Raw genomic sequence first — 225959 nt, 5'->3', positions numbered from 1 at the left:
AGGACCTTGCGCCGCCCCCGCAAAGAGGGGCGCCGTGTCGTGCCAATAGGAGACGAGCTTCATGATCAATGTCCTCTCTTACAGTCCGACAACGCCAGCAAGGCCGGAAATATCGGCAATTTCCGTGTAACCGTAATAGGGGTTTGCAGGTTCATGGCCACGGTTAACCCAGACCTTGTTCTTGATGCCGAGATCGTGCGCCGACATCAGATCGTAGCGGAAGGAGGACGACACATGCAGGATGTCCTCCGGGCCGCAACCGAGCATGTCGAACATATATTCGAACGCCTTGAAATGCGGTTTGTAGGCCTGTGCCTGTTCGGCCGTATAGACGGCATGGAACGGTGCGCCGAGTTTTGCAACATTCGACATGATCTGTGAGTTCATGGCGTTGGACAGAATGACCAGCGGAATCTCCTTGGCGACCTTTGAAAGACCCGCCGGAACGTCCGCATGCGGCCCCCAGGTCGGAACCCGCTCATAGACCATTGCCGCATCCTCGTCCTTGAAAGCGACACCATTGCGCTTGCAGGTGCGCGACAGGGCATTGTGAACGACCTCTGCGTAGGGCTTCCAGTCATGCATGACCTCATCAAGACGATAGGCGGAAAAATTCTTGATGAATTCCTCCATCTCCGCTTCTCCCAGACGATCACCGTAGAGATCGCGGGCAGCCTCTGCCATCTGGAAATGAATGAGCGTGCCGTAGCAATCGAAAGTGATGTATTTCGGGCGGAAGATGGTCATCTCGTCGTCATCCTTGCTTGGGGATTGGTGGTGGCTGCAATAATCAGATCATAGACGCCTTTGTCCGATCGGCGCACCGCAATTGCTGTTCGCGGAAGCAGATTGTTGCGTATCCAGCCGCCAGTTTGGCAGAGAGTTGCGCCGGGGCGGACTGGCAGCTCCCCCTCTTCGGCACTCCGGGCCCGATGCGAACAAGACGCGGCATAAGATGCGGCGGCGGATAAAAGCAACAGCGAAACATATCGAACCTTCCCATTTGTCGGGACAATCTTCTTTCGGCATCGGTCTATCAATGAATAAGCAGAACAAGGGAGTACCGGCATGCAGGCGAGCCTGATCGATATCCAAACGTTTCAACCGGACCACCTCGACGCGGCCGTTGAACTTTCCCGCCAGGCCGGATGGCCGCACCGGAAAGAGGACTGGGCCATGGTCCTTTCCATCAGCAAGGGTTTCGTCGCCGTTGAGAACGGCCGCGTCGTCGGGACCGCAATGGCGAGCCTGCTCGGCGACAGTTGTGCCACGGTGAATATGGTGATCGTCGATGAGGCGATGCGTGGCCGCGGCGTCGGTCGTCAGTTGATGCAGGCGGCGCTGGCAGCAGCAGAAAATCGGGAATGCCGTCTGACGGCGACGTCCGACGGGCTGCCGCTCTACGAAAAAATGGGCTTTGTTGCCTGCGGCCAGGTGCTTCAGTATCAGGGTGTTCCACTCGCCACAGAAAAACCGGCTGGCGTTGCATGGGCAGACAGGGTTGAGCCAGCCGAACTTGCAGTGATTGATGCGCAGGCCTTTGGTGCAGATCGAGGCAACCTATTTGTAGAGCTTGCAGAGAGGGCGCGCTTTGCACTGGTGCAGGAGCAAGGCGTCACCAAGGGTTTTGCCGCCCTGCGCGCCTTCGGACGTGGCGAAGTCATCGGCCCCGTCGTGGCGGAAAATGTTGAAATTGCGAAAGATTTGATTGCTTTCGTCATTTCCGAACGAGCCGGTGAATTCCTGCGTTTGGACACCACGGTCGATACGGGTCTTGCCCCCTGGCTTGCCGAACACGGCCTTGCCCATGTGGGCGGCGGCATCGCCATGCGCCGGCCGAAAGCCGACATCTCAGCCGACAAACAATTCAAGACATTTGCATTGACCAGCCAGGCACTCGGCTGAATCCGGAGAGACCCATGTTAAGCAATTCACTGATCGAACTGGACCGCGCCCATCTGGTGCACCCCGTCTCCTCCTTCCGCGGCCATGAAAAACTCGGCGTGCGGGTGCTGCAATCGGCAAGCGGCGCCACCGTCACCGACATGACCGGCCATCAGTTGATCGATGGCTTTGCCGGCTTGTGGTGCGTCAATGCCGGTTATGGCCATGACAGCATCGTCGAGGCGGCGGCAAAGCAGATGCGGGAATTGCCCTATGCGACGGCCTATTTCGACATTGGCAGCGAACCGGCGATCCGGCTCGCCTCCGAGCTTGCCGACCGCGCGCCGGGCGATCTCAACCATGTCTATTTCACGCTTGGCGGTTCCGATGCGGTGGACAGCACCATTCGGTTCATCCGCTACTACTGGCATGCCAAAGGTCAGCCGCAGCGCGACCAGTTCATCTCCATCGAACAGGGTTATCACGGCTCCACCACCGCCGGTTCGGGCCTCACCGCCCTGCCCGCTTTCCATGCCGGTTTTGGCGTGCCCTACGACTGGCAGCACAAAATCCCGTCGCACTACGCCTACCGTAACCCGGTGGGAAGCGACCCGGCCGCCATCATCGCATCCTCCCTGCAAATCCTGAAGGACAAGATCGAGACGATCGGTCCGGACCGTGTCGCCGCCTTCTATGCGGAACCGATCCAGGGTTCCGGCGGGGTTCTCGTGCCGCCTCCCGGCTGGATCAAGGCCATGCGCGACCTCTGCCGGTCCTATGGCATCCTCTTCGTCGCCGACGAGGTCATCACCGGCTTTGGCCGGACGGGGCCGCTGTTTGCCTGTGCCGACGAGAATATCGTGCCGGACTTCATCACCACCGCCAAGGGCCTCACCTCCGGCTACGTGCCGATGGGCGCCGTCTTCATGGCGGACCACGTCTATGATACAATAGCCGACTTCGCAGGCGAGGCCGCAATCGGGCACGGCTACACCTATTCCGCCCATCCCGTCAGCGCCGCCGTCGGTCTCGAAGTGCTGAAACTTTACGAGGGCGGGCTGCTGGAAAACGGCCGCCGCGCCGGCCAAAGGCTCATGGCCGGGCTTGAGAGCCTGAGAAGCCATCCGCTGGTCGGCGATGTCCGCGGGCGCGGCATGCTCGCCGCCCTCGAACTCGTGACAGACAAGGACAGGAAGACGCCCTTGCCGACCGCGGCCGCCCCCGCGCGAAAAGTTTTCGACCGCGCTTGGGAAAACGGCCTGATCGTGCGTGCCTTTGCGAACGGTATTCTGGGTTACGCGCCGCCGCTCTGCTGCACCGACAGCGAGATCGACGCCATCATCGAGCGGACGCTGAAGACCCTCGATCAGACGCTCGAAGACCCCGCGGTGCGGGCCGCCATGGCCTGAGGCTATAGCCGGGAGGCGTTGCGCCACCCTCTCGAAATGTCGCAACGCACCGCATATTCGCAATATTCTGCCGAAGAGCTATTCCATTTCGGCGAATCCGGCGCGCCAAAAGTGCCAAACTATTAATGCAAACGGCAATAAACGCCATAAAAAAGGGCGTAATCGCAAATGGGAACGGGGCAAGGACCCCGTCCGGGAACAGAATAATCTGCCGCAGTCTCCCCAGGAGACCGAGGCGGCAAAGCGGAGACCGACATTGCCCAAAAAACTGAGCGACTTCAAATATATGAGCTTCGACGTGGTGGGGACCCTCATCGATTTCGAAGGCGGCCTGAAATCGACGCTGACCGCAATCGGCGCGGAAAACGGCGTGGAGGTCGATGGTGAAAAGGCGCTCGCGCTCTACCGTGCGGCCCGTTATTCCGACGCGACCGACCTGTTTCCGGATGACCTCGTGCGGGTGTACCTGATCATCGCTCCCGAACTCGGCCTGCCGGCGGAACGCGCATTCGGTGAGCGCCTGCGCGATGCGGCAAAAAGCTGGAAAGGCTTTGAAGACAGCCGCGCCGCCATGGCCGAGCTTGCCAAGACGCATCGCCTCATCGCCATGACCAACGCCCAGCGCTGGGCCTTCGAATATTTCTCGCAGGAACTCGGCAATCCTTTTCATGCCGCTTTCACGGCGGATGACACCGGCACCGAAAAGCCAAATCCCGCTTTCTTCGAAAAGGTCTTCGCCTTTGTGGAAAGCGAGGGCGCATCGAAGGACGACGTTCTGCACGTTGCGCAAAGCCAGTATCACGATATCGGCATTTCCCGGAAACTGGGCATGACCAATTGCTGGATCGAACGCCGCCACGCCCAGAAGGGATATGGCGGTACGATAGAGCCGGAAAACTTTACCGAGCCGGACTACCACTTCACCTCGATGGCCGGCCTTGCCGAAGCATTGAGACAGACGGGCGGCTGAGCCGCCCCGCCAATGGCGCGCCGCGAACTGGGATGCGGCATGCCGGAAATTTATTCAGACGCATTTCAACAAATCATACAAAAGGGGAAGACCATGAGTGACAGGATTACAAACTGGACCCGTTCCGACGATGCCGCCGTTGAACAGGCCATCCGGCGCGGCGCAACGCGGCGTGAGCTGCTTCACATGCTGCTGGCGGGCGGCGTCGCCCTTTCCGCCGGTTCGGCCATTCTTGGTCGCGCCTCAAATGCCGTGGCCGCAACGCCGGTCTCCGGCGGCACGCTGAAAGCCGCCGGCTGGTCCTCCTCCACAGCCGATACGCTCGATCCGGCGAAAGCCTCGCTTTCGACGGACTATGTCCGTTGCTGCGCGCTCTATAACCGCCTGAGCTTCCTCGATGCTTCGGGCACGCCACAGATGGAGTTGGCCGAAGCCATCGAGACGAAGGATGCCAAGACCTGGACCGTGAAGCTGCGTTCCGGCGTCACCTTCCATGACGGCAAGGCGCTGACCGCCGACGACGTGGTCTATTCGCTGAAGCGCCATCTCGATCCGGCCGTCGGCTCCAAGGTCGCCAAGATCGCCGCCCAGATGACCGGCTTCAAGGCTCTCGACAAGAGCACGGTCGAAATCACGCTGGCGAACCCGAACGCCGACCTGCCGTCCATTCTGGCCCTGCACCATTTCATGATCGTTGCCGATGGCACCACGGATTTCTCCAAGGGCAACGGCACCGGCGCCTTCAAGCTCGAAAAGTTCGAGCCGGGCGTGCGTTCGATCATGGCCAAGAACACCAATTACTGGAAGTCCGGCGGCCCACACATCGACAGTTTCGAATTCATGGCGATTTCGGACGACAATGCCCGCGTCAATGCTCTTATTTCCGGCGACATCCAGCTTGCTGCCGCCATCAACCCCCGCGCGCTCCGCCTGCTCGACAAGCAGGAAGGTGTCGTGCTGTCCAAGACGACATCGGGTAATTATACCAACCTCAACATTCGGCTTGATCAATCACCGGGCAACAAAACAGACTTTGTCGCGGGCATGAAATCGCTGATCAATCGCGAGCAGATCGTCAAGGCGGCGCTGCGCGGCCTCGGTGAAGTCGGCAACGACCAGCCGGTTCCGCCAATGAGCCCGTATCATAACCCGGACCTCAAACCGAGGGCCTTCGATCTGGACAAGGCCAAGTTCCATTTCGAAAAAGCCGGCGTCATCGGACAGTCCATTCCGGTCATCGCATCGGATGCTGCGGGCTCCTCTGTCGACATGGCGATGATCATGCAGGCTTCCGCGGCGCAGATCGGCGTCAAGCTGGACGTTCAACGCGTGCCATCGGATGGCTATTGGAGCAACTACTGGCTGAAGGCGCCGATCCACTTCGGCAACATCAACCCGCGCCCGACGCCGGATATTCTGTTCTCGCTGCTTTATGCCTCCGACGCGCCGTGGAATGAGAGCCAGTACAAGTCGCCGAAATTCGACAAGATGATGCTTGAAGCACGCGGCATGCTCGATATCGAGAAACGCAAGCAGATTTACTTCGAGATGGAAAGAATGATCGCCGATGAAGCCGGCACCATCATCCCCGCCTATATATCGAATGTGGACGCCATCTCTTCCAAGCTGAAGGGTCTGGAAGCCAATCCGCTAGGTGGCATGATGGGTTACGCCTTTGCGGAATACGTCTGGCTCGAAGCCTGATAGACCACGGAGCCGGGCATAAACTGCCCGGCGACCTTTCCGCCGATGCGGGAAGCCTCCACAATAAGGGTCGGTCGCAGGAGCATATGGAATGAACAGCCAAATAATGTCCCTTATCGCCAGGCGGCTGGTCGTCATGCTGACGACGCTGCTTATCGTGTCGTTTATCGTCTTTTCGGCCACCAGCCTGCTGCCCGGGGATACGGCGACGATCCTTCTTGGCCAAGCGGCCACGCCGGAAGCCGTGGCCGGCCTGCGCACCGCCATGCATCTCGACGATCCGGCCCTGCTGCGTTTCGTGCGCTGGCTTCTGGGCCTGCTGCAGGGTGAACTCGGCACATCCTACGCCAACAACATGGCGATTGCCGATCTCATCGGTCCGCGCTTCGTCAACTCCATGAAGCTCGCCGGCATTACCACCGTCATCGCCGTGCCGCTGGCGCTGACCCTCGGCATCAGTTCCGCCATGCTGCGCGGAACGCTTTATGACCGGGCCGTCACCGTGCTGACCATCGGCGTCATCTCGGTGCCGGAATTCATGATCGCCACACTCGCCGTGCTACTTTTCGCCGTCTATCTGAAATGGCTGCCGGCGCTGTCGCTGGTGAGCGAAGTTCACACGCTTTTCGATGTGCTGCGGGTCTATGCAATGCCAGTCATCACGCTGACCTTCGTCGTTTCCGCACAGATGATCCGCATGAGCCGCGCCGCCGTGATCGAGACGCTGGATACGCCCTACGTGGAAATGGCGCTTTTGAAGGGTGCGCCGCGGATGCGCATCGTGCTTCGCCATGCGCTTCCCAATGCGCTCGGCCCCATCGTCAATGCGGTGGCCCTGTCGCTCTCCTATCTCGTCGGCGGCGTCATCATCGTCGAGACGATCTTCAATTATCCTGGTATCGCCAAGTTGATGGTCGATGGCGTCGCCACCCGCGACCTGCCGTTGATCCAAAGCTGCGCGATGATCTTCTGCGTCGGTTATCTCCTCCTCATCACGACGGCGGATATCATCGCCATCATGTCCAATCCGAGGCTGCGCTGATGGCCGACAATATCAAAACAACTTCGGGGACCTCGCGTTTGGGCTACAAGATCAACGCAGTCGGCGTTTTCGGCTTTCTCGTCATTTTTTTCTGGGCCATGGTCGCAATCTTCGCGCCCTATCTCATTCCGCATCCGGTCGGTGAAATCGTCGATCTCGATTATTTCGGGCCGATGACATCCGATCTCTGGCTCGGTTCCGATTATCTCGGCCGTGACGTATTTTCCCGCATTCTCATGGGCGCGCGTTTCACGGTCGGCATATCGCTCGCAGCCGTCACCATCGCCTGCACCTCCGGCGTTTTGCTCGGCATGTGCGCCGCCGTCATCGGCGGCTGGTTCGATGCAGCACTCAGCCGGTTTCTCGATGCGGTGAACTCCATTCCGAGCAAGCTTTTCGGCCTCGTGGTCGTCGCCGCCGTCGGCTCTTCCATACCGGTGCTGATCATCACGCTCTCGGTCATCTACACGCCGGGCGCCTATCGTTTCGCGCGAGCGCTGGCCGTCAATGTCAACACCATGGATTTCGTCACGGTCGCCCGGGTGCGCGGTGAAAGCCTGTTCTACCTCATCGGCTCGGAGATCCTGCCGAACATCGTCCGGCCCGTACTGGCCGATCTCGGCGTGCGCTTCGTGTTCATCGTGCTGCTTCTGTCGGGCCTCTCCTTCCTCGGCCTCGGCCTTCAGCCGCCGAATGCGGACTGGGGCGCGCTGGTGCGTGAGAACATCGGCGGCCTGCCGTTTGCGGCCCCCGCCGTCATCTTCCCATCGCTGGCCATTGCCAGCCTGACGATCAGCGTCAACCTGCTGATCGACAATCTGCCGCAGAAAATCCGCGACAGGAGCGAATAATGAGCAATCTTGTTGCAATCCGTGGACTGAAAGTCGAGGCCACCACCGATTCTGGCCGCCGCATCGACATCATCAAGGGTGTGGACATCGACATCGCCGATGGCGAAATCGTCGCACTGATCGGCGAAAGCGGTTCCGGCAAGACCACCATCGCGCTGAGCCTGATGGGCTATGCCCGGCCGGGCTGCCGTATTTCCGGCGGCAGCGTCAAGGTGGCGGGCCAAGACATGGTGCAGCTTTCCGAAACCGAACGCGCCAAAGTCCGCGGCACAAAAGTGACCTATGTGCCCCAAAGCGCGGCCGCCGCTTTCAACCCGGCGCAGAAGATTATCGATCAGGTCATCGAAGTCACCCGCATCCACCATCTGATGCCGCCGCAGGAGGCGCGCAGACGGGCGGTGGAACTTTTCAAGGCGCTGTCATTGCCCAACCCCGAAACCATCGGCGAGCGCTACCCGCATCAGGTGTCCGGCGGCCAGCTTCAGCGCCTCTCCGCCGCCATGGCACTGATCGGCAATCCGAAGCTGGTCATCTTCGACGAGCCGACCACCGCGCTCGACGTCACGACCCAGATAGAGGTTCTGCGCGCCTTCAAATCGGCAATGCGCGAGAACGGCATCGGCGGCGTTTATGTCTCGCACGATCTCGCCGTCGTCGCCCAGATCGCCGACCGGATCGTTGTGCTGAAAGGCGGCGAGGTTCAGGAAACCGGTACGACCACGGATATCCTCGAAAATGCCCGGCATCCCTATACGAAGGAACTGTTGACCGCCTTTCATGACAAGGCGCGCGTCATCACACCCGCCAAACCGGAGCAGGCAACGCCGCTGCTGGATATCGAAAACCTGATCGCCGGCTACGGAACGAAGGGCGGAGACAAGATGCCGCTGGTGCGTGCGGTGGATAGCGTCAGCCTGTCGGTCTATCCCGGTCGCAATCTCGGCATCATCGGCGAGTCCGGCTGCGGAAAATCGACGCTGGCGCGCGCCATTGCCGGCATTCTGCCGGCGGCCGGCGGCCATGTCATCTTCGAAGGCCGGGAACTGGATGCGGATGCACGGCGTCGAACCGGCGACCAGCTACGCCGTATGCAGATCGTGTTCCAATATGCCGATACCGCACTCAACCCGTCGAAACCCATCGAGGATATTCTCGGCCGGCCGTTGACCTTCTATCACGGCATGAAAGGTAAGGCGCGCGACGCCCGGATCGATGAGCTTCTCGATATGGTGAAGCTGCCGCGCTCGGTCCGCCACCGCCACCCTTCCGGCCTTTCCGGCGGGCAGAAACAACGCGTCAATTTCGCCCGCGCACTTGCCGCCGAGCCCTCGCTTATCATCTGCGATGAAATCACCTCGGCCCTCGATACCGTGGTTGCGGCCGCAATCATCGATCTTCTCGGAGAACTGCAGCGGGAGCTGAACCTCTCCTATATCTTCATCAGCCACGATCTTTCGGTGGTGGAAACCATCTGCGACGAGATCGTCGTGATGTATGGCGGGCAGAAGGTGGAGCATCTGGAAACCGAAGCGATCAAATCGCCCTCCCACCCCTATTCGAAACTGCTGTTCTCCTCGGTGCCGAAACTCGACCCGACATGGCTCGACAATCTTCAGCAGGATGCGGAGCTGGTGCGGGCGTTTTCGAAAAGGTGAGAATGGAATGATACGGCCCTGCAAAGGGCCGTTTTCTCACAGCTCAAAGCGGAAACAGGCTGGTCAGCGGCATATGCGATTTGATGATCGGCGATTTCAGCACCACGAAGCTGAAATATTTGTCGATGCCCACATCCATATCGGTCAGCCGCTCCATGATCGACTGATATTCAACGATGCCAGAGGTGACGAATTTCAGCAGATAGTCGTAACCGCCCGAAACGAGGTGGCATTCCACCACCTGGTCGATCTTTTCGACAACGCCGAGGAAGCGGGCGAAATCGATCTGGCGATGGTTCTTCAGCGTGATTTCCGTAAATACCGTCAGTGTCTGGCCGAGCTTGTTGATGTTGATCTGCGCGGAATAACCCTCGATATAACCTTCCGCCTGCAGCTTCTTCACGCGCATCAGGCAGGGGCTTGGCGACAGATTGACAAGCTCCGCCAGCTCGACATTGGTGATGCGACCGTTTTTCTGCAATTCGTAGAGGATCTTGATATCGATCCGATCAAGTTTCATCACGTGCGGAACCCCTTTTTTGTTTTTTAAACACGCGGCATAAAATTCTGGCGCGGCAAAGGAAATCTTATCACATGGGCGAGCCCTGTCGACGTGGGGATATTTTTTTGATGCAGCATAAAGAGTTGCAGAGGCGTCACCCAACAGCAGGAGATTCCGGCAAGATGCGGAGTCTGGCAGCGTTTACACCCCGGCTGAGGTAAATTAGGACGAATATAAGGAGTCCGACCATGCCCGCCCCGCTGCAACAGATCACGACATCGCCGGAACTGCCGACATCCGCAGACGCCGTTATTATCGGCGGCGGCATCGTCGGTGTCTTCGCCGCCTATTATCTTGCCCGACGCGGCCTGAAAGTGGCGCTGGTCGAAAAGGGTCTGATCGGGGCGGAGCAATCCAGCCGCAACTGGGGCTGGTGCCGCCAGCAGAACCGAGATGCCCGCGAATTGCCGATTTCCACCAAGAGCCTGTCGCTCTGGGAAGAGTTTGGTGCAGAGAGCGGCGAGGACACGGGTTTTCGCCGTTGCGGGCTGTTTTACCTGAGCGACAATGAGGCCGAACTTGCCGGCTGGGCACGCTGGCGCGACTTTGCCATTACCGCAGGCGTGACGACCCATATGCTGAGCGCCGATGAGGCGAGCGAACGCGGCCGATCCACGGGAAAGCGCTGGAAGGGCGGCGTGTTTTCGCCGACCGACGGCACGGCCGATCCTTCCATGGCAGCACCCGCCGTGGCGCGTGCCATCATCAAGCTGGGCGGCACGGTGCATCAGAATTGCGCCGCACGCGGGCTTGAGACGGAAAGCGGCCGGGTCAGCGCCGTCGTCACCGAAAAAGGCACGATCCGCACCAAAACCGCCATCATGTCCGGCGGGGCCTGGGCGTCGTCCTTTTGCCGACAGCTCGGAATTCGTTTCCCGCAGGCGTCCGTCCGCTCCTCCATCCTGTCGGTCGCACCAGGTGCTGAAGGCCTGCCGGATGCACTGCACACCGCCGCCGTCTCGGCAACGAAGAGAAAAAACGGCGGTTACACACTCGCCATCAGCGGGCTGGGACGCATTGACCCGACGGCGCAGCAGATGCGGTTTGCCCGAGAATTCATCCCGATGTTCCTCAAGCGCTGGCGAAGCCTGCGGCCAGGCGGGTTGGAGGGCATTCGCGGTGGCCACGAGACCCTGAAGCACTGGCGCCTCGATGCGCCGACACCCATGGAGCGGGTGCGTATTCTCGACCCGAAACCCAATGCCGCCGCCATCCGCGAGACCCATAGAAGGGCGCTGGAGCTTCTGCCCGCCCTGGGCAAAACGCAGATTTCCGCCGCCTGGGCCGGCTTCATTGACAGCACGCCCGACGGCGTGCCCGCCATTGGCGAAACCAGCGAATTGCCCGGCTTCATTCTCGCCGCCGGTTTCAGTGGGCATGGTTTCGGCATCGGACCGGGCGCCGGCCATCTGATCGCCGATATTGTGACAGGCTCGAGCCCGATCGTCGATCCCACGCCCTATCACCCCAGCCGTTTCCTTGGTTCGTCCTGGGGCAAGGTCGCGGATTTCTGACCCTCCCTTGGTGGGATGCGACGCACATTCGCGCCGGTCAGTTGCGGGATGGCTTCACGCCTTGATCCTCAAGGAGCGCGACGGCGGCAAGCCGGCCGGAGGCTTCCGCACCATTTGCACCGAGAATGCGCACGCCATCACCCGGCGCGAAAGATCATCCAAGCCGAGGTAGCTGCCATTCGGCACAGGCCGCGCTCATGCGCCCCGCCAGATTTTCTTCCACCAAGACGCAAAACCTCCCTCATGAGCCAAGTTTCACCGATTCCCTGTGAAACAGCGTGCGCAAATGGCCTTGATTTTCCGCACCAACATGTAATACAGATTATCATACATGTTGACAAATAACGCATACATGTATGACATTGCAGCAACCGCAAACGCTGCCATACCGGCATGAGGGAGGAATTATGATCATCACCGACGTCGAGGTCCGTGTTTTCCGCACGACGACCCGTCGGCACTCGGACAGTGCCGGTCACGCACATCCGGGTCCGGCGCATCAGGTGGAACAGGCCATGCTGACCATCCGCACGGAAGATGGTCAGGAAGGTCATTCCTTCACCGCGCCGGAGATCGTTCGCCCCCATGTCATCGAAAAATTCGTCAAGAAAGTCCTGATTGGTGAGGATCATCGCGACCGGGAACGGCTGTGGCAGGACCTTGCCCACTGGCAGCGTGGCTCAGCCGCACAGCTGACTGACCGTACGCTGGCGGTGGTGGATTGCGCGCTCTGGGACCTTGCCGGCCGCTCGCTCAATCAACCTGTATACAAGTTGATCGGCAGCTATCGCGACAAGGTGCTGGCCTATGGCTCCATCATGTGCGGCGACGAGCTGGAAGGCGGGCTGGCGACGCCGGAAGATTACGGCCGTTTTGCCGAAACGCTGGTGAAGCGCGGCTACAAGGGCATCAAGCTGCACACCTGGATGCCGCCCGTCAGCTGGGCGCCGGATGTGAAGATGGACCTCAAGGCCTGCGCGGCCGTGCGTGAGGCGGTCGGCCCCGATATTCGCCTGATGATCGACGCCTTCCACTGGTATTCCCGCACCGACGCGCTGGCGCTGGGCCGTGGCCTCGAAAAACTCGGCTTCGACTGGATCGAGGAGCCGATGGATGAGCAATCGCTGTCCTCCTACAAATGGCTTTCCGATAATCTCGATATTCCGGTCGTCGGCCCGGAAAGTGCGGCCGGCAAGCATTGGCATCGCGCCGAATGGATCAAGGCCGGTGCCTGCGATATTCTGCGCACTGGCGTCAACGATGTCGGCGGCATCACCCCGGCGCTGAAGACCATGCATCTGGCCGAGGCTTTCGGCATGGAATGCGAGGTGCATGGCAACACAGCCATGAACCTGCATGTTGTCGCCGCCACCAAGAATTGCCGCTGGTATGAGCGCGGCCTGTTGCATCCCTTCCTCGAATACGATGACGGCCACGATTATCTGAAGTCGCTGTCCGACCCGATGGACCGCGACGGCTTCGTGCATGTCCCTGATCGGCCGGGCCTTGGCGAGGACATCGATTTTACCTTCATCGACAACAACCGGGTGAGGTAACGGGCGATGAAAACCGTGCTCGCCTTCGGAGACAGCCTCACCTGGGGCGCAAACCCGGCAACGGGCCTCCGGCACCCGGCCGAACACCGCTGGCCGGAGGTACTGGAGGCAGAGCTTGCGGGAAAGGCGAAGGTTTACCCCGAGGGCCTTGGCGGGCGCACCACCTGTTATGACGATCATACCGGCCCCGCCTGCCGCAATGGCGCGCGGGCGCTTGAAGTCGCGCTTTCCTGCCATATGCCGCTCGATCTCGTTATCATCATGCTCGGCACGAACGACATCAAACCGGTGCATGGCGGACGGGCGGAAGCCGCGGTTTCCGGTATGCGGCGACTGGCGCAGATCGTCGAGACCTTCATCTACAAACCGCGCGAGGCCGTGCCGAAACTGCTGATCGTCGCCCCGCCGCCCTGCGTTGCAGGTCCTGGCGAAGAGCCGGCGGGCGGGCGGGATATCGGGCAATCCCTCAGGCTTGCGCCGCTTTACCGCAAACTCGCCGCCGAACTGGGGCACGCCTTCTTCGATGCCGGGTCGGTCGCCAGCGCCTCACCGGTGGATGGCGTGCATCTGGATGCGCTGGCAACGACCGCAATCGGCCGGGCGCTCGCAGCTCAGGTCAAAGAGATTCTTGGCTGATCAAGCGACACCTGTGGAGGAACCAGGCGCGTGGATCAAAACGTGGAAAGGCCGTATGAACCGGCCGTATTGGGAGGAAAAATGAAACATTTTCTTGCAACCGCAGCGCTTGGCGCCTTGCTGATCGGCGCGATGCCGCTCGGTGTTTTCGCCGAAACGCCGAAAGACCAACTCATCGTCGCCACGACCATGAGCAATATCCTGACCCTCGATCCCGCCGCCATTACCGGCCGCGAGACCGTACAGGTTCTGAACAACGTTTATGACACGCTGGTCGTGCTTTCACCGAAAGACCGCAGCGTCCAGCCACGCCTTGCCGAACGCTGGGAAATTGCCGAAGACCGCAAATCCATCCGTTTCCATCTGCGCGGCGATGCGAAATTCGCCTCCGGCAATGCGGTGACAGCAAAAGACGTGGCCTGGAGCCTGAAGCGGCTGCTCGCCCGCAATCTGGCGCAGTCGTCCTTCCTGAAAACCCGCGGTTTCAAGCTGGAAGAGGCCGACAAGCTCTTCGTCGCCGAAAACGACCAGACCTTCGTACTGAATATTCCGAAGCCGGACGATCCCAACCTTCTCCTGATGATCCTTGCGCAGAACGGCCCAGGCTCGATCATCGACAGCAAGATGGCTCTTGAGAATGAAAAGGACGGCGATCTCGGCGGCGCTTGGCTGACACTGAATTCCGCCGGTTCCGGCCCGTTCAAGCTGACGCAATGGAAATCCAACGAATATATCATCCTCACCCGCAACGATGATTATTGGGGGGAGAAGGCCAGCATGAAGCGCATCCTGATGCGCCATCTGCCGGAATCGCAATCGCAGCGGCTGATGCTGGAAAAAGGCGATATCGACGTCGCCTACTCCTTGCAGGCCCCGGATCTGAAATCGCTTGAGGCCGACAAGGCTATCACCATCGAATCCACGCCCGGCTCCGGTTTTTATTACCTCAGCGTTTCGATGAAGGATGAGAAATTTGCGAACAAGAAGGTGCGCGAGGCCCTGCGTTACCTGATCGATTACGCCGGCCTCGACAAGGCGGTCATGCCCTATTACGGCAAGCTGCATCAGCGCTCCCTCAGCACCGGTGTGATGGGTTCGCTTCCGGATCAGGGCTACAAGCTCGACATCGAAAAAGCCAAGGCGCTTCTGGCCGAAGGCGGTTATCCGAACGGTTTCAAGACGACGCTGCGCGTGCTTTCGGAAGACCCCTTCATGAAAGCGGCAACGGCGATCCAGAACACGCTGGCCCAGGCCGGCATTCAGGCCGAACTGATCAGCGGCTCCGGCGATCAGATTTACGGCGCGATGCGCGAGCGAAATTTCGAACTGCTGCTCGGCCGCGGCGGCGGCGGCCAGCAGCCGCATCCAGACAATAATCTGCGCTCCATCGCCTATAATCCCAACAATGCCGATGACGCGAAGCTCACCAATTACCAGAGCTGGCGCACCAGTTTCTTCGATGAGAAGCTGAACAAGATGATCGAGGCGGCGCTGGTCGAGCGCGACGTGGCGAAACAGACAAAGCTTTATGAGGACCTGCAGGGTTATATGGACGAGATCGTCATGTCCATTCAGCCCTTCTCCGAAGTCATCGACACCGCCGCCTTCCGCAGCGACGTCAAGGGCATGATTGTCAGCCCCTGGCTTTCGCGGTTTGAAGAGGTGAGCAAGGAGCGGTGATGCATCCATAAGCCTTCATCCTCGGGATTGCCCCGAGGATGCAGGCGGAGGGAAGCCAATATGGTAGTAGAATGTCGTCTGCAATCCCTGAGGCGCGGCTAAACCCGCGCCTTTTCTTTTTTCACCCCACGCCCGGCATCACTCCCAAAAAAAGCCCGGCAGTGAAGCCGGGCAAGGAAGGAGGATGTTGTTATCGCAACGCCCCGGAGGAGCACGGTCAGGTTCTTGGAGCCGTCACGCGCCTTCATATTCCAGAGAGGCGCCGATCAGTTCGCGCGCATAGGGATGCGTCGCGCCATTGCCGGCGATAGCGTCGCGCGGCAGGGTTTCGGTGATTTCGCCGCGCAGCATCACCGCAAAGCGGTCGCACATGTGATCGACGACGGCGAGATCGTGGGTCACCATGATATAGGTGAAGCCACGCTCTTCCCGCAGGCGCTGGAGGAGGTTGAGGATTTCCGCCTGCACAGAAACATCGAGCGCAGACGTCGGCTCGTCTAGCAGAAGCAGTGACGGTTCAAGGATCAGCGCCCGGGCAATCGCCACACGCTGCCGCTGGCCGCCGGAAAGCTGGTGCGGGAAACGATCCAGAAAGGCTACGGGCAGGCCTACATCCGTGATGGCCTTGCGCATGCGCTCTTCGCGGTCGCCGAGCTTGTGGATGGCTAGCGATTCCGAAAGCACGGTGCGCACCGACTGGCGCGGATGCAGCGACCCGTAGGGATCCTGAAACACCATCTGCAGCATGCGGCACCGCTCGATCAACGGCATATCGCGCACCGACCTGCCATCGATGAGGATGTCGCCGGTCCAGAAATCGTTGAGCATCGACACGCAGCGAAGGACGGTGGATTTGCCCGAACCGCTTTCGCCGACCAGCCCGAAACATTCGCCCGGCTCGACGCGGAAGGATACGGAAGGCAGCACGTTCAGCGCAGTAGGGCCGCTGCCGAAGGTGATTGAAAGATCGCGGGTTTCGACTGAAACGGCCATTATACGTTCTCCTCCAGCCATTCGGGGCGGCGGTCGAGCACCGCAAGTGGCGCACGCCTGCCGCCGATGCGCGGCTGCGCCGCCAGAAGGCCGCGCGTATAGGGGTGCTTCGCCTGATCGAGCTCGCGTGCGGCGAGCGTTTCCACTACCCGGCCGGCATACATGATGAGTACCCGGTCGCAGAAATTGCGCACGAGATTGAGATCGTGGCTGATCATGATGAGGCCGATGCCGCGATCCCGCACCAGACCGTCGAGAATATTCAGGACCTGCAACCGCACCGTCACGTCAAGCGCCGAGGTTGGCTCATCGGCAATGACGAGATCTGGATCGGCGAGCAACATCATGGCGATCATCACACGCTGGCCCATGCCGCCGGAAATTTCATGCGGATATTGCTCGTAGACGCGGGCGGCGTCGCGGATTTTCACCGCATCCAGCATGGCCAGCGCCTTTTCCCGGGCTTCCGATTTCGAAGCCTTGAAGTGGCGCAGATAGGTTTCCGTTACCTGATCGCCGACACGGCGGATGGGATTGAGGGAAAATTTCGGATCCTGAAGGATCATCGACATACGCCGGCCGCGAACCTTCAGCATCTCCTTTTCACTCAGAGACAGAAGATCGAGACCGTCGAAATCAAGCTTGTCGGCGGTTATTGTCGCCGATGGCAGGAGCCGCAGCAGCGCCCTGCCGACGGTGGATTTACCCGAGCCGCTTTCGCCGACAATACCAAGCCGTTCCCGACCAAGGGTGAAGGAGATGCCGCGCACCGCCTCGGTGGGCGAGCCGCCATAGCGAATGCGGAGATTTTCGACATCGAGGATTGGTTTTTCCATGGCCCTATCTCCGGTTCATCTGCTTTGGATCGAGCGCATCCCGCAGGCCGTCACCCAGCAGGTTGAAGGCAAGGCTGACGGAAAGGATCGCAACGCCGGGGAAGGTGACGAGCCACCAGCTGTCGAGCATGTAGCGGCGTCCGGTCGCGATCATCGCTCCCCATTCCGGCAACGGCGGCTGCGCGCCGAGACCGAGGAAGCCGAGGCCGGCGGCGGTGAGGATGACCGTCGCCATATTCAGCGTCAGGCGGATCAGGACAGAAGGCAGGCACATGGGCATGATCGATTTGACGATGATGCGCAGCGGCGAGGCGCCCTGAAGCCTTGCGGCGGCAATGTAATCCTCCTTGCGGAAGGTCATGGCCTCGGCGCGTGCGAGGCGCGCAATCGGTGGCCATGAAGTGAGCGCGATCGCGATGATCGCATTGTTGAGGCTTGGCCCAAGTGCTGCGACGAAGGCGAGCGACAGGATGAGGCTCGGGAAGGACAGGAAGATATCCGTGATGCGCATCATCACCGTATCGAACTTGCCGCCGAGATAACCGGAAGCCGTGCCGACCAGAAGGCCGACGGGACCGACGATGATCGACACCAGCGAGATGATGGTGAGCGTGATGCGTGCGCCCCAGAGAAGGCGGCTGTAGATATCCCGTCCCAACTCGTCCGTACCGAAGACGTGGCCATTACCCGGCGCCTGCAGCGTGTTGGCGAGATCCTGCGCGTAGGGGTCATGCGTCGCTAGCCAGGGAGCGAAAATCGCGGCGATGACGAGCAACAGCAGGACGGCCAGGCCGAAGACCGATGTCGGGCTTTTCAGCAGGAAAACGACGATGTTCTTCAGCGCGTTCAAGGGCGCCGGAAGGCGGAAGGAGGTTTCTGCGCGGGCCGTCATCAGCGGGTCCTCGGATCGAAAAAGCGGTAGAGAATGTCGGACAGGAGATTGAGCCCGATAAAGATGACGCCGACGATCAAAACGCAGGTCATCACGGCATTCATGTCACCGATGATAAGATTGCTGGTGAGATATTGGCCGAATCCCGGCCAGGCGAAGACGGTCTCGATGAGAACCGCCCCTTCCAGCAGCGAACCGTAAGCAAGGGCGATAATGGTGACGAGCTGTACGCGAATATTCCCAAACGCGTGCAGCCACACCGTCTGGCGTTGCGACAGGCCTTTAACGCGGGCGGTCGTCACATATTCCTGGCCCAGCTGGTCCAGCATGAAGCTACGCGTCATGCGGGTGATATAGGCCGAGGAGGAATAACCGAGCAGCGCGGCGGGAAGGATGAGGTGGTTGATGGCCGACCAGAACACTTCCATATCGCCCGCAAGCAGGCTGTCGATCAACAGAAAGCCGGTGCGCTCCTCCACCAGACCGATATAAAACTGGTCCATACGGCCACCGCCGCCGACAAGGCCGAGATGGGCGTAAAAAACGATCAGCGCGATCATGCCGGTCCAGAAAATCGGCATGGAATGGCCGAACAGGCTGAGCACGCGTACCAGATGATCCTGCCAGCGGTCTTTATTGACCGCGGCATAAACGCCCATGGGAATGCCAAGGCCAGCGCCGATCAGGATCGCGAAGGTCGCAAGCTCCATCGTCGCAGGCATGACGCGTATGATATCCTGGATGACGGGCTGGCCCGTGCGGATCGAGGTTCCGAAATCGCCGGTGAAGACATCGCCGAGATAATAGATGAACTGCTGCCAGAGCGGACGGTCGAAACCGAGCGCATGGTAGACCTGTTCATAGGTTTCGCGCGTCGCGTCCTCGCCCACAATCGCCCGCACGGGATCGGCGGGCATCAGACGGCCGATAAAAAAGGTCAGCAGCAGCAATCCAAGCAGCGTAACCGCAATACTTCCGATCTGGCCGGAAAGGCCATAAAGCGAAAGGCGTCTTTTTGACATGATTCCTCCCTTGCCAGAGATCGATTGCGCAAGTGACCAAAGCGCAATCCTGTCTGACAACTATCCACAAGTTGTCACAGGTGTTGGAGGCTGTCAAGCGAGTACCGGCGAAATCCCTATTGCCCAGGAATCTAAAGGCGTGCCGAAGCCGTCGGGCTTTCTTTCTGCTTTGGGAAAAGCACATGCATTGTGGCGCCAGCAAAAGCCTGTATTCTCCCACCTCGCAGAATGCGCGGACGCCTGCCCCGGCGATGATGCCGATGACACCCGCGCCTTCAGGGGGGAGAAATATGGTTGACGTGACACTTCTGGCATTTGCCGTGGTCGCTTTTATCGGCATTGCCACGCCCGGCCCTACCGTTTTGCTCGCGCTTACAAATGGTTCAAGATTCGGAGTACGCCGCGCCATGAGCGGCATGGCTGGCGCTGTTCTCTCGGATTTTGTCCTGATCGGCGCAGTAGCACTAGGATTGGGGGCGTTGCTCGCCGCTTCCGAATTCTGGTTCGGTGTCGTCAAATGGGTGGGCGTCTGCTATCTAGCCTTCCTCGGCATCATGCTTTTGCGCTCAAGAGGCATGCTCGATGGCGCCCTTCAACCGGCAGAGGCCAACGGGGCTGCTTCCGTTCCCTCGATTTTCCTCAAAAGCTTTCTCGTGGCGGTCACCAACCCCAAGGGATATCTGTTCTTTTCCGCTTTCCTGCCGCAATTCATCGATCCCGCTGCACCGCAGCTCCAGCAATATGCAGCGCTTGCGCTGATCTTCGCCGCCATCGATTTCATCGTGATGTTCGGATATGCCCTGCTCGGCTCGCAGGCCGTCCGGCTGCTGCGGAAATCCGGAGCCCTGTGGCTCGACCGGATTTGCGGCGGCGCGCTTCTGACGCTTGCCGCCTCGCTAGCCTTTTATCGGCGAGCGACCGTTTAACCCATTGACTCATGAGCAATTTCTGGATCACTCAGCGGCAGTGCGGGAGCGCAGAAGCACTTTGTAGCGCTCAAGACTGCCGCGCAAATGCGCCGCCATATATTGGCGGGCGCCGTCGGCATCACCTTCGATGATGGCGTCGACAATCCTCGCATGTTCCTCCTGGAGATGCAGGTTGTAGTCCTTCGGACGTGATCCGGGCGCTGCCCCCTGCAATTCGCCGCGAGGAATGATGCCGGTGCGAATGAGCTGAAGAAACTCGGGAAACCTCCTGTTCTGCGTCGCCTGCGCAATGGCCAGATGGAACTCGAAATCAGCGTCCCGCGTCGGCAAACCGGCGGCGAGACAGTCGCCGACGCGCCGGTGCGCATCCACAATCGCCTCCACCTGCACGGCGGAACGGCGCGATGCCGCAAGCCCGGCGGATTCAACCTCAAAGACCGTGCGCAATTCCAGCAACTCGATCACCGAGGAAATCCGTCCCACGGCCAGATCGTTAAAAGGCAGCTCCTTGGCCGGCTTTACTTCGACGGCAAAAACGCCCGCGCCCTTGCGGGCTTCAACGAGGCCGTCGGCGCGTAGAATGGCGATGGCTTCGCGTACCACTGTGCGGCTCACCGAATATTCCCGCGTGAGTTCGCTTTCGCTCGGAAGACGGTCGCCGGGGCGAAAAACGCCTTCGGACAGATCCCGCCGCAATGCCGAACTGATTTTCGCCGCGAGCGATACCCCTTGCTTCGTGTTGCTCTCAACGTCCATTCCGGCCCACCTGTTTCAAACTTGTCTGGCATGTTAGCAAACACCCGCCACATTGCAAGGGCCGCGCCTCCGCACCGCCGGGACGGTCGGCCCCTTACGCCGCAGCCATGGCCGAACTGCTGGAAAAGCGGCTTCTATATTCACCCGGCGAGAGGCCGAGAATGCGGTGGAACACCCGGCGAAAGGCGGCGGCGTCCTCATAACCCACCGACCAGGCGATCTGATCGACAGAACGGCGGGTGAATTCCAGCAGTTCCCGCGCCTTGCCGACACGCAGATGCTGGACATATTCGATGGGCTTCATGCCGGTGGCGGCCTTGAAGCGGCGCAGGAAGGTCCGCTCCTCCAGCCCTGCATGGCCGGCCATGTCGGTAACGCTCGTCGCCCGCCCGGCGCGGGCCTGCAGCCAGTGCTGCACCTTCAGGATCGGCTCGTCGCCATGCGTCAGCCTTGGGGCGAAGCTGCTATAATGGCGCTGTTCACGCCCCGAGGGATCGATCAGCAGGAACTTGCCGGTCTCGATCATCACCGAAGGTCCGAGAAGCCGGTCGACGATGCGCAGGCCAAGATCTGTCCATGCCATCAGCCCGCCAGCCGTGATGATATCGCCATCCTCGATGACGATCTTGTCTATCTCAAGCCGGATATCGGGAAAACGCTCGCGGAAACGCTCGGCAAACAACCAGTGGGTGGTAGCCGGGCGGCCGGACAGGAGGCCCGTTGCCGCAATCATGAAGGAGCCGCCGCAACTGGCGGCAAGCGTCGCCCCCTGCGCATGCCGATCCAGCAGCCAGCGGGCGTAAGGCTCCGCTTCCTCGATTTCGGCTGGCCCGGTCAGCCTCCCGGGTACGATAAAGATATCGGGATGCCCCGGCCCTGGATCGGTATCCTGACAGCGCGCGAATTCACCGCCCTCCCCCATGCTCCAGTGACTGACCCGCAATTTCGGCCCGCCGCGATCCTGAGAAAATACCGACGCGATGGCAAAAAGATCGGTGATCCCATGCACCATGGCGATCTGACAGTCCCTATAGAGGACCAGTCCCACTTCCAGCGCGCTTCCCGTTACACCTGCCATGACCCACACCCCGTTTTGTCAGTTTTGGCTCGTTTTCTGTCAGAAGCGCCAATCCAGTCCCGGCTGTCTCCAGAGTATCTCTATTCCCACGGGACGCAAGCAAGCTCCCTGCAACAAGAGAGAAAGCCATGACAACGATCACCACCAGAGACGGAACGCATATCTTCTACAAGGACTGGGGCCCGAAAGACGGGCAACCCATCATCTTCTCCCATGGCTGGCCGCTCAGCGCCGATGCCTGGGATGCGCAGATGGTGTTCTTCGCCAATCACGGTTTCCGCACCATCGCCCATGACCGCCGCAGCCACGGCCGCTCCGATCAGGTCTGGCATAACAATACCATGGATCAATATGCCGACGATCTGGCCGAGCTGATCGAACAGCTCGATCTTCACGACATCATTCTGGTCGGCCATTCCACCGGCGGCGGCGAGGTGACGCGCTATATCGGCCGTCATGGTACGGCCCGCGTCGCCAAGATCGCCCTCATCGGCGCGGTGCCGCCGCTGATGCTGAAGACGGAAAGCAATGCCATCGGCCTGCCGATCGATGTTTTTGACGGCATCCGCAAGGGCACCTATGACAATCGCAGCCAGTTTTTCAAGGACCTGACCATTCCCTTCTACGGCTACAACCGCGAAGGCGCCGTGATATCCGAAGGCATCCGCGACGAATTCTGGCGGCAGGGCATGATGGGCGGCCTGAAAGGTCAGCTCGACAGCATTCGCGCCTTTTCGGAAAGCGATTTCCATCAGGACCTGAAGGCTTTCGACAAGCCGACGCTGGTTCTGCACGGCGATGACGATCAGATCGTGCCGGTCGGCGCTTCGGCGCTCTCCACGGTCAGAATAGTCAAACATGCGGTGCTCAAAATCTATGAGGGCGCCGACCATGGCCTGACGCAGACCCATCAGGACCGGTTCAACACCGACCTTCTCGCCTTCATCAACGCCTGAAACCGCCGCAAAAAGGAGACACGGACATGACACAGAATACATTTCTCATCACCGGCGCATCCGATGGCATCGGTGCGGTCTATGCCGAACGTCTGGCAAAACGCGGCCATGACCTCATACTCGTGGCGCGGCGTGCCGAAAAGCTGAAAGCATTGGCCGCACGGTTGGAAAAGGATCATCACATCGCAGTCGAGGTTCTCGCCGCCGATCTTTCCAAGGCGGAAGACCTCGAAAAGGTGGAAGTGCGGCTGCGCGACGACCGTCGGATTACCGGCCTCGTCAACAATGCCGGTATTGCCAGGGAAGGCGCAATCACGGCGCTGGACCCGGCCTATGTGACAACGATGATCAACCTCAACATCCTTGCCGTCACCCGGCTTGCAGCGGCCATCGCGCCGCGTCTTGTCGACGATGGCAAGGGCACGATCATCAACATCACTTCGGTCACGGCGCTGATGCCGGCGGCATTCACCGCCGTCTACCCGGCCACCAAGGCCTTCGTGCTTGCCTTCACCGAGGCGCTGCAGGCGCAGCTTTCCCCCTCCGGCGTGCGAGTTCAGGCCGTCCTGCCGGGCATCACCCGCACCGCGATCTGGGAAGAGGAACGGCTCGACGCCATTCCGGCAGCCATGGTCATGGATGTTTACGAAATGGTGGATGCGGCCCTTGCCGGTCTCGACCTCGGCGAAGCACTGACCATTCCGTCCCTGCCGGATACGGCTGATCTTGAAAATTTCCTTGCAGCGCGCGCGGCGTTAAGGCCCAATCTGTCGCATGCACTTGCCGCCAGCCGGTATCGTGCAGCCAAAACCGAATAGAGGGAGACGTATCATGATCCTCGGACTGACCATTCCCCAATTCACGGCATTGCATGTGGGCCTAAGCTTCATCGGCATCGCCGCCGGACTGATCGCCCTGCCCGCTTATGCGGCGGGGCGATGGATGCCGCGCATGATGGCGCTTTTCCTCGTCACCACGCTCGCCACCACACTCACCGGCTTCCTGTTTCCAATCGGAAATTTCACGCCGGCGCTCGGCGTCGGCGTCATCTCGACCCTCGTTCTGGCAATTGCACTGGTTGCGCTTTATGGATACGGCCTGAATGGCAGGGCGCGCATTATTTATACGATCACCGCTACGATCAGCCTTTATCTCAATATGTTCGTGTTGATCGTTCAGGCATTTCTCAAGGTCGAAACACTCAACAATCTGGCGCCGAACGGCAATGAACCGCCCTTCGTCGTCGCCCAGACGGTTCTGCTTGTTGCAGCCATCTGTCTCGGCTGGAAAGCGACACGCCGCAGGCTCGTCGTCTGAAGCAAGCCCGAATTCGAACCGGTCTCCACGAAAATGCCTTGTGCCTCCATATTCAGGCCGCAAGGCATTTTTCGCATACAGAAGACAGGCAATCTCCGTCCAGCCGTCACAAAACGAAGAAATCCCATCTCTAGGATTTTCTTCCGAACCTTTCCTGAACGATGCAGCAGGAGATATCCGGATACGAAACCACTTTGCGGCCTTGCAAACAAACAATATACATTATACAATAATATATATTAAGTTATGGTAACAGGAGATGCCGATGAATGCCGTGAAGATCAACGAGCGTCTGACAGTTGCGGGTCAGCCGATGATCGACGATTTCCCATTGCTCGCCGCCCAAGGTTATAAAAGCATCGTCAATGCCCGGCCTGATGGTGAAGAGCCCGGCCAGCCGGGCAATTCCCAGGAAAAAAGCGCCGCCAGCGCCGCGGGCATGGATTATGGCTTTATCCCGGTCAGCGGCCAAACCATCACCGAAGCCGATATCCGCGCCTTCCAGCAGAAAATGGCGGAAGCGGAAGGCCCCGTTTTTGCCCATTGCAAGGGCGGCGCCCGCGCGCTCACGCTTCATGTTCTCGGGGAAGCTCTGGATGGGCGCATCGAAAGGGACGATATCGAGGCTTTCGGCAAGGCGCACGGCTTTGACCTTTCCGGCGCCACCCGCTGGCTGGAACGGCGCGCAGCGGCGGCTCCGCACGTCAAGGCATTCTTCGATCCGCGCACATGGAGCGTGCAATATGTCGTGTCCGATCCCTCGACCGGGCGCTGCGCCATTATCGACCCGGTCTATGATTTCGATGAGAAATCCGGCGCAACCGGAACGATGAATGCCGACGCCATTCTGGACTATGTGGAGAGCCAGGGCCTGACGGTGGAATGGATTCTCGATACCCATCCGCATGCCGACCATTTTTCCGCTGCCCATTATCTCAAGCAGAAGACCGGTGCGCAGACAGCCATCGGCGCGAAAGTCACCGGCGTCCAAAAGCTCTGGCAGGAAAAATACAACTGGCCGGATCTAAAAACCGACGGCTCGCAATGGGACCGGCTGTTCGAGGCGGGCGACAGGTTCAATATCGGCTCCCTTGAAGCGCGCGTGCTGTTTTCGCCCGGCCACACGCTGGCCTCCGTCACCTATGTGGTAGGTAATGCCGCCTTCGTGCACGATACGCTTTTCATGCCCGATTCCGGCACCGCGCGCGCCGATTTCCCCGGCGGCAGCGCCAGCGAACTCTGGGCGTCCATTCAGGCCATTCTCGCCCTTCCCGACGAAACACGGCTTTTCACCGGCCACGATTATCAGCCCGGCGGCCGCACGCCGAAATGGGAAAGCACGGTCGGCGAACAGAAACGCAGCAATCCGCATCTTGCCGGCGTGACGGAGGAGGGTTTCATCAGTCTCAGGCAAGCGCGGGATCGCACATTGCCGATGCCGAAGCTCATTCTCCACGCCCTGCAGGTCAATATTCGCGGCGGTCGCCTGCCGGAGCCGGAGGCGAATGGCAAGCGTTATCTGAAATTCCCGCTCGACGTGCTGGAGGGCAGCATATGGTAAAGGAAAACAAGCTGGAAAAGTCCCCCCACATTGCTGAAATTCCACTTCCCGCCATGGAGGAGAGGGCTGTCGAGGTCGCACTGCTTCTGAAAACGCTTGCACACCCGGCGCGGCTGATGCTCGCCTGCACGCTGGCGCAGGGGGAATTCTCCGTCGGCGAGCTGGAGGCCAAGCTGGATATTCGCCAGCCGACGCTCTCCCAGCAGCTGGGCGTGCTGCGGGAAGCCGGCGTGGTCGAAACCCGGCGCGACGCCAAGCAGATTTTTTACCAACTGAGCGAAGCGAAAGCAGCGCAACTGATCGAGGCCCTTTACACCATATTCTGCGCGCCAGAGGAGGAGACCCCGTGAGCCCCTATTGGCCCTCTCTTTTTGGCGGCATGCTGCTCGGTCTTGCCTGCATTCTGCTGTTTCTTTTCAATGGCCGTATTGCCGGCATCAGCGGGCTCATAGGCAAAATGCTCGGCAGGGAGCGGCGTCTTGCCGATCTCGCCTTCGTCGCCGGCTTGCTGGCCGGACCTTATATCTATGCCGCGGCATTCGGCCGGCTGCCGGCCATCACCATCGTTTCACCATGGCCGCTCATCCTCATTGCCGGGCTGCTGGTGGGTTTTGGCACGCGCATGGGCTCAGGCTGCACATCCGGCCATGGCATCATGGGGCTGGCGCGATTTTCCCGGCGCTCCATCGCCGCGACCGCCACCTTCTTGATTACCGGTATTTGCGCCGCGACGATAACTGGAGCCCTGTCTTGAAAAATCCAGCCGTGGCAAGTGTTTTCCTGGCATTGGCCGCCGGAGCCCTGTTCGGCTTTGGCCTCTCGCTTTCAGGCATGGTTGATCCGGCCCGCGTTTCCGGCTTTCTCGACGTGGCGAGCGGCCATTGGGATCCGAGCCTGGTATTCGTTCTCGGCGGTGCGGTGGTGGTCGCCGTGCCGGGTGTGCTGCTCAGCCGGCGTCTCGCCAAACCGGTCCTCGCAGAAGGTTTCAGCCTTCCCGCAAAAACCCGCATCGACCGGCCGCTCATAACAGGCTCGGCCATTTTCGGCATCGGTTGGGGGCTTGCCGGTTTCTGTCCCGGCCCGGCACTATCGGCTTTCGCCCTCGGGTTGACGCCGGTCGTTCTTTTCGTCGGCGCCATGATTGCCGGCATGCTGATCCACGACCGCCTCTACGCAAAGCAGCCATGAAGGCAAGGCTCGTTCGGGGCGGAGAAACGGGCCGTCGCGCGAGGCTGGAACGCTCCCGCGCGACGGCGTGTGATTATTTAGAGGTCAATCAGGCTTTTGCCCGTCATTTCCGGCGGCAGCGGCACATTCATCAGTTGCAGCAGGGTGGGCGCGACATCGGCAAGAATGCCGTCATGCAGCTTCGCACCTTCCGGGCCGCCGAAAAGGATCACCGGCACCGGATTGGTGGTGTGGGCCGTATGCGGGCCGCCGGTCACTGGGTCGACCATGGTTTCGCAATTGCCGTGGTCCGCAATGACAAGCATCGCGCCGCCCACTTTTTCAAGAGCGGCAACGACGGCACCAAGCCCACGATCCACGGCTTCACAGGCCTTGATTGCGGCCTGCAGATCGCCGGTATGACCCACCATATCGGGGTTGGCGTAGTTGGTGACGATCAAATCGTAACCCTTGCCGATCGCCTCGACGAATTTTTCCGTCACTTCCGGCGCGCTCATCTCCGGCTGCAGATCGTAGGTCGCGACCTTCGGGGATTTCGGCATGAAACGGTCTTCGCCCACTTCCGGCTCTTCCTTGCCGCCATTCAGGAAGAAGGTGACATGGGGATATTTTTCCGTTTCGGCGAGACGAAACTGCGTGAGCCCCTGCTTTGCCACCCAGGCGCCGAGCGTATTGACGATATCTCGCTTCGGATAAGCCGTCGTCATGAATTCATTATGGCGGGTGGAATATTCCACCATGCCAAGCAGAGCCGAAAGGACAGGCTTTTCGCGCGAAAAACCGTCGAAATCGTCCGCCCCTATCGCGAGCAGGATTTCACGGGCACGGTCGGCCCGGAAATTCAGGCAGAACAGGCCGTCGCCGGCCTTGAAACCTTCATAACCATCGATCACCGTCGGCAGGATGAATTCGTCGGTGACGTTGTTCCTATAACTCTGAGCAACGGCGCTTACCGCATCCCGCGCGTGTTCTCCTTTCGCCAGAACCATGGCGTCATAGGCTTTCTCGACGCGCTCCCAGCGGTTGTCGCGATCCATCGCATAATAGCGGCCGATCACCGTGCCGATGCTTGCCCCCTGCGGCAGGCTCGCCACCAGTGCCGCCACAAATTCTTCAGCCGATTGCGGCGCGACATCGCGGCCGTCGGTGATGGCATGTACCACCACTTTCAGGCCGTGGCTGATCATCAGCCTCACCGCCGCCTGGCCGTGGAGGATATGGCCATGGACGCCGCCATCGGAAACGACGCACATCAGATGCGCCACACCGTCCGCGGCCTTCACGGTGGCGGCGAAATCAAGCATCGCCGCATTGCGGAAAAAGCTGCCGTCCTCGATGGCCAGATCGATCTGGCCGAGGTCCATGGCGACGATGCGGCCCGCGCCAATATTGGTGTGGCCAACTTCCGAATTGCCCATCTGCCCGGTGGGCAGACCGACATTCGGGCCGAAGGTGGTGAGCCTCGCATTCGGGCAGGTGGCGAAAAGCCGGTCCATAGTGGGCGTATTCGCCAGCACCGGCGCATTGCTGGATGTGTCCTCGTTCAGCCCCCAGCCATCGAGAATAGTCAGGACAACGGGTTTGGGAGTGCGCATGGGAGGACCTTCTTCTTCATTCGGTTGCCGGCGGAGGGCGGACCGCCGGGCACCGGAGCGCCCTCGTCCGCCACTGTGATCATGATGAGAAAACATGTTTCTCGTTCTTCTCTTCTATACCCGAAGATAACGAACGCAAGCCTATACCGACACCGAAACAGTTCCGTGAAGCCGGAGTGCTTCACGGAAAAAAGCTTTCAGCCATCGATGAAGATCAGAGCCGGCTTTTCCAAGAGCGCCTTGACGGCCTGGATGAAGACGGCGGCATCCCAGCCGTCAACGACCCGGTGGTCGAAGCTCGAAGACAGGTTCATCATCTTGCGCGGCACAAAACGCGTGCCGTCCCAGACCGGCCGCGTCGTCATCTTATTGACGCCGATGATCGCCACCTCGGGATGGTTGATGATAGGCGTCGAGACGACACCGCCCAAGGCTCCCAGCGAACTGATGGTGATGGTGGAGCCCATCAATTCTTCCCGATGGGCCGTGCCGGTGCGGGCCGCTTCGGCGACGCGTGCGACTTCGTCCGCGCATTCCCAAAGGCCGAGCGTTTCCGTATGACGCACGACCGGAACGGTGAGGCCCGACGGCGTCTGCGTGGCGATGCCGATATGAACCGCTTCATAGTGGCTGACGACCCCTTTTTCGTCATCGAAGGTGGCATTCATGCCGGGATGATCGGCAACGGCTTTCACCAGCGCGCGCATCAGGAACGGCAGGATCGTCAGCTTCGGTTGCCCGGAACGGCGATTGCCGTTCATGGTTGCCCGCAAATCCTCCAGATCGGTCACGTCGACTTCCTCGACATAGGTGATGTGGGGAATGCGGGAGGCCGAAAGCACCATCTTCTCGGCGATCTTGCGCCTGAGCCCGGTCACCTTCACCTCCTCGACAGCGCTATCGTGGGGCGCTATCGGCTCGGGACGGTCCGGCCGTCCCCGCACGGTTAAAAACCCGTCGAGATCGGCATGGGTGATGTGCCCGTCAGGCCCCGTTCCCTTGACCTTGGTGAGATCGATATCGAGATCGTCGGCGCGCTGGCGAACAGCGGGAGACGCCAACGGTTTATGATACGGTTCGGCGGCGGGCGCCGGCGGCGCCTCCTCGGCCTCTCGCGCCGCAGGTTGGGTTTCAACGGGTGGCGGCGTGTCCGTCATGTCGGCAGGCGCTTGCGTCATCTGGGTGGGCACTTCCGCTTCCGGCGCGCTGCCATTGGAAGCGGCGACGGCGACATCGGTTTCGATGCGCAGCAGCGGCGCCTTTACCGGCACGGTATTTCCAACCGTCACGGCAAGCCAGGTGACGATCCCCGCCACCGGGGATGGGATTTCCACCGTCGCCTTGTCGGTCATCACCGCGGCCAGCACCATGTCCTCATGGACGAGATCGCCCGGTTTGACGTTCCATTCCACCAGTTCGGCTTCCGCCACACCTTCACCGACATCGGGCATCGTGATAACAAATTCCGCCATAATCAGGCCTCCATGACATCGACAAGGGCGCGCCCGACGCGGGCCGGTCCCGGAAAATAGTCCCATTCCTGCGCATGGGGGTAAGGCGTATCCCAGCCCGCGACGCGGACGACGGGAGCCTCTAGGTGATAAAAACAATGCTCCTGCACCAGAGACACGACTTCGGCCCCGAAGCCGGAGGTCAGCGTCGCCTCATGCACCATGACGCAACGGCCTGTCTTGGAGACAGACTTGACGATTGTATCGAGATCGAGCGGCAAGAGGCTGCGAAGATCGATGATCTCAGCATCCACGCCAGTCTCTTCCGCCGCCGCCAGCGCCACATGCACCATGGTGCCATAAGCGATGACGGTCACAGCGTTTCCGGGACGGCGTATCTCCGCCTTGCCGATGGGAATGGTGTAGTGCCCTTCCGGCACCTCCCCCATCTCGTGTTTGGACCACGGCGTCACCGGCCGGTCGTGATGGCCATCAAAGGGACCGTTATAAAGCCGCTTCGGCTCCAGAAACATAACCGGGTCGGGATCTTCGATGGAAGCGATCAGCAGCCCCTTGGCGTCATAGGGATTGGAAGGAACCACCACCTTCAGCCCGCAGACATGGGTGAAAAGCGCTTCCGGGCTCTGACTGTGCGTCTGCCCGCCAAAAATGCCGCCGCCGGTCGGCATTCTGAGAACGATCGGGCAGGTGAAATCGCCATTGGAGCGATAACGGATACGCGCTGCTTCCTGGGTGATCTGGTCATAGGCGGGATACATGTAATCGGCGAACTGGATTTCGACACAGGGCCGCAACCCATAAGCAGCCATGCCGATGGCAGTGCCGACGATGCCGGATTCACTGATCGGCGCATCGAAACAGCGGGTCTTGCCGTATTTTCCCTGCAGCCCCTGCGTGGCGCGGAAAACCCCACCGAAATAGCCCACATCCTCGCCAAACACCACGACATCGTCACTGCGCTCCATGGACACATCCATGGCGCTACGGACGGCTTCGATCATCGTCATTCTTGCCATGCCTTACCACCCTGCCTTCTGACGTTGCCGGACGAGATGCGGCGGCATCTCGGCGTAGACACCCTCGAAAATATCCTTTTTCGGCGGTTTTTTGCCTTCGTGCAGCGTGCCGTGGCTTTCCGCCTCGCGCTGAGCTTCCAGCACCTCATCGGCAATTTCCGCCTCTGCCTGCCGGTGCCGTTCCTCCGACCAGACGCCGCGCAGGATGAGATGTTTTTTGAGCCTCAGAACCGGATCGCCCAGCGGCCATGCCTCGGACTCCGTCTTGGGGCGGTAAGCGCTCGGATCGTCGGAAGTGGAATGGGCGCCGACACGATAGGTGACGTATTCAATGAGCGTCGGGCCGAGATTGCGGCGAGCCCGCTCCACCGCCCAGCGCGCCACGGCATAAACGGCGAGATAGTCATTGCCGTCGACCCGCAGTGCGGGAATGCCGAAGCCCAGGCCGCGTGCCGCAAAGGTTCCCGAACCGCCGCGCGCGATGCCCTGAAAGGTGGAAATCGCCCATTGGTTATTGACGATATTGAGAACCACCGGAGCCTTGTAGGTGGAGGCAAAGACCATCGCCGAGTGAAAATCCGACTCCGCCGTCGAACCGTCACCGATCCATGCTGCGGCGATCTTCGTATCGCCCTTGATGGCCGACGCCATCGCCCAACCGACCGCCTGCACATATTGCGTGGCGAGATTGCCGGAGACGGTGAAGAAACCATGCTCCTTCGACGAATAAAGCACCGGCAACTGCCGCCCATGCAGCGGATCCAGTTCGTTGGAATAGATCTGGTTCATCATTGTGACGAGCGGATAGTCGTCGGCGATCAACAGCCCGGCCTGCCGGTAGGTCGGGAAATTCATGTCGCCTTTGGAGAGCGCCTTGCGGAAGGCGCAGCTCACCGCCTCTTCGCCCAGATGCTGCATGTAAAAAGAGGTTTTACCCTGCCGTTGCGCCATCAGCATGCGCGCATCGAAAGCCCGAAGCCGCATCATATTCTTCAGGCCCACCAGCAGGTCCTCATCCGAAAGCAGCCCTGCCCATGGCCCAACGGCCTCGCCCTGATGATTGAGGACACGGATGATCGAATAGGCAAGATCGCGCATGCTTTCCGGCGCGGCGTCAACCTCCGGGCGCGGCACGGAGCCGGCCTTGGGTATTTTCACATTGGAGAAATCCGGCTCCCCGCCGGGCCGCACCGCAGGTTCGGGAACATGCAGGCTGAGACGTGGCGTTTCGGTTATGTCCATTCTACTCCTCCCGTCGCGGTCTCCTCCAGACCGCGAAACAACGCTCAAAGGTTCCGCGCGATCACCATTCGCTGGACATCGCTGGTCCCCTCGTAAATCTGGCAGATGCGCACATCGCGATAGATCCGCTCCACCGGATAGTCCGCCATGTAGCCGTAACCGCCGTGAATCTGGATGGCGTCCGAGCAGACGCGCTCGGCCATTTCGGAAGCGAAGAGCTTCGCCATCGAAGCCTCCGAAAGACAGGGCTCACCCGCTTCCTTCAGCGCCGCCGCATGCAGCACCAGCTGCCGCGCCGCTTGAATGCGCGTCGCCATATCCGCGAGGCGAAACGCGACCGCCTGATGTTCGATGATTGCCTGCCCGAAGGCCTTGCGCTCACGGGCATAATCCCGCGCCGCCTCGAAGGCCGCCTGCGCCATGCCTACCGCTTGCGCGGCGATGCCGATGCGTCCGCCTTCCAGATTGGCAAGCGCAATGCGATACCCCTGCCCCTCTTCGCCCAGCCGCAATTCGGCTGGCACCGCCATGTCGGTAAAGGCGATCTGGCAGGTATCGGATGAATGCAGGCCGAGCTTTTCCTCGACCCTTATGACCTCGTAACCCGGCGTGTCCGTCGGCACGATGAAGGCGGTGATACCCTTCTTGCCCGCCGTCGCGTCGGTGACGGCAAAAACGATGACGACATCGCCATTTTTACCTGATGTGATGAATTGCTTAGCGCCATCAAGAATATAACGATCACCATCGCGCCGCGCTTTGGTCTTGAGATTTGACGCATCGGAGCCAGCCTGCGGTTCGGTCAGCGCGAAACCGCCGATCCATTCGCCGCAAGCCAGTTTCGGCAGGAAGCGCTGCTTCTGGCCTTCGGTTCCGAATTTTAGGATAGGCACACATCCCACGGAATTATGGACGCTCATGATGGTGGAACAGGCACCATCCCCGGCAGCGATTTCCTCCAGTGCCAGTGCGTAAGCAACGGCGCCGGTCTCCGCCCCGCCATACTCTTCGGAGACCAGCATGCCGAGGAAACCGAGCTCGCCCATCGCTTTCAATTCGTCTTTGGGAAAACGGCTTTCCCGGTCACGCGAAGCGGCGCCAGGGGCAAGCCGCTCGCGGGCGAAGTCGCGGGCCATATCTCTGATCTGTTGCTGGGCTTCGGTGAGCATCATCGCGGCCTCTCCCCCAAAAGCAGAAGCGCATGAGACGCGTCGACGTCACCTGATGCCGGCAACGTCGCAAACTGGAATTGGTTCTGAGGCCTGCCCATGAAAGCATGGGCGGCCCCGTCGATCACGACAGGGTCATGCACAGCCAAATTCACCTCCCTTGGCCAGCCCTGACGTGAGGAACCGGCCCGCCGCAAATCTCCTCCAGACCGCGACTGATGTGAACGCTATCACTATCTCGAATTCATTTCAAAGCTATTTTGATTGACAGTTTTTTGATTGGCGATATCTTTGATCCAACAAATAGTCATATCATAGAGCAAATGATCCATGATTGAGCTCGACAGTTTCGACCAGAAGATTCTGCATGTTCTCGGCGATGACGGGCGGGTCAGCTGGCGGGATCTTGCCGCCCGCATCGGTCTCTCCTTCACGCCGACGCTGCGCCGCGTGCGCAAGCTGGAAGAGGAAGGCATCATTCGCGGTTATACCGCCGTCTTCGATGAGAACCGTCTGCTCGGCAACATGGGCGTCTTCATTTCCGTCACGCTGGAGCGGCAGATCAAGGAAGCGTTGACCACCTTCGAACACCACGTCGCTTCCATTCCGGAAGTTGTGGGCGGTTACCAGACCAGCGGCAGTTCCGATTATCTGATCCACGCCATGGTGCGGGATTTGCCGCATTATCAGGAGCTACTGGATTTCCTGACCACGGTTCCCGGCGTGTCGCGCATCCAGTCCAATTTCGCCATCAAGACATTCGTGCGCCGTTCCGCCGCCTTCACCGGAGGTGACGCGCCATAATCAAGGGTTGCCGGCGCGGAGGAGGTGCCGGTTGCTGACAAAAGGGACGGCGGCAGATGCCGTCCGGAGGAGGAGACGCGATGAGTTTGAATCTCGCCGCCATTTTCGATGCCGATCTAGGCCCGGAAATCGCAGCATTGCGCGACAGCGCAAGTGCATTCGCAGACGATAAAATTGCCCCGCTCGCCGCCGCGATCGATCGCGACGACCGGTTTCCGCGTCAGCTCTGGCCGCAAATGGGTGAGCTTGGCCTGCACGGTATCACCGTTTCGGAAGAATTCGGCGGCGCTTACATGGGCTATCTCGCCCATTGCGTGGCGATGGAGGAAATAAGCCGGGCTTCCGCTTCCATCGGCCTTTCCTATGGCGCTCATTCCAACCTCTGCATCAACCAGATTCACCGCTGGGGAACGCAAGAGCAGAAGCACAGATATCTACCGAAGTTGGTCTCCGGCGAGCACGTCGGCTCCCTCGCCATGAGCGAGACGGAAGCCGGTTCCGATGTCGTGTCGATGCGGCTGAAGGCGGAACGCAAAGGTGATCACTATGTGCTAAACGGCGCAAAAATGTGGATCACCAACGGCCACGAGGCCGATACGCTGGTGGTTTATGCCAAGACGGATATGTCCGCCGGTGCGCGCGGCATCACGGCCTTCCTGATCGAAAAAGGCTTCAAGGGCTTTCGCCCGGCCCAGAAACTCGACAAGCTCGGCATGCGCGGCTCGCCTACCTCAGAACTGGTATTCGAGGATTGCGAGGTGCCGGAGGAAAACATCCTTGGTCGCCTCAATGACGGTGTGACGGTGCTGATGAGCGGGCTGGATTACGAGCGCGCCGTGCTGGCAGCCGGCCCTGTTGGTATCATGCAGGCAGCCATCGATCTGGTGCTGCCCTATACCCGCGAGCGCAAGCAATTCGGCAAGCCGATCGGCGAATTCCAGCTGGTGCAGGGAAAGCTTGCCGATATCTATTCGGCCATGAATGCATCCCGCGCCTACGTCTATGCCGTGGCCCGTGCCTGCGACAATGGCCGCATCACGCGGCAGGATGCGGCAGGCGCGATCCTCTTTGCCGCCGAGCGGGCCACACAGGTGGCGCTGGATGCAATTCAGCTTCTCGGCGGCTCCGGTTATGTCAATGAAAGCCCGGCCGGACGGCTGCTGCGCGACGCAAAGCTTTACGAAATCGGTGCCGGCACCAGCGAAATCCGCCGGATGCTGATCGGCCGCGAACTGGTCAAGGGCAACGGGTGAGGACACAAGATGAAGCTTACATCCAGCCTGAACCGCGACCCCACCTTTGCCGCCAATGTCGATTTCATGTCAGGCCTGGTCGATGACCTGCAGCAGCACGTCGAGAAAATATTGAGAGGCGGCGGCGACAAGGCTCGTGAACGGCATCTTTCCCGCGGCAAATTGCTGGCGCGCGACCGGATCGAAGCGCTTCTCGATCCCGGCAGTTCATTCCTCGAATTCTCGCAATTTGCAGCTTACGAGGTCTATGACGAGCCGATTCCCGCCGCCGGCATTGTCACCGGCATCGGCAGGGTCTCGGGCCGCGAATGCGTCATCGTCGCCAATGATGCGACGGTGAAAGGCGGCACCTATTATCCGCTGACGGTGAAGAAACACCTGCGCGCGCAGGAAATCGCCACGGAGAACCGCCTGCCCTGCATTTACCTCGTGGATTCCGGCGGCGCGAACCTGCCCAATCAGGACGAGGTGTTTCCCGACCGCGATCATTTCGGCCGCATTTTCTATAATCAGGCCAATATGTCAGCGGAAGGCATCGCCCAGATTGCCGTGGTGATGGGCAGTTGCACGGCGGGCGGGGCCTATGTGCCTGCCATGAGCGACCAGTCCGTCATCGTCAAAAATCAGGGCACGATCTTTCTCGGCGGCCCGCCGCTGGTGAAGGCCGCGACCGGCGAGGTGGTGAGTGCGGAAGAGCTGGGCGGCGCGGATGTGCATTCCCGGCAATCCGGCGTCACCGATCATTATGCACGCGACGACCGGCACGCGCTGGCGCTGACCCGGCGGATCGTCTCCACCCTCAACCGTCGCAAACAGGTGGAGCTGGATATCCGCGAACCCGTAGAACCACTTTATCCGGCTGAGGAGCTTTATGGCGTCGTTCCCGCCGATACGCGCAAACCATTCGAAGTGCGCGAGATCATCGCCCGTCTGGTGGACGGTTCCGAATTCGATGAGTTCAAGGCGCTTTACGGCACCACGCTGGTCTGCGGTTTCGCCCACATCCACGGTTATCCTGTCGGCATCGTCGCCAATAACGGCATTCTGTTTTCGGAATCGGCACTGAAGGGCGCGCATTTCATCGAGCTTTGCTGCCAGCGCGGTATCCCGCTGGTTTTCCTGCAAAACATCACGGGCTTCATGGTCGGCAAGGCCTATGAGGCAGGCGGCATCGCCAAGGACGGCGCCAAGCTCGTTACCGCTGTCGCTTCAGCCAGAGTGCCGAAATTCACCGTCATCATCGGCGGCTCCTTCGGGGCCGGCAATTACGGCATGTGCGGCCGCGCCTATTCGCCACGATTCCTGTGGATGTGGCCCAATGCCCGCATTTCGGTGATGGGCGGCGAACAGGCGGCGTCCGTCTTGGCGCAAATCCGTCGCGATGGCATCGAGGCCGATGGCCGTCACTGGTCCAAGGAAGGGGAAGAGGCCTTCAAACAGCCGATCCGGGAAAAATACGAGCGGGAGGGACATCCCTATTATGCCAGCGCCAGACTTTGGGACGATGGCATCATCGACCCGAAGGATACCCGCCTCGTGCTTGGCCTTGGCCTCTCCGCCGCGCTCAATGCACCGATTGAACCCACCCGTTTTGGCATATTCAGGATGTGAGGCGACGATGTTCTCAAAAATACTGATCGCCAACAGGGGCGAAATCGCCTGCCGTATCATCCGCACCGCCGCCAAGGTGGGCATCCGCACTGTTGCCGTCCATTCGGATGCCGACCGTGACGCCATGCATGTGGCGTTGGCCGACGAGGCCATCGCCATCGGCGCGGCCCCCGCGCGGGCCTCCTATCTCGACGGCGAAAAAATCATCGCCGCCGCAAATGCCTGCGGCGCACAAGCCATTCATCCGGGTTACGGATTTCTTTCGGAAAATGCCGGCTTTGCCGAAGCCTGCGCCGCCGCCGGGCTCGTTTTCATTGGCCCGCCGGCAGCGGCAATCCGCGCCATGGGCGGGAAAAGCGAGGCAAAGGCGCTGATGGCAAAGGCCGGCGTTCCGGTCGTTCCCGGCTATCACGGTGAGGAACAGGCGCAGGAGCGATTGGGCAGCGAGGCGGACGCCATAGGCTATCCCGTTCTGCTCAAGGCCTCGGCCGGCGGCGGCGGCAAGGGCATGCGCATCGTGCGGCAGAAGCGCGACTTCGCAGCGGAGCTTGCCGGCGCAAAACGCGAAGCGCTGGCCGCTTTCGGCAATGACCGCATGCTGATCGAAAAATACCTCGAGCGGCCGCGCCATGTGGAAGTGCAGGTCTTTGCCGATGGCCATGGCAACTGTGTTTCGCTTTTCGAGCGCGACTGCTCGATCCAGCGCCGGCACCAGAAGGTCATCGAGGAGGCTCCTGCCCCCGGCCTGCCCGATGCGCTTCGCCAGCGCATGTATGAAGCGGCGGTCGCCGCCGCCTGCACCATCGATTATCGCGGCGCGGGAACGGTGGAATTCCTGCTCGACCCTTCCGGCGACTTCTATTTCATGGAAATGAATACGAGGCTGCAGGTCGAACATCCGGTCACGGAATATATTACCGGTCTCGACCTGGTCGAATGGCAGATCCGCGTCGCCAACGGAGAGTCCCTGCCGGAAGACTGGACCGGTCTCAGCATAAACGGCCATGCCATCGAGGCGCGGATTTATGCCGAGGACCCGGCGCATGATTTCCTGCCGTCGATCGGCACCATCAGCCATCTGGTTTTCCCCGATCAGAGCCCTCATGTCAGGATCGACAGCGGCATCCGCGCCGGCGACGCCATCACCGTGCATTACGATCCGATGATCGCCAAGCTGATCGTCTGGGACCGTGATCGCCCATCGGCGCTGCGGCATTTGCGGTTGGCGCTCGAAAATCTGGCGATCTGTGGCGTCACCAGCAATGCCGCCTTTCTGACGCGGCTTGCGGGACTGGCGGCCTTCGCGAACGCCGATCTCGACACCGGCTTCATCGCCCGTCACGAAGTGGCGCTGTTTGCTCCGGCAGCAATGGACGGGAACGAGATAACCATGGCCGCGCTTGGCCTGCTGCTTGCGCGGCAGAAAAACGGAAAGCCTGATTCACAGGCAGATCCCTATAGCCCATGGAACAAGACGGCGGCCTTCCGCCTCAACGCGCCGGCAAGGGAAACGCTGTGTTTCGTCTTTGACAACCAGCCGCTTAGCGTTGGCGTCACGCATGAGGCGGATGGTTTTTCGTTTGAGATCGACGGACGGGCCATCAATGTCCATGGGGACCTCTCGGACGATGGCAAATTCAAAGCGACCGTGGAAGGCAGGAAAAGGCAGGGCCATTTCTTTGCCGAGGATGGCCGTTACACTCTTTTTCTGGATGGCGAGCATTATCGCATCGACCAGCCGGATCCCGTCGATATCGCGGATGCCGCTACCCATACCGGCGGCCTGGAAGCGCCCATGCCCGGCGTCATCCGCGCCTTGCTGAGCAGCAACGGTGCTGCGGTTGAGGCCGGCGAGGCACTTGTGGTGATGGAGGCGATGAAAATGGAACACACGATCCGCGCGCCGGCGAAAGGCACCGTCACGGCCATCAATTGCATTGAGGGCGATATGGTCGCGGCCGGTGCGGTGCTGGTGGATTTCGAGCCGGAGGGCGGCTGAAATGAGCTGGCCCCGAAAGGTAAAAATCGTCGAAGTGGGCGCGCGTGACGGCTTGCAGAACGAAAGCGCCGAGGTTCCAGCCGCCATCAAGATCGAGTTGATCGCACGGCTGGCCGCAACCGGATTGGCGGCGGTGGAAGCGGGTGCTTTCGTCTCACCCAAAAAAGTGCCGAAAATGGCGGATTCAAAAGAGGTGTTCCAGGGCCTCGAAAGGCGACCCGGCACCGCCTATCCGGCGCTCGTTCCCAATATGAAAGGTTTCGAGGCTGCCCTTGATGCCGGTGTGACGGAAGTCGCCGTTTTCGTCTCCGCGTCCGAAGGTTTCAGCCAGCACAATATCGGCTGCTCGCGCGCCGAAAGCCTTGAGCGCCTGCGCGATGTCGCATCAGCCGCGGCCGGCCGGAACATCCTCATACGCGGTTACGTCTCCTGCATAGCCGGCTGCCCCTATGACGGTAAGGTTGCACAGGATGAGGTGGCGGCGATGGCCGAAGCGCTTATCGGCCTCGGCTGTTACGAAATCTCGCTCGGCGATACGATCGGCATCGGCACGGCGGACCAGATTCGCAATATCATCAAGCGGGTGTCTGCCCGCATCCCGCGTGAAAAACTCGCCATGCATTTCCACGATACCTATGGGCAGGGCGTCGCCAATGTGCTGGCCTCGCTGGATGAAGGCATCTCCGTCTTCGACAGTTCGGTCGCCGGGCTGGGCGGCTGCCCCTTTGCACCGGGCGCCAGCGGTAACGTCGCCACAGAAGACGTCGTTTATCTGCTGCAGGGGCTTGGCATTAAAACCGGTATCGACCTGTTGGCGGTGGCGAAAACCGGGGACTGGATCAGCCGGCATCTCGGTAGACCGAATGCGGCCCGCGCCGGCAAGGCACTGCTTGCGGCAAGACAGAAGGATGGCGCGCATGGCGGATGAACTGCTGAGCGAAAGGCGCAAAGACATTCTCTGGCTGACGCTCAACCGGCCGGAGGTGCACAATGCCCTGAATGCCGCGATGACGGACGCACTCACGAGAGCCATCCGCGCGGCATCCGGTGATGGCGGCCTGCGCGCCGTGGTAATAACGGCGGCGGGAGACCGCAGCTTCTGCTCCGGGGCCGATCTGAAGGAAAGCGCCGGCGGCATGTTCCTCTCGCGGGAGGGAACCAACCCCATTGCCGATGTGATGCGCGCCATCGAGGGCTGCGACAGGCCCGTCATCGCCCGCATCAACGGCCGGGTGCTGGCCGGCGGGCTTGGCCTCGTTGCCGCCTGCGATCTCGCCTATGCCGCCGACCATGCCGAATTCGGCATGCCTGAGGTGCGCGTGGGACTTTTCCCGGCCATGGTGGCGGCAAAGCTTCTGGCGAAGATACCCATGAGCCAGCTTCAGGAAATGGCCTATCTTGGCGCTGCGATCAACGCCGCTGATGCGGAGCGTCTCGGCCTCGTCAATCGGGCTGTCCCTTCTGCCGAACTCGATGTCGTGGTGGAAGATGTTCTCGCACGGTTGCGGCAGAATGCTCCGGGCGCCATCGCGGCCGGAAAGGCGGCGTTGCTGAAGATGCGCGATATGCCGTCCATCGAGCGGCTTGCCTTTGCCGAGAGCGTCATCGCCACGATCAGCGTCAGCGACGAGGCGCGGCAGGGGCGATTGGCTTTTGCCGAAAAAAGGAAACCGCTCTGGTTGGAGTGATCGCCGTCATCTGTCCGAACTCCGGTTCTCTCGAAAGTCGTCATAGGGTTAATCGATATAATCCCGATGCGTCCGTTGACCCTGTTCGGCAAATCGAGTTCTATCCAGCACCTTTCGCCGGGCGGCGATTGGGGAAGCCGGAGGAGACCCATGCAGCTTGTAAAAACCGTCGCCGAATTGCGGGACGCCACCGCCGACTTTCGCCGTGCGGGCAAAACCATCGGCTTCGTGCCGACCATGGGCTTTCTCCATATCGGCCATCTGACGCTCGTTGCCCAATCCAAGGCGGACAACGACGTAACAGTGGTTTCGATCTTCGTTAACCCATTGCAATTCGGTGCGAATGAGGATCTCGCCCGTTACCCCCGCGATCTTACCCGCGACAGCGCATTGCTGGAAGAGGCGGGCATCGACATTCTTTTCGCACCGGAAGTCTCCGAGATGTATCCGCGCCCGATGCAGACCGTGGTGGATGTGTCCGAACTGGGAAACCAGTTGGAAGGCGCGGTGCGGCCGGGGCATTTCGCCGGTGTTGCGACCGTCGTGACCAAGCTTTTTAATCTCGTTCAGCCGAACGCGGCCTATTTCGGCGAGAAGGATTACCAGCAGGTAACGCTGATCCGCCGCATGGTCGAGGACCTTGCCCAACCTGTCAGGGTCGTTCCCGTCGCCACCGTGCGCGAGGCGGACGGGCTGGCCTGCTCCTCACGGAATGTCTATCTTAACCCCGCACAACGCGCCGCAGCCGTGATCGTGCCGCGCGCGCTGGACGAAGCGGAACGGCTTTATGGCGAGGGCTTCGACGACCCTGCCGCATTCGAGACAGCCATAGAAAAATTCATCGCCGCCGAGCCGCTGGCCTCACCGGAAGTCGTCGCGGTGCGCGATCCCGATACGCTCGCCCCCGTTGCTTCGTTGCAGGCGGGACCAGTGCTGGTGGCGCTATTCGTGCGCCTGGGCAGCACGAGGCTCCTCGACAACCGTGTCATCGGGCGCGACAGGATCAATCAACGGGAGGCTGTCGAATGAGCGCCCATGGCAAACATAAGCGGCTGACGACAGCCTCCATCCGACAGATGAAAGGCGAGGCGCGCATCGTCTGCCTGACCGCCTATACCACGCCGATTGCCCGCCTGCTCGATCCGCATTGCGATCTGCTCCTGGTCGGCGATTCCCTCGGCATGGTGCTTTACGGCATGGACACGACGGTCGGCGTCACGCTGGATATGATGATCGCCCATGGCCGCGCCGTCATGCGCGGTGTCGAGCATGCCTGCGTCATCGTCGATCTTCCCTTCGGCACCTATCAGGAATCGAAGGAACAGGCGTTCCGCAATGCCGTGCGGCTGATGCAGGAAACCGGCTGCGACGGCGTGAAGCTGGAAGGCGGCGAGGAAATGGCGGAAACCATCGCCTTTCTGGTCGCCCGCGGCATTCCGGTGTTCGGTCATGTCGGGCTGATGCCGCAGCTCGTCCACACCGCCGGCGGCTTCCGCTCGCTCGGACATTCGGATGCGGAAACGCAGAAGATCTGGCGCGATGCAATTGCGGTCGATCAGGCCGGCGCCTTCGCCATCGTCGTGGAAGGCACCGTCGAGCCGCTGGCTCGCGATTTGACGGAAAAACTTGCCGTCCCCACCATCGGCATCGGCGCATCGCCGGCCTGTGACGGACAGGTGCTGGTTTCCGACGACATGCTCGGCCTGTTTTCCGATTTCAAACCGAAATTCGTAAAACGCTACGCCGATCTCGGCACGGCGGCTTCAGAAGCGGCGGCGGCTTATGCTGATGAGGTGCGCTCCGGTGCATTTCCAGGGCCGGAGCATACGTTTCAGGTGCGCAAGCCGTCCCGTTCTGGGGGCGAGAAGGCTTGACCGGACCCCGATGGCAGCCTTGCCTGCACCTCTCCGCCGTCATCCTCGGGCTTGACCCGAGGATGACGGCGGAGAGGTGCAGGCAAGGCATTAGCTATCTCCGCCTGCTCTCAGCCTTTGCACACCTCATAAATCAAACGACTAAACAATACCCCCGCTACCGCCAACCGAAGCCGGGCGCTTCGCCGCAACATGGCTGCGATAGCCGCTCGCACGAAAAGTCGCGACCGGATCGATAGCACCGCCCGTCAATTGCCGCGCCTGCGCAAGGATCGGCTCGACATCGGTGCGGTAGGCCCGCTTCAGCATATCGGAAGCCATCAGCGCATCATTATCCTGCTGGTAACCGTCGAGAGCGATGCGATCCACCAGCAATGCCTGCGCATAGGCGCGGCGGATTTCGTTGGCGCTGGAGATCAGGCTTTCGATGGGGTCCGTCACATTATGCGACTGGTCGATCATATGGGCGGGATGGAAACCCTTCACGCCGCGATGTTCGGCGTCCACCAGCTCGTTGAAGACGAGGAACAGACGGTAGGGCTCGATCGAACCGGCATCCAGATCGTCATCGCCATATTTACTGTCGTTGAAATGGAAACCGCCGAGCTTGCCGAACTGGATCAGCCGGGCGACGATCATCTCGATGTTGGTGTTGGGCGCATGATGGCCGAGATCGACGAGGCAGAAGGCCTTTTCGCCGAGCGTGTTGGCGATGAGGTAATTGGTGCCCCAGTCCTGTACCACGGTGGAATAGAAGGCCGGCTCATACATCTTGTGTTCGGAGAAGATACGCCAGTCATCCGGCAGCGCCTTGTAGATATCGGCCATGGCCGCGAGATAACGTTCGAAACTTCTGGTGAAATTGCTCTGGCCGGGGAAATTGGAGCCATCGCCCACCCACACCGTTAGCGCCTTGGAGCCGATGGCATTACCGATTTCGATACATTCGATATTGTGCTCGACGGCCTGCCGGCGCGTCGCGGCATCCGTATGGCTCAGCGAGCCGTATTTGTAGGAGTGGCTCTGGCCCGGCGCATCTGAAAAGGTGTTGGAATTCATGGCGTCGAAGCCGAGGCCGAGCGCATCGGCATGGGCCTTCAGCCGCTTCGGATCTTCCTTGTCCCACGGAATATGCAGCGAGACATTGGGCGTCGCCCGCGTCAGCTGGTTGATGACGGCGCAATCGTCCAGCTTGTCGAAAATGCCGCGTGGCTCGCCCGCGCCCGGGAAACGGGCAAAACGTGTACCGCCCGTGCCGACGCCCCAGGACGGCACGGCGACGAAAAATTCCGCCACCTTGGCCGTAACGGCATCGATGTCGATGTTGCGGCGCGCTAGCTGGTTGCCCAGCGCCTGATAGTCGTCTTTCTGTGCGCCGGCGCGCTTTTCGTTTTCCGCCGCGATGACATCGGCGGCGATCTTCGTTTCGGTCATTTTTTCCTCCCCGGCCAACGCGACGTGATCGCCGCCTATGACCGTCCCTTATTATCGCGTAAAACTCTGCGCATTGCCGGCATCGACATTGATGATGTTCCCGGTCGACTTGGCCGAAGCGTCGGACGCCAGGAAGTAGATCGCCTCGGCGATATCTTCCGGGAAGACATTGAGCTTCAGCATCGAGCGCTTGCGGTAATGTTCTTCGAGATCGGTCACCTCGATCTTGGACGACGCCGCCCGCTGCTCACGCCACTCGCCATTCCAGATTTTCGAACCGCGCAACACGGCATCGGGATTGACGGTGTTGACGCGAATGCCCGCTTCCGCCCCTTCGAGCGCAAGGCAACGGGCGAGATGAATTTCCGCCGCCTTCGCCGTGCAATAGGCCGATGCATTGGGTGAAGAGGCAAGGCCATTCTTGGAAGCGACAAACACGACGTTGCCGCCGAGATTCTGTCGCCGCAGCAGCCGGAATGCTTCTCGCGAAACGAGGAAATAGCCTGTCGCGAGGATGTCGATATTCTTGTTCCACATGGCAAGCGTCGTATCTTCCACCGGGGCGGAAGAAGCGATGCCGGCATTGGAAACGAGGATATCCACGCCGCCGAATTCCACGCTCGCTTCCGCAAAGGCGGAAATGACCGCATCTTCCTGCGTCACATCAAGCTTGACGGTGCGCACCGCATCATCGCTGTAGCGCTTGACGAAATCGCCCTTGGCGGCTTCCAGCGCCGCCTCGTCAATATCCGCCAGAACCACGCAGGCACCCTCACCCGCCAGCCGTTCCGCCGTTGCCCGACCGATGCCGCCAGCGCCGCCGGTGACGAAGGCGACACGGCCGGCAAGGCTTTTCGGCTTCGGCATCCGTTGCAGCTTTGCTTCTTCCAGCAGCCAATATTCGATATCGAAGGCTTCCTGCTCGGGAAGACCCTGATATTCCGATACGGTGGACGCCCCGCGCATGACGTTGATGGCGTTGACGTAAAATTCACCGGCAATGCGTGCGGTCGCCTTGTCTTTAGCGAAGGACAACATGCCCACGCCAGGGATGAGGAATATCACCGGGTTCGGATCGCGCATCTTGGGCGAATTATCATGGCGGCAGGTTTCATAGTAGCGCGTATAATCCGCGCGGTAAGCCTCCAGCGCCGCGTCGAGACCAGCCGTCAGCGCATCGACATCGGGATTTGCGGTATCGAGGTTGAGGATCAGCGGGCGGATTTTCGTGCGCAGAAAGTGATCCGGGCAGGATGTGCCAAGGTTGCCAAGCGGCTTCAGTTCCTTTGAATTGACGAATTCCAGGACAGCATCCTGATCGTCAAAATGGCCGAGCTTGCGTTCCTCGCGGCCGATACGGCCACGGATTTCCGGCATCAACCGGGCGGCGATGGCGCGGCGTTCGGCAACCGGCAGGCTTTTGGCTACGGCACCGCCGAAGATCACCTTGCCTTCGGTCTTTCCTGCAAACCATTCGATCGCCTTATTGATAATGGCGAGCGTCAGTTCGTAACATGCCTTGGCGTCGTTATCCCAGGTGAAGAGGCCATGGCTTTCGAGCACGACGCCTTTCGCCTTGGGATTGGCCTTGACGAAGGCTTCCAGATCGAGACCGAGCTGGAAACCGGGACGACGCCAGGGAAGCCAGCCGATATCATCGCCAAAGATCTGCTGCGTCAGTTCCTTCGAATTCTTCGAGGCGGCAATCGCGATGATCGCATCCGGATGCATATGATCGACATGATAATAGGGCACGAAACCGTGCAGCGGCGTATCGATGGAGGCCGCGCGCGGGTTGAGGTTAAAGGTGCAGTGCGGCAGAAAGCCGACCATGCGGTCCTCATCTTCGACACCCTTGTAGATGCCCTTCAGCGCTTCCAGCTTCTCGAGATAAAGGGTCGCGAAGCCATCGAGCTTGATGGTGCCGACATCGCCGCCGGACCCTTTCACCCACATGACGCGGACCTTTTCGCCCGTCAGCGGATCGGTCTCAAGCACCTTTGCCGATGTGTTGCCGCCACCGTAATTGGTGATGCGCTTGTCGGCGCCTAAGAGATTGGAGCGATAAAGCAGCTTGCCGGGCTCATCGAGCGTTCTGGCGTAGGCGTCGTCCCAACGGCTTTCGAGAAGGCGGGATGTTCCCGTCATGTGTTCCTCCCAATATCTGTCTGCATTCGCGAAGCCGATATCGGCCCGCCTCCTTTGACGGCAGATATCGCGCATTCAAAAGGACAATGTCAATCAAAAACGATCATAAATTTTCATGTTGCAGCGCGATATTGATTAATTTGATCGTTCTTGATTGACAACGTAAAGAGATTGCGAATAAATCAGCGTCAGGAGGATCCCATGCACGAACGCGAACGCCACCGCATCATCTTGAGCGCCACGCAGGAAAAAGCTGTCGTGACGGTGCAGGATATTGCCGAACTGACGGATGCGTCGGAAGCGACGATCCGCAGGGATATTGCGTCTTTGCATGTGCAGGGCAAGTTGCGGCGCGTGCGCGGCGGGGCGGAAGCAGTGCATCCGCCGCAACTCGGCAATCTGGCCGCACGGCCGTTCCGCGTTTCCGAATCGGTCAATATCGATAAGAAACGCGCAATTGCGCGCAAGGCGGTCGATCTCTGCAATGATGGCGACGCGATCATCCTGAATGGCGGCACGACCACGTTCCAGATGGTGCATTACATGGCGGCGCGTCGCCTGCAGGTGATGACCAATTCCTTTGCCATCGCCGAGCATCTGGTCAAACACTCCAAGTGCAACGTCAATGTGCCGGGCGGCGCGATCTATCGCGATCAGAGCCTCATCCTCTCGCCCTTCGAAAATGACGCTATCCGCAATTTTTATGCGCGACGGATTTTTCTCGGCGCGCAGGGCGTGGGCGCTCTTGGCATCATGGAGTCCGACGCGTTGGTGATCCAGAGCGAACAGAAGCTGATGCGGCAGGCGGAAGAGCTGATCGTGATGGTCGATTCCTCGAAATTCAGAAAACGCTCCAGCCTGATTTTATGCCCGCTCGAAAACGTCACGACCATCATCACCGATGACGGGATTTCGGACGAAGCGGCAAGGATGGTGGAAAATGCCGGCGTGGAATTGCTGATCGCCGGGGCGGTGGGGGATGGCAAGACGGCCAACCCGCCTGATGGGGAGGATTCCTCTTCGGTCGCTTGAGGAAGCACCGGGGAGAGGAACAGGTTCAAAAACGGGAGGAAAAGGAACATGAAACTTACACGCAGAACATTGACGAGCGTCCTGGCACTTAGCGCGGCGCTATCCGTTGCGGGTCTTGGCGGCGTTGCCCAGGCAGCCGACGTCAAGATCGCACTGGTGGTCAAATCGCTCGGCAACGGCTTTTTCGAAGCCGCCAACAAGGGTGCCGAAGAGGCCGCGAAAGACCTTGGCGGCGTGCAGATCATCTATACAGGCCCGACCAGCACCACGGCGGAAGGCCAGATCGAAGTGATCAATTCGCTGATCGCGCAGGGTGTGGACGCCATCGCCATTTCCGCCAATGACCCGGACGCCGTGGTTCCGGCGCTGAAGAAGGCCGCGCAGCGCGGTATCAAAGTCATCTCGTGGGATTCAGGCGTGGCGCCTGAAGGCCGTATTCTCCAGCTCAACCCATCCTCCAACGCGCTGATCGGCAAGATGTGCCTGCAGCTCGCCGCGGCACATCTCGAAGGCGGCAAGGGCGATTTCGCCATTCTTTCGGCCACCACCACCTCCACGAACCAGAATATCTGGATCGACGAGATGAAAAAGCAGCTGAAGGACTTTCCCGGCCTCAACCTCGTCACCACGGTCTACGGTGACGACCTCGCCGACAAGAGCTATCGCGAAGCGCAGGGATTGCTCTCCTCGCAACCGAACGTTAAGGTCATCGTCGCTCCGACGACGGTCGGCGTTCTCGCCGCCTCGCAGGCCGTCAAGGATGCGGGCAAGATCGGTCAGGTCTATGTGACGGGCCTTGGCCTGCCGTCTGAAATGGCCGGCGCCATCAAATCAGGCGCCACCAAGGAATTCGCCATCTGGAACCCGATCGACCTCGGTTACTCCGCCACCCAGATCGCCTATCGCCTGGTGAAGGGCGAAACCGATGGCAAGCCGGGCTCGGAAATTGAAGCCGGTCGTATGGGCAAGATCAAGGTTGGTGAAAACAGCGAAGCGGCGATGGCTGATCCGTTTGTTTATGACGCGAAGAATATCGATCAGTTCTCGAAGATTTTCTGATCTTGAGAAGTGACGGCAGTGCGTGGAGGGCACCCCCCTCTGCCCTGCCGGGCATCTCCCCCTCAAGGGGGGAGATCGATGTGCCGCACCCGCTCGATCCATAAGGCAGGGTGCTATCCGCTTGCCGATCTCCCCCCTTGAGGGGGAGATGCCCGGCAGGGCAGAGGGGGGTGCCCCTCGCGGCTTCATCAAAACAGACCGGTAAGACGGAATGATGCGTGCTGAAACCCAAACCATAAACATCTCAGAGGCTTCCAGCGCCGTTCCCATTCTGGAAATGCGCGGCATCAGCCAGATATTCCCCGGCGTGAAAGCGCTTGATGGCGTCGATATCGCGCTATACCCCGGCAAGGTCACCGCGCTGATCGGCGAGAACGGTGCGGGTAAATCCACGCTCGTCAAAATCCTTACTGGCATCTACCGCCCCAACGAGGGTGAAATCATGCTGGATGGCAAGGCCGTCCACTTCCACAGCGCACAGGACGCCATCGATGCCGGCGTTACCGCCATTCATCAGGAAACCGTGCTGTTCGATGAGCTTTCCGTCGGCGAGAACATCTTCCTCGGCCATGCGCCGAAGGGTCGTTTCGGCCTAATCGACTGGAAGACCATCGCTGCGCGCGCCAAGGTTCTGCTGGAGCAGCTGGAAAGCACCATCGATCCCTCCATTCGGCTGAAAGACCTGTCGATTGCGCAGCGCCATCTGGTGGCCATCGCCCGGGCGCTGTCTGTCGAGGCGCGCATCGTGATCATGGACGAACCGACCGCCGCTCTTTCCCGCAAGGAGATCGACGATCTCTTCCGCATCGTTGAAAACCTCAAGCGACAGGGCAAGGCCATTCTCTTCATCAGCCACAAGTTCGATGAAGTCTATGAGATCGCCGAGAATTATGCCGTGTTCCGCGACGGAAAAATGGTCGGCGCTGGCACGCTCGCCACCACCGCGCAGGACGAGATCGTGCGGCTGATGGTCGGTCGCGACGTGACGAATGCCTTTCCCAAACAGGCCGTCACGCTGGGGTCAATTGTTTTGTCAGTTCGCGACTATTCGCATCAGACGGAATTCCGCGATATTTCGCTCAATCTGCGCAAGGGTGAAATTCTCGGCCTTTACGGGCTGATCGGCGCCGGCCGTTCCGAACTCTGCCAGTCGCTGTTCGGCATCACCCGCCCGGCTTCGGGAGAGGTAATGCTGAACGGCCAGCCGCTCACCATCCGCTCGCCGGAAGATGCGATACGCGCCGGCATCGTTTATGTGCCGGAAGAGCGCGGCCGCCACGGGCTGGCGCTCGATATGCCGATCTATCAGAACATGTCGCTGCCCTCTCTCACCCGCACCTCGCGCAAGGGGTTTCTGGCCGCCGCCAATGAATTCGCGCTGGCGCGCAAATATGCCGCGCGGCTCGATCTGCGCGCCGCCGCGCTTTCGGTGCCTGTTGGCACGCTTTCGGGCGGCAACCAACAGAAGGTGGTGATCGGCAAGTGGCTCGCCACCCAGCCGAAGGTCATCATACTCGATGAACCGACCAAGGGCATCGATATCGGCTCCAAGGCCGCCGTGCATGGCTTCATCAGCGAGCTTGCCGCCGAAGGCCTGTCCATCATCATGATTTCATCCGAACTTCCCGAAATCCTCGGCATGTCCGACCGCGCCATCGTGATGCGCGAAGGCCTGATGGCGGGCCAGTTCGACCGCGCCGATTTTTCTCCGGAAAAGCTGGTGCGCGCCGCCACCGGCAATGCCTGAGAGGGGCCAAGAACATGCAACGTCTACTCAAAAATCGCGAATGGCTGCTGGCGGGCATCATCATCGTCATGATTGCGGGCTTTGCCCTGCGCGCACCCGGCTTCGGCCGGCCCGGCAATCTCGTCAATATTTTCAATGATACGTCGATCCTCATCATCCTGGCACTTGGTCAGATGGCGGTCATTCTCACCAAATCCATAGACCTCTCCGTCGCCGCCAATCTCGCCTTCACCGGCATGGCGGTGGCGATGACCAATGCCGCCTTTCCGGGTATTCCCCTGCCGCTACTCATTGTCATGGCGGTCGGCATCGGCGCGTTTCTGGGTTCCATCAACGGCATACTCGTCTGGTGGCTTGGCATTCCGCCTATTGTCGTGACGCTCGGCACGCTCACCATCTATCGCGGCATGGCTTTCGTGCTGTCGGGCGGCGGCTGGGTGAATGCGCATCAGTTTTCGCCGACCTTCCTCAATGTGCCGCGCACGATGGTCCTCGGCATGCCGGTTCTGTCCTGGGTGGCCATTCTCATCATCGCCGGAGCCTGGCTGGTGCTGACACGCAGCTCCTTCGGCCGTTCCGCCTACGCCTCCGGCGGCAATCCGGGTGCTGCGGTCTATGCGGGCATCGATGTCGGCCGCACCCGCTTCTTCGCCTTCGTCCTGTCGGGGGCGCTCGCCGGTCTTGCCAGCTATCTCTGGGTGTCGCGCTACGCCGTTGCTTATGTGGATATCGCCGCCGGCTTCGAGCTGGACAGCGTGGCAGCCAACGTCATCGGCGGCATCTCGATTGCGGGCGGCATCGGCTCGGTGGCGGGTGCTGTGCTCGGCGCGCTGTTCCTCGGCGTCATCAAGAACGCGCTGCCCGTCATCGGCATTTCACCCTTCGCGCAAATGGCGATATCAGGCGTGGTCATCGTGCTCGCCGTCGTCTTCAATGCCCGCGCCGAAGCCAGAAAAGGCCGTATCATCCTGCGCGACCGGGCCGCAGCAGACCATGGCAAGGAAGCATCCGCATGAGCACGAATTCCCAACCGTCACAGGCACCGCGCGTCATTCCCGACAAACTCGGCACGCCGCTCAGCCGTATCATGGCCAGCTGGGAAGTGTTGCTGCTTGGTGTCGCGATCCTCATCTTCATCGCCAATTCGCTCGCCTCGCCCTATTTCCTCAACGCCTGGAATCTCTCCGACGCGACCTTCAACTTCACTGAAAAGGCGATCATCGCCTTTGCCATGGCGCTTCTGATCATCGCCGGTGAAATCGACCTGTCAGTCGCCGCCATCATCGCGCTTGCCTCCACCGCCATGGGTGCGGCGGTGCAGATGGGGGTCGGCACATCAGGCCTCGTCGCCATCGGCATCGGCACCGGGCTATTGTGCGGGGCTTTCAACGGCTTTCTGGTCGCCGGGCTCAAGCTGCCCTCCATCGTCGTCACCATCGGCACCATGAGCCTGTTTCGCGGCATTTCCTACATGGTGCTGGGGGATCAGGCCTATGGCAAATATCCGGCGGATTTCGCCTATTTCGGTCAGGGCTACGTGTTCTGGGTGATCTCCTTCGAATTCGTACTGTTCATCGTCATGGCCATCCTCTTCGCCATTCTGCTGCACGCCACCAATTTCGGCCGGCAGGTCTATGTCATCGGCACCAACCCCTTCGCCGCGCGCTTTTCCGGCATTCCCGTCGAGCGCGTGAAATTCATCCTCTTCCTGCTGACCGGCCTGATGAGCGGCATCGCCGCCGTCTGCCTCACCTCGCGGCTCGGCTCCACACGCCCGTCAATCGCTCAAGGCTGGGAGCTTGAGGTGGTGACCATGGTGGTGCTGGGTGGCGTGTCTATCCTCGGCGGTTCCGGCACCATTGCGGGCGTCGTCATCGCCGCCTTCGTCATGGGCCTCGTCACTTTCGGGCTGGGGCTTCTGAACGTGCCTGGTATCGTCATGTCGATCTTCGTCGGCCTGCTGCTCATCATCACCATCGCCATCCCCATCGTCGTCCGTCGCCTTCGTGCCATGAGAGGCTGAACCATGCCGGAACTCGAAAAACACGCCTTCAAGATGAAACTCTTCGCCGGCAAGGAAGCCGAATACAAAAAGCGCCACGACCAGATATGGCCGGAGCTGGTGGCGCTGCTGCACGAGGCGGGGGTCCGCGACTACTCCATCCATCTCGACCCGGAAACCAACATCCTGTTCGGCGTGCTGACGCGCCCGAAAAACCACGGCATGGCGGCCTTGCCCGACCACCCCGTCATGAAGAAATGGTGGGCGCATATGGCCGACATCATGGAGAGCAATCCCGACAATTCGCCCGTTGCAATAGACCTGGTGACGGTGTTCCATCTGCCATGAGCGACAGCACCAAACCGAACCGGGTCGCGGTCATCGATATCGGCAAGACCAATGCCAAGGTGGTCGTCATCGACACCGGCAGCGGCGAGGAAATTGCCGGCGAGAAGCGGACGAACCCCGTTCTTCGCGATGGCCCCTACCCGCATTACGATGTGGAGATGCTCTGGCACTTCATTCTTTCCGCGCTTCAGCGGTTTGGCCGCAAGCCGGGTTTTGATGCGATTTCCATCACCACCCATGGCGCTTCAGCAGCACTTCTCGATGGAAACGGCGACCTCGCCATGCCCGTGCTCGATTACGAGCATGTCTACCCCGAACCCGTTCAGGAGGCCTATCGCGAGATCAGGCCCGATTTCGTGGAGACTGGCTCGCCGCAGCTTCCTGCGGGACTGAACCTCGGCGCACAGATCCATTTCCAGAAAACCACCTTTCCGGACGAGTTCGCCAGGGTGCGCGACATCGTTACTTACCCGCAATATTGGGCAGGACGACTGACGGGCATTCAGGCAACCGAAACCACCTCGCTTGGTTGCCACACGGACCTATGGAACCCACGCTTGAAGAGCTTTTCATCGCTGGTCGAGCGTCTCGGCATCGAGCATCTGATGGCGCCTGTCCGCTCCGCTTTCGATGTGCTGGGCACGATCGCCCCATCACTGGCGCAGGAAACCGGGCTGTCACCTGATATGCCGGTCTATTGCGGCATCCACGATTCCAACGCGTCACTCCTGCCACATCTACTTCGCCGCGACGGCGATTTTTCCGTCGTCTCAACCGGCACCTGGGTGGTGAATTTCGCCATTGGCGGGAAGGCGGATGCGCTGGATCCCAGCCGCGATACGCTTTTGAATGTCGATGCCCTCGGGCGACCCGTTCCTTCCTCCCGCTTCATGGGTGGCAGGGAATATGAGATGCTGGCGCAGCAATTCGGAGCAGCGACAATCGACGAGATTGAGGCCGCGCTCGGCGGGGTTATCGAAAATGGAATGATGCTGCTGCCGAGCGTCGTCAGCGGCTCCGGCCCCTTTCCGGAAAGCGCGGCACGCTGGATCGCCGATAGCGATGCAACGGGGGCGGAGCGACATGCGACTGCCTCGCTCTATCTCGCCCTGATGACGGAATTCTGCCTTTCGCTCGTCGAGCGAAGGGGGCCGATTGTCGTCGAAGGACCCTTCGCCGGAAACACGCTCTATTTGAAGGCACTCGCCGCTTTTGCCACAACCGACGTCATTGCCATGGAAGGCTCGACGGGGACCAGTGCGGGTGCTGCGCTGCTCACCGGTATCAAGCCGGTTGCCGGTCGAGAGCGTCATTTCACGGCGAGGGATATCCCGGAGCTGACTTCCTATCGCACCGCCTGGCGGGGCCATCTCACCTTGCCCAAATAGAAATGCGACCGAGTGATCGGCCGCATTCTGATGTCGGAAAAGTATCAGCCCTTAATGAAGGCCAGCAGGTCGGCATTCAGCACGTCGGCGTTGACGGTCAGCATGCCGTGCGAGAAGCCGGGATAGGTCTTCAACGTGCCGTTTTTCAGAAGCTTCACCGACTTGTGAGCCGAGTCGGCGATCGGCACGATCTGATCGTCTTCACCGTGCAGAACCAGCGTCGGAACGCTGATATTCTTCAGGTCTTCGGTCTGGTCGGTTTCCGAGAAGGCCTTGATCCCGTCATAATGGGCCTTCGCGCCGCCCATCATGCCCTGACGCCACCAGTTCTGGATAACACCTTCCTGCACGGTCGCGCCATCGCGGTTGAAGCCATAGAACGGGCCGGCCGGTACGTCACGGAAGAACTGGGCGCGGTTTGCGGCAAGCGCAGAGCGGAAGCCGTCAAACACTTCCATCGGCAGGCCTTCCGGATTGGCCTCGGTCTTGAGCATCAGCGGCGGCACGGCGGAAACGAGAACCGCCTTGGCGACGCGGCCGGCGGGTTCGCCATGTTTTGCGACATAACGGGCCACTTCGCCGCCGCCGGTGGAATGGCCGATATGGACGGCGTTCTTCAGATCGAGCGCCTCCACGACGGCAAAGGCGTCGGCGGCATAGTGGTCCATGTCATGACCGTCAGCAACCTGGGCGGAACGGCCATGACCACGGCGGTCATGGGCGACGACGCGAAAACCCTTGGAGAGGAAAAACAGCATCTGCGCATCCCAGTCATCTGAACTGAGCGGCCAGCCATGGTGGAACATGATCGGCTGGGCGTCCTTCGGGCCCCAGTCCTTGTAGAAGATTTCGGTTCCGTCTGTCGTCTTAACAAAGCCCATGATCGTTACTCCTTCGGTTGCGTTGGCATCTCCGGTGCATCCTTTTGTGCGCCGGTTTGATGGAGGGATGATGACGCAGGATAACGGTTGCTACAATTGCAACAATAATTGGGAATGAATTGCTGTTTATGAAATTATCGTGGCGTACCGATTACGATGCGCGCATCGACCCGCTCCGCGCCCTCATGCAAATGTGAGAACGGAGAGGACAGGCGGACGGTTCCGTGAATTCGGCGCGGCCTCAGTCCACCTCGGGATCGTATTCCCTCGGGCTTTCGTCCTTCGAGAACAGGACGCAGGGCCCACGTGAGCCCCGGGGATCATAGGCATATCCCTTCGCGGTCAGCGCCTGCATGATATCGCGAACTCCGGCAAGACCGTAAAGATGGTCGTGCAGTTCCACGAATATCCGCTCCACACCGGAGAGGTCGGCCCTGCCGAGCAGATCGCGTTCCGCACCCTCGATATCCATAACGAGCGCGGTGATGCCCCGGCTGGCGATAAATTCATCGATATTGGCGGAGGAAATTTCGATGCGCTTTTCATAGGGACCCTGATTTTCGTCCATGGACGACATCCAGAGATCCCTGCGGACGTAAAAAGGATAGGAGCTCGGCTCATCGGCGGTGAGAAGCCCCTGCGAAAACACGACATTGCCGCGGCAATTGGCCTTGATCACCCGCTCTGCCAGCGCCGCGGTGGAGGGGTTGGCCTCGAAGGCCCAGACGGAAACATCCTCGATGCCGGCAATGATCGAGGTGATGATGCCAATACCGGAGCCGAGCTCCAGCACCCGATCGCCGGGCTTGATGGCTTTCAGGACGCTGCGGGCCTCTTTCGCCTCATAGCTGCCGTCGGTCAGCGCCTGCCAGATGACCGGCGACACCTCATCGGAAGAGAGAGGAAGGGCAATTCCATGCACGTCCAGTATTTCCATGTCTCAAGCCTTTTCGCAAAACTCGGCCGCTTTGCCGCAATGATCCCATATCGACCGGGAATGCTCTACAGCATCGTTGCGGCAACCGGTATCGGTTTTCGCAAGCAACACTATGACGTGGTAAAAAATGCAAGATGCGGTCGCCGCCAAAACAGGCGCACCTCAGACGGAACTCCAGGCCACAAGCTCCTTGGCCGGCAACGGTCTGCTGATCAGATATCCCTGAACCTGATCGCAACCCAGACGCCTGACACATTCATATTGCTCTTCCGTCTCGATACCTTCCGCAATCGTCGTCATCCGCAGACTGCGGCCGACGCCGACCACGAATTCTACGATCGCCAGCGCGTCGCGATCGCTGGTGATATCGCGCAGGAACGAGCGGTCGATCTTGATCTTGTCGAAAGGCACGCCGCGCAGATTGGCGAGCGATGAATAACCTGTCCCGAAATCATCCATGGCGATCTGGATGCCGACGGCTTTCAGCCGTGAAAGCGTGTTGATCGTCTGGTCGCTCTTGTTGAGCAGGATCGATTCAGTGATTTCAAGTTCGAGCCGGCTGGGTTCCAGCCCGCTTTTCTCAAGCGCGCCCATGACGTTCTGGATGAGGCTGGTGCTGTGGAACTGGACTGGCGACAGATTGACCGCCACTTTCATGTCCTCGTCCCAGCCCATCGCCTCGCGGCAGGCGGTTTCCATCACCCATTTTCCGAGCGAATGGATGAGGCCGGTTCTTTCCGCAACGGGAATGAACACGCTGGGCGGCACATCGCCCCGCACCGGATGTTTCCATCGCAGCAGCGCCTCGAAGCCGCAAAGCTTGCGTGTCTGCGTCGCCACCTGCGGCTGGTAATAGACTTCCATCTCGTCGTTCTGCAGCGCGGTCTGCAAGTCAGCCTCGAAGGACTTTTTCTCGGTCAGCTGCTTCTGCATGCGGACCTTGAAGACACTCGCCCGGCCGGGGCCGATGGCTTTCGCCTCATAAAGCGCCAGATCCGCGCGCTTGAACAATTCATCCGCGTCGACGGCGCCGTGCGATATGGCGATGCCGATGCAGGTGCCGATTTTGACCTCCTGCTCGCCAAGCTGGTAGGTGCGGCTGATCTGGTCGATAAGCCTGTTGGCGATGCGGCGGGCGGCATCCTCGTTCAGATCGTCGGAGACGACGGCGAATTCGTCACCGCCCAGACGGCAGACCATATCATAATCGCCTCCGATGCCGGACAGGCGCTGCGCCACGGCCTGAAGCAGGGCATCGCCGGCGTCATGGCCGAGCGTATCGTTGACGTCCTTGAACCCGTCCAGATCGAGCAGAAGGATGGCTGTCGTTCCAGTCCCGCCGAAGGATCGACGCAATCTCTCGATCAACTCCCGCCGGAAAAGCGCGCGGTTCGGCAGTCCCGTCAGCGCGTCGTGATAGGCGTCATGTTCGAGCCGGACATTCTTGGCCTGCAATTCCAGCGTGGCGGCACGCAGATCGTCCGTCAGACCACGCATGCTTTTCTGCGCCCGGTTCAGGAGATCGTTCTGGCGGAGCAGCAATATGACAAGCGCGATACCACACAGTATAAGGCCGCCGGCCAGCGCCGTATAAACGATATGCAGCTTGCGCACATCCTCATGGGCGGTGTCGATAAGGTTGACGTCAAAAGCGACGGAAGACGAGGCGAGCGTCGTCATCGGCGCGTCGAGCGCGCTCATCGCGGAAAGAATATCCGGAACCTCGGCCGGATTGAGATCGCTCATCCGCTGCTCAAGATGGACCAGAACCGCATCAAGATGGGTTACGAGATCCCGCCACTGCTGTTTCTCATTGATGAAGGCGCCCAGATTTCCCTGTTTCAGAAGCTCCAGACGGCTCAGCATAATATCCAGACGCAACTGCAGTTCGTCCCGATCAATCTTGCCGGGGTCAAGGGCGAATACGGCCAGCTTGTTCTGGAGACGCAGATATTCTGCAACCGTCTGGCTGACGGCCCAGGAATCATTGTAGCGGGCGAATTTCTGCAGAGCAGTCTGCCGCTCGGCAATGACGAAAGCGATATAGCCCGTTGCCAGGACGAAGCAACAGATGATCACCGCCACAAGTTTTCGCAAACGGCACCTTTATTCCACTATCAGTTTGGCAACTTGCCATGCTGATCGCGAGTAGTATGTCTGCTTCTGCAGCTCCGGATCGCTGTCATAGGGATAGATGACGAACAACGGGCCTTTTTCGCGAACTGTCATGTAATTGCCATCCAGCTTGATCGCCAGGATAACGTTAAATTTCTTAAAATCTTCAATAGGTATCGTGCTGACATAGTCGTTGAGAGCGACTGCCGTGACGCTGGTGCCTTTTGCGCCGACGAGATCCATCAATTTTGCCAGCGAAACACCATCGAAACGGACCCGGCCATCATGCCAGGGTGTCATTGTTTCCACTGTGTCCATGCCAAGCGCTTCCAGCATGTCACGATCAAACACCGCAGCGCCTTCGGCATTCGTATTGGTGATGTTTCCGGATATGGTTAATATCGGTTTTCCTTGCGGTTTGGCAATTTCGCCGGCTTCGGCGCAGGAAAGCCACGCGAGCGACAAGAACGCACTGAGAAGTACCCGGGCGAAACTCATGCTTTTTCTCCATCGATAACGTTCAGGTCGAGGGTTTTCGCCAACCTTTGAAGTTCAAGTGAACCGGTGCCAGTAATATATATCAGGAATCAGTGTTATATCCTCACTGAGATTTTATCCGTATTTTCTCTAGGTTTTGAGTAAACCCTTTGGATAATTTTTTCACCTTATTGTAATTTTTCGGGCCACACGCCCCGATATGACGCAAGTGGCAGACTGCGGAAACCCTCCCGATAATTCACCCGCTTGGGCAAAGGCCGAATTGTGTCGAGAACCTTTCCCTCACCGCGCACCTCATCTGATTCGTCTGAGGCAGCGGGATACGCGGCGCCCCGTCTGCGCGCCGGGGTGAAAGAGGGATGACAGATTCTCCACCGCGGAAAAATCGTGCCGATTGCCGGTGTGCACGGTTGAAACACGTCGCCCGGACCTTAATATAAAGGCTGTGGTTTCCGGCAATTCCACGAGCCCCGTCGGAAATATCCAGACACATATTCCGCGCAGCGAAAGCCGCGATGCCGGATATCGTCCGGCCAGGAAAATTCTGTTCACGTCTCCGGGCCGGACGGCATCCGCCGTATCGTCCGCATCATGAAGGTAGCCCCAATGCACACCTATCCCGACATCAAACTTCTCATTGATGGCGAATGGCGAGACGCCGTTTCCGGAAAGACGATCGCCGTGTCCGATCCGGCAACCGACGAGATCATCGGCGCGATTGCCCATGCCGAGAAGGAAGACCTCGATCTGGCGCTGGCCGCTGCCGAGCGCGGTTTCAAGCTGTGGCGCGACACCTCCCCCTACGAGCGTTCGAAGATCATGCGCAAGGCGGCCGATATCCTGCGCGAGCGCAAGGACAAAATCGCCTACATCATGACCCGCGAGCAGGGTAAGCCGCTGGCGCAATCCGCCACCGAAATCATGGGCGCCGCCGATACCATCGACTGGTTCGCGGAAGAAGCCCGCCGCACCTATGGCCAGGTCATTCCCGCGCGTGCGACCGGCGTTTCGCAGCTTGCCATCAAGTTGCCGGTCGGCCCTGTGGCGGCATTCACGCCTTGGAACTTCCCGATCAACCAGATCGTCCGCAAGCTGTCCGCAGCGCTTGCCACCGGCTGCTCCATCATCGTCAAGGCACCGGAGGAAACACCGGCATCGCCGGCCGAACTCATCCGCGCTTTCGTGGATGCGGGTGTCCCGGCTGGCGTCATCGGCCTCGTTTACGGCGTTCCCTCTGAAATTTCGGAATATCTGATCCCGCATCCGGTCATCCGCAAGATTTCCTTCACGGGCTCCACCCCCGTCGGCAAACATCTGGCGGCGCTGGCAGGCAAGCACATGAAGCGCGCCACGATGGAGCTTGGCGGCCATGCGCCCGTCATGATCTTTGACGATGCCGATATCGACAAGGCGATAGAGGTCACCTCACTTGCGAAATTCCGCAATGCCGGCCAGGTCTGCGTCGCCCCCACCCGCTTCCTCGTTCAGGATGGCGTGGCGGACCGATTCCTTGAGGGTTTCGTGGAAGCGACAAAGGCCATCAAGGTCGGCAATGGTCTCGAAGATGGCGTCATCATGGGCCCGCTTGCCAATGAGCGCCGCATTCCGGCACTGGAAGGCCTCATCAACGACGCCGTTTCCCATGGCGGCGAATTGAAGACCGGCGGTCGCCGCATCGGCAACAAGGGCAATTTCTTCGAGCCTACGGTTCTCGCCAATGTGCCGACCACCGCCAAAATCATGAATGACGAACCCTTCGGCCCGGTTGCCATCATCAATCGCTTCTCGAGCTTCGATGACGCCATCACTGAGGCGAACCGCCTGCCCTTCGGTCTTGCATCCTATGCCTTTACCGGCTCGGTCAAGACCGCACATGCGCTCGGCCAGCAGGTCGAGGCCGGCATGCTGACCATCAACCATAACGGCCTTGCGCTTCCGGAAGTCCCCTTCGGCGGCATCAAGGATTCCGGTTATGGCACGGAAGGCGGCTCGGAGGCGGTTCAGGCCTATCTGGAGACCAAATTCGTCAGCCAGATGAGCTGAGTGTTCCAAAATTTCTTCTCCCCGCCGGGGAGAAGGTGGCCCGAAGGGTCGGATGAGGGGGCAAGATCGCGACTTATCGCTACCCTTGCCCTCTCATCCCGCTGCCGCGACCTTATCCCCGGACAGGGAGAAGAAGCGAGCTGCAACCACGCAGTCTGCCTGAAAATCGCTCAGCCTTATCTTGCCTCACACTTCACCATCCCCTAAAAGAACAAAAAGTGAACTTTGGGGGCACTATGAACGACACGGCGGCACCGGCACTGAACGAAATCTTCAACCACGAAAAATTGCGGCATATCGCCGATCAGACCAAGGCGGTTCATCCGCCCTTCGACGTTTCCGCCTTCATGGCGCTCGCCACCGAAAACCTTGAAGCGCTTGGCATCATGCAACGCATGCGGCAGGTGGCGACGAGCCTGCACGCTACGCTTCCCGGCGACTATGCCCGCAACATCGAAATCCTGACCGCCGCAGCCCCCGGCATCGGCAATGGCTTCGCATCCATTTCGTTGCCGGAATATGTGGCGCTCTACGGTCTCGATGATTTTGATCTTTCCATGGAAGCGCTGCATTATTTCACCCGCTTCGGCTCCTCGGAATTCGCTATCCGTCATTTTCTGCAGAAGGACTTAGGCGCCACCCTTGCCGTGATGGAAACGTGGTCACGGCACGAGAACGAACATGTGCGGCGGCTGGCGAGCGAGGGCTGCCGGCCGCGCCTGCCATGGTCGTTCCAGCTCAAGCCTCTCATCGACGATCCTTCGCCGGTCACCGCGATCCTTGAGGCCATGAAAGCCGACGAGGCGCTTTATGTGCGCAAATCCGTCGCCAATCATCTGAACGACATCACCAAGGACAATCCCGCTTTCGTGCTGGCGCTCATCGATGCATGGCCGAAGGACAATCCGCATACGCGCTGGATTACACGGCAGGCCCTGCGCACCTTGATCAAGAAGGGCGACGCCGCCGCCCTTGCCCATCTCGGCGCGCATGAGGAAGCGGAAATTTCCCTTGCGGCATTTCAGGTTACGCCGGACAAGGTTGCGCTCGGCAATCCGGTGCGGATTTCAGCCTCTTTCACCTCAACGGCGAAACGCCCGCAGAAACTGGTGATCGACTACGCCGTGCATTACGTGAAGAAGAGCGGCGACGCCTCGGCGAAAGTCTTCAAGTGGAAAGAAATCGAGCTTCAGCCTGACGAGACGTGCGCGTTGTCGATCAGCCGCGCCATACGCGATTTCACGACCCGCAAACACTATCCGGGCATCCACAGGGTCGACCTGATGATCAACGGCAAGCTTGTGGCGGAAAGCGCCTTCGAGCTTCTGGGTTGATCGCGGCTCACGCCGCCGGGAAAATCTTCGCCCGGCGGATGATGACGGAACCGCGGTCTCCGGCGGCGACATCGTTTTCCGGCGGCACGTCGAACTCGAGAAGGTCGCCGCCATCGGTGCTGGCGATCACCCGACGCTCGCCCGCGCGGTCGAGAACCCGCGCCACAGAGGCCGGAATGCCATCATGCAAATCTTCCCATTCGAGATCGCCGGGGCGAGCATAGATGTCCACCGCGCCGTCGCCTTGGGAATAGGAGAAAGGCAGCTCGTTATCGCCGACATAGACCTTGCCGCCGCGCGCCACGCCGGAGACCCGGTTGGCATCGCCCAGAAAGCGCATGACGAAGGCGCTGTTCGGCTGGCGGCAGACCTCTTTCGGCGTACCCTGCTGCACGATCTCGCCCTGATTGAGAATGACGACACGGTCGGCGAGATCGAGCGCCTCTTCCTGGTCATGCGTCACGAAAATCGTGGTGATGCCCAGCGCATCGTGAATTTCGCGCAGCCAGCGGCGAAGATCCCGTCGCACATTGGCGTCCAGCGCCCCGAAAGGCTCATCGAGCAGAAGCACCTTCGGATCGACCGAAAGCGCACGCGCCAGCGCCACACGCTGCCGCTGCCCGCCGGAAATCTGCGCCGGGAAACGGCCCCCCAGGCCATCGAGCTTCACCAGCCGCAAAAGCTCCTCGACGCGGGCGTCGATCGCCATCTTGTCCCGCTTCACCTTCGAGACCTTCATGCCGAAAGCGATGTTTTGATGCAGGGTCATATGCGGGAAGAGCGCGTAATGCTGGAACACGAAACCGACGCCCCGATCACGCACCGGAATATTGGTGGCGTCCTCGTCGCCGAAAAAGATTCGGCCGCCATCGCCATATTCGAGACCCGCGACCATGCGCAAAATCGTGGTCTTGCCGGAGCCTGAGGGACCGAGCAGCGCCAGAAGTTCGCCGCTTTCGATATCCAGCGAAACATCGCGCACGGCGCGGAAAGTATCGAAGGTCTTCACCACATTTTCGAGGCGGATTTTCATGGGAATCAGGTCTCCGTGGCGATGGCGGCATCGCCGTTGGTCTTCTTGGCCCCGCGCCCGGCGCCGCGTCGTTCCAGCGCCACCTTAGCGATGATCGTGACTACTGCAAGCAAGGCGAGGATGGAGGCCGAGGCAAAAGCGCCGGCGGCTTGATAATCGTGATAGAGCAGCTCGATATGCAGCGGCAGCGTATTGGTCTGGCCGCGAATATTGCCCGATACGACCGATACCGCGCCGAACTCGCCCATCACGCGGGCGTTGCACAGCACGACGCCATAAAGCAGCGCCCATTTGATATTCGGCAAGGTAACCGAAAAGAAAGTGCGCCAGCCGGATGCGCCAAGCGAGGTTGCCGCCTCTTCCAGATCGCGGCCCTGGGCCTGCATCAGCGGGATGAGTTCCCGCGCCACGAAAGGGGCCGTGACGAACATCGAGGCGATGACGATGCCGGGCAGCGCAAACAGTATCTTGATGTCATGCGCATCGAGAAACGGACCGAAAAGCCCCTGCAAGCCGTAAACGAAAAGATAGGCGACACCGGCGACAATCGGCGAGATGGAGAAGGGTATTTCGATCAACACCAGCAGGAAGCGTCGACCCGGGAAATCGAACTTGGTGATCGACCATGCGGCCGCAACCCCGAAGGCCGTGTTGACGGGCACTGCGATCAGCGCCGTCAGCACCGTCAGCATGATGGCGTGGCGGGTATCGGGATGGGTGATGGTGGCCGTATAGGCCTTCCAGCCCTGCGAAAAGGCTTCGATGCCGATGACGATAAGCGGCGCCACGACCAGCAGCGCGCCCATGACCAGCACGAAACCGATCAGGCTGCGGCGAACGAGAGGCGCGTCACCGACACGCGGCGGCTTGCGATGTGAAGAAACGGCGCTCATCTCTCAGCCCCTCACCGTATAACGAAGCGCGCGCGCCTGCAGATAATTGGTCACCGCCAGCATCACGAAGGCGGTGATGAGCAGCACGGAAGCGATGGCGGCGGCAGCCTGATAATCATATTCCTCCAGCCGGATGAAGATCAGCAGCGCCGTGATTTCCGTCGAGAACGGCTGATTGCCGGCGATGAAGATGATCGCCCCGAATTCGCCGAGGCTGCGGGCGAAGGACAGCGACAGACCGGCCAGCAATGCCGGCGTCAACAGCGGCAGGATGATCTTGCGGAAGATTTCAAAATCGGAACCACCGAGCGACTGCGCCGCCTCCTCAAGCGCCGGATCGAGGTCTTCGAGCACCGGCTGCACGGTGCGCACGATGAAGGGAAGGCTGGTAAAGGCCATCGCCACCATGATGCCCAGCGGCGTGTAGGCCACCTTGACGCCGAATTGCGCAAGTACCGAGCCGAACCAGCCATTGCCTGCGAACAGTGTCGTCAGCGCAATGCCGGCAACGGCGGTGGGAAGTGCGAACGGCAGATCGACGATTGCGTCGACAATGCGCCAGCCGGGGAAACGGTAACGCGTCAACACCCAGGCGAGCGCCAGCCCGAAAACGACGTTGAAGAGCGTGGCGGCCAAGGCACTAAGCACGGTAACACGATAACTTGCGACCGCGCGCGGTGAAGAGATGATCGACCAATATTCGGCAGGGCCGAGGCTTGCCGCCTTGAACACCAGCGCCGAGAGCGGCAGGAGCACGATGATGGCGACATAAGTCAGGGTGATGCCAAGGGATAATTTCAGCCCCGGCAGAACATTCCGCTTCAAACCCCGCCCCCAATTCATCAAAAAGCGACCCGGCAGTTTCCCGCCGGGTCTTTTACCTGTTGTGTATGTCTGTGATTAACGGCTGCCATAAAGCGTATCAAGCGTCGCACCGGATGCAAAATGCTCTTTCTGGATTTTGTCCCAACCGCCGAAGACATCATCGACGTTGACGAGGCGAACGGCCGGGAACTTGTCCTTGAATTCGCCGACAACCTTTTCATTGTGGACGCGGTGGCCAAATTCGGCGGCGATGCGCTGACCTTCCTCGGTATAGAGGAAATCGAGATAGGTTTTCGCCAGATCACGCGAGCCGCGCTTGTCGACCACCTTGTCCACCACGGCCACCGGGAATTCGGCCAGCAGGCTCACGGAGGGCACGACGCCTTCCACCTTCTCTGCACCATATTGCTTGGCGATGCCGCGGGTTTCTGCCTCGAAGGTGATCAGCACGTCACCGATTTCACGCTCAACGAAGGTGGTGGTGGCGGCGCGGCCTCCGGTGTCGAACACCGGCGTATTGTCGAAGATTTTCTTGACGAATGCCTGAACCTTCGCGTCGTCGCCATTAAACTTCTCCTTGGCGTAAGCTGTGGCGGCGAGATAGGTGTAACGGGCGTTGCCCGAAGTCTTGGGGTTGGGGAAAACGATCTTTACGTCGTCGCGGGCAAGGTCGTCCCAGTCCTTTATGCCCTTGGGATTGCCGGCGCGCACGAGGAAGGACGGGAAGGAATAGAACGGCGACGCATCGTTCGGGAAATCCTTCTTCCAGTCGGCGGAAACAAAGCCCTGCTTCACCAGAAAATCGACATCGGTCACCTGGTTGAAAGTGACAACGTCTGCCTCCAGCCCCTCGACGATGGCGCGGGCCTGCTTGGAGGTGCCGGCATGCGACTGGTCGACAGTTACGCCCGGATGCTGCTTGATGAACGCCTCATTCTCAGCCGCAAAAATTTCGCGGGCAATATCATAGGACGCGTTGAGGATGGTTGTCGGCGATTGCGCCTGCGCCGCACCTGCCAAGAGAGCAGCAATAGCGCTACCGATGATGAGAAGACGTTTCATGAATACCCCCGGCAATTCGAATGGCGCTCAACATAGCGGGCGAAGGCAACAGGGGCGAGAAACAGTCATGCTTTCCGGGTGCACTCACTGGAAATTTAGCCCAAAAAGCATCGACTATAGAGGCGATCATTTCATATACGTCAAGAAGCCGGATTTCTTTTGCGTCGGTTTAAAGGCGATGATCGGGAAACAGATTGCCGGAATGCGCGACAAAATAAGGCGCAATGTCCTCCTCCCGCACCTCATCCAGCCGCGCCGGCTGCCAGAGGGGATTACGGTCCTTGTCGACCAGCGCCGCGCGCACGCCCTCGTAAAAATCATGCTGGCGCAATATTTCCGTGCCGGCGGCGAATTCCCGCTCCAGGCATTCGATGAGGCTCGCGCTTTCGCGGCCGAGACGCAGCAGCTTCAGGGTCAGTTTCAGACTGGTGGGCGAGCGTTTTTGCAGGACCTCGAGGGTCTCGCGCGAAAACGCATCCGCACGCGCCGAAAGGGCGGCGAAAATCTCTTCGACCGTGTCGAAACGGAATGTCGCGTCGATGATATCCCGATTGATGGATAAAACGCCTTCATCGGCCTCGACTGCGTGCGCCATGATCGCCGCCTCGATGCTGTCTGTATCCGCTGCTTGCGACAGGTCTTGGACCAGACCGTCGAGACGGTCCGAAGGAACACTATAATCGGCAAAACCGGCATAGATGGCATCGGCGGCAGTGACGGCGTTGCCCGTCATTCCCAGCCAGGTGCCGCATTCGCCCGGTGCGCGTGGCAGTAGCCAGGAGCCGCCGACGTCAGGAAAGTAACCGATTCCGGTTTCCGGCATGGCGAGTTTTGTGCGTTCGGTGACAATGCGGTGGCTGCCATGGGCTGAAATGCCGACGCCGCCGCCCATGACGATACCGTCCATAAGGGCGATATAGGGCTTGGCGAAGCGGGCGATGCGATAATTAAGCGGAAATTCTTCCCGCCAGAAATCAAGCACCTGCGGGTCGCCCGCCTTGCCGAGATCGTGAATGATGCGGACATCGCCACCGGCGCAAAGCCCCCTGTCGCCCTCTCCCGTCAGTACCACGCAGGAAACATCAGGATCCTCCTCGAAACGCTGAAGCGCCTGAAACAGGTCGCGCACCATCGGCAATGTCAGGCTGTTGATGGCCTTCGGGCGATTGAGGCGAATGATGCCGGCCCCTCCCCGTTTTTCGATGATGACCTGTGCATCCGCTTCCGCTCTCCGTTCCAAGGTCGCCTCCTCCGCTGCCCATTCATCCCGCCATCTTGGCGGCCTTGGCGCGATCGCGCAATGTTGATCTTGTCCTGCGGGAACGTCTTTCGCTCAAACCGCTTCAATAGATAGAAATGCCGGAAATCCGTTTTCGCAATGCAGCATGTTTGCTTGACGCCCGGAAAATCATGGCATGTAATGGGTTCTGGAAATGCCGGCATTGATTCCTGTCGAGCGTGTGCCGGACCACAGCGGAATGTCGCCTTCTCACAGGCGCTGTAAACAGCAACGGGAGACGAGCATGCAGGTTTCGGAACATGAATGGATCAGTAAACGGGCATATACACTCTGGGAAAAGGAAGGCCACCCGCATGGGCGCGATGCGTACCATTGGGAACAGGCCAAACATGAATTTTCGCTGCTAAAGACATCGGAAGCGACGAAACCCGCCACGCGCAAGAAGGCCTCTCCCAAGGCCGCTGCGGCAGAATCCGGACCGGATGCGGAAGCCCCTGCAAAACCCAAGGCTCGCGCCCGCAAGGCTGCCGCTGCAAAATAACGCCGCTTCAGTAAATCCAATCAACTATTCAATGGAATAGGCCCGACGAAATCTCGCCGGGCCTATGATTTTGGATGTCGACTGAAGTTCGACGATGCAGCACTTAAGGCCCGTTGCTTTACAATGGCCGAAAACGCTTACTGACCTATCCCAAGATCCCGTTTCAGGCGGAGAATGCGATCACGATCTTCGTTGTTCTGGCTACTGCCAGCATCTCCACGCGGCGGCTCAGGTGCGCGATTACCTTCGTTCCATTCCCCATGACGACGCTCCCAGCGGCCGTCGTTCGGCCCGCCTTGTCGCGGATCACGCCGTTCATCGCGCCGATTGTCGCGTGATTCATCACGACGCCCGTCACGCCAGTCGTCGCGGCGGCTATCACGCCACTCGTCACGCGGAGGTGGACGATTCCAGTCGGCGCGGGGCGGCGTGGCGTTCCAGTAACCACCTGACGGCGGCGGACGGCGCCAGCGGTCGCGCTCGCGGTAAAAGTCGCGGTCACGATAATAGCGGTCCCAATAACGGCCGACCTCGAAGGTGATCACCGGCACCCCGAGATCGCGGTAATAACGCGGCTCGACATAGACCCGGTTCTGCCTGTAGGTCGTGGCAATGTAACGCCCGGCTACCCAGCCGCGACCGCCCACAAACGAGACATCGCACCACGGCGTATCGGAAAGGCAGCCGTGGACGGTGAGCGGCGCCCCATTCGGGATCACCACAACAGCCGGATAGGCCGTGCTCGGGCCGGAGCGCATATTCACATTCGCGGTGGCGAAACCGCGCGTCGCAGCCTCGGCAAGAGCCGGCGCGGCGAGCATGGCCACCAGCGCAATTGCGCCTAACAGTTTTTTCTTCACTTCTTTCTCCTCAAGCAAAGGCCCGCTTTGCCCTTGTCGGCATCCACCGTGTTGGACGGACGAGTACGCGTTCCGCATACTGTCACGATCGGAAAATACACGCTGCTTCATGAACGCAGCATGAAACAAATGAGGCATCCAATCAGTTCCACCTGCGGCAATGAGCGCCCGATAAATCGCCGCCGGAATGGACGGCCGGTCTTGACTTCGGAGGGCAATCATCCGACTTCAATGCAACAGCAATATGGAGCAGAACCATGAGCGAAACCGCACAGACGACCGTCGACCAGAGCGAAGTGGATCGCTTCTCTGCGATGGCTGCGGAATGGTGGAGCCCGACCGGCAAGTTCCGCCCGCTCCACAAGTTCAATCCGGTTCGGCTCGAATATATCCGCAACCGCATCTGCGACAATTTCGGCCGCGACCCGAAGGCGCACCGCCCGCTGGAAGGGCTGCGCATATTAGACATTGGCTGCGGCGGCGGCCTTCTCTCTGAACCGGTTGCGCGCATGGGCGCGGATGTGGTGGGCGCCGATCCCTCGGAAAAGAATATCGGCATCGCTTCCACCCACGCCCGCGAAAGCGGGGTAAGCGTTGACTACCGCGCCATGACCGCCGAACAGTTGCAGGAAGCCGGCGAAACCTTCGACGTCATCCTCAACATGGAGGTGGTCGAGCATGTGGCCAATGTCGATCTTTTCGTCACCACCTGCGCGAAAATGGTACAGCCCGGCGGCCTGATGTTCGCGGCCACCATCAACCGCACGCTCAAAGCCCGCGCATTGGCAATCTTCGCCGCCGAAAACGTTCTGCGCTGGCTGCCGCGCGGCACACACCAGTATGAAAAGCTGGTCCGCCCGGAAGAACTCGAGCGGCCGCTGGTGGCGAGCGGCATGGATATCATCCACCGCACCGGCGTCTTTTACAACGTGCTGCAGGATCGCTGGAATCTCTCACCGGATATGGACGTCAACTACATGATGCTGGCGAAACGACCGGCGTAGCGAGCCGTCAGACGGGAATAGCCTGTACTTGCGCAAGCAGCTCCTGCTGCCCGGCGGCATTTCCTTCGGCTATATTCTTCACCCTTACGCGATCGATGGCGGTTGGAACGCCGTCTGGGCCAAAGGGTGTTTTGAAATGAAAGGCGCGCGGCGACGGGCCATTGTCGTGCAGATGTTCCAGCCGTTCAACGGCTTGCGACCATATCGGTTGGTGTGTGGCATCAACCCACCACATGACCAGCGGCGGCCACCGCTGCGGAATGTTCCAGCGCCGGCCGTGTTTCAGCGCTTCGGCATGCACCCCCGCGTAGGAATAGGCCATCACCGATTCGATATCCCGCCAGAGCGAAAAGGACGAGACGCCGCTCGCGGCACCGTTCTCTTTCAAAAATCGCGGAAAAACCTGCTCCCCCCAACTTGGCGGACCGGGCTCGCCATCATAACCGGATCTCGCGATAAACCCCTCTGAACGTTCCGCCGCCAGGAAGTTGAGCGGCTCGCGGCGAGAAAACCCTGCAACAAGCGGATCGTCATAGGGCGCGATCTGTATTCCGAAATTATAGATCGCGAGCCACATCAACAAACTCAATTCACGTCATCAGGCAAGACCGGCAGCGGCGCGATCTCGATACCCTCATCCAGCAGGGCCCTGGCTTCCTGCGCAGAGGCATTGCCGATGATGCCGCGCTCATCCGCTTCGCCATAGTGGATCTTGCGGGCTTCTTCCGGAAATTTATCGCCGACATCCTCGGCACTGGCGCGGATATTGGCGACAGCCTCGCGGATTTTCGCCATCGCCTCTTTTCTGGCCGTATCCATGGCGAGCGTCTGGCGTTCGTCTTTCTTGCGGGCGGTAGAGACCGAAGGCGCCATCAGTAGTTTTGATACCTGCACGGAATTGCAGACCGGGCAGGACAGGAAACCGCGCTGCAACTGATTGTCGAAATCGTCGCTACCGGCAAACCAGCCTTCGAACTCATGGCCCTTTTCACAGGCCAGCGCATAACGGATCACGCCGCTTCACCTCCAGCAGGTTTCAAGGGAATGACAGTGTCCAGTCCGAACTCGCGGGCATTGCGCAGATTGGGAATTTTGCCACGCGCGGCAGCCACCATCGACGTATCGATCTCGGCGAAGATGATCTCTTCGCCAGTGCCGCCGGCAATGGCCAGAACCTTGCCCCATGGGTCAATGATGATGGAGTGGCCGAAGGTCTCCCGCCCGTCCTCGTGCACGCCGGCCTGCGCGGCGGCGATGACGAAAGCGCCATTTTCGATGGCGCGGGCGCGCAACAGGATTTCCCAATGGGCTTCCCCCGTCTGCCTGGTGAAAGCCGCCGGAACCGTCAGAACTTCTGCACCGGCCAGCGCTTCAGCGCGAAAAAGCTGCGGGAAACGGACGTCGTAGCAGATTGCGAAGCCGAATTTCCCCAGCGGAAGTTCTGCGATACGCGCGACTTCGCCGGGGTGATAAGCGGCGCTTTCACGCCAGCTTTCACCATTGTCGAGATCGACATCGAACATGTGGATTTTGTCATAGCTGCAAATGCGCGAACCATCCGGCGCGAAGAGAAAACCGCGATTGGCAATCTTCCCATCCGGCCGGGCAATCGCGGTCGAGCCGACATGGACATGAATGCCGAGCTCACCGGCGAGACGGGCGGCCGTCGCAACGATGATATCGCCGTCGTCATCTCGCAATTGCGCACGCAGCGCCTGCCTGTCCTTCTGAATCGCACCCGTCATTTCCGGGGTCTGCACATAAACGGCGCCCTCGGCCGCGGCCGCGCGCACAAGCCGTTCCATATCGGCGGCGTTTCTTGCCGGATCGACGCCGGAGCGCATCTGAATGGCGGCAGCCTTGAAACTCATCACATCCTCCATACCCGCGAGAATCGCGGCCGATCAGGCGGCCAGCAGCGCGTCCAGTTTACCGGCGCGCTCCAGCGCGTGCAGATCGTCGCAGCCGCCGACATGCTGGCCGTTGATGAAGATTTGCGGGAAGGTCGTTCCGCCGGATTTCTCGATCATTTCCTGCCGGTATTCCGGTGTCGTCGTGGCGTTATATTCGGCGTAATCCACGCCCTTGCTGTCCAGCAGCGCCTTGGCGCGCGCGCAATAACCACAAAAATCCCGCGTATAGATCGTCACCGGTGCCATGTTCTCGAAGCCCTCGCAAACGTGCGGTAAAACGCACGATAAAGTCGTCATTCAGGTTTCATATAGGCCCGGAAATGGCCATTGCAAAGGTCAAAACCGTCACATCCGCGGCACCGGCCTTGCGCAGGGCGCGGCTTGCCGCACCCACCGTCGCGCCGGTGGTATAGACGTCGTCCACCAGCACCACGCGCTTGCCATGGAAATCACCTTCACGGCCGGGCGCAAGCGAGAAAGCGCCGCGCACATTGTCGCGCCGAGCAAGTGCGGAAAGCCCAACCTGCCGCTCCGTCGGCTTCACACGCAGCAGCGTGCCGGCAGCCAAGGGCTTGCCGGCGACCCTGGCCAGATGCCGGGCCAGCTCGGCGGATTGATTGAAGCGGCGGCGCAGGAAACGGTTGCGATGCAATGGAACCGGCACGATGCAATCGCAGGCATCCACCGTTCCGTCGCTTGCCCTTAGCATCCACAGCGCCATCAGGCGGGCGAGATCGGTCCGGTCCTGATATTTCAGCCGGTGCACGAGTTTGCGGGCGGTTCCCTCATGGCTTGCGACGGCGCGCAGCCGGTCAAAAGGCGGCGGTTCGGCAATCGCCTGCGCGCTCACGAAACCGTCTCCGTGATCCCGCGCGAAGGGAATGCCCAGAACCTCGCAAAAAGGACGATCGATAAAGGCCACATCCCGCCAGCAATCCGCACATAAGGCGCCCTCGCCGCCGGTCATGCGGGTGCAGCCCGCGCAGGTTGGCGGATAGACCATACGAAAGACCGCACGCCACATGTCTCCCGCCGCCGCCGGCACGGCCGCAGACTTCGACAGCAAACCCGAAAACAGACTTTCACCAGCACCCATGAGGTTGACTTTACCGCCGAACGGGTGCCTTTGCGAGAGCGATAGTTTCCTCCCGACACCGGGAAAACGATGCCCCAAGCGGCATGAGACCAACGATACGGCCCGCCGATCTCAAAGGCGCTTGAGGCCGAGCAGGCAAGACGATGGATATTCTCTTTGACCAGGCCCTGATCGAACAAAACCGTCACCGGGCGTGGGCCAGGCGCGACGACAAGGCCCTGTTTCTTCTCGATATGGCAGCCGAAGAGCTGGCCGACAGGCTTGCCATCGTCGAGCGCCAGTTCGAGACCGCGATCGAACTTCACGGCGGAACCGGCGTCACGGCGCGACGCCTGGCTGAGACTGGCAAGGTGGATACCATTCGCCGTATCGAAACCGAGAGCTCTTTCGCGACGGATGCGAATATTCCCGAGGCCGCCTCCATGGAGCATCTGCCGCTTGAGGAGGCCTCCGCGAATCTCATCGTTTCACCGCTTGCCCTGCACCTGACCAACGATACGCCCGGCGCGCTGATCCAGATCCGGCGGGCATTAAAACCGGACGGCCTGTTTCTCGGCGCCATTCCAGGCAGCGGTACCCTGCAGGAACTGCGCGACGTGCTGCTGACCGCAGAGGCCGAACTGACCGGAGGTGCCAGCCCACGTGTCATTCCTTTCGCCGATGTACGAGACGTCGGCGCGCTTTTACAGCGCGCCGGGTTTGCGCTCCCCGTGACCGATGCGGAAAGCTATACGGTGCGTTACGATTCAATTTTCCCGCTGATGCGCGACCTGCGCGCCATGGGCATGGCCAACCCACTGGCAAGCCGCAGCAGAAAGCCGCTCAACCGCGCTTTTTTTCTGCGCGCGGCAGAGCTTTACGCCGAGCGATATTCCGATCCTGACGGACGGATAAGGGCGACATTTTCGGTTATTTACGTATCAGGCTGGGCGCCGCATGAAAGCCAGCAGAAACCGCTTAAACCCGGTTCCGCCAAGGTGCGACTTGCCGATGCCTTGAAGACAACAGAGGTGAAGCTGTCCTGAGCGATCAGCCAAAAGGTTTCTACTCGGCCAAAGTGTCTGCGATGAACTGAAACACGTCATTGATGTTGCTGCTGATGCTGCCTGCGCCAACGATCAGGGCAGCGGAAATCACCCCGACAATCAGCCCGTACTCCACCGCTGTCGCACCGTTTTCGTTTTTGCATAGATTGATAAGAAAATGCAGCACAGGATATTCCCCATCCGCCATCCGGCGCGTTGCGACAACCGGCGTCCACCCTGTTGAAATCAGCTTTATATTAGGCCGGCGATGTGAGGAATCCGTTACCGTTGATGGTAAACGATCAGCAACCGCTCTCGTTGCTATAACCCATGACCACGCAGGGCGTTTCCGGCATCGGCTGGGTGATGCTGCGACGGATGGAATAGGTCTTGCCCACATCGGTCTTCTTGATGGAGCCCGTGTTGATCATGTCGTAATTGTCAGGAAACTGCGCCACCCTTGTGGAGGATTTTCCGGCAAGCATGGGAGTGACGATCAGCGAGAGCGCGATAACCGCCGTGCCGAAAAGCAGCGCCACATTGAGCACGCCGGTGCGACGGGACTTGTCAGGATAAGAGTGACGACCTTCCACCGTCTTCCAGAAATCCTCGTTCATGACCAACCTCGTCTCGCGCAGTTTACCGCTTCTTTAGCTTAACAATCTGCCAGAGGGTGCTGAACGATCTCTTAACGAAGCCCCGTTTTGGCACGGTAAAGCACTGGAAGAGAGGTGTTTTCACGAAGCTGTGACGGGATAAGGCAGGAGGGCCGTAGTGCCCCCTCGGTTCTACAGCAAATCCTGGAGGAAGGGGATGAGCGGCTCATCGGCCGGCGGCATGGGGTAATCGCGCAGCGCCTGGGGTTTGACCCATTTAATCGCCTGCCCTTCCCGGCCATGGGCGATGCCTTCATAGCGACGGCACACATAAAGCGGCATCAGGAGGTGAAAGGTCTCGTAGGTATGGCTGGCAAATGTCAGCGGCGCGAGGCAGGCGACCTTGGTTTTGATACCCAGTTCCTCGTCCAGTTCACGGACAAGGGTTTCCTCTGGCGTCTCGCCATGCTCCACCTTGCCGCCTGGAAATTCCCATAAGCCCGCAAGCGACTTGCCTTCGGGACGCTGCGCCAGAAGAATGCGGCCGTCCTGATCGAGAAGTGCGCAGGCGGCGACCAGCAGGATTTTTTTTCCCGCCTCGCTCATTCACCTGAACCCTTGCGCCAGTAGCGATAACGATAAGCCTCAGAGAAGCCGAATTTTTGATAAAGGGCGATGGCAGGCGCATTGGTGGAGACGACCTGCAGCCAGGCGGTTTTTGCGCCGCTTATTCTGGCCCAGCGCAGTGCCGACGACAGAACCTGCGTGCCCACCCCCTTTTTACGTTGCGACTTTTCGACATCAAGCGAGATGACGCCGGCAAGATCGTTATCCTGCACGCAGATCATGGTGGCGAGCGGGTTACCCTCCACTTCCTCGTTGATGAAAAGGCCGAGCGTCGGTTTGATGGAACTGACGATTTCAGCGATTGCCGGGCGCAGCGCCGGATCGCCATCGCTGACCTTGATGCTGGCTTCGACAAACCGGCCGATATCATGGCTCGGAAGACTGACCAGCGTTTCCGGCAGCTCCATGCTGGAGAGATCGGCCGTCATAACCATGACCTCTTCGAAGACAGACCAGCCATCAGCAGACAGAAAATCCACGAGTTGCCGCGGCATCAGTGTCGTTTCGCGTACCACCAGCGGCCGGCCGAAATCCTCGAAACGCTTGCGCGCCTTTTCCAGCCGCAGCGCGCTGTTTCCGTAATCGGACGGATCGAGCGGCACCACGCAGTTAATGCGTTTGGAGGGGTGTGAACCCGTCAGGCGGATTTGCCAGCTGCCGTCATAAATCACTGACGACGCAGGCCATGCCCGGAAGCTGACGGCTTCCAGACGGCGAACCAGCGGCAGATTGACGGCTTTATTGTCCTGCATTCTCTTCGGCTCCAACGGTCAGCTCCGATAGTCGCCGTTGATCGCAACATATTCTTTCGTCAGGTCACAGGTCCAGACGGTGGCCGTTCCCTGACCGAGACCGATATCCACCTTCACTGGAATGTCTTCGAGACGCATCACTGCGCTGGTTTCCGCCTCCGAATAATCCGGGTCGCGCTCACCGTTGACGGCCACGCGCACGCCGCCGAACCAGATGGCGAGACGGTCGCGGTCTGCCATCTCACCGGACTTGCCGACAGCCATGACGACGCGGCCCCAATTGGCGTCTTCGCCGGCAACCGCAGTCTTCACCAGCGGCGAATTGGCGATGGAAAGAGCGATCTTCTTGGCGGCGGCGTCGTTTTCCGCACCAGTCACGGTGACCTCCACCATCTTGCGTGCGCCTTCGCCGTCGCGAACCACCTGCAACGCGAGATCCTTCAGGAGATCGTTAAGCGCCGTGCGGAAGGAGGACAGGCGCTCGTCATCGGCGCTCGTCACCTTAACCTGGCCGTCTTCCGCTGCTGCACCCGTGGCGAACAGCATCAGCGTATCGGAAGTGGAGGTATCGCTATCAACCGTCACGGAATTGAAGGTCGGGCCGACACCGGCAGACAGCAGCGACTGCAGGGCGGCGGGCTCGATATCCGCATCCGTCACCACGAAGGAGAGCATTGTCGCCATATCGGGTGCAATCATGCCGGCGCCCTTGGAAATGCCGTTGATCGTGACGATCACGCCGCCGATCTCGGCGGTGCGGGTCGCGACCTTGGGATAGGTGTCGGTCGTCATGATCGCCTTGGCGGCTTCCTGCCAGAAATCGGCTTCCGCCCTGACATTCATGTCACCGAGAACGCCGGCAAATTTCGTCGCATCCAGCGGCTCGCCGATCACGCCCGTCGATGCGAGAAAGACCTCGCCTTCAGCACAGCCGACGGCGGCGGCGGCGGATTTCGCCGTCAATTCGGTCGCGGCCTTGCCCTTGAGGCCGGTAAAGGCATTGGCATTGCCGGAATTGACCACCACGGCGCGCGCCACGCCGCCGCCGAGATTGGCGCGGCAGAAATCGACCGGGGCGGAGGGGCACTTCGATTTGGTGAAGACGCCGGCAACACTTGCAGGCTTGTCGAACACCATCAACAGAACATCCGTGCGGTTCTTGTACTTGATGCCGGCGGCGGCCGTCGCCATGCGAACGCCGCGCAGCGCCGGCATGTCGGGATAGGATTTCGGAGCGAGCGGGGAAACGGCAACGGACATGGGAAGCGCCTGAAATTCTGGAAAAGGGGTCTGGAATGCCTGAGATGAAACGGGGCGGCCCATAGCCGCCCCGTAACATTTGTCTTTACTGCTGCGGCTGAGCCTGCTGTTCCTTCGTGGCTTCGTCGTAGCCCTTCTTCAGCGTCTCATCCATGATTTCGATCTTCTGGTCAGCCTTTGCCTTCTCGATGAGGGCAACGTACTTGTCACGCATGACAAGCTGACGAACCTGCGGCTCGACCTGCTCGAAAGCCGGCGGCGGCGCGATACGCTTGTCTTCAAGCTTGATGACGTGGAAGCCGAACTGGGTCTTCACCGGAACCTTGGTGTAGGCGCCCTTTTCGAGGCCGAAAGCGGCCTCTTCGAATTCCGGCACCATGCGGCCCTTGCCGAACCAGCCGAGATCGCCGCCGTCATCCTTGTTGGAATCGGTCGACTTTTCCTTCGCGAGCGCTGCGAAATCCTTGCCCGAATCAAGCTGTTTGATGATGTCCTTGGCGTCGTCCTCGCTGGCGACGAGAATGTGCGCGGCCTTGATTTCCTCTTCCTGCGGCAGGGCTGCGACTTCCTTGTCGTAGCGGGCCTTTACTTCGTCATTGGTGACGGCGTCGACCACGTGCTTGCGGAAATAGGCGTTGTGAAGCTCACGGTCCTGGATGAATTCCATGCGCTTCTTGAAATCTTCGGTCTTTTCCAGCCCTTCGGCGCTGGCGTTCTTCACCAGAAGCTTGACGTCGATCGCACCGGACAAGGCTGCAACCTTCTTCTGCTCATCGGGAAGCTGCGCGAGCTGCGGGTCGAGGTTGCTCATGGCGAGGTCGAGTTCGGACTGGTGGATTTCCAGATCGCCGACCTTGGCGACAACCTTGTCTTCCTGTGCAAAAGCCGGAAGCTGGAGGCCGAGCGTGGCCACAATCACCGCAGCCGCAATTTTATTATAGCGCAACATTTTGAACCTTTCGGGGACAATGCCGGCTCCAGACATGGTTTCCGGCTCTGAAAAAACTTCCAAACACCGGATTGTGGCCATTCTGTAACGGGCAGAACCGTTGACATCATTTGCCCCCCCTCTTATCTGTCACGCAACCTCGCGTCCAGATACGTTGAAGGGCGAAGTCCGTCATTTATGCTGAAATCGGCGTGACGGAGAAAAGCGCCCGGCAAAACGGAATTTCAGAAAGGGCCAGTAATATGGTCAGTCTCGGCGGAATAGCCCGCAAGTTGTTCGGTTCGGCAAATGACCGCCGCGTCCGCTCCTATAAAAGCAAGATCGCAGCCATCAATGCGCTGGAAGAGGCCACCAAGGCGCTCTCCGATGAAGCGCTGGCGGCCAAGACGGCGGAATTCCGCCAGCAGCTTGCCGATGGCAAGACGCTGGACGACCTGCTGATCCCGGCTTTCGCCGTTGCCCGCGAAGCATCGCGCCGCGTTCTGCATATGCGCCCCTTCGACGTGCAGCTGACCGGCGGCATGATTTTGCATGGAGGCGCTATCGCCGAAATGAAGACCGGTGAAGGCAAGACGCTGGTGGCGACCCTTGCGGTCTATCTCAACGCGCTCGCCGGCAAGGGCGTGCATGTCGTCACCGTCAACGACTATCTCGCCAAGCGCGACGCGGCCACGATGAGCAGGCTCTACGGTTTCCTCGGCCTGACGACCGGCGTCATCGTCCACGGGCTGGACGACGACCAGCGCCGCGAGGCCTATGCCTGCGACATCACCTACGCCACGAATAACGAACTTGGCTTCGACTATCTGCGCGACAACATGAAGTATGACCGCGCCCAGATGGTTCAGCGCGGCCACAACTACGCGATCGTCGACGAAGTCGACTCGATCCTGGTCGACGAGGCGCGCACGCCGCTCATCATTTCCGGCCCGCTGGACGACCGTTCCGACCTTTACAACACCATCGACGCCTTCATTCCGCTGTTGACGCCGGAAGATTACGAAATCGATGAAAAGCAGCGCTCGGCCAACTTCTCCGAAGACGGCACCGAAAAGCTCGAGAACCTGCTGCGGCAGGCGGGCCTGCTGAAGGGCGAATCGCTTTACGACGTCGAAAACGTCGCCATCGTCCATCACATCAACAATGCGCTGAAGGCGCACAAGCTCTTCACCCGCGACAAGGACTATATCGTCCGTAACGACGAAATCGTCATCATCGACGAGTTCACCGGCCGTATGATGCCGGGCCGCCGTTATTCCGAAGGTCAGCATCAGGCTCTCGAAGCCAAGGAAAAGGTGCAGATTCAGCCGGAAAACCAGACGCTGTCTTCCGTCACCTTCCAGAACTATTTCCGTATGTACTCCAAGCTCGCCGGCATGACCGGTACGGCATCGACGGAAGCGGAAGAATTCGGCAATATCTACGGTCTCGACGTCATCGAAGTGCCGACCAACCTGCCGATCCAGCGTATCGACGAGGACGACGAGGTCTATCGCACCGGCGAGGAGAAGTTCCAGGCGATCATCACCGAGATCAAGGCGGCGCATGAGCGCGGTCAACCGGTTCTGGTGGGTACGACGTCGATCGAGAAATCCGAGCTTCTGGCCCATATGCTGCGTCAGTCCGGCTTTACCGATTTCCAGGTTCTGAACGCCCGTTACCACGAGCAGGAAGCCTATATCGTTTCGCAGGCCGGCGTTCCGGGCGCAGTTACCATCGCCACCAACATGGCTGGTCGCGGTACCGACATCCAGCTCGGCGGCAACGTCGACATGCGCCTCGAGCGCGAGCTGGAAGGCATGGAGTCCAGCCCTGAGCGTGACGCGAAGGAAGAGGCTATCCGCGCCGAAATCAAGGTGCTGAAGGAAAAGGCGCTGGCCGCCGGCGGTCTTTACGTCATCGCCACCGAGCGCCACGAAAGCCGCCGTATCGACAACCAGCTGCGTGGCCGTTCCGGCCGTCAGGGCGACCCGGGCCGCTCGAAATTCTACCTGTCGCTTCAGGATGACCTGATGCGCATCTTCGGTTCCGAGCGCATGGACTCGATGCTGCAGAAGCTCGGCCTCAAGGAAGGCGAGGCAATCGTCCATCCGTGGATCAACAAGGCACTGGAACGCGCCCAGAAGAAGGTCGAGGCCCGCAACTTCGAGACCCGCAAGAACCTTCTGAAATATGACGATGTGCTGAACGACCAGCGAAAGGTGATCTTCGAGCAGCGTCTCGAACTGATGGAAGCAGACAATATCGGCGAAACCGCAGCCGATATGCGCCACGAAGTGATCGAAACGCTCGTCACCAAGCATATTCCGGAAAATGCCTATGCCGAACAGTGGGATATTGCAGGCCTGAAGGCCGGTGTCGCGCAGTTCCTCAATCTCGACCTGCCGGTGGAGGAATGGGCGAAAGAAGAAGGCATCGCCGAGGACGATATTCTCCAGCGCGTCACCGAGGCCGCCGACAAATATGCCGCCGAGCGCGCGGAACGTTTCGGCCCCGAGATAATGACCTATGTGGAACGCTCGGTCATTCTCCAGACGATCGACCATCTGTGGCGCGAACATATCGTCAATCTCGACCATCTGCGCTCTGTCGTCGGCTTCCGCGGTTATGCACAGCGCGACCCGCTGCAGGAATACAAGGCGGAAGCCTTCGAATTGTTCCAGGCCCTGCTCGCCAATCTGCGCGAGGCCGTCACCGCCCAGCTGATGCGCGTTGAACTCGTGCAGCAGGAACCGCAGCAGCCCGAGCTGCCGGAAATGACGGCGCATCATCTCGACCCTCTCACAGGTGAAGATGAAATGGCACAGAACGCGCAGGCCGCTTTCGTGCCGGCGGGGGATCGCGATCCGGAAAACCCGGCCACCTGGGGCCGTATCGGCCGCAACGAAATGTGCCCCTGTGGCTCCGGCAAGAAATACAAGCACTGCCACGGCGTTTACGAACAGGCCTGAAGCAGTTCCCGACAGTCAAACGAAATCGCCCGCATCTTCAGTTGCGGGCGATTTTCGTTGTGCCACTTGATCGCTGTTGACGGATATCGGCAATTTCCAATATGGGAGCCTCATCGTCTTTCGGAAAACGCTTTCATGGCTCCTCGCGACTTTGCGTCTTATGTTTTTCTCGCACTCGCGTGGGGAATGTCTTTCCTGCTGCTTTTGCATGTCGTGGAGGCCTTCGGCTGGATCGGCGCGGTTACGCTTCGCTCGCTTGTCACCGCCGTCGCCCTGTTTCTGATCGCGATTACGGCCCGCCGAAAGCTTGCATTTTCCGCCAGCTGGCGCGCCTTTGCCGTTGTCGGCGCAACAACCGTCGCGGGACAGTTGATCGGCCTTTCCTATGCGACGCCGCTGGTCGGTACCGCCATGGCGGCCATATTGGTGGCCACCATCCCGCTCTTTTCAATGCTCATCTCACAGCTATGGGGTCTTGAGCGTCTGACACAGCGGGGCTTTGCCGGTCTCGTCATCGGTTTCGGCGGCATTATCCTGCTCGTCGGCTTTCCCGCGGTTCCCGTCACAACCAGCTTCTTCATCGGTTGTGCCGCGTGCGTTGCCGCCTGCATCTGCGCCGCCTATGGCAGCAACTATGCCAGCCGCCATCTCAAGGGCGTGGGTTCGTGGGAAATCACCATCGGCTCCTTCCTCACGGGCGGGCTGATGACTTTACCGCTTCTTCTGGCCGTGCCCCTGCCTGGAGCGCCGCGCTTCATCGACTACGGTTATCTGCTCATACAGGCGGTTGTCATGAGCGGACTTACCTACATCACCTATTTCAGGCTTGTCTCCTCGATCGGTGCAACCAGGGCGATCAGCGTGGAATTCGCCGTGACCGTCGTGGCGGTTCTCATCGGCGCACTGGTGCTGGATGAACCGCTTTCGCTTCCCCAGCTTTTCGGCGCCGGCATCATCATCTTAGGCTGTGCCCTGGTTCTCGATCTCCTTCCCAGGAAAAAGGCTCCGCCCACACCCTCCGGGGCGTGAAGGATTTGTTAGCGTTTTCCACCAATAGTCGTGCTGGTCATTGCTGATCAAACGGGATCGCGCTTACGGCGCGAGGGGAAAATGCAACCGGGCAAATCAGATTACGAGCATTACTGGGACCCGCTAAGGGCCCTCCTCATGCTGCTCGGCATCCCTTATCACGCCTCCCTTCTCTACAGCCATGCTCTGCCATGGGACATCAAGGATTTCGACACCAGCCCGCTTCTGAGCGCGCTGGGTGCTGCGCTCGTCACCTTCCGTATGCCGTCATTCTTTCTGGTTGCCGGCTACTTCTCCACCATGGTCATCGGCAAGAAGGGCAAGATGCGCTGGCTGAGGCAACGTTTCCTGCGTCTCGGCGTGCCCTTTGTCGTGGCGGTCCTTCTGCTCGGGCCATCACAGCTTTTCCTGCTGCAACTGGCCGGTGTCGCCAAAGGCGACATCCCGGCCGACCGGCTGCTTGAAAGCCTACCCGGCCTGCTGCGTCCGAGCGAAGAATGGATCATGCATCTTTGGTTCCTGCCGGCCCTTATCTTCTATTCGATCCTGCTTGCCGGCCTGCTGTTTCTCGCGGAACGTCCGCCATTGGCACATATCAGACACTGGTTCGGCAGCCTGCGCCAGCGGCATGCCGCCCTGTTTTTTGCGGCGCTGTGCATCCTGCCTGTTTTATGGGAATTGACGATCTACGGATCCGGCCTGCTTGCGGCAAAGAGCGGAAGCCCCCTTTTTCTTCTTTATGAACGCGCCTCCGACCCCTATGCGCGTTACATGCCATTTTTCCTCATCGGCGCGCTTCTGCAGCGTGACCGCGCCCTCTTTCACCGCTTTCGCCAGACGGGTCTTCCCACCGGCATCGTCGCGGCGGGCGCCATCGCGACGGCGGTGACCTTGCGCCTGCAACATCCCTTTTCGAATTCGGCGCTGCTGGTGCTGGTGTCGGCAGTTGCGGCGGTGGCGACAAGCCGTCTGTTGATCGATCTCGCCTGCCGCTATTTCGACAAGCCGAACCGGATTGCCAGAGGCATGACGGATGCATCCTTCACTATCTACCTGTTTCACCATCCGCTCATCTACGCCTTCGGAACGCTGTTCATCCTCATTGCGCTGCCGCCCATCCTGGAATTCACCATCATCGTCGCGGCCACCACGGCGGCGGCCTATATGCTGCATCAGGCGATACGTTGCAGCCCGCTCGCCCTTTTCCTGTTCAACGGCATCCGCAGCCCACGCGTGATGGACGATATTGGCACACGGGCCGGCGCGTCCCAAACCCTTCGTTAAGGATGGAGCGGGTATGATCGGCCTGCCTATTCAACTGGAAATGATGGCGTGTGGATCATGGCTATCCTCAACACGGCGGAAAAAGCCCTACCCGCAGACCTGCGCGCGAAGCTTTCGCCGCTGGTAAAGAAAGTCGCCGTTCTTCTTTCCGGCGGAGATGAACTCTCCCGTGCGCAGCGTATGGCGCTCGTTGCGTTTGCGGTGCGTATCGTCAGCGCCGGCATCGCCTTCATTTCCCAGATCATTCTTGCCCGCCTGATGGGCGAATTCGAATACGGCCTGTTCGCATTTGTCTGGGTACTGGTGATCCTGTTCGGCAATCTTTCATGTCTCGGTTTTCACACCACGGTCATACGCTTTTTACCCGGCTATCGTCTGGAGGACGCCCACGACAAGATCATGGGACTGACCTCGACGGCGCGTGTCTTCGCCATGCTTTCGGCCAGCGCGCTTGCGATCTTCGGCTTCGTTTTCCTGTATTTCTTCGGCGAGCGCATCGCTTCCTACTATCTCATTCCCATGTCGCTGGCGCTTTTCACCCTGCCCATGGTGGCGTTGGGCGATGTGCTGAACGGCACGGCGCGCGCAAATGGCTGGGCGGTCTCCGCTCTCAGCCCCACCTACATCGTTCGCCCGGTGCTTATCCTGCTGTTCATGCTGGCGGCAATCGGTCTTGGCGCGGGAAAAACCGCAACGACAGCCATGCTCACGGCGCTTCTTGCCACCTATGTCACCACGCTTTTCCATTTCGTCTTCATGAACCGCCGGCTCAACCGGCATTTCCGCAGCACGGCCCGCAAGGTGCATTTCCGCCGTTGGATAAGCTTCGCCTTCCCGATGTTCCTGATCGACGGCATCGGTTTTTTGATGACCAATTCCGATGTGGTGATCGTCGGCCTTTACCTGCCGCCGGATCAGGTCGGCATTTATTTTGCCGCGGCCAAGACCATCGTGCTGATGCAATTTGTGTTTTTCTCGGTGCAGGCGGCCGCCGCCCCGCGCCTGGCCGCCCTGATGTCGGCCAATGACAGGCAGGGGCTTGCCGGTTTCGCCAGCCAGGCCGCGCGCTGGGCTTTCTGGCCGTCGCTCGCCGTCGGCAGCGTGGTGCTCCTGGCCGGCCCGTTCCTGCTGTCGCTGTTCGGCCCCGGCTTCGTTCAGGGCTATGAGTTGATGTTCTTCCTTTTCGCAGGCTTCCTCGCCAAGGCGCTGATCGGCCCGGGAGAAACATTGCTGAACATGGCCGGCAAACAAAAATTGTGCGTCGCGCTTTATATTATCATCTTTGGTTGCAACATTGCACTCAACATGGCGCTCATTCCGGTCTATGGTCTGGCAGGGGCCGCGGCAGCGGTGGCGATAGCCATGTGCATAGAAGCTGTGCTATTGCATATTGCCATTCGCCGCACACTCGGGATCGTCCTTTTTGCCTTCAACGATCCCCGGGCGGGTCAAAACACTGGGAAGGCGGTGTAACGATAAGCATGTCCAGCGATCCAAAGAATCCGGATTTTCAGGATCCGCGCATCGCGGCGCTGATGGCGTCTGCGGAGCGTGACCGTCCCGTGGCCGACAGCAGCCGACGCGTGGGCCGCGATGGCCGGGAATTCTGCATCTATCCGGGTCAGCTCGGTTATGACATGCAGGAAGAACTCGACTTCCTGTCCAACCGCGTGATGGAGGCGAATGTCTTCTTCACCGGGCGGCTTCTCGCACCCGCCATGCCGCGCATCGAAGACAAGTCCGTGCGCTTCGCCCTCATTCGCGACGAGAACGGCGCCAGAAGCCGCATGCGCTTCCTGATGCCCTTTACCGTGGAAAAGCCGGGTTTTTCCATCGGTCCCTCCATCATTCGCGTCTGGGCCAATCCATTCGGGCCGCTCGGCACGCCGCTGGTCGACACCGAAGGTGCTGCCGAAACCCTCGACAATCTTTTCGATGCGCTGTCCGACAGCAACATGCGTCTGCCGAATGTTCTGGTTCTGCCGGATGTCCGGCTGGAAGGGCCGTTTGCCCGAATGTTCAAAGCCATCGCGCTCAGCCGCAACCTGCCGGTGACGACGACGGGCAATTATTACCGGCCGATGCTGGAAAGCCTTCTTGACGGCAAGGCGTATCTGCGAAACGCCCTTGCGCCGCACCATTTGCGCGAAATGAACAGGCAATGGCGTCAGCTCGAAAAATTTGGGGCCCTCTCCTATACCGTTACCCGGCAGCCAGCGGACGTGCGTTACCGCATGGAGGAGTTTCTGGCGCTGGAGGCGAGCGGCTGGAAAGGCCGCAAGCGCACCGCGCTGGTCAACGACCGTTATCGCGCCGCCTTCGCGCGCGAGGCGATCACCAATCTGGCCGAAGCGGATGCGGTGCGTATCCACACCATCGATCTCAACGGCAGCGCGATTGCTTCCATGGTCGTCTTCATCGCAGCCGGCGAAGCCTATACGTGGAAGACCGCTTTCGACGAAAACTATGCGCAATTTTCTCCCGGCAAGCTGCTGGTGCAGAGACTGACCGACTGGCATCTGGATGACGCCAATATTCTGCGCAGCGACAGCTGCGCCGTGCCCGATCATCCGATCATGAGCCGCTTCTGGCAGGAACGGCAGGAAATGGGCACGCTGGTTGTCGGGCTTGCCCAGAATAGCGACCGGGACGTGCGGCAGGTTTCCACCCAGGTGGACATGTACCGCAATACCCGCAACCTCGCCCGCAGCCTGCGGCAGAAAATCCTGTCCTTCGGACGCAAGGGCAATTGATCCGAAGGGCGCTGGCAGCGCCCTTCGGATTTCAGGACGCGGATGGGACCCGTCTTAGCGCGAGGCCGTCCTGATCATCTTGCACAATTGCGTCAAAGCGGCATCGTATCCGCCACCCAGAATATCGACGCACCGGCGGGCAAGCTTTATCTGCTCCGTGCGCGACATGTCGTTATAGGACTGGATGACCTGACGCATGGCGCGAGGCGTCATCGGCCGGCCGGGATTGTTCGGATTTCCGATATTGCCAGGATTTCCCGGGTTCCCCGGATTGCCAGGGTTACTCGACGAACCTGAGCCGCCAATGCCCAGCCCGACATCGACACCGAGCCCGCTTGATCCGCCCACATTGGCTCCGACATTTGCGTTGACACCGTTGGAACCGCCAACGGAGGCATTCACGCCGGCATTGACCCCGCTGGAACCGCCGACGGATGCGTTGACATCCGCATTGACCCCATTGCTGCCACCGACCGAAGCGTTGACATCCGCACCCAGCCCGCCGCCGCTGCGGCCGCCGATATCAGCACCGGCATTAACCCCGCCACTGCCGCCAACGGAAGCACCGACACCGAGACCACCGCTATCATTGCTACCCACGCTAGCATTCACCCCGTTCTCTCCGCCGATCCCGATATCCAGCGCATGGGCGTTGACCGGTAGGATCAAGCAGGCAGACAGTAACAAATTGCGAGAAAGAGCCCTCATAATTTCCTCCCTATGAGTTGGCTACTCCCGCCCCGCGTGGAAACTCCACATCGGCATCATAGTTTCAATTAGTAATTGCGTATATGCTATTTTATTAGAGATATCTAAAATTATCCGAATAATTCAACCCCAGGTGTATTGTTTTGAAACAGGCGCGACTGATTGAAATGCCTGCGCCGCAGCAATTTCGCCGATTTTTTAAATGTCGGCTCGTGATTTTCGCCCTACGCCACCGCGCACTGGGATAGCCTTTCGTAAAGGCAAATTTCCTGCTTTTGGGCTTGCACGCACGGTCTCGCCCGTGATAGACGCCGTGGCATTGCCTCAGTGACCTGAAACACAATCGGCATCGAAATGCGGGTGTGGTGGAATTGGTAGACGCGCCGGACTCAAAATCCGGTTCCGAAAGGAGTGTCGGTTCGACCCCGACCACCCGCACCACCTCTTACGATTTGCGCGAATTTATCGGCATGAACGAGACCATATCCGGTCAAGGATCATGCTACGCCGCCAGATAAAAACGTCTGGCATTGCCATGGCCGATCGCTGCCTGCTCATCCGGTGAAAGCGCCGACAGAAGCGCTCTCGTCATGGCAATCCACTCCGGCAGGCCGGAACCGAGATCGACCACCGGCCAGTCGCCGCCCCAGACCATTCTTTGGGGGCCGAACAGCGTCAATACGGTTTCCACGTAAGGTCTCACGTTTTCCAGCGTCGTTTGCCCCGGCGCACAATAGGCGGTGACACCCGAAAGCTTGACGGAGAGATTGGGCAGGCGGGCCAGATCGGCCATGCGCTCGCTCCAGGCGGAAAAATCGTTTCCGGCGATATCAGGCGTGCCGCAATGGTCGAGCATGAAGCGGACATTGGGGCAGGCCCGGACAAGTTCGGCGGCAATGGCCAGCTGACGGGAATGAAAACACAGATCGACCGGCCACCCGGCCTTGCCGATCTTGCGCACATTTCGGCGATAGTTTTCCGCACGGCTGGTATCGTCGGGCATGACCTGGAGGATACGCCGGAACCCGACCACTTTGAGGTGGCGGCATTCCTCCAGCCAGGCGTCGAACCCCTGATCCGTTTCCGGCCGGCAGCTGGCGATCTGGCCGAACATCGGCAAGGTCCCTTCCCCAACCATGCCGGCCACAAGCCGGGCTTCCGCCCTATAATCACTGTCATCGACCCCGGTTTCCATGAAGATCGTGCCGACGACACCGCTGCCCTCGACAAGAGCTGCATAGTCCGCCCGGGTGAAGCTTCCCGCAAGGCTCGGCTCGCCGCGCGTCCAGGCATAACCGAGTTTGCCCCGCAAGATCAGATGCTGGTGGGTATCAATGAGGTCCATGGCGTCCTCCTCCCTGTCGTGCCAGTCAATCGTCAAGAGCGAGCGCGTCAAAACCCGCCCAGGCGGCGTCCGGCACGGCCGTTTCGAAAATAGATAGATTGCGCCGGAGGCTGTCCGGTTTTGCCGTGCCGATCAGCACGCTGGCGACATCGGCGTTTTGCAGCGGAAAATGCAAAGCGGCCGCCGCGAGCGCGACGCCGTGGCTGGCGGCGTGATCTTCCATAGCGCGCACCCGCTCCATGACTTCAGGCGCAGCTTCATTGTAATTGAAGGTCGCGCCCGGCTTTGCACCGGTTGCAAGAATGCCCGAGTTGAAGACACCACCGATCACAAGCGCGGTGCCGGTTTCCGCGCAACGCCCAAGCAGCCGCGCCGCCGCCGACCGGTCGAGCAACGTATAACGGCCCGCCAGAAGGATGCAGTCGATCTCGTCTATCTCCATGAGGTTCAGACAGGCCGGAACCTCGTTCACACCAAGGCCGAACGCGCCGATCAGGCCTTTCGCCTTCAACTCGTGCAGCGCCTCGATGCCGCTTTCGGTGAATATTCCGAAATGATGGCGATAGGCTTCCTCTCCAAGCGTGGTCTCCTCCAGATCGTGGACATAGAGAATATCCACCGAACCGAGACCAAGCCGGGCAAGGCTCTGCTCATGCGAGCGCATGATGCCGTCATAGCTGTAGTCGTATTCCACCACGAAAGGCAGCGCGTCGACAAAACCGTAATCCGGTGTCACGCCCGCTTCGGCCGGTTTCAGGATCCGCCCGACCTTGGTGGAAAGCACGAATTCGTCGCGTGGTTTTCCCTGAAGAAAATCCCCGACGCGTCGTTCGGAGAGGCCCTGCCCGTAATAAGGTGCGGTATCGAAATAACGGATACCGGCGTCCCAGGCGGCTTGCAGCGTCGCCAGCGCATCCTCGCGGCTGACGCGGCGGTAGAGATTGCCGATACCGGCAGCGCCGAAAGAAAGCTCGCTCAGCGACAGCGCCGTGCGTCCGAGTTTGCGGCTTTTCATGCGGCAGCCTCCTCGCGGCGGAGCTGATGTTCGACTGTGCGGATGACGCCACGGAGTTCGCCGAGGCCCTTCATGCGGCCGATATAGGAATAGCCGGGGTTGGTCTTTTTCGTGATATCGTCACCCAGCAGGTGGCCATGGTCCGGCCGCATCGGAATATTGGTTCGGCGGCCCGCCCGGGCGGCAGCCCGCTCCTCGCGCAACAGCGCCTCGATGACGCCGATCATGTCGGTTCCGCCATCCAGATGATCATCCTCGAAGAAAGAACCATCCGCCTCGACGGTGACATTTCGCAGATGGGCGAAATTGATGCGGGACGCGAATTCCTTTGCCATCGCCACGAGATCATTATCGCTGCGGGCACCGTAGGAGCCGGTGCAAAGGGTGATGCCGTTGTTCGGACTTTCAACAGCCGACAGGATGGCGCGAATATCCGATGGTGTTGATACCACGCGCGGCAGGCCGAACAGGGAGAATGGCGGATCGTCCGGATGGATGCCGAGATGCACGCCAACCTCCTCCGCGACAGGCACAACCTCCCGCAGAAAGGCGAGAAGATTGCCCTGCATGGTCGCGCTGTCGATGCCATCGAAGGAAGCAATCAGCGCGGCGATGGAGTCGCGCGTCTGCACCAGCGCGCCACCCGGCAGACCGGCGATGATGTTGCGCTCCAGAAGCGACTGCTCATCTTCACTCATTTTCGCGAAGCGCGCTTCAGCCCGCGCCACCAGCGCGGGATCATAATTTTCCGCCGCACGGGCACGCTTCAGGATGAAGACGTCATAGGCGACGAAATCCGCCATTTCGAAGCGCAACGCCAATCCCGTGTTGCGCGCCTGCCAGCGCAGATTGGTGCGCGTCCAGTCCACGACAGGCATGAAATTGTAGCAGACGACGGGAACACCCGCACGGCCGAGACGGGCGAGCGTATCTTTCCAGCGCGCAATCGCCTTCGCGCCATCGGCGTCGCCGCGCTTGACGGACTGCTCCATCGGAATGGATTCGCAGACGCTCCATTCCAGACCGGCCGCCTCGATCATCGCCTTGCGTTTGGCGATCTCTTCCGCCGGCCATGCGGTGCCGTCGGGGATCTGGTGCAGCGCCGTCACCACGCCGCTGGCGCCCGTCTGCCGCACATGCTCCAAGGTGATGGGGTCCGATTCACCGAACCAGCGCCAGGTTTCCTTCATAGTCTACTCCTCCGAAAAATGCCGTTCGATGGCGCCCAGCGCGCCGTATTGGACGATGTCGCGATAAGCGGCCCGAAGCCCCGTGACGAATACGTCGTCAGCCTGCCATTCAGGGCCGAAGACGCGACGGAATGTTAAAAACCGGTCCACGACCGCATCCGAGTCCTCACCGATGCTGGTTGGTGCACTCCATTCGGCAAAAGCCGGATCGGCCATGAGGATGGGCTCGCCGCGCTCGTTCAGTGCTGCGCACGACCGTATCCAAAGGGCGACGGCGAAAAGAGCCGCCGCATCCGGCGCGCCTGCGGCACGCAGCTCCGCAAGTGGCGCGAGAATGCGTTGCGGCACTTTCTGTGAAGCGTCTGAGGCGATCTGGGCGGCGCGATGACGAAGGGCGGGGTTGGCGAAACGCTGGCGCAGACCGGCAACATAGTCCGGACCGCTGACGGCCGGGCTCAATGTCGAACCGACCTCCCGCCAGTAATGGTCGATGTAACCGCGTACACGCAGATCGGCATAGATATCGGCGATCGTCTCAAGCCCGCTGCATTGACCGATTGCGGCCATGGCGGTGTGAGCGCCATTCAGCATCCTGAGCTTCATATGCTCATAGGGCTCGACCTCGTCAACGATTTCGGCACCTGACAGCTCGATGCCAGGGCGACCGTGCGGAAAGCGATCCTCGATCACCCAACGGAAATAAGGTTCCGCAATCACCGGCCAGGCATCCTCACAGCCGAGACGCGCCGTCACACGCTCACGGTCGGTAGCCGTGGTGGCGGGCACGATGCGGTCCACCATGACGCAGGGGCAGGAAAGATTTTCTGCGATGAACGCAGCGAGATCCTCGTCGGTGATACCAGCCATCTCCACCAGAAGACGGTGCAGGATGCGTCCGTTGGACGGAAGATTGTCGCAGGAGAGCAAAGTCAGCGGCACAGCCCCCGCGGCCCGCCGGCGTCTTGTTGCTTCCAGCAGAAAACCGAGCGCGGAGCGCGGCTTTTGTGGATGCGCCAGATCATGAACGACATCGGGATGGTGACGAAGAAGCGCGCCCGCCGACAAATCGGCGAGGTAACCCTTTTCCGTCACCGTCAAAGTGACGATCCTGATACGCGGATCGGTCATGGCCTGCAGCAGGCGCTCTGGATCCTCAGGAGCGACGATGGTCTCAAGGATGGAACCGACGACCCGCAGCGTCTCGTTTTCACCGTCACGCAGGCAGAATGTATAGAGATTGTCCTGTGGCGCGATGGCATCGCGCGTATCGGGGCTGCGCAGCGAGGCAGCAACAATGCCCCAGCCGGTTTCGCCACGCGCCAGGCAATCATCGATGAACACGGCCTGATGGGCGCGGTGAAAGGCGCCGACGCCGAGATGCACGATGCCCGGTGTGACCGCTTTGCGGTCATAAGCTGGCACGAGCACGTCTTGCGGAAGATGGGGCAGTGCAAGGGAAGAAAGACGATTGGTCACGTTTGTTGTCTCCGTATCTCAGCCGAATTGCAGGCCGCCATTCATGTCGACGACAGTGCCGGTCATGAAGCCGGACAGCGGCGAGGCAAGGAAACGCACGGCATGGGCCACCTCTTCCGGCTGGCAGAACCTCCCGACGGGAATGGCTGCGAGTTGCCGCTGACGGTCTTCCTCAGACAATTGCTCCATGATCATCGGCGAAACCACATAGGCCGGTGCGACTGCATTGGCGGTAACGCCGAAGGGCGCAAGTTCGCGAGCGGACGAGTAGGTGAGGCCGACCATTGCCGATTTCGACACCGAATAGGCCGTGCCCGCCGTCAGGCCGCCGGACTTCCAGGCATAAGACGAGATGTTGATCAGCCGCCCCCAGCGGTTTTCCTTCATGGCGGGAACGACGGCCTGCGTCAGCAGCAGCGCGGCATCGAGATTGACGGCCATCAACTTGTGCCATTCGTCAAGCGTGGTCGCGGCCAGTTTGTGCGGCGACAGTACGCCGGCATTGTTGACGAGAATATCGATGACCTCGAAACGATTGGCGACATCTTTCATGACGGCCTGTAGTGCCGCCGCATCACCGAGATCGACCGCAATGGGATCACAGGCGTTGCCAAACCCCTCCGCAAGTGCCGTCACAGCCTCGATATCGCGATCGAAGGCGAGCACCCTTGCCCCTTGCGCCACCAGCGCCGCGACCACGGCGCGGCCGATGCCGCCGCACGCGCCCGTCACGAGCGCGGTCTTGTGTTTCAGTTCCATTCCGTCTCCTCCACGTCCACTATCAGATGGACAAATGCTTGCGCTCTTCTTCGGGCAGCTGTTCGTAGATCACGAAAACCATATCCAGATGCGTCACCAGCGCTTTTTCCGCGGCGTCGGCATCGCCCTGGTCGAGGGCGTCGACGACTGCCAGGTGCTCCTCGATCACGGCGGGCAACCGCTCCGGTTTCGCCCAGTAGCGATGGAACCGCGACAGCGTCACCTTGGCGGCAAGGATTGCCTGCCAGACGCCCTCGCGGCCGGAGAATGTGCCGAGCAGCCGGTGAAACGCCTCGTCGGCGTGGAAAAAGCCGTTGGCGTCGTTGGCGGCGATGACCCTTTCCTGCTCGGCGATGACGTCGCGCATCGTGCGGCTCATCTCTTTCGTCCATTTCGGAGAGACCTCGCGCAGCAGCGCCACTTCCAGCGAACGGCGGATAAAATGGCTGTCCTGAATTTCACCGAGCCTGATCGGTGCGACGAAGCTGCCGAGCTGGGGATAGACATCCACAAGCCCCTCTTCAGACAGGCGCTGGATGGCGGCGCGCACCGGCGTGCGCGACACGGAAAACTGACGGCAGATGGAGTTCTCGCTGATTGGCGCACCGGGCGCCAGCCGCACTTCGACAATGGCCTGACGCAGGGCCGCATGAACCTGATCGGCCACGGATCCATAGCGGTTGACCACAAGCTCCACGCTCTCGATTCCAGGGCCTGAGGCCTCCTGATGGCCGCCGCGTCCGGCAAAGCCGGCATTGGTGTTTTTCGTCATGAACGCTCCCCTTTTGAAAGGCCGCCGTGAAAATCTGATTGCAACTTGGATACAAGTATACTAGTGTCCATGGTGCTTACGCAAGTCGGCTGTTGGGAGAAAAAGCGATTAAGGGGGGTTCCAGTCGCTTTTTTTTAAAGAAACAGGCCGTTTCATGGAGGAGAAAAACATGACGCATTTCATGCGCAGCCTCGTCGCTGCCGCAATCATCGGCGCTGGAGCCTGCGGTGTTGCGCAGGCGGCGGACGCCAGCAAGGTCGCCCTCGTTCCAGGCGGTCCGCACCCTTATTTCGCTGCCTGGGAGCAGGTCGGCAAGGACGCCGCCAAGGACTTCGGTCTGGCGGGCGCCGACTATAAGGTGCCGCAGAAATGGGAACTGGCACAGCAGAACCAGCTTCTAGAAAGCCTTCTGAGCCAAGGGTATAACGGCTTCCTGATTTTCCCCGGCGATCCCGTCGGCGCGGTCTCCACAGCCGAGGAACTGACCGGCAACGGCGCAAACGTGATTGCCGGCGCCGGCTGCTTCAAGGACCCTTCGCCTGCGGCCTTCTGCCTCGGCACCGATACCGGCAATTCGGCCTATCTCGGCACCAAGGAACTCATCAAGGCAATGGGAACGGGCAAAAAACGCATCGCCCATTTCACCGGCTTCCTTGTTGACCCCAACACCCAGCTTCGTATCGATGCCGTGAAGAAGGCGGCTGACGAAGGCGGTGCCGAGGTCGTTCAGGTCATCGCCGATATCGACGCGCCGGAACCGGCCGAGGAAAAGATCAACGCTTACCTCGCCGCCCATGCCTCGGAAGTGGATGGCATCGTCACCACGGCCTGGGTTCCGGCGGTCGTTGCTTCCAACGCCCTGCGCAAGATCGGCGACAAACGCATCCACATGGTCGGCATCGACCACGACGAAGTGGTGCTGAAAGCGATCAAGGATGGTTTCGTTGATGGTACGATGCTGCAGAACCCCTATGGCCAGGGTTATGTCGGCTCCTTCGCTTTGAGCAAATTGCAGTCCGGCTGCAAGGTGAAGGCGGACGCGCCGTTCAAGTCCAACGCACTGACGACCAAGTTCATCGATTCCGGCACCGCCTATGTCGATGCCAGCAAGGTCGATAACTATGTCGATGCCATGCGCGCCGAGACCAAAAAGCTGCTTGCGAACTTCGATGCGACGTATCTGAGCTGCAAATAATCAGGCTTTTTAACACCTGCCGGGCGGGCCGCGATCACGCCCGGCAATCCCGCGTCGTCGAAAGCCCGCTCCGGCGGCAGCGCAATGTCAAGGCGGACCGCCGAGGTCTGCGGGCCAAACAAATACCGGAACATTTTCATGACCGTGAACGATAGTTTGCTTACAAAAGGCGTGCAGGAGACAGAGGAACGCATGGGCTCGCGCATTTCGCAAAGCCGTTTTTTCCTCACCAATGAATTCGGCCTCATTCTGCTGATCGTCGTTTTCGCCATCATTTTTGGCGTGGCAGCCAGCGGCTTCCTTTCGCCTTTCAACCTGTTCACGCTCGGACGCAGTGCCGCAATCAACATCATGATCGGCCTGTCGATGATGGCGGTGATCGTGACCGGCGGCCTCAATCTTGCCGTTGGCGCGATCGGCGTCTCGGCAGCCATGGCCTGCGGTTATCTGATCGAGGTGCTTGGCATGCCATGGCCGCTCGCTGTCATTGGCGGTCTCGCCACAGGTGCAGCGCTCGGTTTTGTGAATGGCTGGACCGTCATTCGCACAGGGCTGCACAGCTTCATCATCACGCTTGCCACCATGAGCATCTTTTTCGGGGTGATGATCTTCCTGACGCGGGCCGAGGCCTATCGCGGCCTGCCGCCGATCTTCGCAGCCTTCGGAAAGATGAAGCTCGCGACCTATTTCTCGCCGCTGCTTCTCGTCACGCTCGCAACTGCCCTCGCCCTGTCCTTTCTCTACCGGCGCACCGTTCTTGGCCGCGAAATGCTGGCGGCAGGCGCACGCCCGGAAGCGGCGGAACTTTCCGGCATCCGCGTCGACCGCATCTTTATTGCGTGTCACATGCTGTCGGGCCTGCTTGCCGGACTTGCTGCCCTGATGCTGGTAACCCGCACGGGCGCCGCCATTCCTTCCATGGCCGGCCAACTCGGGCAGGACTGGCTGTTGCCGGCCTTCCTGGGGCCTGTTCTCGGTGGCACGCTGTTGCAGGGCGGCAAGGTTTCGGTTCTAGGCACCTGTCTCGGCGCACTTTTGGTCACCATGCTGACCAGCGGCCTGCTGCTGCTCCAGCTCGGTGAATTCTGGGTCCAGACATTTCTCGGCCTGCTGCTGTTGCTGGCGGTTTTGATGGACAAGGCGCGGCGAAGCTATCTCGCCCGGCGCAATCTGGCTTGAGGACTGGACGATGACAACCGACAACACCCTTCTACGCCTTGCCAGAACCGACTGGTTCGGCCCCCTGCTGGTCACGGTGCTGGCAATAGTAGTGATCCGTGGCTTCAGCCCCAACTTCCTGTCTTCCTTCAATATCCAGATCCTGCTTCTCGCCATTTCGGTCAATGCGCTCATCGCCTTTTCACAGATGATCATCATCGCCATCGGCCAGATGAACCTCTCCGTCGGCGCAATCGGCGGCCTTGCGGCAATCTCCTTTGCAGGACTGATGCAGGTCTGGGGGCTTCCGGCACCGGTGGCTGCCATTGCCGCCGTGCTGATCGGTATTGTCTGCGGCATGCTCAACGGCCTGCTGATTGCCATCACCGGCATTTCCGCCTTCGTCATAACGCTGGCGACCCTGTCGATCTACAAGGGCATCAACCTCGGCATTACGCGGGCGGAGCCTTTCTATGGCATACCCGAGTCGGTGAAAGACTTCGGTTCGGCCCTCATTGCCGGGCCTATTCCGTGGCTCGCAGTCCCGACCATCGTCATCGCATTCGCCCTGTGGTTCATGCTGCGACGCCAGCCGATAGGCCGCTTCATCCTTGCCATCGGCGGCAACAGCCATGCGGCGGAGCTTTCCGGCATTTCGGTGCGCATGACGGTGATCGTGGCGCATGGCATTTCCGGCCTTCTGGCATCGGTTGCAGGCATCCTGCTCGTTTCACGTCTGCAGATCGGCCAGCCTTCCATCGGCGATGACTGGCTCATCCTGTCCTTTGCCGCCCCCGTCATCGGCGGTGCCGTGCTGGCCGGCGGGCATGTCAGCGTCGGGGCGACCCTGCTCGGCGTCGTCATCGTCGCCATCATCACCCAGGCGCTCGTGTTGTTCTCCATCGATCCGTTCCTCGTGCAGGTGGTGCTGGGCGCACTGATCCTCGCCGCCGTCGGCATCAACCGCCTGCGCGAAACGCATCTCGGCAAAAAGACAGGGAAGGCCTGACATCATGGACAAACAACCCGTTTTTCAGGCGCGAAACGTCGAAAAAGTCTTTCCCGGCGTCAGAGCTCTCAAGGGCGTCAATCTTTCGCTGCAATCTGGCTCGATCCATGCCCTGCTCGGTGAAAATGGTGCCGGGAAGTCCACCCTGATCAAGGTCATCACCGGCGTCCATCATCAAAGCAGCGGCCAGATTCTCATCGATGGGCAGGAAGTGCGCTTCGGTAATCCGCGCGAGGCGATTGCCCGCGGCATCGGTGTCGTCCATCAGGAACGCAACCTCATTCCGCGCTTCTCGATTGCCGAAAATATCCACATGGAAAAGCTCGGCGCGCATTATCTCAAACCTATCGACTATGCCGCCCTGAACCGCGATGCGCGCCGCTGGCTTGAGGCACTCAATCTGGAAATCGATCCGGCAACACCGGTATCCGAGCTTTCCGTTGCGCAGATGCAGCTGGTGGAAATCGCCAAGGCGCTTTCACTGCAAAGCCGTGTGCTGCTCCTCGATGAACCGACGACCTCGTTGACGCCGAGTGAGACGGACAATCTCTTCCGCATTCTGCGCCGCCTGCGCGACGATGGCGCAAGCCTTGTCTTCGTCAGCCACAAGCTGGAGGAGGTTCTCGACATCTGCGACCGGGTGACGGTGCTGCGGGATGGCGAAAACGCCTGCGAAAGCCGCTCGATGGAAGGGCTTGGACGTCAAGATCTCGTGCGACTGATGATCGGGCGTGCCGAAAGCGGCGGCGGCTGGCGCAAACGTACGGTCGAACACAATCCGATGGTGCTGGAACTTGAAGACGTATCGACCGCGATCGGTCACCGCGATGTCAGCCTGTCCGTGCGCAAGGGCGAGATCGTCGGCCTTTACGGGCTGGTCGGCGCCGGTCGCACCGAACTTGCAAAATCGATCATGGGCAAATTCGCGGTCACGGCCGGCGACCTGCGTATTTCGGACCGGTCGGCACGCATCCGCTCCGTTGCCGAAGCGATCCACGACTATGGCGTCGGTTATGTCAGCGAAGACCGCAAGGGCGATGGCCTCATTCTCCAGCACTCCGTTCTTGCCAATGCGGGCGTTCCCATCTGGCGCAAGCTCGCGAATGCGTTCGGCGTGCTTTCGGATGGGCGCATCCGCGCGGCGGTGACGCCTTTTCTGAAAAAGCTGGAGGTGAAGACACCAAGCCTCAGCCAGACGGTCGGCAATCTATCGGGCGGCAATCAGCAGAAAATCAGTGTCGCCAAATGGCTCGCCGCCGATGTCAAACTGCTGATCGTCGACGAACCCTCCGTTGGTATCGACATCAAGACCAAGGCCTATCTGCATGATCTGCTGCGCGAGCTGGCAGATAGCGGCACCGCCATTCTCATCATTACCAGCGACATGCCGGAAATGGTGGCACTGGCGGATCGCATCGTCGTGATGGACCGTTACAGGGTGAAGGGCATCGTCGAAAACAACGGCATCTATGCCGATATGAGCCAGCACATCATGGCACACATTCACCATCCGCAGGAGAGCGAGGCCGGCCTCCTCACGGCATAGACGCTTCGCCGAAGACTTACGGTCGGCCCTTTGTTTCAGCCTCCCGGAAAGGGGGCGGCTGCGGTGCGCGCCCGCTTTGTGTAACGACGCGGACCTCGATCGCTTTACGAAGCCCTTGAAAAGGCGCCGTCATGACAGCCGCGATCGCAACCCTCACAAAACTTTGCTTGTTCATCCCGCCAATAGTGCCGGGCTTTCATTTGCCAGACGCAGCGGACTGGATTAGACGAATCCCGTTACACCGTGGAAACCGGCGACTTAATTTCGCCATCACGCCCGCCTTTTTGAAAGCCCGTCCGGGATATCTGCTTCTTTTCGAAGTTCGAGGAAAACAACATGGCCAATGCGACCACCGCCGACAACAGCCGCACGCTCGCCGCTCTCGGCGTCACGGCGGGAATGATCTTCACCGTCGGCTCCGCCCTCGGTTTTCAGCATATTGGCGGTTATACGCCCTGCGCGCTTTGCCTGCTGCAGCGCGATCCCTATTATTACGCCATTCCGCTGGGTATCTTGGCCATTGCGGCCAGCGTCTTCAAATTGCCGGTTCAGATCACCCGGTTGCTGCTTGCCCTTATCGGTGTGGCGATGCTGATCGGCGCCGGGCTCGGCGTTTATCACGCCGGTGTGGAATGGGGTTTCTGGGAAGGACCGATCACCTGCGCCACCGGGGCGCCTTCCATCACCACCAATGCCGGCGATTTGCTGGGCAATCTGAACGCCATCAAGGCGCCTTCCTGCAACGACGCCGCCTTGCGGGTGCTCGGCCTTTCTTTTGCGGGCTGGAATGTCATCGCAAGCGTTGCACTTGCGGCAGTCGCCTTTTTTGGCGCGAGCCGTAAAAGCCGGTAAACGGAAAACCGCGTTGCAGTCCTCAAAAGATCAGGGCTGCAGCTCGGTATCCCAGTAAAGATAGTCCATCCAGCTTTCGTGCAGATAATTGGGCGGGAACAGCCGCCCGTTATTGTGCAAATCCTGAACCGTGGGCTGGAAAGGCTTCTGCGCCGGGAACATGCCCGCCTGCTTGGGAAGCTTGCTGCCTTTTTTAAGGTTGCAGGGAGAGCACGCCGCCACGACATTGTGCCACGTCGTTTCACCGCCATGCGCGCGGGGAATGACGTGGTCGAAGGTCAATTCGTCCCGCGTGCCGCAATACTGGCATTCGAACTTGTCCCGAAGGAAAACATTGAAGCGTGTAAAAGCGGGGTTGCGGGTGGGCTGCACATAGGTCTTGAGGCTGACGACGCTCGGCAGCCGCATGGAAAAGCTGGGGGACGACACCGCATGATCATATTCTGCAATGATGTTCACACGGTCTAGAAAGACGGCCTTGATCGCGTCCTGCCAGGACCATAACGACAAGGGATAATAACTCAGTGGCCTGTAGTCTGCGTTCAGAACGAGCGCCGGCAGGGCCTGTGGTGAAACTGCAATCGTCAAGGGCTTCTCCTGAGCGATTCGGCATCTGCACTTGTATATTAGGTCCGTTGTTACAGGATTGTGAAGCCTATAAATGCAGCGGCGAAGAGCTTAATTTTTGAGCCCTGAAATGGCGTTTTTCGCATTCCTGACGATCAAGCGGCACGGTGGAGCCTCCTGGCCACGGACACCGCGGGCCGATGCGGCAGGGAGGCGATTCGGGCCTTTGCCAGACACAAATCCTTCTCACACCGGACGCACTATCGGTGATATGATTACCCCCGACGGACCAATGGAACATCAATGCGCGCCCGGCATGGCAAATGTGCGGCGGCGTCCGTCATTTCGTCAATGGAGGAACGGTCATGAGGTTGGGCAGGCGGCAAGCGGCAGCATTGCGGGGCAGCCTCGCGGCCAGCGTGCTCGTCGCCGTGATCGGTCTCTTCGCGTGCGCCCATGCCCAGCAGTACCGGAATTACGAAGTGACGCCGGATGGCCGCGGCGGAGCGCACGGAACGATCGGCGGGCGCAATTTCGAAATTTACCGAAATTACGACCGGCCGCCGGTAAACCGCGCCTCCCCCGATACACGGCGTGAACTCAGGCGCGCTGTCCCGCAGCAAACCTGTATCATCGACACCGAGGGTAGAACCCGCTGCAGGTGAGCGCGAGCCCAATTTTCCGACTGTTTCTAGCACGCTGCAACAAAATTAGATTTCGTTAAAATGCAATCTATCGACTTAAACGGCCCGCAAGAATGGGTCGCTATGGTGCCAGGCATAAGAGACGACAATTGTGCAGGGGCAAGGACATGGCGAAGAAAACAATCCGTCTGGCAAAGATCTTTGCCGTCGCTGCCAGCGTGGCGGCAAGTATTGCGACAACGGCATCGGCCGTCCAGCTCGGCGGCCTCACCCAGAAACCCGGCGCATCGCGGCCTGGCCAGTTCATGACCACGAGCCGCCCGACCATCGCGCCCATTGCCTTTGCGAAATTCTGCGAGAGCGCCGCCGACCAGTGCCTCCGGATCGGCGACCGCGATATGGTGGAACTGAGCAAACAGAAGCGCGCGGAACTCCAGCGCATCAACGCCGAGATCAACACGTCGATAATCTATGCCAGCGAACAGGACGGCGAAGACGACTGGAAACTGAACCCGGCAAGCGGCGACTGTGAAGATTTCGCGGTGACCAAGCGGCAACGCCTCCTGCGCGCCGGCTGGCCCTCAGGCGCCCTGCGCATCGCAACGGCGCGCACGACGGATGGCATTGGCCATGCCGTCCTGGTTGTCAGCACCAGCCAGGGCGATCTCGTGCTTGATAACCGCACCAATGTCGTCAAGCCATGGAAAGCCGTCGATCTGAAATGGATCAAGATCCAGTCGCATGAGAACCCGCGCATCTGGCTGAAACTCTAGACCGTCAGTCCTGCACTCGTGGGCTTCATTCATGGGGGCTTCGACACGGGCTTTGACGCAGGATGCGACAGCCGTTTCCAACGCCCTTGACCTTGTGCGGCAGAGACAGTATCGGCAGCTATGCCCAAGGTATTCAACTGGATTCGCGGTCGTAAGCAACCAGCCCCCCGCGACGACCGGAGGCGGCGTAGAATAGACCTTGGCGACAAGCCGGCCACCTTCCCTATTTACGCCATTGGCGACGTGCACGGCTGCCTCGATCTGCTTTTGCAGGCGGAGCGGAAAATCCTCGCCGATCTGGGACCCGAGCCCGCACCCGCGCTGGTCGTTCTCCTCGGCGACTATGTCGATCGCGGACGGGACTCCCGTGGCGTTCTCGAATATTTGCTGCAGCCCCCGCCCGCGCCGCTGCGCCGTATTGCGCTTTGCGGCAACCATGAGCAGCTCTTCCATGATTTTCTCGAAAATCCGCAGCAGAATATGCACTGGCTGGACTTCGGCGGCCGCCAGACACTTCTGTCCTACGGGGTCGATATCGACTATTTCATGAATAAAGGCCGTCTCAGGCTACAGCCTTTCAGGGATGCGCTGCTAGGCGCGATCCCGCAGCCGCATCGCCAGCTTTTATCCAGCCTGCCCGTCTATGCCCGCATCGGCTCCTATATCTTCGTGCATGCCGGCTTGAGACCGGGATTGCCGCTTGATGCGCAGACCGATGAGGACATGCTCTGGATCCGTGAGCCTTTCCTCTCACAGGGAGCCGGGCTGGACCTCCTCGTCGTCCATGGACACACACCAGTGGAGCAACCGGAGACCGGCCCGCAGCGCATCGGCATCGACACCGGCGCTTACACCACGGGCAGGCTCACCATTCTCAGGCTCTCGGATGCGGGCCTGCACCTGATCGGCTAAGCCTCGGTCAGATTTTCACCAGCGGCTCGCGCTCGTAGGCCTGGTGGAGCATTTTCACGAAAGAAGGCGCCAAGGGCACGCAATGCGACCCTAGAGCTTCAACCGGAATACCGGGTGTCAAGGAATTCATCACGACCGCGCCTTTGATATCGCTGAGATTGGCGGGACGGATCAGTTGCTCGCGCTGAGCGATGCCGAGCGCGTCGAGCTGGCGGCGAATGATGCTCATCGTGATACCAGCAAGGAAGGCGGCCCTTGGCCAGACCACCGCCTCGCCATCCCAAAAGGCCAGATTCCAGATGGTTGCTTCGCTCAGATATCCCCGCGCGTCAACAAAGGCCGCATCGTCATATCCACCCTCGACGGCCTTGCGAAGGAAATAGGTTTTTGATGCTTCACCCACATGTTTGATCGTTGCGAAGGGGCGTTCATGGTTGACGAGTGCCAGACGCAGGGATTGTTTCGGATCATCAAAGGCAGGCGTTGTGCGAACGAGAATGGCGGGGTCGTTCTCTGCTCCCGTCCGAGTGAATTCCCCACTGCGCGAAAACAGGGTAGCCGTCAGCGACAGGGCCGGCGGGCCTGCATGGATCGCTGTCCGCAACCGGTCGCGCACCAGATCATCCGGCAGGGCTCTGCCGAAAAACTCTTGCGACGCCGATTTCAGTCGGGCGAGATGCAAATCCAGCCCGCGCGCGGCGCCGTCCCGCACCTGCATGGCGGTGAAATGCGCAAAACCTGCGAAGGCCAGAGGTGATAAGTCTTGTGCGGTCGCCGTCCGGCCATCGAGTTCGGTACGAAAGCGGGATTTTCCAGTCATTTTCAAGCTCCTGAAGCGTGTTTACATCTTGGAGCGTCTTCCCTACAGTCTGACAGCGCTGTCAGAGTCAAGGGCTGGAAATGAAGATCGGCGAACTCTCCCTGAAAACAGGTGTGAGCATTAGAATGCTCCGCTATTACGAGGCCGAAGGCCTTCTCACGCCCAGCCGCACGAAGGCCGGATATCGCGACTACAGTGTCGCCGACGTCGATACCGTCGAGCGCATCCTTCTGCTCGGCAATGCCGGCATGACCCTCGCCAATGTCAGGGAGTTCCTGCCCTGCTCCCTTGATCAGCGGCAAGCCTTCCAGCCATGCGACGAATTGAAATCGAAGCTGCGGATGCAGATCGGCAGGGTTGAAGAACAGATGAACGGACTTTCCAGGAGCCGGAAGCTGCTCACAGACATTCTGGCAACCTTCGAAAAATCCACTCCGGCTTCAGGCCGCCGGTAAGTCTCTGTGTCAGCGATGGCCATCCCCGCTTTACGGAGCGGGCGGCGGACAGTCATCTCCACCGCCACATCAGTTAACCGGGGATAAGGCCGATCCTCACGCACCATCAATAGCTTCGAGCCAGATACCGACGGCGACCGCGCCCCTGTCGGGATGACCGACCGCCCGCTCACCGAGGTAACTTGCGCGCCCGAGCCGTGGCTTCATCGAGGCTGTCGCCTCTGCAGCGCTGCATCGTCGACTTGCAAGACCGACAACGAAAAACCCGGCATATCTAGGGCCGAAGGAAGGTGCCGGCCCAGGCGCGTTCCACGACGACACCTTTCGCCTCCGGCAGCACGACCGCCGACCGTGCCCACGATAGCGAGTTCCATCGGCGGCGTTGCCCCCAGGCCGTTGACCAGCAGCGCGACGCGATCGCCGCCAGCGAGCTTGCCGTCGGCCTCGATCGTTTCGATCACCAGCTTCACGAGCGCGTCAGCCGAGGCGATGGGCATCCGCTGCACGCCCTGCTCACCATGGATTCCGAGCCCGACTTCAATCTCGGTCTTACCCAGCACGAAGCCCGGCTTGCCGACAGCCGGCGGCGTGCAGGAGCCCAGCGAGACACCCATCGAAGAGAGCTTGGGCGGCTTCCCGGGCGATGCGGGTCACCTCTTCAAGAGCAAGCCCCTTTTCCGCTGCGGCCCCGGCGAGCTTATGGACGAGCACCGTTCCCGCAATCCCGCGGCGGCGATCGACGGGAACCGTATCCTTCAAGGCGACGTCGTCGGCGACGACAACGATCTCGACAGGGATTCCTTCGGCCCTCGCCAGCTCCGCCGCCAAGCCGAAATTCAGCCGGTCGCCGGTATAGTTCTTGACGATGACCAGCGCGCCGGCAGGGCCGGCCGCAGCCCTGATGCCGGCGAGAACCGCATCGGTGCTTGCCGAAGTGAAGACATCGCCCGCCACCGCGACCGTCAACATGCCCGCACCGACATAACCGGCATGGGCAGGCTCATGTCCGCCGCCGTCGCCCGAAAGCACCGCCACCCTGCGCTTCTCCGCCTCGGGCAGCCCGGATCGAATGACCACGTTCCCATCCAGAAGCAGAATGGTTTGCGGGCTGAGCGCCACGACGCCCTCCAGCATGTCCCGGACAACGGTGGATGGATCGTTGATAAGCTTCTTCATGCCTTACTCCTCGATGCAGTGCGTCGGCGGGCGGGCGGTATTCTGGCATTTACGCGCGCTGGAAAACGCGTAGATGCGGCTTGAACAGTGAACAAGCATGGTCTCCTCGCCGATTGCAAGCGTCGGAAATGCACGGCAAAGCTTCAAGCACGAAACAGGACTGGCCTCCTCACTGAGGTAATTGTCGGCAGACTTGTGGTCAGCCCGCTTCCGACATTGTATAGAATGCCGGTGATCCCTTTTGTTCCCGCCGGGCTTCCCGAACGCGAAGACAACACTGAAATAACCAGACGCAACCCACCACCTGATCAACCTCAACAACCAGCATCAAGGAAACACATGAGCGCTGCGTATTATACGTCGGCCATTGCGGTCGCTGCTGCGGCAGGGGTGGTTATCAGGCCGTTCCGGTGGCCCGAGGCCGTATGGGCCGTCGCAGGAGCGCTGCTGATCCTCGCGCTGGGCATTTTGACGCCTGCGGAAGTCTGGTCAGGGGTGATCAAGGGTCTCGACGTTTACCTGTTCCTGACCGGCATGATGTTGCTGTCTGAGCTTGCCCGGCGTGAAGGTCTGTTCGACTGGGTCGCCGCCGTTGCGATCTCTTACGCAAGAGGGTCGGCGCGGCGCCTCTTCGTGCTGATCTACCTGATCGGCGTCGTCGTGACCGCGCTTCTCTCCAACGACGCCACCGCCGTCGTCCTGACGCCTGCCGTTTATGCGGCCTGCCGTGCCGCCAGGGTCAAGAATCCGCTTCCTTACCTTTATATCTGCGCCTTCATTGCCAATGCGGCGAGTTTCGTGCTGCCGATCTCCAACCCTGCCAACCTCGTCATTTTTGCCGGCGGCGAGATGCCGCCGCTGTCCCGCTGGCTGGAAACGTTCCTGCTTCCGTCGATTGCGGCAATTCTTGTCACCTTTCTTGCGCTTTACTGGTCGCAGCGCCGTGTTCTCGCGGAAGACACCGTCGCGGATCGGGTGGAACGCCCGACCCTCAGCCTGCCGGCGAAACTGGCGGGCGTCGGCCTGCTGGCAACCGCCGCCGTGCTGCTGTCAGCCTCTGCATTCCACATGGATCTCGGCCTTCCGACGTTCCTCGCTGGCGTAATCACGACTATCCTCGTTCTTGCCATCGTGCGGCAGAACCCGGTGGAGATCATCAAGGATGTGAGCTGGGGTGTGCTGCCGCTCGTTGCGGGCCTGTTCGTCATCGTCGAAGCCGTTAGCCATACGGGCATCACCGCCGTGGTCGCCGAGCAATTGAAGGCGCTGAGTGAACATTCGCAGGCACAGGCCATTGGGATCGGCGGCGTCGCCGTCGCGCTTTTTTCTAACCTCGTCAACAACCTGCCGGCTGGTCTTTTCGCTGCAAGTGCCGTTCAGGCTGCACAGGTGCCGGACAATGTCACTGCCGCTGTTCTGATCGGGGTCGATCTGGGACCGAACCTGTCGGTCACGGGCTCGCTCGCAACCATCCTTTGGCTGTCAGCACTCCGGCGCGAAGGCCTGCATGTGCGCGCGCTGGACTTCCTCAAACTGGGCGCCCTCGTCATGACACCGGCCTTGCTGGCGTCGCTTGCAACGTTGCTGCTCTGACACGCGCATGAGGACACCGTGAGAGGGCGTGAAGCGGCGCCGTTACGCCGCTTCCGGTCTCCTATCGGACTCCTCGTTGATCTTGTCGATCAGCTGCATGAGGATGTCCGAGCACGCCTTCATCGGCTCGCCATCGGCACATTTGACATCGATCTTGCTATCGCCCTGCTCGAGGCGGAAATGCGCGCCCTTTGACGGCGGTGGTGGAGGCGACGCATCCGGGCGACCCATACCATCCGCCGGACCGGGCGGCAGCGGCTGTTGGGTAGAAGCGATGAAGGTGGATGCGCCCGACGAAAGCGAGGGCGCGGCTGGCAAGAGGGTTAAGGCCACCATCAATCGTATCGACATGCAGATGGACAGCCGCAAACTCGATCTCGGCATGAACGGCATGTCGATCGAAAATGGCGACAACTCGATCAAGGTCGATGAGGCAAGCCTCAAGGGCTTTGACTGGAGTTCGTCGATCAAGGCAATTTCCGAGCTCGCCGGGCTCGATGATACGGAGATCGAGACCTTTCCGTTCAACCGTCTGATACCGGAACTCGGAACGATCCGTGTTGGCGGCATCAATGTCGATGTGGCCGCGCCCGAAAAATCGGACGAGGAGGCAAACGAGGAAACGAAAGGCACGCCGGAGCGCGTCAAGTTCACACTCAAGAATTTCGAAATGGGGCTGACAAAACCCTTCAACGGCATTCCGACCGACATTACGATCCGGCAGGACGATCTGACTCTTCCCATCCCGGCGGACTCGTCGGAGGAGGTTCTTGTTGAAGCGCGCAAGCTGGGCATCGAGTCGCTCGCCCTGTCTTATGGCCTTTCCGCGGGTTGGGACGAACCGAACAACAATCTGATGATCCGGGAAATCTCCTTCAGCGGCAAGGATATTGGCAGCGTCAATTTCTCCGGTCTCGCGAGCGGGTTTACGGAAGAATTCTTTCCCTTCGACATCGATCGCGCCCAGGCCGCACTCTTCGGGCTTGCCGGCCGCGAGGTGAAACTCACGATCAAGGACGAAGGTTTGATGGCCAAGGCGATCAAGCTTTATTCTTTGGAAAACCACATGAGCGAGGCAGAGGTTCGCGCCACCCTGACATTGGTGGCAAATGCCCTGCTGCAACAGGTCGCGGCTGAACAGCCTAAACTGCAAAATGCGGTGGAGGCGCTCGGCCGCTTCATCAGCACACCGGAAACCCTGACGGTCACGGCCAAATCGACGGGTGCAAATGGCCTCGGCCTTCTGGATCTCGTTGCCGCTTCCGACAATCCGATGCTTCTGCTCGACAAGGTCGACATTCAGGCAACGGCGGAATAGCGGCTGCCGTTCGACAAGACCCGGAATGCTGAAAAGGGCTTCCGGTTTATGGCACACGCGGTTTCGCGTCAGGTTGCCGGTTGCGGCCATCGCTGCAGGGCTTCCTGCCCCGCCTCGGTCAGGCCATAGACTCCCCGATCGAGCCGTTCGAACCAGCCATAGACATTCGCGAGCAGGATTTTGCCAGCATCCGGGACGCTGGACCTGATCTGGCGTACGCGCAAGGGGCCTGATGCCAACGCCTCTGCGCAGCCGAGTGCCTGCTGGCGATAGGCGGTCATGATCGGCGCGCGTGTGCTGCCGCCCACTGCCGGATCGCCACGCCGCCTCTGGTGTTCGCGCATCAGCCGGGAGCGCCGTTTCGGATTGGTGCGCGGCATGGGGGTCACGGAGCCGACGAGAATGCTGACATCGCCGGCATCGGAAATACCGAGCATGCCGATCCCGAGCCTGCGGCAGAGATCCCGGTAACGTTTGTCAGCCTCACGGCCCCTGCCCTTGGCCGAGACCCGCGCCGCGATCCAGACCTCATCTGCGATAGCCGCCCGATCGACAGCCTGCAGGATAAGTTCCAGATTGAAGCTCAGTTTCAGCTCGCAGATCACGACAACAGCCGGGTCGTCGTCGCTCAGACCCACGAGGTCACAACCACCAATTTCACCCTTGACGGTGTAACCAGCCTTTTCAAGAAAGCCTTTGACGGGCAGATAAAGCGACGTTTCCATATACCAGCGGGTTCAAGTGACGATCCGGCCCCTGAATACATCGATCCGCCCACCAAGAACAACCCTTTGACGGGCGCAGCGACGGACATCACGGATTATCGGTCCCTCGGCGGGAGACGGCATCCAGCGGAAAACTCATACCTTATTCAGGCTTCCTGCCGGTCAGAATATTATTCAGCACCGTCATTTGCCGGCGGTTCCACTCAATCGCGTCCTCGAAGGCTTTGTTTCCCAGTTCCTGCCGCTGATCCTGGCTCGCGGCCAGTTGCAGGATTGCGTCGGCAAAAGCCTGATGATCGCCATCGCCGACAATGACCACGCCGCGCCGGTATCGTTCCGAAAGTCCCCTCGCGCCTGTCCGGGTGCTGATCGTGGGAACACCTGCGGCGAGAGCGTCGAGCAATTTTATGTTGATGCCCGTTCCAAGCGTGATGGGATTGATCGAGAGTGGCGCACGGGTGAAAGCTTCCTTCAGGCTGTCCACGCGGCCAAGTTTGACAACACCGTCCCTATCCCCGATCTTGCCGCATATGCTGCCAGCCACGACCAGGCGAATATCCGGCCGTGTCGCCCTGACGATCGGCAGGACGTTGTCAATGAAGCCCGTCAGGGAAATGATGTTGGCGTCGTTGCTGGAACCAAGAAACAGGAAGTCGCTCGAACTGAGGTCTTCCACTCGTCCACCGAGATCGAGAGTATGGCTGACGGTCGCAACAACCGGCGGCTCTGCCCCCTGCCGCTGCCTGAACGTCCGCTCCTCTTCCTCCTGAATGGCGACAACGACGTCCGCACGGCGGAAAGCCTTGCTTTCCATTTTCGGTGGAACGGAAAACCAGTATCCATATTTGTTCGCGGTATTGACGAAAGCCTTGTGTCGGTCGGCGAAGGAATCATGGGTGTCGAGAATGCGCAGCACCCCCTTCGGCAACCCCAGGAACGCCCGCGAATGAAAGGCATATTCGACAATGACGGCATCGATGCCAAGCCGGCGCTGAATATCCCGAACCTGCCGGCCGATTTCCGGGTAATAGAACTCGTCGAGGTGATTATAAAAACCGCTGTCGCGACCGAGAAGGCGGTGGACCTTTCGGACGGCTCGAAACGCGATCACTTCAGCTTCCAACCCCCAATCCCCGATAAGCCTTGTTTTAAAACGGCTCCGCTGCCGTGATACGAAATGCAGGCGCCCGGAGCTGAATTCTGCTTCATGCGCGGCCGGATCGAAATCGGCGGCAATCGGGGTATCAACATAAACGAAATGCACCTCATGTCCCAGGCTGCGAACGGCGCGCGTCAACTGGAGAATCCGGCTGCGATTGCCCTCGGACGCGGGAACGGCGGGAATGGCTGAGACGAAAGCAACTTTCATGAGACCGATTGATTCTGTTTTGGAAAGGACTCGAAAATCTGAAAATTGTTTTTTGATAGGCCGAGAACATCAGGCAATTTCCGCTGGACCTGCTCGCGAAGGTCATCAGCATTGTCGACGAACTCCATCAAAGCGTTCCTGATGCCGTCATCGCTATAGAAGGCGGAGGGAGCAAGCAGTTCCGACGAAGATAGAGCGAAATGCTGGTATAGCCCTTCGAATTTCCCTTGATAGGCGATACATATGACCGGAACGCCTTTACCCAGCCCTGCTATGGCGAGATGCATGCGCCCACTGACAATTCCATCCAGTTGCGCCGCAATGCCCTTGAGAACGGACGCGGACCACCTGCCGTTCAGATATCGAACCCGATCTGACAGTGAATCTGGAACCTGCCCGGCAATCGCCTGAAGGCAAAATTCGTCACCGAAACCATCCCGGTAATCATGCGGCATAAGCAGCCAGCAGACCGGCCGTGCATCCGCCACAAAGTGCAATGCCTCGGCTCCACGCTTTATGATGGTGTCGACCTGGCTGCTGTCAGCATTTTTGAACAACATGGGATGCAGGTTGAAGCCCATCACCCTGTATCCCTCATTACGTTTCCGTTTGATCCAGGAGACGGTGTCTTCATCCGGTTCTGAGGCAACAAGGCTAAACGCCGAATCGGCAACCAGTACCGCGTTTGTCCTGGCGAATGATTGCAGGCGGTTGAGGGAAACCGGATCGCGTACATTAATTGAGACATTGGGATGAAGGGCGCTATAAAACATAGCCAGAGCGGGATGAGGCGCTTGGTTGAAGCTGAAACCAAGGATGACATTTTTTATCCCGGCGGCCGCAGCCAAATCAGCACTTGCCAGGAGTTTTGCGCTGACCAGTGGATGATAATATCCATCCATCACATCTGCCCCAACCACCACGACGCAATCGTATCGCCGCGCTTCAAAGTGGTTAAGAAGTGCTCCGGAAAAATCAATTTCGCCAAAGAGATCGACGGGATTAAATCCCCTCTGACGAACCAAATCCGAAGCACCTGTACCTTCGACCAGTATATCGACTTCGACATCAGGATTTCTTGCACGAGCATGCTGGACGGTCGCGGTGATCATGGCATCGTCGCCGATAGAGCCAAAAACGGAATAGGGATCGCACGCGACAATCAGAACCCGACTTATATGATCCCCAGCGGCGAGGTTTTTTATACGTCGCTTTTGCTCCTGCAGCGTGTGAAAGAAGTGACGAATAGCAACATCCTGATTGCGGCTCTCATTGTACTTCACCCATTCACGATGCAGCGGTGCGGGAATGATTTTTTTTATGAGCTTACGCATTCACTTCCTTCCGTGGGAGTACCTTGCTCGTGACGAAAACAAGGGCCGACCGCGCCTGCGTCCGGGCAACCAGCGCTATGAGCAAAATATAAGTAAATGTAAAAATGGACCCGAGCAGTATTGCGGACATGAAATCGCCTAAACTGAGGGCGGCAATTTGAGGACGCATCCATTGAACGATGATAAGGCAAAGACCGCTGGCGGCAAAACTCGGCAGAAGCAGAGACATTATTTTTCGGAGCGACACGCCCAATTCACGCGAAACATAAAAGAACGTAAAGGGCGTTGAAGCAAGTTGACCAAATACGTAAACAATGACGAGTTCATCGATACCGTCGGTCGGTATGAAGACAATCATCAGAATTGTGGCAATCGATTTGGCGGCGCCGGCAATCAATACCTTGTTCGGGCGGCCGCGTGCGGAGAGAAATGGGCCGTTTTGAAATTGCACACATTGTAAAGCGCCGAGCAGCAGCAGGGGTCTCGCGATCTCATCTGCCCCGTGCCACTGCGCACCAAACAAAACGCGGCAAATCTCCGGCGTCAATGCCGCAAAGAGCACGAAGGCTGGTGTCGAGACGATAGCGGATATTGCGATCAACCGCTTGTAAAGTTCCGCCATGCGGTCGCGCTCGTGCGAGACGCGCGAAAGCACCGTTAGCGAGACGTCATAAAGTGCCGACTGAAGCAATTGCATCATAAGTTGATAGAGCCTGCTGCCAACCGTGTAGAGGCCGAAGACGGCCACGCCATAACGTCCCAGGATCATGAAATCGATCAGGCGCGTGGCCGCGAAATCGACAATGCGAAGGCCGAGCGCCGACGAACCGAAGCGAAGCAGTTCGACGAAGGTGCCGGGATTGAGAGCGGTGCCCGGCAACCAATGCGGCTTTCGCCAGAGCCAGATCAGCGTGACGAGGGTGGCGACATAGGTTTGAACGACGAGGCTCCAGACGCCCATGCCCGTGATCGCGAAAACAATCGCCACCCCACCGCCGACGATGTTCGAGATGAAGGTTCTGATTGCCAGCGGTTTGAAGGCGAGTGCACGGCGATAATTCACCTCCTGAAACATCGAAGCCGTGTTCAGCGGCAGCAATATGCAGATCGCCACGATGACCGGCGCCAGCCCTTCGACCTCGAACCAGCGTTCCAGTTCCGGTGAAAACACGCAGACGACGATAGCCAGCAGCGTTGCGACCGTGACCGAGGCATAAAAGGGCAGATTGACGTCGCCGGGTTCCAGGTTGCGTTTCTGCACGATCGCGTCCGCGAATCCGAACTCCGACACCATCTGGATCAACATCAGCACCAGCCCGGCGGTGGCGACCATGCCATAATCGGTAGGGCTGAGGAAACGGGCCAGAACGATGAAGAGAATGGAGGTGAAAAGCTTACCGCCCCAGTTCTGGACGATGGACCAGAAGACACCCGTAACGGCGGCGCTGCCTATCGACGTAGCTTCGGCCATCAATCCACCATCCGTAAACCCGGCCGAGTCGACGCACCATGCGCAACCGCCGCAAAACAGTCGACGCCCAGGCCGTGAAAGCGGAGGCTGCCCTTATTGCTTCCCGCCATATGCCCTCTCCTTCAAAGAAAACCGCGGCAACGGACCGGGTCCGTTGCCGGTTAAGATGCACGCAGGGTTCGGCTTTGCCTGCTGCTCGTCAGGACGTCCTCATAGAGTTTCACATAATTTTCGCCGACCCGACGCGAGGTGGATTCCTCGACGATGTTTCCGAAATCCGCCTCCGTCGGCAATTCTTCGCGCGAGAGCGTCAGCACGCGGCGGATACGGGCGGCAAGGTCGGTGGCGTTGCCCGGTTCGAACAGCCAGTCATGGTTGGTCTCGCCGATCAGCTCCGGAATGCCGCCGGAGGCTGCGCCGATGACCGGCACGCCCATGGCATAAGCCTCGTAGATCGTGCGTGGCGAAGGCTCGGCCCAGAAGGAAGGGACGATGAGCACATCGATCTCTTCGAGAAACTCCTTCGGTTTCGCCCAGCCGACGAATTCGATCGGCAGATCGCCGGCCTGAACCGTGAAACGCTCGATCGAATCGTCCATCGCATGGCCGGCGACCAGACAGCGCCAGTTCCCGTGACCGATTTCCCTGAAGGCATCGACCATGTTGCCGACGCCTTTTTCCGTATTGATACGGCCGATATAACCGAAGGTCAGCGGCCGGCCAGTGCGGTCGATCTGCCGGCGGGCGACCGGATCGCCCTCCGGAACCGTGCAGGAATAGAAGATAACGCGGCGCAGGTTTTCCGGGATGTGACGGAAAAGCCCGTGATTGACATGCGTCTTGAGGATTTCAGTGCCGACGCTTGCGACAGCGCTGATATAACGCTGGGTGAATTTCTTGGTGAAATTCACCGCCTGACAGCCGAGATGGATGTGCTCGCAGGGCTTGCCGCCCTTGAACATGGCGGCATTGCCGCACAGGAGATCATATTCGCAGATCGTGTGAACGATCGGAATGCCGCGCTTATGCGCCGCCCGCCACACCAGCGTCGTCACATCCAGCAGCGAATGGGTGTTGAGAACGTCAGGCTTGAAATCGTCGAGGACGGCCTCGAACTGTTTTTCGACGTCGAAATTCCACTGCTGCTTGAGCTTCTGCATGCGCCGCTGCTGCGGCGAATATTGCGGCCAGTCCTCAAGCCAGAAATCGTTATTATGGAACATGCGGTAGACGGAGACGCCGTTGCGCATGGTTTTCGGTTCGGCCTGCCGCTCGATACAGGCGGCGCCGACCGTATGTCCCATGGAGACGAGTTCCTCGGCGAGATGTTCGACCGAACGCTCGCATCCACCAACGATATGCGGCGGATAAAGGCTGCTAAGATGGAGAATTCTCATGCGGATACGCTCTGTTTTCCTTCATCGAAAATCTATGGCGTCCATCCCGGGCTCGTTTGTCTCCCTTCAATCCAGGAGACCAATGAGACATCTGCAAAAATATAAAGAGCCGGAGCAGAACTAATGTTTGAAAATATGAATTACCAAAATCTACTTTTCAAAAAGCACGGGAATCGACGCTATTTCAAGTGATTTTTTTTGCGGCGCGGCAAAAGCCATGCGGTGTTGCGAAAAGAACCGACCTCGTGTTACGGTTTAGCCACTTTAAAGTGCAGGCAATCGGCAATCGGTTGCGTTGCAGGCAATGATTTAACTGAAATTCATAATATCATTTTATTTCAAAGAGATGGATTTTGGGCGGCCGCAAATGCCAAGATTTCCGGACCATTTTGATATCGAGACCGGGCAACCGTGACCGCCATTCAAACGGCGACGCCCATGTGACGGCGTCTGTCTTATCGTTTCTCAAGGAGGCGCAGATGAATGGAAGAACGCCAGCCACGATGGGTGGCCTGACGCGGCGCAACCTGCTTTCAGCAGCACCCCTTGCATTGGTCGCCGCCTCGGGTCTTAGCGCTACTTCGGCAAGGGCGCAGAGACTTGCTTCGGCCAGTACCGAAGCCTTTCTCGACAGTGTCGGGGTGTGCGGTCACTTCACCCGCCCCACGGGCGTCTATCCGGAACGGTTCGACCGGATCGTGCCCGAGCTTGAAGCGCTGGGCGTCCGGCATCTGCGTGACGACGGGCTCATCGCCGCAAGAGACAGTCGCGACAGCCCCGTCTTTCGGCGGCTGCGACGGATCGTGGCGGCTGGCGTTCGCCTCACCGTCATCTGTTACGACAATCTTAACCCTTACGTTTCCACGCCGCTCGACAGGCTCATGGATTTTTACGATTGGTGCGATGCGGGTATCGATATTTTCGAAGGCAGCAATGAGCCCAACCTGACGAAGGACCCGCAAAATGCTCCGCGCATTTCGGCGGAGCATCAGGCGGCGCTGCACGACACCATCCGCTCGGTTCCGCGCCTGAGTACGGTGCCCGTCGCGGCGCCAAGTTATGTCCTGTCGAACAGAGCGCTGGCGCTGGACCTGAAAAATGCCTGCGATTACGGCAATATCCACCCTTATGCCGGGATGGAGCATCCCGAAACCACCGGTCCGGGGGCGCTCTCTAAATCCGTCGCCGCTTCGGCGCATATAGCGGCCGGCAGGCCGGTGCTCGCCACGGAAATGGGTTATCATACCTCTCTGCAGACCAGGACATTTCATTTCCCCGTCACCGAAGGCATCAAGGCGCGCTATATGCCGCGCATGCTGCTCTGGTGTTTCATCAGCGGCATCCGCCGGTCCTACATCTATGAAATGGTTTCAAGCTTCGCCGCCGATGAGACAAACCCGGAATCCTCCTTCGGCCTGCTGCGCCATGATTTAAGCCGCACCCCCGCTTACGAGGCCGTTCGCATCCTTCTTTCCCTTTGCAGGGCGGAACGGCAGACCGGACCGGCGGAACGACAGCTCGATTTCCTTACCGCCGATTCCAAAAGGTTGGCCCTGCACCTTACAAGACCGGACGGTGCTCTGCTCGTGCCTGTCTGGCTTGGAATTTCCGGCTGGCAGTGGCCAGCCCGCATCGAAAACCCGCCCGCCGAACGGGTTGCCACATTTTCGGTGGCCGGCCAGCATAGTCACGTTATCGCACACCGTTTCCGCGATGACGGCTCCGTGAGCCAGCAGACAATGACGCAGGAAAGCGGGCAATACCGGCTTTCCGTCAGCGACCAGCTTACGGTTCTGGAAGTTTTCTGACTGATGCGGAGGAAATGCCGCATCGCAAAATTGTGTGTATCGCGTCGCGCTATTGCATGATAGCCTGCTTGAATACTGGACTTCCGCCCCGCAAAAGCGGGTGCGATATAATACTAAATATATCTTTATTTTTATAGATTGACGATGATGGAAAATTTTAAGAAAGCGCCCGCTGCCGGCGCGCAGCGTCTCGATGTCCTTCAGCTAATGCGCGCCGTTGCGGCAACCATGGTCGTTGCGCTGCACGCGGACGTGAACTGGCCATTCACACTTTTTCCATTGCATCTGCTGAGGCTGGGAGGCGGTGTCGACCTGTTTTTTGTCATTTCCGGCTTCGTCATCGTTTATGCATCCCGGCCCTATTTTGCAGCGACGGGCGGTCGTTCCGCATTTCTGCTGCGCCGGTTCCTTCGCATCGTCCCGCTTTACTGGTTTGTGCTGACCCTGCGGCTCGCCATGGCCGCCAGCGTGACCATTATCAGCGCAAAGGCCTTTCCGCCACTACAGTCGATCCTCACCTCCTACCTGTTTATTCCCTATGACAGCATGGGTTATGGCGACGCCTATCCGTTTCCGCTGATCGATCTCGGCTGGACGCTGAATTACGAGATGTTCTTTTACATCGTTTTCGCAGCGTTCATCTTCCTGCCGCTGGAGCGCGCGGTGTTCACGACAGCCGGCGTGTTGTTTGCCGCCGTCATGATCGGCTCCGCATTCGATCTCGGCCTGCCGTTCAGCTTCTGGTTCCAGCCGATCATTCTCGAATTTGTCGCAGGCATGTTCATCGCGGTCCTCTTCCTGCGAGGCGTTCGCCTGCCGCCCCTGCTCGGACTTGCAACGGCCCTGTGCGGCATGGCGATCTGGATGCTCACCGATCTGAACAGGATAGGGTTCAAGTGCGATCCGGGCTGTTATTCGTTCTCGCGGCTGCTGGTTTTCGGCGGCGGCGCGATTTTGCTGATGTCGGCGGCGACCTTGACCAGAAACATCTCCCTGCCCCGTTTCGCCCAGCCGCTGGCGAAACTCGGCGATTCATCCTATGCGCTTTACCTGCTGCACCCCTTTATCTTCCGGGGTTTCAAGATCGCGCTCGGCGGCGTGACGTTTCCGCCCGAATGGGGCAACCTCGTTTATCTCGTCATCGTCGTCAGCACCGTCGCCATAGCCCATGTCTTTCACGTCCTTGTCGAGACGCCGGCCAATATCTGGCTGCGTGACCGGCTGATAACGTCACCACGGAAAGTCGCCGTGTCATGAACAAACCGAAACAAGGCAAGGGCGGCTGTTAACAATAGTTGAGGGTTTCCGCAGCAAGTTTATTTAGTGCTTGATCCTTTGCTTGGGCTGTGCGATTTAGAAGGAAATTTTAGATGTTGGGTAAACTTGCCTGGCATTGGATGTATTTAAAGTCGTATTTTAAAAGATTTGGAGAGTTGGATGCCCCGCATTCGTAACGGCTCGATGCTCGTTGGTGCGATGTTCATCGCCAACATGGGTCTGTTTTCCTTTGTCGCCAACGCACAGAACGTGGAAACTGCACCGCAGCAGACGCCCTCCGTTGAGAGCGGGGCAACAGGCGGGCCCGTCAAGGCCGCCGATGAAACCACCGCCGCATTTCTGAACCGCGTCAACACCAGCAATCCGGACACGGTTTCGATTGCAACGGCGGAACTGTTCAAGCAGTCTCCGACGCAGGGGATGATCAGTGATCTGATCACCATCGCCTCCAGCACGGATGCGGCAACGGCCGATGTAACCGGAAAAGTGACGAGCGGATTTCCGATCATCGCCGTGTCCACCAGCGCAGCACAGTTCTCCGAACAGCTTTCCGGCCTCATCCTGAGTGACTCCGGCCAGCTGCCCACCATCGTCGCACTGGCCCAAAAGGTCGGTAACAAGGACTTCTCCGAAGTCGTCGGCGAAGGCTTGGCGCTTGCCCATGCTACCGCAATGAGGAACGGCAATACGATACTGGCAGCCGCCATTCAGTTGCAGACAAAGGGCGCAAACGTGCCCGCCGATCTTCTGATCGCCTTTAGCGAGAATATCCAAGGAACGGCTGCCGGTCCGGCCGCCCCTGCGGCTGCCGCGGCGACGGCATCGCCGATCGGCGGAGCCGGTTCCTCGCCGGCAAGCGCCAACAGCATCGGCGGTTCGGGAACGGCAGGCACCGCAGATGGCACCGCACAGGCGGGCGGCGGAAGCGCACCTGTCGGCGGCGGCGGTAGTGGCGGAGCGACAGGCAGCACCGGCACGTCCTTTTTCACCACGATCAACAATTTCTTCTCGACCGGCAGCACCACCACGCCTGTCAGCACAAGTCCCGTTTGAGTTTGGCTTTGTCGCCTTTCCCGCGGGGAAGGCTGCCGCCAGTTCTGTGATGCAACCGTGACTTGGCGGGCGTTGCGCCCGCCGAAAAGAGCGAGGCTGACAGTTGTTGCAAAGGCACGATCCCCTGACGATGGCTGACTACGATAAAGGCGGGCTGACGTCCGAGTTTATCGATATCGACGCCGTTCTTGCAATGATCCGCCGACAATGGCGCATCGTGCTTGCCGCGGTCGCAGTCGCCGGGGCAATCGGCCTCGCTTTTGCGGCAACGGCCGTTCCGATCTATTCGGCGACGGCGACGCTGCTGATCGACCGCAATAACAGCCAGATTGTCGAACAGCTTTCGACGATTGGCGGCGTCATAGAGGATGAAGCTTCCATTCTCAGCCAGGTCGAGGTTCTGCAATCGGAAACCATCGGGCTTGCCGTCGTCGATAGTCTCAACCTCACCGAAAACCAGGAATTCAGGGCAACACGCGCATCACTTCTAGGCTCGATATTCGGCACCATCCGCTCACTCGTCAATGTTTCCCAATGGTTCTCGCCAGCGAAGAAAAAAGAGGCGGTGGTTGACGATGGAACCCTGAAGAGAGCGCTGTCGGACCAGCTGCTCAACGGCCTCAGTGTCAAGCGCATCGGCCGGACCTACGCGCTGGAACTCACCTATAATTCGACATCGCCGGTTCTCGCCGCGCAGATCGTCAATGCCGTGGCCTCGGCCTATCTGCTGGACAAGCTGAATTCCAAATACGAGGCGACGAGACGCGCCAGCGACTGGTTGTCCGACCGTATTGCGGAGCTGCGCCAGCGGGCGCTCGAAACCGATCTGGCCGTGCAGAAGTTTCGCGCCGAACATAATCTGATCTCGACCGGCGTTAACGGCCTGCTCTCCGATCAGCAGCTGGCGGAATCCAACAGCGCGCTGATCCTGGCGCAGTCGGAAACGGCCAGGGCGCGGGCGCGGGTGCAACGCATCGAACATATTCTCGCCACCGACGATGTCGATGCGGTCGTTACCGATATTCTCGACAGCTCGGTCGCCAACGATCTGCGCAAAAAATATCTCGAAGCCTCCAAGACTGAGGCGGAAATTACCAGCAGGCTCGGCAGCAACCACATTCAGGCGGTGCGTCTGCGCAATGAAATGCAGGAATACCGCCGGCTGATGTTCCAGGAAATCAGCCGCATCGCGCAAAGTTACAAAAGCGATCTGGAAGTCTCGGAAGCGAGGGAAAAGTCGCTCGCCGAAAGTGTCGCCAAGGCGACCGACATCAGCAACTCCGCCAGCGAGACACAGGTTCAGCTGCGCGAATTGCAGCGTGAAGCCGAAACCTACAAGAACATGTACCAGACCTTCCTGCAGCGATATCAGGAAGCGATGCAGCAGCAATCCTTCCCCGTGACGGAGGCGCGGGTGATTTCCAAGGCGATGCCGCCCAGAATCCCGAGCAAGCCGAACAAAACCATGATTTTGGCGCTGTTCATGATCATGGGCGCCGCAGCAGGCGGCGGCATTGCCGTGTTCCGCGAATTCCGGGATCGTTTTTTCCGCACCGGGGAACAGGTCCGTGATGTTCTTGGGCTGGAATTCCTCGGCAATACCCCGCTCATCCAGAACAACAAGGCCATAATAGAAGATCAGGAAGGCGGCCATCCGGCCCTGACGCGCCCCACCAGCGTTGCGCGCTATGCGGTCGACCATCCGCTCTCCTCTTTCGCCGAAACCCTGCGCAGCACCAGGCTTGCCATCGATCTCGGCGTTCCCGCCAAAAGCGGGGCCCGTATTGTCGGCGTCGTCTCGGCCTTACCGAGCGAAGGGAAATCCACGATCTCCATCAACCTTGCGCAGCTGCTCGCCGGGCAGGGTGCGCGGGTCCTCTTGCTGGACGCCGACATTCGCAATCCCGGCGCAACGCGCGCCATGGCGCGTCACGCGAGTGAGGGCCTGCTCGAAGTCCTGCTGGAAGGCCGCAGCGTGCAGGACGTGCTGCTTCATGACGAAAAGACGCGTCTCGCTTTCCTGCCCACGGTGGTCAAACAGCGTGTCCCTCATTCTTCCGAACTGCTGACCTCGGCGCAAATGCACAAGCTGCTGGCCGAAGCGAGCACGGCTTTCGACTATATCATCGTCGACCTGCCGCCGCTCGGGCCGGTGGTCGACGCCCGCGCCATGGCGGGCCGGATCGACGGTTTCATCTTCGTCACGGAATGGGGCAGAACCGCCCGCCGGGCGGTGCGGAACACGGTGGAGAATGAGGTTCATATCCGCAAGAAGTGCCTCGGGGTCATCCTCAACAAGGTGGACACCGAAAAGCTGAAGCTTTACCGCGCCTATGGTTCAAGCGAATATTATCATTCGCGCTATACACGATATTACCATGATCAGGCGTAACGGCGTGACCCGCCTGCGGAAAGCCCTCGCGGTCGTACCGGTTCTCGTCATTTCCATCTTTGTCCTGTCCGTCGCCGCCCAGGCCTTTTCGCAAAGCCGGCGTTTTTCCGATATTGTCGCATTGGCGCGGATCGCCGACGACAATAATGGCCTTGCGCCTGATCTCCTTGCGGAAACAATCCCTGAACTTCAGCCCATCGTCACCGAAAAAATCTGCCGTTCGGATATCGTCAAAGCCGGTCTAAGGCTCGTTCTGGCCGATCTCGATGCGAATGGCGTCGATCCGGCATCCGATTCCGGCGCGGCGCGTCTCGGTTTTGCCGAGACCTTTATTCGCCATTCGCTCTTTTGTTTTCCCGCAAATGGCGATGTCTGGCTGCGTCTTGCCATGGTTCGCTCGCTGCGCAACGCCTCACCCATGGAAGTCACCGTGCTGATGAACTTCTCCCAGCTCTACGGGCCTGCCGATGCCAATCTGATCCGTGGGCGTTTCGTGATGTGGCGGCAATTTCCGAAGAACACCTTGCCCGAGGCCGAGGCGGCCCGCGAGGCGGATACGGCCGTCGTCTGCGGCAAACAGGGGGAAATCCTGCGATGGACCCTGGCGGAGGTTTGTCCAAAGCCAGTACCAGCGGACACAAGACGCCCCGCGCCGCCGTCATGATCTGAAACGATGAAGCGGCTGAGCCTCGTCGATATTCGCGGCATAGCTACCACAAACAATTCCGACAAAGCCCAAAGATATGTCGCTCACCGAATCCCGATCAGAACCGCTCCCCTCCTTGCAGACCCCACCGGTGGCGGTTCGGGACTATGTCCGGCCGGTCGCAATAATCGCGTTCTGGGCAATATTTCTGTTGGCGCTTCTCAACCGCGGCGCAACGGAAATCGAAAGCCGCATCGTTGTCACGATGGCGATCTATCTCCTGCTGGCGCCGGCAATCCTGCTGTTCGGGCCGCCAAAGGGCGGTGCAAGCAAAGTACTTACGGCGGCCTGTCTTTTATTGGGAGCGCTTATCGTTCAGGTGCTGTTGCAAGCCTCCTCCATGCCTGGCATCGCGCGCCCCAACCCGGCATGGTCCATCGCCGCCATGTTCATGCAGAATGCGCCAGCCGCCACAATCTCCCTGACACCGGCGGATGACCGGATCGGCCTCATGAGCGCCGCCCTGCCCTTCGGCGTCTTCATGACGGGCCTCGTGATTTTCGATAGCGACGAGCGCGCGGCGAAGACGCTACGATGGTTCGCAATCGCCGGTGGCTGGCTCGCGCTGTTTTCCATCGTGCAATTCGTGCTTTTCCCGGAAGCTCTCGGCTTCATCCAGAAGCGTTTCTATCTCGGCAGCCTCACCGGCCTTTTTGTCAATCGCAATACCGCCGCAACCTTTTTCGGCCTCATCCTTATCACGCTCGCCGCATTGTTACATAAAAGCCTCCTCGCTCCGGATTGGGTCAGGGTAAAGGCGCTCGTGGCAAATCGCCTGACCGTGCCGGTGGAGCAAAAACAGCTCATCCGCAGGGCCGCATTTCTCGGTGTCCTCGCAGGCTTTTGTTTCATCGCATTGATGTTGACGGGATCGCGTGCGGGGATCGGCTCAAGCCTCGCAGCGCTGATTTTACTGATCCTGCTGATTGTGTTCAACTCTCCGGCCAGAACCGGGCGCAATGGGGCCTCCAGCCGGCGCAGGCAGCGCGGAACGAGACGTCGCGCCGCGCTGCTGATTGCCGTCGCCATCGCCCTCTTCGCGCTTTTCGCCAACCGGGTGGCGCTTCGCATGGAAATGCGTTTGGAAGACGATATGCGCTTTTGCTACATGCCGGGCATCGCACGCGTCATCGCCGACAACTGGCCACAGGGATCAGGTCTGGCAAGCTTTACGGAAATCTATGCGCCCTATCATGTGGCGCGATGCGGGGTGGACGCCGTCGTCACCCATGCCCACAATGTCTACGCCGAGGGATTGCTGACACTCGGTGCAGCCTTCCCGTTTTATCTCGCTTTTTTTGTGCTCATCCAACTGGTGATTTTCATTCGCGGGGCGCTGAAACGCAGAAATTATCGTTATGCCTCTCATCTCGGCCTTGCCGCACTGCTGCTCGTCCTGCTGCATTCAACGCTTGATTTTTCGCTGCAAGTTCCAGGCTTTGCCATGGCCTATGCCGTTTTCCTCGCCCCGGTCGTCACGCTTTGCCTGAACCCGCCCGGAATGGAGCGGGAAGGCCGCAAAAGGCGCAGACAATTTCCAGACGATGCTGCAATGCCGGCGCCGGACCGTTCAGGTCCGACAGTACAAACGCCGCTTCGTCTGCAATAACGGATTTAATGAATGCAAAATAGGCTTAGTGACCTTAAAGGCGCAGGAAATTGAGCATGCGGATATTGCAGATAACCTCGCTATTTTCTCCGGATCGGGTGGGCGGTGCGGAAATATTCGTGGAAGACCTTGCGCGTGGACTTGCGGATAAGGGGCACACGGTCGCGGTGGCCGCCATCTCGCGTGAAGAGCAGGCAGGGGAACAACGCGATGGTTTCACCATTCACCGCCTCGGGCATACCACGCCGTTCTTTATCGGCGACTGGGGGCAGCAACCGGAATGGAAGCGAAAATATTATAAGATCGCTGTGCAACTGGACCCGCGCCTCGTTCGCCGGCTTGCGCGTGTCATCGATGATTTCCGGCCGGACGTGGTCAATACCCATTCGCTATCGGAACTGACGCCGCTGATCTGGCCGATGATCCGCAAGCGTGGCGTTCCACTGGTTCATTCGCTGCATGATTTCACGAGCATGTGCACCAATGGCTCCCTGTTTCATGACGGGCATATCTGCGACGGCGGCAGCAAAAAATGCGGTGCGTTTTCTTACCTCCACCGGCGTTGCCAATGCGCGGTCGATGCTGTCGCCGGCGTTGGTCGCGATATCGTCGAACGCCACATCCGGGCCGGTTTTTTCACCCATATACGGGAAAACCGCCGCACGGTGATCTGGAACGCCATCTCACCGCCAGATTCGCCGGAACCGCGCATTGCCCGCACACCCGGCAACCCTCTGGTTTTCGGCTATCTCGGCCGCATCGAAGCACCGAAAGGGGCTGACTTGCTGATAGAAGCGTTGCGGCTTTTGCCGCCGCAGGGCTGGCGCGCGGTCATGGCAGGGCGCGCGCCGGAAGGTATCGAGATCTATCAACAAAAGGCAGCCGGCCTACCGGTCGAATTTCCGGGCTATGTGGAGGCCGATCATTTCTTCGCCGGCATAGATTGCCTCATCGTACCGCCCCTATGGCCGGAGGCCTTTGGCCGCACCGTCGCTGAAGCCATTCTGCGCGGCGTACCCGTCATCGGCGCAAATCTTGCGGGTGTCGCCGAACAGATCGGCGCGGACAGGCCGGAACGCCTGTTCGCCCCGGGCAATGCCACCGAACTGGCCGCACGCTTGGCGGAGGCGATACGCAATCCCGCCATGCTTGCGGAAACGCTTGAGACCCGGGAACGAATTCGCCAAGGCGTTGAGCCACGTGGGGTCGTCGCGGCCTATGAAAAGCTCTATGCGGATGTGTGCGAAACCGCATGATCGTGACGACGGCGTCCCTCCTCAGGCGGCGGCTCCTTGCTTGAAAAGTTGCACGTAGCTCTCCGCAGCCTTCTGCCACGAATATGATTTGCGGTTTTCATAACCCGCCTGACGGAGATTTTCTGCCAGCTCCGGATTATCCAAAAGTCGCTCAAGCGCGATGACGAGGCTTTGAGCATCCGACGGATCGAAAGTCAGGGCGCCTTCGCCGGCAATCTCCGGTGTTGCCGAACGATTGGAGCAGACGACCGGGCATCCTAGCTGCTGCGCCTCCAGCACCGGCAGACAGAAGCCTTCATAGGTGGAGGGGACGCAAAGGCAGGCTGCGTGACGGTAAAGTTCGGCCAGTTGCCGGTCATCTATGCCGGAAAGCCGGATCAGCCGGGCCTGCAACTGCGGATCGTCCAGCGCGCCGGCGATTTCCTCCGCCTCGTCACGGCCAACATGCACGATGCGCAAATCCGGCCATTTTTTGCCTAGTATGGCAAAGGCTTTGCCCAGGAGAGCGAAATTCTTATTGGACGTCGCGTTTCCGACCGCCAGTATGTAGCGTCCGGGAACAGGCGGCGCCGTGTCGAAAGCCCCGGGATCGACATTCAGCGTGCTGTCGGAATGAATGGTGATGCTCTTACCGACAGCGGCGGGATAGAAACGCCCGAGGTCCTTCCGCGTCGCTTCGGATACGCAGACGATCCGATCCGAACCGGCCATCATCAGCTTGAAGATGAAATCAGTCGTCAGGGTCGCCCGCCAGCCGATCTGTTCCGGAATGGTTTTGAAATAAAGATCATGAACAAGTGTGAGACGCCGTTTGCCGCCGAGGGGACTTCCGAAAGGATCGGCATTAAAAAGCACATCGATGCCATGCCGGCGGCAGAGCGCGGGCAGCGTCACCGCCTGACGCACCACATCGAAAACCATGACGCGCGGCCGTGGGGTCTCGATGAGCTGCAACCGGCTGTCGCGCAGGTTTTCAGGCAGTTGCGCCCGCATCCAGGGAGAGCGCAGAACATAGTCATCGGTCGTCTGTTCCAGCAGCCGCTCCAGCAGACTGAAGGTCACGCGGGCCACACCGGAGGCCTTGCCGCCATATTGGCTCGGCATGTTTATGAGAATGCGCATCCTGGCCCTTCCGCCTGCCGGCATTGCCTGTTCCTGTCGATCGCCGCGCGAAACCTCACGCCGCCTCCGTCAGCAGCGCTGAAACGGAGCGGCAGGTTTCCTCCAGTGAGAAACGCTGGCTCACATCCTCCCGCCCCTTTCGCGCCAGCCTTTCCGCCAGAGCCGGTTGCGACAGTATGCGGCCGATCGCCGCTGCCAGCGCCGACGCATTCCCCGGCGGCACAAGAAGGCCGGTTTCGCCGTCACGGATGATTTCGGTAACACCGCCGCCGCGCGTGGCGACAACCGGACGCCCGCACATCATCGCCTCCACCACCACCCGGCCGAAGGGCTCGGCAACAATCGAGGTATGAGCAACCACATCCATCGCCGCCATCAATTCCGGCACATCCGGGCGGAAACCGAGGAAACGGACGCGGCCGTCGAGACCGAGACGGGACGCCTGTTCGCGGATTCGCGCTTCATACGCTTCCTGCCCGAAAAGCGCACCGCCGACGATGACCGCCTGCACGCCCTCCATCGCCGCAATCGCGTCCAGAAACACATGTTGTCCCTTCCATTCGCTCAGCCGGCCAAAAAGGCCGACAAGCGGTTGCGGACCAAGGCCCAGTTCCGCACGCAGCCGCGCGGCCGCGCCGGGCTCATAAATCCTTGCTTTCGCGGGGTCGAAGCCGTTGTAGACGATGCGAACCTTATCCGCCTCGCCGCCGGCCTCGATGAAAGCGCGGCCCGTCTCCTCGGAGTTGACAGCAACCAGCCTGGCGAAAAGGCGCGCAAATGCCAGCGAGGCCCGGCGATTGGCGGCGCTGAAAGCGGGATCGGTGACAATATCGTGTAAAATCCAGACGAGCGGCCGACGGCTGAACGTCGCGGCCAGCGCACAGACAAAAAGCGCCTTTTGCGAGTTGGCGCAGATCACATCATAGCGCCTCGCCTCCCGGCTCAATTGCCAGGCAACCGCCACCACGTCGGCCGCTCCGCGCAACAGCGCGCCGAAAGACGCATCGCGGCGTATAGACAGCATTTTTTTTCCAGCGGACAGCATGACCGGAGTCCGCCCCGCATCAATGAGATCATCTGCGGCCGCACCGCCACTGAGAAAACAGGCGCGCCAGGAGTGCGGGCCCGCCTTGACGAGGTCCGTCAGAAAAAGTTCGGCGCCACCCTTCTCTCCGGTATGGCTGACGAAAAGAGCCGATGTCATGGCGTCTCCCCCGCCGGATGGGAGGACTCATGACGCATCCGCCTGTAATTGCGGGCACGAACTGACGACCGGCAAAAACAACGAACCTGCCCGAAAGCAACAGGAATATCCTCACCGAAATCTGCGCAAAAACGCATAACGATAGTTAAAAACAACTGAATCAAAGCCCATTTTATTAATAAAATTCAATAATACCAATAGTAATTAGAATAATATTCTATTTCTATATTTCGAGCCAAATCAAAGAAAAATTTACGACGCTCTTTTTCATGCGCTGTTTTCTGTTTCGCCCCCCGCATTTTTCCCCGGGTCTCGCAGCGGGATTATTCTAAGGCCAGACCAGGAGAGCGAACAATGACACCGCCCGGATACAACATATGCATATATATGGCGCGAACGGAAGAGGTGGCCGCATGATCGGCTTAACGCTCGGCATAGGTTCCCGAAACATGGGCGACGCCGGTCTTTCCCTGACCGCGTTCTCGCCCTTGCGGGCCCGTCTGGCGGCCGGCCAGAATGCCGCGATCTTCGTGAACGGCGACAGCACCGCCCATGCCGAAGCCGGACCATTTCAGCAATTTGCGATGATGCTCGGCGATCTGCACGATACGACTGTTGTGTTATACCGCTGGGCGGAATGGGAGACGAGCGCCGCCACCGGACCAAAAACCTATGCGGCCCCGGTTACGCTGCGCGCCGGCAAGGGGGCGACGCTGACGCTCTATCTTGCGACGCTGCCCGGCGGCATGGCGGGGTACATGCTTGCGGAACAGCGCTCGGCAGCGCTGGAGATTCCCCGTCCCGACCTCTGCATCATGCATCATGGCCACAATATGCAAACTTTCGAAATGCCGGGCAGCATTTTGAGCTCCGGACGAGCCGCGCTGCTCGGACCACTGGGAATGACCGAATGGAAATGGCCAAATGCTCCTCAACTCATCACCACGCAGAACCCGTGGCGTGATGGCACGGGTTACGACAAGGTCTATCAGGCGATCCTCGACCTGGCCCGCTCCCATCCGAATCTCACGCTGGTGGATACGCATGCCGTATTTATGGCGAAGGGCAAGGACGCCGCCCTTTATCGGGACAATATTCACCCCAACGAGGCGGGTTCCTGCCTGGTAGCCCAGGCCCTGCTCGATTCCTATCTGAGGTCGGCACGCGATAACAGCTTCCAGACACCTTGCTGGCCAAGGCTGCCCGCCGCCAATCTCATCGGCAATGGTGATTTCACCGATTGGACTGGTTCCGTCCCGACGGGCTGGGGCATGACTTCGCCAGGTTCCGCCACCCAAACCACCGAAATCATCTTCTCCCCGTCCTTTGCAAGCAGCCTCGCCCTCTATGCAAATGGCAGCCAGACGGCAGGGCTCACACGTTATTTCCGCAATGCGGAGGCCGTCGCGATGATCGGCAGGACCGTTTCCTTCGCCGTTCTTTATAAAAACAACGGAAAGCAGCGTCTGCCCTACATAACGCTGGTTGCAAAAAGCGGCGGCGCAGTCCGGACGATCGTTTGCTCCGCCCTGCAATTTGGAGGGGCCAACATCGCCGGCAATAGCGGCTGGATGTGGGCGATCGCCAACGGGATTGCCATAGACCCCGACATCAACCCGTCGGGGTATGCTCTTTATTTGCGAATCCTTCCGGCATTCGGCACCGGCGCGCCCGGCTCGAATGAGCCACTTCATATTCAGCGCATCGTCGCCGTCGAAGGGGATTTGCCGAAAGGCAATCTGATCTCATGACGAAACGATAAAATGTCTTGCGTGGCGGCGCCATCCAGCCCACTAATAGTCGTTATATTATATTCATTGCCAGGCGGTAGAGCTCTCCTATGGACAGTTGAAATCCGCTCACAAAAGATAGAGACTGCTGATGAGAAGACCAGCAAATCATGCGGCGTCGCGCCAGCCCTCTATACCGGGTTTTGTTTTGGCAATGCCGTTTTACCCGTCAAAAACGATCAATATTCCCGGCGTCTGTCTCGCGATATTCGTATTTTCCATCGGTTTCTTCATTCAATGCAATGTGTTGACCAGCAATCTCGGCCTGCGTTTCCTCAATATTACCGACATGCTGGTGCTGATGACGCTGCCCGTCCTCGCCCTGCTTTACATTCGCTGCCTGACGCTGTCGATTATCCTGTTTTATCTTGTTCCGCTGACGATGCTGTTTGTCCTCACGACGCTGTTTGCCGACGCGCGCGGCGATGGCGAGTTTTATACAACGGCGATGACCTATTTTTATGCGGTCTATTTTCTGTTCTTTGCCTATATGCTGTTCAAGGAAAACCTCCTCGAACTGTTCTGCTGGGGCATATTTGCGGGGTTCATAGCGGTGACGATCCTGCTTTTCCTGGACACCGTCATCCATGACCAGCTCGCCTCGCTCGGATTGTCCTTCATGTTCGATGAGGCAGGCGTCCTGGAGCTTGCGGCGAAAGGTGAGATAACCCCGCTGCTTTTGCGCGTCGAAAAGGCAGGGGGAATCTGGCCCGTCGGCAATACAGCTGGACCGGCCTTCGCGCTGGCCGGAGCAGCGGCGGCCTATGTCGCCGAACGCCACAAACGCCCCGCACTGTTTGCCGTGTTTCTGCTCGTATATCTCGCCAGCTTCACCCTCACGCTCAACCGCTCGGGGGTGTTTGCCGTCCTCGCTATCGGGCTCTATTTCTACGTTCGGAATTTTTCGATCAAAATGCTGCTCAGCACCTATTTCGGGTTTGCCTTGTGCGCGCTCGTCATCGCCGCCGTTTTGCCGCTCGGTGCTTTCGACTTTGCGGAACAGGCCTTTACGAAACGTTTTCTTGAGGACAGCAACAGCAGCAACAATTTGCATGAGCGGTGGGAGACGATCACCGGCGGTTTTCAGGTCATGTTCCAGCATCCTGTGGGCATAGGGTTTACCGCGCGATACGAAGAACTTGCGCGGATATCGAGGATCGGCACACCACATAATGGTTTTATGGCCACCGCCTACGCTTCCGGGTTGGGATTTTGCATCATGAGCGCCTTTGCGCTGGTTTATGTAATTTTCCGAAAACGCAAAATCGGCTTTTTCGCCTATTCAGCAATCGGCGTCATTATTGGCTATCAATTTGAAGAGCTGAATTTCAACCCCGTCTTCATGGCTCATGTGGGGCTTGGGCTTGCCTATACCGCCATTGATCTGGACTTCAGGCTTTTCCTGAGAAACACAATGATGCGGATGCTGGGAACGGCAGACAATGCGCGCAACAGGGGAGAACGAAGCCTCATCAGCGACCCGCCGGGTCTAAGGCCGCCTGTGTTCTGACGGGACGTTTCAGGCCACATCGACGATCTCGATCTCCCTCCCGCCCAAACTGACGGGATCGCCAGCCGCTTTTCCCATCAGCACCCTTGCAACCGGGGAGACATAGGACATCGTTCCCGCAGCGGGATCTGCTTCATCTTCGCCGACGATCCGGAACCGTTGCGTTCGCCCGTCATCGCGGCTGAACGTCACCAGGCTGCCGAAGACGACGACGCCGTCCGCTGGCGGATCAGGCATCAATTGCGCGGTACGGACCCGCTCGGAGAAATATCGCAGATCGCGAAGCGGGCTGGCGGAAATGCGGCGTCTTTCATTGATGTCTTCAATGGCATTAGCCGCCTCACAGGCTTCGCGCGCCAGCCGCAGCTGCTCTTCCAGGGCCTTCAGCCCGGACCGCGTTACCAAATTGGGATGAGGCGAGATTATCCGGTCCGGCAGAACGGTTTCGGCTGCGGTTTCCGCACTGTCTTCCTTGGTAAAGGCTACGCTCAATCCTGACACTCCATTCCCGATATGCCCCAATCCTGCCATCGCTCGCAGGCGCCCGCAAGAGCACGCTGCGCGGGTTCAAAACGGACACGTAACAGGCGCAAGCGGGTCAGGACAACGTGCTCGTTCAACAGCTCAATGCAACCGCAACGGAACATACCCCTCATATTTCGGCCTAACAGGGGGCTTTTTGCCCTGTTAGAGTGTGCAGCAGGAGGAGTGAGACGCCAACGCTAACGGACAGGAGACGGTTCATGGCCCGGACAGTAGTGAATGCGCTTGGAGACACACTCTATTACAGCGGCAACTCCACGGGATTTTTCTCCGCCACGGGTTCCGGCCCGCTGCTCACCGGCACGGCAGGCAATGATTCCATGTGGGGAGACAGTTCCGTCAACGTGACCATGGCCGGCGGCACGGGCGACGATATTTATTATCTCTATTCGAGCATCAATCGCGCCGCCGAAAATGCCGGGGAAGGTATCGACACCATCGATACCTGGATGAGTTACACCCTGCCCGACAATTTCGAGAATCTGCGGGTAACGGGTGACGGTCGTTATGCCTTCGGCAATTCGCTCGACAATATCATTACCGGCGGGTCGGGCAGTCAGACGATCGATGGCGGGGCCGGCAACGACGTGCTGATCGGCGGCGGCGGGGCCGACACCTTTGTTTTCACGAGCGGCAACGGCACCGATCTCATTACCGATTTCAGCGCCAACGACACGATCCGGCTCAATGGCTACGGCATCACATCTTTCGATCAGCTTGTCGGCAGCGCCACACAGCAAGGTGACGACCTGTGGCTCAATTTTTCGAATGGCGAGGCCATCGTTCTTGCTGGAACGACCGTAAACGACCTTCAGGCCGACCAGTTCGAACTCAGCCTCGACCGCTCGTCACTTACCCAGACCTTTGCCGATGAATTCGATACACTCTCGCTGCGCAGTGGCGATCAGGGTATCTGGGACGCCAAATATTGGTGGGCGCCGGAAAAGGGAAGCTCGCTGACGACGAATGGTGAGGCGCAATGGTATATCAACCCGGCCTATGCCGGCACATCGGAGGTCAATCCTTTCAGCACCAAAAACGGCGTCCTGACCATCACCGCCGAGGAGACCCCGCAGTCGATTGCCGACGAGGTCGAGGGTTATGACTATACCTCGGGGATGCTGAACACCTATTCCTCCTTCAGCCAGACCTATGGTTATTTCGAGATCCGCGCGGATATGCCGACCGACCGGGGCGCCTGGCCTGCCTTCTGGCTGCTGCCCGAAGACGGCTCCTGGCCGCCTGAACTCGATGTCATCGAAATGCGCGGCCAGAACCCCAATACGCTCATCATGTCCGCCCATTCCAACGCCACCGGTGAACAGACCTCGGTGATCAACAATGTCAGTGTACCGAGCACCGTCGGGTTTCACACTTATGGCGTGCTGTGGGATGCCGAACACATAACCTGGTATTTCGATGATGTCGCCGTGGCGCAGACGGATACGCCTGACGATATGCATGACCCCATGTACATGGTCGTCAACCTTGCCGTCGGCGGCATGGCGGGAACGCCATCGGCAGCCGATTTCAGCGACGGCTCGCAGATGATGATCGATTACATCAAGGCCTATTCGCTCTCCGACTGGGCCGCATAAATTAAAACACCGGCAGTCGCATCGGGACTGCCGGTGTTTCAAACATCAGCCTCTCGGCTCACGCCTTGTCAGGCCCATCACTCGGCCGCGAGCTGGGTGCGGGCGGCATTCAGCGAAATCAGATGCCGCGCCGTTTCAAGGCTTGCCGGCTGCTCGGCGCGATAACGGCGGCCGATTTCCATCATCAGCACAGTATTTGGCAGGAAGGAAAGTTCCGAGAAGATGTCCTGCCAGTCGATATCGCCCCAGCCGAGCGGCATGTGCAGATCGCCGATGCCGAGTGCTGTGTTTTCCTGAGGAAAATAGGGCTGATAGAAGCCCTGCGGGCGGCCGAAGGAATCATGCACATGCAGATGGCCGGCAACCGGCGCCATGGCACGAAGTTCATCGCGGAAATCGAGGCCACGATAGGTGGATTCGAGATAGGCATGGCTGAAGTCGATCAGCGCTACGAGATTGTCGTGCCCGACAGCCTTCACGGTTGCGGCCACCTCGGCCGGCGTCTGGCGATATTGGCCGGGCTCGGTGGAGAAGATGTTCTCGAGTGCGATGCGCACGCCATAGGGCCTGCAAAATTCAGCCAGTTCGAAAAGCGCGTCCCGCTCGCGGCTGTCGGCATCGGCCCGTTCGGCGATCTGGTCGGCACGCAGCGCGCCGCCATGCTGGACGAGAATGCCCGCACCGATACGGTCGCATAGAACGGCAAGCGCCTTGGCCGCGTCGATCTGGTAACGGCATGTCACCGGATCCATGAAATTCGAAGAGACGAGACCGTGCACGGTGTAACGGAAGTCGAACCGCTTCGCGAGCGCTACGAAACGGTCGGCGCGCTCCTCGATGAGCCGGCCGCCGGCGATCATGTCGAGGCTTGTTGCGGCGATTTCCACGGTATCGCAGCCGATTTCGGCAAGCGCGCGCAGATCGTGTTCGAGGGTGGCCAGTTCGCCATCATCCGAGTGGGCGTTGAAGCCGGTACCTATAAGATTGCTCACGTCGTCATCTCCAGGGTTAGAAAGGTCATGGGAGCTCGGGCGCCGTGCATGCGACGCCACTTCCAGCAGGTCCGGGCGGCCGATATTGGCGTCGTCTATCCCGGGCGGTGCGATATCGTAAGAAAGTCCAGGGTCGCCGCCGTTGTGTTGGAAAGCGAACGGGACATTGTGATCCGTTTCCGTTGAAACCGATCCCTCAATTAAGTTTCTTCATTTACAGCTTTATGACATTTCCGCTGGCAAACAGCAGGGAGCGCACGCCGCGCGCCTGGACAAGCGGCGGCATCATGAAGACTTGCGGGGGAAATTGTCGCAAGGTCCGGTTTCGGACACTCGGGTCCGCTCAAAATCGGATTGGTCGCAAATTGCGGCGATGGGTTTTCGCACCGACGGGTTAACGCTGCATGTATTCGGGCGGAAGGCGCTAACCGAGATTGTACACCATGAAATAAATCAGCCAGCAATGCGCAATGGCCAATATCGCCCAGGCCCATTTGGCGGCCCTGATATCGGCATCGACGATCCTGTTTCGAATCTCGGCCCTGCCCGACGCCTCGTCTCCGGCTCGATCGTCCACGACGACAGATGAAGATAATGTTTGCGAAACAGGTTCGCCGACAACGTAGAGCCTGTCGCCGCGCGGACGCGAATTATCCCCAACGCTCTCCGCATCGGAAAGCGTATCGTCGCTGGAAACGCAATTCACCGCCACAAGCTGCGATGATACCCCCCTGTTACGCACTTTACCTCTATTGGGCATCATAATCTTCCACACAATAAAAATAAAAATATTCACGAGTTACTTCCGGTAAAGCTGCGCTTTACCGGACATGCCGCGATAAGCGCGTCCATGCTTCCCCCGCCGACCCAAAGGCCGCCCCCGTCATCAGGCTACCGGGACCCCCGGCAGATCACGCCTGCCCGCATAAGGTTTCGCCTCCCGCTGGATCAGGAAAACGGATTTTTCCACCGGCAGCGGCTCGATTGTCCGGTAGCGCTGAAATCGCCTGGAATATTCGAATCGGATGAGCCTGTCGTCGAACTTCCCCGCCAGAACGCGATAACCGTTTACGAATTCATTGAGGATTTCCAGTTCCTCTCCCCACACCCAGCCGCCGTAGGACGTCCCCTCATTCGAACGCAGCACAATCTCGAAAAAGTGCCCGCCCGCCACCAGCGGCATACGAAAGAGAATATCGAGATTATCCTCGTCCTCGTCGTCACCCTTTTCCGCAGACAGCCTGGCATGCGCGACCTTCGCATGGACGAGCGCCGATACCGGATAGAACGGACGACCCTTGAACCACATGAATTCACTGACCGCATATCCGACATCGTCGGCACGCTGGTAAGGCTCGATACGCGGCTCGAAGGCCATGTAGCTTCCGTTGAACGCTATCACTGTCGAAAATTCCCGATGCCCGCCCGTCGCATGTCCGCTGTTTTCCACCCGTCATTCATGCTTCTGTCTGCGACAATACCCAAGCCGCGTCACACCAGCGTCAAATGGAACGCTATGATGCCTTTCAATTTCCCGGACACGTTGTTAGATGATGGTTCATGAGGGGACGAAAGTGGCTGGGAACGCTGAACTGATACCGATCCGGCTTTTTGGCACCCCGCGCTGTGATGCGGTGCGGGAGGCATTTTTTCCGTCCAAGGGCTTCGCACTGACCGCCGCCCTCATTCTTGCGCCGAACCAGTCCCTTTCCCGCCAGTACGCCGCATCGCTGCTGTGGGAAAATGTCGAGCAGAAGAGGGCTCTCGGCAATTTGCGGCAGTTGATTTTGCGCTTGCAGAAACTGCCCAATGAGGACGACGCCATCCTTCTGACCGAAGGAAACGACCTGAAGGCCGGCAGGCTGGCGCAGCGCACCGACCTTGCCCTCTTCCTTGCCGGCGCAAGGGCCGAAGACCCGATGCGGCGGCTCAATGCGCTGCTGGAATTCGGCGGCGAGTTGCTGGAGGGGCTGGAGGCCGGGCAGGACCATCTCTATCTCTGGCTGCTTTCTGAGCGCCGCCGCCTCAGGGACCTGTTCTTTTCGAGCTATACCCAGCTTCTGGAGGAATTGACGCGGTTTGGCCGCGCCAGTTCGAACGACATCTCCAGGCTTGCCGAATGCGCTTGCAAGCTCGAACCGGAACGCGAAGAAACCTACCGCGCCGCCATGGCGGCCTATGCGCGGATCGGAAATATCAGCGCCTGTGAGGGCATGCACCAGCTTCTGATGGAGCAGCTTCGTCAGGAAGGTCGTTCCCCGGAAGCGGAAACCGTGGCGCTGCGACGGCGAATACAAAGCCTGGCCGCCACGATAGCGGCCCCCGCCGAGGCGGAAGAGGGCATTCGCCGGAAATCCCAGACGAAACCGCGCATCGCATTCGTTCGTCCGGCAAGGGTCGACGGGCAGCCGGTCTCGCCGGTCATGCAGGCCTTTGTCGAGGATGTCGCCAACAGCCTTGTCCGATACCGCACCTTCACCGTGCTTTCGCCGCACAGCACCTTTGCACTGGCGCATGACCGGGCCGATGACGGCTACGCCATGCTGCGGGCGGATTACCGCATCATTTCGACCGTGTTCGACGAAACCCGCATGTCGGTTGCGCTGATCGAGGACGCCAGCGGTGAAATCGTCTGGTCGCTGGAGGCGGTCCTGACCGAACGACATATTCACGCCGCTTTCCGCCTGCTCTCCAAACAGGTGGCCGCGGCGCTTGCCCGCGAAATCGAGCGGCTTCAGGTGGAGCCCGACCGCAACCACAGCGGCGAGGCCTACCGGCAATTGCTGGAGGGCCAGCAGCTTCTGCGCGGCAAATGCGATCTGCCGCTTCTCAGAAGAGCCCGCTCGATGTTCCGCAAGGCGGTCGATCTCGACCACGGCATGGCGGTTGCCCGCGCCCGCGTGGCGCAGAGCCTGCAACTGGAATGGCTGATGCTGGGCGGCAACGACCCCCATCTCCTGCATCGCGCCAAGGCGGAAGCAGACTCCTCTGTCGAAATCGACCCCGCCCTTGGGGTGGGCCACTGGATGTGCGCGGTGGTGGCGCTCTACCAGCGGGATTTCGATGTCTCAGCCGAAAAATTCTTCGAGGCGGAGGCGTTGGCGCCCAACTCGGCCGACCTCCTGCTCCAGCATGCCGACGCGCTTGCTCATTTCGGCGATGCGGAAATCGCCTGGGAGAAATTTCAGCAGGCCATCGATCTCAATCCTCTGGCGCCCGACATCTACTGGTGGGCCGGCGCCAGCATCGCGTTCAAGCGCGAGGATTACGGCACGGCGGTGGAACTGTGCGGGCGGATGGAAAATGACGAGCCTGCGTTGCGCGTCCTGACCGCAAGCCACGCCCTGCATGGCGATCTGGCCGCCGCTCTGGAAACCGGCAACAGGCTTCAGGAAAACTATCCGGGTATGACGGCGAGGGAGATCAGCAGTCTGTCTCCGGACCGGGACCCGGTAGCGAATGAAAAATTCTATCACGCACTTCGATTAGCTGGGATTAAATAGGAGATATTATGTCCTCGCATTTCTTCATTGTCGGAAAAAAGGGTTTTGGCGTTCTCTTCATTCGCACGGCGCCGCTTCGGGTTGCGTCCGTCTCGCATGAGACGATTGCCGCGTATGAAACCAGCCATCCGGGCGTGGATGGCTATGCCCGTGTGGCCGCGGCCGCAAAGTCCATGCTCGTTCGCCAGGACGGCCAGCCGGAAGCGGAACTGGATCAGGTGCAGATCCAGGGCATCGAAGCCCTCGTCGCCGGCGGCGCCGTGGTTTCCGAAGCCGATTTCGCCTTTATCGGCGAAGTGGTCGACGCCGGCTGGGATTTCAACCGCATGGTGCAGGCGCCGATCGAAGCGGCCCTGAAGGCTGTCGGCCCGGCCGGCGCCGTCACCGGCGAGCTGTTCGACGCGATTCTTGCCGACGACAGCAACACCGCGCCCTGATCGCGGTCGCGCAGCCTTGGCCCGCGCCGATGCTCCCATATCAGCGACAGCGGCTTCAAGGCATGCCGACGCTTCGTTCTTCGATCCCGGACTGCTTCGGCGGTTCGGGATTACCCGTGTCGGTGATGTAACCGATCTCGATATTATCGGTATTCCCGTCTGGTTCGCGGCCCGGCCCAATTCGCGCGGGCTGTCGGTCTCGCAGGGCAAGGGGCTTGTCGCGGAACAGGCCCGGCTATCGGCGATCATGGAAGCGATCGAAGGTGCAGTTGCCGAAGAAACCCGCAAACATATCGCCGCCTTCAGCTCCGTTCAGCAGATGCGGGAGAAGGGAACTCCCATCATTCCCTTCGAAACCGTCGGCAGAGTTGATTGCGACGCGCTCGATCCGAGAAAAGAACGCGCCTGGGTGAAGGGAACGTCCATTCGCCGGCAACAGGAGGTTTTTGCGCCTTACGAACTTGTCGGCATGGATTTCCGCGTGGATTTCCCATGGGACCGGTGGGCCTTCCGCATGAGTTCGCAAGGGCTCGCGGCCGGGTTCAACCATGACCATGCGGTTCTCCATGCCCTGCTCGAACTCATTGAAAACGACGCCTGCTTTCTCGTCGACACTTTCGAGACGCGCGCCGTCGCACCGCAGCCGATCCTCATTCCGGCCGGCGTCGATCCTTCGTTTGACCGTCTTGTCCAACATCTGTCGGACATCGGCCTGCCGCCGTCCTTCTTCGACCTCACGAATGGGCTTGGCGTGCCGGTGGCGATGGCGAGCCTGCCCCGGTCGCTGCAGGCGCAGGATGGGCCTGCCACCCGCAGCGCCGCGGGGGCCGCTTGCCGGCCTGATATTCATGGCGCTGCGATTGCAGCGCTGCTGGAGGCGATCCAGTCGCGATTGACCGATATCAGTGGCGCGAGGGACGATCTTTCTCCTCTCCGCTACCAGCGGGATATGGTTGCGGCCGGGTCTTCGGCCGCCGGCGTGCAGCCGATGGAAAGGGCGTCGGCCAATCTCGATTTTATACATGACGCCGCGTCTTCGCCGCCATGGCGTCAACTTGCGACGCACCTGTTCGCCGGCGGCATTGAGGATATCTATGTCTTTCCACTGGAAACGGAGGTATCCGGCCTGCATGTGGTGCGGGTTCTGGCAAGCGGCCTTGCCCCGGCCGGCGGCGGCCTGCAACACATCTCGCAGCGCACTCTCGATCGCATGCTGACTGTCGGGGGCCTCGAATGAAGCCGGTGGTTTTTGCAGGCCCGTCCATCCACGGCATCGCAGGCGAATATACTGCCGGTCTCGATCTTTGCGGTCCGGCCGCCTGCGGCGATATTTTCGATGCGGTTCGGCACGGTGTCGGCACAATCGGGCTGATAGACGGGCTTTACGGCGATTGCGCCGCAGTCTGGCACAAGGAAATCCTCTATGCGCTTTCGAACGGCGTTACCGTTATCGGCGCTGCCAGCATGGGTGCGCTCAGGGCGGCGGAATGCGCCCCCTTCGGCATGATCGGCATCGGCGAGATTTTCGAGGCTTATCGGGATGGGCGGCGTGTTTCCGATGCCGATGTGGCGGTGAGCCACGCGCCGGGTGCGCTCGATTACCGCCCGCTGACGGTTGCGCTGGTAGACGCCGAGGCGACGCTTGCGGCCTGCCGCGAGACGCTTACCCCGGAGCAATATGGCGCGCTCGCGCTTGCCGCCAGCAACCTGCATTTTGCTGGCAGGACATGGCGCTCCATCGCTGCCGAAGCCGGTCTCGGCACCGCGACGGCAGATTTGCTCGCGGCCAATGCGGTTTCCGTCAAGAGAAACGATGCGACGAGGCTTCTGGCAATGCTCACGGGAGAAACATTGCCATCGCCACCGTCGCCATCATGGAAACTCCAGAATACGATGTTTTTCCAGCAATTGGCGGCAAGGCGGCCGGCAGGGAGTAAAACGTCTTGAGCGCCATCCAGCCCTTGTCTCTGATACCCGATTGCGGCGGGTTGATCCGCACGATTGCGCTTGCACTGCCCGCCTCTTTATTTGCGAAAAACAGGACCGCTGACTGTGTTTCACCGCTCATTCCAATCGGAAACCTGCTCTCGGCCCTGCCTGCAGATATCACCGCCGTTATCGTGATTGATCACGCCTGTCTCCAGTCGGCACGAGCCTGGCTCGGCAGCCTGCCAACACGCTGCAGCACGGATCTGATACCCCTTGCCGGAAACGACAGTGTTTCCCATCCATGGATACAGGACATGTTCCATGTACGTGCGGCGGATATTACGGCGGAATTCGTGCTGTTGGCAGAGAATGCCGTCGGCGCCATCCTCGCCGAATATATGGGAGCGGCGACAACCCATTCCGATGTCGCCCTGGCAGGGGGCAACCAGCTCGTCGGCCCGGATTTTCGGCTGGTGGGCCATTCCAGCCTACGGGATGACAGGGGAATCGGAAGGAATGCGCCCATCCCTTCGCAGCGGTTGCGAAAGATTGAGGCTCTCGACGGCAGCAGCATTTTCAGTTTCGGATATCGGCCGGGCGATCTCGGTCAAATTCCGGCTTCTTCCGATTTTTCCGCGATGGAAACATGCGGAGCGGAGGTTGCCGATAAAAAAATGCACCAATGCGGCTTTCACGTTGACCAGTTCGTTTCCGTCACCGGTCTGAGAAGCGGCGGCCGGCCGTTATTGCTCCTCGCCGACCCCCTCGCCCATGGCGGATGCGATGCCCGCGCCGCAACGGAGCTTAAACGAAAACTGGACGCCTCGGCGCTTTGGCTCGCGCGGCAGGGCTTTGCGATCGAGCGCAATCCCATCCCGATTTCGCCGGCCATCGACACCAACAAATGCCTGCCCAGACTTTACAACAATGTATTTCTTGAAAATGTCATACGTTCCGGTCAGAAACGGCCATTCGTCTGGATTCCGCATTTCGGCGATACCGAACCGCTTGAGGAATTCGATGCAATGAACCGAAGAATTTGGGATGGATTCGGCTTTCAAACCATCGGCGTGAGCGGATGGAGCCACCTTTCCAGCCGCAACGGTGCGTTGCGTTGTGCGACAAAAATAATAAATCGCGGCCCGGACACGCGATTATGAACAAAAAACCGTGCAATTTTGTCAATAAAGCTTCATAATACCCGTGGAAATTGTGTTGAATGTATACCTTCAACAATATTAATTGATAATCATCGGATTTAAGAACCTCAAGCGGAGGAATTTGTAATGCACGCCAAACTACCCAGCCCGATCGACGTCCATGTCGGCGCACAAATCAGAATGCGCCGCAAGTCGCTCGGCATGAGCCAGAGTGCGCTGGCCGGGCGATTGGGCATCACCTTCCAGCAGGTCCAGAAGTATGAAAAGGGCGCCAATCGTGTCGGTGCGTCCCGTCTGCAGGCCATCGCGTCGATTCTCGGCGTTGAGGTCAGTTCCCTGTTCGCCAACGCCACGCCCGATGGCGATCCGGCCAACCCGGCTCTTGGTACGATCAATGCCATGCAGACCTTCGTGGCCTCGAATGAAGGCTTTTCGCTCAACCAGGCCTTTTCGCGTATCAAGAGCGCCGCCGTGCGCAGAAGCATCGTCGCTCTCGTGACATCGCTTGCCGCCACTGAAGCGGCGGAAAACGCCGCCGCGCCGGCGGACAAAAACGGCGATTGACACAGGTGTGACGCTCGCGTGACGCTCGATGTGGTCGAAAATGAACAACGCAACATCATCGCGTTTTCATAGTGTCGACTGTCGAGAGGGAATCATGGCGGCGTCTACCACGGCTATACTTGAACAGGACAATGCGGACGAGATTCTGGCGCTCGGGCGGATGGTTTCCTATCTCTGCCAGCGCTCGAAATCTCTGGAACTGGGCATGTCGACCTATTTCCTGGAAATGGCGCTGTTGTCGCTGGCGCAGGACATAAATCAGCATGGCTTGCCGAACGCAGCTGCAGAGATGAACGGCAGCGGTTTGGCACACGCCGAACTACATTGAACAACCGCATTTAAAAGACCGCGTCTGCAATTGCGCAGAGCTGCAGACATTTTTCGTCTGCGGTTCCGGCTGGGCTGAAACACACCGGACGCACCTATTTTATAAAATTTGTTCCTAGCGTTTGTCGAGGCCCGGTTTTTACCGGGCCTCGATTTATATCAAAGGTAAAGACTGGCAAATCCTGTTGTCAGACGACGACGGCGCCCGGACCCGCCACTGCGCCCGGCGGCACCTTGCCCAGAATGATCATGCCGAGAACCTCATCCTTGGTGACATCCTCGGTCCGCGCGTGGCCGACCACTCTGCCGTTCTTCATCACGAAGACCCTGTCGGCCAGATCGAAAACATCGTGAATATCGTGGCTGATGAGGAAGATGCCGATGCCCTGCCGTTTCAGCTCCTTGACGAGATCGCCCACCTGCGCCGTTTCCTGCGGCCCGAGTGCGGCCGTCGGCTCGTCCATGATGAGGATTCGGGCATCGAACAGAATGGCGCGGGCGATGGCGACGGATTGCCGCTGGCCGCCCGACAACGCCTTCACCGGCTCCTTGAACCGCCGGAAATTGGGGTTGAGCCGCCCCATCACCTCGCGGGCCGAGGCTTCCATGGCGACATCATCGAGCGTGCCCCATTTCGTCTTCAGCTCGCGGCCGAGATAAAGATTGGCCGCCGCATCGACATTATCCGCCACCGCCAGCGTCTGGTAGATGGTCTCGATACCGTATTTCTTGGCATCGCGGGGATTGCGGATATCGGCATCCTCGCCATTGATGAGAATATCGCCGCCATCGCGCCGGTATGCGCCGGAGAGTATCTTGATAAGGGTCGATTTGCCCGCGCCGTTGTGGCCGAGAAGGGCGACCACCTCACCGGGGAAAAGATCGACAGAGGCGTTTTCCACCGCATGGATACCGCCGAAGGAAATGGAAATATTGCGCATTTCCACGAGGGGCGTGACTTGGTCCGTCATAGGAGTTCTCCTCGGTTCTTACTTGGCGCGGGCGCGGTAGATGGTGTCGAGCCAGACGGCGACGACCAGGACCACACCGACAACGATGCGCTGGAAGGGCGTATCGATGCCCACCAGCACCATGCCGGATTGCAGCGACTGCATGACGAGCGCGCCGAGCATCGCGCCCGCTACGGTTCCGACACCGCCGGCAAGCGAGGTGCCGCCGATGACGGCCGCCGCGATGGTGTAGAGCTCGTCCAGCTCGCCCTGGGCATTGGTGGCCGCGTTGAGGCGGGCGGTCGAGATGGCCGCGGCGATGGCGCACAGAACGCCCATCAGCGTGAAGATTTTCACCGTCACCCAGCGGGTCTTGATGCCGGCGAGTTCGGCTGCTTCCGGATTGCCGCCGATGGCGAAGACATAACGTCCGAAACGCAACCTTGTGGCGATGAAGGTCATGACCGCACCGACGGCAAGCGCCATCAGTACCGGAATGGCGATACCGTGCGAAATGAACAGGCCGCCTTCAGGCCAGGCGATGCCATTGGCATCGGCATAGTTGCGGGCGATGTTGATTGGCCATGGATAGCTGTTGACCACCGCCACGAAACCGATGACGACGACGCAGCCGAGAGCTGCCAGAAAATATTCCGCCCAGACGGGCCGCAGCGGAAAACCGAAGCGGCGGCGTTGGTGGCGGGAATTGAGGATTGCCGCGATGATGGCGACGCAGGCTATGATCGCAGCGATCCAGCTCCATGTCGCGCCAATCGAGCCGCTGGTGCCGCCGCCCATCAGGCGGAAGGTGGAATCCATCGGCGCCACGGTGCGGCCGCTGGTGATGAACCATGTGCCGCCGCGCCAGACCAGCAGGCCGCCAAGCGTAACGATGAAGGACGGCACGTTCAGGAAGGCGATGATGGAGCCCTGTAGCATGCCGATGGCGCCGCCGACGAGAATCCCGACCAGAAGCGTGACGATCCAGGTTGCCCAATGTTCGAAACCGAGGATTTGCGGCAGGATTTCCGCCTGTGTGACGCCCATGATCATGCCGGAGAAACCGAGGATCGACCCGACCGACAGGTCGATATTGCGGGTGACGATAACGAGCACCATGCCGGTCGCCATGACAGCCACGGACGCGGTCTGCACGGAAAGGTTCCAGAGGTTTCGCGGCGTCAGAAACAATCCGCCCGACAGGATATGAAATCCGATCCAGATCAGAAGAAGTGCACCCACCATGCCGAGCAGCCTGGTATCCAGCTCGGTGGCGTTGATGAAGCGCGTTATCGAGCCTGCTTTTTCCGTCTTTTGCGACGTTGTGGAATTGGATTGGGTCGTATCGGCCATGAACTGCCGGTGCTCCTTACATCTTAGACCGTTTTCGTTTTTCCCTGAATCGCGAAAACGCTCCAACGCTTTTTTCTGGCGCATCTCCGGACGGAAAACCGGGGCCCACTTTTCCTGGAAATGCTCTAAAAGGCGCTGCGCCATGAGCCATGGCGCAGCGCCCGAACCGGGACGTATTCGATCAATCGCAGGCTTTGACGGTTCCGGCCTTCACACCCTGGCAGGCCGTTTCCTTTTTGATCCAGCCGGCATCGATGACGACGTTCAGATTGTCCTTGGTGATGGCGATCGGCTTCAGGAAGACCGACTGCATCGTGACCTTCTTCGGGCCGCCGTCAAAGGCCGTGACGCCCTTGATCTCCGTCATCTTCTTGCCGCCGGCCAATTCCAGCGCGATGCCTGCCGCTTCCTTGCCGAGTTCACGGCTGTCCTTCCAGACCGAGACCGTCTGCGTGCCGAGCGCGACGCGGTTCAGTGCGGCGAAATCCGCATCCTGACCGGAAACGGGAACCGAACCGGCCATGCCCTGCGCGGCGAGAGCGGCGATTGCACCGCCGGCTGTGCCATCGTTCGAGGCGACGACCGCATCGACCTTGTTGTTATTCTTGGTCAGGAACTGTTCCATGTTCTTCTGGGCATTTTCCGGCTTCCAGCCATCGGTATAGGCTTCGCCGACATTCTTGATCTTGCCGCCGTCAATGGCAGCCTTCAGCACTTCCTGCTGACCGGCGAACAGGAAGTCCGCATTCGGATCGGAAGAAGAGCCCTTGATGAAGACGTAATTGCCTTCGGGCTTCACCTTGAAGACTTCGGCAGCCTGAAGACGCCCGACTTCCTTGTTATCGAAGGTAATGTAGAAGGCGTTCTGGTTTTCGATCAAGCGGTCGTAACCCACGACCGGAATGCCTTCGGCAACGGCCTTTTCAACAGCCGGGCCAATCGCGTCGCTGTCCTGCGCCAGGATGATCAGCGCGTTGGCGCCCTGCGCGATCAGCGATTCCACGTCGGTCAGCTGCTTTGCGGCGGATGATTGCGCGTCGGCGGAGATGTATTTCGCGCCGGCCTTGTCAAGCGCCGCCTTGATGGCCGCCTCATCCGTTTTCCAGCGTTCTTCCTGGAAATTCGACCAGGAAACGCCGACGACGAGATCGGCCGCGATAGCCGCGGTATGCAGGGAAACGAGTACGGCTGTACCCGCCAAAAGCTTGGCAAAAGAATTCATGATGTCCTCCCGGTAAGGGCGACACCCCACACCTCCATGCAGGAAAATCGCCCGGAAAAAGCTGCCGGTCTCTGTGGTTTCACAATTTTCTCGACAGTCGAGAAAATTAATGTCAGAGATTCCCCATGCTGTCAACAACGGCTGCGGGCAGCATCCGGGTGCCTTGATCTTGCTCGTGGCATACGCCATCAGAGTGGGATCAGCACGACAGGAAAAAGGCCGTTCAGGGAGCATGCCCCAGCCCATGTCCGCCATTGCAAGTACGGAACTGGTGCGCCAGAAAAACAGCCTGTCGGTGATGGCGGCGCTGCGCCTGCACGGCAGCCTTTCCCATACCGACATGTCGTCTTCCACCGGGCTTGCCTCCGCAACGGTGTCCGCTATCACCACCGAGCTTGAGCGGGCCGGTCTCATCCTGCGAAAAGAGCAGCTCGCCGCCGCCGGCCGCGGCCGGCCGCGCATTCTCTTCGGCCCGCGCGGCGCTTTCTGCCATGTCGCCATCGTCATCATCTCTTCCGATAGCGTGCAATATTCGCTGGTCGATTATGCTGGCAAGCTGGTGGACCGTTTCACCGAACAAAGGATTGCCGCTGAAAAAGGCACATTCGGCGGCGCGATCCTCGCCGGTCTCGCAAGACTTGCCGATCGCTCACGCATTGACCGGCACGATATCCTCCAGGTCTCGATCAGCAGCAAGGGGCTGGTGGATACGGCCACGGCAACACTCGTCTGGTCGCCGGTTCTCGGTGACGAAAGGATTGATTTCCAGCGGCTGGTATCCGGGGACGGCCGCATTCGCGTGACGCTGAACAACGAAACGCTGCTGGCCGCAAAAGCCATCTGGATGCGGGAGCAGGCAAAAGAAAACCCGGCGCCGGAGGCCCTCGTCACCCTCTCCCTCGGCCACAGCATCGGCCTTGGCATCGCCCGCGCGGCGCGCGGCGCAATCGAGGTCAGCGCCCCCAATTTCGGCCATATGCTGCATCTGGCCGACGGCGCGCTGTGCCGTTGCGGCACCAAAGGCTGCATTGAGGCCTATTCCGGGTTTTACGCCATACTGCGTTCTGCTTTCGAAGCCCCGCCGCAGGCGGAACCGGCGAAATTCGTGCCGATTGCGGAGGTGGACAAGATCGCCGCCTCGGCCCGCACCGGCGCCCGCATGGCGCGGTTCGCCTTTCGCACCGCCGGACTTGCGCTCGGCAACGGTCTTTCACGCCTCTTCAGTCTGCATGGCCATATGCCGGTTTTCATCACCGGCCCGGGCACTCGCTATTTCGATCTTCTGGAAAGCGGCCTGCGCGACGGTCTGGCGCAATCGCAGGCGGTGCGTTTCGGCGGCATGCCGAAAATTGCCATAGCGCCCAACGAACCGGAACTGGTGTTTGAAGGGCATATGGAACACGCGCTTTCAGCCGCAGACGACTACATCCTGAGCGCCGACGGCCCGGAGAGACCGGTGAAGAGTTCAGGGAGCTGACAGGGCGGCTGGCGGATTTTCAGGCGCGCTCCGCCACGGCTTCGGCCTTTTGCCCGCCGCCCGTCAGCATGGCCACGAATTCATCGAGACCGGCAGCCTCTTCCTTGCTCAGGCGCAGGCCCTGTTTCGTGCGTCGCCAGAGAATGTCCTCGGCCGCAGAGGCCCATTCGTGTTCAACCAGCCAGCGCACCTCGCATTCATAAAGCGTGCCGCCAAAATGCCCGCCGAGGCCGGAGACATCGGTGGCGCCTCCCAACAGTTCTGCAGCCTTCGTACCGTAGTTTCTGACAAGCCGCTCGGCATGGCGTCCATCAAGGAAAGGGTATCGGGAGACGAGCGCCCGAACCTGCGCCTCATATCTCTCAGCGCCGAAATCGCCACCCGGCAGGTGGGAGCCCGCCGTCCACGGCTTGCCCTTTTCGCCAATTGCCGCGCCGATCTTTTCCAGCGCATGTTCCGCCAGCCGCCGATAGGTGGTGAGCTTGCCGCCGAAAATATTGAGGAGTGGAGCTTCACCCTCGGCCTCTTCAACCTTCAGCACGTAATCGCGTGTGGCTTCCTGCGCTTTCGAAGCGCCGTCATCAAAGAGCGGCCGTACGCCGGAATAAGTCCAGACAATGTCTTCCGGCCGAACGGGTTCGCTGAAATAGTCGCTGGCTGCGTTGCAGAGATAGGAAATTTCGTCTTCGGAAATGCGAACCCTGGCCGGATCGCCCTTGTAGTCGCGATCCGTGGTGCCAATCAGCGTGAAATCGCGCTCATAGGGAATGGCGAAGATGATGCGGTTATCAGGGTTCTGGAAGAAATAGGCGCGCGGATCGGAAAACTTCTTGCGCACAACGATGTGGCTGCCCTGCACGAGCCGGACATTGTGCACGTCGTTGCGCCCGAAGACGCCGGAAAGCACAGTATCCACCCAGGGACCGGCAGCATTGACCAGCATGCGCGCTTTATGCGTGGCCGAACGACCGGTTTTTTCGTCCAGCGTCTCGATGAGCCACAGCCCGCCTTCGCGCCGTGCGGAAACGACGCGCGTGCGGTTCATGATGGTCGCGCCGCGATCCGCCGCATCGCGTGCGTTGAGAACCACGAAGCGGGCATCATCCACCCAGCCGTCGGAATATTCGAAAGCCCTGGCGAAAGCCGGTTTCAGAGGCTTGCCCGCCGGGTCCTTGCGAAGATCGAGCGTGCGGGTCGCCGGCAAAAGTTTGCGGCCGCCGAGATTGTCATAAAGAAACAGGCCGAGCCGGACCATCCAGGCCGGGCGCACGCCGCCTTTCTGGATTGGCAGGACGAAACGCATGGGCCAGATGACATGTGGAGCCATGGCCCAGAGGATTTCCCGCTCCATCAGCGCTTCGCGGACGAGGCGAAACTCGTAATGTTCGAGATAACGCAAACCGCCATGGATGAGCTTGGTGGCCGCGGAAGACGTGCCGGAAGCGAAATCGCCCTTTTCCGCAAGCGCCACGGAATAGCCCCTGCCCACGGCATCGCGGGCAATGCCGCAGCCATTGATGCCGCCACCGATGACAAAAAGATCGAAAATATTCTCGCCGGACATAGAGCCTCCACGACAGCGTCGGGGGGACCTCGTCCCCATCGTTGAAAGACAATTGCCATAAAAACGAAAACAAAACGAATGTCAAAAGAAAACAAACGAAACACGTTCCAGCAAAGGCGAACGGCCGCTGCGCGCCATCCACCGTATGGCCAGCCTCTTACGGGGTCTGTGTTTCAGCCATGTGTCCGAGAAACCTGTTCAAGCTCATAGAGCACGCCGCCCATATCCTTTGGGTGCAGGAAAAGAACGGGATTGCCATGCGCGCCGATCTTCGGCTCGCCGTCACCCAGAATTCGAACGCCTTTTTTGACGAGATCGTCGCGCGCCGCGACAATGTCAGGCACTTCGAAGCAAAGATGGTGCGTGCCGCCGCCCGGATTTCTCTCGAGAAAAGCGGCAATCGGCGAATTTTCGCCGAGCGGATAAAGAAGCTCGATCTTGGTATTTTCAGCCTGAATAAAAACCACCGTCACCCCGTGTTGAGGTAGCGATTGCGGCTCCGAGACCTCTGCGCCAAGTGCGCTGTAGCGGGCAATAGCGGCATCGAGATCGGGCACCGCGATGGCGACGTGATTCAATCTTCCGAACATGGCCGTATTCCCCTCACACGTTCCGCCTGACGCCTTCGAGCAGGTCGAGAACCTTGTTGGCCGCATCCATGACATTGGTGCCGGGTCCGAAAATTGCCGAAACGCCGTGATCGAGCAGAAACTGATAATCCTGCCGTGGAATGACGCCGCCGACCACGACGATGATGTCTTCCGCGCCCTTCTGTTTCAGCGCCTCAACCAGCTGCGGCGCCAGCGTCTTATGACCGGCGGCGAGCGACGACATGCCCACCACATGCACCCTGTTCTGAACGGCGATATCCGCCGCTTCAACGGGCGTCTGGAACAAAGGGCCGGCCAGCACATCGAAACCGATATCGCCGAAGGCGGAGGCTATGACTTTCGCGCCGCGATCATGTCCGTCCTGCCCGAGTTTGGCGACCATGATGCGCGGCTTGGTGCCGATCCTCTCAGCAACACCGGAAAGCCGGGCGGAGAGCGTGGCAAGTTCAGGCTCATCCCTATAGGCCTCGCCATAAATATCGCTCACCACCTCCGGCACGGCGGCATGGTCACCGAAGACCGCACGCAGTGCATCGGAAATCTCTCCCACCGTGGCGCGGGCGCGGGCGGCGACAACGGCGGCTTCGAGAATATTGCCCTTGCCGCTGCGGGCGATCTCGGAAAGTGCCGCCAAGGCGGAGGTCACATCCTTGCCATCGCGGCGACGGCGCGTCTCCTCAATGCGGCGGATCTGCGCGGCGCGAACGGCGGCATTGTCGATATCGAGAACATCGATATCTTCCTCGTTTTCGAGACGATAACGGTTGACGCCGACGATGACCTCCTCGCCCTTGTCCACCGCCGCCTGGCGGCGTGTTGCCGCCTCTTCGATCAGCCGTTTCGGCAGGCCTTCCGCCACCGCCCTGGTCATGCCGCCAAGCGCCTCCACCTCCTCGATCAGCGTCCAGGCCTTCTCTGCCAGTTCATCGGTCAGGCTCTCGACATAATAGGAGCCGGCCAGCGGATCGACGACCTTGGTGACACCGGTTTCATGCTGGAGGATAAGCTGCGTATTGCGGGCGATGCGGGCGGAAAACTCCGTCGGCAGGGCAATCGCCTCATCGAAGGAATTGGTGTGCAGCGACTGCGTACCGCCAAGCACGGCGGACATGGCCTCAAACGCGGTGCGGACGATGTTGTTATAAGGGTCCTGCTCCTGAAGCGAGACACCTGACGTCTGGCAATGGGTGCGCAGCATCAGCGATGACGCTTTTTGCGGCTTGAATTCCTGCATGATGCGCGACCAGAGCAGGCGCGCGGCGCGCAGCTTCGCCGCCTCCATGAAGAAATTCATGCCGATGGCGAAAAAGAACGACAGGCGCCCGGCAAAATCATCGACATTCAGCCCCTTGGCAAGGGCCGCGCGCACATATTCGCGGCCATCCGCCAGCGTGAAGGCAAGCTCCTGCACCAGCGTCGCGCCGGCTTCCTGCATGTGATAGCCGGAAATGGAGATGGAGTTGAATTTCGGCATCTCCTTCGCCGTATATTCGATGATATCGGCAATGATCCGCATCGAGGGTTCCGGCGGATAGATATAGGTATTGCGAACCATGAACTCCTTGAGAATGTCATTCTGGATGGTGCCCGAAAGGGCGGCACGAGGCACCCCCTGCTCTTCCCCCGCAACGATGAAACTGGCGAGCACCGGAATAACCGCGCCATTCATGGTCATCGACACCGAGACTTTTTCGAGCGGGATGCCGTCGAACAGGATTTTCATGTCCTCGACGCTGTCGATCGCCACGCCGGCCTTGCCGACATCGCCCTCCACGCGCGGATGATCGCTGTCATAACCGCGATGGGTGGCGAGATCGAAGGCGACGGAAACGCCCTGCTGACCGGCGGCCAGCGCCTTGCGGTAAAAGGCGTTCGAGGCTTCCGCCGTGGAGAAACCGGCATATTGGCGGATGGTCCAGGGCCGCCCGGCATACATGGTGGCGCGCGGGCCGCGCGTGAAGGGCGCAAAGCCGGGCAGGCTGTCGAGATGGGAAATCTTCTGCAGATCGTCAGCCGTATAGAGCGGCTTGACCTCGATGCCCTCCGGCGTGTGCCAGACGAGTGTGTCCGGTGAGCGCTTCAGCTCCTTTTCGGCAAGCTGCAGCCAATCCCGCACCGTTTTTTCACCCGACATGCATCTCTCCCCTTCTGCATTTCATTTTGGCACTGTGGCGGCTGATCGTGACGAAAATCGAACGGCCGCCCGCAGGCCCGCCCCCTTAAACCACTCCGATCCGCATCCGTTCCGCAAAAACGGCCAAAGGTCGTCACTCGAATTCGAGGATGACTTCATCCACCGCAAGGCTGTCGCCCGGTTTAGCCGCCACCCTGGCAACGCGGCCGCGTTTTTCCGCACGCAGGATGTTTTCCATTTTCATGGCCTCCACCGTCGCCAGCGCCTGCCCGGCCTCCACCTCGTCGCCCTCACCCACGGAAATACCGGTGATGACGCCCGGCATGGGGCAGAGCAGCAGTTTCGATGTATCCGGCGGCAGTTTTTCCGGCATCAGCAGCGCCAGTTCCGCCACGCGCGGGCTGCGCACGCGGGCGAGAACATCCATGCCGCACCAGCGCAAGCGAACCGCTGCGCCTGCAAGATCGACCTTGGCGGCGATGACCTCGCCCGCCACTGTGAACAGCCCAAGGCTTTGGCCGGGACGCCAGCCGGTATCGATGGTCAGCGCCATCCCATCCTCAAAACGGACCGCCGTACCATCCGCACCGGTTTCGACGCTGACCCCGTGGCGGAGCGCGCCAAACGAAACCACCCAGTCACTACCGACAATGCGGCGGTGATTGCCAATGGTGCCGGAAATTTCAACCGCGCGGTTCTGCAGGCGCTGATTGATGATGGCCGCAATGGCGGAAAGCTTGCGCGCGGCGGCCTCATCCGGCTCGACGCCGGAAAAGCCTTCCGGAAACTCTTCCGCAATAAAGCCCGTCGTCAGGTGGCCGGCGCGGAAACGCTCATGCTGCATGACGGCAGACAGGAACGGTAGATTGTGGCCGATGCCCTCAACCTCGAAACGATCCAATGCCTCTCCCATGGCATCGATGGCAGTCGTCCGATCCTTGCCCCAGCTGCACAGCTTGGCGATCATCGGATCGTAATACATCGAGATTTCGCCGCCTTCGAAAACGCCGGTATCGTTGCGGATGACCGTTCCGTTGTCCTGTTCGCCTTCCTGCGGCGGGCGATAACGCGTCAGCCGGCCAATAGAGGGCAGGAAGTTGCGGTAGGGGTCTTCAGCATAAAGCCGGCTTTCAATCGCCCAGCCGTTCAGCTTCACATCCGCCTGCCCGAAGGAGAGCTTTTCACCTGACGCCACACGAATCATCTGTTCGACCAGATCGATGCCGGTGATGAGTTCCGTCACCGGATGCTCCACCTGCAGGCGGGTATTCATTTCAAGGAAATAGAAGTTGCGGTCGCCATCGACGATGAATTCCACCGTGCCGGCCGAATGGTAACCGACCGCTCTCGCCAGCGCCACGGCCTGCTCGCCCATGGCCTTGCGGGTCGCTTCGTCCAGAAAGGGTGACGGCGCTTCCTCGATGACCTTCTGGTTCCGCCGCTGGATCGAGCATTCGCGTTCGCCGAGATAAAGGATATTGCCGTGCTTGTCGCCCAGCACCTGAATTTCGATATGGCGCGGCTGGGTGACGAATTTTTCGATGAAGATGCGGTCATCGCCGAAAGACGACTTCGCCTCGTTTTTGGAGGACTGAAAACCCTCGCGCGCTTCGGCATCGTTGAAGGCGATGCGCATGCCTTTGCCGCCACCGCCGGCCGACGCCTTGATCATGACTGGATAACCGATCTGCGAAGCGATCCTGACCGCCTCATCCGCATCCTCGATCAGCCCCATATGGCCGGGGACGGTGGAAACGCCCGCTTTCGCGGCCAGTTTCTTGGAGGTGATCTTGTCACCCATGGCCTCGATGGCGCCAACAGGCGGGCCGATGAAGACGACGCCCGCCTGTTTCAGCGCTTCTGCGAAGACAGCATTTTCCGACAGGAAGCCGTAGCCGGGATGGACCGCATCCGCCCCGGTCTTATTGATGGCCTCCAGAATTTTGTCGATGACGATATAGGACTGCGACGAGGGGGCCGGGCCGATATGAACGGCCTCATCCGCTTGTCTCACATGCAGCGCATTGGCATCCGCATCCGAATAGACCGCGACAGTGGCGATGCCCATCTTCCTGGCCGTCTTGATCACCCGGCAGGCGATCTCGCCGCGATTGGCGATGAGGATTTTCTTGATCATGCGGTTGTTGCCCCTCTTCCCTCAGCGCAAACCCGTGAGTAGTCGTCAAATTTCGAAAAAATTCTCGAAGGATTCCGGGAAATTCTGCCGGGCGACACGCTCATCGATAACAAGCATCGCCTGATAGGAAAGCGGATCGAAGTTCTTTTCCGCCGGCACCACCTCGCGGCCGAAGAGGAGGTTGAGGCGGGCGGCGTCGAGATTGCCACGCTCGAAGGGCTCAGGCCCGAAATGGTGCCAGAGCGAGTGCAGGAAGGCGGCATCGATGCGATGCTCCTTGGTGTCGTTGCGCGCCCTTCGGGGTATCATCTTGATAGGTGTTACCCCTTTGGGGTTGGCGCGGCGGATGGTGAACTGGACGCCCGTGCTCGGCATGCCGGAGGGAAATCCCTTGTGTTTGGTCATTTCGGGCAGGTTCGCCATCTTTTGTCCTTCCAGAACATTTCCAGTAAAAGCTGCCTTGCTTTTACGTCCGGAAATGCGTCAATTCAAATAGTTAGAGCGCTTTTGGCGCTCTAATCCTTCCTTACGCCTTGCCGATCTTGTCCTGCGTCTTCGTCTCGAAGTCGGAGGCGTCGTGGCGTTCATGCAACTGTTCGGACGGATCGCCCGAAGTCTTGTTGACGATCACGCCGCGTTTGACCGCCGGGCGTTCGCCGATTTCGAGCGTCCAGCGCATGACGTTCTTGTAACCGTCCGCCTCAAGGAACGCACCGGCATCGCCATAGGCCTGACCGAGCGCGATCTTGCCATACCACGGCCAGACGGCCATGTCGGCGATGGTATATTCCGAACCCGCCAGATAGCGGTTTTCAGCCAGGTGCCGGTCCAGCACGTCGAGCTGGCGTTTGACCTCCATCGCGTAACGGTCGATGGCGTATTTGATCTTGATCGGCGCATAGGCGTAGAAATGGCCGAAACCGCCGCCGAGGAAGGGTGCGGAGCCCATCTGCCAGAACAGCCAGTTCAGTGCCTGCGTGCGGGCATTGCCCTCTTTCGGCAGGAAAGCGCCGAATTTTTCCGCGAGATAAACGAGGATCGAGCCGCTTTCGAAAACGCGCGTCGGCTCAGCCGTCGAGTGATCCATCAGCGCCGGGATCTTGGAATTCGGATTGACGCCGACGAAACCGGAGCCGAACTGGTCGCCCTCGCCGATCTTGATCAGCCAGGCATCATAGTCTGCGTCCTTGTGGCCGGCGGCCAGCAATTCTTCCAGCATGATGGTGACCTTCTGGCCGTTCGGCGTCGCCAGCGAATAAAGCTGCAGTGGGTGCTTGCCGACAGGCAGTTCCTTTTCATGGGTGGGACCGGCGATAGGGCGGTTGATATTGGCGAACTGGCCGCCATTGCCCTTTTCCCAGGTCCAGACCTTGGGCACTTCATATCCTGCGGGTAAATTATCTGCGGAGGAATTTTCGGCCATGAAAATGTGTCCTTTTGCTTTTCGGGAGGACATCCGGACATCCGGGCGCCTGAACATCCATATAGTAAGGTGGCCGAAGCATTTTTCCAGCCCTGCGGCGGATCAGAGCGGAATAGTGTCGTGTTTCTTCCAGCGGGTTTCCACGCTCTTGTTGCGTAGCGACGCAAACGCGCGAGCGATGCGGCGGCGTGAGGAATGCGGCATGATGACCTCATCGATGAAACCGCGCTCCGCAGCGACGAAGGGATTGGCGAAACGCTCCTCATATTCCTTCGTGCGCGCAGCGATCTTTTCCGGATCGGAGAGCTCGGAACGATAGAGAATTTCCGCCGCCCCCTTTGCGCCCATCACGGCGATTTCCGCCGTCGGCCAGGCATAATTCACATCCGCGCCGATATGTTTGGAGGCCATCACGTCATAAGCGCCGCCATAGGCCTTGCGGGTGATCAGCGTCACCATCGGCACCGTCGCCTCGGAATAGGCGAACAGAAGTTTCGCGCCGTGCTTGATGACGCCGCCATATTCCTGCGCCGTTCCGGGCAGGAAACCCGGCACATCCACCAGCGTCAGAAGCGGAATGTTGAAGGCGTCGCAGAAGCGCACGAAACGCGCCGCCTTGCGCGAGGCGTCAATATCGAGGCAGCCGGCCAGCACCATCGGCTGGTTGGCGACGACGCCCACCGTCTGGCCTTCGAGACGGATAAAGCCGGTGATGATGTTGCGGGCGAAAGCTTCCTGCAACTCGAAGAAATCGCCTTCGTCGGCCAGCGCGTGGATCAGTTCCTTCATGTCATATGGCTTGCTGGAACTATCAGGGATCAGCGTATCGAGACGTGCTTCCAGCCGCGCCGGATCGTCGTGGAACGGGCGCGCCGGCGGCTTTTCGCGGTTGTTGAGCGGCAGAAAATCGAACAGCAGCCGCACATGCTCCAGCGTCTCGATGTCGTTTTCATAAGCGCCGTCGGCGACGGAGGATTTTTTCGTGTGGGTGGAGGCTCCGCCCAATTCTTCCGCCGTAACGATCTCGTTGGTCACGGTTTTGACCACATCCGGCCCGGTCACGAACATGTAGGAGGTATCGCGCACCATGAAGATGAAATCGGTCATGGCCGGCGAATAGACGGCGCCGCCCGCACAGGGGCCCATGATGACCGATATCTGCGGCACGACGCCAGAGGCGACGACATTGCGCTTGAACACATCGGCATAACCGCCGAGCGAGGCCACGCCTTCCTGAATTCTGGCCCCGCCGGAATCGTTGAGGCCGATCACCGGCGCGCCGTTGCGCACCGCCATATCCATGATCTTGCAGATTTTCTGCGCATGGGTTTCCGACAGCGAACCGCCAAGCACGGTGAAATCCTGGGAAAACACATAGACCTGTCGGCCATTAATGGTGCCCCAGCCGGTGACGACGCCATCCCCCGCCACCTTCTGTTCCGCCATACCGAAATCCACCGCCCGGTGGGTCACGTACATGTCGTATTCTTCGAAGGAGCCTTCATCCAGCAGCACATCGATGCGCTCGCGCGCCGTCAGCTTGCCCTTGGCGTGCTGCGCCTCGATGCGCTTGACGCCGCCGCCGAGCCGCGCCTCGGCGCGCCGCGTTTCCAATTGCTCCAGAATGCCGGGCATGTTTCCTCCATGCGTTTCCTCAAAATCAATAGCTTAGAAAACATTCGCCTAGAAGCCTTGATCGTGCGCGTATGCGTGCCATAAATATTTGCAATGTTTAATTTTGCAAAGTTGCAACATGGCGACGGAAAAACTCTTCATCGGCCGCAAGGTTCGCGGCCTTCGCGAAAACGCCCGCGCCACGCAGGCGCAATTTGCCGAGCGGCTTGGTATCTCCGCGAGTTATCTGAACCAGATCGAAAACAACCAGCGACCCGTTTCGGCCAGCGTTCTGGTGACGCTGGTGGAAAAATTCCAGCTCGACATGGCGGAGCTGGCGACCGGTGAAAGCGACCGGCTGGTTTCCGCCGTGCGCGAGGCGCTGAAAGACCCGCTATTCCTGAATTACGAGCCTGGGCTCCAGGAATTGAAGTTGATCGCCCAGAACGCGCCGGGTTTTGCCCATGCGCTGCTGCGCGCCCACCAGGCCTATCGTCAGAACAGCGAGCAGCTGGTGCAGCTGGATGACCGGCTGGGTCGCGGCACCGCGCAGGTGGAAAGAACCCCTTACGAGGAGGTGCGCGACTTCTTCCACTTCGTCGACAACTACGTCGCCGAGATCGATCTTCTGGCCGAGGAGCTGGCAGAGGACTTGGACATCGAGGGTGGCGAGACCTACGGCATTCTGGCGACGCATCTGCACAACCGTTACGGCATCCATATCACCCGCACCGATGCGGCGGGCGGCCTGATCCGGCATTTCGATCCCACAGGCAAGACGCTCGCCCTGAGCTCCTACATGGCCGCGCCGACCCGCTGTTTTCAGCTTGCATTGCAGATTGCCCAGCTTCACGCCGGCGCGACGGTGGACAGGGTGCTGGCCGGCGCCGGTTTCCGCAACACGGAAGCGGCCGAAATCTGTCGTATCGGACTGCACAATTATTTCGCCGCAGCGCTCATCCTGCCCTATGGCCGCTTTCATCAGGCGGCACAGGAGCTACGCCACGATCTTGAGCTTCTGGCCGTTCGTTTCGGCGCAAGCCTTGAGCAGGTGGCCCACCGGCTGAGCACCTTGCAACGGCCAGGTATAAAAGGCGTGCCGATCTTTTTCGCCAAGATCGACCGCGCCGGCAACATCACCAAACGCCACAGCGCCACGCGGCTGCAATTTGCCCGTTTCGGCGCGGCCTGTCCGCTGTGGAATATCCATCAGGCCTTCGAAAGCTCCGACAGGATCGTGCGGCAGCTGGCGGAAACGCCTGACGGCGTACGCTATCTTTCCATTGCCACGCAGATCGAGAAAGCCGGCGCGGGTTTCAACACGGATAGACCGCGCTATGCCATCGCGCTCGGCTGCGAAATTTCCCACGCGCAGAATTTCGTTTATGCCGATACGCTCGATCTCGGCAATGCGGCCTCCTTCAAACCGATCGGCATTTCCTGCCGGGTCTGCGAGAGGGTGGATTGCGTACAGCGCGCGGTGCCGCCGCTGAAACGCAAGCTGCATTTCGATCATCTGTCGCGCGGGGCCCTGCCCTACAGTATCGCCGATTTTTGACCACATTCAGGGCAGCGGCGCCATGGCGCGCCGCATGATGTTGGCATAATAACCCCAGAAAAGCCGGGCGGCCACGGAGCGCCACGGCGACCAGAGCGCCGCCCGCTCCGCCAGCCATTTCGCTTCCGGCCTCACTTCCATATCGAGTGCATGCGCCACCGCCGATCTCAGCGCCACATCACCGACCGGAAAAATATCCGGATGCCCGCCGCAGAACATCAGATAAACCTCCGCCGTCCACGGGCCTATACCGCGAAGCGCCACCAGTTCGGAAAGGGCCGCAAGTCCCTCCTTGCGCACCACACCGTCAAGGTCGATCTGCCCTTGCGTGACGGCGCGCGCCAGTCCCTCCAGTGTCGTCGCCTTGGCCCGGGAAAGGCCGAAGGTGGCGCTCAATTCCTCCGGCACACCCAGATAATTCTCCGCCGTGACCGCGCCGCCGGTGCCGGCAAGGATACGCGCCCATATGGCATTGGCGCTGGCGCGCGACACCATCTGCGAGACGACGATATGGGCAAGGCCGGCAAAGCCGGGCTCGTGGATGCGCAGTTCCAGCGGACCGGCTATTTCAATGACGGGGCCAAGCGCAGGATCGAGAAGAGTGAGATGTTCCAGCCCTTCGCTGATGTCATCCATCCCGGTAATGATTTTCATATCCGTCATTCCATATGCCGCCAGCCGGCTGGTTTGGCTCTTTAAAACATGGCAGAAGAAACCATGCCTTCGCAGTTCCGTCAAAAACCGGTTTACCGTTTTGCACCAAGCCCCAATGGCCTGCTGCATCTCGGCCATGCGCTTTCCGCCTTCCTGAACCACGATATGGCGCGAGACAATGACGGCCGCTTCCTGTTGCGCATCGAGGATATAGACCAGACGCGCTGCACCCCGGAGCTGGAACAGGCAATCTATGACGATCTTGGCTGGCTGGGTCTCGACTGGGAGAAACCTGCGCGGCGGCAATCGGAGCATTTCGATGAGTACCGCATGGCGCTGGACAGGCTGATCGAGGCAGGGCTTGCTTACCCTGCCTTTCTTAGCCGCGGAGAAACCAAGGCGATCGTCAGGGCCTTCGAAACGGAGGGAGGGTTGTGGCCGCGCGATCCCGATGGCGCGCCGCTTTACCCGACCATAGACCGGGAGAGGCCAAAGGCGGAACGGACAGTGCTGCTCGCTTCCGGCCGGCCGCACGCCTGGCGGCTCGACATGGAAAAGGCGATCCGCGCCGCCGGCATCCCCCTGTTCTGGCAGGAAAGCGGCGATGGCGAGACGGGGAAAATCGAGGCCCAGCCCGCCCTTTGGGGCGATGTGGTGCTGTCGCGCTCAGACGCGCCTTCGAGCTATCATCTTTCCGTCGTGGTGGATGATGCGCTGCAGGGTATCACCCATGTGGTGCGCGGCATGGATCTGTTCCATGCCACCGCCATTCACCGGCTGCTGCAACACCTGCTGGACCTGTCGCAACCGGCCTATCACCATCACCGGCTGATCTTGGGCGCAGACGGGCGCAAGCTTTCGAAAAGCGAAGGCAGTACCGGCATTTCCGCCCTGCGGGCAGAAGGAGCGACGCCCTCAGATATCCGCCGGCTTGTCGGTCTCCTCTAGCGCCCGCTCCCGGCGCGCGCCGCTGCCGCCGATATTGCGGCGGATGATCTGCCGCACCTTGTATTTCATCAGCGCCGCATTGACCTCCGCGCCCAGCATGAAGATGACGCCGACCATATAAAGAAACACCAAAACCACCATAACCGAGGCGAGACCCGCATAGGTGGCCGCATAATTGGCAAAGGTGGAGAGGTAATAGGCGAAGATCGCCGCACCGATGACCCAGAATATCATCGTCAGGAGAATGCCGGGCCAGACATCCCAGATGCGGCGTTTGCCGGCCGGAAGCCACAGATGCGCCGCCACCAACCCCGCGGTCAGCACAACGATGGTACCGTAAAGACCAAGACTGGAGACCGTATTCAGCACGTCTGTCAGCCAGGGGAACCGCTGCTCGGCAAAAGAGGTGGCGACCGGCACGGCGACGAGGACGATGCTGATGCCGGCAAAGACCACAACCGCAATCAGCACGTAAAGCAGGCTGAGCAGACGGGTGATATACCACCAGCGCGTCTCCGTGACACGATAGGCGCGGTTGAGCGAAATTCTCAGCGCCTCAACGCCGTTGGAGGCAAAATAGGCAGCTGCCAGCACCGAAATCGTCAGCAGCCCGCCGCGCGGAATGGTCAGCACCTGCTGCACCTGCGCCGCCAGCGGCCCGGCAATCGCTTCCGGCCATGTATCGAAAATCAGATGCACCGCCGTTTCGGAAAACTGGTCGGCCCCGAGAAAACCGGCCAGCGCCGTGCCGAAGATCAGGAAGGGGAACAGCGCCAGAAGGATGGACAGCGCCATATGGCTCGCCATCGCCCAGCCGTCATCCTCGGCGAAATGGGAATAGGCATCGAAGGCAACCTTGCCTGCCAGGCGCACTGCGGCAACCATGTCACCTCCATTCATCGGCATTTCATTTGTAACTTCGCCCCGAATATGGGAAATCAGCTTCGCTTTGTACAGCGCGCAAACCCGGCTTTCGGTTCCATTTCCGAAAAGGATTTTGCGCAATTTAATTTTGTGAATCTGAGCGCACCTTGGCGCAAAGTCCATTGGCGGGGCAGAACATGTCTGAAAAACCGGTCATCATCATCACCGGCTGTTCCTCTGGCATCGGGGCTCATTGCGCCGGCGCGCTGCACAGGGATGGCTGGCGGGTTTTTGCCACCGTGCGGCGTATCGTTGACATGGCAGCGCTCGAAAATCAGGGCATCGAAACCCTGATCATGGACTACACCAAGCCCGAAACCATCGCAGCACTGGTGGATACGGTTGCCGCCCGCACCGGCGGCCGCATCGACGCGCTTTTCAACAATGGCGCTTATGGCCAGCCGGGCGCGGTGGAAGACCTGCCTGTCGAAGCGCTGCGGGCACAGTTCGAAACCAATGTCTTCGGCTGGCACGATCTGACGCGGCGGGTCATTCCCTTCATGCGCAAGCGTGGTTCGGGCCGCATCGTGCATTGCTCCTCGATTCTCGGTCTCGTTCCCTATCGCTATCGCGGCGCTTACACCGCTTCGAAATTTGCGCTTGAGGGGCTGGGCGTCACGCTGCGCATGGAGCTTCAGGGCAGCGGCATCCATGTGAGCCTGATCGAACCGGGTCCGATCACCTCCAAATTCACCGCCACCGCGCTTGCCCATATCAACGAGCACATCGATCTCGAAAATTCAGCCCATGCGGCGGAATATAAACGCCAGTTGGCGCGCATGGATGGTTCCGGCCCCGTCAGCCGCCACAAGCTTGGTCCGGACGCCGTTTATACCGTGTTGAAACACGCACTGACGGCGGCAAACCCGAAGCCGCATTATCCCGTTACCGTGCCGGCCAAACAGGGGCTTATCCTGAAACGGCTCTTGCCTGCCGGACTTTTCTATCGTCTGCTGCGCAGATTCGATTGAGGAGGAGTAATACCGCATGTCCGGCTTCACCACCGTTCTGGCCCTTATCGTTATGGGCCTCGTCGTCATCGTACTGATACGCGGCCTCTTCAACATGCTGAAGGGACAGGACGCCAACCGTTCCAACAAGCTGATGCAGCTTCGCCTGCTTTTGCAGGCCGTGGCGATTGTGCTGATCATGTTCACCCTCTGGCTCACCGGCGGTGGCCGCTGACATGGTGAAGCTGAACAAGATCTACACCCGCACCGGCGACAAGGGCACGACCGCTCTGGTTTCCGGCCCGCGTCGCCTCAAGCACGACCTTCGCGTCGAGGCATACGGCACGGTCGACGAGACCAATTCGGCGATCGGTGTCGCGCGGCTTTATACGGGCGGGATTGAAAAGCTGGATGCCATGCTGTTCCGGATACAGAACGATCTTTTCGACCTCGGCGCCGATCTCGCCACGCCTGACAATGGCGAGCCGCTTTCTTACGAGCCGCTGCGCATCGTCGAAAGCCAGGTCACGCGGCTGGAAAACGAAATCGACGATCTCAATGTCGCGCTTGAACCGCTGACCTCTTTCGTGCTGCCGGGCGGCAGCGCGGCAGCGGCCAATCTGCACATGGCGCGCACCGTCTGCCGGCGGGCGGAGAGACTGATGGTGGAACTGTCCGTCGCTGAGAACGAGATCGTCAGCCCGGCGGCGCTGAGATACGCCAACCGCCTGTCCGATTTCCTGTTCGTCGCCGCCCGCTTCGCCAATGAGGCCGGCAAGGCCGACATATTGTGGGTTCCCGGCAAGAACCGCTAAAGCGTTTCAACGACGCAACCAAAGGGCGTTCGATGTTCATACCGCTGCACGATGCGAATTCCCTCAAACATATCCGTCTGCAATATGTGACGATCGGTCTGATCGTGGTCAATGTGCTGGTCTGGCTGTTCACCGGCGTCCTTGCCAGCGACGTGCAGGCCAATGCAGCAGCGCTCGGCCTCGGTTTCATTCCGGCAGTGGTGTTCGACTACGCCTATCTGGAACCCGCCCTGCAGGTCGTTCCCGATGACCTGACCGTTGTCACCTATGCTTTCCTGCATCTCGATTTCTGGCATCTGGCCGGCAACATGCTGTTTCTCTGGGTCTTCGGCGACAATGTCGAGGATGCGCTCGGCCATTTCCGTTTCCTGATCTTCTATGTCGTCTGCGCGATTGCCGGCGCCCTGTTTCACGGTTTCGTCGCCCCCACCTCGGAAGGGCCGCTGATCGGCGCTTCGGGTGCGGTTTCGGGCGTCGTCGCGGCCTATTTCCTTCTGCATCCCAGGGTTCGCGTCTGGGTGCTGGTTCTCATGCGCATTCCGCTTCCCTTGCCCGCCTTCGTTCCGCTGGCGCTGTGGATCGGCCAGCAGTTCTTGATGCTGGCGCTCGGACTTGAGGAAAACGTCTCCTGGGGCGCGCATGTCGGCGGCATCATGGCTGGCGCGATCATGGTGATTTTCATGCGCAGGCGGGGCGTTCCCCTGTTTGACCGCACGATTGTTCCGCCAAGGGCGGCGCAGTTCAAGAATCCGTCGCAAACGGCGGGGTTGTCGCAAATCGAACGGGGCTATGACGGGAGCAGATGAGCTCTTGCAAAAGAGATAGAGTATTTACGTGAACGTCAACGTAAGATATGCCTTACGCGCATGCGATAATGAAGATTGCTCCGTTGTAATTGCGGGAAAAATGCTTATCCATGTCGCCAACCTGTTTTTGGAGGTCCGCGCGGTCAACTGGCCAAAGCGGACAGGAGTTTGAGGAAAGCCGCCGATGAAGATCCTTGTCCCCGTCAAACGAGTCGTCGATTACAACGTGAAGATCCGCGTAAAATCGGATGGTTCAGGCGTTGAGCTTGCCAATGTGAAGATGTCGATGAATCCGTTCGACGAAATCTCGGTGGAAGAGGCCCTTCGTCTGAAGGAAGCCGGCAAGGCCGAAGAGGTCGTGGTCGTCTCCATCGGCCCGGCCAAGGCGGAAGAAACGCTGCGCACCGCGCTCGCCATGGGCGCCGACCGCGCTATCCTGATCGAGACCGACGAGACGGTCGAGCCGCTCGCCGTCGCCAAGCTTTTGAAGGGTGTGGCCGAGGCCGAGCAGCCCGGTCTCGTCATCGTCGGCAAGCAGGCGATCGATGACGATTCGAACCAGACCGGCCAGATGCTGGCAGCCCTTCTCGGCTGGGGCCAGGGCACCTTTGCCTCCAAGGTCGTACCGTCCGACGGCAAGGTCGCGGTTACCCGTGAAGTCGATGGCGGTTTGCAGACGGTTGAACTGAAACTTCCCGCCGTCGTCACCACCGATCTTCGTCTGAACGAACCGCGTTACGCCTCGCTGCCCAACATCATGAAGGCAAAAAAGAAGCCGCTCGACAAAAAGGCCCCGGCCGATTTCGGCGTCGACGTTTCGCCGCGCCTGAAGGTGCTGAAGACCGAGGAGCCCGCGGGCCGCAAGGCTGGCATCAAGGTTGGCTCGGTTGCCGAACTGGTCGAAAAGCTCAAAGCCGACGGCGTCCTCTAAGGTTTCGGAAAAGGGAGATATTCTTATGGCCATTCTTCTTCTGGCAGAACACGACAACGCAACCCTTTCCGACCTGACGGGCAAGACGCTGACGGCGGCAACGCAGATCGGCGGCGACGTCCACGTGCTGGTCGCTGGCTCTGGCGCGAAAGCGGCGGCCGACGCGGCCGCGAAGCTGACGGGCGTTTCCAAGGTGCTGCTCGCCGACGACGCCTCCTATGCCAATGCGCTCGCCGAGCCGCTGGCGGCACTGATCGTTTCGCTCAGCCCCTCTTATGATGTCATCATCGCCCCGGCGACGGCATCCGCCAAGAACGTAGCGCCCCGCGTTGCGGCCCTTCTCGACGTGGCGCAGGTCTCGGAAATCATCGAGGTCGTCAGCCCCGATACCTTCAAGCGACCGATCTATGCCGGCAACGCCATCCAGACGGTTCAGGCAAGCGACGCCAAGAAGGTCATCACCGTGCGCCCGACCGCCTTTGCGGCAGCGGCAGAAGGTGGTTCGGCGGCAGTCGAAACCATTGCAGCCGCTGAAAACCCCGGTGTCTCCAGCTTCGTTTCCGACGCGCTGGCCTCGTCAGATCGTCCGGAACTGACCTCCGCCAAGATCATCATCTCCGGCGGCCGTGCGCTTGGCTCTTCGGAAAAATTCAAGGAAGTCATCCTTCCCGTCGCTGACAAGCTGGGCGCCGCCGTTGGTGCGTCGCGCGCTGCCGTCGATGCCGGCTACGCGCCGAATGACTGGCAGGTGGGGCAGACAGGCAAGGTGGTCGCGCCGCAGCTTTACATCGCGGCCGGTATTTCCGGTGCCATCCAGCATCTGGCCGGCATGAAGGATTCGAAGGTCATCGTCGCCATCAACAAGGATGAAGAAGCGCCGATTTTCCAGGTTGCCGATTACGGTCTCGTCGCAGACTTGTTCGAGGCGCTGCCGGAACTGCAAAAAGCCCTTTGATTTTAAATACATGATGAAGGCGGCGCGTTTTTTGAACGCGCCGCCTTCTCTTTTTCGGCGATATGCGTAACATCGCCAGCGAATTACTATATGCAGCACATGGGAGAACAGCATATGACCGCCCCCTTTAAGAATATCGGTGTCATCGGAGCCGGTCAGATGGGGTGTGGCATAGCGCATGTTTCCGCCATTGCCGGATACAGGGTCCACATCTACGATCTTTCGAAGGAAGGCATTGAGGCCGGCCTTGCCACGATCAACGGCAATCTCGCCCGCCAGGTCACCAATGGCAAGCTTTCCGACGAGGCCCGCAAGCAGGCGCTGACGCTCATCAGCGGATCGACCGACGTCAATGATCTGGCGCCGATGGATCTTGTCATCGAGGCTGCTACGGAAAACGAAGAGATCAAGCGCAAGATCTACACGCAGGTCTGCCCGGTTCTGAAGCCGGAAGCGCTTCTCGCCACCAACACCTCGTCACTTTCCATCACTAGGCTTGCATCGGCCACCGACCGTCCCGAACAGTTCATGGGCATCCACTTCATGAACCCGGTCCCCGTCATGAAGCTGGTGGAACTGGTGCGCGGCATCGCCACCAATGAAAAGACCTTCGACGCGGCCAAGGATTATGTGCGGACGCTCGAAAAGGCGATCACCGTTGCCGAAGATTTCCCGGCCTTCATCGTCAACCGCATCCTGCTGCCGATGATCAACGAGGCGATCTATACGCTTTATGAGGGCGTCGGTTCGGTGGAAGCCATCGACACAGCCATGCGACTTGGCGCCAACCACCCGATGGGACCGCTGCAGCTTGCCGATTTCATCGGCCTCGATACCTGTTTGTCGATCATGCAGGTGCTGCATGACGGTCTCTCCGACAGCAAATACCGCCCCTGCCCGCTGCTGGTCAAGTATGTCGAGGCCGGCTGGCTCGGCCGCAAATCCGGCCGCGGCTTCTACGATTATCGGGGTGAGGCGCCGGTTCCGACGCGCTGAGCCCGGACCAATATCGTCTCTGCCTTCGGCTGAACCCTCAGGCAATCAGCAAATAGGTAACCGCTCCGACACCCGCGGCAAAGATGGATGCTGCCGTAAGCAATCCGCAATAAACGAGCGTTCCGGAAACGGCGGCGACGAATACGCGTCCTGCCGCGTTGGCGGCGAGAGCGGCGAGGATTGCGCTGGCCAAAATGTCCGGCGAAATGCTCTGCGCGCTGGTTCGCAACGCACTGAGAACCGCGACATCGGCATCGAATATGGCGGACAGAGCCGTGAGCGCGATGAAGCCGCCGGCGCCGATCCAGACGAGAAGAACGGCATTCAGCGTTCGCGTTGCGGCGAAAAGCGCGGCGAAGATGGCAAGGGGCGCCAAGTCGAACGGGTTTTTTGCATTGAGTTCTTGCCCGGTCTGCGTGTCCTGCAGCCTTATCAGGCCGGCGCCGCTCAATCCGAGAACCAGTGCCGCAGTCAGCGTCGCCGGTGCGATAAGCGAAAACGTTGTCAGCGAGAGGGCGAGAACGATAACGAGAATCCGGAGCAACGATACAGCCGCGGCCAGCACCGCCACACCGGCCAGAGGCCACGCGTTTTCACCGCTTTTCGCCTTCTGCCCGAAGCTGGCAGTTACAGCGGTCGATGAAACAAGGGCGCCCGCCAGCCCGGTCACCAGCAGGCCGCGAGTTGAGCCGAGGAGGCGCACGGCAATATAGCCGCAATAGGAGATCGCGGCGCTGAGCACGGTGAACAGCCATATTTCCCACGGGTTGAAGCCGCCCCACGGATCGATCGCCCGGTTCGGAAGGATCGACAGGCCAACGGCGGTCATCACGGCAAGCACCAGCGCGGAGCGGAGCTCGACCCAAGTCAGCCGTTTCAGCAGGCGGTGGAGAACTTCCCTGCCGGCAAGCAATGCCGCAAGGGCAGCAGCACCAGCCGCCGCCGCCTGATATTGCGCCGTTACCGCAAGCCCGCCGAGGGCAAAGACGCAGAGAGCCGCAACCACGCCGGTGACACTGAAATCATTGTCATGACGCGCTTCGCGCAGCTTGAACCATGAAAAACTGAATGCGAACCCCAGAAAACCCGCCGCAAAAGCGAAAACGCTATTCTGCTCTGCGGCCAACACGCCGAAGACGCCCCCCAGCAGACCGGTAATGCCATAGGTCCGGATCCCGGCGGTACGGCTGCCCGCCGGCGCATCGCGCTCCCGCCAGCCGCGCTCAAGGCCGACGAGCAGGCCGATGGCGAGAGCAAGACCAAGCCGGGGAATTAGCAACTCCATATCGGCACCCATTCATGGCGGAAGCCAGTATCATTATACGAGGCGGGTACGGGCTTGTCTGCACCGGCCCGTCCGCTGGAAAGCCGGGCGTTGACGGCGGTTACGGCTCATAGTGCCCAATATTCCGGCCACCGCATCATTTTCCAGTAGCCGCGGTCACCAGCGCCTCGGCGTCTTCACTGTCCCACGCCGCCGGGCCGTTCATGGCCGCGAGCAGACAGCCGTTTTCATCCAGCAGCAGGGTTGCCGGCAGGCCGAAAGCAAGACCTTCCTTTTTCAGAACGTTGAAGACGCCCATGGAGCTGTCGCGGTAGTGCTTCAGAGCATCGATCTTGTATTCATCCATAAAGGCTTTCGGTTTTTCATCCGCGCCAGTATCGATGTTGACGGCAACGACCTCGAAATTCTCGCCGCCCTTTTCCTTCTCCAGCGCGTTCAGCGCCGGCATCTCTTCGCGGCAGGGCACACACCATGTGGCCCAGAGATTGAGAAGAACCGCTTTGCCCTTGAGATCGGCAAGCGTCATGTCTTGCGACTGCGGCCCCTTGAAGGACAGCGGAATGATGCGCGGCCTGTCCGCCGCCGACATGGCCGCGACCTGCCCTTTCAGAAACGGTTTCAGCGAGGCGATGCGGTTTGCCGCACCCTCACATAAACCGCCGTCTGCCACCGCTGCCCCTTGAACCGGGCTCTCAGACCCAATATGCCTGAACCAGACCGCGCCAGCACCGGCGAGCACACCGGCCACGGCAGCAATTGCAACCAATTTGGCGGAAGGAAGCCTGAACGGCGTTTTTTCTGTCATCGAATACTCCAGGGCACTTAACATGGCTGACGGCACAGATCAGAAATCCTCCAACCAGATGTGGGGCGGGCGTTTCGCTTCCGGGCCATCTGCCATCATGGAAGAGATAAATGCCTCCATCGGCTTCGACAAGAAGCTTTACGCCCAGGATATCCGCGGCTCTATGGCGCATGCCACCATGCTGGCATCTAAAGGCATTATTTCGCCTGAAGATAAAGACAAGATCATCGAGGGTCTGAACACGATCCTGTCAGAGATCGAAGCCGGCACCTTCGAATTTTCGCGCAAACTCGAAGATATTCACATGAATATCGAAGCGCGCCTTGCGACCCTCATCGGCACAGCGGCTGGTCGCCTGCACACCGCCCGCTCGCGCAACGACCAGGTGGCGCTCGATTTCCGCCTGTGGGTCAAGGAAGAACTGCAGAAGACGGAGGGGATGCTGACCGCCCTCATCGCCGCCTTCCTCGACCGCGCCGAAGAAAATGCCGATACCGTGATGCCGGGCTTCACCCATCTGCAGACGGCGCAGCCGGTGACCTTCGGCCATCATTGCATGGCCTATGTGGAAATGTTCGGCCGTGACCGCGCCCGCGTGCGCCACGCCATCGAGCATCTGGACGAAAGCCCGATCGGCGCAGCCGCCCTTGCCGGCACCGGCTATCCCATCGACCGCCACATGACGGCCAAGGCACTCGGTTTCCGCGAGCCGACCCGCAATTCCATCGACACCGTCTCCGATCGCGATTTCGCGCTGGAATTCCTGTCCATCGCTTCTATCTGTGCCACGCATCTGTCGCGTCTCGCCGAAGAGATCGTCATCTGGTCGACGCCGCAATTCGGCTTCATCCGCCTGTCGGACGCCTTTTCCACCGGCTCGTCGATCATGCCGCAGAAGAAAAACCCCGACGCCGCCGAACTGGTGCGCGCCAAGACCGGCCGCATCAACGGCTCGCTGATCGCCCTTCTGACAGTGATGAAGGGCCTGCCGCTCGCCTATTCCAAGGACATGCAGGAAGACAAGGAACAGGTTTTCGATGCCGCCGAAAGCCTGGAACTGGCGATTGCCGCCATGACCGGCATGATCCGCGACCTTGAAGTGCGCAAGGACCGTATGCGCGCCGCCGCCGGTTCGGGTTATTCCACCGCTACCGATCTTGCCGACTGGCTGGTGCGCGAAGCGGGCCTGCCCTTCCGCGATGCCCACCATGTGACCGGCAATGCCGTAGCGCTGGCGGAAAAAAAAGGCTGCGATCTCGCCGATCTTTCGCTGGAAGAATTGCAGGCCATCCACCCCGGCATCACCAAGGGTGTTTTTGACGTTCTGTCCGTAGAAGCATCGGTCGCCAGCCGCACGAGTTTCGGCGGCACGGCCCCTTCGGAGGTGCGCAAGCAGATCGCCTGGTGGCGTGAACGCAACTGATAAATTCGCGTTACAATGCGATCACAAGAAACAGGGTGCACAAGCGCCCTGTTTTTCGTTATCAGAGAGGCACATATTTCCTTTGGACAGGCCCATGCTTTCAAAAACCGCGCGCAAACTCATCGTTCCCATCGGCATGACGCTCGCCGTCAGCCTTGCTCTTTCCGCCTGCGGGCGTAAGGGCGACATCGATCCGCCGAGCACGCCGGTCGAAATGCGCAACAAACGCGCCGCCGATGGAAGCGAACCGAAGCCGGCGACGGCTGAGCGTCCGTTCATTCTCGACAAGCTTCTCTGACGGGTAAAAAGCCGTGAACCATTTTGGCTATATCGACGGCGTGCTGCACGCCGAAAACGTGCCCGTGCCGGAGATCGCCAAGGCGGTCGGCACGCCCTTCTACGTCTATTCCACGGCAACGCTGGAACGCCACTACAAGGTGTTCGCAGGCGCTTTCGCGGATGTGGACGCCATGGTTTGTTACGCCATGAAGGCCAATTCCAATCAGGCGGTGCTGAAAACGCTTGCAAAGCTCGGCGCCGGCATCGACGTCGTCTCCGGCGGCGAATTGCGCCGCGCACTTGCAGCCGGCGTGCCGGCAAGCCGCATCATGTTCTCCGGCGTCGGCAAGACGGTTGCGGAAATGGACTATGCGCTGGATGCCGGCATCTATTGCTTCAACATCGAATCCGAGCCGGAACTGGAAGTCCTCAACCTGCGCGCCGTCAAGGCCGGCAAACGGGCGCATGTCTCCTTCCGTATCAATCCGGATGTGGATGCCCGCACCCACGCCAAGATTTCCACCGGCAAGAAAGAAAATAAGTTCGGCATTTCCTATGAACGCGCCCGCGCGGTTTATGCCCATGCCGCCACCCTGCCCGGCATCGAAGTGACCGGCATCGACATGCATATCGGCAGCCAGATCACCGAATTGCAGCCTTTCGAGGACGCTTTCCGGCTGCTGCGCGAACTCGTCGAGGCGCTGCGCGGCGACGGCCACACGATCAGCCATGTCGATATTGGCGGCGGTCTCGGCATTCCCTATCGCGATGACAACAACCCGCCGCCACTGCCGGATGCCTATGCGCATATCGTCAAGAATGAGCTGAAGAGCCTCAACTGCAAGATCGTCACCGAACCTGGTCGACTGATCGTCGGCAATGCCGGTATTCTGGTGACCGAAGTGATCTATGTGAAGGATGGCGGCGAAAAGACCTTCGTGATCGTTGACGGCGCCATGAACGACCTTATCCGCCCGACGCTCTACGAGGCATATCACGGCATCCGCCCGGTGGTGCAGCCGGCCGAAAACACGCCGCGCATTAAGGCCGATATTGTCGGCCCGGTCTGCGAGACCGGCGATTATCTGGCGCTCGACCGCGAGATGGCGGCACCGCAGCCGGGCGATCTGATTGCCGTCAGCTCCGCCGGCGCTTATGGCGCGGTGCAGGCCGGCACCTATAATTCCCGCCTGCTGGTGCCGGAAGTGCTGGTGAAGGACGACAAATTCCACGTGATCCGTCCGCGCGGCACCTATGAAGAGTTGATCGCGCTCGATTCCGTACCCGCCTGGCTCGATTGAGCTCGCCCGTATCACCGGTTTGCCGATCACAATCAAGCGAAGCTGCCTAAAAAATGGGGCCGAGGGCTTGGGCGCCCTCGTCTTCGCCACAAAGAATGTTATCCTTGCCCCCGTGATACAGACAGCTCGCCGTTCCGGGAATGGCGTTCGACGTGGCCAGAACCGGGAGAACGGATTGATGACCACAGCCGGAGAGGACAAGACTGGCGGAAAGCGCGCGACTGGTGCGTTTGCGCAGCGGCCGGACCTTGCCCGCCAGGTCGTCGCCAAGCGCTTCTTCGCAAAAATCGTGCTGCTCTCGGAGAAAATTGCGCCGAAAACGCTGTGGCCACTTTCCATCGCCGCCGTGTTTCTAGCCCTTGCCTGGTTCGGCCTCTACCGGCATATGCCGGATTTCCTGCGGCTCGGCGTCGTTTTCGTGCTGGTTTTCAGTTTCATCGCCACGCTTTTACCGATCCTTCGGCTGAAATGGCCGACGGATCATGAAGCCTCGCGCCTGCTTGAAGACCGCAACGGTCTCTCGCACCAGCCGGTTGGCGTGCAGGAGGACGAGCCCGCCTTGGATACGCCCTTTTCCCGAACGCTGTGGAAAGAACACCAGATCCGCATGGCGGAGCGCATTGCCGCGCTGAATGCGGGCCTGCCGAAACCCGATATCGCCCGTTATGACCGTCTGGCGCTGCGCGCCATTCCCGCCCTTCTTCTGGCCGCCGCCTTCGGTTTTTCCTATTCCAACGGCGCGGGCACGATTGCGGATGCCTTCCGTAGCCGACCGGCCGTCGGTCCGCTCAATCCCGATATTCGTCTCGACGCGTGGGTCACGCCGCCATCCTATACCGGTCGCGCGCCGATTTTCCTGACCGGACGTGACGCAACCAACCGTGACGCGGTTTCCGTGCCGCAATCCTCCAAGCTGACGATCCGCATGACCGGCGGCGATGGCGGCGAGGAAGTGACTTTCGAGCCTGAAATGGCAGGCGCGCTGCAAAAGCTTGCGCCGGAAACGGCGCGTGTCGACAGCGCAAGCGGCGATATCGCCGTTCAGACGCCGGTTCGTTCGGCGGATCAGCCCGTCGCGCCGCGCACCTTCACCATGGATGTTACCGAAAGCGGCATGATTACCGCCAATGGCGAACAATGGGTGTTCAACGTCATCGCCGACCAGCCGCCCAGCATCGCCTTCGACAACATGCCGCGCCGGGCCGTTAACGGCGCGCTGGAAGTGGGCTTTACCGCCAAGGACGATTATGGGCTGAAGGAAGCCCACGCCATCATCGAACCTGTGGGCGTTGCGGAAGGTGCAAGCGCGCTTTACCCGCCGCCGGAATTCAAGCTCGATCTGCCGCGGCAGAACAATCGCGAGATCAAGGGCCTGACCAGCCGCAACCTGACCGAACATCCGATGGCGGGAAAGCGCGTGCGCATCACACTGGTGGCGACGGACGGTGCCGGCCAGACGGGTCGTAGCCCCGCGCATGAAATGGTGCTGCCGGGCCGCAATTTCTCCGAACCGCTGGCCGCTTCCATTGCCGAGCAGCGGCAGATATTCTCGCTCGATACGCGCCAGATGCCGAAAGCTATCGCCTATAACGAGGCGGTGGGCCTGCGCCCGGAAGAGACCATTCCCAACACCACCCATTATCTCCTGCTGCAATCGGCCCAGACCCGCATGCGGCTCGCCTATAATGAGGAGATGCTGAAGGACACGGCCGATTATCTCTGGGAAATCGCGCTCGGCATCGAGGACGGCGATCTTTCGCAAGCCGAAAGGCGCCTGCGCGATGCGCAGAATGCGCTTTCCGAAGCGCTTCAGCGCAATGCCTCCGACGAGGAAATCGCCAGGTTGATGCAGGAACTGCGCGAGGCGATGCAGCAGTTCATGAGCGAGCTTGCGCAGCGCATGCAGAATGCGCCGCAGGCCAACATGAACCAGCAGGCGCAGAACGTTCTACGTCAGCGCGATCTGGAAAACATGATGAACCAGATCGAGAACCTTGCCCGCTCCGGTAATCGCGACGCCGCGCAGGAAATGCTCTCGCAGCTGCAGCGCATGATGAACAATCTGCAGGCGGGCCGCCCGCAGCGTCAGGGCCAGCAGGGGCAGCAGCAGAGCAGCAAGATGCGCCAGCAGATCGACAAGCTGGGCGAAATACTGCAGCAGCAGCAGAAATTGATGGACGAGACCTTCAAGCTCGATCAGGCGCTGCGCGACCGGATGCAGCGCGGCGACCCGCAACAGGGCGGCGAAGACGAACAGCAGATGGGTGAAAACGGCCAGCAGCCGCAAGAGGGACAGCAGGACCAACAGGGTGAGAATGACCAGCAGGGCGGACAGCCAAGCGACCGGATGACGGCCGAACAATTGCGCGACGCGCTGAAAAACCTGCGGGCCCAGCAGGATGCGCTCGGCAAGCAGCTCGGCGAATTGCAGCAGGGCCTTCGTGATCTCGGCATGGAACCGGGCGAGAACTTCGGCAAGGCACAGCAGGAAATGGAAGGAGCCGGCGAGGCACTGGGCAAGGGCCAGGGCGAGCAGGCGGTCGAAGGTCAGGGCAATGCGCTGAATGCGCTGCGCCAGGGTGCGCAGGACATGATGGGCCAGATCATGCAGGCCATGCGCCAGCAGGGCCAGCAGCCCGGACAGGGTCAGGAGGGCATGGCGGGCCAGGGCGGTCAGAACGGCCGCGACCCGCTCGGCCGCCCGCGCAGCACCACCGGCCCGGATTTCGGCGACCAGGTGAAAGTGCCGGATGAAATCGACGTGCAGCGCGCCCGCGAAATCCTCGAGGCTATCCGCGAAAAACTCGGCAACAACCCGCCCGGTGAAATCGAGCGGCGGTATCTGGAGCGGTTGCTGGATATACGGTGAGGATCAGAAGCCATTCACGGCGATCCGGCCCGCCACTTTAATTTCGTGACTTTCCGGAAGAGCAGGCCGCGGCGAAAGCTACTAGGCGCGTCGCGAAACACTTTGACGTCATCCTCGGCCTTGTGCCGAGGATCTGTCAACCTCCCATGAAACCGATACGTCGCAGATGCTCGGGACAGGCCCGAGCATGACGAGGAGAGAGTTGACAACTCCGCAACAAAAAGGCGACCCATGGGGCCGCCTTCCTCAAATCTGTGTGATCTTATCACTCACGCCGCAAGCGCCCGCGCCACGGCCTTGCGAATATCCGGAAGCGCGAAGGGTTTGGAAACCACATCCACAATCTTCGTCGCCAGATCATCAGCCCGTTCACGCTGCTCGGCATAACCCGTCATCAGCAAAATGCGCATGGCCGGGAAGCTTTCGGCGGCGCGGTGCGCCAGCTCGATGCCATCCATGACCGGCATGCGGATATCCGAAAGAAGAAGATCGAAACTGGTTTCCTGGAGCTTCTCCAGCCCCTGCTCGCCATCCGCCGCCTCATAGGTCTCGTGACCGTCGAGACGCAGCGCGCGAGCGACGAAAGCCCGCAGTGCATCCTCGTCTTCGGTAATCAGAATCTTCGCCATTATTCATTGCTCCTGGGCATCATTTCCAGCCGTGAGCAACATCGCAGGCTCCTCTTTTCAAGAGGTAAACACCCAGCCCTTCGCTGGGTGAATGGTTAATGAGGCGTCTCCGTGCTGTGCCGTTCCGGCACGACGAAGTACTCAGGCGTCGCCGGTCACGACGCCGACGAAGGGCAATTCGCGGAAGGCATAAGCCACGTCCATGCCGTAACCCACGACGAAATAATCAGGACATTCGAAACCGACATAATCGGCCTCCAGATCTTCCTTGCGTTTCACTTTCTTGTCGAGAAGCACCGCGATGGTGACATTGCGCGCACCGCGCTCGTAAAGCAGTTCCTTGGCGAAACGCAGCGTGCGGCCGGATTCGAGAATATCGTCGATCAGGAGCACATCACGGTCCTTCACGTCGCTGTCGATATCCTTGACGATCCTGACCCCTTGCGACACCGTGCCGGCGCCATAGCTCGACAGCGTGATGAACTCGACCTCAGGAGCAAGGCCGCTGTCATGCAGTGCGCGGATAAGATCGGCCGCGAAAATGAACGATCCCTTGAGCACGGCAATGACCAGTAAATCCTTGGTCGGGCCGCTGGCGATGTGCTTGGCCATGTCGCGATTGCGCTCGGCGATCTGCTCGGCGCTATAAAGCGGCTCGATGTTTTTTCCACGGACGACGGGCATTCTTACTCCTGTGCTGCGCCTTGCCGATTTTACCTTTCAGTAAAAATAGAAGACACGCGTTAGCACAGTCAGCGTTCAGACGCACCCGCCTCGACGAAGGAAAGCTTGATCTCAGGCGTTTTTCCACCGGGATGGCGCAACTTTGCCGAAAAACCGTGGCTGAAACCGGGCTGCATTTCCTTGACCGGCGGCTCGATGACCATGCTGGCTACCAGCTGCCCCTTGGCGGCGAAGAGATCGGCGCGCAGGGCAGGCACCTCTTCCAGATTGCCGCCATTGTTTTCCACGATGCCGTTGATGAGCAGGATATCCATGCCACCTGCTTCCTGCGGGGTTACGGTGACATGGGAAATGGCGAGAGGATTGACCGAGGCCGCGACAGCCGTCTTTTCCGGCACCACGACCGAGAGGCCGCCCGAACATACGAAGACAAAAATGGCGAGGCCGGCCACCAGCGCCGAATAGGCATCCGCCGACAGGCGAGACAATCTGCGATCCACCCAGCCGATGAAAGCGAGGCAAAGAATGGCGAGGGTAACGGGCGTTTTTTTCACCTGCCGGCGCGCTGCACCGCGATTGTCGTTTCCGGGTTGCCGCGAACGGTTTTCCTTGATGGTGACAAATTCCGCGTCTACCACATCGCGGTCGGGATTTGCCGCCCGCGCCGTGCGGCGTACCGGCGTTTCCGGCATCAGGAGGTCGAAATCGAATGCCGCTTGCCGGCGAGATGAACGGAACATAGCCATAGAATTCCTTGGGTGAGGTTTTCCGGCCCGCAAAACTGGGCATTGCAACGAATCCTGCCAAGTTTTAAATTTAATTGGTTAATGCTTCGCAAAAACGGCTCGCACAGGCCACCGGAACCGGGTTAGACCGCGCCGTCCGGGCCTCATGCGCCAGCGGCTTGCGAAGCACCACGAAACGAAGAGACTGGAAGTCCGTTGATCCATTTCGAAAATGTCGGGTTGCGTTACGGCATGGGACCCGAGATCCTGAGGGACATGACCTTCGATATCCCCAAGGGTTCGTTCCAGTTTCTGACCGGCCCTTCGGGTGCCGGCAAGACCACGCTGCTCCGCCTGCTTTTGATGTCGCTGCAGCCTACGCGCGGGCATATCCGCATGTTCAACCGTGACGTTTCGCGCATTCCACGTAGCGAGTTGCCGATGCTGCGCCGTCGCGTCGGTATAGTGTTTCAGGACTTTCGGCTGCTCGACCATCTGACGACCTATGAAAACGTCGCCCTGCCGCTCCGCGTGCGCGGTAAGGAAGAGAGCGCCTATCGCAACGACGTGATAGAACTTCTGAAATGGGTCGGCCTTGGCGAGCGCATCAACGTGCTGCCGGCCATTCTTTCCGGCGGGGAAAAGCAGCGTGCCGCCATCGCCCGCGCACTCATGGACCAGCCGGAAATATTGCTGGCCGACGAGCCGACCGGCAACGTCGATCCACCGATGGCCAAGCGCCTTCTCAACCTTTTCCTGGAACTCAACCGGCTGGGCACGGCCGTTGTCATCGCCACCCATGATTTTGGCCTGATGGACCAGATCGATGCGCGCCGGATGATCCTCACTGAAGGGCGGCTCGATATCTATGAATGAGATCAACCGCAAGCCGTTGAAGCCGGAAGCGGCGCAGCCGAAGCGCCCGCCCATGCGCATCCGCCCGATGGCGCCGATCCTGCCGCCTTCCAACATTCAGGGCAATGCGCTGATGGTGGTGATCGCCATCATGGCCTTTCTCGCCTGCCTCACCCTTGGTGCCGTCTCCATGGTGCGCGCCACCGCCGCCACCTGGCAGAGCCAGATTTCCCGCGAGATCACCATCCAGATCAAGCCCGAGGACGGGCTGGACATGAATGCGGCGCTAAACAAGGCGCGCAATCTGGCGCTTACCTTCGTGGGCACGCGGGATGGTACCATCCTCGACGATGCGGCAACGTCGCGCCTTTTGGAGCCGTGGCTCGGCAGCGGTCTCGATCTTTCGGAACTGCCGGTGCCGCGTCTCGTCGTCATCACCATCGACGAAAACAATCCACCCGATTTCCAGGCGATGCGGGATATGCTGAAGGCCGAAATTCCGCAGGCATTTCTGGACGACCACCGCACGTGGGTCGACAGGCTGGTCTCCATGGCCAGAACCACTGTCATGATCGGCGTCGGTGTTCTTATCCTCGTGTTCACCGCCATGGTGCTGACGGTGGTGTTTGCGACGCGCGGCGCGCTTTCCGGCAACCGGCATATCGTCGAGGTTCTGCATTTTGTCGGCGCCGAAAGCAGCTTTGTGGCGCGTGAATTCCAGAAGCACTTCCTGAAGATCAGCCTCAAGGGGGCGGCGGCCGGCAGCGCACTGGCCGCCGGCGTATTCCTTGTCGCCGGTTTCTGGCAATCGAGCACTGTCGCCACGCCGCAGAGCGATCAGGCAAGCGCGCTTTTCGGCTCGTTTTCGGTGGGTCTCGGCGGGTATCTCGGCATCGCCATGACGATGATCGTCATCGCGCTTTTGACCACCCTCACGGCTCGTATAACCGTCATCCGCACCATCGACGATATCGACCGCGTCCGCTCCGATCCTTCGAAAAGCGATGGGCTTGCATCGTGAGGTTATCCCCGATAACCCCGCGGGAAAACTGAAACCGTCACAAGCCGGATGTAACCTGCAGACGGTGGACAAAAATGCCTGTTCCTTGCCTTAATCGGCGAGTATTCAGGAGGAATGTTTGTGAGTCGGATGGACCAGGATCAGACGACGGCGCGGCCGGCCAGAAAAGGCCTGTTGTCGCGACGCGGTCCTTTGCGCCGTTTTATTCGCGTCCTCATCCTGCTTTGCGTCATTGCGCTCGGCGCATTTTCCGGCGGTTTCCTGTGGTTTGCCGATTCCGTCGCCTCCATGCGTCCGCCGGAGGGGGCGAGAGGCGATGCCATCATCGTTCTTACCGGCGGTTATCAGCGCATCGAACAGGCCGTTGGCCTGCTCAGAGACGGCGTGGGCAAGCGGCTTCTGATTTCCGGCGTCAACCCGGCCACCACTCGCTCGCAAATCCGCAAGATGACGCAAGGGTCATCCGACATGTTTTCCTGCTGCGTGGACATGGGCTACAAGGCGATCGATACGATCGGCAACGCCAGTGAGGCCGCAAGCTGGATACGCGACCACAATTATTCCTCCATCGTCGTCGTCACGAATAATTACCACATGCATCGCAGCCTGCATGAATTGCGCAGCGCCAGCCCGCAGACGCAATTCATCGCCTATCCCGTCATCAGCGCCGATCTTGTCCGCACCAACTGGTTCGTGGAGCCGGATGTGGTGAGAACCATGCTTTACGAATATCTGAAGTTCGTGGCGGCGGCGGGACGCGACCTCACCGGTTTCGGCAAGGGCGACGGTCTGCGCAAGGCCGCCGCCGATTATTCCCGGATAAAGACGACAAGCGCTTCGTCCTGACCGGCGAGAACGTGCTTGCTGCGGCCCCTTGTTTTCGTGTAGGCGTCTGGCATCGGCATCCGGTATCGAGGCATATGCACGGCTTCGGGACGGCTGCGCTCCGGGAAGGCTGTTGATGCTCAAGCTGCGCTCTTTTCTTTTCAATACGCTGTTTTATCTCAACCTGATTGTCCGCATGATCGTGCTGACGCCGATCTATTTCATCCTGCCGCGCAAGATCGCCTACGAAATTCCCAAGAATTGGGCGCGATCCAACCACTGGCTGATGAAAACCATCGTCGGCACCACCTTCGAGATCGAAGGGCTGGAAAACATTCCCGAAACCGGCTGCATCTTCGCGCCCAAGCACCAGTCCTTCTGGGATACCTACGCGCTGCTGCCCAATCTTCCCGATCCGGTCTATATTCTGAAGCGCGAGCTTTTGTGGATTCCGCTGTTCGGCTGGTACGCCATGAAACAGCGCATGATCCCGGTCAACCGCGCCGCCCGCGGCAAAGTGATGCTGAAGGTGATGGAGCGGGCGAAAGAGGAAATGGCCGCCGGCCGCGAACTCATCATCTATCCCGAAGGCACACGCCGCCCGCCGGGTGCGGAGCCTGAATATCGTTATGGCATCGCAAGGCTTTACCGGGACCTTCAGGTGCCGGTCATTCCCGTCGCCATGCATCCAGGCCTGTTCTGGCCGCGCCGGTCCACCATGCGTTATCCCGGCCATTTCAAGGTGCGTATCCTGCCGGCCATCGAGCCGGGGCTGGACCCCGACGTGTTCTTCAAGCGCCTGATCGATGTGACGGAAAAGGCGAGCGACGAGCTGCTGCTGGAAACCGTGCGCAACAACCCGCATTTGCCGCTGCCGCCGACCGCCGTGAAGCGGATCGCCGAACTTCAGGGCAAGGAAACCGGCGCCGGCTGAGCAACGAGCGTGCCGACATTTTTGGCGATGCTCTCCAGCAGGGAATCGCGAATGCCCATCTCCTGCAGATGCTGCACGGTGTTGAAGACATAATCCGTATTCGGCCCGGACCGGCCCGATGCGGCTGCAACGATGGTCGCCGACTCGGCAACGCCGAGACCGCCGATATATTGCTTATGCGCGGGATCGGCCACATAGGTTACGGCGCTGCTGCGCCTGCCATCGGAAAGCGCGATGGAAACCAGCCGCTCCTTATAGACATTCGTCACCAGTTCGCGCTCGCGCAAATAGACCATGACCGGCTCCCGGTCCTCTCCACGCACGCGGAAAGCGACGCCAAGGCAGGAACCGCCGCGCTCCAGACCGAGAACGAGACCGGGCTTTTCTTCGGTGCCCCTATAAAAATTGGAACTGATGCAGAGTGAGCGCCGATACCCGTGAAGCCGCGCCTGCTGCCGCTCTTCAAAGGCGAAGCCGGGGTTCCACATCAACGAACCGTAGCCAAAGACCCAAAAATCGTCCATATCGCAAGCCAAATCAAAATTGTCTGAAGTCTGTTCATCGGAGATCAATATGGCAGCGTCAAGCCAATCCGGCACCGCCAAAAAATTCCTCTGGCTCGCCATCGCCATCCTCGTGGTCATCGGACTTTATACCGCCGGGTGGTTTTATGCCGCCGATAGGCTGAAACAGACGGTTCTGAACGTCATTGCCCCCTCGCAGGCCCGCAACGTCAGCGGTGAATGCGGCGACATCGCCTTCAAGGGTTATCCCTTCCGCATCGGTCTCTTCTGCTCCAGGGTGACGGTGGATGACAAGGAGAACGGCGTTTCGGCTTCCTTCGGCGAACTTCGCTCGGCGGCGCAGGTCTATAATCCCGGCCACATCGTCTGGGAACTCGATTCGCCGGCGGAAATCCGTTCCGCCCATGGCCTGACGATCTCAGCCGCCTGGCAGAACATGCAGTCCAGCATCGTTACCAAGCTGAAGGGCATCGACCGCAGCTCGCTCATCATCGACGGGCTGAAAGCGCAGGCGGTTTCTTCCGTGACCGGCCAGACAATCGATTTCGATGCCGTCAAGACCGAAATGCATCTGCGCCAGAACGGCGCCGATCTCGATGGCGCGATCACGCTCACCGATTCGGCAACTGTCATCAAGGATTGGCCGCAGGTTCTTCCGCGCCTCAACGCCATTGCCGATGTCACCCTTGCCGGCAAGGCGGGCATGGTGGACGGCAGCGACAGATCGGGCCTTTATGGCGCGAGCGGCGAGCTTCGCCGGCTGGTGGCCGATATTGGCGAGGGCCGCACCATGCGCATCAGCGGCCCCTTCTCCTTCGACAATGAGGGCTATCTTTCGGGCAAGTTCAAGCTGGAGATCGAAAAGCTCGGCGCATGGTCGGACAATGCCAAGCAGGTTTTCCCGCAGTTGCAATCCACCATCGATACGGCCCGCAAACTGCTCGGCGCGCTCGCCGGCGGCGGTGACCGGGCATCCGTCGATCTCGTGGTAGATCGTGGCCGCGCCACGGTCAGCGGCTTTATTCCGCTTGGGAAAATCCCGCCGATTTGAGCAGTTGATTTATACCCTCTGTCATCCTCGGGCTTGACCCGAGGATCCATGCTGCGTCGAATCGTGGATCCTCGGGTCAAGCCCGAGGATGACAGAGGGAGACTAAATGCGCCCTACTTCTTCTGATCCAGCGCGTGACGCCCAAAGTCCGGCGCGTCAACATCCTGACCGGCCTGGACGATCGAGCGTCGGATAGCGCGGGTGCGGGAAAACAGTTCGAACAGCTTGTCGCCTTCTCCCCAGCGGATCGCCCTTTGCAGCGAAGCGAGGTCTTCGGAAAACCGCGCCAGCATCTCAAGGATTGCATCCTTGTTATGCAGGCAGACATCCCGCCACATGGTGGGATCGGAGGCGGCAAGACGGGTGAAATCGCGGAAACCGGAGGCGGAATATTTGATGACTTCCGATTCGGTCACCGTCTCCAGATCGTCCGCCGTGCCGACGATATTGTAAGCGATGATGTGCGGCAGATGCGACACAATCGCCAGAACCTTGTCGTGGTGTTCGGCATCCATTTCATCCACGCGCGACCCGAGCGCTCGCCAGAAATCCTTCAGCCTTTCGAGCGCCGCGGCATCCGTGCCCGGCAGCGGCGTGAAGATGCACCAGCGCTCGCGGAAGAGACCGGCAAAACCGGCATCCGGGCCGGATTTTTCCGTACCCGCCAGCGGATGGCCGGGAATGAAATGCACGTTGTCAGGAATATGCGGTGCCATCTGCGCGATAACAGAAGCCTTGGTGGAGCCGACATCGGTGACGATGGCGCCCGGCTTCAGATGCGGCGCGATCTGCTGCGCCACACTTTCCGAAGCACCGACCGGCACCGAGACGATGACGAGATCGGCATCCTTGACCGCCTCCGCCGCCGAAACGGTGTAATCCGTACCAAGCGCCAGTTCCTCCGCCCGTGTCAGCGTATCTTTACTGCGGGTGGAAATGGTCACATGGCGGGCAAGCCCCAATTCCCTGACATCGCGGGCAATCGACGAGCCGATCAGGCCGATGCCGATCAGCGCGATGCGTTCGAACATGATCTCAGCCATCACGCCTGCCCCATGAACTCGGTGAGGGCCGCGATGACGCCGAGATTGGCCTCTTCAGAACCGATGGTCATTCTCAGCGCATTCGGGAAACCATACCCCCGCACCGCACGCAGAATATAACCGCGGCGGCTCAGGAACTCGTCCGCATCCGCCGCGCGCTTGCCGTCCTGATCCGGGAAATGGATGAGGATGAAGTTGGTGACCGAAGGCGTGACGGTAAGGCCAAGGCCGGTAAAGGCCGTGACCAGCTTCTCCATCCACAGCGCGTTATGCGCCACGGCCTTCTCTACGAAGGCCTGATCGCGGATGGCCGCAGCGCCCGCCGCGATAGCCGGCGCGCTCATATTGAACGGCCCGCGCACGCGGTTCAGCGCGTCGATAATATCGACAGGGGCATACATCCAGCCGACGCGCAGGGCGGCGAGACCATAGACCTTCGAGAAGGTGCGGGTCATCACCACGTTGCGGTTGCCGGAGACCAGTTCAAGCCCGGCCTCGTAATCATTCTTGCGCACGTATTCGGCATAAGCCGCATCCAGCACCAGCACGACATGTTTCGGCAGGCCTGCCTGCAGGCGGCGGATTTCCGCAACGGGAACATAGGTGCCGGTGGGATTGCCCGGATTGGCGAGAAAAACCATCTTGGTCTTCGGCGTCACAGCGGCGAGGATCGCATCCACATCAACAGCGCAATCCTTTTCCTTCACCGTCACCGGGGTCGCCCCCGCGCCCATGATCTGGATCTTGTAGACGAGGAAACCGTGTTCGGTGATGATCGCTTCATCGCCCGCACCCAGATAAACGTGGCAAAGCAGGCCGAGAAGCTCGTCTGAACCATTGCCGCACAGGATGTTTGCAATGTTGAGGCCATGCACGTCGGCAATCGCCTGACGCAACGCAATCGCCTGACCGTCCGGATAGATTTCCAGATGGCTGGCGGCAGCGCTGAAAGCCTCGATCGCCTTCGGGCTCGGCCCAAGCGGCGTTTCATTGGAGGAGAGCTTATAAACCTTCGCGACGCCGTCCACATGTTCCTTGCCCGGAACATAAGCGGCGATATCCAGAATACCCGGACGCGGAACAGGTTGGCTAAGCTCTGCACTCATTTGATCGACCTTTGGAAAAACGCCGGAGAACCCGGCAAAAGCAATGCCGGAGGCATTAGACCGGAATGGGCACTTTGTCGAGGGTCAGCGCGGCTTTCTCTGGCTTGCCGCGGCGCGGGTGGTGGGCACGCCCTGTGGGGCCAGCACGGGCACGAAAACCCGGCGCGAGGCGCGCTGGGTGACTGGCAGCCCTTGATAGAGACGCTTTTGCGCTTCCACCACGATGACACCGGAAAACAGCGGCCACAGCCTGCGGCCCGTATGTTCGAGATAACGGCGGAATTTCAGTATTGGCCGGCTTGTGGTGGGCGGAAAGAACAGCGCCTCGGCGGAGGCGCCCGGCGTGAAATTGGTTTCGCGCAAAAGCGCCGTCAGCTGTCCACGTGAATAGGGTCTTCCAGAACCGAAAGGTGTATGTTCCATGCGCGCCCAGACGCCGCGCCGGTTCGGCACCACGATGACGAGGCGGCCGCCGGGCGCCAGCACCCGCCACAGTTCCTTTAGGCTTTCGCGCGGATTTTCGGCAAATTCCAGCGCATGCACCATCAAGACCCGGTCTATCGACGAATCAGGCAGCGGCAGTTCCTCGTCGAAGACCAGCGCCGTGGAAGACAGCTCGCCCGCCGGCCAGTTCACAGCCCCTTGCCCCGCCGGCATGAAGGCGAAGGTGCGCTCCGTATCGCGACGGAACCGCTCCAGAAACGGCACGGCGTAACCAAGGCCGACCAGCCGCTCTTCCGGCAAAGGCGGCCACAGCGTCGAAAGCGCCATGGTGATCGCCTGCTCGGCCGCGCGGCCAAGCGGAGAATGATAGAATTCGCGCAGATCGACGATATCGGTATTCATGGGCGAGAATGTAGCATCAGGCGGTTGGACTTCAAGGCGTCTGCCCTTACATAGGAAAGCAGGCGGGCGAATGCGCCGGTTTTGGCCGGCAAATGGAGAGGATAAGATGAAACCTTTGGAAATAGACGTCTTTATTTGCCGCAGCGACAATTTCGGGGTGCTCCTGCACGATCCTGAAAGCGGCGCGACGGCCACCATAGACGCCCCGGAAGAAGGGCCTATCCTGCGGGCGCTCGACGGCCACGGTTGGAAACTCACCCATATCTTGACCACTCATCACCATCAGGACCATGTGGAAGCCAATCTGGCTCTGAAAGACAGGTTCCGCTGCGAAATTCACGGCCCCTATGACGAAGCGGTTGCGATTCCGGGCCTCGACCGTTCGCAGGCCGATGGCGACGAATTCGAATTCGCCGGCCGCCGCGTTCAGGTTATCGCCACGCCCGGACATACGGCAGGCCATATCTGTTATTATCTGCCCGATGACGGGCTGCTGTTTGCCGCCGATACGCTGTTTGCCATGGGTTGCGGCCGCCTGTTCGAACGTCCGGCGGCGGATATGTGGCATTCCTTCCAGAAGCTCATGGCACTGCCGGATGAGACCAAAGTTTATTTCGGCCATGAATATACACTGACGAACGCCCGTTTCGCCCTCACCGTCGACCCGGAAAATGCTGTACTGAGCGAGCGCGCGGCCCACATCGAAAAGGCGCGACAGGCGAATGAATTCACCATTCCCACCACCATCGGGCTCGAAAAACAGACCAACCCCTATATGCGGGTGGCCGATGCCGGCATTCGCAAATATCTCGGCCTTGAAAGCGCCACCGATGCCGATGTTTTCGCGGAAATCCGCACACGCAAGGACAATTTCTGATGGGAACGGAGATATCGGCGCAGGCGATCATTCGCGAACTGGGGCTGGAGCCGCATCCCGAGGGCGGTTTTTACCACCAGACGTTCCGCGACAAGGCAGGCGGTGAGCGCGGTCATTCGACGGCAATCTATTATCTCCTGGAAAAGGGCGACCGCTCGCACTGGCACCGGGTCACCGATGCGGTTGAGGTCTGGCACTATTATGCCGGCGCGCCGATTGCGCTGCATCTTTCGCAGGACGGTCGGGAAGTGCGGACCTTCACGCTCGGCCCCGCCGTTCTTGAAGGCGAGCGCCCGCAGGTCATCGTTCCCGCCAATTGCTGGCAATCGGCCGAAAGCCGCGGTGACTTCACGCTCGTCGGCTGCACCGTCTCGCCGGGCTTTGCCTTTTCGAGCTTCGTTATGGCCGAGCCGGGCTGGTCGCCAGGTGATGCGGCGTAACCCTGAGAGCAATTAGAGGCCCGGTCGTGCTCCGCTTGTTTCTTCTCCCCGCCGGGGAGAGGAAATACGCGGCGACGCCTACTTTCAATTGCCCTGCCACCAATCTTGGTCAGCCGCCGTATTTCGTAGCGGTGATATAGACCTGCCCCACCCGGGTCGGAATGATGGCGTAGACAGGCGCATAGACATCCATGTTGTTCGACTTGGCGAACCAGATCTCCATGGAGATGGATTTCAGATATTCGATATCCTTGCGCCCCTGCCTGTAACCCGACTTCGGCACATACCGCGCCTTGCAAACGATGGCGTCGCCGTTAAAACCGTTGGTCTTGAACGGCCTGGTGCCGCTGGAGCTCAAAACCAGATCGAGCCGCGATTCGCCGTCATAGATCGGCAGGCGAGTCGGGCAGATGCGGCCGCCGGCTGGAATGATGAGGCCGGAAATCGGATCGAGAACCGAGCGCAGGTCGCGGTCTTTCACGTCAACCCAGTTGTCCGGCCGGGCTTTCGGCTCGGGTTTCACCGTCGTCGATGTGACGTTGCCGTTGCGATAGACAACGTCATAGGTGCGTACCCGCTTGCCGTCCTTGTAGACCAGCGAATATTCGTTGGCCTGCAGCCGGTGGCCGCGCTTGGCGCCGGAAACGGTCGTCTTGCCGGAAATATCCTTGAGGATGCTGGCGAGGCCGGCGGCGCTGAAGGAACCGGAGATCGAATAATTCGGCCCATCCATGCGAGTCGAGAAACTCGCCCTGGCAATCGGCAAAATGCCGAGATTGATGCTGTATTCGCTTGTGTGGCGCGCTTCGGCGGCGAGCGAGGGGGAGACGCCCGTCAACGCTATTGTCGCGGCCACGAAAATGCTTTTTCCTCTGGCAATCATTTCGATATCACCTTAAAAGAGGCGCGGAAGCGGCCTTATCGGGCGATCATATACGCTGACTTGTGGCAATAAAAAAGCGGATGCCGGTTGAAAACGCCGGAATTTCCTTTCATTTGATCGCGAGCGGCTTGACTGTTAGGTCCCGTCTGACTATAGAACCGCAACTTTCCAATCATGGCCAGTTGGATTGCCACCCCGGTTTTGCCGGTGGCGAGCCAGTGGTGAAACAGACGAAACGAAATAGGTGTACCCATGTCCCGTGTATGCGAATTGACCGGCAAGGGCGTCCAGACGGGCAACAACGTCAGCCACGCCAACAACAAGACCAAGCGCCGGTTCCTTCCGAATCTCTGCCAGGTCACGTTGATCTCCGATGCTCTCGGCCAGCGTTTCCGCCTGCGTGTTTCCGCAGCCGCTCTGCGCTCCGTTGAACACCGTGGTGGCCTCGATGCCTTCCTTCTGAAGTCCGGCGAAAACGAACTGAGCATGCGCGCTCGTCTCCTGCGCCGCCAGATCGCCAAGAAGACGGCTGAAGCTGCTTAATAGCGGCTTCGACATCATTTGATATTCAGAAGGCTTGGATGGCTTTTGCCGCTCAAGCCTTTTGTTTGTTCCAGATTTTCGTTGCATCGGGTTTTGCGAAAACCGTTTGAGACGTTTTCTTCCGATGCTTGGCTCCAACTGGTGGCATCACCCAGGATAAAAAAATGCCCTATCTGCGTTTTACGCTTATCTATGTTCTGCTGATGACTTTGGTGGTCGTCGCGTCCAATATTCTGGTGCAATACCCGCTTTCCGGCTCGTTGTTCGGCGTCAATCTCGGCGACCTTTTGACCTGGGGTGCCTTCACCTATCCGATCGCCTTCCTCGTCACGGACCTCACCAACCGCCAGTTCGGCCCGTCCATAGCGCGTCGCGTCGTGCTTGCTGGCTTCGTCGTCGGTGTCACGCTGTCCTTCTGGACATCCATTCCGCGCATCGCTGTTGCGTCCGGCACCGCCTATCTGATCGGCCAGTTGCTGGATATTTCCGTGTTCAACCGCCTGCGCCGCCAGCGCTGGTGGCATGCGCCACTCGCGGGCTCGATGCTGGGATCGGTGCTGGACACGGCCCTGTTCTTCTCCATCGCCTTTGCCGCGAGCTTCTCCTTTGTCGGCCCCAACGACGCCTTCGCCACCGAAAGCGCGCCGCTGCTCGGCGTTTTCGCTCTGGAGGCCCCTCGGTGGATTTCCTGGGCGCTGGGCGATCTGTCGGTCAAGGTTCTCGTCGGCCTCGTCATGCTCCTGCCCTACGGCGCGCTGATGAACACGCTGAAGCCGATGCCGGACACCGTCAAAACGGGCCGCGTTTGAGGCCGGGCAAGCGCGGATCAAATCGCGCTTGCAAGCCAGCCGTCAGCATTGCAGTCTGTCGTCCGTGGCACAGCGCGGAGGCAGGTCGACATGCAGATCAAGGACGTTATAGACATCGTGGAGGCTGCCAGCGCCACGCTTTCAGGCTCAACCTTCAACGACGTCAATCTATCCGGCACGGTCTTCGACAACGTCAATCTTTCCGGGGCGAGCTTCAACAATATCAATTTGTCAGGTGCGTCGTTCACGGATAACAACATGTCCGGCTGGTCGATCGATGACGTCAATTTTTCCGGTCTGAAACTGAGCAACTCAAACCTGTCGGGTGCGCAGATAACGTCATGCCGAATGACCGGCATGAAGATCGACGGCATTCCCGTCGAGGACCTGATGGCAGCCTACAAGGCGGCACAGCAGCAGCAGGCCTGATTTCACTCCACCAGCTTGAATTCCAGCATCAGGTTGCGCTGGAGGAACGAGTGATTGTCATCGGAAACGATGATGAGGCGCGTCGAGCCGTCCGGCCCCTTCACCACATCCATGCCTTCCATATTGTCGATCTGGTAGGCCATGCCGGCTTCCATGAGGATTTCGCCATCCACCACAGCACCCGGCCGGATATCAGCACCACGGATGCGACGGATGCGCATACCCACGCCTTCAGCGAAATTGAAGCGGCGCTCGAGAAGCAGCAGGTCGCCATTGGGAAGGAACGCACCGTCCGTCACGTCGAATGACGGATGATGCGTGACGGCGAATGTGCCCTTCAGCGGGCCTTCCAATATGGCGGCGAGAAGATTGCCGTCCGTATCGATACTTTTTTCAGCCACGACGACCAGAGCGCCGGCGAGCGGCGAATCGGCCGGCGATACCGCGAGAGCCTCCAGGCCGCCATTATGACGCAACTCGTTGCTGGGGATGAGATATGGCAGACGTTCGAGCGGCTTTGCGGTGGCGAAGCCCGGATCGGGATAGATATCGATCCTGTGTCGCTGCTCGTAACTGACGAACACCTTGCCGTCGCGCAGCGCCAGCCCTTCCGCATCCATCTCCATCTTGCGCGGCGGTTCGCGCCCGCTCATGTCCAGCATGGGGGTGATGCGCGCATCGGCAATTCCGGACAAAGCACCGCGAGCGTCACGCAAGACCCTGCCCGTCAGCCAATGGCCGGTATCCAGCACCGCAACAAAGTCCTCCCCATTGGGGCGGAAACGGATGGACGATATCGCCCCGAACAGCTTTTCCGGCGCGCTCATCACCATGCCGCCGACAAATTCCAGCTTGCCGAAACGTTTTTCGCTGGTGCCGACCTCGAAAGAGGAGAGCAGACGCGCGCTCACCGGCACATCGATGGTGGAAGCGCCGATGGAAACCGGGAACAGCCATGCGGCCGCGAGAATGGCGGCCATCGCAAGCGTCTTGCAGAGGGAAGAAGCCCGGCCCCGCTTATCCGGCACGGCGCAGCCTGCGGGACGAACCGGAAGCACCGCTCGTATCCTCGAAGAGCGCCGCAAGCTGCTCGGTCATCGCGCCGGCCAGTTCGTCCGCATCCACGATGGTCACGGCGCGGCGATAATAGCGCGTCACATCGTGGCCGATACCGATTGCCAGCAGTTCCACCGGTGAGCGCGTCTCGATCTGCTCGATGACCGCGCGCAGATGCCGTTCCAGATAGTTGCCGGGATTGACCGACAGCGTCGAATCATCGACCGGTGCACCGTCCGAGATCATCATCATGATCTTGCGCTGCTCGGGGCGGCCGATCAGGCGGTTATGCGCCCACATCAGTGCTTCACCGTCGATGTTTTCCTTGAGCAGCCCCTCGCGCATCATCAGGCCAAGATTGCGACGCGCGCGCCGCCACGGCGCATCCGCCGATTTGTAGATGATATGGCGCAGATCATTGAGGCGGCCCGGCGAAGCGGGCTTGCCATTGGCGAGCCACTGTTCGCGCGACTGTCCGCCCTTCCACGCCTTGGTGGTGAAGCCGAGAATCTCCACCTTCACGCCGGACCGCTCCAGCGTGCGCGCCAGAATATCGGCGCAGGTGGCTGCAACGGTGATCGGACGGCCGCGCATCGAACCGGAATTGTCGATGACGAGCGAGACGACGGTATCGCGGAACTTGGTGTCGCGCTCCTTCTTGAAGGAGAGCGGCTGCATGGGATCGATGATGAGCCTGACGAGGCGGGCCGGATCGAGGTAGCCCTCTTCCAGATCGAAGTCCCAGGAACGGTTCTGCTGCGCCATCAGGCGGCGCTGCAACCGGTTTGCCAGCCGTCCGACGGCGCCCTGAAGATGAGCGAGCTGCTTGTCAAGGAAGGCGCGCAGACGGTCGAGTTCCGCCTCGTCGCACAGTTCCTCGGCGTGAATTTCCTCGTCGAATTCCTGGGTGAAGATGCGGTAATCGACCTTTTCATTAAAGTCGTCGAAGGGGCTGTTGGGGCGGCGGGTCTCGCCGGGCGTTTCGGAATCCTCGTCGAGATCGTCGGACATTTCCTCGTCCGACATCTCGGCGCCGTCCATCTCGCCTTCTTCCATTTCCTCCTGCGAGGCCTCGTTTTCATCGGCGGGCGTCGCGTCGGAGCCGGCCTCTTCCTCGACCTGTTCCTCTTCGGTCTCGTTGGTGCGCGGCTGGTCCTCGTTGGATTCCGCTTCCTGGCTCTCGGGCTCGTTATCCTCGTCGCCGAAATCCTCCGCCATCTGCATGGAGGTCAGCATCTTGCGCACCAGCCGCGAAAAGGCCTTCTGGTCGGTGATGACGCTGGAGAGATCCTTGAGGTCGCCGGCGGCCTTGTCCTCGATGAAATCGCGCCACAGATCGACAACCTTGCCGGCGCTTTCCGGCGGCTTCTCACCCGTCAGCTTCTCGCGCACCAGAAGCGCCACAGCTTCGGCAAGCGGCGCATCGTCCTTGTTGTTGATGCCGGCGAAGTTGGCTTTGGCGTATTTTTCGGTGTTCATGGCCTGGATGTTGGAGGCCATGCCGGGCATGCGCAGCGCGCCGATCGATTCCACGCGCGCCTGTTCGACAGCATCGAAAATCAGCCGCGCTTCGGCGCCCTGCGGCGACATGACCGCGTGGGTATCGGCATCATGGCAGGCAAGGCGCAACGCCATGGAATCGCCGAGACCGCGGGTGATGGCGATTTCCTGCGCTGTCGGTTTCTTGGAGATTTCCGGCAGGCGCATGCGCTCGCCGGCAAGGCCCGGCCGTTCATTGGCGAAGACGACTTCGACTTCGGCATCGCCAGCGACGGATCGCACGCATCCGGCAATCGCCTGACGCAACGGCTCCGTATCGACCGCCGTACCCGGTTTTGCTCTGGAATTGTCGCCGCGCCCTGCCATTGTCTTTCCTGTCATTTGCCGACGCGTGGAGACCGCCCATCGATATGCGCGCAGTCTGCCAGCGTCTTCAAGTCATCGAAATCGTCTCCGGACAAGCCGGGGACGATCAGGCGCTGAGAACGATGTTCGCAGCGCTTTCCTTCAGCTCGACGCCAAAGGCCCGCTGATACTGTTCGGCAACCAGCGTGCGCTCCAGCTCGTCGCACTTGTTGAGGAAGGTTACGCGGAAGGCAAAGGCGAGATCGCCGAAGATTTCCGCATTTTCCGCCCAGGTGATGACGGTACGCGGGCTCATGACCGTGGAAAGGTCGCCATTGATGAAAGCCGAACGGGTGAGATCGGCCACGCGCACCATCTTGGAGACGGTTTCACGGCCCTTCGGATTGTCGAAGCTCTTCACCTTGGCGGCGATGATGTTCACTTCCTGCTCGTGCGGCAGGTAGTTCAGCGTGGTGACGATGGACCAGCGGTCCATCTGCGCCTGGTTGATCTGCTGCGTGCCGTGGTAGAGCCCGGTCGTATCGCCAAGGCCGACGGTGTTGGCGGTCGCAAAAATGCGGAACGCCGGGTGAGGACGGATGACGCGACTCTGGTCGAGCAGCGTCAGGCGGCCGGAAGATTCCAGCACGCGCTGGATGACGAACATCACGTCCGGACGACCGGCATCGTATTCGTCGAAGACCAGCGCGACATTATGCTGATAAGCCCAGGGCAGGATGCCGTCCTTGAATTCCGTAACCTGCTTGCCGTCTTTGAGGACGATAGCGTCTTTGCCGACGAGGTCGATACGGCTGACGTGGCTGTCAAGATTGACGCGCACGCAGGGCCAGTTCAGGCGGGCAGCGACCTGCTCGATATGGGTGGATTTGCCCGTGCCGTGGAAACCGGAGACCATGACACGTCGGTTGTGAGCAAAACCGGCAAGGATCGCGAGCGTCGTATCGCGGTCGAAAAGATAGTCGGGATCGAGGTCCGGCACATAGGCGTCACCCTGGGAATAGGCGGGAACCCGCAGATCCGTATCAATGCCGAAAACCTCCCGCACGGACACCGTCGTGTCGGGCAGGTTGGAAATATCAAGGTCGATTTTGCTCATCACGTCTCCAAGGCGGGCGGCAGCCACCCGGCCACATCATCAATCAGGCGGTAAACACGTAAGTTGGCTTAGCAGAAACCTGACTGCTTTAACAATTGATATGCTTGAACAACAGCCCGAAAACGTTCTTCCGAACCACGATCGCCACCATTAGCATCAGGATGGTGCTTTTTGACAAGCTCCTTATAACGCCTTTTTATGTCTTCCTGCTTTGCGCTGGACGGAAGACCGAGCGTATCGAAGGCTTTTGCCTCCAGCGTCTTCAGTTTGCGGTCCTGTTGCATGCGCGTGCCGCCGGCCCTTCCTCCGCCGGCAAAACCGCCGGTAAAGCCGAAAGGATCGCGAATACGCGCGTTGCCGCTGGCCGAGCCGGAGCGCAAAGTGGAATGCAGCGGGCTGTCGCGCGCAGTCTTGTTCACGCCCACCGTCCAGGTGGGGCGATGGCCGGTGATCGCTTCCTTCTGGTAACGGGCGATTTCGCTGTCGGAGAGGCCGGAAAAGTAATTATAGCCCTTGTTGTATTCCTTCACATGCTCAAAACAGAACAGGAAGAATTGCCCCTCGGCATTGCGGCCGACGGGTGCCCGGTGAACGCCCGGCTTGTCGCATCCGTCCCACTGGCAGGTTGGGGCCTGAACCTCAGGTTCCCGCTCCCTTTTCCGGCGCGTGCGGATGCGGTCGAAATATTTCGAATCCAGTTTCATGATGCCCTGATTATGGGGTGCGAAAAGCCGCACAACAAGAATTGACAAAGTGGAATGTTACAGGCTTTTAGGTAGCCCCTTTCAAAGACCAGCCAACAGGATTGGAGCCCTCTGCATGTCCCTGCGAGAACGCATAGAAACGAAGCTTCGGCAGAGCTTTTCGCCGGAACGCCTGAGGGTTGTCGATGAAAGCCAGATGCATGCGGGCCACCAGCCGGATATAACCGGTACGGGCGAGACACATATGCGTGTTCAGATAGTGTCGGAAAGCTTTTCCGGCAAGTCTCGCGTCGAACGCCATCGGGCGATCAACGCTGTTTTGAAGCCGGAACTCGACGCCGGGCTGCATGCGCTGGCGATAGAGGCGGCGGCACCGGGGGAAGCGGTGCGGTTCTAGGTGGTCATTGGAGCCGAGAGCAAGCCCCCTCATCCGGCCCTTTGGGCCACCTTCTCCCCGGCGGGGAGAAGAAACCGGGCGGCAACGCCTTGCTCAAAGCGCCAGCGCCGTTCCCCCGTATAGCATTGCCAAAGCGGCTTGTTCTTCTCCCCGCCGGGGAGAAGTGCCGGAGCGGAGCGAGGCGATGAGGGGGCGCCCTCACCGTATCGCTCAACATCTCATCCCGGATGCTTCTCCGTCAGGAACGACTGCACCTCGGACGCCGCCACATCGTCAGCCACGAAGGACTGGCCGATGCCGTGGGTAAGGATGAAGGTGAGCTTGCCGCCCTTGACCTTCTTGTCCTGCGCAATCGCCGCCATCAAGGTTTCGACCGGCGGCAATTCGCCGGGAATATCCTTCATCGTGGTCGGCAGACCGACGGCCTTCAGATGTGCCTCGACGCGGGCGGCATCGTCGGGGCTTGCCAGATTGAGGCGGGCGGAGAACTGGTGGGCCAGCACCATGCCGATGGCGACGCCTTCGCCGTGCACCAGCCGCTTGCTGTCGTAATTGGTTGCCGCTTCCAGTGCGTGACCGAAAGTGTGACCGAGGTTCAGAAGGGCGCGCACGCCGTTTTCTTTTTCATCGGCCACCACCACGTCTGCCTTGGCCTGGCAGCTGGTCGCAATCGCCTGAATGCGGGCCGGGCCGCCGGTGCGGATGTCATCCCAGTTTTTTTCCAGCCAGAAGAAGAAATCCGGTTTGTCGATCAGGCCGTATTTAACAACTTCGGCATAACCGGCGCGGAATTCCCGCGGGCTTAGCGTATCCAGCACCGCCGTATCCGCCAGCACCAGATCGGGCTGGTGGAAAACACCGATCAGATTCTTGCCGTGGCGGGTGTTGATACCGGTCTTGCCGCCGACGGAGGAATCCACCTGCGACAGAAGCGAGGTCGGTATCTGCACGAAGCGCACGCCACGGCGCACGATGCCGGCGGCAAAACCGGCGAGATCGCCGATCACGCCGCCGCCGAGCGCGATCACCGCATCGTTACGCTCCACCCTTGCGGAGAGAACCGCATCGCAGACGGTGACCAGATGCTCGAAGCTCTTGGTCTTTTCGCCAGCCGGCAACGTCAGCGAGACGGCCTCAATGCCATCTGTCTGCAGCCCATCCATCAGGCCTTCGAGATAAAGCGGCGCAACATGTTCGTCGGTAATGATCGCCGCGCGTTTGCCCTTCAGCCGCGCCGAAATCTCGCCGCCCGCCCGGCCGATGACGCCCGGCCCGATCAGAATGTCATAGGCGCGCTCGCCAAGCGGCACATGGACGAGACGTTCATCGGCGTGAATTTCGGAAGGCGTCATGGGATCAGTCTTTCTGTTCGATGCCGACTATGGCGGCCAGCACTTCGGTCACGATGATTTCCTTGCGGACATCACGGGATTCGATGGTCAGATTCGCTTCTGCATAGATCGGATAGCGTTTCTCCATCAGGGCCGCCAGCGTGGCCTTGGGGTTTTCGGTCTTGAGAAGCGGGCGATGATCGCGCTTGTTGACCCTCTCCCACAACACCTCGAGATCGGCCTTCAGCCACAATGAAATGCCGCCGCGCGCGATGTGCCGACGGGTATTGTCGTTGATGAAAGCACCGCCACCGGTGGAAATGACCTTGGGGCCGCCGCGCAGCAGCCGCTTGATGACCCGCGTTTCCAGCGCCCGGAATTCTTCCTCGCCATAGGTAGCGAAAAGTTCCGATATCGTCATGCGCGACACGCGCTCGATCTCGACATCCGTATCAATGAAAGGAACCCTGAGCTGCTGGGCGACCATGCGGCCCACCGCCGACTTTCCAGCCCCCATCAGCCCGACGAAGACGATGTTGCGCCGTCCGAGCTTTGCCCGCGCTTGCTCCCCGAGTGTGGCCGGGACGGATAAATTCGTTTCATTCATAGATTTGAAAGCCCGTTTGGCATGGATATCTGCAAATGTTTACGAAGCGTCAAGCCAAATTGCTGACTGAATTGCGGTGAATCACAATCATCGCCGCATGCGGCATGGGGCGGAGCGGGCATTTTGATCTTGTCGCCGCGTTCACCGCACCGCATATAAATTTCGACCGCCACTTTCACGGAGCCGCCATGCCCACCCTCTTCCGCTTCACGATGATACTGGCGACCATCGCGGGGCTGATCTATGGCGGCATGGTTCTGCTCGTCATGGTCGTCAAACCGCGCGACCGCGAAGTGACGGTCCGCATCCCTTCCGAGCGGCTGAACCCGCCGTCGACCGAACCGGCAAGGCGCACCCCATGAGCGGACAACCGATGGCAGGGCGCGACGGTACGCGGCTGGAAAGTTTTCTGGAAATGATGAGCGCCGAACGCGGGGCTGCCGCCAACACGCTCTCTTCCTATGAGCGCGATCTTTCCGATCTGCGCGAATTTCTCGGTCAGCGCGGCCAGTCCCTGACGCAGGCGCAGACGCCTGACCTTTCCGCCTATCTGAGCCATCTTTCCGCGCAGGGTTTTGCCGCCACCTCGCAGGCGCGGCGCCTCTCATCCATGCGGCAGTTTTATCGCTTTCTCTATTCGGAAGGGCTGCGCGGCGACGACCCGACCGGCATCATCGACGCGCCGAGGAAAGGTCTCGCTTTACCGAAAACGATGAGCGTCGCCGATGTGAACCGGCTTCTTGGTCTCGCGGCGCAGGAAGCGGCAACCGAAGGCCCGGGCCAGCTTGCCCGCATCCGCATGCATCTTCTGCTCGAACTGCTTTACGCCACCGGCATGCGTGTCAGCGAACTCGTCTCGCTGCCGGTCAAGGTGCTGCGTCAGGAAGGCCGCTTCCTGATGATACGCGGCAAGGGTAACAAGGACCGCATGGTCCTTCTTTCCCGCGCCGCCATCGAGGCGATGGAAAAATACGAGGCTGCCAGAAAGGCGCTCGCATCCGAGAAAAGCAAGGTGGCCGCTTCGCAGAAAAAACCGGAGACACCGGAAAGCCCGTGGCTATTTCCTTCCAGCAGCAAGGAAGGCCACCTGCCCCGCCAGGTCTTCGCCCGCGACCTGAAGGACATCGCCATTCGTGCGGGCTTAACCCCGTCCGCCATATCGCCGCACGTCCTGCGCCACGCCTTTGCCAGCCACCTGCTGCAGAACGGTGCGGATCTGCGCGCGGTGCAGGAACTGCTCGGCCATTCCGACATTTCCACGACACAAATCTATACACATGTGCTGGAAGAACGCTTGCAAGAGCTGGTACAAACGCATCACCCCCTTGCCAAACAGGGCAAAAACCTTGATTAGAGCGACCGGAACCGCCGGATAATCCGGCTCAAACCTTGCGCAAAACGATCGGAAACGGATCTCATGCACAATTATCTCGACTTCGAAAAACCTATCTCGGACCTTGAGGGCAAGATTATCGAGCTGAAGAAGCTTGCCGATGAAGACGAGAGCATAGACACCTCGGAGGAGATCAACCGCCTGGAATCGCGCGTCAACGACGCGATGCAGGACATCTATTCCAAGCTGAACGCCTGGCAGAAAACGCAGGTCGCGCGTCACCCGCAGCGTCCGCATTTCGTCGATTATGCCAAGACGCTGTTCACCGATTTCACGCCGCTCGCCGGCGACCGCAAATTTTCCGAAGACGCCGCCATTCAGGCCGGCCTTGCCCGTTTTAACGGTCAGCCCGTCGCCATCATCGGCCAGGAAAAGGGCAACGACACCAAAAGCCGCCTGAAGCATAATTTCGGCAGCCCGCGCCCGGAAGGTTACCGCAAGGCGATCCGGGTGCTCGAACTGGCCGACCGTTTCTCGCTGCCGGTGATCACCCTCATCGATACGGCAGGCGCCTATCCCGGCGTCGGCGCGGAAGAGCGCGGCCAGGCCGAAGCCATCGCCCGCTCGACGGAAATGTGCCTCAACGTGAAGGTGCCGATCGTCTCCGTCGTCATCGGCGAAGGCGGCTCGGGCGGCGCAATTGCGATTGCTACGGGCAACCGCGTCTATATGCTCGAACATGCGATTTATTCGGTGATCTCGCCAGAAGGCGCCGCCTCCATTCTCTGGCGCGATTCGACCCGCGCCAAGGAAGCCGCGACCAACATGAAGATCACCTCGGAGGATCTGAAGGCGCTCGGCGTTATCGACGGAATCATTCCCGAGCCGATCGGCGGCGCGCATCGCGCTCCCGAAACCGTCATCAATGCGACGGGTGACGTTATCGCCACGGCTCTGGCCGATCTTTCCCAGCGCTCGGGCACGCAGCTGCGCGCCGAACGCCGCCAGAAATTCCTGGATATTGGGCGGAACCTCTAAGTCCGGCCTTATTTTCCTTTGATATCGCCCCAACTCGGCCATAGTCCGGTCACATCAAAAGATGTATCGGCGGCCGCGGGGCGAATCCGATTTGAGTTAAGAAGATGTAAACGGTTAATACCGTATTTAAAATACACACGGGACGGTGTAGAACTGCCGCCGTTTCGTGCCATCGTCTTTCGGATCAGATCATGCGTTTGACACATTTTGCACTTCTTGCCTGCACTGCGCTCATTCTTGCCGGTTGCAACGACACGCTCGAAACCGTCGAACGCGATGTGTCCCACATCAAGAACAAGGTCGATTACCCGCTGTCTCCGTCCATCCTGGCCGAGATCGACAAAAAGGGCATGGATCGCACCTCGCCGATCATGATCCGCATCTTCAAGGAAGAAGGCGCGCTGGAAATCTGGAAGGCCAAGCGCGACAACCGCTTCGACAAAATCGCCGAATACCAGATATGCGCCTGGTCCGGAAAGCTCGGCCCCAAGGTGAAAGAGGGTGACCGGCAGGCGCCTGAAGGTTTCTATAACCTGACGCCTGCGCATCTCAATCCGAACTCGAAATATTACCTCGCCATCAATACCGGCTTTCCGAACCGCTATGATGCCGCCAATGGCCGCAACGGCACCAATCTGATGATCCACGGTGCCTGCTCCTCCTCCGGCTGTTATTCGATGACGGATGCGCAGATTCTTGAAATCTACGGTTTTGCGCGCGACGCCTTCAAGGGCGGCCAGAAGACAGTGCAACTGCAGGCCTTCCCCTTCCGCATGACGGCGGAAAACATGGCCCGTCATCGCAAGAGCGAACATCTCGAATTCTGGAAGATGCTGAAGGTCGGATACGACAATTTCGAAGTGACCAAGCGCCCGCCGGAAGTGAATGTCTGCGAGAAGAAATATGTCTTCAACCAGCAGACGGAAGGCGGCAGCTTCAATGCGTCTGCCCAATGCCCGGCCATGAGCACACCGCCGGCGCTCGTCAGCGCACTCTCCAGCTACGAGAAGACCTACGATCTCGCCTATGAAAAGGCGATGAAGAAATATGACGGCATGGCCTGGTACGATCCGAGCGAAGCCGAGCGCAAGGCGCTGGTGGCCGAAAAGCGCAAGGGCCGCGAGCCCGCCTATGCCCCGACTGGCTCGGCGCTGAAGGCCGGCAAGCTGATGAAGGAAACCGAATATGCCGCGTTGATGGAGAAAAAGGCGCAGCAGGTGACGTCGTCCTCACCGGCGACGACCGCAACCGCCTCTTCCCTGCGTGGCCCGCGTCCTTCGGCAGTACAGCCCGCAGCACCGCAATCGAACCCGGCCCCCGCGGCACCGACGATGGTTGCCTCGGCTACCCCCGCAGCAGCCGGGCAGAGCGTCCCGGTTCCGGCCATGAACCCGCTTGCCTATTCCGCAGCACCTGCTGCTCCGGAAGCGCCGGAAAAGAAGCCGTTCTGGAAGTTCTGGGCCAAGGAATGAGCGACACGGCCGAGATCGTCTATGATTTGAGGGGGCTTAAATGCCCCCTTCCGGTTTTGAGAAGCCGCAAGAAACTCGCAACCCTGAAGGCGGGAGATGTTCTGACCGTCGAGACGACCGATCCGCTGGCGGTGATCGATATTGCGCATATGTGCAATGAGGATGGGCATAGCCTGGTGGAAACCACTGCGCTGGATAAGGGACACCGGTTTCGGATTTTGAAGGGCGGGTAACCGGCGTTCAATGCTGACGCTCCGGGCTTACCCCCTCTGCCCTGCCCGGCATCTCCCCCTCAAGGTGGGGAGATCAGTTGCGGCGACTGCTCGTTTTCTCACCAGCTCTGCACTTCGGGTTGCTGTCCCCATAAAGATGGTCGGAGCAAGCCGCTTGTCGATCCCCCTTGAGAGGGAGATGTCCGGTAGGACAGAGGGGGGTGAACCACTCCCACCGACCTAGACCATCACGACACGCCCTAAAACCGCAACCCGGAGACCGCCAGCGGATTATCCGTCATCGCCTGCCTGTCCGGCCGGTCGACACCCGGTGTGCTTGTGAAGGCCGCGAACAGGTCCTGGACGAAAGCCTCAGGCAAATCCTTCGTAATCAGCACCATACGCGTACGCTGATCGACCGGATCCGGCCAGGCCGCTAGGCGCTCGGGCGTGTGGAAAATATTCTGCACCCCATGCAGCACCAGCGGCCGGCCCGGATTATCCGACAGCTTGACAATGGCCTTCATGCGCAGAAGCTTTTCCCCATGCGCCGAGCGCAGCAGATCCACGAACATGTCGATCGCCATCGGGCTGACCGGTTCTTCGTGAACGATCGAGAAAGAACGGATAGACGCATCGTGCCGGGCCACGTCGTGGTGATGGTTGTCGTGTTCGCCATGATAGTGGTGGTGATGACCCTGTTCGTGATCATGTTCATGGTGATCGTGCTCCGCCTCCTCGCCCAGCCAGCGACCGACATCGGCATTCTTGCTGCCGGCGTCGTAAAGGCCGTTGTCGAGAAGCCCCGCAGCGCTCCAATCGGTTTTGTCGCCATCCTCAATGATCGCACGCGGATTGAGCGCTTGTAGACGGGCTGTCAGCGTGGAAATCGTCGCGGCATCGGCAAGCGCGCGCTTGGTCATTACCAGACGGTCGGCCACAGCGGCCTGTTTCACCGCCTCCTGGTGATTGTCGAGCGTGGAAAGGCCGTTCACGGCGTCCACCACGGTAATCACACCGTTCAGAACGAAATTCTGCGCTATGACCGGGTTGCCCATTACAGACTGCATGACGGGGGCAGGATCGGCAAGGCCCGTCGTCTCGATCACCACCCGTTTTACCGGCTTCAGCTTGCCTGTCTGGATGCCGTCCATCAGTTCCGCCAGCGTATCCACCAGCTCGCCGCGCACCGTGCAGCACAGGCAGCCTTCCGCCAGTTCGATAATGCCCTCACCAGCGCTTTCGACCAGCATATGATCGATACTGACATCGCCGAATTCATTGATGATGATCGCCGCATCGCTCATCGCCGGATCCTTGAGGAGCCGGTTGAGCAGCGTCGATTTTCCGGCGCCGAGAAATCCGGTGATGATGGAAACCGGGATGCGATCGCGAGACATGACCTGCCTGTGTGTTGATGGCCGCTCCGGCAGGTCACTGGACGACACGAAACCCGGAGCCGCTTGGAGCTAAAAGAAATCGCCCGCGCCTGCAAGCCGCGAGCGACACTGTAATATCATAACATCATCGACCTGCGAATACACAAACCGCATTGCAACCGCGAGGCTCTCCCTTAAGGAAATCACCGATCGTCAGAATGTCGGGCGCGGGATCGGAATCGGCACGTTCGCGAGTTCGCCCTTACCGGCTCCCTTGGTGGCATTCACCGCCACCGTCTCGCTGCCGGGAATGAGGCCGGCGAAGGAATATTCGGGCGGGCGGGTCATTTCCTGAACATAGGGGGAATGGATGACCATGCGGCCGGCCTCGTCGCGGCTTTCGCTGCGCACCTTGGCGGCCTTCGGGTTGCAGATCTCGGCGCTGATATCGTTCACATCACCGGTATCGCCATAGGGCGCCAGCGCGGCCAGCGAAACGCCTTGGCCAGAAGGGGCCGTCAGACCCATCTGCAACAGATCGGCCGACTGGTCGGTGCGCCCGGCGAGGCTGTCCGCGCCCAACACGACCGTGATGACAGAGCGGCCATTGCGCACGGCCGACGACACCTGATTGAAGCCGGAGGCACAGATAAAGCCGGTCTTCATACCGTCCGCGCCATCGAAACGGCCGACCAGCATGTTGAAATTGGCATAGTTCTTCTTGCCGGTGCTGACGCCTTCCAGCGAGAAATAATGGGCATATTCCGGAAACTCGCGCTTGATGATCAGCGCCAGCAGCGCCAGATCCCGGGCTGTCGTATATTGTCCCTTGCCGGGCAGGCCATTGGCATTGATGTAACGGGTGGAACTCATGCCCAGCCGCTGGGCCTGCGCATTCATCTGCGCCACGAAATTATCGCTGGTGCCGCCGATGGTCTCTGCAATCGCCACGGCGATGTCATTGGCGGATTTGATGAGCAGCAGTTTCAAAGCGCTATCCATCGTCAGCTTCTGGCCGGGCTTGAAATACATTTTCGAGGCCGGCTGGTCCGCGGCCTTCTTGCTCATCACCACTTCCGTCTGCGGGCTGATCTTGCCGGCCTTCATCTGCGAAAAGGCGATATAGGCGGTCATCAGCTTGGTGAGCGAAGCGGGATACCATTTGCGGAAGGCTTCCTGATGGGAAATCACCTTGCCGGTTTTAACATCGACAACCATTTTCGGATTGGCATTGGCCACGGGCGCCGCGGCGACGAGGCCTGCGGTCGCGATGGCAATAGCTGCGGAGAGCCGTCGGGCGGCGTTTGACGATTTAAAAATCTGTGGCAATGCTTGTCCTCGAATTCCCGTCTTCGGTCGGGGAATGGCAATATTCACCATATATGTCCTAGCAATGGCAAAGTACATTGATTACGTCAATTATGCGGCGCACTATCCGGCACGGAGGATAGGATTTTACCGCACGCCGTACCGATGAACCCAGGAATGAACGAATGCCAATTTTGAACAGAGCCGCCGAACTCCAGCAGGAAGTCAGCGAATGGCGGCGTCACCTGCATGAAAATCCCGAGATTTTGTATGATGTCGACAACACCGCAGCCTTCGTTGCGCAGAAGCTGAAATCTTTCGGCGTTGACGAAATCGTGACCGGTCTCGGACGCACGGGTGTCGTCGGCATCATCAGGGGCAATCTTCCGGGCAATCGCACCATCGGCTTTCGCGCGGATATGGACGCGCTGCCCATCCTCGAGGAAACCGGCAAGCCCTGGGCCTCCAAAACCGCGGGCGCCATGCATGCTTGCGGCCATGACGGCCACACGGCGATGCTGCTCGGCGCGGCCAAATATCTCACCGAGACCCGCAACTTCGCCGGCTCCATCGCCGTCATCTTCCAGCCGGCGGAAGAAGGCGGCGCCGGCGCGCTTGCCATGGTCGAGGACGGCCTGATGGAGCGTTTCGGCATCAACGAGGTCTATGGCATGCACAACATGCCGGGCATTCCGCTCGGCGCCTTCGCCATCCGCAAGGGCGGCATCATGGCGGCACCCGACAAATTCTCGATCACCGTCAAGGGCCGTGGCGGCCATGCGGCGCAGCCGCACCGCACCATCGACCCCATTACCATCGGCGCGCAGATCGTCGGCAACCTGCAGATGATCGCCTCGCGCAACGCCGACCCCATCCGTTCGGTTGTCGTCTCCGTCACCCGCTTTCAGGCCGGCTCAAGCCACAACATCATTCCCAACGAGGCGCTGATCGCCGGCACGGTGCGCAGCCTGGATGAAACAGTGCGCGATCTGGCGCAGGATCGCATCAAGCAGATGGCTGAAGGTGTCGCCCTTGCCAACGGCGCGGAAGCGGAAGTCGTTTATGAGCGTTATTGTCCGGTCACCTTCAACCACGCCGCCGAGACCGACCACGCCATTCGTGTGGCCCGCGATGTGGCGGGCGAACCCAATGTCGACCCCGATGTCGATCCCTCCATGGCGGGAGAGGATTTCTCCTTCATGCTGAAGGAAAGGCCGGGCTGCTTCATCTTCATCGGCAACGGCGATTCGGCCGGGCTTCACAATCCCGGTTATGATTTCAATGATGACGCCATCGCTTATGGCATTTCCTACTGGGTGAAACTGGCCGAACAGCGCCTGACGAGCTGATTGCCGGTCAACGCGAAGAAAGCCGAGGAAGAGATCGACCGCGATGAAGAACGCGGTTGATCCAATGGCTGCCTCGGGTTAAAGAGCAATTCAGTGTCCACGTAGCTCAGCAGGATAGAGCAGTTTTTAGGGCATACCGGTTTTACCACTCCTTCAACCTACTGAAGATATTGGATTATTTTCGGTACCGATATCGGTATAAATTTCTGATCAACCTGCGAACGGCGGAGGAATTCTGCGCCCTCGTTTTGGCACGAGAAGCTCTCGGACTGGCAGATTCCTCGACATCGACAGCGAGCGTTTGGCAAGCAAACAGCCGGCGGTAAGATTGCTTCGCCTTTCTTGTAAGGCTTCGCTGCCTCCACAACGGCGCGGCGTTCGATAGTCGATCGAGCGGGTTGACCTCTTGCGCCTCCAAACCGTAGATGATGATGTGCACCGGGCCGTTCCGCGAAGCAAAAGATTGTTGAGCCCGCGCGCGGACTGCCTTACTCTCTGAAGCGGAATGTATTGATATTCGAAGAGGCATCAGGTACGAACCGTGCTGTGAAGAACGATTAGTCTACGTAGCTCAGCAGGATAGAGCACAGGATTCCTGGTTGCATAATTGGGGGCTGCACAACGAAAGGGTGCAGTCGATCTACTCAAAGTCGGGGAACGCTTCGCTGAACTCTCAGCATGCCAATCCCGAGCCAAGCTTCGGAGAAATCCGTTGAAGGTGTAGAGACTGGATGGGTAGCACCTAAAGGCTTCGGCCCATGGTGAAGGGACAGTCCAGACCACGAACGCCTAAGGGCGGCGGTTAAAGCCGAAGTGGTATGAATCCTGGGGTCGGAGGTTCGAATCCTCTCGTAGACACCATTTTCCTGCTGTCCAGACCGGAGACATAGGTAACAGTTTGTACCTAAGACATAGGTGACAATCTCGTGCCGAACGGATTGTCGATTGTTTGCAGCGTTCTCTGTTCCAGGTCGATATATCCTAGATCGTAATGCATGAAGCTGACGAGCCAAATGCCGTCTTCCACCTCCTTTAATCCCAGTTTCTGTCCGGCCAGTACGGTCGATATATTGATCTTCTTGCGAAAGAGGCAGGCGCGTCCGCAATTGGTGACGATGATGTCTCGATCATGGAAGGGATAATCGATCTCCGGCAGGCCAAGGTAGGGGCGCAAAGAGGCGGTATAGAGATCAGCAGGCACTTTCATGCTGATCGCCTCATGCGGCCTCTCGCCATTGAATTCGCTGACGAATGCATCAAAGCGTACCTGTTGCTGGAGAAGGCTACGTTCGGGTGGGCGAGTTGCCTCCTTCTTCAATGTCAGATGCATACGCTCATGCCGGCCGTTCTGCTGTGGATGGCCCGGTTTGATGCGCTCGATCGCTATCCCAAGCCTCAACCAGAAAACCGACAGCTTCGACAGATTGTACAGCCCGTTTGGTGAGGCAAAAGGTAGCCCGTTGTCCGAGCGTATCGCCTGAGGCAGGCCATGTTCGGCAAACAGGCGGCGGAAGGCTTCGATCACGGCTTGCTCTCGTGTCGATTCGAAGGCTTCGCAAGCCAATAGATAGCGGGATGCCTGATCGGTTACGGTCAAAGGGTAACAATAACGGCCATCCCCAAGTTTGAACTCGCCCTTGAAGTCGGCGCACCACAGATCGTTGGCATTGACGGCTTGCGACAGCGTGGTGCCCATGGCCTTGTTTGCCCGGTTCCTCTTGCGGGCCTGGCGCACAAGGCCATGGCGGTCGAGCACCGCATGTACGGTGCTGCTCGCCGGAATACGGACGTCGCCAGCGAGCTTTTTCACCAGCAGTTCGCGGATCTTGCGCGCACCCCAATGAGGCTTCTCCTTTTTGAGGCGCACGATCATTGCCTCGACGGGATCGGGGAGTTGGTTGGCGTAGCGCACCGGACGCCGGGAGCGGTCCGTCAGAGCTTCAAGCCCGTCGTCCTTGTAGCGATAGAATATCTTGTAGCCGGTCTTGCGCGATATGCCGAAGTCCCGGCACACCTCGCTCATTCCTTCGCCCTCCAGCAAACGGGCGACAAAGCGTAGACGTTCTTCCATAACCGAAGTCTCTCTCCACGGCATCAACACCTCCCGCAAAGCGAAAAGTGTTACCCATGTCTCCGGTACAAAACGTCACCTATCTCTCAAGTCGGACACCACCCCGATACTGTTAAAATCCAGTCTCAACGGGTCGCTCGCCGCGATGCCGACCGGCAACGCCGCGTAGAGCCCGAGCCGCGTTTTCCCGCTTCCGCAAGCCGTGATGGCTATGCTTCTGCACAGACAGGGGTTTCTTGCGCTTTTTTGCTGCGCTTCCCCCTGTCTTGCGCCTTGCAGCAGGAAAAATCGCTCCTTATATACGCCGCATAACAGCAGCGAAGGCTGCAAATCCAAGTCAAGGAGTTGCCACAAGAATGCCTCACGGGGTTCCGGCAGCTCGCTTCAAGGAGAGAAGAGCATGGCAAAAGTAATCGGTATCGACCTTGGCACGACCAATTCCTGCGTCGCAGTGATGGACGGCAAGGACACGAAAGTAATTGAAAACGCGGAAGGCGCGCGCACCACGCCGTCCATGGTGGCATTTTCCGACGATGGCGAGCGCCTTGTCGGCCAGCCGGCCAAGCGTCAGGCGGTCACCAACCCGACCAACACCCTGTTTGCGGTCAAGCGCCTGATCGGCCGCCGTTATGAAGACCCGACCGTCGAGAAGGACAAGGCTCTTGTTCCCTTCGAGATCGTCAAGGGTGACAATGGCGACGCATGGGTGAAGGCGCAGGACAAGCCCTATTCCCCTTCGCAGATTTCCGCGATGATCCTTCAGAAAATGAAGGAAACGGCTGAATCTTATCTCGGTGAAAAGGTCGAGAAGGCCGTCATCACCGTTCCCGCCTACTTCAACGATGCGCAGCGCCAGGCAACCAAGGATGCCGGCCGCATTGCAGGTCTCGACGTCCTGCGTATCATCAACGAGCCGACTGCGGCAGCACTCGCTTACGGCCTCGACAAGAAGGACGGCAAGACCATCGCCGTTTACGACCTTGGCGGCGGTACCTTCGATATTTCCGTCCTGGAAATCGGCGACGGCGTCTTCGAAGTGAAGTCCACCAACGGCGATACCTTCCTTGGCGGTGAAGACTTCGACATGCGTCTGGTCGAATATCTGGCCGGCGAGTTCAAGAAGGATCAGGGTATCGACCTGAAGAACGACAAGCTCGCTCTGCAGCGCCTCAAGGAAGCTGCCGAAAAGGCAAAGATCGAACTTTCCTCCTCGCAGCAGACCGAAATCAACCTACCGTTCATCACGGCCGATGCTTCCGGTCCGAAGCACCTGACGCTGAAGCTGACCCGCGCCAAATTCGAAAGCCTGGTTGACGATCTGGTACAGCGCACCGTCGCACCGTGTAAGGCAGCGCTCAAGGATGCCGGCGTTTCCGCTTCCGAGATCGACGAAGTCGTTCTCGTCGGTGGCATGAGCCGCATGCCGAAGGTGCAGGAAGTCGTCAAGCAGCTGTTCGGCAAGGAGCCGCACAAGGGCGTGAACCCGGATGAAGTGGTCGCCATGGGCGCCGCCATTCAGGCCGGCGTTCTGCAGGGCGACGTCAAGGACGTTCTGCTGCTCGATGTGACCCCGCTGTCGCTCGGCATCGAAACGCTGGGTGGCGTCTTCACCCGTCTGATCGATCGCAACACGACGATCCCGACCAAGAAGAGCCAGACCTTCTCGACCGCCGAAGACAACCAGTCGGCCGTGACCATCCGCGTCTCGCAGGGTGAGCGCGAAATGGCGCAGGACAACAAGCTGCTCGGCCAGTTCGACCTCGTCGGCCTGCCGCCGGCACCGCGTGGCGTTCCGCAGATCGAAGTGACCTTCGATATCGACGCCAACGGCATCGTGCAGGTTTCGGCGAAAGACAAGGGCACCGGCAAGGAACAGCAGATCCGCATCCAGGCCTCCGGAGGTCTCTCCGACGCCGACATCGAAAAGATGGTGAAGGACGCCGAAGCCAATGCCGAGGCCGACAAGAAGCGTCGTGCGGGTGTGGAAGCCAAGAACCAGGCCGAAAGCCTCATCCACTCCACCGAGAAGTCGGTGAAGGAATATGGCGACAAGGTTTCCGAAACTGACCGCAAGGCTATCGAAGACGCCATTGCCAGCCTGAAGACCGCCGTCGAAGCCGCTGAGCCGGATGCAGACGACATTCAGGCCAAGACCCAGACCCTCATGGAAGTTTCCATGAAGCTTGGTCAGGCCATCTACGAAGCGCAGCAGGCCGAGGCCGGCGATGCTTCCGAAGAAGGCAAGGACGACGTCGTCGACGCCGACTATGAAGAAATCAAGGACGACAAGAAGTCCGCTTAATCGCGTGACTTTCCGTCTCCTGACAATTTATGCAAGACATCCGGCTGCCGACGTGCAGCCGGAAATCCATTTGCGAGGCTTGTTAACTGAATGGCGAAAGCAGACTTTTACGAAACACTTGGCGTCAGCAAGACTGCGGACGAAAAAGAGCTGAAAAGCGCCTTCCGCAAACTCGCGATGAAATACCATCCGGACAAGAACCCGGACGATGCCGATTCCGAACGGAAATTCAAGGAAATCAACGAAGCATACGAGACGTTGAAGGACCCTCAGAAACGAGCGGCCTATGACCGTTTCGGCCACGCCGCATTTGAAAATGGCGGCATGGGCGGCGGCGGCATGGGTGGCGGCGGTTTCGCCAATGGCGGCTTCTCCGACATCTTCGAGGACATCTTCGGCGAGATGATGGGTGGTGGCCGTGCGCGCCGCTCTTCCGGCGGGCGCGAACGCGGCGCCGATCTTCGCTACAACATGGAAATCACGCTGGAAGAGGCCTTCACCGGCAAGACGGCGCAGATCAGGGTTCCTACCTCGATCACCTGTGATGTCTGTTCGGGCTCTGGCGCCAAACCAGGTACACAGCCGAAGACCTGCGCTACCTGTCAGGGTTCCGGTCGCGTGCGCGCAGCACAGGGCTTCTTCTCGGTGGAACGCACCTGCCCCACCTGCCATGGCCGCGGGCAGACGATCTCCGATCCGTGCGGCAAGTGCCATGGTCAGGGCCGTGTAACGGAAGAGCGCTCGCTCTCGGTCAACATTCCCTCGGGCATTGAAGACGGCACCCGCATTCGCCTGCAGGGCGAAGGCGAAGCTGGCATGCGCGGCGGTCCGGCGGGCGATCTTTACATCTTCCTGTCCGTGCGTCCGCATGAATTCTTCCAGCGCGACGGCGCCGACCTTTATTGCACCGTGCCGATCTCCATGACGACGGCGGCGCTCGGCGGCACTTTCGATGTCACGACGCTCGACGGCACCAAATCGCGGGTTACGGTTCCGGAAGGAACCCAGCCGGGCAAGCAGTTCCGTCTGAAGGGCAAGGGCATGCCGGTGCTGCGTTCAGCGCAGACGGGCGACCTTTATATCCAGATTCAGATCGAGACGCCGCAGAAACTCAGCAAGCGGCAGCGCGAGCTGTTGCAGGAATTCGAGCAGCTCTCCTCCAAGGAGAATAATCCGGAATCGACGGGCTTCTTTGCCCGGATGAAGGAATTCTTCGACGGCTGATCGCTGCCGCTTCCCCGCTTTTAGAACGCCGCCGCCATCAGGGACTGGCGGCGTTTTCGTTTCTGGCTCAACCGGAAAAGCCGCCCTCTTCCAGATATTGCCGCTCCTCCGGTGTCGTTTCTCGCAACAATATCTTGTTACGATGCGGAAAGCGGCCGAAACGCTCGATGATATCGCGATGTTCTTCGGCATGGTGAAGATAAAGCCCGCCAAGCGGATGGTTCAGGACGCAGGCACGCTGCTGGGCCTCGATATCTTCGGCATGGGAAAAGGGCAGATAGAAGAACACCCGCAAATCCTCACTCACTGCCTGATCATGCCCGCTGTGGATGGCCTCATCGGCAAAAAGCCGCGCCAGAGGATCGGTCGCATACATGTGCGCGGTGCCGCGAAAGCAGTTGCGCGGAAACTGATCCAGCAGAAGCATCAGCGCGAGGCTGCTTTCCGCGTCCTCCAGCCAGTTGTCCAATTCACGTCTTGCGGCCGCAAAATGGGCGTCGCGGAAACGGTCGTGAAAGCGGTTATCGAAGGCGGCGTCCTTGTCGAACCACTTCTCCGGTCCGGCCTTCTTCCAGAAATCGACGATATCGGCGGCTAGCTCGGCGGTGTCGTTTTTCATTGGCTCTTCCCTGTCAATAATGCGGCGGCCGGGTAATTGCAGGCGCGTCCAGCGATTGCTCTTCGAGGCTCAGAAACCTCTCCGTCAGGCGGTCCAGCTTGGCACGGGTCTGCTCCACCACCTTCCACTGCTCCGCCAGCTGATCAGAGAGTTCTTCTATCACCTTCGCCTGATGCGCGGCCGTTTCCTCGAGTATGATGATGCGTTTTTCGGTTTCCGACGTCATATCGACCTCTCTTTCCAGCCCCTTCCTTGGGCGTAAAAGCTTGGGAGTCAACCATATGTCGCTTTGGTGAAGCAAATTCGTCATGGCGATCCGGAAACGAAAAAAGCCGGCGGTGTTTCCATCGCCGGCATCCGAGTCTTTGGCATTCCTCAGTCTTCTTCTACGAAAACCTCTTCGCGTTTCTTCTTCACGCTGGGCAGAAAGACGACGATCAGCACGGCCAACGCGATGAAAAGCAGGGTGGCGCTGATCGGCCGGGTGACGAAGGTCGATGGATCGCCACGCGACAGAATCATGGCGCGCCGCAGGTTCTCCTCCAGCAGCGGACCGAGCACGAAGCCCAGCAGCAACGGTGCAGGTTCGCAGCGCAGTTTCACCAGCACATAGCCAATGAAGCCGAAGAAGGCGACGGCATAGAGATCGAAGACGTTGGAATTGACGCTGTAGACCCCGATGGCGCAGAAGGCCATGATGATGGGGAACAGCACATAATAAGGCACCGTCAGAAGCTTCACCCACAGCCCGATCAGGGGCAGGTTCAGGATGACGAGCATCAGGTTGCCGATCCACATGGAGGCGATGATGCCCCAGAACAGCGCCGGCTGTTCGGTCGCAACGTTCGGACCCGGCACGATACCCTGAATGATCATCGCGCCAATCATCAGCGCCATGACCGGATTGGCGGGAATGCCAAGCGTGAGCAGCGGGATGAAGGAGGTCTGCGCACCCGCGTTGTTTGCGGATTCCGGACCGGCCACCCCGGCCACCGCGCCATGCCCGAATTCTTTCGGGTTCTTGGAGACGCGTTTTTCAACCGTATAGGATGCAAATGCCGCAAGGATGGCACCACCACCCGGCAGAATACCGAGTGCCGAACCGATGACAGTGCCGCGCAACACCGGACCGATCATGGCCTTGAAGTCCTCCTTCGACGGCATCAGGCTGCTGACTTTGGCGATCAGCACAGAGCGGGTCCGCTCGTTTTCGAGATTGCGCAGGATCTCGGCGATACCGAAGACGCCAACGGCCACAGCCACAAAGTTCAGACCGTCGGCATACTCGCGAATACCGAGAGTGAAGCGCGGCGTGCCGCTGTAAATATCCGTGCCGACCAGACCGAGCAGCAGGCCGAGCACGACCATGGCCAGAGCCTTGACGATGGAGCCATGGGCGAGCGCAATGGATGAGACGAGGCCCACGACCATCAGCGAGAAATATTCTGCCGCGCCGAACTCCAGCGCTATCGCCGTCAAGGGCGGCGCGAAGATCGCCACAAGGAAGGTGGATACCGTGCCGGCAAAGAACGAGCCGATGGCGGCGATGGCAAGAGCAGCCCCCGCCTTGCCTTTGCGCGCCATCTGATAGCCATCGATGGCGGTAACGGCAGAGGAGGATTCGCCGGGCATGTTGATCAGGATGGCCGTGGTCGAGCCACCATATTGCGCGCCGTAATAAATGCCGGCGAGCATGATCAGCGACGAGACCGGTTCGAGCTGGAAGGTAATCGGCAGCAGCATGGCGATGGTCGCCGTCGCACCGATGCCGGGCAGCACGCCGATCAAAGTGCCGAGCAACACGCCGATAAGGCAGAAGAACAGGTTTGCCAGCGAAGAAGCCGTGACGAAACCGAGAGCGAGATTATCGAGCAAATCCATCACGGCACCTCAAAATTTAAGCCAGGGACCGAAGCGCTGGAACGGCAGGCCGAGACCGTAGTTAAAAACAGCGACGGAAAAGACCGTGATCGCCGCGGAAAGAATGACCGCCATGACCGGGCTCATCTTGTGCGAGGCGAAGGAAGCGATGAGGGCGCTGAAAAAAAGTGCCGGAACGAAACCGAGACCCCGGACAGTGAGGCCGAAGAAGATCGGGGCGGGCAGAATGAAAAATATCCCCCGCCAGGCAATCGCGCCGATAGCCTCACCCTGTATGCGCGTGGACCGTATGAATATCACCCCACCGAGCAGGACCAGAATGATCGCCAAAACAAGCGGGAAATAGCCGGGTCCCATTCGGAATGCGCTCCCAATCTCCAGCCCATAGGACTGCAGGGCAAAAAATGCGCCAAGCCCGATAAAAATTGCCCCGCAGACTGCTTCGGCAGGGTCAATAAAAAACGACTTCATGAAAGATGCCCCTCCACTGCGGCCGGCAACCCACCGTCCCGCGCGTTAAATCGATGGCAAAAAACCGGCGGCATGACGCCGCCGGTAATTCTTTCAGCCATCAGTCGGCATATTGGCCGGCAGCTTCGATCACCGGCTTCCAGCGGGCGATTTCGCTTTCAAGCTTGGCCTTCAGCGCCGCAGGCGTCGCATCGCTTTCAGAGGAAGGCGTGGTGCCGAGTTCAGCAAAACGAGCTACGACATTCTCGTCCTTCAGCGCGGCCTGCAGCGATTTGGAGAGCTTTTCGTTGATTTCGGCAGACGTGCCCTTCGGCGTATAGATGCCGTGCCAGATACCTACTTCGAGCTTCGGCAGGCCTGCTTCGACAACCGTCGGCACATCCGGAAGCACGTCCAGCCGCTTGGCCGTGGTTACGGCATAGGCTTTCACGGTTCCGCCCTGAATCTGCTTGGTGGTGTTGGTGGTCTGGTCGCACATGATGTCGACCTGGCCGCCGAGAAGATCGGTCATGGCCGGACCTGTGCCCTTATAGGGAACGGTGACAAGCGGTGTCTCTATGGCGCTCATGAACAGCATGCCGCACAGATGCGAGGCGGCGCCGATGCCGGCATTGGCGACGGTCACCTTGTCCTTGTTCGCCTTGGCATAGTCGATCAGACTTTTCAGATCCGTCGTCTCGAGGGTCTTGCGCGACAGGATGGTCATCGGCACTTCGGTGACCAGACCGACATATTCAAAGGCGTTCAGCGTGTCATAGGCGAGCTTGCGGTAGAGCGTGGCGCTGGTCGCCATGCCGATATGGTGGAGAAGAACGGTATAACCGTCCGGATCGGCCGATGCCACGCGACCAGCACCCAGCGTGCCGCCTGCGCCGCCGACATTTTCGACGATGATCTGCTGGCCGAGGTCCTTCGACATGGATTCAGCGACAAGACGCGCGACCGTATCCGTGGGGCCGCCAGCGGAAAAGGGCACGACCATGGTGATATTGCGCTCTGGATAGTTCTGAGCGGATGCGGACAGCGCAAAAAGGGAAACGGCAGCGGCAGCAGCAAGGCCGGTGACTGTCTTCAGTATTTTCATCGATTCCTCCCGGATGAAAATGTTCGCCACTTCAGCCGCGCATGCTCCTCCATGGCGACCGGGGTGAGATATTTGCGATCCGGGATCACCGTTCAGCAATGGCGGTCTTGTCGTGCGGTGCGCTTTTATTGCCATCCCGGACGGCAATGGGTGGATTTCTACCCATAAGGAATGATCTATGGGTGGAAATCCACCCATCAGACCTCGGTCATGTGCCGGTGCAGGCCGTATTTCTGCATTTTTTCGTAGAGCGTTTTGCGCGAAATGCCGAGATTTTCATAAACGGATTTCAGATTTCCGCCGTGCACGGCGATTGCGTGTGCGATCAGGCTTTTTTCATAAGCCGCAACCCGTGTGGCAAGGGCTGCTTTTCCGTCATCATGAAACGGCAGGGAGGCTTCGGACACATCGCTTTCCAGACCGAGAACGAAACGGTCTGCGGCATTGCGCAGTTCACGCACGTTGCCCGGCCACTCACGCAGGGAGACGGCCGAAAGCAGACTTTGCGGCACCTCCATGTCTTCCCGCCCGTAGCGGGCAGCGGCTTCCCGCACGAGATGCAGGAAAAGTAACGGTATATCTGCGCTGCGCTGCGAGAGCGACGGCACGAGAAGTGTCGCCACGTTGAGCCGATAAAGAAGATCCGCACGGAACCGACCGGCCGCGACTTCCTGTTCCAGATCGACCTTGCTGGTGGCGATAAAACGGACATCGAGTTCGACCGTTTCATTCGAGCCGAGACGGGTAATCACCCGTTCCTGCAAGACACGCAGGAAGCGGCCCTGCAATTCGAAGGGCATGGAGCCGATCTCATCCAGCAATATGGTGCCGCCGCGAGCATGTTCGAACTTGCCGTAGCGCGGGCGCAGCGCACCGGGGAAGGCGCCTGCCTCATGACCGAACAACTCGCTTTCGATCAACGTCTGCGGAAGGGCGGCGCAATTGATCGCCACGAATGGCCGGTTGGCCCTGGCGCTGATATCGTGAAGCGCGCGCGCCACGACCTCCTTGCCGGCGCCCGTGTCACCGACGATCAGCGTATCGGCGTCCGTCGCACCGATAGCGCGGATACGATACCGCAGATCGACCATGATCTGGGTTCTGCCGGGTAGGCGTGTTTCGAGATCGTCATGCTTGCCTGCCACCGCCTTGAGACGGCGGTTTTCCAGCACCAGCGCCCGCCGATCATTGGCCCTTTTTATGATGCCGGCGAGATATTGCGGCGTGAACGGCTTTTCGATGAAATCATAAGCGCCGTTGCGCATGGCGTTGACCGCGAGCTGCACATCGCCATGGCCTGTCATCAGGATGACAGGTATCTCCGCATCAAGCTCCCGCACCTTCTGCAGCAGCGTCATGCCATCCATGCCGGGCATCCGGATATCGCTGACCACCACGCCGTCGAAGCTGTAGCCGATGAGTTCGAGCGCATGTTCGGCGCTTGCGAGCATGGTGACGTCACAGCCTGAGAGCTCCAGCGCCTGCGCCGTGGAAAAGCGCAGCTCTTCCTCATCATCGATCAACAGAACCCGCGACATGGTCATTCCGCAGCCGCCTCCACGCGCCACGCGGCGGCTGGCAATTCGATCTCGAACTCCGCCCCGCCGTCTTCATGGTTTCTGACGCGCAGCTGGCCGCCGAAATCCTTGATGATATTATAGGATATGGACAGGCCAAGACCGAGGCCGCGCCCCACGCCCTTGGTGGTGAAGAAAGGATCGAAAATGCGTTCTGAAATCGCCGCCGGCACGCCCGGACCGCGATCACGAATGAAAATCGACACCGACTGGCCGTGCTGCACGGCCCGCAGCGCAATGCGGCGTTCCTCGCGTCCCTCCACCGCATCGGCAGCATTGGAGATGATGTTGACGAGCACCTGCTGCAGCCGCACCGGGCCGGCTTTCACGGCAAGCGGAACCCGACCGAGATCCACATCCAGCACCGCATCGGCGGCCTTCAGCCGCGCGCCGACGATTTCGAGCGTATCGCGAAGGACGGCTTCGAGACTTACCGCGGCCGTTTTTTCATTGGGTTTACGGGCGAAATTCCTGAGATGTTTGCTGATGGAGGCCATACGGTCGATAAGGCCCGAAATGCGCCTGAGGTTTTCTGTCACCTCCTCCAGCCGTCCTCGTTCCACGAGAAGCGAGGCGTTTTCGGCATAATTCTTGGCGGCTGCGAGCGGCTGGTTGAACTCATGCGACAACGCCGCCGACATCTGGCCGAGCGCTGCGAGCTTGCCCGCCTGCACCAGCTCGTTCTGCATCTTGCGCAACTGTTTTTCCGTCTGGCGGCGCTCGGCGACTTCGTGTTCGATCTCCTGATTGACCCGCGCCAGATCGGCGGTGCGCTCCTCCACCCGGCGTTCCAGCTCCGCCTGCGCCTCCGCCTGATGGGTCAGGCGTTCGCGCAGACGACGACGCCTTTGCAGCATGGCGGCGATCAGCGCGGCAGCAAGACACAGGCAGAGGATGATGGCTATCATCGCCGTCTTCACCTGCGTTCGGAGGGAACCCGTGTCCATCAGCACACTGACTGTCCAGCCCGCGTCGGGCATCGGCTGCGACAGGACCATATATTCCCTTTCACCGTCATTTTGGCTGATTGTCATCAGTTGATGGGAGCCAAAATTGCCGTTTTTCACCGGCAACTCCTTCAGCGTTGCATTGGCGTAGCGGCGAGAGGTCTCCGTGCGCGCCAGCCTCTCGGGCGTCAGCGGCATCAGGCCGGAATAAAGCCATTGCGGCGTTCCAGTCATGAAGATGATGCCTTCCGGGTCCGATACCAGAATTCGGTTCTCGCCATTGCCGAAGGAGGCTTCTATGCCTTCAATGTCGACCTTAAAGACGATGACGCCCTTGATCTCCTCATTAAAAAGGATGGGCGCCGAAAAATAATAGCCACGCTTGTGGGACGTGGTGCCAAGCGCGAAGAACCGCGACTGGAAACCTTTGGCGGCGTCCTGAAAATAGGGACGGTAGCTGAAATTCTCACCGACGAAGCTGGTCGGACCATCATAGTTGCTGGCGGCGATTGTCTCCCCATCCAGCGTGATGATGTAAATATCGGAGGATTCCAGCAGGGTGTTGATGGATTTGAGATAGACATTGGCGCGCTGGCGCAGTTCGGCATCCTTGGGATGTGCGACCAGTTCCTCAATGTCGTCATGATCGGCGATCAGAGCCGGCAGCGGCTCGTAGCGGCTCAAAAGCCCGCCGAGGGCGGAAACGGCCAGCCGCAGAGTGGTGCGGCCCTGATCGGACATTTCGCCGAAATAGCTTTCCGCAATAATGCCGCCACCTCTGGTCACGGCGCCATAACCGAGACCGAGGCTGAGAAGCATCAACAAAATCCAGCGATATTTCACCGAAGCTCCCCGCCTTTTGCAGGCATCGAAACCTGCTCTCTCTAAAAGAGTGTAGGAGGAGTGGCCGAATTTTCCAAGTGAGCGGAAAAGACAGCAGAACGGCCCTCAAAACAAAAAACCGGCCACGGGGGCCGGTTTTTGCATAGATGCTTTCAGAAAAGCTTATGCGCTTTCCTTCGGCGTCAGAACCTGACGGCCGCGATACATACCGGTCTTCAGATCGATATGGTGCGGACGGCGCAGTTCGCCGGAGTTCTTGTCTTCAACGTAGGTCGCAGACTTGAGACCGTCAGCCGAGCGGCGCATACCGCGCTTGGACGGGCTTGTTTTTCTTTTTGGTACAGCCATTTTTGTTACTCCACTTAAGCGGCGAAACAACGGAACCGGCCAGAACCAAAGGCCGAATGTCGGATGTCTCGATATCGGAAATTTGGCGCGCTTATACATGCCCAAACGGGCTTTGACCAGCCCTGATGCGCATTTTTTCCGATTCAGGGAAATCAGCGCGGCAGGCCTGTCTCAGATACCGGGAATCACAGGCGCGGGTTTATCGAAAACAACGAGTTCCTTGAAGTGGTTCATATCCTTGAATTCACAGAAAGCTGGCGGTCGCATCTCTATGACCGGCGCTACAGCGCGCAGTTTTTCAAGTTCTTCATCCAGCATGGCCTGCCAGCGCGGCAGGGATTCCGGCTCGAACCAGCTGATGATGTAAGACAGGGTGATGTGAAATTCGTAGGTTTCATGATCCGGGTGGCGATAGCCGAACAACTTGGCAAATTCATCCCGCCAGAGAGCCACGATCCGGTCATCCTCGGCCGTAGCACCCTTCATGACAAGGCCCGTCGGGCGCAGGCCCGTCACCTGCATGTTGAATGCCGGCAGGGCCGGAAAGGCGGAGAGCCGGTCGCGATAATAATCGGTCATCACGTCAATCGGCGTATCGAGAGGAATGTTTTCCGGCCAGTAGGGCAAGGCGCGGCGGAACTCGATGATGCCCTGAAACACGGTCATATGCAGGCTGGAAATCGGCGTGAAGGCAAGCTGCGACGCCTCCGGCATGTCCAGAAAGCGCTGGCGGGTTGCGATGATCGCTTTTTCGGTCTGCGATCCGCTGGCGAGATGGCTTACAATGGTATTGCCGGGCTCCGGCAGAAACTCGCCATCCGCATTGAAGCGGCTGCCGAGATGGCGCGGCGGCTGATCGTGGTTGGCGACGGAAATATAGTCGAGATCTTTCGAGACCAGCGGGGCGTGCATGGGAAACTCCTTGTGAGACGTTTCCCCTAGTCCCCGCACGCGACAAAGTAATGACATCCGCCGCTCATTGACCGATCAATGCGCCTCATCCCAATTGTCCGCCGCGCGGGCGTCCACTTTCAGCGGCACCCTCATGGAAATCGCCGGCATGGCCGCATTTTCCATGACGGAGACGACGACCGGCAGGGTCTTTTCGATTTCCGCTTCCTCGACTTCGAAGATGAGTTCGTCATGCACCTGCAAAAGCATGCGGGCGGAAAGCTTTTCCGCCTCCAGCGCCGGCTCGACGCGGACCATGGCCCGGCGGATGATATCGGCGGCCGAGCCCTGGATCGGCGCGTTGATGGCCGCGCGCTCATTGAAGGCTTTTACCGAAGGATTGGAGGAGCGGATTTCCGGATAATGGGCGCGGCGGCCAAAAATCGTCTCGACATAGCCGTTTTCGCGCGCGAAGGCTTTGGTCGCTTCCATGTAATCGCGAATGCCGGGAAAACGCTCGAAATATTTCTTGATATAGTCGCCTGCTTCGGAGCGGGCGATACCAAGCTGATTGGCGAGACCGAAGGCGGATATGCCGTAGATGATGCCGAAATTGATCGCCTTGGCGCGGCGGCGCACTTCCGACGGCATGCCTTCAACCGGCACGCCGAACATTTCCGATGCCGTCATGGCATGAATGTCGATGCCGTTTTCAAAGGCGTTCCGAAGCTGCGGAATATCGGCGACATGGGCAAGCACGCGCAGTTCGATCTGGCTGTAGTCGGCCGACAGAAGCTTGTGACCGGGCGTGGAAATGAAAGCCGTGCGAATCTTGCGGCCTTCCGCTGTGCGAACCGGGATGTTCTGAAGGTTCGGCTCCGAGGAGGACAGGCGTCCCGTGGTGGTGGAGGCGAGCGCATAGGACGTATGCACCCGCTTCGTCTCGGGATGGATATATCCCGGCAGCGCATCCGTATAGGTCGATTTCAACTTCGTCAGCTGCCGCCAGTCGACGATCTTGCGCGGCAGTTCGGCACCTTCCGCTGCCAGATCTTCCAGAACCTGCGCCGATGTTGACCATTGGCCGGTCTTGGTTTTCGAGCCGCCGGGCAGACCCATCCTGCCGAACAGAATATCGCCGAGCTGCTTTGGCGATCCGATGTTGAAGCGCTCGCCCGCCAGCTCGTAGATTTCCTCTTCGAAGGATGCGGCCTTCTGGGCGAGTTCGCCGGAAAGGCGCGAGAGAATCTGCCGGTCCACGGTGATGCCGCGCTCTTCCATATGCGCCAAAACCGGCACGAGGGGACGTTCCAGCCGCTCATAAACCTTGGTCAGCCGTTCCGAGACAAGCCTCGGCTTCAGCGCCATCCAGAGCCGCAGGGTCACATCGGCATCTTCCGCAGCATAAGCGGTGGCCTTGTCGATATCGACAAAATCGAAGGTGACACTCGACTTACCCGATCCCGCAACGTCCTTATAGGCGATCGGCGTGTGGCCGAGCCAGCGTTCGGACAGCGAATCCATGCCGTGCGTGGCCTTGCCGGCCTCGAGAACATAAGAAATCAGCATCGTGTCGTCGAAGCTCCGCATGACGACGCCATGGCGCTTCATCAGCAGATAGTCATATTTCAGGTTCTGCGCGACCTTCAGAACGGCTTCGTCTTCGAGCAGGCCCTTCAGACGCGCCAGCGCCTCGGCAAAGGGCACCTGCCCTTCGGCCAGTTTAATGCCATCGCTGAAAAGATCGCCGCCGGAACCGGTCTTGTGCGTCAAAGGAACATAGGCGGCCCGGATATCGGTGCCCGTGGCATCCTTGCCGTTATCGGCAATGGCCAGAGAAAAACCGACAAGTTCCGCCTGCATCGGGTCGAGCGAGGTCGTTTCCGTATCGAAGGCGACGACGCCTGTCTCCCGGGCCGCCGCGATCCAGCGGTCGAGCGTGTCAAGGTCCCTGATCGTCAGATAGGCGGTCGTATCGATCTTGGCGGCGGAAAAAAGCGCCTGTCGCGCTGTGGCAAGATCGGCGGGCGCGCTACCTTCACCTGTTGCTTTCCTTGGCGGAGCGCCCGTCGCGTCAGCGGCCGCTTCGCCAGCCTTAACGACGGCGGCAGCCGGCGCATCGAGATCGGGACCATGGGCTTCGGCGCCCCATTGTACCGGCACATTGGCGGGATCGATGGCGGAAGCGTCGGTTTCGGTCGCCTCGGCAACCCGGCGTGTCAGCGTCGTGAACTCCATCGCTTTCAGGAAGGCGATCAGTTTCGGGCCGTTCTGTGGTTCGAGCACCAGCGCTTCGAGAGACTGATCCAGCGGCACATCGGTCCTGAGTGCCACGAGCTGTCTAGAAAGGCGGGCAAGCTCCGCATTGGCGATGATATTTTCCCGGCGCTTCTGCTGCTTGATTTCGCCTGCCCGCGCCAGCAGTGTATCGAGATCGCCGTATTCCTCCAGCAATTGTGCCGCCGTCTTCGGGCCGATGCCAGGAATGCCAGGAACATTGTCAGTCGAATCGCCCGTCATTGCCTGCAGGTCGATCATCTTTTCCGGGCCTACGCCCCACTTCTCGACAACGTCCGGAACGCCGATCTGCTTGTCCTTCATGGCGTCGTACATATGTACATTAGCCGTGACGAGCTGCATCAGATCCTTGTCGGAGGAGATGATGGTGACATCGGCTCCGATCGCCTCGGCCTGCCGGGCATAGGTGGCGATGATATCGTCCGCCTCAAAGCCTTCCGTCTCAATGCAGGGAAGGTTAAAGGCGCGCGTCGCCTCACGGATCAGGCCGAATTGCGGCACCAGATCTTCCGGCGGCGCGGTGCGGTTGGCCTTGTAGAGATCGTAAAGTTCGTTGCGGAAGGTCTTCGACGAATAGTCGAAAATCACCGCAAAATGCGTCGGAGTCACACCGACATCGGTGTTGCGGGCATCCTTCAGAAGCTTCCACAACATGTTGCAGAAGCCCGAGACGGCGTTGACCGGCAGCCCGTCCGACTTGCGGTTCAGCGGCGGAATTGCATGGAAGGCCCGGAAAATGAAACCGGAACCGTCAACGAGGAAGAGATGATCGCCTTTTTTCATGGGTAGCATGGATAGCGCGGGGCCGTTTTGGCGTCTACCGAAACTTCGCGCAACGCACCGTAAAGAGCGAGGAATGAGGCGGTAGCATAGGCCTGCAAAATTCACCTGAACGTTACCGATTTGTAATCCGACTTTCCCTTGAAAAGCCGCATTTGGAGACACATTTCTTAGTGGACGGCGCCTGATCACGCCGTAGTCTGATAGCTGGCTCGTCCCCCGCCGCGTCAGACCGGACAAAGGCCTTTCCCCCTCTCCGGGCCTTTGTCCTCCAATATGACCGCCATGGCCGACCCCTCCCGGCCATGGCGGTTTTGTTTTATGCACTATTTCGGTCTGGCTTAAACATATCATGCGATATATATCGCGCTATCGAATTGCCGGGCTGAGCCGGCCGTGATGCTTTATGGGCGGAAGAATGGGTTTTTCCCGGGACGAATCGGCAATCTATCTCGCTTCGAGAATGGCGCGGGAATTCACCATGGCGCTGCAGAAAAGAGCCGCCGCCCTGGGTTTCTCGCCCGGACAATTTCCCATCCTCATCGAACTCTGGCATGAGGACGGCCTGACCCAGCGGCAATTGCTGGATAGGATCGATGTCGAACAGGCGACGCTCGCCAATACGCTCTCGCGCATGGAACGCGACGGGCTGATCGTCCGCAAATCCCATCCAAGCGACCGCCGTGCCCAGATCATCGAACTGACCCAGCGCGGCAGGGATCTGGAAGCCAACGCCATTGCCGCCTCCGAAGCCACCGAAGATGCGTTGCTCAAGGATTTCCGGCGTTTCGAGAGGCAGCTTCTGCTGGAATATATGCGCCGGGCGATCGAAAGCGCCAAAAAAGCGAAATAGCATTTACAGCCCGAAACCGCTTCGCACTTTCCCTGAACTGCTCTATCGTTCCGGCGGCCGCACGTTTGCCGATTCACGACGCGCCGGCCCCCTTGTTTCCCGCGATGCGCGATGCCCGGATGTTTCGTCTTATCGCCGGGTCACGACAGACATGACAGGATCAGCGATGACAGACGTTTCCCCCATTCTTTCCACCGCCGACGACAATCTCACCTCGAGCCTCGAGCGGCTGTTCGAACTCGTCCGCATTCCCTCGATTTCGACGGACCCCGCCTACAAGGCGGAATGCCGCAAGGCGGCGGAATGGCTAGTCAGAACGCTTTCGGCGCTCGGCTTTACGGCTTCCGTCCGGGATACGGCCGGCCACCCCATGGTCGTTGCGCATCACGATGCAGCCACCAAGGATGCACCGCATGTGCTTTTTTACGGCCATTATGACGTCCAGCCGGTCGATCCGCTCGAGCTGTGGGAAAACGATCCGTTCGAACCCGCCGTCAAGGATATCGGCGCCGGCCGGCAGGTGATTACCGGACGCGGAACGGCGGACGACAAGGGCCAGCTGATGACCTTCGTGGAAGCCTGCCGAGCGTACAAGGCTGTCAATGGCGGCCTGCCGGTGCGCGTTACCATTCTTTTTGAAGGCGAAGAAGAATCCGGCTCGCCGTCACTTAAGCCATTCCTCGAGGCCAATGCGCAGGAGTTGAAGGCCGATTATGCGCTGGTCTGCGATACCGGCATGTGGGACCGGGATACGCCCGCCATCGCCGCTGCCCTTCGCGGCCTGGTTGGTGAAGAGATCATCGTTACTGCGGCTGATCGCGATCTGCATTCCGGCCTTTTTGGCGGCGCCGCCGCAAACCCGATCCACATCCTCACCGATATCCTTGCCGGACTGCATGACGAGACGGGCCGCGTGACGCTTGCCGGTTTTTATGACGGTGTGGAAGAAACCCCTGCCAACATCAAGGCCTCCTGGGAAACGCTTGGCCGCACGGCGGAAGCCTTCCTCGGTGAAGTCGGCCTTTCTGTTCCCTCGGGCGAAAAGGGCCGTTCCGTGCTGGAGCAGACCTGGGCGCGCCCGACGGCCGAAGTCAACGGCATCATCGGCGGTTATACCGGCGACGGCTTCAAGACCGTGATCGCCGCCAAGGCCTCTGCCAAGGTGTCTTTCCGCCTTGTCGGCGAGCAGAACCCTGCAGCCATTCGCGACAGCTTCCGGGCCTATGTGCGATCCAAGATTCCGGCCGATTGCTCCGTGGAGTTCCACGAACATGGCGCATCACCGGCCATCCAGCTGTCCTACGATTCGCCCGTGCTCACCAAAGCCAAGAATGCGCTTTCGGAAGAGTGGCCAAAACCCGCCGTTGTCATCGGCATGGGCGGCTCGATCCCGATCGTCGGCGATTTCCAGACGATGCTGGGCATGGATTCGCTGCTTGTCGGCTTCGGCCTGACGGACGACCGCATTCACTCGCCGAATGAAAAATACGATCTGCAGTCCTTCCACAAGGGCATCCGCTCCTGGATCCGCATTCTGGACGTGCTCGCGGCAAAATGACAAAAAAAGAGGAAGCACCGGTTACCCGGCGCTTCCTCCCTTTCCGTTTGCTCATCGCAAAAACAAAAAAGGCCGGGCAAGCCCGACCTTTCCATCCGTTTTCCGTCAATGCCAGTACATCCGTGGTCAAAGCGTTCAACGGTGATGTTCCAGAGCGTGTCCACTTCCATGGCCGCCGCATTTCACCATCAGGATCGGCTGCTTCGGTTAATCTTTGGTTAACGCGATAACAGCGGCACTTTCGAAATGCCCGTCCGACAGCTCTCATCTGAAACACTGTTGAACCATATATTGGTATGCACTCGCGCCTTTTCAAAGCCCGCCCGTTCGCCGCGCCCTTCAAAAGAAAAAGGCCGGAGAAATCCGGCCTTTCCATTCATGCGAGTGACCCTTTCGGGCCAAAGCGCGTATCAGGCAGCAACGAGGTTGCCTGCGGACATCTTGCCCGAGCGGCGGTCCTGCATCAGCTCGTAGGAGAGCTTCTGGCCGTCGTTGAGGGCGGTGAGGCCCGCACGCTCAACAGCGGAGATGTGAACGAATACGTCCTGCGAACCGTCGTCAGGCTGAATGAAGCCGTAGCCCTTGGTTGCGTTGAACCACTTTACTGTACCAGTCGCCATAACGATTTCCTTCCGTTGGCAATTGTATTTGCACTGCACGCAGTGCGGACTTGGGTCGAATTTGAAGGAAAAGATCGTCGTGAGCGTCTAAAAAGACGCCGAAGCTCTGGTCGTCAAACAAATATCGATGGCGAAGTACCTAGGTGGGAAGGGGCTGAAAGTCAAGTTTCTTTGAACACGGCCAACTGGTCAGGGTTAAGTAGGGGCCAGGCCAGGAACGCAAAAACCCGGCGCGGGAGGAGGTGCGCCGGGTTCTTGAAACTGACTGACAATTGGGAGGAGGAGTATTGTCAGTCCAATCGAGCGACGCTGGGAGGAGGAGTGCGTCGCTTCGATGATTTGAAGATACAGGATACCAGCTTAAAAAACAGACGTTTCATCGCAGCGCAGCATTGCGCATATTGCATAGCTATTCCGGGGCGACTTGAAGCTTCTCCGCGTAACGCCTAATAAACACGCATGTCTATCGAATCCGTCAGAGCTTTTTTCACCGAAAAGTCACCCGAGGTTGCCGTGATTGAAACGGAAGCGAGTTCGGCGACGGTCGCTTTGGCCGCCGAAGCGCATGGTGTCGACCCTGACCAGATTGCGAAGACCATTTGCCTGAAGGCGGGTGATACCATTCTTCTCGTCGTCGCCGCCGGCACGAAGCGGCTCGACAACCGCAAATTCCGCGATCATTTCGGCGTAAAGCCGCGCATGCTCGACCCGGAAGAGGTTGTTGCCGTGACCAGCCATCCCATCGGCGGCGTGTGCCCTTTCGGCCTGCCTTCTCGGCTTCCGGTGTTTTGCGACATATCGCTGAAAAACTATCGCGAGGTGGTTCCCGCGGCCGGTGCCACCAATGCGGCGGTGAAGATTTCGCCGGAGGTTATGGCTGAATTGACTGGAGCGGAATGGGTCGACGTCTGCCAATGACGCCGATGTGATCCGGCCAAGACTTAACCCCGCCTTAAATTGCCGCATTTAAACTCTTCATCCTGGATTAAGAATCGCGCAGGCATAGACGCCTTAAACCCGAACGGGATGTGCACGGTTTCGCAAATAGGAGCGACTTCGGCTGGATGGCAGGCAAAGGTAAATCACGCGAACGGGTAGAACCCTCCTTCGGGGATTTCCACGAGTCCGGCGATGACCTGCGTCTTGACGCCAGCGAGCGCATTGGCGGAACCACAAAACAGCAGGCCAAAAACCCGAAGCCGGCATCCAGTCGCACCACCTCCCGCAAGAAAGAAAAGCGCAGCAGCAATTCCGGTCGCGGCGTCATGGGCTTCATCCGCTCCCTCTTCTACTGGTGCATCGTGCTAGGCATCTGGGGCGGTATCGGCGTTGCCGGGCTTGTCCTTTATTATGGTGCGCGCATGCCGAGCGCCAGCAGCTGGTCCATTCCCGAACGTCCGCCGAATGTGAAGATCGTTTCGGTCAACGGCAGCGTGCTTGCCAATCGCGGCACGACCGGCGGCGAGGCGCTCGCGCTGGAAGATATGTCGCCCTATATTCCGCAGGCCGTCATGGCGATCGAGGATCGGCGGTTTTATTCGCATTTCGGGGTCGATCCGCTCGGCCTCGGACGCGCCATCGTCACGAATGTGCTGACGGGGCGCGCCGTGCAGGGTGGCTCGACTCTGACGCAACAGCTCGCGAAAAACCTGTTCCTTTCGCCGGACAGGACGCTGGAACGCAAGGTTCAGGAAGTGCTGCTGTCCTTCTGGCTGGAACACAAGTTCACCAAGGACCAGATTCTCGCGATGTATCTCAATCGCGTCTATTTCGGCTCCAACGCCTATGGCGTCGAGGCGGCGTCTAGGCGCTACTTCAACAAATCCGCGCGCGACGTCAATCTGGGCGAGGCGGCTATGCTCGCCGGGCTTCTCAAAGCCCCCTCACGCCTTTCACCGGCGCGCGATCCGCAGGCGGCGGAAGAACGGGCGCAGGTCGTGCTGCAATCCATGCGCGATGTCGGCTTCATCACCGATGACGAAATCAAGACCGCCATGTCGCAGCCCCCGACCAAGGCGAAACGTTTCTGGTCGGGCGCCGAGCATTACGCCGCCGATATGGTGCTGGAAGAAGTGCGCAGCCTGGTCGGCGAGGTCAAGCAGGACATCGTTGTCGATACCACCATCGACCCCAATCTCGAACGCGACGCCGAGAAGGCGCTGACCCATGTGCTGCAAGGTGACGGAAAGAAGCAGAGCGCCTCACAAGCGGCGCTGGTTTCCATCGATGGCACGGGCGCGATCCGGGCAGTGGTGGGCGGGGCGGATTATGCCGCGAGCCAGTTCAACCGGGCCGTCAAGGCAAAGCGGCAACCCGGCTCCGCATTCAAGCCTTTCGTTTACGTCGCCGCACTCGAAGCGGGGCTTACCCCCTACACGATCCGCAATGACGCACCGGTACGCATCGGCAACTGGACACCGGAAAATTACGAGAAGAAATATCGCGGCGAAGTCACGCTCGCCACTGCGCTTGCCAATTCGCTGAACACGATCGCCGCACAGCTGGTGATGGAAGTCGGCCCTGATCGTGTGACACAGGTGGCGCATCGCATGGGCATCGAATCCGAGCTGCAGAACAATGCTTCCATCGCGCTCGGCACCTCGGAAGTGTCGCTGATGGAGCTGACGGCCTCCTATGCTCCCTTCATGAATGGTGGCTACAAGGCGACACCACATATCGTCAAACGCATCACCGATGCCGACGGCAAGGTGCTTTACGAAAACAAATACGACAATCCGCCGCGTGTGCTGAGCGAAGAGATCGCCGCGACCATGAACGGCATGTTGTCCCGCGTCATCACCGAAGGCACCGGCAAGGCCGCGCGCCTTCAAGGCTGGCAGGCGGCTGGAAAATCGGGCACGACCCAGTCCTTCCGCGACGCCCTTTTTGTCGGGTATACAAGCAACCTGACCACAGGTGTCTGGTTCGGCAATGACGACGGCACATCAATGAAGAAGGTCACCGGCGGCGGCCTTCCCGCAAAGGCCTGGAAAGATTTCATGACCGCCGCCCATTCGGGGCTGTCGCCTTCGCCGCTCTTCGGCCTCGGTGCATCGGGTGTTCCGCCGCTCGGGGAAATGCAGCAACCGGCGCCGGAAAGCGCGCCCTCCTCCATCGGCGATATCATTTCCAATGCGCTCGGCGGCGGGACTGCGGATAACCATGCCTACCCCCAGGCCCCGGTTGCGCCAAACCCAAATCAGCCGGGCGTGCCGATGCCGCCGGCAAATATCCCTTCCCGCGATATCGAACCCGGCTATTCAGCCGGCAACGGGCCTGTGCCACCCGCCGAAATCGGCGATCAGAGGCCATCCCGACCGAAGCAGACGACCCTGCTCGATATTCTCATGGGAAACTAACGATTTAGAACACGCGGCAGGCGCTGGTCGCGGGGTCGATGGCAATGTCGCCATCGCTGCAGAAAACTCCCGATTTTACAGGGTTTGGTTCCATGCAACAGGCCCTCTCCGCAGCCACGAGCGGAGAGGATGCTCGCCCTTACAACATCCGCGTGCAGTCGCATTAACCGTAGATTGCCATTTGCGCCAGAGCGGTTACATTTCGCATGACTTTTTACGGTAAATGAATTATTAATCCTTCATATAAATTAATTTTCTTCTATCAAAATAACTTTTCAGGGCTCTATATTATGCTGGGTACTAAAGGCTCATCGCATGCCGTTTTTTACGGTGCCTCCTATTCCGCAGCCACAACTTTCGAATCGCCGGAAACGCAACCTTCCTCTTCGGAAAAAACCGTCTCCGCATTTTTGCGCGGCCAGTTCGCGCTCAAAAGAACGATGGATATTGCAGGGGCGTCCATCGCCCTTGTCGCGCTCGCGCCGGTGTTGCTCACCGTCGCAGTGATGGTCAAACTCGACAGCAAGGGGCCGGTCCTGTTTTCGCAGGTCCGCTGGGGTATGAACGGGCGGAAAATCCGTGTCTATAAATTCCGCTCCATGAGAACCGACCTTTGTGATGCCACCGGTGTGGCGCAGACGGTGAAGAACGATCCCAGAATAACCCGGATCGGCGCAATTCTTCGCCGCACCAATATCGATGAACTGCCGCAGCTTCTGAATGTGCTGAAAGGCGATATGTCACTGGTCGGGCCTCGCTGCCATGCCATCGGCATGCTGGCGGCCGGTCGTCTTTATGAAGAGCTTGTGCCACACTACCATATGCGGCACAGGGTGCGGCCGGGCATTACCGGCCTTGCCCAGATGCGAGGATTGCGCGGCCCGACGGATCGCAGCGACAAGGCCCGCGCCCGAATCGTCTCCGATCTTTATTACGTCGACAATTTTTCGATCTGGCTGGATATCAAGATCATGGTCGGAACGGTGATTTCCGAATTGCGCGGCGGCAAGGGTTTCTGATTTCCACGAGCCATTCGTCCAGTCGTAAAAAAACGAAAGCCCGGCAGCGATGCCGGCCTCAGACCGCTGACAAACCCGTCGATATTTTCGGCGGGTTTTTTCTTTTTCGGGATGATGACGTTTTG

The 225959-nt window shown here is 59.8% G+C and carries 211 protein-coding genes, 1 tRNA gene and 3 pseudogenes (1 of these 215 running past the window's edge); 113 read left to right on the top strand and 102 right to left on the bottom strand.

Annotation, left to right across the window (positions count from 1 at the left end):
- Positions 1–63: the 5' portion of an NAD(P)/FAD-dependent oxidoreductase gene (locus O9X91_RS09850; RefSeq protein ID WP_077985091.1), read on the bottom strand. It extends 1212 nt beyond the left edge of the window; 63 of the gene's 1275 nt are visible here — the first part of the coding sequence; it begins with the start codon at positions 61–63; its stop codon lies off the left edge, out of view.
- Between the two features lie 15 nt (positions 64–78).
- Positions 79–747: a haloacid dehalogenase type II gene (locus tag O9X91_RS09845; RefSeq protein WP_077985092.1), complete on the bottom strand. Its 669-nt coding sequence runs from the start codon at positions 745–747 to the stop codon at positions 79–81.
- A gap of 321 nt (positions 748–1068) precedes the next feature.
- On the opposite strand from O9X91_RS09845, the gene O9X91_RS09840 reads away from it, so the two are divergent.
- The 7 genes from O9X91_RS09840 (at position 1069) to O9X91_RS09810 (ending at position 9515) form a co-directional block, all read left to right on the top strand.
- Positions 1069–1905 (top strand): GNAT family N-acetyltransferase, encoded by an 837-nt coding sequence (locus tag O9X91_RS09840; RefSeq protein ID WP_137411546.1) that lies wholly within the window; start codon positions 1069–1071, stop codon positions 1903–1905.
- Between the two features lie 14 nt (positions 1906–1919).
- Positions 1920–3293: an aspartate aminotransferase family protein gene (locus O9X91_RS09835; RefSeq protein WP_142911985.1), complete on the top strand. Its 1374-nt coding sequence runs from the start codon at positions 1920–1922 to the stop codon at positions 3291–3293.
- A gap of 256 nt (positions 3294–3549) precedes the next feature.
- Entirely contained in the window at positions 3550–4263 is a 714-nt protein-coding gene (locus O9X91_RS09830) for an HAD-IA family hydrolase (protein ID WP_142911986.1), read from the top strand.
- Between the two features lie 93 nt (positions 4264–4356).
- Positions 4357–5967 (top strand): ABC transporter substrate-binding protein, encoded by a 1611-nt coding sequence (locus tag O9X91_RS09825; RefSeq protein ID WP_137411543.1) that lies wholly within the window; start codon positions 4357–4359, stop codon positions 5965–5967.
- Positions 5968–6058: 91 nt separating this feature from the next.
- Positions 6059–7009 carry an ABC transporter permease gene (locus O9X91_RS09820; RefSeq protein ID WP_077985096.1) on the top strand — a complete coding sequence of 317 codons (951 nt, stop codon included), beginning with the start codon at positions 6059–6061 and terminating at the stop codon, positions 7007–7009.
- Positions 7009–7860 (top strand): ABC transporter permease, encoded by an 852-nt coding sequence (locus O9X91_RS09815; protein ID WP_077985097.1) that lies wholly within the window; start codon positions 7009–7011, stop codon positions 7858–7860. The genes O9X91_RS09820 and O9X91_RS09815 overlap by 1 nt, the downstream gene beginning before the upstream one ends.
- The gene (locus tag O9X91_RS09810) at positions 7860–9515 is read left to right on the top strand and encodes an ABC transporter ATP-binding protein (RefSeq protein WP_142911987.1); all 1656 of its coding nucleotides are present in this window, start codon (positions 7860–7862) and stop codon (positions 9513–9515) included. The genes O9X91_RS09815 and O9X91_RS09810 overlap by 1 nt, the downstream gene beginning before the upstream one ends.
- Before the next feature lie 43 nt (positions 9516–9558).
- Here the strand turns inward: O9X91_RS09810 and O9X91_RS09805 are convergent, their stop codons facing one another.
- Positions 9559–10035: an Lrp/AsnC family transcriptional regulator gene (locus tag O9X91_RS09805; protein ID WP_003506856.1), complete on the bottom strand. Its 477-nt coding sequence runs from the start codon at positions 10033–10035 to the stop codon at positions 9559–9561.
- 230 nt (positions 10036–10265) lie between these two features.
- Between O9X91_RS09805 and O9X91_RS09800 the strand changes: the two genes are divergently transcribed.
- The 4 genes from O9X91_RS09800 (at position 10266) to O9X91_RS09785 (ending at position 15463) form a co-directional block, all read left to right on the top strand.
- Complete coding sequence (locus O9X91_RS09800) at positions 10266–11591, top strand: NAD(P)/FAD-dependent oxidoreductase (RefSeq protein WP_142911988.1); 1326 nt, start codon at positions 10266–10268, stop codon at positions 11589–11591.
- A 407-nt stretch (positions 11592–11998) separates the two neighbouring features.
- Entirely contained in the window at positions 11999–13147 is a 1149-nt protein-coding gene (locus O9X91_RS09795) for a mandelate racemase family protein (RefSeq protein WP_059753476.1), read from the top strand.
- 6 nt (positions 13148–13153) lie between these two features.
- Positions 13154–13783, top strand: coding sequence for an SGNH/GDSL hydrolase family protein (locus O9X91_RS09790; RefSeq protein WP_142911989.1), 630 nt, complete (start codon positions 13154–13156; stop codon positions 13781–13783).
- 81 nt (positions 13784–13864) lie between these two features.
- Positions 13865–15463 (top strand): ABC transporter substrate-binding protein, encoded by a 1599-nt coding sequence (locus tag O9X91_RS09785; RefSeq protein ID WP_077985102.1) that lies wholly within the window; start codon positions 13865–13867, stop codon positions 15461–15463.
- Positions 15464–15697: 234 nt separating this feature from the next.
- Here O9X91_RS09785 and O9X91_RS09780 read toward each other — a convergent pair whose 3' ends face one another.
- From O9X91_RS09780 to O9X91_RS09765, 4 genes are read right to left on the bottom strand one after another with little or no spacing between them, the layout of a single operon-like run.
- Complete coding sequence (locus O9X91_RS09780) at positions 15698–16456, bottom strand: ABC transporter ATP-binding protein (protein WP_077985103.1); 759 nt, start codon at positions 16454–16456, stop codon at positions 15698–15700.
- Complete coding sequence (locus O9X91_RS09775; RefSeq protein ID WP_269826444.1) at positions 16456–17292, bottom strand: ABC transporter ATP-binding protein; 837 nt, start codon at positions 17290–17292, stop codon at positions 16456–16458. The genes O9X91_RS09780 and O9X91_RS09775 overlap by 1 nt, the downstream gene beginning before the upstream one ends.
- Before the next feature lie 4 nt (positions 17293–17296).
- Complete coding sequence (locus O9X91_RS09770; RefSeq protein WP_191216660.1) at positions 17297–18184, bottom strand: ABC transporter permease; 888 nt, start codon at positions 18182–18184, stop codon at positions 17297–17299.
- Positions 18184–19206 (bottom strand): ABC transporter permease, encoded by a 1023-nt coding sequence (locus O9X91_RS09765; RefSeq protein ID WP_020012032.1) that lies wholly within the window; start codon positions 19204–19206, stop codon positions 18184–18186. The genes O9X91_RS09770 and O9X91_RS09765 overlap by 1 nt, the downstream gene beginning before the upstream one ends.
- Positions 19207–19216: 10 nt before the next feature.
- Here O9X91_RS09765 and O9X91_RS09760 point away from each other — a divergent pair, with 10 nt between their 5' ends.
- Entirely contained in the window at positions 19217–19504 is a 288-nt protein-coding gene (locus tag O9X91_RS09760; protein WP_269823517.1) for a hypothetical protein, read from the top strand.
- Positions 19497–20132, top strand: coding sequence for a LysE family translocator (locus O9X91_RS09755; RefSeq protein ID WP_173990863.1), 636 nt, complete (start codon positions 19497–19499; stop codon positions 20130–20132). The genes O9X91_RS09760 and O9X91_RS09755 overlap by 8 nt, the downstream gene beginning before the upstream one ends.
- Before the next feature lie 27 nt (positions 20133–20159).
- Here the strand turns inward: O9X91_RS09755 and O9X91_RS09750 are convergent, their stop codons facing one another.
- Positions 20160–20891, bottom strand: coding sequence for a FadR/GntR family transcriptional regulator (locus O9X91_RS09750; RefSeq protein ID WP_077985108.1), 732 nt, complete (start codon positions 20889–20891; stop codon positions 20160–20162).
- Between the two features lie 94 nt (positions 20892–20985).
- Positions 20986–21969 carry a GlxA family transcriptional regulator gene (locus O9X91_RS09745; protein ID WP_142911992.1) on the bottom strand — a complete coding sequence of 328 codons (984 nt, stop codon included), beginning with the start codon at positions 21967–21969 and terminating at the stop codon, positions 20986–20988.
- 128 nt (positions 21970–22097) lie between these two features.
- Between O9X91_RS09745 and O9X91_RS09740 the strand changes: the two genes are divergently transcribed.
- The 7 genes from O9X91_RS09740 (at position 22098) to O9X91_RS09710 (ending at position 26991) form a co-directional block, all read left to right on the top strand.
- On the top strand, positions 22098–22925 hold the full coding sequence (locus O9X91_RS09740) for an alpha/beta fold hydrolase (protein WP_077985109.1): 828 nt from the start codon (positions 22098–22100) through the stop codon (positions 22923–22925).
- A 26-nt stretch (positions 22926–22951) separates the two neighbouring features.
- On the top strand, positions 22952–23743 hold the full coding sequence (locus tag O9X91_RS09735) for an SDR family NAD(P)-dependent oxidoreductase (protein ID WP_142911993.1): 792 nt from the start codon (positions 22952–22954) through the stop codon (positions 23741–23743).
- A gap of 13 nt (positions 23744–23756) precedes the next feature.
- Positions 23757–24242: a hypothetical protein gene (locus O9X91_RS09730; protein ID WP_077985111.1), complete on the top strand. Its 486-nt coding sequence runs from the start codon at positions 23757–23759 to the stop codon at positions 24240–24242.
- A 265-nt stretch (positions 24243–24507) separates the two neighbouring features.
- Positions 24508–25803: a bifunctional sulfur transferase/dioxygenase Blh gene (gene blh / locus O9X91_RS09725; protein WP_142911994.1), complete on the top strand. Its 1296-nt coding sequence runs from the start codon at positions 24508–24510 to the stop codon at positions 25801–25803.
- Positions 25797–26153 carry a sulfite-sensing transcriptional repressor BigR gene (gene bigR / locus O9X91_RS09720; protein ID WP_142911995.1) on the top strand — a complete coding sequence of 119 codons (357 nt, stop codon included), beginning with the start codon at positions 25797–25799 and terminating at the stop codon, positions 26151–26153. Before blh ends, bigR begins: the two co-directional genes overlap by 7 nt.
- Positions 26150–26557: a YeeE/YedE family protein gene (locus O9X91_RS09715; RefSeq protein WP_120649316.1), complete on the top strand. Its 408-nt coding sequence runs from the start codon at positions 26150–26152 to the stop codon at positions 26555–26557. The genes bigR and O9X91_RS09715 overlap by 4 nt, the downstream gene beginning before the upstream one ends.
- Positions 26554–26991, top strand: coding sequence for a YeeE/YedE family protein (locus O9X91_RS09710; RefSeq protein WP_142911996.1), 438 nt, complete (start codon positions 26554–26556; stop codon positions 26989–26991). The genes O9X91_RS09715 and O9X91_RS09710 overlap by 4 nt, the downstream gene beginning before the upstream one ends.
- 77 nt (positions 26992–27068) lie before the next feature.
- Here O9X91_RS09710 and gpmI read toward each other — a convergent pair whose 3' ends face one another.
- From gpmI to O9X91_RS09685, 5 genes are all read right to left on the bottom strand, one after another.
- On the bottom strand, positions 27069–28586 hold the full coding sequence (gene gpmI, locus O9X91_RS09705; protein WP_137411527.1) for a 2,3-bisphosphoglycerate-independent phosphoglycerate mutase: 1518 nt from the start codon (positions 28584–28586) through the stop codon (positions 27069–27071).
- Positions 28587–28783: 197 nt separating this feature from the next.
- Positions 28784–30058, bottom strand: coding sequence for a dihydrolipoamide acetyltransferase family protein (locus O9X91_RS09700; RefSeq protein WP_269833865.1), 1275 nt, complete (start codon positions 30056–30058; stop codon positions 28784–28786).
- A gap of 2 nt (positions 30059–30060) precedes the next feature.
- Positions 30061–31074 (bottom strand): alpha-ketoacid dehydrogenase subunit beta, encoded by a 1014-nt coding sequence (locus O9X91_RS09695; protein WP_065118089.1) that lies wholly within the window; start codon positions 31072–31074, stop codon positions 30061–30063.
- Between the two features lie 3 nt (positions 31075–31077).
- Positions 31078–32316, bottom strand: a complete 1239-nt coding sequence (locus O9X91_RS09690; protein WP_142911999.1) for a 3-methyl-2-oxobutanoate dehydrogenase (2-methylpropanoyl-transferring) subunit alpha — start codon at positions 32314–32316, stop codon at positions 31078–31080.
- Positions 32317–32360: 44 nt separating this feature from the next.
- On the bottom strand, positions 32361–33488 hold the full coding sequence (locus tag O9X91_RS09685; RefSeq protein ID WP_142912000.1) for an acyl-CoA dehydrogenase family protein: 1128 nt from the start codon (positions 33486–33488) through the stop codon (positions 32361–32363).
- A gap of 327 nt (positions 33489–33815) precedes the next feature.
- On the opposite strand from O9X91_RS09685, the gene O9X91_RS09680 reads away from it, so the two are divergent.
- The 8 genes from O9X91_RS09680 to panB all read left to right on the top strand — a co-directional run bounded on the left by O9X91_RS09680 (position 33816) and on the right by panB (position 42714).
- A complete protein-coding gene (locus O9X91_RS09680) occupies positions 33816–34289 on the top strand; it encodes an Lrp/AsnC family transcriptional regulator (RefSeq protein WP_077985119.1) in 474 nt (157 codons plus the stop codon).
- Positions 34290–34369: 80 nt separating this feature from the next.
- Positions 34370–35542, top strand: a complete 1173-nt coding sequence (locus tag O9X91_RS09675; RefSeq protein ID WP_269833866.1) for an isovaleryl-CoA dehydrogenase — start codon at positions 34370–34372, stop codon at positions 35540–35542.
- Positions 35543–35551: 9 nt separating this feature from the next.
- Positions 35552–37153: a carboxyl transferase domain-containing protein gene (locus O9X91_RS09670; RefSeq protein WP_269833867.1), complete on the top strand. Its 1602-nt coding sequence runs from the start codon at positions 35552–35554 to the stop codon at positions 37151–37153.
- Between the two features lie 7 nt (positions 37154–37160).
- Complete coding sequence (locus O9X91_RS09665) at positions 37161–39152, top strand: acetyl/propionyl/methylcrotonyl-CoA carboxylase subunit alpha (protein WP_269833868.1); 1992 nt, start codon at positions 37161–37163, stop codon at positions 39150–39152.
- Position 39153: 1 nt separating this feature from the next.
- A complete protein-coding gene (locus O9X91_RS09660) occupies positions 39154–40080 on the top strand; it encodes a hydroxymethylglutaryl-CoA lyase (protein ID WP_269833869.1) in 927 nt (308 codons plus the stop codon).
- Complete coding sequence (locus O9X91_RS09655; RefSeq protein WP_269833870.1) at positions 40070–40840, top strand: enoyl-CoA hydratase-related protein; 771 nt, start codon at positions 40070–40072, stop codon at positions 40838–40840. The genes O9X91_RS09660 and O9X91_RS09655 overlap by 11 nt, the downstream gene beginning before the upstream one ends.
- 150 nt (positions 40841–40990) lie before the next feature.
- Positions 40991–41869 (top strand): pantoate--beta-alanine ligase, encoded by an 879-nt coding sequence (panC, locus tag O9X91_RS09650; RefSeq protein WP_269834297.1) that lies wholly within the window; start codon positions 40991–40993, stop codon positions 41867–41869.
- Positions 41866–42714 carry a 3-methyl-2-oxobutanoate hydroxymethyltransferase gene (gene panB, locus O9X91_RS09645; protein WP_142912007.1) on the top strand — a complete coding sequence of 283 codons (849 nt, stop codon included), beginning with the start codon at positions 41866–41868 and terminating at the stop codon, positions 42712–42714. Before panC ends, panB begins: the two co-directional genes overlap by 4 nt.
- Positions 42715–42855: 141 nt before the next feature.
- Here panB and rhaI read toward each other — a convergent pair whose 3' ends face one another.
- Together rhaI and O9X91_RS09635 are read right to left on the bottom strand one after the other, a co-directional pair.
- Positions 42856–44148 (bottom strand): L-rhamnose catabolism isomerase, encoded by a 1293-nt coding sequence (rhaI, locus tag O9X91_RS09640; protein WP_269833730.1) that lies wholly within the window; start codon positions 44146–44148, stop codon positions 42856–42858.
- Between the two features lie 51 nt (positions 44149–44199).
- Entirely contained in the window at positions 44200–46296 is a 2097-nt protein-coding gene (locus O9X91_RS09635; RefSeq protein WP_269833729.1) for a bifunctional rhamnulose-1-phosphate aldolase/short-chain dehydrogenase, read from the bottom strand.
- 201 nt (positions 46297–46497) lie between these two features.
- Here O9X91_RS09635 and O9X91_RS09630 point away from each other — a divergent pair, with 201 nt between their 5' ends.
- The 8 genes and pseudogenes from O9X91_RS09630 to O9X91_RS09600 all read left to right on the top strand — a co-directional run bounded on the left by O9X91_RS09630 (position 46498) and on the right by O9X91_RS09600 (position 53872).
- Positions 46498–47328, top strand: a complete 831-nt coding sequence (locus tag O9X91_RS09630) for a DeoR/GlpR family DNA-binding transcription regulator (RefSeq protein ID WP_077985127.1) — start codon at positions 46498–46500, stop codon at positions 47326–47328.
- A gap of 48 nt (positions 47329–47376) precedes the next feature.
- A complete protein-coding gene (gene rhaS / locus O9X91_RS09625; RefSeq protein WP_077985128.1) occupies positions 47377–48387 on the top strand; it encodes a rhamnose ABC transporter substrate-binding protein in 1011 nt (336 codons plus the stop codon).
- A 32-nt stretch (positions 48388–48419) separates the two neighbouring features.
- Positions 48420–48565 (top strand): annotated as a pseudogene (locus tag O9X91_RS23875) (bifunctional diaminohydroxyphosphoribosylaminopyrimidine deaminase/5-amino-6-(5-phosphoribosylamino)uracil reductase RibD); the annotation flags it as partial.
- A gap of 33 nt (positions 48566–48598) precedes the next feature.
- On the top strand, positions 48599–50134 hold the full coding sequence (locus tag O9X91_RS09620) for a sugar ABC transporter ATP-binding protein (protein ID WP_269833728.1): 1536 nt from the start codon (positions 48599–48601) through the stop codon (positions 50132–50134).
- A 14-nt stretch (positions 50135–50148) separates the two neighbouring features.
- Positions 50149–51150: an ABC transporter permease gene (locus tag O9X91_RS09615; protein ID WP_269826426.1), complete on the top strand. Its 1002-nt coding sequence runs from the start codon at positions 50149–50151 to the stop codon at positions 51148–51150.
- Complete coding sequence (locus O9X91_RS09610; RefSeq protein ID WP_077985130.1) at positions 51147–52157, top strand: ABC transporter permease; 1011 nt, start codon at positions 51147–51149, stop codon at positions 52155–52157. Before O9X91_RS09615 ends, O9X91_RS09610 begins: the two co-directional genes overlap by 4 nt.
- A 3-nt stretch (positions 52158–52160) precedes the next feature.
- Positions 52161–52484: an L-rhamnose mutarotase gene (gene rhaM, locus O9X91_RS09605; RefSeq protein ID WP_269833727.1), complete on the top strand. Its 324-nt coding sequence runs from the start codon at positions 52161–52163 to the stop codon at positions 52482–52484.
- Complete coding sequence (locus O9X91_RS09600; RefSeq protein ID WP_269833726.1) at positions 52481–53872, top strand: FGGY-family carbohydrate kinase; 1392 nt, start codon at positions 52481–52483, stop codon at positions 53870–53872. The genes rhaM and O9X91_RS09600 overlap by 4 nt, the downstream gene beginning before the upstream one ends.
- Before the next feature lie 44 nt (positions 53873–53916).
- Here O9X91_RS09600 and O9X91_RS09595 read toward each other — a convergent pair whose 3' ends face one another.
- The 4 genes from O9X91_RS09595 to O9X91_RS09580 form a co-directional block, all read right to left on the bottom strand.
- Complete coding sequence (locus tag O9X91_RS09595) at positions 53917–54753, bottom strand: alpha/beta fold hydrolase (RefSeq protein WP_142912014.1); 837 nt, start codon at positions 54751–54753, stop codon at positions 53917–53919.
- A 241-nt stretch (positions 54754–54994) separates the two neighbouring features.
- Positions 54995–55690 (bottom strand): FkbM family methyltransferase, encoded by a 696-nt coding sequence (locus O9X91_RS09590; RefSeq protein WP_077985134.1) that lies wholly within the window; start codon positions 55688–55690, stop codon positions 54995–54997.
- A 162-nt stretch (positions 55691–55852) separates the two neighbouring features.
- The gene (locus tag O9X91_RS09585; protein WP_244614215.1) at positions 55853–57775 is read right to left on the bottom strand and encodes a putative bifunctional diguanylate cyclase/phosphodiesterase; all 1923 of its coding nucleotides are present in this window, start codon (positions 57773–57775) and stop codon (positions 55853–55855) included.
- Positions 57776–57796: 21 nt separating this feature from the next.
- Positions 57797–58303 (bottom strand): putative pterin-binding protein, encoded by a 507-nt coding sequence (locus O9X91_RS09580; protein WP_137411509.1) that lies wholly within the window; start codon positions 58301–58303, stop codon positions 57797–57799.
- A gap of 606 nt (positions 58304–58909) precedes the next feature.
- On the opposite strand from O9X91_RS09580, the gene O9X91_RS09575 reads away from it, so the two are divergent.
- Positions 58910–60346, top strand: coding sequence for an NAD-dependent succinate-semialdehyde dehydrogenase (locus O9X91_RS09575; RefSeq protein WP_142912017.1), 1437 nt, complete (start codon positions 58910–58912; stop codon positions 60344–60346).
- Between the two features lie 236 nt (positions 60347–60582).
- Complete coding sequence (locus O9X91_RS09570; RefSeq protein ID WP_269833725.1) at positions 60583–61680, top strand: DNA alkylation repair protein; 1098 nt, start codon at positions 60583–60585, stop codon at positions 61678–61680.
- 7 nt (positions 61681–61687) lie between these two features.
- Here the strand turns inward: O9X91_RS09570 and O9X91_RS09565 are convergent, their stop codons facing one another.
- From O9X91_RS09565 to O9X91_RS09545, 5 genes are all read right to left on the bottom strand, one after another.
- The gene (locus tag O9X91_RS09565) at positions 61688–62713 is read right to left on the bottom strand and encodes a sulfate/molybdate ABC transporter ATP-binding protein (protein ID WP_269833724.1); all 1026 of its coding nucleotides are present in this window, start codon (positions 62711–62713) and stop codon (positions 61688–61690) included.
- A 5-nt stretch (positions 62714–62718) separates the two neighbouring features.
- The gene (gene cysW, locus O9X91_RS09560; RefSeq protein ID WP_077985139.1) at positions 62719–63606 is read right to left on the bottom strand and encodes a sulfate ABC transporter permease subunit CysW; all 888 of its coding nucleotides are present in this window, start codon (positions 63604–63606) and stop codon (positions 62719–62721) included.
- Between the two features lie 3 nt (positions 63607–63609).
- Positions 63610–64449, bottom strand: coding sequence for a sulfate ABC transporter permease subunit CysT (gene cysT / locus O9X91_RS09555; RefSeq protein WP_269823491.1), 840 nt, complete (start codon positions 64447–64449; stop codon positions 63610–63612).
- A gap of 57 nt (positions 64450–64506) precedes the next feature.
- Complete coding sequence (gene cysP / locus O9X91_RS09550; protein WP_269833723.1) at positions 64507–65493, bottom strand: thiosulfate ABC transporter substrate-binding protein CysP; 987 nt, start codon at positions 65491–65493, stop codon at positions 64507–64509.
- A 169-nt stretch (positions 65494–65662) separates the two neighbouring features.
- Positions 65663–66733: an enoyl-CoA hydratase/isomerase family protein gene (locus O9X91_RS09545; RefSeq protein ID WP_142912020.1), complete on the bottom strand. Its 1071-nt coding sequence runs from the start codon at positions 66731–66733 to the stop codon at positions 65663–65665.
- A gap of 283 nt (positions 66734–67016) precedes the next feature.
- On the opposite strand from O9X91_RS09545, the gene O9X91_RS09540 reads away from it, so the two are divergent.
- Positions 67017–67274 (top strand): DUF2934 domain-containing protein, encoded by a 258-nt coding sequence (locus O9X91_RS09540; protein WP_142912021.1) that lies wholly within the window; start codon positions 67017–67019, stop codon positions 67272–67274.
- A gap of 137 nt (positions 67275–67411) precedes the next feature.
- Here O9X91_RS09540 and O9X91_RS09535 read toward each other — a convergent pair whose 3' ends face one another.
- On the bottom strand, positions 67412–68134 hold the full coding sequence (locus tag O9X91_RS09535; RefSeq protein WP_244614216.1) for an SH3 domain-containing protein: 723 nt from the start codon (positions 68132–68134) through the stop codon (positions 67412–67414).
- A 257-nt stretch (positions 68135–68391) separates the two neighbouring features.
- Here O9X91_RS09535 and ubiG point away from each other — a divergent pair, with 257 nt between their 5' ends.
- The gene (ubiG, locus tag O9X91_RS09530; protein WP_142912022.1) at positions 68392–69138 is read left to right on the top strand and encodes a bifunctional 2-polyprenyl-6-hydroxyphenol methylase/3-demethylubiquinol 3-O-methyltransferase UbiG; all 747 of its coding nucleotides are present in this window, start codon (positions 68392–68394) and stop codon (positions 69136–69138) included.
- Between the two features lie 7 nt (positions 69139–69145).
- Here the strand turns inward: ubiG and O9X91_RS09525 are convergent, their stop codons facing one another.
- The 5 genes from O9X91_RS09525 to O9X91_RS09505 are packed head-to-tail and all read right to left on the bottom strand — an operon-like array spanning position 69146 to position 72147.
- Complete coding sequence (locus O9X91_RS09525; RefSeq protein ID WP_142912023.1) at positions 69146–69715, bottom strand: DUF3291 domain-containing protein; 570 nt, start codon at positions 69713–69715, stop codon at positions 69146–69148.
- An 8-nt stretch (positions 69716–69723) separates the two neighbouring features.
- Entirely contained in the window at positions 69724–70152 is a 429-nt protein-coding gene (locus O9X91_RS09520) for a DUF1178 family protein (protein ID WP_077985146.1), read from the bottom strand.
- On the bottom strand, positions 70149–71009 hold the full coding sequence (locus O9X91_RS09515; protein ID WP_269833722.1) for a carbon-nitrogen hydrolase family protein: 861 nt from the start codon (positions 71007–71009) through the stop codon (positions 70149–70151). Before O9X91_RS09515 ends, O9X91_RS09520 begins: the two co-directional genes overlap by 4 nt.
- Before the next feature lie 33 nt (positions 71010–71042).
- Positions 71043–71297: a glutaredoxin 3 gene (gene grxC / locus O9X91_RS09510; RefSeq protein WP_003522552.1), complete on the bottom strand. Its 255-nt coding sequence runs from the start codon at positions 71295–71297 to the stop codon at positions 71043–71045.
- Between the two features lie 58 nt (positions 71298–71355).
- Positions 71356–72147: a ComF family protein gene (locus tag O9X91_RS09505; protein WP_077985147.1), complete on the bottom strand. Its 792-nt coding sequence runs from the start codon at positions 72145–72147 to the stop codon at positions 71356–71358.
- 143 nt (positions 72148–72290) lie between these two features.
- On the opposite strand from O9X91_RS09505, the gene O9X91_RS09500 reads away from it, so the two are divergent.
- Positions 72291–73172, top strand: a complete 882-nt coding sequence (locus O9X91_RS09500) for a methyltransferase domain-containing protein (protein ID WP_142912025.1) — start codon at positions 72291–72293, stop codon at positions 73170–73172.
- A 19-nt stretch (positions 73173–73191) separates the two neighbouring features.
- Here the strand turns inward: O9X91_RS09500 and O9X91_RS09495 are convergent, their stop codons facing one another.
- From O9X91_RS09495 to O9X91_RS09470, 6 genes are all read right to left on the bottom strand, one after another.
- Entirely contained in the window at positions 73192–73380 is a 189-nt protein-coding gene (locus tag O9X91_RS09495; RefSeq protein ID WP_077985149.1) for a Flp family type IVb pilin, read from the bottom strand.
- Between the two features lie 94 nt (positions 73381–73474).
- Positions 73475–73789, bottom strand: coding sequence for a hypothetical protein (locus O9X91_RS09490; RefSeq protein ID WP_269833721.1), 315 nt, complete (start codon positions 73787–73789; stop codon positions 73475–73477).
- Positions 73790–73960: 171 nt separating this feature from the next.
- Positions 73961–74374: an 8-oxo-dGTP diphosphatase MutT gene (mutT, locus tag O9X91_RS09485; RefSeq protein ID WP_003522547.1), complete on the bottom strand. Its 414-nt coding sequence runs from the start codon at positions 74372–74374 to the stop codon at positions 73961–73963.
- Positions 74371–75147 carry a GNAT family N-acetyltransferase gene (locus O9X91_RS09480; RefSeq protein WP_142912026.1) on the bottom strand — a complete coding sequence of 259 codons (777 nt, stop codon included), beginning with the start codon at positions 75145–75147 and terminating at the stop codon, positions 74371–74373. Before O9X91_RS09480 ends, mutT begins: the two co-directional genes overlap by 4 nt.
- Positions 75148–75165: 18 nt before the next feature.
- Positions 75166–76407 carry a bifunctional glutamate N-acetyltransferase/amino-acid acetyltransferase ArgJ gene (argJ, locus tag O9X91_RS09475; RefSeq protein WP_142912027.1) on the bottom strand — a complete coding sequence of 414 codons (1242 nt, stop codon included), beginning with the start codon at positions 76405–76407 and terminating at the stop codon, positions 75166–75168.
- An 85-nt stretch (positions 76408–76492) separates the two neighbouring features.
- Positions 76493–77356, bottom strand: a complete 864-nt coding sequence (locus O9X91_RS09470; RefSeq protein WP_077985321.1) for a peptidylprolyl isomerase — start codon at positions 77354–77356, stop codon at positions 76493–76495.
- Between the two features lie 242 nt (positions 77357–77598).
- On the opposite strand from O9X91_RS09470, the gene secA reads away from it, so the two are divergent.
- The 5 genes from secA (at position 77599) to O9X91_RS09445 (ending at position 85373) form a co-directional block, all read left to right on the top strand.
- Positions 77599–80307, top strand: coding sequence for a preprotein translocase subunit SecA (gene secA, locus O9X91_RS09465; protein WP_142912028.1), 2709 nt, complete (start codon positions 77599–77601; stop codon positions 80305–80307).
- A gap of 135 nt (positions 80308–80442) precedes the next feature.
- Entirely contained in the window at positions 80443–81336 is an 894-nt protein-coding gene (locus O9X91_RS09460) for a DMT family transporter (protein ID WP_137411494.1), read from the top strand.
- A gap of 81 nt (positions 81337–81417) precedes the next feature.
- Positions 81418–82620: a glucans biosynthesis protein MdoC gene (gene mdoC, locus O9X91_RS09455; RefSeq protein ID WP_269834296.1), complete on the top strand. Its 1203-nt coding sequence runs from the start codon at positions 81418–81420 to the stop codon at positions 82618–82620.
- Positions 82621–82677: 57 nt separating this feature from the next.
- Positions 82678–84093, top strand: a complete 1416-nt coding sequence (gene uppV / locus O9X91_RS09450) for a Wzx-type polysaccharide biosynthesis protein UppV (protein ID WP_142912030.1) — start codon at positions 82678–82680, stop codon at positions 84091–84093.
- Positions 84094–84101: 8 nt separating this feature from the next.
- Positions 84102–85373: a GNAT family N-acetyltransferase gene (locus tag O9X91_RS09445; protein WP_142912031.1), complete on the top strand. Its 1272-nt coding sequence runs from the start codon at positions 84102–84104 to the stop codon at positions 85371–85373.
- 54 nt (positions 85374–85427) lie between these two features.
- Here O9X91_RS09445 and uppQ read toward each other — a convergent pair whose 3' ends face one another.
- Entirely contained in the window at positions 85428–86081 is a 654-nt protein-coding gene (gene uppQ, locus O9X91_RS09440) for a polysaccharide biosynthesis GNAT family N-acetyltransferase UppQ (RefSeq protein WP_142912032.1), read from the bottom strand.
- Positions 86082–86437: 356 nt separating this feature from the next.
- On the opposite strand from uppQ, the gene O9X91_RS09435 reads away from it, so the two are divergent.
- Positions 86438–86522 (top strand) — tRNA-Leu (locus O9X91_RS09435).
- Between the two features lie 61 nt (positions 86523–86583).
- Here the strand turns inward: O9X91_RS09435 and O9X91_RS09430 are convergent.
- Genes O9X91_RS09430 through O9X91_RS09405 form a run of 6 tightly spaced genes read right to left on the bottom strand, consistent with a single transcriptional unit; the run spans position 86584 to position 92638 of the window.
- Entirely contained in the window at positions 86584–87426 is an 843-nt protein-coding gene (locus O9X91_RS09430; protein WP_142912033.1) for an amidohydrolase family protein, read from the bottom strand.
- Positions 87427–87451: 25 nt separating this feature from the next.
- The gene (locus tag O9X91_RS09425; RefSeq protein WP_269833719.1) at positions 87452–88441 is read right to left on the bottom strand and encodes an aldo/keto reductase; all 990 of its coding nucleotides are present in this window, start codon (positions 88439–88441) and stop codon (positions 87452–87454) included.
- The gene (uxuA, locus tag O9X91_RS09420; RefSeq protein WP_142912035.1) at positions 88438–89631 is read right to left on the bottom strand and encodes a mannonate dehydratase; all 1194 of its coding nucleotides are present in this window, start codon (positions 89629–89631) and stop codon (positions 88438–88440) included. The genes O9X91_RS09425 and uxuA overlap by 4 nt, the downstream gene beginning before the upstream one ends.
- A 3-nt stretch (positions 89632–89634) precedes the next feature.
- On the bottom strand, positions 89635–91107 hold the full coding sequence (locus O9X91_RS09415; RefSeq protein ID WP_269833718.1) for a mannitol dehydrogenase family protein: 1473 nt from the start codon (positions 91105–91107) through the stop codon (positions 89635–89637).
- 18 nt (positions 91108–91125) lie between these two features.
- Entirely contained in the window at positions 91126–91866 is a 741-nt protein-coding gene (locus O9X91_RS09410) for an SDR family NAD(P)-dependent oxidoreductase (RefSeq protein WP_149742896.1), read from the bottom strand.
- Between the two features lie 22 nt (positions 91867–91888).
- Positions 91889–92638: a GntR family transcriptional regulator gene (locus O9X91_RS09405; protein ID WP_269833717.1), complete on the bottom strand. Its 750-nt coding sequence runs from the start codon at positions 92636–92638 to the stop codon at positions 91889–91891.
- 154 nt (positions 92639–92792) lie between these two features.
- On the opposite strand from O9X91_RS09405, the gene O9X91_RS09400 reads away from it, so the two are divergent.
- The 5 genes from O9X91_RS09400 (at position 92793) to O9X91_RS09380 (ending at position 98398) form a co-directional block, all read left to right on the top strand.
- Entirely contained in the window at positions 92793–93833 is a 1041-nt protein-coding gene (locus O9X91_RS09400; RefSeq protein ID WP_340689324.1) for a sugar ABC transporter substrate-binding protein, read from the top strand.
- A gap of 138 nt (positions 93834–93971) precedes the next feature.
- Positions 93972–95012 (top strand): ABC transporter permease, encoded by a 1041-nt coding sequence (locus O9X91_RS09395; RefSeq protein WP_269833716.1) that lies wholly within the window; start codon positions 93972–93974, stop codon positions 95010–95012.
- Positions 95013–95022: 10 nt separating this feature from the next.
- Positions 95023–96000, top strand: coding sequence for an ABC transporter permease (locus tag O9X91_RS09390; RefSeq protein ID WP_269833715.1), 978 nt, complete (start codon positions 95023–95025; stop codon positions 95998–96000).
- 4 nt (positions 96001–96004) lie between these two features.
- Positions 96005–97546, top strand: coding sequence for a sugar ABC transporter ATP-binding protein (locus O9X91_RS09385; RefSeq protein WP_269833714.1), 1542 nt, complete (start codon positions 96005–96007; stop codon positions 97544–97546).
- 336 nt (positions 97547–97882) lie between these two features.
- Entirely contained in the window at positions 97883–98398 is a 516-nt protein-coding gene (locus O9X91_RS09380) for a disulfide bond formation protein B (protein ID WP_269833713.1), read from the top strand.
- Positions 98399–98428: 30 nt separating this feature from the next.
- On the opposite strand, the gene O9X91_RS09375 is transcribed toward O9X91_RS09380, so the two are convergent.
- Positions 98429–98986 carry an HNH endonuclease gene (locus O9X91_RS09375; RefSeq protein WP_003585610.1) on the bottom strand — a complete coding sequence of 186 codons (558 nt, stop codon included), beginning with the start codon at positions 98984–98986 and terminating at the stop codon, positions 98429–98431.
- A gap of 344 nt (positions 98987–99330) precedes the next feature.
- On the opposite strand from O9X91_RS09375, the gene O9X91_RS09370 reads away from it, so the two are divergent.
- From O9X91_RS09370 to O9X91_RS09360, 3 genes are all read left to right on the top strand, one after another.
- Positions 99331–99630 (top strand): hypothetical protein, encoded by a 300-nt coding sequence (locus tag O9X91_RS09370; RefSeq protein WP_269834294.1) that lies wholly within the window; start codon positions 99331–99333, stop codon positions 99628–99630.
- Positions 99631–99776: 146 nt separating this feature from the next.
- Positions 99777–100382: a transglutaminase-like cysteine peptidase gene (locus O9X91_RS09365; protein WP_137411487.1), complete on the top strand. Its 606-nt coding sequence runs from the start codon at positions 99777–99779 to the stop codon at positions 100380–100382.
- Positions 100383–100502: 120 nt separating this feature from the next.
- Positions 100503–101294, top strand: a complete 792-nt coding sequence (locus O9X91_RS09360) for a metallophosphoesterase family protein (protein WP_269833712.1) — start codon at positions 100503–100505, stop codon at positions 101292–101294.
- A gap of 7 nt (positions 101295–101301) precedes the next feature.
- Here O9X91_RS09360 and O9X91_RS09355 read toward each other — a convergent pair whose 3' ends face one another.
- Positions 101302–102114: an aminotransferase class IV family protein gene (locus tag O9X91_RS09355; RefSeq protein WP_142912043.1), complete on the bottom strand. Its 813-nt coding sequence runs from the start codon at positions 102112–102114 to the stop codon at positions 101302–101304.
- Between the two features lie 80 nt (positions 102115–102194).
- On the opposite strand from O9X91_RS09355, the gene O9X91_RS09350 reads away from it, so the two are divergent.
- Complete coding sequence (locus tag O9X91_RS09350; RefSeq protein ID WP_142912044.1) at positions 102195–102569, top strand: MerR family transcriptional regulator; 375 nt, start codon at positions 102195–102197, stop codon at positions 102567–102569.
- A gap of 96 nt (positions 102570–102665) precedes the next feature.
- Here O9X91_RS09350 and O9X91_RS09345 read toward each other — a convergent pair whose 3' ends face one another.
- Positions 102666–102776, bottom strand: a complete 111-nt coding sequence (locus O9X91_RS09345) for a DAK2 domain-containing protein (protein ID WP_269833711.1) — start codon at positions 102774–102776, stop codon at positions 102666–102668.
- A pseudogene (locus O9X91_RS09340) lies at positions 102773–103703 on the bottom strand (dihydroxyacetone kinase subunit DhaK). The gene O9X91_RS09345 and the pseudogene O9X91_RS09340 overlap by 4 nt, the downstream one beginning before the upstream one ends.
- Before the next feature lie 381 nt (positions 103704–104084).
- Between O9X91_RS09340 and O9X91_RS09335 the strand changes: the two are divergent.
- The gene (locus O9X91_RS09335) at positions 104085–105338 is read left to right on the top strand and encodes an arsenic transporter (protein WP_142912045.1); all 1254 of its coding nucleotides are present in this window, start codon (positions 104085–104087) and stop codon (positions 105336–105338) included.
- A 42-nt stretch (positions 105339–105380) separates the two neighbouring features.
- Here O9X91_RS09335 and O9X91_RS09330 read toward each other — a convergent pair whose 3' ends face one another.
- Complete coding sequence (locus tag O9X91_RS09330; RefSeq protein WP_244614220.1) at positions 105381–105674, bottom strand: hypothetical protein; 294 nt, start codon at positions 105672–105674, stop codon at positions 105381–105383.
- Here O9X91_RS09330 and O9X91_RS09325 point away from each other — a divergent pair.
- Positions 105616–106656: pseudogene (locus O9X91_RS09325) on the top strand (hypothetical protein); the annotation flags it as partial. The gene O9X91_RS09330 and the pseudogene O9X91_RS09325 sit on opposite strands and share 59 nt — an antisense overlap.
- Before the next feature lie 68 nt (positions 106657–106724).
- On the opposite strand, the gene O9X91_RS09320 reads toward O9X91_RS09325, so the two are convergent.
- The 5 genes from O9X91_RS09320 to O9X91_RS09300 all read right to left on the bottom strand — a co-directional run bounded on the left by O9X91_RS09320 (position 106725) and on the right by O9X91_RS09300 (position 112952).
- Positions 106725–107381 (bottom strand): DUF2161 domain-containing phosphodiesterase, encoded by a 657-nt coding sequence (locus O9X91_RS09320; protein ID WP_142912047.1) that lies wholly within the window; start codon positions 107379–107381, stop codon positions 106725–106727.
- Between the two features lie 142 nt (positions 107382–107523).
- Positions 107524–108750, bottom strand: coding sequence for a glycosyltransferase family 4 protein (locus tag O9X91_RS09315; RefSeq protein ID WP_142912048.1), 1227 nt, complete (start codon positions 108748–108750; stop codon positions 107524–107526).
- Entirely contained in the window at positions 108747–110084 is a 1338-nt protein-coding gene (locus O9X91_RS09310) for a polysaccharide pyruvyl transferase family protein (RefSeq protein ID WP_142912049.1), read from the bottom strand. The genes O9X91_RS09315 and O9X91_RS09310 overlap by 4 nt, the downstream gene beginning before the upstream one ends.
- A complete protein-coding gene (locus tag O9X91_RS09305; RefSeq protein ID WP_142912050.1) occupies positions 110077–111555 on the bottom strand; it encodes a lipopolysaccharide biosynthesis protein in 1479 nt (492 codons plus the stop codon). The genes O9X91_RS09310 and O9X91_RS09305 overlap by 8 nt, the downstream gene beginning before the upstream one ends.
- 161 nt (positions 111556–111716) lie before the next feature.
- Positions 111717–112952 (bottom strand): glycosyltransferase family 4 protein, encoded by a 1236-nt coding sequence (locus tag O9X91_RS09300; protein WP_142912051.1) that lies wholly within the window; start codon positions 112950–112952, stop codon positions 111717–111719.
- A gap of 479 nt (positions 112953–113431) precedes the next feature.
- Between O9X91_RS09300 and O9X91_RS09295 the strand changes: the two genes are divergently transcribed.
- The 7 genes from O9X91_RS09295 to O9X91_RS09265 all read left to right on the top strand — a co-directional run bounded on the left by O9X91_RS09295 (position 113432) and on the right by O9X91_RS09265 (position 123054).
- Complete coding sequence (locus O9X91_RS09295; protein WP_269833709.1) at positions 113432–114760, top strand: hypothetical protein; 1329 nt, start codon at positions 113432–113434, stop codon at positions 114758–114760.
- A gap of 144 nt (positions 114761–114904) precedes the next feature.
- Positions 114905–116017: an acyltransferase family protein gene (locus O9X91_RS09290; protein WP_269833708.1), complete on the top strand. Its 1113-nt coding sequence runs from the start codon at positions 114905–114907 to the stop codon at positions 116015–116017.
- 180 nt (positions 116018–116197) lie between these two features.
- On the top strand, positions 116198–117091 hold the full coding sequence (locus O9X91_RS09285) for a hypothetical protein (protein WP_269833707.1): 894 nt from the start codon (positions 116198–116200) through the stop codon (positions 117089–117091).
- A gap of 130 nt (positions 117092–117221) precedes the next feature.
- A complete protein-coding gene (locus tag O9X91_RS09280) occupies positions 117222–119483 on the top strand; it encodes a polysaccharide biosynthesis tyrosine autokinase (protein ID WP_269833706.1) in 2262 nt (753 codons plus the stop codon).
- The gene (locus O9X91_RS09275) at positions 119470–120147 is read left to right on the top strand and encodes a hypothetical protein (RefSeq protein WP_077985181.1); all 678 of its coding nucleotides are present in this window, start codon (positions 119470–119472) and stop codon (positions 120145–120147) included. Before O9X91_RS09280 ends, O9X91_RS09275 begins: the two co-directional genes overlap by 14 nt.
- A gap of 79 nt (positions 120148–120226) precedes the next feature.
- Positions 120227–121798 carry an O-antigen ligase family protein gene (locus O9X91_RS09270; protein WP_142912054.1) on the top strand — a complete coding sequence of 524 codons (1572 nt, stop codon included), beginning with the start codon at positions 120227–120229 and terminating at the stop codon, positions 121796–121798.
- Positions 121799–121854: 56 nt separating this feature from the next.
- The gene (locus tag O9X91_RS09265; protein ID WP_269833705.1) at positions 121855–123054 is read left to right on the top strand and encodes a glycosyltransferase family 4 protein; all 1200 of its coding nucleotides are present in this window, start codon (positions 121855–121857) and stop codon (positions 123052–123054) included.
- A 21-nt stretch (positions 123055–123075) separates the two neighbouring features.
- Here O9X91_RS09265 and O9X91_RS09260 read toward each other — a convergent pair whose 3' ends face one another.
- Positions 123076–124176, bottom strand: coding sequence for a glycosyltransferase family 4 protein (locus O9X91_RS09260; protein ID WP_269833704.1), 1101 nt, complete (start codon positions 124174–124176; stop codon positions 123076–123078).
- A 55-nt stretch (positions 124177–124231) separates the two neighbouring features.
- Positions 124232–125380 (bottom strand): glycosyltransferase family 4 protein, encoded by a 1149-nt coding sequence (locus O9X91_RS09255; protein WP_191216716.1) that lies wholly within the window; start codon positions 125378–125380, stop codon positions 124232–124234.
- 413 nt (positions 125381–125793) lie between these two features.
- On the opposite strand from O9X91_RS09255, the gene O9X91_RS09250 reads away from it, so the two are divergent.
- Together O9X91_RS09250 and O9X91_RS09245 are read left to right on the top strand one after the other, a co-directional pair.
- The gene (locus O9X91_RS09250; RefSeq protein WP_269833703.1) at positions 125794–127131 is read left to right on the top strand and encodes an SGNH/GDSL hydrolase family protein; all 1338 of its coding nucleotides are present in this window, start codon (positions 125794–125796) and stop codon (positions 127129–127131) included.
- 130 nt (positions 127132–127261) lie between these two features.
- The gene (locus O9X91_RS09245) at positions 127262–128680 is read left to right on the top strand and encodes an O-antigen ligase family protein (RefSeq protein WP_269826384.1); all 1419 of its coding nucleotides are present in this window, start codon (positions 127262–127264) and stop codon (positions 128678–128680) included.
- Positions 128681–128689: 9 nt separating this feature from the next.
- Here O9X91_RS09245 and greA read toward each other — a convergent pair whose 3' ends face one another.
- Positions 128690–129172, bottom strand: a complete 483-nt coding sequence (greA, locus tag O9X91_RS09240) for a transcription elongation factor GreA (protein WP_269833702.1) — start codon at positions 129170–129172, stop codon at positions 128690–128692.
- 251 nt (positions 129173–129423) lie between these two features.
- Between greA and eglC the strand changes: the two genes are divergently transcribed.
- Positions 129424–130821 carry an endo-1,3-1,4-beta-glycanase EglC gene (gene eglC, locus O9X91_RS09235; protein ID WP_269833701.1) on the top strand — a complete coding sequence of 466 codons (1398 nt, stop codon included), beginning with the start codon at positions 129424–129426 and terminating at the stop codon, positions 130819–130821.
- A gap of 77 nt (positions 130822–130898) precedes the next feature.
- Here the strand turns inward: eglC and O9X91_RS09230 are convergent, their stop codons facing one another.
- The 3 genes from O9X91_RS09230 to O9X91_RS09220 all read right to left on the bottom strand — a co-directional run bounded on the left by O9X91_RS09230 (position 130899) and on the right by O9X91_RS09220 (position 133191).
- Positions 130899–131813: a TIM barrel protein gene (locus O9X91_RS09230; protein WP_165691348.1), complete on the bottom strand. Its 915-nt coding sequence runs from the start codon at positions 131811–131813 to the stop codon at positions 130899–130901.
- A 424-nt stretch (positions 131814–132237) separates the two neighbouring features.
- Complete coding sequence (locus tag O9X91_RS09225; RefSeq protein WP_244614222.1) at positions 132238–132609, bottom strand: hypothetical protein; 372 nt, start codon at positions 132607–132609, stop codon at positions 132238–132240.
- A 90-nt stretch (positions 132610–132699) separates the two neighbouring features.
- Positions 132700–133191: a hypothetical protein gene (locus O9X91_RS09220; RefSeq protein ID WP_077985189.1), complete on the bottom strand. Its 492-nt coding sequence runs from the start codon at positions 133189–133191 to the stop codon at positions 132700–132702.
- Between the two features lie 172 nt (positions 133192–133363).
- Between O9X91_RS09220 and O9X91_RS09215 the strand changes: the two genes are divergently transcribed.
- The 7 genes from O9X91_RS09215 to O9X91_RS09185 all read left to right on the top strand — a co-directional run bounded on the left by O9X91_RS09215 (position 133364) and on the right by O9X91_RS09185 (position 139734).
- Complete coding sequence (locus O9X91_RS09215) at positions 133364–135316, top strand: AfsR/SARP family transcriptional regulator (RefSeq protein ID WP_162520347.1); 1953 nt, start codon at positions 133364–133366, stop codon at positions 135314–135316.
- Positions 135317–135324: 8 nt separating this feature from the next.
- Positions 135325–135753, top strand: a complete 429-nt coding sequence (locus tag O9X91_RS09210; protein ID WP_077985190.1) for a hypothetical protein — start codon at positions 135325–135327, stop codon at positions 135751–135753.
- A gap of 37 nt (positions 135754–135790) precedes the next feature.
- Positions 135791–136990, top strand: a complete 1200-nt coding sequence (locus O9X91_RS09205) for a YcaO-like family protein (RefSeq protein ID WP_269823578.1) — start codon at positions 135791–135793, stop codon at positions 136988–136990.
- The gene (locus tag O9X91_RS09200; RefSeq protein ID WP_269833700.1) at positions 136987–137700 is read left to right on the top strand and encodes a TfuA-like protein; all 714 of its coding nucleotides are present in this window, start codon (positions 136987–136989) and stop codon (positions 137698–137700) included. The genes O9X91_RS09205 and O9X91_RS09200 overlap by 4 nt, the downstream gene beginning before the upstream one ends.
- On the top strand, positions 137697–138842 hold the full coding sequence (locus O9X91_RS09195) for a hypothetical protein (protein WP_269833699.1): 1146 nt from the start codon (positions 137697–137699) through the stop codon (positions 138840–138842). Before O9X91_RS09200 ends, O9X91_RS09195 begins: the two co-directional genes overlap by 4 nt.
- Before the next feature lie 126 nt (positions 138843–138968).
- A complete protein-coding gene (locus O9X91_RS09190; protein ID WP_077985193.1) occupies positions 138969–139406 on the top strand; it encodes a helix-turn-helix domain-containing protein in 438 nt (145 codons plus the stop codon).
- A 94-nt stretch (positions 139407–139500) separates the two neighbouring features.
- The gene (locus tag O9X91_RS09185) at positions 139501–139734 is read left to right on the top strand and encodes a hypothetical protein (protein ID WP_162520348.1); all 234 of its coding nucleotides are present in this window, start codon (positions 139501–139503) and stop codon (positions 139732–139734) included.
- A gap of 187 nt (positions 139735–139921) precedes the next feature.
- On the opposite strand, the gene O9X91_RS09180 is transcribed toward O9X91_RS09185, so the two are convergent.
- The 3 genes from O9X91_RS09180 to xylF all read right to left on the bottom strand — a co-directional run bounded on the left by O9X91_RS09180 (position 139922) and on the right by xylF (position 143258).
- On the bottom strand, positions 139922–140704 hold the full coding sequence (locus tag O9X91_RS09180) for an ATP-binding cassette domain-containing protein (protein ID WP_077985195.1): 783 nt from the start codon (positions 140702–140704) through the stop codon (positions 139922–139924).
- Between the two features lie 18 nt (positions 140705–140722).
- Complete coding sequence (locus O9X91_RS09175) at positions 140723–142036, bottom strand: sugar ABC transporter permease (RefSeq protein WP_077985331.1); 1314 nt, start codon at positions 142034–142036, stop codon at positions 140723–140725.
- 181 nt (positions 142037–142217) lie between these two features.
- Positions 142218–143258 carry a D-xylose ABC transporter substrate-binding protein gene (gene xylF / locus O9X91_RS09170; RefSeq protein ID WP_077985196.1) on the bottom strand — a complete coding sequence of 347 codons (1041 nt, stop codon included), beginning with the start codon at positions 143256–143258 and terminating at the stop codon, positions 142218–142220.
- Between the two features lie 244 nt (positions 143259–143502).
- Between xylF and O9X91_RS09165 the strand changes: the two genes are divergently transcribed.
- A complete protein-coding gene (locus O9X91_RS09165; RefSeq protein ID WP_162520349.1) occupies positions 143503–144735 on the top strand; it encodes an ROK family transcriptional regulator in 1233 nt (410 codons plus the stop codon).
- A 19-nt stretch (positions 144736–144754) separates the two neighbouring features.
- Here O9X91_RS09165 and O9X91_RS09160 read toward each other — a convergent pair whose 3' ends face one another.
- The 7 genes from O9X91_RS09160 to O9X91_RS09130 form a co-directional block, all read right to left on the bottom strand.
- Positions 144755–146299 (bottom strand): glycerol-3-phosphate dehydrogenase, encoded by a 1545-nt coding sequence (locus O9X91_RS09160; RefSeq protein ID WP_269833698.1) that lies wholly within the window; start codon positions 146297–146299, stop codon positions 144755–144757.
- Positions 146300–146472: 173 nt separating this feature from the next.
- Positions 146473–146889, bottom strand: coding sequence for a methylmalonyl-CoA epimerase (gene mce, locus O9X91_RS09155; RefSeq protein ID WP_077985199.1), 417 nt, complete (start codon positions 146887–146889; stop codon positions 146473–146475).
- Between the two features lie 13 nt (positions 146890–146902).
- Complete coding sequence (gene scpA, locus O9X91_RS09150; RefSeq protein ID WP_269833697.1) at positions 146903–149044, bottom strand: methylmalonyl-CoA mutase; 2142 nt, start codon at positions 149042–149044, stop codon at positions 146903–146905.
- A gap of 133 nt (positions 149045–149177) precedes the next feature.
- Complete coding sequence (locus tag O9X91_RS09145; protein WP_269833696.1) at positions 149178–151181, bottom strand: acetyl-CoA carboxylase biotin carboxylase subunit; 2004 nt, start codon at positions 151179–151181, stop codon at positions 149178–149180.
- Positions 151182–151226: 45 nt separating this feature from the next.
- The gene (locus O9X91_RS09140) at positions 151227–151604 is read right to left on the bottom strand and encodes a hypothetical protein (RefSeq protein ID WP_077985202.1); all 378 of its coding nucleotides are present in this window, start codon (positions 151602–151604) and stop codon (positions 151227–151229) included.
- A gap of 103 nt (positions 151605–151707) precedes the next feature.
- Entirely contained in the window at positions 151708–152604 is an 897-nt protein-coding gene (gene yghU, locus O9X91_RS09135; protein WP_077985203.1) for a glutathione-dependent disulfide-bond oxidoreductase, read from the bottom strand.
- Positions 152605–152706: 102 nt separating this feature from the next.
- Positions 152707–154239 (bottom strand): acyl-CoA carboxylase subunit beta, encoded by a 1533-nt coding sequence (locus tag O9X91_RS09130; RefSeq protein WP_077985204.1) that lies wholly within the window; start codon positions 154237–154239, stop codon positions 152707–152709.
- A gap of 118 nt (positions 154240–154357) precedes the next feature.
- Here O9X91_RS09130 and O9X91_RS09125 point away from each other — a divergent pair, with 118 nt between their 5' ends.
- A complete protein-coding gene (locus O9X91_RS09125) occupies positions 154358–155776 on the top strand; it encodes a helix-turn-helix domain-containing protein (protein WP_269833695.1) in 1419 nt (472 codons plus the stop codon).
- Between the two features lie 6 nt (positions 155777–155782).
- Here the strand turns inward: O9X91_RS09125 and O9X91_RS09120 are convergent, their stop codons facing one another.
- Positions 155783–156439: a DNA-3-methyladenine glycosylase family protein gene (locus tag O9X91_RS09120; RefSeq protein ID WP_269833694.1), complete on the bottom strand. Its 657-nt coding sequence runs from the start codon at positions 156437–156439 to the stop codon at positions 155783–155785.
- A 39-nt stretch (positions 156440–156478) separates the two neighbouring features.
- Between O9X91_RS09120 and gluQRS the strand changes: the two genes are divergently transcribed.
- A complete protein-coding gene (gluQRS, locus tag O9X91_RS09115) occupies positions 156479–157378 on the top strand; it encodes a tRNA glutamyl-Q(34) synthetase GluQRS (RefSeq protein ID WP_269833693.1) in 900 nt (299 codons plus the stop codon).
- On the opposite strand, the gene O9X91_RS09110 is transcribed toward gluQRS, so the two are convergent.
- Positions 157346–158263, bottom strand: a complete 918-nt coding sequence (locus O9X91_RS09110; RefSeq protein WP_077985332.1) for a YihY/virulence factor BrkB family protein — start codon at positions 158261–158263, stop codon at positions 157346–157348. The two genes, gluQRS and O9X91_RS09110, sit on opposite strands and share 33 nt — an antisense overlap.
- Positions 158264–158439: 176 nt before the next feature.
- Here O9X91_RS09110 and O9X91_RS09105 point away from each other — a divergent pair, with 176 nt between their 5' ends.
- The 7 genes from O9X91_RS09105 (at position 158440) to O9X91_RS09075 (ending at position 163755) form a co-directional block, all read left to right on the top strand.
- Entirely contained in the window at positions 158440–159273 is an 834-nt protein-coding gene (locus O9X91_RS09105; RefSeq protein WP_269833692.1) for an SDR family oxidoreductase, read from the top strand.
- 16 nt (positions 159274–159289) lie between these two features.
- Positions 159290–159487: a twin transmembrane helix small protein gene (locus O9X91_RS09100; RefSeq protein ID WP_003520830.1), complete on the top strand. Its 198-nt coding sequence runs from the start codon at positions 159290–159292 to the stop codon at positions 159485–159487.
- Between the two features lies 1 nt (position 159488).
- A complete protein-coding gene (locus O9X91_RS09095; protein ID WP_191216730.1) occupies positions 159489–160067 on the top strand; it encodes a cob(I)yrinic acid a,c-diamide adenosyltransferase in 579 nt (192 codons plus the stop codon).
- Positions 160068–160099: 32 nt separating this feature from the next.
- On the top strand, positions 160100–160873 hold the full coding sequence (locus tag O9X91_RS09090) for a rhomboid family intramembrane serine protease (protein WP_269833691.1): 774 nt from the start codon (positions 160100–160102) through the stop codon (positions 160871–160873).
- A 184-nt stretch (positions 160874–161057) separates the two neighbouring features.
- Complete coding sequence (locus tag O9X91_RS09085; protein ID WP_003520827.1) at positions 161058–161804, top strand: electron transfer flavoprotein subunit beta/FixA family protein; 747 nt, start codon at positions 161058–161060, stop codon at positions 161802–161804.
- A 25-nt stretch (positions 161805–161829) separates the two neighbouring features.
- The gene (locus O9X91_RS09080) at positions 161830–162759 is read left to right on the top strand and encodes an electron transfer flavoprotein subunit alpha/FixB family protein (RefSeq protein ID WP_269826373.1); all 930 of its coding nucleotides are present in this window, start codon (positions 161830–161832) and stop codon (positions 162757–162759) included.
- A 114-nt stretch (positions 162760–162873) separates the two neighbouring features.
- On the top strand, positions 162874–163755 hold the full coding sequence (locus tag O9X91_RS09075; protein WP_142912077.1) for a 3-hydroxybutyryl-CoA dehydrogenase: 882 nt from the start codon (positions 162874–162876) through the stop codon (positions 163753–163755).
- A gap of 37 nt (positions 163756–163792) precedes the next feature.
- Here O9X91_RS09075 and O9X91_RS09070 read toward each other — a convergent pair whose 3' ends face one another.
- The gene (locus tag O9X91_RS09070) at positions 163793–165040 is read right to left on the bottom strand and encodes an MgtC/SapB family protein (RefSeq protein ID WP_077985336.1); all 1248 of its coding nucleotides are present in this window, start codon (positions 165038–165040) and stop codon (positions 163793–163795) included.
- A gap of 136 nt (positions 165041–165176) precedes the next feature.
- Positions 165177–165845, bottom strand: coding sequence for a thiol:disulfide interchange protein TlpA (gene tlpA, locus O9X91_RS09065; RefSeq protein ID WP_077985211.1), 669 nt, complete (start codon positions 165843–165845; stop codon positions 165177–165179).
- 22 nt (positions 165846–165867) lie between these two features.
- Here tlpA and argH point away from each other — a divergent pair, with 22 nt between their 5' ends.
- The 4 genes from argH to O9X91_RS09045 all read left to right on the top strand — a co-directional run bounded on the left by argH (position 165868) and on the right by O9X91_RS09045 (position 171717).
- On the top strand, positions 165868–167268 hold the full coding sequence (gene argH / locus O9X91_RS09060; protein ID WP_142912078.1) for an argininosuccinate lyase: 1401 nt from the start codon (positions 165868–165870) through the stop codon (positions 167266–167268).
- Positions 167269–167362: 94 nt separating this feature from the next.
- On the top strand, positions 167363–167566 hold the full coding sequence (gene lptM / locus O9X91_RS09055) for an LPS translocon maturation chaperone LptM (RefSeq protein ID WP_003509930.1): 204 nt from the start codon (positions 167363–167365) through the stop codon (positions 167564–167566).
- 13 nt (positions 167567–167579) lie between these two features.
- A complete protein-coding gene (gene lysA, locus O9X91_RS09050; RefSeq protein WP_142912079.1) occupies positions 167580–168848 on the top strand; it encodes a diaminopimelate decarboxylase in 1269 nt (422 codons plus the stop codon).
- Between the two features lie 178 nt (positions 168849–169026).
- Positions 169027–171717, top strand: a complete 2691-nt coding sequence (locus O9X91_RS09045; RefSeq protein WP_142912080.1) for a TIGR02302 family protein — start codon at positions 169027–169029, stop codon at positions 171715–171717.
- A 269-nt stretch (positions 171718–171986) separates the two neighbouring features.
- On the opposite strand, the gene O9X91_RS09040 is transcribed toward O9X91_RS09045, so the two are convergent.
- From O9X91_RS09040 to O9X91_RS09030, 3 genes are all read right to left on the bottom strand, one after another.
- Positions 171987–172346: a response regulator gene (locus tag O9X91_RS09040; protein ID WP_077985216.1), complete on the bottom strand. Its 360-nt coding sequence runs from the start codon at positions 172344–172346 to the stop codon at positions 171987–171989.
- A gap of 141 nt (positions 172347–172487) precedes the next feature.
- Positions 172488–173030: a hypoxanthine phosphoribosyltransferase gene (gene hpt, locus O9X91_RS09035; protein WP_077985217.1), complete on the bottom strand. Its 543-nt coding sequence runs from the start codon at positions 173028–173030 to the stop codon at positions 172488–172490.
- Positions 173031–173098: 68 nt separating this feature from the next.
- Positions 173099–173770 carry a DUF3426 domain-containing protein gene (locus tag O9X91_RS09030; RefSeq protein ID WP_077985218.1) on the bottom strand — a complete coding sequence of 224 codons (672 nt, stop codon included), beginning with the start codon at positions 173768–173770 and terminating at the stop codon, positions 173099–173101.
- Between the two features lie 201 nt (positions 173771–173971).
- On the opposite strand from O9X91_RS09030, the gene ftsE reads away from it, so the two are divergent.
- The 4 genes from ftsE (at position 173972) to O9X91_RS09010 (ending at position 177390) form a co-directional block, all read left to right on the top strand.
- Positions 173972–174631: a cell division ATP-binding protein FtsE gene (ftsE, locus tag O9X91_RS09025; RefSeq protein WP_077985219.1), complete on the top strand. Its 660-nt coding sequence runs from the start codon at positions 173972–173974 to the stop codon at positions 174629–174631.
- Positions 174624–175631 carry a cell division protein FtsX gene (locus tag O9X91_RS09020; RefSeq protein WP_077985220.1) on the top strand — a complete coding sequence of 336 codons (1008 nt, stop codon included), beginning with the start codon at positions 174624–174626 and terminating at the stop codon, positions 175629–175631. Before ftsE ends, O9X91_RS09020 begins: the two co-directional genes overlap by 8 nt.
- 129 nt (positions 175632–175760) lie before the next feature.
- The gene (locus tag O9X91_RS09015; protein ID WP_162520358.1) at positions 175761–176477 is read left to right on the top strand and encodes a YdcF family protein; all 717 of its coding nucleotides are present in this window, start codon (positions 175761–175763) and stop codon (positions 176475–176477) included.
- Between the two features lie 115 nt (positions 176478–176592).
- Positions 176593–177390 (top strand): lysophospholipid acyltransferase family protein, encoded by a 798-nt coding sequence (locus O9X91_RS09010; protein ID WP_142912081.1) that lies wholly within the window; start codon positions 176593–176595, stop codon positions 177388–177390.
- On the opposite strand, the gene O9X91_RS09005 is transcribed toward O9X91_RS09010, so the two are convergent.
- Entirely contained in the window at positions 177363–177914 is a 552-nt protein-coding gene (locus O9X91_RS09005; RefSeq protein ID WP_142912082.1) for a gamma-glutamylcyclotransferase, read from the bottom strand. The two genes, O9X91_RS09010 and O9X91_RS09005, sit on opposite strands and share 28 nt — an antisense overlap.
- A gap of 49 nt (positions 177915–177963) precedes the next feature.
- Here O9X91_RS09005 and O9X91_RS09000 point away from each other — a divergent pair, with 49 nt between their 5' ends.
- Positions 177964–178965, top strand: coding sequence for a DUF2125 domain-containing protein (locus O9X91_RS09000; protein ID WP_142912083.1), 1002 nt, complete (start codon positions 177964–177966; stop codon positions 178963–178965).
- A 113-nt stretch (positions 178966–179078) separates the two neighbouring features.
- Here the strand turns inward: O9X91_RS09000 and O9X91_RS08995 are convergent, their stop codons facing one another.
- From O9X91_RS08995 to O9X91_RS08985, 3 genes are all read right to left on the bottom strand, one after another.
- The gene (locus O9X91_RS08995; protein WP_142912084.1) at positions 179079–180008 is read right to left on the bottom strand and encodes a prephenate/arogenate dehydrogenase family protein; all 930 of its coding nucleotides are present in this window, start codon (positions 180006–180008) and stop codon (positions 179079–179081) included.
- Positions 180008–181114, bottom strand: a complete 1107-nt coding sequence (hisC, locus tag O9X91_RS08990; RefSeq protein ID WP_142912085.1) for a histidinol-phosphate transaminase — start codon at positions 181112–181114, stop codon at positions 180008–180010. The genes O9X91_RS08995 and hisC overlap by 1 nt, the downstream gene beginning before the upstream one ends.
- A gap of 84 nt (positions 181115–181198) precedes the next feature.
- Entirely contained in the window at positions 181199–181960 is a 762-nt protein-coding gene (locus O9X91_RS08985; RefSeq protein WP_269823433.1) for a class I SAM-dependent methyltransferase, read from the bottom strand.
- 106 nt (positions 181961–182066) lie between these two features.
- Between O9X91_RS08985 and gloB the strand changes: the two genes are divergently transcribed.
- Complete coding sequence (gloB, locus tag O9X91_RS08980; RefSeq protein ID WP_269833690.1) at positions 182067–182837, top strand: hydroxyacylglutathione hydrolase; 771 nt, start codon at positions 182067–182069, stop codon at positions 182835–182837.
- Complete coding sequence (locus O9X91_RS08975; RefSeq protein WP_162520351.1) at positions 182837–183277, top strand: cupin domain-containing protein; 441 nt, start codon at positions 182837–182839, stop codon at positions 183275–183277. The genes gloB and O9X91_RS08975 overlap by 1 nt, the downstream gene beginning before the upstream one ends.
- 109 nt (positions 183278–183386) lie before the next feature.
- Here the strand turns inward: O9X91_RS08975 and O9X91_RS08970 are convergent, their stop codons facing one another.
- Positions 183387–184160 (bottom strand): DUF3108 domain-containing protein, encoded by a 774-nt coding sequence (locus O9X91_RS08970; RefSeq protein ID WP_077985228.1) that lies wholly within the window; start codon positions 184158–184160, stop codon positions 183387–183389.
- Between the two features lie 252 nt (positions 184161–184412).
- Between O9X91_RS08970 and rpmB the strand changes: the two genes are divergently transcribed.
- The 3 genes from rpmB to O9X91_RS08955 all read left to right on the top strand — a co-directional run bounded on the left by rpmB (position 184413) and on the right by O9X91_RS08955 (position 185941).
- Positions 184413–184703 carry a 50S ribosomal protein L28 gene (gene rpmB, locus O9X91_RS08965; RefSeq protein ID WP_003509888.1) on the top strand — a complete coding sequence of 97 codons (291 nt, stop codon included), beginning with the start codon at positions 184413–184415 and terminating at the stop codon, positions 184701–184703.
- 164 nt (positions 184704–184867) lie between these two features.
- Positions 184868–185512, top strand: coding sequence for a queuosine precursor transporter (locus O9X91_RS08960; protein ID WP_077985230.1), 645 nt, complete (start codon positions 184868–184870; stop codon positions 185510–185512).
- 90 nt (positions 185513–185602) lie between these two features.
- Positions 185603–185941 carry a pentapeptide repeat-containing protein gene (locus tag O9X91_RS08955; RefSeq protein WP_026364030.1) on the top strand — a complete coding sequence of 113 codons (339 nt, stop codon included), beginning with the start codon at positions 185603–185605 and terminating at the stop codon, positions 185939–185941.
- A gap of 2 nt (positions 185942–185943) precedes the next feature.
- Here the strand turns inward: O9X91_RS08955 and O9X91_RS08950 are convergent, their stop codons facing one another.
- From O9X91_RS08950 to O9X91_RS08935, 4 genes are all read right to left on the bottom strand, one after another.
- Positions 185944–186921 (bottom strand): esterase-like activity of phytase family protein, encoded by a 978-nt coding sequence (locus tag O9X91_RS08950; RefSeq protein ID WP_269823430.1) that lies wholly within the window; start codon positions 186919–186921, stop codon positions 185944–185946.
- 37 nt (positions 186922–186958) lie between these two features.
- Positions 186959–188863: a cobaltochelatase subunit CobT gene (gene cobT / locus O9X91_RS08945; protein ID WP_269833689.1), complete on the bottom strand. Its 1905-nt coding sequence runs from the start codon at positions 188861–188863 to the stop codon at positions 186959–186961.
- Between the two features lie 106 nt (positions 188864–188969).
- Positions 188970–189959: a cobaltochelatase subunit CobS gene (gene cobS / locus O9X91_RS08940; RefSeq protein WP_003523293.1), complete on the bottom strand. Its 990-nt coding sequence runs from the start codon at positions 189957–189959 to the stop codon at positions 188970–188972.
- Between the two features lie 68 nt (positions 189960–190027).
- Positions 190028–190663 carry a J domain-containing protein gene (locus tag O9X91_RS08935; protein ID WP_077985232.1) on the bottom strand — a complete coding sequence of 212 codons (636 nt, stop codon included), beginning with the start codon at positions 190661–190663 and terminating at the stop codon, positions 190028–190030.
- A gap of 115 nt (positions 190664–190778) precedes the next feature.
- Between O9X91_RS08935 and O9X91_RS08930 the strand changes: the two genes are divergently transcribed.
- Positions 190779–191060 (top strand): BolA family protein, encoded by a 282-nt coding sequence (locus O9X91_RS08930; RefSeq protein WP_077985233.1) that lies wholly within the window; start codon positions 190779–190781, stop codon positions 191058–191060.
- A gap of 218 nt (positions 191061–191278) precedes the next feature.
- On the opposite strand, the gene aroB is transcribed toward O9X91_RS08930, so the two are convergent.
- Both aroB and O9X91_RS08920 read right to left on the bottom strand, forming a co-directional pair.
- Positions 191279–192412, bottom strand: a complete 1134-nt coding sequence (gene aroB / locus O9X91_RS08925) for a 3-dehydroquinate synthase (protein WP_269833688.1) — start codon at positions 192410–192412, stop codon at positions 191279–191281.
- A gap of 4 nt (positions 192413–192416) precedes the next feature.
- Positions 192417–192998, bottom strand: coding sequence for a shikimate kinase (locus O9X91_RS08920; RefSeq protein WP_269833687.1), 582 nt, complete (start codon positions 192996–192998; stop codon positions 192417–192419).
- A gap of 188 nt (positions 192999–193186) precedes the next feature.
- On the opposite strand from O9X91_RS08920, the gene O9X91_RS08915 reads away from it, so the two are divergent.
- From O9X91_RS08915 to O9X91_RS08895, 5 genes are all read left to right on the top strand, one after another.
- Complete coding sequence (locus tag O9X91_RS08915) at positions 193187–193360, top strand: hypothetical protein (protein WP_035239639.1); 174 nt, start codon at positions 193187–193189, stop codon at positions 193358–193360.
- On the top strand, positions 193357–194352 hold the full coding sequence (gene xerD, locus O9X91_RS08910; protein ID WP_142912093.1) for a site-specific tyrosine recombinase XerD: 996 nt from the start codon (positions 193357–193359) through the stop codon (positions 194350–194352). The genes O9X91_RS08915 and xerD overlap by 4 nt, the downstream gene beginning before the upstream one ends.
- Before the next feature lie 63 nt (positions 194353–194415).
- Positions 194416–195369, top strand: a complete 954-nt coding sequence (locus O9X91_RS08905; RefSeq protein WP_077985239.1) for an acetyl-CoA carboxylase carboxyltransferase subunit alpha — start codon at positions 194416–194418, stop codon at positions 195367–195369.
- A gap of 191 nt (positions 195370–195560) precedes the next feature.
- Entirely contained in the window at positions 195561–196841 is a 1281-nt protein-coding gene (locus O9X91_RS08900) for a L,D-transpeptidase family protein (RefSeq protein ID WP_137411431.1), read from the top strand.
- Positions 196838–197074, top strand: coding sequence for a sulfurtransferase TusA family protein (locus O9X91_RS08895; protein ID WP_142912095.1), 237 nt, complete (start codon positions 196838–196840; stop codon positions 197072–197074). The genes O9X91_RS08900 and O9X91_RS08895 overlap by 4 nt, the downstream gene beginning before the upstream one ends.
- A 239-nt stretch (positions 197075–197313) precedes the next feature.
- Here O9X91_RS08895 and O9X91_RS08890 read toward each other — a convergent pair whose 3' ends face one another.
- Together O9X91_RS08890 and O9X91_RS08885 are read right to left on the bottom strand one after the other, a co-directional pair.
- Positions 197314–198453, bottom strand: a complete 1140-nt coding sequence (locus tag O9X91_RS08890) for a CobW family GTP-binding protein (RefSeq protein ID WP_142912096.1) — start codon at positions 198451–198453, stop codon at positions 197314–197316.
- Between the two features lie 192 nt (positions 198454–198645).
- Positions 198646–199761, bottom strand: a complete 1116-nt coding sequence (locus O9X91_RS08885; RefSeq protein WP_162520353.1) for a D-alanyl-D-alanine carboxypeptidase family protein — start codon at positions 199759–199761, stop codon at positions 198646–198648.
- Between the two features lie 164 nt (positions 199762–199925).
- Between O9X91_RS08885 and O9X91_RS08880 the strand changes: the two genes are divergently transcribed.
- On the top strand, positions 199926–201089 hold the full coding sequence (locus O9X91_RS08880) for a M20 aminoacylase family protein (protein ID WP_077985243.1): 1164 nt from the start codon (positions 199926–199928) through the stop codon (positions 201087–201089).
- A gap of 904 nt (positions 201090–201993) precedes the next feature.
- Here O9X91_RS08880 and O9X91_RS08875 read toward each other — a convergent pair.
- The gene (locus tag O9X91_RS08875) at positions 201994–203184 is read right to left on the bottom strand and encodes an IS481 family transposase (RefSeq protein WP_269834263.1); all 1191 of its coding nucleotides are present in this window, start codon (positions 203182–203184) and stop codon (positions 201994–201996) included.
- A 376-nt stretch (positions 203185–203560) separates the two neighbouring features.
- On the opposite strand from O9X91_RS08875, the gene dnaK reads away from it, so the two are divergent.
- Positions 203561–205462 carry a molecular chaperone DnaK gene (dnaK, locus tag O9X91_RS08870; protein ID WP_077984580.1) on the top strand — a complete coding sequence of 634 codons (1902 nt, stop codon included), beginning with the start codon at positions 203561–203563 and terminating at the stop codon, positions 205460–205462.
- Between the two features lie 90 nt (positions 205463–205552).
- Positions 205553–206686: a molecular chaperone DnaJ gene (gene dnaJ, locus O9X91_RS08865; protein WP_077984581.1), complete on the top strand. Its 1134-nt coding sequence runs from the start codon at positions 205553–205555 to the stop codon at positions 206684–206686.
- A gap of 67 nt (positions 206687–206753) precedes the next feature.
- Here dnaJ and O9X91_RS08860 read toward each other — a convergent pair whose 3' ends face one another.
- The 10 genes from O9X91_RS08860 to polA form a co-directional block, all read right to left on the bottom strand.
- Entirely contained in the window at positions 206754–207305 is a 552-nt protein-coding gene (locus tag O9X91_RS08860; protein WP_137409551.1) for a DUF924 family protein, read from the bottom strand.
- 13 nt (positions 207306–207318) lie between these two features.
- A complete protein-coding gene (locus O9X91_RS08855) occupies positions 207319–207531 on the bottom strand; it encodes a SlyX family protein (RefSeq protein ID WP_077984626.1) in 213 nt (70 codons plus the stop codon).
- Between the two features lie 149 nt (positions 207532–207680).
- On the bottom strand, positions 207681–209186 hold the full coding sequence (locus O9X91_RS08850) for a tripartite tricarboxylate transporter permease (protein ID WP_142914269.1): 1506 nt from the start codon (positions 209184–209186) through the stop codon (positions 207681–207683).
- A 9-nt stretch (positions 209187–209195) separates the two neighbouring features.
- Positions 209196–209657, bottom strand: coding sequence for a tripartite tricarboxylate transporter TctB family protein (locus tag O9X91_RS08845; protein WP_077984585.1), 462 nt, complete (start codon positions 209655–209657; stop codon positions 209196–209198).
- 100 nt (positions 209658–209757) lie between these two features.
- Positions 209758–210741 carry a tripartite tricarboxylate transporter substrate-binding protein gene (locus O9X91_RS08840; RefSeq protein WP_077984628.1) on the bottom strand — a complete coding sequence of 328 codons (984 nt, stop codon included), beginning with the start codon at positions 210739–210741 and terminating at the stop codon, positions 209758–209760.
- 197 nt (positions 210742–210938) lie between these two features.
- Positions 210939–212285 carry a sigma-54-dependent transcriptional regulator gene (locus O9X91_RS08835; RefSeq protein ID WP_077984629.1) on the bottom strand — a complete coding sequence of 449 codons (1347 nt, stop codon included), beginning with the start codon at positions 212283–212285 and terminating at the stop codon, positions 210939–210941.
- The gene (locus O9X91_RS08830) at positions 212282–214084 is read right to left on the bottom strand and encodes a sensor histidine kinase (RefSeq protein ID WP_162520633.1); all 1803 of its coding nucleotides are present in this window, start codon (positions 214082–214084) and stop codon (positions 212282–212284) included. Before O9X91_RS08830 ends, O9X91_RS08835 begins: the two co-directional genes overlap by 4 nt.
- A gap of 186 nt (positions 214085–214270) precedes the next feature.
- Positions 214271–214456, bottom strand: a complete 186-nt coding sequence (rpmF, locus tag O9X91_RS08825) for a 50S ribosomal protein L32 (RefSeq protein ID WP_003507205.1) — start codon at positions 214454–214456, stop codon at positions 214271–214273.
- A 171-nt stretch (positions 214457–214627) separates the two neighbouring features.
- Positions 214628–215368: a DUF1868 domain-containing protein gene (locus O9X91_RS08820; protein WP_142914271.1), complete on the bottom strand. Its 741-nt coding sequence runs from the start codon at positions 215366–215368 to the stop codon at positions 214628–214630.
- A 75-nt stretch (positions 215369–215443) separates the two neighbouring features.
- Positions 215444–218428, bottom strand: a complete 2985-nt coding sequence (polA, locus tag O9X91_RS08815) for a DNA polymerase I (RefSeq protein ID WP_142914272.1) — start codon at positions 218426–218428, stop codon at positions 215444–215446.
- A gap of 415 nt (positions 218429–218843) precedes the next feature.
- Here polA and O9X91_RS08810 point away from each other — a divergent pair, with 415 nt between their 5' ends.
- Together O9X91_RS08810 and O9X91_RS08805 are read left to right on the top strand one after the other, a co-directional pair.
- Positions 218844–219278 (top strand): MarR family winged helix-turn-helix transcriptional regulator, encoded by a 435-nt coding sequence (locus O9X91_RS08810; protein ID WP_162520634.1) that lies wholly within the window; start codon positions 218844–218846, stop codon positions 219276–219278.
- A 166-nt stretch (positions 219279–219444) separates the two neighbouring features.
- Positions 219445–220836: a dipeptidase gene (locus O9X91_RS08805; RefSeq protein WP_269834226.1), complete on the top strand. Its 1392-nt coding sequence runs from the start codon at positions 219445–219447 to the stop codon at positions 220834–220836.
- 410 nt (positions 220837–221246) lie between these two features.
- Here O9X91_RS08805 and O9X91_RS08800 read toward each other — a convergent pair whose 3' ends face one another.
- Positions 221247–221456, bottom strand: coding sequence for a cold-shock protein (locus O9X91_RS08800; RefSeq protein WP_003492998.1), 210 nt, complete (start codon positions 221454–221456; stop codon positions 221247–221249).
- A gap of 459 nt (positions 221457–221915) precedes the next feature.
- On the opposite strand from O9X91_RS08800, the gene O9X91_RS08795 reads away from it, so the two are divergent.
- From O9X91_RS08795 to O9X91_RS08785, 3 genes are all read left to right on the top strand, one after another.
- Entirely contained in the window at positions 221916–222374 is a 459-nt protein-coding gene (locus tag O9X91_RS08795) for a YbaK/EbsC family protein (protein ID WP_269825337.1), read from the top strand.
- A 146-nt stretch (positions 222375–222520) separates the two neighbouring features.
- Positions 222521–224815 carry a transglycosylase domain-containing protein gene (locus O9X91_RS08790; RefSeq protein ID WP_269826201.1) on the top strand — a complete coding sequence of 765 codons (2295 nt, stop codon included), beginning with the start codon at positions 222521–222523 and terminating at the stop codon, positions 224813–224815.
- Between the two features lie 290 nt (positions 224816–225105).
- Positions 225106–225834 carry a sugar transferase gene (locus O9X91_RS08785; protein ID WP_080791952.1) on the top strand — a complete coding sequence of 243 codons (729 nt, stop codon included), beginning with the start codon at positions 225106–225108 and terminating at the stop codon, positions 225832–225834.
- Positions 225835–225959: the final 125 nt, after the last annotated feature.

Source organism: Agrobacterium salinitolerans, assembly GCF_027498475.1.
Lineage (GTDB): Bacteria > Pseudomonadota > Alphaproteobacteria > Rhizobiales > Rhizobiaceae > Agrobacterium > Agrobacterium salinitolerans.
Note: the sequence above shows the minus strand (reverse complement) of the source record. Positions and strands in the feature narration are given on the sequence as shown.

What these genes read in the sequence shown, in the direction of transcription:
- O9X91_RS09845 (WP_077985092.1), bottom strand. Translation starts at nt 747, where the DNA reads ATGACCATCTTCCGCCCGAAATACATCACTTTCGATTGCTACGGCACG.
- O9X91_RS09840 (WP_137411546.1), top strand. Translation starts at nt 1,069, where the DNA reads ATGCAGGCGAGCCTGATCGATATCCAAACGTTTCAACCGGACCACCTC.
- O9X91_RS09835 (WP_142911985.1), top strand. Translation starts at nt 1,920, where the DNA reads ATGTTAAGCAATTCACTGATCGAACTGGACCGCGCCCATCTGGTGCAC.
- O9X91_RS09825 (WP_137411543.1), top strand. Translation starts at nt 4,357, where the DNA reads ATGAGTGACAGGATTACAAACTGGACCCGTTCCGACGATGCCGCCGTT.
- O9X91_RS09820 (WP_077985096.1), top strand. Translation starts at nt 6,059, where the DNA reads ATGAACAGCCAAATAATGTCCCTTATCGCCAGGCGGCTGGTCGTCATG.
- O9X91_RS09815 (WP_077985097.1), top strand. Translation starts at nt 7,009, where the DNA reads ATGGCCGACAATATCAAAACAACTTCGGGGACCTCGCGTTTGGGCTAC.
- O9X91_RS09810 (WP_142911987.1), top strand. Translation starts at nt 7,860, where the DNA reads ATGAGCAATCTTGTTGCAATCCGTGGACTGAAAGTCGAGGCCACCACC.
- O9X91_RS09805 (WP_003506856.1), bottom strand. Translation starts at nt 10,035, where the DNA reads ATGAAACTTGATCGGATCGATATCAAGATCCTCTACGAATTGCAGAAA.
- O9X91_RS09800 (WP_142911988.1), top strand. Translation starts at nt 10,266, where the DNA reads ATGCCCGCCCCGCTGCAACAGATCACGACATCGCCGGAACTGCCGACA.
- O9X91_RS09795 (WP_059753476.1), top strand. Translation starts at nt 11,999, where the DNA reads ATGATCATCACCGACGTCGAGGTCCGTGTTTTCCGCACGACGACCCGT.
- O9X91_RS09790 (WP_142911989.1), top strand. Translation starts at nt 13,154, where the DNA reads ATGAAAACCGTGCTCGCCTTCGGAGACAGCCTCACCTGGGGCGCAAAC.
- O9X91_RS09785 (WP_077985102.1), top strand. Translation starts at nt 13,865, where the DNA reads ATGAAACATTTTCTTGCAACCGCAGCGCTTGGCGCCTTGCTGATCGGC.
- O9X91_RS09780 (WP_077985103.1), bottom strand. Translation starts at nt 16,456, where the DNA reads ATGGCCGTTTCAGTCGAAACCCGCGATCTTTCAATCACCTTCGGCAGC.
- O9X91_RS09775 (WP_269826444.1), bottom strand. Translation starts at nt 17,292, where the DNA reads ATGGAAAAACCAATCCTCGATGTCGAAAATCTCCGCATTCGCTATGGC.
- O9X91_RS09770 (WP_191216660.1), bottom strand. Translation starts at nt 18,184, where the DNA reads ATGACGGCCCGCGCAGAAACCTCCTTCCGCCTTCCGGCGCCCTTGAAC.
- O9X91_RS09765 (WP_020012032.1), bottom strand. Translation starts at nt 19,206, where the DNA reads ATGTCAAAAAGACGCCTTTCGCTTTATGGCCTTTCCGGCCAGATCGGA.
- O9X91_RS09755 (WP_173990863.1), top strand. Translation starts at nt 19,497, where the DNA reads ATGGTTGACGTGACACTTCTGGCATTTGCCGTGGTCGCTTTTATCGGC.
- O9X91_RS09750 (WP_077985108.1), bottom strand. Translation starts at nt 20,891, where the DNA reads ATGGACGTTGAGAGCAACACGAAGCAAGGGGTATCGCTCGCGGCGAAA.
- O9X91_RS09745 (WP_142911992.1), bottom strand. Translation starts at nt 21,969, where the DNA reads ATGGCAGGTGTAACGGGAAGCGCGCTGGAAGTGGGACTGGTCCTCTAT.
- O9X91_RS09740 (WP_077985109.1), top strand. Translation starts at nt 22,098, where the DNA reads ATGACAACGATCACCACCAGAGACGGAACGCATATCTTCTACAAGGAC.
- O9X91_RS09735 (WP_142911993.1), top strand. Translation starts at nt 22,952, where the DNA reads ATGACACAGAATACATTTCTCATCACCGGCGCATCCGATGGCATCGGT.
- O9X91_RS09730 (WP_077985111.1), top strand. Translation starts at nt 23,757, where the DNA reads ATGATCCTCGGACTGACCATTCCCCAATTCACGGCATTGCATGTGGGC.
- blh (WP_142911994.1), top strand. Translation starts at nt 24,508, where the DNA reads ATGAATGCCGTGAAGATCAACGAGCGTCTGACAGTTGCGGGTCAGCCG.
- bigR (WP_142911995.1), top strand. Translation starts at nt 25,797, where the DNA reads ATGGTAAAGGAAAACAAGCTGGAAAAGTCCCCCCACATTGCTGAAATT.
- gpmI (WP_137411527.1), bottom strand. Translation starts at nt 28,586, where the DNA reads ATGCGCACTCCCAAACCCGTTGTCCTGACTATTCTCGATGGCTGGGGG.
- O9X91_RS09700 (WP_269833865.1), bottom strand. Translation starts at nt 30,058, where the DNA reads ATGGCGGAATTTGTTATCACGATGCCCGATGTCGGTGAAGGTGTGGCG.
- O9X91_RS09695 (WP_065118089.1), bottom strand. Translation starts at nt 31,074, where the DNA reads ATGGCAAGAATGACGATGATCGAAGCCGTCCGTAGCGCCATGGATGTG.
- O9X91_RS09690 (WP_142911999.1), bottom strand. Translation starts at nt 32,316, where the DNA reads ATGGACATAACCGAAACGCCACGTCTCAGCCTGCATGTTCCCGAACCT.
- O9X91_RS09685 (WP_142912000.1), bottom strand. Translation starts at nt 33,488, where the DNA reads ATGATGCTCACCGAAGCCCAGCAACAGATCAGAGATATGGCCCGCGAC.
- O9X91_RS09680 (WP_077985119.1), top strand. Translation starts at nt 33,816, where the DNA reads ATGATTGAGCTCGACAGTTTCGACCAGAAGATTCTGCATGTTCTCGGC.
- O9X91_RS09675 (WP_269833866.1), top strand. Translation starts at nt 34,370, where the DNA reads ATGAGTTTGAATCTCGCCGCCATTTTCGATGCCGATCTAGGCCCGGAA.
- O9X91_RS09670 (WP_269833867.1), top strand. Translation starts at nt 35,552, where the DNA reads ATGAAGCTTACATCCAGCCTGAACCGCGACCCCACCTTTGCCGCCAAT.
- O9X91_RS09665 (WP_269833868.1), top strand. Translation starts at nt 37,161, where the DNA reads ATGTTCTCAAAAATACTGATCGCCAACAGGGGCGAAATCGCCTGCCGT.
- O9X91_RS09660 (WP_269833869.1), top strand. Translation starts at nt 39,154, where the DNA reads ATGAGCTGGCCCCGAAAGGTAAAAATCGTCGAAGTGGGCGCGCGTGAC.
- O9X91_RS09655 (WP_269833870.1), top strand. Translation starts at nt 40,070, where the DNA reads ATGGCGGATGAACTGCTGAGCGAAAGGCGCAAAGACATTCTCTGGCTG.
- panC (WP_269834297.1), top strand. Translation starts at nt 40,991, where the DNA reads ATGCAGCTTGTAAAAACCGTCGCCGAATTGCGGGACGCCACCGCCGAC.
- panB (WP_142912007.1), top strand. Translation starts at nt 41,866, where the DNA reads ATGAGCGCCCATGGCAAACATAAGCGGCTGACGACAGCCTCCATCCGA.
- rhaI (WP_269833730.1), bottom strand. Translation starts at nt 44,148, where the DNA reads ATGACCGAAACGAAGATCGCCGCCGATGTCATCGCGGCGGAAAACGAA.
- O9X91_RS09635 (WP_269833729.1), bottom strand. Translation starts at nt 46,296, where the DNA reads ATGACGGGAACATCCCGCCTTCTCGAAAGCCGTTGGGACGACGCCTAC.
- O9X91_RS09630 (WP_077985127.1), top strand. Translation starts at nt 46,498, where the DNA reads ATGCACGAACGCGAACGCCACCGCATCATCTTGAGCGCCACGCAGGAA.
- rhaS (WP_077985128.1), top strand. Translation starts at nt 47,377, where the DNA reads ATGAAACTTACACGCAGAACATTGACGAGCGTCCTGGCACTTAGCGCG.
- O9X91_RS09620 (WP_269833728.1), top strand. Translation starts at nt 48,599, where the DNA reads ATGATGCGTGCTGAAACCCAAACCATAAACATCTCAGAGGCTTCCAGC.
- O9X91_RS09615 (WP_269826426.1), top strand. Translation starts at nt 50,149, where the DNA reads ATGCAACGTCTACTCAAAAATCGCGAATGGCTGCTGGCGGGCATCATC.
- O9X91_RS09610 (WP_077985130.1), top strand. Translation starts at nt 51,147, where the DNA reads ATGAGCACGAATTCCCAACCGTCACAGGCACCGCGCGTCATTCCCGAC.
- rhaM (WP_269833727.1), top strand. Translation starts at nt 52,161, where the DNA reads ATGCCGGAACTCGAAAAACACGCCTTCAAGATGAAACTCTTCGCCGGC.
- O9X91_RS09600 (WP_269833726.1), top strand. Translation starts at nt 52,481, where the DNA reads ATGAGCGACAGCACCAAACCGAACCGGGTCGCGGTCATCGATATCGGC.
- O9X91_RS09595 (WP_142912014.1), bottom strand. Translation starts at nt 54,753, where the DNA reads ATGGGCTTTGTTAAGACGACAGACGGAACCGAAATCTTCTACAAGGAC.
- O9X91_RS09590 (WP_077985134.1), bottom strand. Translation starts at nt 55,690, where the DNA reads ATGGAAATACTGGACGTGCATGGAATTGCCCTTCCTCTCTCTTCCGAT.
- O9X91_RS09580 (WP_137411509.1), bottom strand. Translation starts at nt 58,303, where the DNA reads ATGAGTTTCGCCCGGGTACTTCTCAGTGCGTTCTTGTCGCTCGCGTGG.
- O9X91_RS09575 (WP_142912017.1), top strand. Translation starts at nt 58,910, where the DNA reads ATGCACACCTATCCCGACATCAAACTTCTCATTGATGGCGAATGGCGA.
- O9X91_RS09570 (WP_269833725.1), top strand. Translation starts at nt 60,583, where the DNA reads ATGAACGACACGGCGGCACCGGCACTGAACGAAATCTTCAACCACGAA.
- O9X91_RS09565 (WP_269833724.1), bottom strand. Translation starts at nt 62,713, where the DNA reads ATGAAAATCCGCCTCGAAAATGTGGTGAAGACCTTCGATACTTTCCGC.
- cysW (WP_077985139.1), bottom strand. Translation starts at nt 63,606, where the DNA reads ATGAGCGCCGTTTCTTCACATCGCAAGCCGCCGCGTGTCGGTGACGCG.
- cysT (WP_269823491.1), bottom strand. Translation starts at nt 64,449, where the DNA reads ATGAATTGGGGGCGGGGTTTGAAGCGGAATGTTCTGCCGGGGCTGAAA.
- cysP (WP_269833723.1), bottom strand. Translation starts at nt 65,493, where the DNA reads ATGAAACGTCTTCTCATCATCGGTAGCGCTATTGCTGCTCTCTTGGCA.
- O9X91_RS09540 (WP_142912021.1), top strand. Translation starts at nt 67,017, where the DNA reads ATGCAGGTTTCGGAACATGAATGGATCAGTAAACGGGCATATACACTC.
- ubiG (WP_142912022.1), top strand. Translation starts at nt 68,392, where the DNA reads ATGAGCGAAACCGCACAGACGACCGTCGACCAGAGCGAAGTGGATCGC.
- O9X91_RS09525 (WP_142912023.1), bottom strand. Translation starts at nt 69,715, where the DNA reads ATGTGGCTCGCGATCTATAATTTCGGAATACAGATCGCGCCCTATGAC.
- O9X91_RS09515 (WP_269833722.1), bottom strand. Translation starts at nt 71,009, where the DNA reads ATGAGTTTCAAGGCTGCCGCCATTCAGATGCGCTCCGGCGTCGATCCG.
- grxC (WP_003522552.1), bottom strand. Translation starts at nt 71,297, where the DNA reads ATGGCACCGGTGACGATCTATACGCGGGATTTTTGTGGTTATTGCGCG.
- O9X91_RS09505 (WP_077985147.1), bottom strand. Translation starts at nt 72,147, where the DNA reads ATGGGTGCTGGTGAAAGTCTGTTTTCGGGTTTGCTGTCGAAGTCTGCG.
- O9X91_RS09500 (WP_142912025.1), top strand. Translation starts at nt 72,291, where the DNA reads ATGGATATTCTCTTTGACCAGGCCCTGATCGAACAAAACCGTCACCGG.
- O9X91_RS09495 (WP_077985149.1), bottom strand. Translation starts at nt 73,380, where the DNA reads ATGGCGGATGGGGAATATCCTGTGCTGCATTTTCTTATCAATCTATGC.
- O9X91_RS09490 (WP_269833721.1), bottom strand. Translation starts at nt 73,789, where the DNA reads ATGAACGAGGATTTCTGGAAGACGGTGGAAGGTCGTCACTCTTATCCT.
- mutT (WP_003522547.1), bottom strand. Translation starts at nt 74,374, where the DNA reads ATGAGCGAGGCGGGAAAAAAAATCCTGCTGGTCGCCGCCTGCGCACTT.
- O9X91_RS09480 (WP_142912026.1), bottom strand. Translation starts at nt 75,147, where the DNA reads ATGCAGGACAATAAAGCCGTCAATCTGCCGCTGGTTCGCCGTCTGGAA.
- argJ (WP_142912027.1), bottom strand. Translation starts at nt 76,407, where the DNA reads ATGTCCGTTGCCGTTTCCCCGCTCGCTCCGAAATCCTATCCCGACATG.
- O9X91_RS09470 (WP_077985321.1), bottom strand. Translation starts at nt 77,356, where the DNA reads ATGTTGCGCTATAATAAAATTGCGGCTGCGGTGATTGTGGCCACGCTC.
- secA (WP_142912028.1), top strand. Translation starts at nt 77,599, where the DNA reads ATGGTCAGTCTCGGCGGAATAGCCCGCAAGTTGTTCGGTTCGGCAAAT.
- O9X91_RS09460 (WP_137411494.1), top strand. Translation starts at nt 80,443, where the DNA reads ATGGCTCCTCGCGACTTTGCGTCTTATGTTTTTCTCGCACTCGCGTGG.
- mdoC (WP_269834296.1), top strand. Translation starts at nt 81,418, where the DNA reads ATGCAACCGGGCAAATCAGATTACGAGCATTACTGGGACCCGCTAAGG.
- uppV (WP_142912030.1), top strand. Translation starts at nt 82,678, where the DNA reads ATGGCTATCCTCAACACGGCGGAAAAAGCCCTACCCGCAGACCTGCGC.
- O9X91_RS09445 (WP_142912031.1), top strand. Translation starts at nt 84,102, where the DNA reads ATGTCCAGCGATCCAAAGAATCCGGATTTTCAGGATCCGCGCATCGCG.
- uppQ (WP_142912032.1), bottom strand. Translation starts at nt 86,081, where the DNA reads ATGAGGGCTCTTTCTCGCAATTTGTTACTGTCTGCCTGCTTGATCCTA.
- O9X91_RS09430 (WP_142912033.1), bottom strand. Translation starts at nt 87,426, where the DNA reads ATGGACCTCATTGATACCCACCAGCATCTGATCTTGCGGGGCAAACTC.
- O9X91_RS09425 (WP_269833719.1), bottom strand. Translation starts at nt 88,441, where the DNA reads ATGAAAAGCCGCAAACTCGGACGCACGGCGCTGTCGCTGAGCGAGCTT.
- uxuA (WP_142912035.1), bottom strand. Translation starts at nt 89,631, where the DNA reads ATGAAGGAAACCTGGCGCTGGTTCGGTGAATCGGACCCCATCACCTTG.
- O9X91_RS09410 (WP_149742896.1), bottom strand. Translation starts at nt 91,866, where the DNA reads ATGGAACTGAAACACAAGACCGCGCTCGTGACGGGCGCGTGCGGCGGC.
- O9X91_RS09405 (WP_269833717.1), bottom strand. Translation starts at nt 92,638, where the DNA reads ATGACGAAAAACACCAATGCCGGCTTTGCCGGACGCGGCGGCCATCAG.
- O9X91_RS09400 (WP_340689324.1), top strand. Translation starts at nt 92,793, where the DNA reads ATGGAGGAGAAAAACATGACGCATTTCATGCGCAGCCTCGTCGCTGCC.
- O9X91_RS09395 (WP_269833716.1), top strand. Translation starts at nt 93,972, where the DNA reads ATGACCGTGAACGATAGTTTGCTTACAAAAGGCGTGCAGGAGACAGAG.
- O9X91_RS09390 (WP_269833715.1), top strand. Translation starts at nt 95,023, where the DNA reads ATGACAACCGACAACACCCTTCTACGCCTTGCCAGAACCGACTGGTTC.
- O9X91_RS09385 (WP_269833714.1), top strand. Translation starts at nt 96,005, where the DNA reads ATGGACAAACAACCCGTTTTTCAGGCGCGAAACGTCGAAAAAGTCTTT.
- O9X91_RS09380 (WP_269833713.1), top strand. Translation starts at nt 97,883, where the DNA reads ATGGCCAATGCGACCACCGCCGACAACAGCCGCACGCTCGCCGCTCTC.
- O9X91_RS09370 (WP_269834294.1), top strand. Translation starts at nt 99,331, where the DNA reads ATGAGGTTGGGCAGGCGGCAAGCGGCAGCATTGCGGGGCAGCCTCGCG.
- O9X91_RS09365 (WP_137411487.1), top strand. Translation starts at nt 99,777, where the DNA reads ATGGCGAAGAAAACAATCCGTCTGGCAAAGATCTTTGCCGTCGCTGCC.
- O9X91_RS09360 (WP_269833712.1), top strand. Translation starts at nt 100,503, where the DNA reads ATGCCCAAGGTATTCAACTGGATTCGCGGTCGTAAGCAACCAGCCCCC.
- O9X91_RS09355 (WP_142912043.1), bottom strand. Translation starts at nt 102,114, where the DNA reads ATGACTGGAAAATCCCGCTTTCGTACCGAACTCGATGGCCGGACGGCG.
- O9X91_RS09350 (WP_142912044.1), top strand. Translation starts at nt 102,195, where the DNA reads ATGAAGATCGGCGAACTCTCCCTGAAAACAGGTGTGAGCATTAGAATG.
- O9X91_RS09345 (WP_269833711.1), bottom strand. Translation starts at nt 102,776, where the DNA reads ATGAAGCCACGGCTCGGGCGCGCAAGTTACCTCGGTGAGCGGGCGGTC.
- O9X91_RS09335 (WP_142912045.1), top strand. Translation starts at nt 104,085, where the DNA reads ATGAGCGCTGCGTATTATACGTCGGCCATTGCGGTCGCTGCTGCGGCA.
- O9X91_RS09330 (WP_244614220.1), bottom strand. Translation starts at nt 105,674, where the DNA reads ATGGTGGCCTTAACCCTCTTGCCAGCCGCGCCCTCGCTTTCGTCGGGC.
- O9X91_RS09320 (WP_142912047.1), bottom strand. Translation starts at nt 107,381, where the DNA reads ATGGAAACGTCGCTTTATCTGCCCGTCAAAGGCTTTCTTGAAAAGGCT.
- O9X91_RS09315 (WP_142912048.1), bottom strand. Translation starts at nt 108,750, where the DNA reads ATGAAAGTTGCTTTCGTCTCAGCCATTCCCGCCGTTCCCGCGTCCGAG.
- O9X91_RS09310 (WP_142912049.1), bottom strand. Translation starts at nt 110,084, where the DNA reads ATGCGTAAGCTCATAAAAAAAATCATTCCCGCACCGCTGCATCGTGAA.
- O9X91_RS09305 (WP_142912050.1), bottom strand. Translation starts at nt 111,555, where the DNA reads ATGGCCGAAGCTACGTCGATAGGCAGCGCCGCCGTTACGGGTGTCTTC.
- O9X91_RS09300 (WP_142912051.1), bottom strand. Translation starts at nt 112,952, where the DNA reads ATGAGAATTCTCCATCTTAGCAGCCTTTATCCGCCGCATATCGTTGGT.
- O9X91_RS09295 (WP_269833709.1), top strand. Translation starts at nt 113,432, where the DNA reads ATGAATGGAAGAACGCCAGCCACGATGGGTGGCCTGACGCGGCGCAAC.
- O9X91_RS09290 (WP_269833708.1), top strand. Translation starts at nt 114,905, where the DNA reads ATGATGGAAAATTTTAAGAAAGCGCCCGCTGCCGGCGCGCAGCGTCTC.
- O9X91_RS09285 (WP_269833707.1), top strand. Translation starts at nt 116,198, where the DNA reads ATGCCCCGCATTCGTAACGGCTCGATGCTCGTTGGTGCGATGTTCATC.
- O9X91_RS09280 (WP_269833706.1), top strand. Translation starts at nt 117,222, where the DNA reads ATGGCTGACTACGATAAAGGCGGGCTGACGTCCGAGTTTATCGATATC.
- O9X91_RS09275 (WP_077985181.1), top strand. Translation starts at nt 119,470, where the DNA reads ATGATCAGGCGTAACGGCGTGACCCGCCTGCGGAAAGCCCTCGCGGTC.
- O9X91_RS09270 (WP_142912054.1), top strand. Translation starts at nt 120,227, where the DNA reads ATGTCGCTCACCGAATCCCGATCAGAACCGCTCCCCTCCTTGCAGACC.
- O9X91_RS09265 (WP_269833705.1), top strand. Translation starts at nt 121,855, where the DNA reads ATGCGGATATTGCAGATAACCTCGCTATTTTCTCCGGATCGGGTGGGC.
- O9X91_RS09260 (WP_269833704.1), bottom strand. Translation starts at nt 124,176, where the DNA reads ATGCGCATTCTCATAAACATGCCGAGCCAATATGGCGGCAAGGCCTCC.
- O9X91_RS09255 (WP_191216716.1), bottom strand. Translation starts at nt 125,380, where the DNA reads ATGACATCGGCTCTTTTCGTCAGCCATACCGGAGAGAAGGGTGGCGCC.
- O9X91_RS09250 (WP_269833703.1), top strand. Translation starts at nt 125,794, where the DNA reads ATGATCGGCTTAACGCTCGGCATAGGTTCCCGAAACATGGGCGACGCC.
- O9X91_RS09245 (WP_269826384.1), top strand. Translation starts at nt 127,262, where the DNA reads ATGAGAAGACCAGCAAATCATGCGGCGTCGCGCCAGCCCTCTATACCG.
- eglC (WP_269833701.1), top strand. Translation starts at nt 129,424, where the DNA reads ATGGCCCGGACAGTAGTGAATGCGCTTGGAGACACACTCTATTACAGC.
- O9X91_RS09220 (WP_077985189.1), bottom strand. Translation starts at nt 133,191, where the DNA reads ATGGCCTTCGAGCCGCGTATCGAGCCTTACCAGCGTGCCGACGATGTC.
- O9X91_RS09215 (WP_162520347.1), top strand. Translation starts at nt 133,364, where the DNA reads ATGATGGTTCATGAGGGGACGAAAGTGGCTGGGAACGCTGAACTGATA.
- O9X91_RS09210 (WP_077985190.1), top strand. Translation starts at nt 135,325, where the DNA reads ATGTCCTCGCATTTCTTCATTGTCGGAAAAAAGGGTTTTGGCGTTCTC.
- O9X91_RS09200 (WP_269833700.1), top strand. Translation starts at nt 136,987, where the DNA reads ATGAAGCCGGTGGTTTTTGCAGGCCCGTCCATCCACGGCATCGCAGGC.
- O9X91_RS09190 (WP_077985193.1), top strand. Translation starts at nt 138,969, where the DNA reads ATGCACGCCAAACTACCCAGCCCGATCGACGTCCATGTCGGCGCACAA.
- O9X91_RS09185 (WP_162520348.1), top strand. Translation starts at nt 139,501, where the DNA reads ATGGCGGCGTCTACCACGGCTATACTTGAACAGGACAATGCGGACGAG.
- O9X91_RS09180 (WP_077985195.1), bottom strand. Translation starts at nt 140,704, where the DNA reads ATGACGGACCAAGTCACGCCCCTCGTGGAAATGCGCAATATTTCCATT.
- O9X91_RS09175 (WP_077985331.1), bottom strand. Translation starts at nt 142,036, where the DNA reads ATGGCCGATACGACCCAATCCAATTCCACAACGTCGCAAAAGACGGAA.
- xylF (WP_077985196.1), bottom strand. Translation starts at nt 143,258, where the DNA reads ATGAATTCTTTTGCCAAGCTTTTGGCGGGTACAGCCGTACTCGTTTCC.
- O9X91_RS09165 (WP_162520349.1), top strand. Translation starts at nt 143,503, where the DNA reads ATGTCCGCCATTGCAAGTACGGAACTGGTGCGCCAGAAAAACAGCCTG.
- O9X91_RS09160 (WP_269833698.1), bottom strand. Translation starts at nt 146,299, where the DNA reads ATGTCCGGCGAGAATATTTTCGATCTTTTTGTCATCGGTGGCGGCATC.
- mce (WP_077985199.1), bottom strand. Translation starts at nt 146,889, where the DNA reads ATGTTCGGAAGATTGAATCACGTCGCCATCGCGGTGCCCGATCTCGAT.
- scpA (WP_269833697.1), bottom strand. Translation starts at nt 149,044, where the DNA reads ATGTCGGGTGAAAAAACGGTGCGGGATTGGCTGCAGCTTGCCGAAAAG.
- O9X91_RS09145 (WP_269833696.1), bottom strand. Translation starts at nt 151,181, where the DNA reads ATGATCAAGAAAATCCTCATCGCCAATCGCGGCGAGATCGCCTGCCGG.
- O9X91_RS09140 (WP_077985202.1), bottom strand. Translation starts at nt 151,604, where the DNA reads ATGGCGAACCTGCCCGAAATGACCAAACACAAGGGATTTCCCTCCGGC.
- yghU (WP_077985203.1), bottom strand. Translation starts at nt 152,604, where the DNA reads ATGGCCGAAAATTCCTCCGCAGATAATTTACCCGCAGGATATGAAGTG.
- O9X91_RS09130 (WP_077985204.1), bottom strand. Translation starts at nt 154,239, where the DNA reads ATGCCCGGCATTCTGGAGCAATTGGAAACGCGGCGCGCCGAGGCGCGG.
- O9X91_RS09125 (WP_269833695.1), top strand. Translation starts at nt 154,358, where the DNA reads ATGGCGACGGAAAAACTCTTCATCGGCCGCAAGGTTCGCGGCCTTCGC.
- O9X91_RS09120 (WP_269833694.1), bottom strand. Translation starts at nt 156,439, where the DNA reads ATGACGGATATGAAAATCATTACCGGGATGGATGACATCAGCGAAGGG.
- gluQRS (WP_269833693.1), top strand. Translation starts at nt 156,479, where the DNA reads ATGGCAGAAGAAACCATGCCTTCGCAGTTCCGTCAAAAACCGGTTTAC.
- O9X91_RS09110 (WP_077985332.1), bottom strand. Translation starts at nt 158,263, where the DNA reads ATGGTTGCCGCAGTGCGCCTGGCAGGCAAGGTTGCCTTCGATGCCTAT.
- O9X91_RS09105 (WP_269833692.1), top strand. Translation starts at nt 158,440, where the DNA reads ATGTCTGAAAAACCGGTCATCATCATCACCGGCTGTTCCTCTGGCATC.
- O9X91_RS09100 (WP_003520830.1), top strand. Translation starts at nt 159,290, where the DNA reads ATGTCCGGCTTCACCACCGTTCTGGCCCTTATCGTTATGGGCCTCGTC.
- O9X91_RS09095 (WP_191216730.1), top strand. Translation starts at nt 159,489, where the DNA reads ATGGTGAAGCTGAACAAGATCTACACCCGCACCGGCGACAAGGGCACG.
- O9X91_RS09090 (WP_269833691.1), top strand. Translation starts at nt 160,100, where the DNA reads ATGTTCATACCGCTGCACGATGCGAATTCCCTCAAACATATCCGTCTG.
- O9X91_RS09085 (WP_003520827.1), top strand. Translation starts at nt 161,058, where the DNA reads ATGAAGATCCTTGTCCCCGTCAAACGAGTCGTCGATTACAACGTGAAG.
- O9X91_RS09080 (WP_269826373.1), top strand. Translation starts at nt 161,830, where the DNA reads ATGGCCATTCTTCTTCTGGCAGAACACGACAACGCAACCCTTTCCGAC.
- O9X91_RS09075 (WP_142912077.1), top strand. Translation starts at nt 162,874, where the DNA reads ATGACCGCCCCCTTTAAGAATATCGGTGTCATCGGAGCCGGTCAGATG.
- O9X91_RS09070 (WP_077985336.1), bottom strand. Translation starts at nt 165,040, where the DNA reads ATGGAGTTGCTAATTCCCCGGCTTGGTCTTGCTCTCGCCATCGGCCTG.
- tlpA (WP_077985211.1), bottom strand. Translation starts at nt 165,845, where the DNA reads ATGACAGAAAAAACGCCGTTCAGGCTTCCTTCCGCCAAATTGGTTGCA.
- argH (WP_142912078.1), top strand. Translation starts at nt 165,868, where the DNA reads ATGGCTGACGGCACAGATCAGAAATCCTCCAACCAGATGTGGGGCGGG.
- lptM (WP_003509930.1), top strand. Translation starts at nt 167,363, where the DNA reads ATGCTTTCAAAAACCGCGCGCAAACTCATCGTTCCCATCGGCATGACG.
- O9X91_RS09045 (WP_142912080.1), top strand. Translation starts at nt 169,027, where the DNA reads ATGACCACAGCCGGAGAGGACAAGACTGGCGGAAAGCGCGCGACTGGT.
- O9X91_RS09040 (WP_077985216.1), bottom strand. Translation starts at nt 172,346, where the DNA reads ATGGCGAAGATTCTGATTACCGAAGACGAGGATGCACTGCGGGCTTTC.
- hpt (WP_077985217.1), bottom strand. Translation starts at nt 173,030, where the DNA reads ATGCCCGTCGTCCGTGGAAAAAACATCGAGCCGCTTTATAGCGCCGAG.
- O9X91_RS09030 (WP_077985218.1), bottom strand. Translation starts at nt 173,770, where the DNA reads ATGTTCCGTTCATCTCGCCGGCAAGCGGCATTCGATTTCGACCTCCTG.
- O9X91_RS09020 (WP_077985220.1), top strand. Translation starts at nt 174,624, where the DNA reads ATGAATGAGATCAACCGCAAGCCGTTGAAGCCGGAAGCGGCGCAGCCG.
- O9X91_RS09015 (WP_162520358.1), top strand. Translation starts at nt 175,761, where the DNA reads ATGGACCAGGATCAGACGACGGCGCGGCCGGCCAGAAAAGGCCTGTTG.
- O9X91_RS09010 (WP_142912081.1), top strand. Translation starts at nt 176,593, where the DNA reads ATGCTCAAGCTGCGCTCTTTTCTTTTCAATACGCTGTTTTATCTCAAC.
- O9X91_RS09005 (WP_142912082.1), bottom strand. Translation starts at nt 177,914, where the DNA reads ATGGACGATTTTTGGGTCTTTGGCTACGGTTCGTTGATGTGGAACCCC.
- O9X91_RS09000 (WP_142912083.1), top strand. Translation starts at nt 177,964, where the DNA reads ATGGCAGCGTCAAGCCAATCCGGCACCGCCAAAAAATTCCTCTGGCTC.
- O9X91_RS08995 (WP_142912084.1), bottom strand. Translation starts at nt 180,008, where the DNA reads ATGGCTGAGATCATGTTCGAACGCATCGCGCTGATCGGCATCGGCCTG.
- hisC (WP_142912085.1), bottom strand. Translation starts at nt 181,114, where the DNA reads ATGAGTGCAGAGCTTAGCCAACCTGTTCCGCGTCCGGGTATTCTGGAT.
- O9X91_RS08985 (WP_269823433.1), bottom strand. Translation starts at nt 181,960, where the DNA reads ATGAATACCGATATCGTCGATCTGCGCGAATTCTATCATTCTCCGCTT.
- gloB (WP_269833690.1), top strand. Translation starts at nt 182,067, where the DNA reads ATGAAACCTTTGGAAATAGACGTCTTTATTTGCCGCAGCGACAATTTC.
- O9X91_RS08975 (WP_162520351.1), top strand. Translation starts at nt 182,837, where the DNA reads ATGGGAACGGAGATATCGGCGCAGGCGATCATTCGCGAACTGGGGCTG.
- O9X91_RS08970 (WP_077985228.1), bottom strand. Translation starts at nt 184,160, where the DNA reads ATGATTGCCAGAGGAAAAAGCATTTTCGTGGCCGCGACAATAGCGTTG.
- rpmB (WP_003509888.1), top strand. Translation starts at nt 184,413, where the DNA reads ATGTCCCGTGTATGCGAATTGACCGGCAAGGGCGTCCAGACGGGCAAC.
- O9X91_RS08960 (WP_077985230.1), top strand. Translation starts at nt 184,868, where the DNA reads ATGCCCTATCTGCGTTTTACGCTTATCTATGTTCTGCTGATGACTTTG.
- O9X91_RS08955 (WP_026364030.1), top strand. Translation starts at nt 185,603, where the DNA reads ATGCAGATCAAGGACGTTATAGACATCGTGGAGGCTGCCAGCGCCACG.
- O9X91_RS08950 (WP_269823430.1), bottom strand. Translation starts at nt 186,921, where the DNA reads ATGGCCGCCATTCTCGCGGCCGCATGGCTGTTCCCGGTTTCCATCGGC.
- cobT (WP_269833689.1), bottom strand. Translation starts at nt 188,863, where the DNA reads ATGGCAGGGCGCGGCGACAATTCCAGAGCAAAACCGGGTACGGCGGTC.
- cobS (WP_003523293.1), bottom strand. Translation starts at nt 189,959, where the DNA reads ATGAGCAAAATCGACCTTGATATTTCCAACCTGCCCGACACGACGGTG.
- O9X91_RS08935 (WP_077985232.1), bottom strand. Translation starts at nt 190,663, where the DNA reads ATGAAACTGGATTCGAAATATTTCGACCGCATCCGCACGCGCCGGAAA.
- O9X91_RS08930 (WP_077985233.1), top strand. Translation starts at nt 190,779, where the DNA reads ATGTCCCTGCGAGAACGCATAGAAACGAAGCTTCGGCAGAGCTTTTCG.
- aroB (WP_269833688.1), bottom strand. Translation starts at nt 192,412, where the DNA reads ATGACGCCTTCCGAAATTCACGCCGATGAACGTCTCGTCCATGTGCCG.
- O9X91_RS08920 (WP_269833687.1), bottom strand. Translation starts at nt 192,998, where the DNA reads ATGAATGAAACGAATTTATCCGTCCCGGCCACACTCGGGGAGCAAGCG.
- O9X91_RS08915 (WP_035239639.1), top strand. Translation starts at nt 193,187, where the DNA reads ATGCCCACCCTCTTCCGCTTCACGATGATACTGGCGACCATCGCGGGG.
- xerD (WP_142912093.1), top strand. Translation starts at nt 193,357, where the DNA reads ATGAGCGGACAACCGATGGCAGGGCGCGACGGTACGCGGCTGGAAAGT.
- O9X91_RS08905 (WP_077985239.1), top strand. Translation starts at nt 194,416, where the DNA reads ATGCACAATTATCTCGACTTCGAAAAACCTATCTCGGACCTTGAGGGC.
- O9X91_RS08900 (WP_137411431.1), top strand. Translation starts at nt 195,561, where the DNA reads ATGCGTTTGACACATTTTGCACTTCTTGCCTGCACTGCGCTCATTCTT.
- O9X91_RS08895 (WP_142912095.1), top strand. Translation starts at nt 196,838, where the DNA reads ATGAGCGACACGGCCGAGATCGTCTATGATTTGAGGGGGCTTAAATGC.
- O9X91_RS08890 (WP_142912096.1), bottom strand. Translation starts at nt 198,453, where the DNA reads ATGTCTCGCGATCGCATCCCGGTTTCCATCATCACCGGATTTCTCGGC.
- O9X91_RS08880 (WP_077985243.1), top strand. Translation starts at nt 199,926, where the DNA reads ATGCCAATTTTGAACAGAGCCGCCGAACTCCAGCAGGAAGTCAGCGAA.
- O9X91_RS08875 (WP_269834263.1), bottom strand. Translation starts at nt 203,184, where the DNA reads ATGCCGTGGAGAGAGACTTCGGTTATGGAAGAACGTCTACGCTTTGTC.
- dnaK (WP_077984580.1), top strand. Translation starts at nt 203,561, where the DNA reads ATGGCAAAAGTAATCGGTATCGACCTTGGCACGACCAATTCCTGCGTC.
- dnaJ (WP_077984581.1), top strand. Translation starts at nt 205,553, where the DNA reads ATGGCGAAAGCAGACTTTTACGAAACACTTGGCGTCAGCAAGACTGCG.
- O9X91_RS08860 (WP_137409551.1), bottom strand. Translation starts at nt 207,305, where the DNA reads ATGAAAAACGACACCGCCGAGCTAGCCGCCGATATCGTCGATTTCTGG.
- O9X91_RS08855 (WP_077984626.1), bottom strand. Translation starts at nt 207,531, where the DNA reads ATGACGTCGGAAACCGAAAAACGCATCATCATACTCGAGGAAACGGCC.
- O9X91_RS08850 (WP_142914269.1), bottom strand. Translation starts at nt 209,186, where the DNA reads ATGGATTTGCTCGATAATCTCGCTCTCGGTTTCGTCACGGCTTCTTCG.
- O9X91_RS08845 (WP_077984585.1), bottom strand. Translation starts at nt 209,657, where the DNA reads ATGAAGTCGTTTTTTATTGACCCTGCCGAAGCAGTCTGCGGGGCAATT.
- O9X91_RS08840 (WP_077984628.1), bottom strand. Translation starts at nt 210,741, where the DNA reads ATGAAAATACTGAAGACAGTCACCGGCCTTGCTGCTGCCGCTGCCGTT.
- O9X91_RS08835 (WP_077984629.1), bottom strand. Translation starts at nt 212,285, where the DNA reads ATGACCATGTCGCGGGTTCTGTTGATCGATGATGAGGAAGAGCTGCGC.
- O9X91_RS08830 (WP_162520633.1), bottom strand. Translation starts at nt 214,084, where the DNA reads ATGCTTCTCAGCCTCGGTCTCGGTTATGGCGCCGTGACCAGAGGTGGC.
- rpmF (WP_003507205.1), bottom strand. Translation starts at nt 214,456, where the DNA reads ATGGCTGTACCAAAAAGAAAAACAAGCCCGTCCAAGCGCGGTATGCGC.
- O9X91_RS08820 (WP_142914271.1), bottom strand. Translation starts at nt 215,368, where the DNA reads ATGCACGCCCCGCTGGTCTCGAAAGATCTCGACTATATTTCCGTCGCC.
- polA (WP_142914272.1), bottom strand. Translation starts at nt 218,428, where the DNA reads ATGAAAAAAGGCGATCATCTCTTCCTCGTTGACGGTTCCGGTTTCATT.
- O9X91_RS08810 (WP_162520634.1), top strand. Translation starts at nt 218,844, where the DNA reads ATGGGTTTTTCCCGGGACGAATCGGCAATCTATCTCGCTTCGAGAATG.
- O9X91_RS08805 (WP_269834226.1), top strand. Translation starts at nt 219,445, where the DNA reads ATGACAGACGTTTCCCCCATTCTTTCCACCGCCGACGACAATCTCACC.
- O9X91_RS08800 (WP_003492998.1), bottom strand. Translation starts at nt 221,456, where the DNA reads ATGGCGACTGGTACAGTAAAGTGGTTCAACGCAACCAAGGGCTACGGC.
- O9X91_RS08795 (WP_269825337.1), top strand. Translation starts at nt 221,916, where the DNA reads ATGTCTATCGAATCCGTCAGAGCTTTTTTCACCGAAAAGTCACCCGAG.
- O9X91_RS08790 (WP_269826201.1), top strand. Translation starts at nt 222,521, where the DNA reads ATGGCAGGCAAAGGTAAATCACGCGAACGGGTAGAACCCTCCTTCGGG.
- O9X91_RS08785 (WP_080791952.1), top strand. Translation starts at nt 225,106, where the DNA reads ATGCTGGGTACTAAAGGCTCATCGCATGCCGTTTTTTACGGTGCCTCC.